The organism is Scandinavium sp. (assembly GCF_051650185.1).
Classification (GTDB): Bacteria; Pseudomonadota; Gammaproteobacteria; order Enterobacterales; family Enterobacteriaceae; genus Scandinavium.
In genome coordinates, this window is the sequence record NZ_JBOFIN010000028.1 from 1 (window position 1) to 174,411 (window position 174,411).

General features: G+C 54.3%; 148 protein-coding genes. 69 read left to right on the forward strand and 79 right to left on the reverse strand.

Going from position 1 to position 174,411, the window contains the following annotated elements; genetic code table 11:
* The 6 genes from rmf to rlmKL all read right to left on the reverse strand — a co-directional run.
* The coding region (gene rmf, locus ACRCWW_RS03570; protein ID WP_438681301.1) for a ribosome modulation factor at positions 1–97 on the reverse strand (97 nt) is incomplete at its 3' end.
* Between the two features lie 255 nt (positions 98–352).
* The gene (pqiC, locus tag ACRCWW_RS03575; protein WP_438681168.1) at positions 353–916 is read right to left on the reverse strand and encodes a membrane integrity-associated transporter subunit PqiC; all 564 of its coding nucleotides are present in this window, start codon (positions 914–916) and stop codon (positions 353–355) included.
* The gene (pqiB, locus tag ACRCWW_RS03580) at positions 913–2,553 is read right to left on the reverse strand and encodes an intermembrane transport protein PqiB (RefSeq protein ID WP_438681169.1); all 1,641 of its coding nucleotides are present in this window, start codon (positions 2,551–2,553) and stop codon (positions 913–915) included. The genes pqiC and pqiB overlap by 4 nt, the downstream gene beginning before the upstream one ends.
* A 4-nt stretch (positions 2,554–2,557) precedes the next feature.
* On the reverse strand, positions 2,558–3,811 hold the full coding sequence (gene pqiA / locus ACRCWW_RS03585; RefSeq protein ID WP_438681170.1) for a membrane integrity-associated transporter subunit PqiA: 1,254 nt from the start codon (positions 3,809–3,811) through the stop codon (positions 2,558–2,560).
* 15 nt (positions 3,812–3,826) lie between these two features.
* On the reverse strand, positions 3,827–5,731 hold the full coding sequence (locus tag ACRCWW_RS03590) for an ABC transporter ATP-binding protein (protein ID WP_438681171.1): 1,905 nt from the start codon (positions 5,729–5,731) through the stop codon (positions 3,827–3,829).
* Positions 5,732–5,743: 12 nt separating this feature from the next.
* Positions 5,744–7,849: a bifunctional 23S rRNA (guanine(2069)-N(7))-methyltransferase RlmK/23S rRNA (guanine(2445)-N(2))-methyltransferase RlmL gene (gene rlmKL, locus ACRCWW_RS03595; RefSeq protein WP_438681172.1), complete on the reverse strand. Its 2,106-nt coding sequence runs from the start codon at positions 7,847–7,849 to the stop codon at positions 5,744–5,746.
* A gap of 93 nt (positions 7,850–7,942) precedes the next feature.
* Between rlmKL and ACRCWW_RS03600 the strand changes: the two genes are divergently transcribed.
* Positions 7,943–9,052, forward strand: a complete 1,110-nt coding sequence (locus ACRCWW_RS03600; RefSeq protein WP_438681173.1) for a YcbX family protein — start codon at positions 7,943–7,945, stop codon at positions 9,050–9,052.
* On the opposite strand, the gene zapC is transcribed toward ACRCWW_RS03600, so the two are convergent.
* Positions 9,049–9,591, reverse strand: coding sequence for a cell division protein ZapC (gene zapC, locus ACRCWW_RS03605; protein ID WP_438681174.1), 543 nt, complete (start codon positions 9,589–9,591; stop codon positions 9,049–9,051). The genes ACRCWW_RS03600 and zapC overlap by 4 nt on opposite strands.
* 167 nt (positions 9,592–9,758) lie before the next feature.
* On the reverse strand, positions 9,759–10,769 hold the full coding sequence (pyrD, locus tag ACRCWW_RS03610) for a quinone-dependent dihydroorotate dehydrogenase (RefSeq protein ID WP_438681175.1): 1,011 nt from the start codon (positions 10,767–10,769) through the stop codon (positions 9,759–9,761).
* A gap of 235 nt (positions 10,770–11,004) precedes the next feature.
* Here pyrD and ssuE point away from each other — a divergent pair, with 235 nt between their 5' ends.
* Genes ssuE through ssuB form a run of 5 tightly spaced genes read left to right on the forward strand, consistent with a single transcriptional unit; the run spans position 11,005 to position 15,266 of the window.
* Positions 11,005–11,580 (forward strand): NADPH-dependent FMN reductase, encoded by a 576-nt coding sequence (ssuE, locus tag ACRCWW_RS03615; RefSeq protein ID WP_438681176.1) that lies wholly within the window; start codon positions 11,005–11,007, stop codon positions 11,578–11,580.
* Positions 11,573–12,547: a sulfonate ABC transporter substrate-binding protein gene (locus ACRCWW_RS03620; protein WP_438681177.1), complete on the forward strand. Its 975-nt coding sequence runs from the start codon at positions 11,573–11,575 to the stop codon at positions 12,545–12,547. The genes ssuE and ACRCWW_RS03620 overlap by 8 nt, the downstream gene beginning before the upstream one ends.
* On the forward strand, positions 12,544–13,689 hold the full coding sequence (gene ssuD / locus ACRCWW_RS03625) for an FMNH2-dependent alkanesulfonate monooxygenase (protein WP_438681178.1): 1,146 nt from the start codon (positions 12,544–12,546) through the stop codon (positions 13,687–13,689). The genes ACRCWW_RS03620 and ssuD overlap by 4 nt, the downstream gene beginning before the upstream one ends.
* A 9-nt stretch (positions 13,690–13,698) precedes the next feature.
* Positions 13,699–14,490 (forward strand): aliphatic sulfonate ABC transporter permease SsuC, encoded by a 792-nt coding sequence (gene ssuC, locus ACRCWW_RS03630; protein WP_438681179.1) that lies wholly within the window; start codon positions 13,699–13,701, stop codon positions 14,488–14,490.
* Entirely contained in the window at positions 14,487–15,266 is a 780-nt protein-coding gene (gene ssuB / locus ACRCWW_RS03635) for an aliphatic sulfonates ABC transporter ATP-binding protein (RefSeq protein ID WP_438681180.1), read from the forward strand. Before ssuC ends, ssuB begins: the two co-directional genes overlap by 4 nt.
* 110 nt (positions 15,267–15,376) lie before the next feature.
* On the opposite strand, the gene pepN is transcribed toward ssuB, so the two are convergent.
* On the reverse strand, positions 15,377–17,989 hold the full coding sequence (pepN, locus tag ACRCWW_RS03640) for an aminopeptidase N (protein WP_438681181.1): 2,613 nt from the start codon (positions 17,987–17,989) through the stop codon (positions 15,377–15,379).
* 264 nt (positions 17,990–18,253) lie between these two features.
* Here pepN and pncB point away from each other — a divergent pair, with 264 nt between their 5' ends.
* The 4 genes from pncB (at position 18,254) to ACRCWW_RS03660 (ending at position 24,190) form a co-directional block, all read left to right on the forward strand.
* The gene (pncB, locus tag ACRCWW_RS03645; RefSeq protein WP_438681182.1) at positions 18,254–19,456 is read left to right on the forward strand and encodes a nicotinate phosphoribosyltransferase; all 1,203 of its coding nucleotides are present in this window, start codon (positions 18,254–18,256) and stop codon (positions 19,454–19,456) included.
* 172 nt (positions 19,457–19,628) lie between these two features.
* Positions 19,629–21,029: an asparagine--tRNA ligase gene (gene asnS, locus ACRCWW_RS03650; protein WP_330984332.1), complete on the forward strand. Its 1,401-nt coding sequence runs from the start codon at positions 19,629–19,631 to the stop codon at positions 21,027–21,029.
* A 604-nt stretch (positions 21,030–21,633) separates the two neighbouring features.
* Entirely contained in the window at positions 21,634–22,815 is a 1,182-nt protein-coding gene (locus ACRCWW_RS03655; protein ID WP_438681183.1) for a porin, read from the forward strand.
* A 184-nt stretch (positions 22,816–22,999) separates the two neighbouring features.
* Positions 23,000–24,190 carry an amino acid aminotransferase gene (locus ACRCWW_RS03660; RefSeq protein WP_438681184.1) on the forward strand — a complete coding sequence of 397 codons (1,191 nt, stop codon included), beginning with the start codon at positions 23,000–23,002 and terminating at the stop codon, positions 24,188–24,190.
* 56 nt (positions 24,191–24,246) lie between these two features.
* Here the strand turns inward: ACRCWW_RS03660 and ACRCWW_RS03665 are convergent, their stop codons facing one another.
* From ACRCWW_RS03665 to cmoM, 7 genes are all read right to left on the reverse strand, one after another.
* Positions 24,247–24,894 carry an MBL fold metallo-hydrolase gene (locus ACRCWW_RS03665; protein ID WP_438681185.1) on the reverse strand — a complete coding sequence of 216 codons (648 nt, stop codon included), beginning with the start codon at positions 24,892–24,894 and terminating at the stop codon, positions 24,247–24,249.
* 15 nt (positions 24,895–24,909) lie between these two features.
* Entirely contained in the window at positions 24,910–25,461 is a 552-nt protein-coding gene (locus ACRCWW_RS03670) for a DUF882 domain-containing protein (protein ID WP_404657105.1), read from the reverse strand.
* Positions 25,462–25,640: 179 nt separating this feature from the next.
* A complete protein-coding gene (ldtD, locus tag ACRCWW_RS03675; protein WP_438681186.1) occupies positions 25,641–27,446 on the reverse strand; it encodes a L,D-transpeptidase in 1,806 nt (601 codons plus the stop codon).
* 184 nt (positions 27,447–27,630) lie between these two features.
* The gene (gene mukB / locus ACRCWW_RS03680) at positions 27,631–32,079 is read right to left on the reverse strand and encodes a chromosome partition protein MukB (RefSeq protein ID WP_438681187.1); all 4,449 of its coding nucleotides are present in this window, start codon (positions 32,077–32,079) and stop codon (positions 27,631–27,633) included.
* Positions 32,079–32,789 carry a chromosome partition protein MukE gene (gene mukE / locus ACRCWW_RS03685; protein WP_438681188.1) on the reverse strand — a complete coding sequence of 237 codons (711 nt, stop codon included), beginning with the start codon at positions 32,787–32,789 and terminating at the stop codon, positions 32,079–32,081. The genes mukB and mukE overlap by 1 nt, the downstream gene beginning before the upstream one ends.
* Entirely contained in the window at positions 32,770–34,092 is a 1,323-nt protein-coding gene (mukF, locus tag ACRCWW_RS03690) for a chromosome partition protein MukF (RefSeq protein ID WP_404656939.1), read from the reverse strand. The genes mukE and mukF overlap by 20 nt, the downstream gene beginning before the upstream one ends.
* Positions 34,085–34,879, reverse strand: coding sequence for a tRNA uridine 5-oxyacetic acid(34) methyltransferase CmoM (gene cmoM, locus ACRCWW_RS03695; protein ID WP_438681189.1), 795 nt, complete (start codon positions 34,877–34,879; stop codon positions 34,085–34,087). The genes mukF and cmoM overlap by 8 nt, the downstream gene beginning before the upstream one ends.
* A 122-nt stretch (positions 34,880–35,001) precedes the next feature.
* Between cmoM and elyC the strand changes: the two genes are divergently transcribed.
* Positions 35,002–35,781, forward strand: coding sequence for an envelope biogenesis factor ElyC (gene elyC, locus ACRCWW_RS03700; RefSeq protein WP_438681190.1), 780 nt, complete (start codon positions 35,002–35,004; stop codon positions 35,779–35,781).
* Here elyC and ACRCWW_RS03705 read toward each other — a convergent pair.
* The 13 genes from ACRCWW_RS03705 to ACRCWW_RS03765 form a co-directional block, all read right to left on the reverse strand.
* The gene (locus ACRCWW_RS03705) at positions 35,758–36,651 is read right to left on the reverse strand and encodes a YcbJ family phosphotransferase (RefSeq protein ID WP_438681191.1); all 894 of its coding nucleotides are present in this window, start codon (positions 36,649–36,651) and stop codon (positions 35,758–35,760) included. The two genes, elyC and ACRCWW_RS03705, sit on opposite strands and share 24 nt — an antisense overlap.
* A gap of 143 nt (positions 36,652–36,794) precedes the next feature.
* Positions 36,795–37,541 (reverse strand): 3-deoxy-manno-octulosonate cytidylyltransferase, encoded by a 747-nt coding sequence (gene kdsB, locus ACRCWW_RS03710; RefSeq protein WP_438681192.1) that lies wholly within the window; start codon positions 37,539–37,541, stop codon positions 36,795–36,797.
* On the reverse strand, positions 37,538–37,720 hold the full coding sequence (gene ycaR, locus ACRCWW_RS03715; RefSeq protein WP_438681193.1) for a protein YcaR: 183 nt from the start codon (positions 37,718–37,720) through the stop codon (positions 37,538–37,540). The genes kdsB and ycaR overlap by 4 nt, the downstream gene beginning before the upstream one ends.
* Positions 37,721–37,774: 54 nt before the next feature.
* Positions 37,775–39,004, reverse strand: coding sequence for a winged helix-turn-helix domain-containing protein (locus ACRCWW_RS03720; protein WP_438681194.1), 1,230 nt, complete (start codon positions 39,002–39,004; stop codon positions 37,775–37,777).
* Between the two features lie 40 nt (positions 39,005–39,044).
* Complete coding sequence (gene lpxK / locus ACRCWW_RS03725; protein WP_438681195.1) at positions 39,045–40,025, reverse strand: tetraacyldisaccharide 4'-kinase; 981 nt, start codon at positions 40,023–40,025, stop codon at positions 39,045–39,047.
* The gene (gene msbA / locus ACRCWW_RS03730) at positions 40,022–41,770 is read right to left on the reverse strand and encodes a lipid A ABC transporter ATP-binding protein/permease MsbA (protein WP_438681196.1); all 1,749 of its coding nucleotides are present in this window, start codon (positions 41,768–41,770) and stop codon (positions 40,022–40,024) included. The genes lpxK and msbA overlap by 4 nt, the downstream gene beginning before the upstream one ends.
* Before the next feature lie 36 nt (positions 41,771–41,806).
* Positions 41,807–44,068, reverse strand: a complete 2,262-nt coding sequence (locus ACRCWW_RS03735; protein ID WP_438681197.1) for a ComEC family protein — start codon at positions 44,066–44,068, stop codon at positions 41,807–41,809.
* A gap of 240 nt (positions 44,069–44,308) precedes the next feature.
* On the reverse strand, positions 44,309–44,593 hold the full coding sequence (ihfB, locus tag ACRCWW_RS03740) for an integration host factor subunit beta (protein ID WP_154158149.1): 285 nt from the start codon (positions 44,591–44,593) through the stop codon (positions 44,309–44,311).
* A gap of 129 nt (positions 44,594–44,722) precedes the next feature.
* Complete coding sequence (rpsA, locus tag ACRCWW_RS03745) at positions 44,723–46,396, reverse strand: 30S ribosomal protein S1 (RefSeq protein WP_438681198.1); 1,674 nt, start codon at positions 46,394–46,396, stop codon at positions 44,723–44,725.
* A gap of 124 nt (positions 46,397–46,520) precedes the next feature.
* Positions 46,521–47,204: a (d)CMP kinase gene (cmk, locus tag ACRCWW_RS03750; RefSeq protein ID WP_438681199.1), complete on the reverse strand. Its 684-nt coding sequence runs from the start codon at positions 47,202–47,204 to the stop codon at positions 46,521–46,523.
* Between the two features lie 184 nt (positions 47,205–47,388).
* A complete protein-coding gene (gene aroA, locus ACRCWW_RS03755; RefSeq protein ID WP_438681200.1) occupies positions 47,389–48,672 on the reverse strand; it encodes a 3-phosphoshikimate 1-carboxyvinyltransferase in 1,284 nt (427 codons plus the stop codon).
* A 69-nt stretch (positions 48,673–48,741) separates the two neighbouring features.
* Positions 48,742–49,830 carry a 3-phosphoserine/phosphohydroxythreonine transaminase gene (serC, locus tag ACRCWW_RS03760; RefSeq protein WP_438681201.1) on the reverse strand — a complete coding sequence of 363 codons (1,089 nt, stop codon included), beginning with the start codon at positions 49,828–49,830 and terminating at the stop codon, positions 48,742–48,744.
* Positions 49,831–50,008: 178 nt separating this feature from the next.
* Positions 50,009–50,701, reverse strand: coding sequence for a DUF421 domain-containing protein (locus tag ACRCWW_RS03765; RefSeq protein WP_438681202.1), 693 nt, complete (start codon positions 50,699–50,701; stop codon positions 50,009–50,011).
* A 135-nt stretch (positions 50,702–50,836) separates the two neighbouring features.
* On the opposite strand from ACRCWW_RS03765, the gene ycaO reads away from it, so the two are divergent.
* The 4 genes from ycaO to pflA all read left to right on the forward strand — a co-directional run bounded on the left by ycaO (position 50,837) and on the right by pflA (position 57,153).
* Positions 50,837–52,603: a 30S ribosomal protein S12 methylthiotransferase accessory factor YcaO gene (ycaO, locus tag ACRCWW_RS03770; RefSeq protein ID WP_438681203.1), complete on the forward strand. Its 1,767-nt coding sequence runs from the start codon at positions 50,837–50,839 to the stop codon at positions 52,601–52,603.
* A gap of 399 nt (positions 52,604–53,002) precedes the next feature.
* Positions 53,003–53,860 carry a formate transporter FocA gene (focA, locus tag ACRCWW_RS03775; RefSeq protein WP_438681204.1) on the forward strand — a complete coding sequence of 286 codons (858 nt, stop codon included), beginning with the start codon at positions 53,003–53,005 and terminating at the stop codon, positions 53,858–53,860.
* A 51-nt stretch (positions 53,861–53,911) separates the two neighbouring features.
* Positions 53,912–56,194 carry a formate C-acetyltransferase gene (pflB, locus tag ACRCWW_RS03780; protein ID WP_438681205.1) on the forward strand — a complete coding sequence of 761 codons (2,283 nt, stop codon included), beginning with the start codon at positions 53,912–53,914 and terminating at the stop codon, positions 56,192–56,194.
* Between the two features lie 218 nt (positions 56,195–56,412).
* Complete coding sequence (gene pflA / locus ACRCWW_RS03785) at positions 56,413–57,153, forward strand: pyruvate formate lyase 1-activating protein (RefSeq protein WP_438681206.1); 741 nt, start codon at positions 56,413–56,415, stop codon at positions 57,151–57,153.
* 36 nt (positions 57,154–57,189) lie between these two features.
* On the opposite strand, the gene ACRCWW_RS03790 is transcribed toward pflA, so the two are convergent.
* A complete protein-coding gene (locus ACRCWW_RS03790; RefSeq protein WP_438681207.1) occupies positions 57,190–58,062 on the reverse strand; it encodes a LysR family transcriptional regulator in 873 nt (290 codons plus the stop codon).
* 19 nt (positions 58,063–58,081) lie between these two features.
* Complete coding sequence (locus ACRCWW_RS03795) at positions 58,082–58,930, reverse strand: MurR/RpiR family transcriptional regulator (RefSeq protein WP_438681302.1); 849 nt, start codon at positions 58,928–58,930, stop codon at positions 58,082–58,084.
* 123 nt (positions 58,931–59,053) lie between these two features.
* Between ACRCWW_RS03795 and ACRCWW_RS03800 the strand changes: the two genes are divergently transcribed.
* From ACRCWW_RS03800 to ACRCWW_RS03820, 5 genes are read left to right on the forward strand one after another with little or no spacing between them, the layout of a single operon-like run.
* Entirely contained in the window at positions 59,054–59,329 is a 276-nt protein-coding gene (locus tag ACRCWW_RS03800) for a PTS sugar transporter subunit IIB (protein ID WP_438681208.1), read from the forward strand.
* A 17-nt stretch (positions 59,330–59,346) separates the two neighbouring features.
* Positions 59,347–60,612, forward strand: coding sequence for a PTS ascorbate transporter subunit IIC (locus ACRCWW_RS03805; protein WP_438681209.1), 1,266 nt, complete (start codon positions 59,347–59,349; stop codon positions 60,610–60,612).
* Between the two features lie 12 nt (positions 60,613–60,624).
* Positions 60,625–61,422, forward strand: a complete 798-nt coding sequence (locus ACRCWW_RS03810; RefSeq protein ID WP_438681210.1) for a transketolase — start codon at positions 60,625–60,627, stop codon at positions 61,420–61,422.
* Positions 61,422–62,339, forward strand: coding sequence for a transketolase family protein (locus ACRCWW_RS03815; protein WP_438681303.1), 918 nt, complete (start codon positions 61,422–61,424; stop codon positions 62,337–62,339). The genes ACRCWW_RS03810 and ACRCWW_RS03815 overlap by 1 nt, the downstream gene beginning before the upstream one ends.
* A complete protein-coding gene (locus tag ACRCWW_RS03820) occupies positions 62,340–62,771 on the forward strand; it encodes a PTS sugar transporter subunit IIA (RefSeq protein ID WP_438681211.1) in 432 nt (143 codons plus the stop codon).
* Positions 62,772–62,807: 36 nt separating this feature from the next.
* Here ACRCWW_RS03820 and ACRCWW_RS03825 read toward each other — a convergent pair whose 3' ends face one another.
* The 9 genes from ACRCWW_RS03825 to lrp form a co-directional block, all read right to left on the reverse strand.
* Positions 62,808–63,956: an MFS transporter gene (locus ACRCWW_RS03825; RefSeq protein WP_438681212.1), complete on the reverse strand. Its 1,149-nt coding sequence runs from the start codon at positions 63,954–63,956 to the stop codon at positions 62,808–62,810.
* A gap of 274 nt (positions 63,957–64,230) precedes the next feature.
* Positions 64,231–65,094, reverse strand: coding sequence for a dimethyl sulfoxide reductase anchor subunit family protein (locus tag ACRCWW_RS03830; protein ID WP_438681213.1), 864 nt, complete (start codon positions 65,092–65,094; stop codon positions 64,231–64,233).
* Between the two features lies 1 nt (position 65,095).
* On the reverse strand, positions 65,096–65,713 hold the full coding sequence (locus ACRCWW_RS03835) for a DMSO/selenate family reductase complex B subunit (RefSeq protein ID WP_404656965.1): 618 nt from the start codon (positions 65,711–65,713) through the stop codon (positions 65,096–65,098).
* A gap of 10 nt (positions 65,714–65,723) precedes the next feature.
* Positions 65,724–68,168 (reverse strand): dimethylsulfoxide reductase subunit A, encoded by a 2,445-nt coding sequence (gene dmsA, locus ACRCWW_RS03840; RefSeq protein WP_438681214.1) that lies wholly within the window; start codon positions 68,166–68,168, stop codon positions 65,724–65,726.
* A 201-nt stretch (positions 68,169–68,369) separates the two neighbouring features.
* Complete coding sequence (gene serS, locus ACRCWW_RS03845) at positions 68,370–69,662, reverse strand: serine--tRNA ligase (RefSeq protein WP_438681215.1); 1,293 nt, start codon at positions 69,660–69,662, stop codon at positions 68,370–68,372.
* An 89-nt stretch (positions 69,663–69,751) separates the two neighbouring features.
* Positions 69,752–71,095 carry a replication-associated recombination protein RarA gene (rarA, locus tag ACRCWW_RS03850; RefSeq protein WP_438681216.1) on the reverse strand — a complete coding sequence of 448 codons (1,344 nt, stop codon included), beginning with the start codon at positions 71,093–71,095 and terminating at the stop codon, positions 69,752–69,754.
* A 9-nt stretch (positions 71,096–71,104) separates the two neighbouring features.
* On the reverse strand, positions 71,105–71,716 hold the full coding sequence (gene lolA / locus ACRCWW_RS03855) for an outer membrane lipoprotein chaperone LolA (RefSeq protein ID WP_438681217.1): 612 nt from the start codon (positions 71,714–71,716) through the stop codon (positions 71,105–71,107).
* Between the two features lie 129 nt (positions 71,717–71,845).
* Positions 71,846–75,706: a DNA translocase FtsK 4TM domain-containing protein gene (locus ACRCWW_RS03860; RefSeq protein WP_438681218.1), complete on the reverse strand. Its 3,861-nt coding sequence runs from the start codon at positions 75,704–75,706 to the stop codon at positions 71,846–71,848.
* Between the two features lie 120 nt (positions 75,707–75,826).
* The gene (lrp, locus tag ACRCWW_RS03865; protein WP_000228469.1) at positions 75,827–76,321 is read right to left on the reverse strand and encodes a leucine-responsive transcriptional regulator Lrp; all 495 of its coding nucleotides are present in this window, start codon (positions 76,319–76,321) and stop codon (positions 75,827–75,829) included.
* Between the two features lie 548 nt (positions 76,322–76,869).
* On the opposite strand from lrp, the gene trxB reads away from it, so the two are divergent.
* The 6 genes from trxB to ACRCWW_RS03895 all read left to right on the forward strand — a co-directional run bounded on the left by trxB (position 76,870) and on the right by ACRCWW_RS03895 (position 84,873).
* Positions 76,870–77,838, forward strand: a complete 969-nt coding sequence (gene trxB, locus ACRCWW_RS03870) for a thioredoxin-disulfide reductase (protein WP_330984291.1) — start codon at positions 76,870–76,872, stop codon at positions 77,836–77,838.
* 114 nt (positions 77,839–77,952) lie between these two features.
* Positions 77,953–79,719 carry a heme ABC transporter permease/ATP-binding protein CydD gene (gene cydD, locus ACRCWW_RS03875; protein ID WP_438681219.1) on the forward strand — a complete coding sequence of 589 codons (1,767 nt, stop codon included), beginning with the start codon at positions 77,953–77,955 and terminating at the stop codon, positions 79,717–79,719.
* Entirely contained in the window at positions 79,720–81,441 is a 1,722-nt protein-coding gene (gene cydC, locus ACRCWW_RS03880) for a heme ABC transporter ATP-binding protein/permease CydC (RefSeq protein WP_438681220.1), read from the forward strand.
* Between the two features lie 38 nt (positions 81,442–81,479).
* Positions 81,480–82,184, forward strand: a complete 705-nt coding sequence (gene aat, locus ACRCWW_RS03885) for a leucyl/phenylalanyl-tRNA--protein transferase (RefSeq protein WP_438681221.1) — start codon at positions 81,480–81,482, stop codon at positions 82,182–82,184.
* A 273-nt stretch (positions 82,185–82,457) separates the two neighbouring features.
* Positions 82,458–82,676, forward strand: a complete 219-nt coding sequence (infA, locus tag ACRCWW_RS03890; RefSeq protein WP_001040187.1) for a translation initiation factor IF-1 — start codon at positions 82,458–82,460, stop codon at positions 82,674–82,676.
* 331 nt (positions 82,677–83,007) lie between these two features.
* Complete coding sequence (locus tag ACRCWW_RS03895; protein ID WP_438681222.1) at positions 83,008–84,873, forward strand: tyrosine-protein phosphatase; 1,866 nt, start codon at positions 83,008–83,010, stop codon at positions 84,871–84,873.
* A gap of 63 nt (positions 84,874–84,936) precedes the next feature.
* Here the strand turns inward: ACRCWW_RS03895 and clpA are convergent, their stop codons facing one another.
* The gene (gene clpA, locus ACRCWW_RS03900; RefSeq protein WP_330984285.1) at positions 84,937–87,213 is read right to left on the reverse strand and encodes an ATP-dependent Clp protease ATP-binding subunit ClpA; all 2,277 of its coding nucleotides are present in this window, start codon (positions 87,211–87,213) and stop codon (positions 84,937–84,939) included.
* A gap of 30 nt (positions 87,214–87,243) precedes the next feature.
* Positions 87,244–87,564, reverse strand: a complete 321-nt coding sequence (gene clpS / locus ACRCWW_RS03905) for an ATP-dependent Clp protease adapter ClpS (RefSeq protein WP_438681223.1) — start codon at positions 87,562–87,564, stop codon at positions 87,244–87,246.
* 336 nt (positions 87,565–87,900) lie between these two features.
* Here clpS and cspD point away from each other — a divergent pair, with 336 nt between their 5' ends.
* Positions 87,901–88,122: a cold shock-like protein CspD gene (gene cspD, locus ACRCWW_RS03910; protein WP_330984283.1), complete on the forward strand. Its 222-nt coding sequence runs from the start codon at positions 87,901–87,903 to the stop codon at positions 88,120–88,122.
* A gap of 69 nt (positions 88,123–88,191) precedes the next feature.
* Here cspD and macB read toward each other — a convergent pair whose 3' ends face one another.
* Positions 88,192–90,135: a macrolide ABC transporter ATP-binding protein/permease MacB gene (macB, locus tag ACRCWW_RS03915; protein WP_438681224.1), complete on the reverse strand. Its 1,944-nt coding sequence runs from the start codon at positions 90,133–90,135 to the stop codon at positions 88,192–88,194.
* Entirely contained in the window at positions 90,132–91,247 is a 1,116-nt protein-coding gene (gene macA, locus ACRCWW_RS03920) for a macrolide transporter subunit MacA (RefSeq protein WP_438681225.1), read from the reverse strand. The genes macB and macA overlap by 4 nt, the downstream gene beginning before the upstream one ends.
* 152 nt (positions 91,248–91,399) lie before the next feature.
* Between macA and ACRCWW_RS03925 the strand changes: the two genes are divergently transcribed.
* Complete coding sequence (locus ACRCWW_RS03925) at positions 91,400–92,356, forward strand: VirK/YbjX family protein (RefSeq protein WP_438681226.1); 957 nt, start codon at positions 91,400–91,402, stop codon at positions 92,354–92,356.
* Here the strand turns inward: ACRCWW_RS03925 and ACRCWW_RS03930 are convergent.
* Positions 92,353–94,011, reverse strand: coding sequence for an ATP-dependent endonuclease (locus ACRCWW_RS03930; protein WP_438681227.1), 1,659 nt, complete (start codon positions 94,009–94,011; stop codon positions 92,353–92,355). The two genes, ACRCWW_RS03925 and ACRCWW_RS03930, sit on opposite strands and share 4 nt — an antisense overlap.
* 398 nt (positions 94,012–94,409) lie before the next feature.
* On the opposite strand from ACRCWW_RS03930, the gene aqpZ reads away from it, so the two are divergent.
* The 4 genes from aqpZ (at position 94,410) to hcr (ending at position 98,905) form a co-directional block, all read left to right on the forward strand.
* Entirely contained in the window at positions 94,410–95,102 is a 693-nt protein-coding gene (gene aqpZ / locus ACRCWW_RS03935) for an aquaporin Z (RefSeq protein WP_438681228.1), read from the forward strand.
* Positions 95,103–95,231: 129 nt separating this feature from the next.
* On the forward strand, positions 95,232–96,131 hold the full coding sequence (locus ACRCWW_RS03940) for a lysine exporter LysO family protein (RefSeq protein ID WP_438681229.1): 900 nt from the start codon (positions 95,232–95,234) through the stop codon (positions 96,129–96,131).
* A 142-nt stretch (positions 96,132–96,273) separates the two neighbouring features.
* Entirely contained in the window at positions 96,274–97,926 is a 1,653-nt protein-coding gene (gene hcp / locus ACRCWW_RS03945; RefSeq protein WP_438681230.1) for a hydroxylamine reductase, read from the forward strand.
* Between the two features lie 10 nt (positions 97,927–97,936).
* On the forward strand, positions 97,937–98,905 hold the full coding sequence (gene hcr, locus ACRCWW_RS03950; protein ID WP_438681231.1) for an NADH oxidoreductase: 969 nt from the start codon (positions 97,937–97,939) through the stop codon (positions 98,903–98,905).
* A gap of 118 nt (positions 98,906–99,023) precedes the next feature.
* On the opposite strand, the gene ACRCWW_RS03955 is transcribed toward hcr, so the two are convergent.
* Positions 99,024–99,458, reverse strand: a complete 435-nt coding sequence (locus ACRCWW_RS03955; protein ID WP_438681232.1) for a DoxX family protein — start codon at positions 99,456–99,458, stop codon at positions 99,024–99,026.
* A 151-nt stretch (positions 99,459–99,609) separates the two neighbouring features.
* Between ACRCWW_RS03955 and poxB the strand changes: the two genes are divergently transcribed.
* The 4 genes from poxB (at position 99,610) to ACRCWW_RS03975 (ending at position 104,921) form a co-directional block, all read left to right on the forward strand.
* Positions 99,610–101,328 (forward strand): ubiquinone-dependent pyruvate dehydrogenase, encoded by a 1,719-nt coding sequence (gene poxB, locus ACRCWW_RS03960; protein ID WP_438681233.1) that lies wholly within the window; start codon positions 99,610–99,612, stop codon positions 101,326–101,328.
* Positions 101,329–101,366: 38 nt separating this feature from the next.
* Positions 101,367–102,368 carry a low-specificity L-threonine aldolase gene (gene ltaE / locus ACRCWW_RS03965; RefSeq protein ID WP_438681234.1) on the forward strand — a complete coding sequence of 334 codons (1,002 nt, stop codon included), beginning with the start codon at positions 101,367–101,369 and terminating at the stop codon, positions 102,366–102,368.
* 10 nt (positions 102,369–102,378) lie between these two features.
* Positions 102,379–103,815, forward strand: coding sequence for a DUF2867 domain-containing protein (locus tag ACRCWW_RS03970; RefSeq protein WP_438681235.1), 1,437 nt, complete (start codon positions 102,379–102,381; stop codon positions 103,813–103,815).
* A gap of 92 nt (positions 103,816–103,907) precedes the next feature.
* Positions 103,908–104,921 (forward strand): NAD-dependent epimerase/dehydratase family protein, encoded by a 1,014-nt coding sequence (locus ACRCWW_RS03975; protein ID WP_438681236.1) that lies wholly within the window; start codon positions 103,908–103,910, stop codon positions 104,919–104,921.
* Between the two features lie 3 nt (positions 104,922–104,924).
* Here ACRCWW_RS03975 and ACRCWW_RS03980 read toward each other — a convergent pair whose 3' ends face one another.
* Together ACRCWW_RS03980 and ACRCWW_RS03985 are read right to left on the reverse strand one after the other, a co-directional pair.
* Positions 104,925–105,758 carry an N-acetylmuramoyl-L-alanine amidase gene (locus ACRCWW_RS03980; RefSeq protein WP_438681237.1) on the reverse strand — a complete coding sequence of 278 codons (834 nt, stop codon included), beginning with the start codon at positions 105,756–105,758 and terminating at the stop codon, positions 104,925–104,927.
* Positions 105,758–106,078: a heavy metal-binding domain-containing protein gene (locus ACRCWW_RS03985; RefSeq protein WP_438681238.1), complete on the reverse strand. Its 321-nt coding sequence runs from the start codon at positions 106,076–106,078 to the stop codon at positions 105,758–105,760. Before ACRCWW_RS03985 ends, ACRCWW_RS03980 begins: the two co-directional genes overlap by 1 nt.
* Positions 106,079–106,188: 110 nt before the next feature.
* Here ACRCWW_RS03985 and ACRCWW_RS03990 point away from each other — a divergent pair, with 110 nt between their 5' ends.
* The 8 genes from ACRCWW_RS03990 to ACRCWW_RS04025 all read left to right on the forward strand — a co-directional run bounded on the left by ACRCWW_RS03990 (position 106,189) and on the right by ACRCWW_RS04025 (position 111,467).
* Positions 106,189–106,701 carry a lipoprotein gene (locus ACRCWW_RS03990; protein ID WP_438681239.1) on the forward strand — a complete coding sequence of 171 codons (513 nt, stop codon included), beginning with the start codon at positions 106,189–106,191 and terminating at the stop codon, positions 106,699–106,701.
* 217 nt (positions 106,702–106,918) lie between these two features.
* Positions 106,919–107,647: an arginine ABC transporter ATP-binding protein ArtP gene (artP, locus tag ACRCWW_RS03995; RefSeq protein WP_438681240.1), complete on the forward strand. Its 729-nt coding sequence runs from the start codon at positions 106,919–106,921 to the stop codon at positions 107,645–107,647.
* 20 nt (positions 107,648–107,667) lie between these two features.
* On the forward strand, positions 107,668–108,399 hold the full coding sequence (artI, locus tag ACRCWW_RS04000) for an arginine ABC transporter substrate-binding protein ArtI (RefSeq protein ID WP_438681241.1): 732 nt from the start codon (positions 107,668–107,670) through the stop codon (positions 108,397–108,399).
* Positions 108,400–108,405: 6 nt separating this feature from the next.
* Positions 108,406–109,122 carry an arginine ABC transporter permease ArtQ gene (gene artQ / locus ACRCWW_RS04005; RefSeq protein WP_438681242.1) on the forward strand — a complete coding sequence of 239 codons (717 nt, stop codon included), beginning with the start codon at positions 108,406–108,408 and terminating at the stop codon, positions 109,120–109,122.
* On the forward strand, positions 109,122–109,790 hold the full coding sequence (artM, locus tag ACRCWW_RS04010; protein WP_438681243.1) for an arginine ABC transporter permease ArtM: 669 nt from the start codon (positions 109,122–109,124) through the stop codon (positions 109,788–109,790). Before artQ ends, artM begins: the two co-directional genes overlap by 1 nt.
* Before the next feature lie 173 nt (positions 109,791–109,963).
* Entirely contained in the window at positions 109,964–110,695 is a 732-nt protein-coding gene (artJ, locus tag ACRCWW_RS04015; RefSeq protein WP_438681244.1) for an arginine ABC transporter substrate-binding protein ArtJ, read from the forward strand.
* Positions 110,696–110,820: 125 nt separating this feature from the next.
* On the forward strand, positions 110,821–111,156 hold the full coding sequence (locus tag ACRCWW_RS04020; protein WP_438681245.1) for a toxin: 336 nt from the start codon (positions 110,821–110,823) through the stop codon (positions 111,154–111,156).
* Positions 111,153–111,467: a helix-turn-helix domain-containing protein gene (locus tag ACRCWW_RS04025; RefSeq protein WP_438681304.1), complete on the forward strand. Its 315-nt coding sequence runs from the start codon at positions 111,153–111,155 to the stop codon at positions 111,465–111,467. The genes ACRCWW_RS04020 and ACRCWW_RS04025 overlap by 4 nt, the downstream gene beginning before the upstream one ends.
* Before the next feature lie 10 nt (positions 111,468–111,477).
* Here the strand turns inward: ACRCWW_RS04025 and ACRCWW_RS04030 are convergent, their stop codons facing one another.
* Together ACRCWW_RS04030 and ACRCWW_RS04035 are read right to left on the reverse strand one after the other, a co-directional pair.
* Complete coding sequence (locus tag ACRCWW_RS04030; RefSeq protein ID WP_438681246.1) at positions 111,478–112,950, reverse strand: sensor histidine kinase; 1,473 nt, start codon at positions 112,948–112,950, stop codon at positions 111,478–111,480.
* Positions 112,947–113,669 (reverse strand): response regulator transcription factor, encoded by a 723-nt coding sequence (locus ACRCWW_RS04035; RefSeq protein WP_438681247.1) that lies wholly within the window; start codon positions 113,667–113,669, stop codon positions 112,947–112,949. Before ACRCWW_RS04035 ends, ACRCWW_RS04030 begins: the two co-directional genes overlap by 4 nt.
* 139 nt (positions 113,670–113,808) lie before the next feature.
* Here ACRCWW_RS04035 and ACRCWW_RS04040 point away from each other — a divergent pair, with 139 nt between their 5' ends.
* The 3 genes from ACRCWW_RS04040 to ACRCWW_RS04050 are packed head-to-tail and all read left to right on the forward strand — an operon-like array spanning position 113,809 to position 115,489.
* A complete protein-coding gene (locus ACRCWW_RS04040) occupies positions 113,809–114,408 on the forward strand; it encodes a cytochrome b/b6 domain-containing protein (RefSeq protein WP_438681248.1) in 600 nt (199 codons plus the stop codon).
* Positions 114,409–114,418: 10 nt separating this feature from the next.
* Positions 114,419–115,189 carry a molybdopterin-dependent oxidoreductase gene (locus tag ACRCWW_RS04045; protein WP_438681249.1) on the forward strand — a complete coding sequence of 257 codons (771 nt, stop codon included), beginning with the start codon at positions 114,419–114,421 and terminating at the stop codon, positions 115,187–115,189.
* A gap of 30 nt (positions 115,190–115,219) precedes the next feature.
* Positions 115,220–115,489 carry a pentapeptide MXKDX repeat protein gene (locus ACRCWW_RS04050; RefSeq protein ID WP_438681250.1) on the forward strand — a complete coding sequence of 90 codons (270 nt, stop codon included), beginning with the start codon at positions 115,220–115,222 and terminating at the stop codon, positions 115,487–115,489.
* Between the two features lie 113 nt (positions 115,490–115,602).
* Here the strand turns inward: ACRCWW_RS04050 and rlmC are convergent, their stop codons facing one another.
* From rlmC to ACRCWW_RS04100, 10 genes are all read right to left on the reverse strand, one after another.
* Positions 115,603–116,730, reverse strand: a complete 1,128-nt coding sequence (gene rlmC, locus ACRCWW_RS04055; protein WP_438681251.1) for a 23S rRNA (uracil(747)-C(5))-methyltransferase RlmC — start codon at positions 116,728–116,730, stop codon at positions 115,603–115,605.
* A gap of 42 nt (positions 116,731–116,772) precedes the next feature.
* A complete protein-coding gene (locus tag ACRCWW_RS04060) occupies positions 116,773–117,246 on the reverse strand; it encodes a YbjO family protein (protein ID WP_438681252.1) in 474 nt (157 codons plus the stop codon).
* A gap of 75 nt (positions 117,247–117,321) precedes the next feature.
* Positions 117,322–118,167 carry a putrescine ABC transporter permease PotI gene (gene potI, locus ACRCWW_RS04065; RefSeq protein WP_438681253.1) on the reverse strand — a complete coding sequence of 282 codons (846 nt, stop codon included), beginning with the start codon at positions 118,165–118,167 and terminating at the stop codon, positions 117,322–117,324.
* On the reverse strand, positions 118,164–119,117 hold the full coding sequence (potH, locus tag ACRCWW_RS04070; RefSeq protein WP_438681254.1) for a putrescine ABC transporter permease PotH: 954 nt from the start codon (positions 119,115–119,117) through the stop codon (positions 118,164–118,166). Before potH ends, potI begins: the two co-directional genes overlap by 4 nt.
* 11 nt (positions 119,118–119,128) lie before the next feature.
* Positions 119,129–120,262 (reverse strand): putrescine ABC transporter ATP-binding subunit PotG, encoded by a 1,134-nt coding sequence (gene potG, locus ACRCWW_RS04075; RefSeq protein WP_438681255.1) that lies wholly within the window; start codon positions 120,260–120,262, stop codon positions 119,129–119,131.
* A gap of 181 nt (positions 120,263–120,443) precedes the next feature.
* Positions 120,444–121,556, reverse strand: a complete 1,113-nt coding sequence (gene potF / locus ACRCWW_RS04080) for a spermidine/putrescine ABC transporter substrate-binding protein PotF (protein ID WP_438681256.1) — start codon at positions 121,554–121,556, stop codon at positions 120,444–120,446.
* Between the two features lie 405 nt (positions 121,557–121,961).
* A complete protein-coding gene (locus ACRCWW_RS04085; protein WP_404657022.1) occupies positions 121,962–122,441 on the reverse strand; it encodes a YbjN domain-containing protein in 480 nt (159 codons plus the stop codon).
* Positions 122,442–122,547: 106 nt separating this feature from the next.
* Positions 122,548–123,450 carry a 30S ribosomal protein S6--L-glutamate ligase gene (gene rimK, locus ACRCWW_RS04090; RefSeq protein ID WP_438681257.1) on the reverse strand — a complete coding sequence of 301 codons (903 nt, stop codon included), beginning with the start codon at positions 123,448–123,450 and terminating at the stop codon, positions 122,548–122,550.
* A 56-nt stretch (positions 123,451–123,506) separates the two neighbouring features.
* The gene (gene nfsA / locus ACRCWW_RS04095) at positions 123,507–124,229 is read right to left on the reverse strand and encodes an oxygen-insensitive NADPH nitroreductase (RefSeq protein WP_438681258.1); all 723 of its coding nucleotides are present in this window, start codon (positions 124,227–124,229) and stop codon (positions 123,507–123,509) included.
* Positions 124,213–124,503, reverse strand: a complete 291-nt coding sequence (locus ACRCWW_RS04100; RefSeq protein WP_438681259.1) for a DUF1418 family protein — start codon at positions 124,501–124,503, stop codon at positions 124,213–124,215. The genes nfsA and ACRCWW_RS04100 overlap by 17 nt, the downstream gene beginning before the upstream one ends.
* 174 nt (positions 124,504–124,677) lie before the next feature.
* Here ACRCWW_RS04100 and ACRCWW_RS04105 point away from each other — a divergent pair, with 174 nt between their 5' ends.
* Positions 124,678–124,941 (forward strand): GrxA family glutaredoxin, encoded by a 264-nt coding sequence (locus ACRCWW_RS04105; RefSeq protein ID WP_438681260.1) that lies wholly within the window; start codon positions 124,678–124,680, stop codon positions 124,939–124,941.
* A 15-nt stretch (positions 124,942–124,956) separates the two neighbouring features.
* On the opposite strand, the gene ACRCWW_RS04110 is transcribed toward ACRCWW_RS04105, so the two are convergent.
* Positions 124,957–125,331, reverse strand: coding sequence for an inner membrane protein YbjM (locus ACRCWW_RS04110; RefSeq protein WP_438681261.1), 375 nt, complete (start codon positions 125,329–125,331; stop codon positions 124,957–124,959).
* A gap of 261 nt (positions 125,332–125,592) precedes the next feature.
* Between ACRCWW_RS04110 and ACRCWW_RS04115 the strand changes: the two genes are divergently transcribed.
* Positions 125,593–127,278, forward strand: coding sequence for an aspartate:alanine antiporter (locus ACRCWW_RS04115; RefSeq protein ID WP_438681262.1), 1,686 nt, complete (start codon positions 125,593–125,595; stop codon positions 127,276–127,278).
* A 160-nt stretch (positions 127,279–127,438) separates the two neighbouring features.
* Here ACRCWW_RS04115 and ACRCWW_RS04120 read toward each other — a convergent pair whose 3' ends face one another.
* A complete protein-coding gene (locus ACRCWW_RS04120; RefSeq protein WP_438681263.1) occupies positions 127,439–127,981 on the reverse strand; it encodes a TetR/AcrR family transcriptional regulator in 543 nt (180 codons plus the stop codon).
* A gap of 84 nt (positions 127,982–128,065) precedes the next feature.
* Between ACRCWW_RS04120 and ACRCWW_RS04125 the strand changes: the two genes are divergently transcribed.
* Both ACRCWW_RS04125 and ACRCWW_RS04130 read left to right on the forward strand, forming a co-directional pair.
* Entirely contained in the window at positions 128,066–129,271 is a 1,206-nt protein-coding gene (locus ACRCWW_RS04125; protein WP_438681264.1) for an MFS transporter, read from the forward strand.
* The gene (locus tag ACRCWW_RS04130; RefSeq protein ID WP_438681265.1) at positions 129,268–130,080 is read left to right on the forward strand and encodes a Cof-type HAD-IIB family hydrolase; all 813 of its coding nucleotides are present in this window, start codon (positions 129,268–129,270) and stop codon (positions 130,078–130,080) included. Before ACRCWW_RS04125 ends, ACRCWW_RS04130 begins: the two co-directional genes overlap by 4 nt.
* A gap of 50 nt (positions 130,081–130,130) precedes the next feature.
* Here the strand turns inward: ACRCWW_RS04130 and ACRCWW_RS04135 are convergent, their stop codons facing one another.
* Entirely contained in the window at positions 130,131–131,360 is a 1,230-nt protein-coding gene (locus ACRCWW_RS04135) for an MFS transporter (RefSeq protein WP_438681266.1), read from the reverse strand.
* A 273-nt stretch (positions 131,361–131,633) separates the two neighbouring features.
* On the opposite strand from ACRCWW_RS04135, the gene ybjG reads away from it, so the two are divergent.
* Positions 131,634–132,242 (forward strand): undecaprenyl-diphosphate phosphatase, encoded by a 609-nt coding sequence (ybjG, locus tag ACRCWW_RS04140; protein ID WP_438681267.1) that lies wholly within the window; start codon positions 131,634–131,636, stop codon positions 132,240–132,242.
* Between the two features lie 74 nt (positions 132,243–132,316).
* Entirely contained in the window at positions 132,317–133,078 is a 762-nt protein-coding gene (gene deoR / locus ACRCWW_RS04145; protein ID WP_438681268.1) for a DNA-binding transcriptional repressor DeoR, read from the forward strand.
* 111 nt (positions 133,079–133,189) lie between these two features.
* Here deoR and dacC read toward each other — a convergent pair whose 3' ends face one another.
* Positions 133,190–134,398 (reverse strand): serine-type D-Ala-D-Ala carboxypeptidase, encoded by a 1,209-nt coding sequence (dacC, locus tag ACRCWW_RS04150; protein ID WP_438681269.1) that lies wholly within the window; start codon positions 134,396–134,398, stop codon positions 133,190–133,192.
* 241 nt (positions 134,399–134,639) lie between these two features.
* On the opposite strand from dacC, the gene ACRCWW_RS04155 reads away from it, so the two are divergent.
* Complete coding sequence (locus ACRCWW_RS04155) at positions 134,640–135,266, forward strand: glutathione S-transferase family protein (RefSeq protein WP_438681270.1); 627 nt, start codon at positions 134,640–134,642, stop codon at positions 135,264–135,266.
* Between the two features lie 2 nt (positions 135,267–135,268).
* Here the strand turns inward: ACRCWW_RS04155 and ACRCWW_RS04160 are convergent, their stop codons facing one another.
* Positions 135,269–136,381: a PQQ-dependent sugar dehydrogenase gene (locus tag ACRCWW_RS04160; protein ID WP_438681271.1), complete on the reverse strand. Its 1,113-nt coding sequence runs from the start codon at positions 136,379–136,381 to the stop codon at positions 135,269–135,271.
* A 106-nt stretch (positions 136,382–136,487) separates the two neighbouring features.
* Entirely contained in the window at positions 136,488–136,871 is a 384-nt protein-coding gene (locus ACRCWW_RS04165; protein WP_438681272.1) for a biofilm formation regulator BssR, read from the reverse strand.
* 247 nt (positions 136,872–137,118) lie between these two features.
* Here ACRCWW_RS04165 and ACRCWW_RS04170 point away from each other — a divergent pair, with 247 nt between their 5' ends.
* The gene (locus ACRCWW_RS04170) at positions 137,119–137,349 is read left to right on the forward strand and encodes a DUF2554 family protein (protein ID WP_438681273.1); all 231 of its coding nucleotides are present in this window, start codon (positions 137,119–137,121) and stop codon (positions 137,347–137,349) included.
* Between the two features lie 30 nt (positions 137,350–137,379).
* Here the strand turns inward: ACRCWW_RS04170 and ampC are convergent, their stop codons facing one another.
* Positions 137,380–138,552 (reverse strand): class C beta-lactamase, encoded by a 1,173-nt coding sequence (gene ampC, locus ACRCWW_RS04175; protein ID WP_438681274.1) that lies wholly within the window; start codon positions 138,550–138,552, stop codon positions 137,380–137,382.
* A gap of 148 nt (positions 138,553–138,700) precedes the next feature.
* Here ampC and rimO point away from each other — a divergent pair, with 148 nt between their 5' ends.
* On the forward strand, positions 138,701–140,026 hold the full coding sequence (gene rimO / locus ACRCWW_RS04180) for a 30S ribosomal protein S12 methylthiotransferase RimO (protein ID WP_438681275.1): 1,326 nt from the start codon (positions 138,701–138,703) through the stop codon (positions 140,024–140,026).
* Between the two features lie 113 nt (positions 140,027–140,139).
* Here the strand turns inward: rimO and gsiD are convergent, their stop codons facing one another.
* From gsiD to iaaA, 5 genes are all read right to left on the reverse strand, one after another.
* On the reverse strand, positions 140,140–141,051 hold the full coding sequence (gsiD, locus tag ACRCWW_RS04185; RefSeq protein WP_438681276.1) for a glutathione ABC transporter permease GsiD: 912 nt from the start codon (positions 141,049–141,051) through the stop codon (positions 140,140–140,142).
* Positions 141,052–141,972: a glutathione ABC transporter permease GsiC gene (gsiC, locus tag ACRCWW_RS04190; protein ID WP_438681277.1), complete on the reverse strand. Its 921-nt coding sequence runs from the start codon at positions 141,970–141,972 to the stop codon at positions 141,052–141,054.
* Positions 141,973–142,053: 81 nt separating this feature from the next.
* Positions 142,054–143,595, reverse strand: a complete 1,542-nt coding sequence (gsiB, locus tag ACRCWW_RS04195; protein ID WP_438681278.1) for a glutathione ABC transporter substrate-binding protein GsiB — start codon at positions 143,593–143,595, stop codon at positions 142,054–142,056.
* Positions 143,596–143,611: 16 nt separating this feature from the next.
* Positions 143,612–145,477 (reverse strand): glutathione ABC transporter ATP-binding protein GsiA, encoded by a 1,866-nt coding sequence (gsiA, locus tag ACRCWW_RS04200; protein ID WP_438681279.1) that lies wholly within the window; start codon positions 145,475–145,477, stop codon positions 143,612–143,614.
* Positions 145,478–145,488: 11 nt separating this feature from the next.
* Entirely contained in the window at positions 145,489–146,427 is a 939-nt protein-coding gene (gene iaaA / locus ACRCWW_RS04205; RefSeq protein WP_438681280.1) for a beta-aspartyl-peptidase, read from the reverse strand.
* A gap of 189 nt (positions 146,428–146,616) precedes the next feature.
* Here iaaA and moeA point away from each other — a divergent pair, with 189 nt between their 5' ends.
* Positions 146,617–147,852, forward strand: coding sequence for a molybdopterin molybdotransferase MoeA (moeA, locus tag ACRCWW_RS04210; RefSeq protein ID WP_438681281.1), 1,236 nt, complete (start codon positions 146,617–146,619; stop codon positions 147,850–147,852).
* Positions 147,852–148,604 carry a molybdopterin-synthase adenylyltransferase MoeB gene (gene moeB, locus ACRCWW_RS04215; RefSeq protein ID WP_438681282.1) on the forward strand — a complete coding sequence of 251 codons (753 nt, stop codon included), beginning with the start codon at positions 147,852–147,854 and terminating at the stop codon, positions 148,602–148,604. Before moeA ends, moeB begins: the two co-directional genes overlap by 1 nt.
* 78 nt (positions 148,605–148,682) lie before the next feature.
* Here moeB and fsa read toward each other — a convergent pair whose 3' ends face one another.
* Positions 148,683–149,345: a fructose-6-phosphate aldolase gene (fsa, locus tag ACRCWW_RS04220; RefSeq protein ID WP_438681283.1), complete on the reverse strand. Its 663-nt coding sequence runs from the start codon at positions 149,343–149,345 to the stop codon at positions 148,683–148,685.
* Between the two features lie 134 nt (positions 149,346–149,479).
* On the opposite strand from fsa, the gene ACRCWW_RS04225 reads away from it, so the two are divergent.
* From ACRCWW_RS04225 to ACRCWW_RS04240, 4 genes are all read left to right on the forward strand, one after another.
* On the forward strand, positions 149,480–150,379 hold the full coding sequence (locus ACRCWW_RS04225) for a glycyl-radical enzyme activating protein (protein WP_438681284.1): 900 nt from the start codon (positions 149,480–149,482) through the stop codon (positions 150,377–150,379).
* A 4-nt stretch (positions 150,380–150,383) separates the two neighbouring features.
* A complete protein-coding gene (locus tag ACRCWW_RS04230) occupies positions 150,384–152,816 on the forward strand; it encodes a formate C-acetyltransferase/glycerol dehydratase family glycyl radical enzyme (protein ID WP_438681285.1) in 2,433 nt (810 codons plus the stop codon).
* A 206-nt stretch (positions 152,817–153,022) separates the two neighbouring features.
* On the forward strand, positions 153,023–153,838 hold the full coding sequence (locus ACRCWW_RS04235; RefSeq protein WP_438681286.1) for a Cof-type HAD-IIB family hydrolase: 816 nt from the start codon (positions 153,023–153,025) through the stop codon (positions 153,836–153,838).
* Between the two features lie 153 nt (positions 153,839–153,991).
* Positions 153,992–155,257 (forward strand): DUF1479 domain-containing protein, encoded by a 1,266-nt coding sequence (locus ACRCWW_RS04240; RefSeq protein WP_438681287.1) that lies wholly within the window; start codon positions 153,992–153,994, stop codon positions 155,255–155,257.
* Here the strand turns inward: ACRCWW_RS04240 and ACRCWW_RS04245 are convergent.
* Positions 155,254–156,345: a LacI family DNA-binding transcriptional regulator gene (locus ACRCWW_RS04245; RefSeq protein ID WP_438681288.1), complete on the reverse strand. Its 1,092-nt coding sequence runs from the start codon at positions 156,343–156,345 to the stop codon at positions 155,254–155,256. The genes ACRCWW_RS04240 and ACRCWW_RS04245 overlap by 4 nt on opposite strands.
* A 284-nt stretch (positions 156,346–156,629) precedes the next feature.
* Here ACRCWW_RS04245 and ACRCWW_RS04250 point away from each other — a divergent pair, with 284 nt between their 5' ends.
* The 3 genes from ACRCWW_RS04250 (at position 156,630) to ACRCWW_RS04260 (ending at position 160,683) form a co-directional block, all read left to right on the forward strand.
* The gene (locus tag ACRCWW_RS04250) at positions 156,630–157,931 is read left to right on the forward strand and encodes an MFS transporter (protein WP_438681289.1); all 1,302 of its coding nucleotides are present in this window, start codon (positions 156,630–156,632) and stop codon (positions 157,929–157,931) included.
* A 15-nt stretch (positions 157,932–157,946) separates the two neighbouring features.
* Positions 157,947–160,313, forward strand: coding sequence for a TIM-barrel domain-containing protein (locus ACRCWW_RS04255; protein WP_438681290.1), 2,367 nt, complete (start codon positions 157,947–157,949; stop codon positions 160,311–160,313).
* 127 nt (positions 160,314–160,440) lie between these two features.
* The gene (locus tag ACRCWW_RS04260; RefSeq protein WP_438681291.1) at positions 160,441–160,683 is read left to right on the forward strand and encodes a hypothetical protein; all 243 of its coding nucleotides are present in this window, start codon (positions 160,441–160,443) and stop codon (positions 160,681–160,683) included.
* Positions 160,684–160,741: 58 nt separating this feature from the next.
* Here ACRCWW_RS04260 and ACRCWW_RS04265 read toward each other — a convergent pair whose 3' ends face one another.
* Together ACRCWW_RS04265 and ACRCWW_RS04270 are read right to left on the reverse strand one after the other, a co-directional pair.
* A complete protein-coding gene (locus ACRCWW_RS04265) occupies positions 160,742–163,489 on the reverse strand; it encodes an Ig-like domain-containing protein (RefSeq protein WP_438681292.1) in 2,748 nt (915 codons plus the stop codon).
* A 425-nt stretch (positions 163,490–163,914) separates the two neighbouring features.
* Positions 163,915–165,510: an ABC-F family ATPase gene (locus tag ACRCWW_RS04270; protein WP_438681293.1), complete on the reverse strand. Its 1,596-nt coding sequence runs from the start codon at positions 165,508–165,510 to the stop codon at positions 163,915–163,917.
* Positions 165,511–165,738: 228 nt separating this feature from the next.
* Between ACRCWW_RS04270 and ldtB the strand changes: the two genes are divergently transcribed.
* The 4 genes from ldtB to ACRCWW_RS04290 all read left to right on the forward strand — a co-directional run bounded on the left by ldtB (position 165,739) and on the right by ACRCWW_RS04290 (position 170,543).
* Complete coding sequence (gene ldtB / locus ACRCWW_RS04275) at positions 165,739–166,659, forward strand: L,D-transpeptidase (RefSeq protein ID WP_438681294.1); 921 nt, start codon at positions 165,739–165,741, stop codon at positions 166,657–166,659.
* Positions 166,660–166,782: 123 nt separating this feature from the next.
* A complete protein-coding gene (locus ACRCWW_RS04280) occupies positions 166,783–167,796 on the forward strand; it encodes a LacI family DNA-binding transcriptional regulator (protein ID WP_438681295.1) in 1,014 nt (337 codons plus the stop codon).
* A gap of 116 nt (positions 167,797–167,912) precedes the next feature.
* Positions 167,913–169,373, forward strand: coding sequence for a Na+/H+ antiporter NhaC (nhaC, locus tag ACRCWW_RS04285; RefSeq protein ID WP_438681296.1), 1,461 nt, complete (start codon positions 167,913–167,915; stop codon positions 169,371–169,373).
* A gap of 3 nt (positions 169,374–169,376) precedes the next feature.
* Positions 169,377–170,543, forward strand: coding sequence for a MalY/PatB family protein (locus ACRCWW_RS04290; protein WP_438681297.1), 1,167 nt, complete (start codon positions 169,377–169,379; stop codon positions 170,541–170,543).
* Positions 170,544–170,580: 37 nt separating this feature from the next.
* Here the strand turns inward: ACRCWW_RS04290 and ACRCWW_RS04295 are convergent, their stop codons facing one another.
* The 3 genes from ACRCWW_RS04295 to ACRCWW_RS04305 form a co-directional block, all read right to left on the reverse strand.
* Positions 170,581–171,294 carry a GntR family transcriptional regulator gene (locus tag ACRCWW_RS04295; protein ID WP_438681298.1) on the reverse strand — a complete coding sequence of 238 codons (714 nt, stop codon included), beginning with the start codon at positions 171,292–171,294 and terminating at the stop codon, positions 170,581–170,583.
* 17 nt (positions 171,295–171,311) lie between these two features.
* Entirely contained in the window at positions 171,312–172,631 is a 1,320-nt protein-coding gene (locus ACRCWW_RS04300; protein ID WP_438681299.1) for a PTS sugar transporter subunit IIC, read from the reverse strand.
* Between the two features lie 88 nt (positions 172,632–172,719).
* On the reverse strand, positions 172,720–174,093 hold the full coding sequence (locus tag ACRCWW_RS04305) for a glycoside hydrolase family 1 protein (protein WP_438681300.1): 1,374 nt from the start codon (positions 174,091–174,093) through the stop codon (positions 172,720–172,722).
* Positions 174,094–174,411: the final 318 nt, after the last annotated feature.

Sequence of the window (174,411 nt, forward strand, 5' to 3'; positions counted from 1 at the left end):
TCTGATAAGGACAGATTTCTTTTGATTTGCCAGCGATGCCAGCCTGGTACCCACGTTGATGTGCCCGTTCCAGGCGATCACGTTTTTGTCTCTTCATGCCTCGTTTCCCTCATTTTTTGATCTGGTGGAAAAGAAAACAATGGTCACCAAATGTGCAACCACACTTAACGAATAACCCGAATCCGCCACATCGTCAATGCGCAAAATTCACGCCAGTGTCATATTTGTGAGCTACTCAGAAGTTCATTTGTACAAAAACTGTGAGGCAGGACAACTAACAAACTGAAGGCAAAAACAAAAAAACCGCAGCCAGAATTGCTTCTGCTACGGTTTTAGAGATGATTAATTTTCCTTATGGCAGACGATTCATCTCCTGGGAAATCGCCTTAGCTTCCTGCTCCCAGGCCTGAGCCAGCAGTTTAACCATCGCATCATAACCGTCTTGCTGCTGCTTCATCTCAATGTGGAACGGGCGCTTAATCAGCTGTCCACGATGATTCAGCAGCCATTCTCCGCTGACCACCACTGTGCCGTCGTAGCGGCCATGGAAACCGCTAACGTTAACGTTAAGCGTGTCCTGGTCAGTCCCTAATGGCTGAGAAGCAACAACCCAGCCTGGCAGCTGATTGCTCAGGTTCGCCACAAGCGTAGTGCGCAGCTGCTGATCCAGCGGGCTTGCCCACAGGTTGTTATTAGCAATCACGTATTGCACTTCGCTGGTCTGATACACCACGCCGTTACCAGCCAGATAATCAGGGATGTTGACCTGTTCAACCCACAGCAGATGCCCGCCCTGGCTGGCTGTGCTCTGCACGCCAGCCTGAGACACAGGTAGCTGATAGTACGTCTTGTTGTCACCACTGCTGCTGCATGCTGCCAGCAGACAAGCCATTACCACAGGTAGCCATTTTTTCATTCTTTTGCCCTCTTCGGCTGCGGATCCTTTTTATCCTTCGCTTCAAACACCAACGCATTGCTCTTATCATTCAGCGTTTTCAGCACAGGTTGCAGTTCACGCAGCACCTGATCCAGACGTTGCATATCCGCCACCATCTTGTTGTATGCCGCGGAGCCTGGCTGGAAGCCCTGCATACTGCGATTCAACTCACGCAGCGTTTTCTGCATGTCTGCTGGCAGGTCCTGCATCGACTGGCTGCCGGTGATTTTGTTCAGATTCTCAAGCGTCGTCTGAACGTGTTTCATCGTCGTCTGGCTCTCTGCCAGAGTGTTGGTTGCCTGCTGCAACAGCGGGTTGATTGGCAGATTGTTAATCTTATCCAGCGCTTCCATCAGGCGCTGCTGGATTTGCGCCAGACCACCGCTTACCGTTGGAATAATTGCGTAGCCACCAAAATCGCGGAATTTGCCGCGTGGTTCAGCTTTCGGATAGAAGTCCAAATCAACATACAACGCGCCAGTCACCAGGTTACCGGTTTTCAGCGAGCCACGCAGGCCGCGATTCATCAGCTCATCGATATGTGCACGAACGTCCGTATCACCGCCAAGTTGATTAATCAGACGCTCTGGTTCAATGCGAATCTGTACCGGAATGCGGTAATCATCATTCAGGCGCTGATGCAGTCCTGGGATAAAGAACGGCACTTTCCCGACTGTGCCAAGGCGAATGCCACGGAACTCGACAGGTGCACCCGGCTGCAGACCACGAACAGAATCTTTAAAGAACATCACGTAGTCGATGTGCTGGGTGTAGATGGAATCCTGAATGGTTTTCTGATCGTCAAACAGGTGGTATTCGGTTTTGTTCGCCACGGGTTCGCCGAGATCCAGTCCATCTGGCACATCAAAACTTACCCCGCCGCCAAAGAGCGTCGAGAGGGAACCCATTTCAACACGCATGCCCGCTGAGGTCAGATCGACCGCAATCCCGCTGTCTTTCCAGAAACGCACGTTGGTCGTCACCAGACGATCGTTGGGTGCATTGATAAAGAGCTGATACATGATGTTGCGCTTTTCCGGGTTGAAGTTGCTGGTTTCAACCGAGCCGACGCGATAGCCCCGGAACAGCACCGGGTCACCCGGGGAGAGCTGCCCTGCTTTGTTGCTTTCCAGTAAGATACGAATCCCTTTCGCGTCCGGTGGTGCAAGCGGTGGAGAATCCAGCAACTGGAACTGCGCAGGAGTTGAACCTTTGGTTCCCGGCTGAAGTTCAATGTAAGCCCCTGAAAGCAGCGTGCCAAGGCCGCTGATCCCTTCACGGCCAACCTGTGGCTTCACGACCCAAAACACCGAGTCGCTATGAAGCAATTTCTCCATGCCAGAATTAAGGCGTGCCTTAATTTCAACATGCGTCAGATCGTCTGTCAGCGTCGTGCTTTCGATAACCCCCACGTCCACACTGCGGCTCTTGATGCGGGTTTTCCCGCCTTCGATGCCTTCAGCATTGGTGGTGATGAGCGTCACTTCCGGGCCCTGATGGCTGTAATGATAGAAGAGGATCCACGCGCCAATCAGCGCTGTGACGATGGGAAAGATCCACACCGGCGACCAGTTCTTCACCTTTTGCACTTTGGCCTCTCCACTCTTATTTTCCATGGTGTTACTTTTCCTCATGGCTTGATTCTGGCTCACGATCCCACAGCAAACGTGGGTCGAAGGTCATTGCGGAGAACATGGTCATCACAACCACCAGCGCGAACATCACTGCCCCCATCGCCGGATAAATATTCATCAATCCTCCCATCCGCACCAGTGCTGACAGTACGGCAATTACAAACACATCAATCATTGACCAACGGCCAACAAATTCAACCACCTCATAAATCAGATGCATCCGCTCACTGTCCCGAGCGCCATTTCCGTTGGCATTCCAGCATAGCCAACCGATGGCCATCATCTTGAGGGTCGGCACCATAATACTGGCGATGAAAATGACCATTGCCACCGGATACGACCCCTCACTCCACAGCAACACCACCCCGGCAATAATCGTGGAGGGGAGTTTTTCACCCAGCAGATCGGTAATCATGATCGGCATAATATTGGCAGGCAGATAGAGAATGATGGAGGTGAATAGGAGCGCCAGCGTCCATTGCAGGCTGTGTTTGCGACGCACAAAACCTTTCGTTTCACAGCGAGGACAAACCGGTTCATCCGCAGGCAGGATGGCGGTGCAGCATGAACATGAACGCAGCCCCTGGCGGATACCCGTGACGCCGACTTTTAAGGGCTGGGCAAGCACAGGCATCGGGGAGATATCATCCCAAAGCCAGCGACGGTCGACACACTGAAAAGCACGCAGTTGCAGCAGACAGAACATGCACCAGGGTAAGAAGCTGCTGCCCACCCCGATATCGCCGTAAGCCATCAATTTAACGAAGCTCACCAGCACGCCCGCGAGGAAAATCTCGGCCATGCCCCAGCTTTTAAGATGAAAAAGAATGCGAGCTAAAAAGGCCTGAACTTTGACCGGTAAAGGCACACGGTTGACCAGCATGATGATGGTCACAAGGCAAAACGCAGGCACCAGTTGCACAAACAGCATGAAAAACGTGCCGAGGCTTGCGTAGTCTTCCGTAAACAGAACTTTCGGGATTTCCAGTAGCTCGATTTCACTGCCAATCCCGCCCACCTTCATGTAGACAAAAGGGAACAGGTTCGCCAGTAACAGCATGAACAGCGCCACAATGGCATAAGCCGTTGGGCGCTGACGCGGTTCGTCCCATTCGGTGGTGAGCGTCGTACCGCAACGTGGACACGACGCTTTATGTCGGTGTTCAAGGTGCGGTAAGGCCACCAGCAGATCGCATTGTGGGCAGAGGATATGCCCCGCAGCATGATGATGATCGCACATGAACGTTCCTCTAAATTAACCGCCGTTTTTTAACGCTTCCAGCTCTTCCCAGCGCTCAAAAGCGGTTTCCAGTGCTTTCTCTGCTTCCGCCATTGCGCTCAGAACCGCTTGAGTATGGTCATGAGACTGGCTAAAGAAAGCAGGATCGGCAACCTGGGCCTGCAATCCTTCGAGGTTGGCCTCAAGTTCTTCAAGACGCTGAGGAAGCTGCTCTAATTCGCGCTGCAGGTTATAGCTTAGTTTGCTACTGGCGCGTTTGACAGTTCCTGCTTTCGGCTGTTCTTTCGGAGCCGTTGTATTGGCTGACGATTTTCTCGCCAATGACTGCGACTGCTGACCGCGAGCGTCGTGATACCCCCCGACGTAAGCGCCAATCTTGCCGTTGCCTTCAAAAATCCAGCATTCGGTCACGGTGTTATCCACGAACTGACGGTCGTGGCTCACCAGCATGACGGTGCCCTGATAGCTGTCGATCAGCTCTTCAAGCAGCTCAAGTGTTTCGACATCCAGGTCGTTCGTCGGTTCATCGAGGATCAACAAGTTACTTGGCTTGAGGAACAAACGGGCCAGCAGCAGGCGGTTACGCTCACCGCCAGACAAGGCACGCACGGGCGTCATCGCGCGTTTCGGGTGGAACAGGAAGTCCTGCAGATAACCCAGCACATGGCGCGGCTTACCGTTGACCATCACTTCTTGTTTGCCTTCCGCCAGGTTGTCCATCACGGTTTTATCCGGATCGAGTTCTGCGCGGTGCTGGTCGAAATAAGCCACTTCGAGCTTAGTGCCACAGTGAACACGGCCGCTGTCAGCCTGAAGCTGGCTCAGCATCAATTTCAGCAGCGTGGTCTTCCCGCAGCCGTTCGGGCCAATCAGGGCGATTTTGTCGCCGCGTTGCACCTGGGCTGAGAAATCTTTCACCAGCACTTTGCCGTCAACCTGATAATTAACGTCTTCCATCTCAAAGACGATTTTGCCGCTACGGCTCGCCTCTTCGACCTGCATTCTGGCGGTGCCCATCACTTCGCGACGCTCGCTGCGTTCACGACGCATGGCTTTCAGGGCGCGGACACGGCCTTCGTTACGCGTACGACGCGCTTTAATCCCCTGACGGATCCACACTTCTTCCTGCGCCAGTTTGCGATCGAATTCGGCATTTTGCAGCTCTTCCACGCGCAGGTTTTCTTCTTTCTCAAGCAGGTACTGATCGTAGCTACCCGGATACGTCACCAGCTTACCGCGATCGAGATCGACAATGCGGGTGGCCATATTGCGGATGAACGAACGGTCGTGCGAGATAAAGATGATGGTACCTTTGAAGGTTTTCAGGAACCCTTCCAGCCAGTCGATCGTTTCGATATCGAGGTGGTTAGTCGGTTCATCAAGCAGCAGCACGCGCGGCCCGCTCACCAAAGCACGGCCCAGCGCCGCTTTTCGCAGCCAGCCGCCGGAGAGGGAACTCAGCGGCATATCCGCATTCAGCCCCAGCTGTTCCAGCACTTCATTGATACGGCTTTCGAGCTGCCACAGATTGTGGTGATCAAGCAGTTCCTGAAGTTTCGCCATCTCATTGAGATTTTTATCGCTTGGGTCCGTCATCACCAGATGCGAAATCTCGTGATAGCGCTTCAGGTATTCAGCCTGCTCTTCAATCCCTTCGGCGATGAAGTCATACACGCTGCCCTGTACATTACGCGGCGGATCCTGTTGCAGACGTGCTACCACCAGATCCTGCTCGTAAATAATGCGGCCGTCGTCCAGACCCTGTTCACGGTTAAGGATCTTCATCAGCGTGGATTTACCCGCGCCGTTACGCCCGACCAGACAAACGCGCTCGTTATCTTCGATATGCAGTTCGGTATTGTCCAGGAGCGGCGCATCGCTGAACGACAGCCACGCGCCATGCATGCTAATTAAAGACATTTATTCTTTCCTTCAGGCTGAGGTGATCAGCCAGCAGTTGTGGATCTGACGGTTACGGGCAAAGTCCGGTGAAAGCGTTTTTTGGGTGATTTCTTGTGCTTTCAGGCCAAGTGTTGCCAGGCCGTCGTGGTCAAGTTTGAAGCCGCGCTTGTTGTTGGAGAACATGATGGTGCCGCCTTTGCGCAGCAGGCGCTTAAGGTCGGTCATCAGCTTCAGGTGATCGCGCTGCACGTCAAACGTGTCTTCCATACGTTTAGAGTTAGAGAATGTTGGCGGATCGATAAAGATCAGGTCGAACTGTTCATCGGCATCGCGCAGCCAGCCCAGCACGTCAGCCTGCAGCAAGCGGTGTGGGCGACCCGTTAACCCGTTAAGGCGCAGGTTGCGTTCCGCCCATTCCAGGTAGGTACGAGACATATCAACCGTTGTGGTACTGCGAGCGCCGCCCAATCCAGCATGCACACTGGCGCTGCCGGTGTAGGAGAACAGGTTAAGGAAGTCTTTGCCTTTACTCATCTGGCCGAGCATACGGCGTGCGATTCGGTGGTCGAGGAACAGGCCGGTATCGAGATAATCCGTCAGGTTAACCCACAGGCGTGCGTTGTATTCGCTGACCTGCATGAATTCGCCCTTCTCGCTCATCTTCTCGTACTGATTTTTCCCTTTCTGACGCTCACGGGTTTTCAGCACCAGCTTATTCGGCGCAATACCTAATACAGAAATGGTTGCTGCAATCACATCAAAGAGACGATGACGTGCTTTGGTCGCATCGACGGTTTTCGGCGGAGCATATTCCTGAATCACCACCCACTCACCGTAACGGTCAACGGCAACGTTGTACTCCGGCAAATCGGCGTCGTACAGGCGATAGCATTCAATGCCTTCCTGACGGGCCCATTTTTCCAGCTTCTTAAGATTCTTGCGCAGACGGTTGGCGTAGTCATCTGCCAGCATGACAGGTGCTGCGCCGTCGGTTTCTGCCAGATGATAGTTTTTCTGCACGCAGTCCAGCGGGCCATTTTTGGCTTTAAACTGACGCTCAGCGCGCAGCTGCAGGCAGCTCAGCAAATCAGGTGAAGCGCTGAACAGCGACAAATTCCAGCCGCCAAATTGGGTCTTCATGATTCGACCGAGCAGATTATGCAGGGCTATCAACGCGGGTTCGCTATCGAGACGCTCGCCGTACGGAGGGTTACTCACCACCGTACCGTATGGGCCTTTTGGCAGCGGATTACTGAGCTTAGCGACATCTTTCACTTCGAAAGTGATGAGATCGCCAATCCCTGCGCGGCGGGCGTTGCTGCGAGCACGTTCAATCACGCGGCTGTCGATATCCGAACCGTAGAAACGGGATTCATACGCGGCAAGCCCTGCGCGCGCACGAGTCTGGGCGTCGGCTTTGACTTCTTGCCAGACGGATTCATCATGCTGCGCCCAGCCCTTAAAGCCCCAGTGACCACGATGCAGGCCAGGCGCACGATCGGTCGCCATCATCGCCGCTTCAATCAGCAACGTACCTGACCCGCACATGGGGTCGAGCATCGGCGTGCCCGGCTGCCAGCCAGAACGCATGACGATGGCAGCAGCCAGCGTCTCTTTGATTGGCGCAATACCCGTCGCATCGCGATAGCCGCGCAGGTGCAGGCCTTCGCCGCTCAAATCGAGTGAAATGTGCGCCACTTCTTTATTCAGACGCACGTTAATACGCACATCCGGGTTTTCTTTATCCACATTAGGACGCGGCAGGTTCTTGCGGGTGAACGCATCAACAATGGCGTCTTTCACTTTCAATGCACCGTACTGGCTGTTACGAATTTCTTCGTTCACGCCGCTGAAGTGCACCGCGAAGGTCGCATCCTGATTGAACATCTCTGTCCAGCCGATCGCCTGCACGCCGAGATACAGATCCAGGTCGCTGTAGACCTTGCATTCGCTCAGCGGCATCATGATGCGCGATGCCAGACGGCTCCACATCAGACTCTGGTAGAGCAGTCGCGTGTCTCCCTCAAAGTGGACACCACCCTGAACTACCTGGCAGCCGGTCGCTCCCAGTCCTTCAAGTTCAGTTTTTAACAGCTCTTCCAGCCCGCGGGCTGTACTGGCAAACAGAGAATTCATATCGTCACTTATTACTCACAGAAAATTGTTGCGCATTATAGCGAATATAGGCTTCATAGAGGGCGACTTTTTTTCTTTACAGAGGACAACGGAATGGCGACGTTATCACGGCTCTTTATCCATCCAGTTAAATCGATGCGGGGGATTGGCGTCACGCACGCGCTGGCCGATATCAGCGGGATGAGTTTTGACCGTATTTTTATGGTAACGGAGCCTGATGGAACGTTTATAACGGCTCGCCAGTATCCGCAAATGGTGCGGTTCACGCCTGTTCCTGTTCATGATGGGCTGCATCTCACTGCGCCTGATGGCAGTTCGGCTCTCGTGCGATTCGACGACTTCTCAGCAGACGCTTCACCCACTGAAGTCTGGGGGAATCACTTCACCGCGCGCATTGCCCCTGAATCGATAAACCTTTGGCTTTCCGGCTTTTTCAAACGCGATGTTCAGCTGCGCTGGGTCGGCGCACAGCCGTCGCGTCGGGTGAAACGTTTTGATGCCGTTCCGCTTTCGTTCGCCGATGGTTTTCCTTATTTGCTCACCACTGAAGCCTCACTGCGTGATTTGCAGAACAAATGCCCGGCCAGCGTGCAGATCGAGCAGTTTCGCCCTAACCTGGTCGTGACGGGCACAAAAGCGTGGGAAGAAGACACCTGGAAAGTCGTCCGCATCGGCGAAGTCGTGTTTGATGTGGTGAAACCTTGCAGCCGCTGCGTGTTCACGACGGTCAGCCCGGAACGGGGGCAAAAACACCCGTCTGGCGAACCGCTGACCACATTACAAAGCTTCCGTACCGCGCTGGACAATGGCGATGTCGATTTCGGGCAGAACCTGATTGCTCGAAACAGCGGCGTAGTACGTGTCGGTGACGAAGTGGAAATCCTGCAAACTGGCCTGGGAAAACTCTACGGCGCAGGTGAAGCAGAAGAGAGATTCGAGCTTGATGTCACCACCGATAAGCTGGTCGATATCGACTGGCAGGGTGAAGTGTTCAAAGGAAATAACCAACAGGTTTTACTGGAACAGCTGGAACAGCAAGGCATTCGCGTACCCTACTCTTGTCGGGCCGGGATCTGCGGCAGTTGTCGAATTACGTTGCTGGAAGGGGAAGTCAGCCCGTTGAAAAAGAGCTCTGTCGCGGAAGATGGCACCATTCTGTGCTGTAGCTGCGTACCGAAAACCGCCCTGAAACTGGCGCGTTAAACTGCCTGGCCGTAGCTGAGACTATCCATCAGCGGCTGCGGCTGAAGTCTGTCATTCATCACTTTAATCGCATCGCCAAGCTGCATGGTACGACCGGCAAGCATTAACCCCGGTTGTGCCAGCAAACAAAGCGCGGCGTTATCACCCGGCTCAACAACCAGCAGATTGACACGCTCACCGGTATCGCTCAGCCACACCTGTGCGGCATCGCCTGTTACCGGCTGCCAGTCTTCACCGTGCGCCACGAAGTGCCAGCTTTTTGGCATTTGGGGTTTAAGGAAACGGATGGCCACCAGCGCATTCAGTATCAGCTCAGCGCGGTGTTCTTTGGAGAGTTCGAGATCACGGCATTTTTCTTCAAACGAGAAATAGAGCGCGGCGTCATCAACACAAAAGCCTGTTGGATCAAAGGCATCCGGGGTCAGCATTCGGCGAGCATAACGCGAACGAAATAACATGCCATTGGCTAAATCGAGCATCATTCGATCATGCTCTTCATCGAAATACCAACGCCAGTTATCGTCAGGTTTAATTCGCATCTCTCTCCCCCGTCCTCATAAGCATCCTGTGCCTGGAACAACGTAATCCCGTTTCGTTATTTGCCTGAATTAAGAAAAGACCATAAAGTTTAATTTAGCAACATTTGGGGAATATAAAACAACCAGGGCAGGAAATAAAGCCCTGGTTGAAAATTGCGCAGGAAAGATTAGATGTGAGTAACGATTTCTTTAATCAGAGGTGGGCCTTTAAAAATAAAGCCGGAATAGATCTGAACCAGCGTAGCACCTGCCGCCAATTTCTCGCGGGCTGCCATCACAGAATCGATGCCGCCTACGCCAATAATTGGCAGACTGCCTTTTAATTCTTCGGATAACCGGCGAATAATTTCTGTACTTTTTAACTGTAATGGACGACCACTTAAGCCACCCATTTCATCGCAATGTTTCATTCCCTGAATGAGTGAACGATCGAGTGTGGTATTGGTCGCAATAACACCATCGATATTATGGCGAACTAAACTGTCAGCCACCTGGATCAATTCTTCGAATGAAAGATCCGGCGCGATCTTTACGGCCACCGGAACATATTTATGGTGGATAGCCTGGAGTTCTTGTTGTTTATTTTTAATAGCCGAAAGCAGATCGTCGAGCGCTTCGCCATATTGTAAGGTGCGCAGGCCTGGGGTATTTGGCGAAGAGATGTTGATCGCAATATAACCGGCATAGGCATAGACTTTTTCCATACAAATCAGATAGTCATCTTTACCGTGCTCGACGGGCGTATCTTTATTCTTGCCAATATTAATGCCCAGAATACCGTCAAAGTGCGCCTTTTTGACATTCTCAACCAGGTTGTCTACGCCATGGTTATTGAAGCCCATGCGGTTGATCAACCCTTCGGCGTCGACCAGACGGAAGATCCTCGGCTTGTCGTTACCCGGTTGCGGACGTGGCGTGACGGTACCGACTTCGAGCGAACCGAAACCCATTGCGCCTAAGGCATCAATACACTCCCCGTTCTTGTCGAGACCCGCGGCCAGGCCAAGTGGGTTTTTAAACGTCAGCCCCATACAGGTTACGGGTTTTGACGGCACTTTTTGGCGTACTAACGCTTCAAGTGGCGTGCCGGTGACACGGCGTAATTGCTGAAAGGTCAATTCATGAGCGCGCTCTGGATCGAGCTGGAAAAGGGCTTTACGAACGAAGGGGTAGTACATGAACTCTCCTGGATTCCCGGTGTGCAAACCGGGGGCGTATTATGGGTGATCTCACCGCGAAAGGGAATTGACCTGCGGCAAAAAATCCCTCATGAAGGCAATCGTTTACTTATTTGCGCTTTTTAGCAATCCAGTGCCGGATAAATCATTTAGCTATCGCGGGCCCCTCTGCGACACTCCGAACAAATGTTATCAATGTTAGATAAAAGCGAACATTTGGTTATAAGGAGCGATTATGCGTGTCATCACCATAGCGGGCAGCCCGCGGTTTCCTTCCCGCTCCAGCGCATTGCTGGAATATGCCAGAGAAAAACTCTCGGCGGTGGATGTCGAAGTTTGCCACTGGCATCTGCAAAATTTTGAACCAGAAGACTTGCTGTATGCCCGCTTCGACAGCCCTGCCCTGCAGGCACTTATCGAACAACTGGCGCACGCTGATGGCCTGATTGTGTCGACGCCTGTCTATAAGGCTTCCTTTTCTGGTGCGCTAAAAACCCTGCTCGACTTGCTTCCGGAGCGGGCCCTTGAAGGCAAAGTCGTTTTGCCACTGGCAACCGGTGGCACCGTGGCACATATGCTGGCGGTGGATTACGCGCTGAAACCAGTGCTCAGCGCGCTGAAAGCTCAGGAGATCCTGCACGGCGTCTTTGCCGATGACAGTCAGGTTCAGGATTACCAGCATAAGCCGCAGTTCAGTCCCAATCTTGAAAAACGCCTCGACAGTGCGCTGGAAACCTTCTGGCAAGCCCTGCATCGCCGTGATATTCGTGTTCCGGCTTTCCATTTAACGCAAGGAGTCGCCCATGTTTAATCTGTTTCGCCCTCGTTTTCGTAGCCTTGCATTGAGTGGATTACTGACACTTTCCGCCTGGAGCCACGCCGCAGAGCCTGCTCCCGAAGCGTTACGCATTGGCTATCAAAAAGGCAGCGTGAGCATGGTGCTGGCGAAAAGCCACGAGCTGCTGGAAAAACGCTATCCGAACACCAAAATTTCGTGGGTGGAGTTTCCTGCTGGCCCACAAATGCTGGAAGCGCTGAACGTCGGCAGTATTGATCTCGGCAGCACAGGCGATATTCCGCCTATTTTTGCTCAGGCCGCCGGGGCGGATTTGGTGTACGTCGGGGCTGAACCCGCCAAGCCGAAAGCCGAAGTTATCCTGGTGCCGGAAAATAGCCCTATCAAAACCGTGGCCGACCTGAAAGGCCATAAGGTTGCCTTCCAGAAAGGCTCCAGTTCACACAACCTGCTTCTGCGCGCACTGCAACTGGCCGGCCTGAAGTTTACGGATATTCAGCCAACTTACCTGACACCAGCAGATGCTCGCGCAGCCTTTCAGCAAGGCAATGTCGACGCGTGGGCCATCTGGGACCCGTACTATTCTGCCGCTTTGTTACAGGGCGGCGTTCGTGTGCTGACCGATGGCAGTGAGCTGAAGCAAACCGGTTCGTTCTATCTGGCCTCGCGTCCGTATGCTGAAAAGAACGGTGCCTTTATTGAAGGTGTGCTCGATACCTTCACCCAGGCTGATGCGCTAACCATCAGCCAACGCCAGCAAAGCACGGAACTGCTGGCCAAAACGATGGGGCTGCCGGAAGCGGTTATCGCCAGTTACCTCAGCCACCGTCCGCCGACGTCTATCACACCAGTCAGCGACGAAACCGCACGCCGCCAACAGCAAACCGCCGACCTGTTTTACGAAAATCGCCTCGTGCCTAAAAAAGTCGATATCAAAAGCCGTATCTGGCAACCCACTTCTGCCCAGGGAGCAAAATCATGAGTCTGAACATGTTCTGGTTTTTACCGACCCACGGTGACGGTCACTATCTCGGCAGTGATGATAACGCTCGCCCCGTCGATCATAGCTATCTGCAACAAATTGCGCAGACAGCGGACAGGCTTGGCTTTACCGGGGTTTTGATCCCGACCGGGCGCTCCTGCGAAGACGCCTGGCTGGTGGCTGCCTCGATGATCCCGGTCACTCAACGCCTGAAATTCCTGGTCGCACTGCGCCCAAGCGTGATTTCCCCTACTGTTGCCGCACGTCAGGCCGCTACGCTGGATCGCTTATCCAACGGTCGTGCGCTGTTCAATCTGGTCACCGGCAGCGACCCACAGGAGCTGGCCGCTGACGGCGTGTTCCTCGATCATACCGAGCGCTATGAGGCATCGGCGGAGTTCACCCATATCTGGCGACGTCTGCTGGAAGGCGAAACGGTCGATTTCGACGGTAAATATCAGAAGGTACAAGGGGCCAAATTGTTGTTCCCGCCGGTACAACAACCTCGCCCTCCGCTTTATTTTGGCGGCTCTTCGGATGTCGCCCAGGAGCTGGCTGCGGAACAGGTTGATCTCTATCTGACCTGGGGTGAGCCGCCAGAGCAGGTGAAAGAGAAAATCGCCCAGGTTCGGGAGAAAGCGGCAAAGCACGGGCGCAAAGTACGTTTTGGCATTCGTCTGCATGTGATTGTCCGTGAAACCAACGCTGAAGCCTGGGCCGCGGCCGACCGGCTGATCTCACGGCTCGACGACAGCACCATCGCCAAGGCGCAGGCTGCATTTGCCCGTACCGACTCTGTGGGGCAACAGCGAATGGCAGCCCTGCACGGCGGGCGGCGTGAGAAACTCGAAATTAGCCCGAATTTGTGGGCAGGCGTAGGGCTGGTACGCGGTGGTGCTGGCACGGCCTTAGTCGGCGACGGCCCAACGGTGGCTGCGCGTATTAATGAATACGCGGCGCTGGGCATCGACAGCTTTGTGCTTTCCGGTTATCCGCATCTGGAGGAAGCCTGGAAAGTCGGTGAACTGCTGTTCCCTCACTTAGATGTCGCGATCCCTGAAGTGCCTCAGCCACCTGCGTTGCAGATTCAGGGTGAGGCGGTCGCCAACGAATTTATCCCGCGTAAAGTCGCGCAGAGTTAAGGAGAGCCTATGGCAACACCTGCGAATAAATGGCTGCTGCGCGTTGCCCCCTGGCTGCTGCCGGTGGGCATCGTGGTGGTCTGGCAAATCGCCTCCTCAACAGGCTGGCTTTCAAACCGGATTTTGCCTTCCCCGGAAGGCGTGGTTGAAGCGTTCTGGAGCCTTTCCGCCAGTGGTGAACTGTGGCAACACCTGGCGATAAGCTCCTGGCGCGCGCTGATTGGTTTTTCCATTGGTGGCTCAATCGGCCTTGTTCTTGGGCTTATCAGCGGGCTGTCCCGCTGGGGAGAAAGGTTGCTCGATACTTCGATTCAGATGCTGCGCAACGTGCCACATCTGGCGCTGATCCCACTGGTTATTCTGTGGTTTGGCATCGATGAGAGCGCGAAGATTTTTCTGGTCGCCCTCGGCACGCTGTTCCCGATTTACATCAACACCTGGCACGGCATTCGCAACATTGACCATGGGCTGGTCGAGATGGCAAGAAGCTACGGGCTGTCAGGCTTTTCGCTGTTCTGGCATGTGATTCTGCCCGGCGCGCTGCCTTCCATTATGGTCGGCGTCCGTTTTGCCCTCGGCCTGATGTGGCTCACGCTGATTGTTGCGGAAACCATTTCTGCGAACTCCGGCATCGGCTATCTGGCAATGAATGCGCGCGAATTCCTGCAAACCGACGTGGTGGTGGTCGCCATCATCCTCTACGCCCTTTTGGGCAAACTCGCGGATGTCAGCGCTCAGCTGCTGGAACGCGTCTGGCTGCGCTGGAACCCTGCTTATCAACTGAAGGAGGCCACGACATGAATACGGCACGCCTGAATCCCGGTATTCCTTTATTGCTGAACACTGTCGGCAAACAGTACGGCAACAACATTGTGCTGAACGATCTCAACCTGCACATTCCCGCAGGACAGTTTGTGGCGGTAGTCGGCCGCAGCGGCGGCGGAAAGAGCACGCTTTTACGCTTACTGGCAGGCCTGGAGAAACCTAATCGCGGAGAATTGCTGGCCGGGAATGGCCCGCTTGCTGCCAGCCAGCAAGAGACAAGGCTGATGTTCCAGGATGCACGCCTGCTGCCGTGGAAATCCGTTATCGACAATGTTGGCCTGGGGTTGAAAGGCAACTGGCGAAACGATGCGCTTGCTGCTCTGGCGGCCGTAGGATTAGAAGAGCGTGCCAGTGAGTGGCCTGCCGCTCTGTCCGGCGGGCAAAAACAGCGCGTGGCGCTGGCAAGAGCGCTGATCCACCGCCCCGGTTTGTTATTGCTGGATGAGCCGCTCGGTGCACTGGATGCGCTGACCCGGCTGGAGATGCAGGATTTGATTGAGTCTTTATGGCAGGAACAAGGGTTCACCGTTTTGCTGGTGACGCATGATGTCAGTGAAGCGGTGGCGATGGCCGATCGGGTGCTATTAATCGAAGAAGGGAAGATCGGATTAGATCTGACGATTGATCTGCCTCGCCCCCGGCGTAAAGGATCGGTACGTCTGGCAGAACTGGAGGCTGAGGTGTTGAATCGGGTGATGAAGCGCGGGGCTGAGGAACAACAGGTAAAACGTTTTAGATCCGCTAATGCCTGATGCCCTCTCCCCGACCCTCTCCCACAGGGCGAGGGAGAAAATCAAAACCTGCACCTTACGATCCCCTCTCCCTGAGGGAGAGGGCTAGGGAGAGGGGGAAATGCGGAGACTTACGCCAACGCTTTACTGATCTTCTCGAACAGATCGCCAGAGAGATTCTCCAGCCCTTTTAACTGTTCCAGCGCCGCACGCATTTTCTCCTGACGCTTCGCATCATAACGCTTCAGGCGAATCAGTGGCTCAATCAGGCGTGACGCCACCTGCGGGTTACGGCTGTTAAGCTCAGTCAGCATTTCTGCCAGGAACTGATAACCGCTGCCGTCTTCCGCGTGGAACGCTGCCGGGTTGCTCATCGCAAAAGCACCAATCAGCGAACGAATGCGGTTCGGGTTGCTCAGGGTGAATGAGCGGTGTTTCAGCAGGCTGCGAACAGTTTCCAGCACGTTATCCGCCGGACTGGTGGATTGCAGGATAAACCATTTATCCATTACCAGACCGTCGTGATGCCATTTGTCGTCATACTCTTGCATCAACGCATCACGGCACGGCAACTGTGCAGCCACGGCAGCGGCGAGGGCTGCCAGCGCATCGGTCATGTTGTCCGCATTGTGGTATTGCAGGCTTACCAGTTTGTCCGCCAACTCAACATCGCCAAACGCCAGATAACGCAGGCAGGTATTACGCAGAGAACGCTTGCCGATATCGGCATGTTCAACGCGGTATGCGTCGAGCTTATTGGCGTTGTAGACCGCAAGGAATTCGTCAGCCAGTTCAGTGGCCAGCGTGCGGGTCAGTGCTTCACGCACTGTGGCAATTGCCACCGGGTCGATGGTCTCAAACAGCTCGGCAATTTCGTTCACTGAAGGGAGCGTCAGAATTTCTGCTGCCAGCGCCGGATCAATTTTCTCATCCAGCAGGATCGCACGGAACGCGTCAGCTACATGAACCGGCAGAGAGAGTGGCTGGTGCTGCTGATGGCGAGCGACATTCAGCTTGATGTAGGTCGCCAGCAGGCTCTGGGCCGCATCCCAACGGGAGAAGTCGTTGCGTGCATGACGCATCAGGAACGTCAGTTGCTGATCGCTCCATTTATATTCCAGTTTCACAGGCGCAGAAAACTCACGAAGCAGTGAAGGCACCGGCTGGAAGTAGACATTATCAAAGATAAAGGTCTGCTCCGCCTGGGTCACGTTCAGGACGTTATGCACCGGGTGGCCGCCTTTCTGGAGCGGGATCACTTTGCCTTCATTGTCATACAGTTCAATATCGAACGGGATGTGCAGCGGCTGTTTTTCCTGCTGTTCGGAGGTCGGCGGCGTGTGCTGCTTGATGGTCAGCGTGTATTGCTCGGTTTCCGGGTTGTAGTCGTCGTGAACAGTCACAACCGGCGTACCGGACTGGCTGTACCAGCGGCGGAAATGGGAAAGATCGACGTTAGACGCATCTTCCATCGCCTGCACGAAATCGTCGCAGGTTGCGGCGCTGCCATCATGGCGCTCGAAATAGAGCTGCATCCCTTTCTGGAAATTCTCTTCACCCAGCAGGGTGTGCAGCATGCGGATCACTTCTGAACCCTTCTCATACACCGTCAGGGTGTAGAAGTTGTTCATTTCGATGACCATGTCCGGACGAATCGGGTGCGCCATTGGGCTCGCATCTTCCGCAAACTGCATCCCGCGCATGGTACGCACGTTGCTGATGCGGTTAACCGCACGTGAGCCCAGATCGGAGCTGAACTCCTGATCGCGGAAGACGGTCAGGCCCTCTTTCAGGCTCAACTGGAACCAGTCGCGGCAGGTCACGCGGTTCCCGGTCCAGTTGTGGAAATACTCATGACCAATCACTCGCTCAATGTCGAGATAGTCTTTGTCGGTCGCCGTATCGGTGCGCGCCAGCACGTATTTCGAGTTAAAGACGTTGAGGCCTTTGTTCTCCATCGCGCCCATGTTGAAGAAGTCGACGGCGACGATCATGTAGATGTCGAGATCGTATTCGAGGCCGAAACGATCTTCGTCCCACTTCATGGAGTTTTTCAGCGAGGTCATCGCCCATGGCGCACGATCGAGGTTGCCACGATCGACATACAGCTCCAGCGCCACTTCACGGCCAGAACGCGTGGTGTAAGTATCGCTCAGCACGTCGAAATCACCGGCGACCAGCGCAAACAGGTAGCACGGTTTTGGGAACGGATCCTGCCACTGCATCCAGTGACGGCCATTTTCCAGCTCGCCCTGCCCTACGCGGTTGCCGTTGGAGAGCAGGAACGGATATTTGGTTTTATCGGCGATGATCTTAGTGGTAAAACGCGCCAGCACATCCGGGCGATCGAGGTACCAGGTGATGTGGCGGAACCCTTCGGCTTCGCACTGCGTGCAAAGCGCTTCGCCTGACTGGTACAACCCTTCCAGCGCAGTATTGGTGGCCGGGCTGATTTCGTTAACGATGCGCAGCGTAAAACGCTCCGGCAGACCGTTAATCACCAGCTGATTGTCTTCTTCTTTATAGTCACTCCACGGCTGGTCGTTCACGTGCAGTGAAACCAGCGTTAAATCTTCACCGTTGAGGCGCAGTGGCGTGGCAGACGCAGCGTGACGCGAAACCTGGCTCACGGCGGTCACGACGGTTTTTGCGGCATCCAGGTCAAAGGTCAGGTCGATATCGCTGATCAGGTATTCCGGCGCACGGTAGTCGTGGCGGTATTTGGCTTGGGGCTGTTGTGTCATAAAAAACCTTTAGCATCTTTTGTAAAGTATCGTTCTCAGTCTATTCCTGTTGTCACATTCACGCTACGCAGAATGTTCATCTTTTCAGTGGCAAACACGCAAATTGCTACATTTTGATAACAGGCGGCACGATTTGCCCTTCACCCGCTTACGCCCTTGTGGTGTGATCGGGGTTCAATAAATCGATAAACAAGGTATACTCCTGCGGTTTCAGCCGTTGTTTATTGTACTAAACGCTCCTTTATGAGGATGCTATTGCGCACCATGACACCATTCGCTTCCCCTGTTCTGCAGACTCTGCTGGATACAGATGCTTATAAGCTGCACATGCAGCAGGCCGTCTTCCATCATTATTATGATGTGCAAGTGGCTGCAGAATTTCGCTGCCGCGGTGACGATTTGCTCGGTATTTATGCCGAAGACATTCGTGAACAAGTCGAAGCGATGCAATCGCTCCGGCTCCAGGACGACGAGTTCCAGTGGCTGTCCGGGCTGCCTTTCTTTAAAGCTGACTACCTCGAGTGGCTGCGCGAGTTTCGCTATAACCCACAGCAGGTCACGGTCACCAATGACAACGGCAAGCTGAACATCCGCCTTGAAGGCCCGTGGCGTGAAGTGATCATGTGGGAAGTACCGCTGTTAGCGGTTATCAGCGAGCTGGTGCACCGCTACCGTTCACCGGAAGTCAGCGTGCAGATTGCGCTCGACCATCTTGAACACAAACTGGCTGATTTCGCTCAGTTAACGGCTGGTATGGACATGTCTGACTTCCGGCTGATGGACTTCGGTACTCGCCGTCGTTTCTCGCGCGAAGTGCAGCAGGCTATCGTTGAACGTTTGCAGCAGGAGCCATGGTTTATTGGCACCAGCAATTACGATTTAGCGCGTCGCTTGTCACTCACTCCCATGGGTACGCAAGCGCACGAATGGTTCCAGGCGCATCAGCAAATCAGCCCGGATTTGGCGACCAGCCAGCGAGTGGCGCTAGCAGCGTGGCTTGATGAATATCCGGATCAACTGGGTATCGCGTTGACCGATTGCATCACCATGGATGCCTTCCTGCGCGATTTCGGCCCAGAGTTTGCTGAGCGTTATCAGGGCCTTCGCCACGATTCCGGCGATCCGGTTGAGTGGGGTGAAAAAGCCATTGCTCATTATAAGAAGCTGGGTATCGACCCAATGAGCAAAGTGCTGGTGTTCTCCGATAACCTGGATTTGAAGAAGGCTGTTGAGCTTTATCGCCACTTCTCTTCCCGGGTGAACCTGAGCTTTGGTATTGGCACCCGTTTGACGTGCGATATCCCACAGGTGAAACCGCTGAATATTGTTATCAAACTGGTGGAATGTAACGGTAAGCCGGTGGCGAAACTCTCCGACAGCCCAGGCAAAACCATCTGCCATGACAAAGCCTTCGTGCGGGCTTTGCGTAAAGCCTTCGACCTGCCTCAGGTCAAAAAGGCCAGCTAAACCACAAAAGGGAGCCTTTACGGCTCCCTTCTTTCTATTATTTTCTCAAATCTCCCTGTAACGCTGCGAAATTTTCTTGTCAGTACAAAGATGACAGGTAACATAGGTGTCCCCCCTTTATAGAGGGGGCGAAATGAAAACCTTATTCCGGACTACTAACAGAGAGATAACTATGAGCGTTGTGCCTGTAGCCGACGTACTCCAGGGCCGCGTAGCCGTTGACAGCGAAGTCACCGTGCGCGGATGGGTGCGTACCCGTCGAGATTCTAAAGCTGGCTTTTCCTTCCTCGCCGTCTATGACGGTTCCTGCTTTGATCCAGTACAGGCCGTCATCAATAATTCTCTGCCGAATTACAATCAGGAAGTCCTGCGCCTGACCACGGGCTGTTCCGTTATTGTCACAGGTAAAGTCGTGGCTTCTCAGGGTCAGGGCCAGAGCTTCGAAATTCAGGCGACGAACATTGAAGTCACCGGCTGGGTTGAAGATCCGGATACGTACCCGATGGCGGCGAAACGCCACAGCATCGAGTATCTGCGTGAAGTGGCTCACCTGCGCCCACGCACCAACCTGATCGGTGCCGTTGCTCGCGTACGCCACACACTGGCTCAGGCGCTGCATCGTTTCTTCCACGAAGAAGGCTTCTTCTGGGTTTCCACTCCGCTTATCACCGCATCGGATACCGAAGGTGCTGGCGAGATGTTCCGTGTTTCCACACTGGATCTGGAAAACCTGCCACGCAACGATCAGGGCAAAATTGATTACGACAAAGACTTCTTTGGTCGCGAATCTTTCCTGACCGTTTCAGGCCAGTTGAACGCTGAAACCTATGCCTGTGCGCTGTCTAAGGTGTATACCTTTGGCCCAACGTTCCGCGCAGAAAACTCCAACACCAGCCGCCACCTGGCGGAATTCTGGATGCTGGAGCCGGAAGTGGCCTTCGCCGATCTGGAAGATAACGCCGCGCTGGCTGAAGCCATGCTCAAATATGCTTTCAATGCCGTGCTTACCGAACGTGCGGATGATATGAAGTTCTTTGCCGAGCGCGTCGATAAAGAGGCCATCACTCGCCTTGAGCAATTCGTGAAAGCCGATTTTGCCCAGGTGGATTACACCGATGCGATCACCATTCTGGAAAACTGCGGTCAGACCTTCGAGAACCCGGTATTCTGGGGCGTTGACCTCTCTTCCGAGCACGAACGCTATCTGGCCGAGAAACACTTCAAAGCCCCTGTGGTCGTGAAAAACTACCCGAAAGACATTAAGGCTTTCTATATGCGCCTTAACGATGACGGCAAGACCGTTGCTGCGATGGACGTTCTGGCTCCGGGCATCGGCGAGATCATCGGTGGTTCTCAGCGTGAAGAGCGTCTGGATGTGCTGGATGCTCGTCTGGCTGAAATGGGTCTCAATAAAGAAGACTATGGCTGGTATCGTGACCTGCGTCGCTATGGCACCGTGCCACATTCTGGTTTTGGTCTTGGTTTTGAACGTCTGATTGCCTACGTCACCGGCGTGCAAAACGTTCGTGACGTGATCCCCTTCCCGCGTACTCCACGTAACGCCAGTTTCTGATTTAAGAAACACAAAAAGCCAGCAGCCTTCCTGCTGGCTTTTTTTTGCGTTTGTCAGAATTTGTTAGCGAATTTCTACAAACATAAACATCAACCCCTTCCCTTAAGCGAAATGTTACACCTCGTGTCCTGAAATACTTCCGCACAAAATCTCACCAACACATCTATTGCACTTAAGGATTGCCTTAGGGCTTAGCACACAAACTGAGCACCAGCAACGCGCACGAAAAGCTAACTTTGCGTCATATGAAAAAGTGAGATGAGAAGCATTCTTAGATAAGAAAAGGCGTTATTTAAATTAATAATAAGCTTTTCATATAGATAGATAAGGGGTTGTTGATTAATTCAGCGGTAGTCCAGGAAATTTGAGATGCTTCACAAAGTTCCCGAATTTACACATTTAATTACACATTATTTCTTTTTGTAACTTATTTACGATATTTGTAGCACTTTCAGGCTAGCGAAACGTTGTCATGAATGGAAATATGCCTCTCAGACACAGAAAGACACCAAACTCTCATCAATAGTTCCGTAAATTTTTATTGACGAAACTTATTGGCGGCAGTGGCAAGTGTCCATAAAAAACCTAATGAGGGTAATAAATAATGATGAAGCGCAATATCCTGGCAGTGGTTATCCCTGCCCTGTTGGCAGCTGGTGCGGCAAACGCAGCAGAAATCTATAACAAAAATGCCAACAAACTGGATTTCTACGGTAAAGCAGTTGGGGAACACATTTGGACCACCAACGGCGACACCTCCAGCGATGACACCACCTATGCCCGTATCGGCTTCAAAGGTGAAACTCAGATCAACGACCAAATCACCGGTTACGGTCAGTGGGAATACAACCTCGATGCCTCTAACACCGAAGGTTCTCAGGGCACCAAAACCCGTCTGGCGTTCGCTGGTCTGAAGTTTGGTGACGCTGGCTCTATCGACTACGGTCGTAACTACGGCGCCATCTACGACGTAGCGGCTTATACCGATATGCTGGTTGAGTGGGGCGGCGATTCCTGGGCTGCGACCGACAACTTCATGAACGGCCGTACCACTGGCGTTCTGACCTACCGTAACAACAACTTCTTCGGTCTGGTCGATGGCCTGAGCTTCGCCCTGCAGTATCAGGGTAAAAACGAGCGTAACAGCCCAATCACCGTTGATTACACCGATAACGGTCAACCAGAAAACGTTACTCTGGGTGGTAACGGTGCAAAAGCGAACGGCGACGGCGTAAGTACCTCCGTTCAGTACGAATTCCTGGAAGGCTTCAGCGTAGCTGCTGGTTACGAGAGTGCTGACCGTACCAACGACCAGGTTAACCCACAGACCTTTACTGCACCAAACGGTACCGTTTACGGTGGCGCAAGCGCTGGCGGCGACCGCGCTGAAGCATGGTCTACTGCGGCTAAATACGACGCGAACAACGTCTATGCTGCTCTGATGTATGCTCAGACTTACAACATGACTCGCGAGCCAGACAACAACTTCGCGAACAAAACTCAGAACATCGAAGCCGTAGTTCAGTACCAGTTCGACTTCGGTCTGCGTCCATCCCTGGGCTACGTCCAGTCTAAAGGTAAAGACCTGCTGGCTCGCCCAGGCTTCGCTGGCGGCGATGCTGACCTGGTTAAATACGTTGAAGTGGGTACCTGGTACTACTTCAACAAGAACATGAACGTCTATGCAGCGTACAAATTCAACCTGCTGGACGACAACGACTACGCGAAAGCTTCTGGCCAGGCGACTGACGACCAGGCTGCTGTCGGTATCGTTTACCAGTTCTAATCGCTACGCCACTTTGTTATATGCTTAAGAAACAGGGCTTCGGCCCTGTTTTTTTATGTCCGTCAGGAAAAAATCCCGACTTTGAAAAAGCCTTACCCTTTTTGTCGCAAACGGTTGGCATTTCATGATTCTACCGTTAACCTGATAACGAATTTCCCCTCAGTAACCACAATGGAACCTCGTCATGTTTGAGAACATAACCGCTGCCCCTGCCGACCCCATTCTGGGCCTGGCCGATCTGTTTCGTGCCGATGACCGCCCCGGGAAAATCAACCTCGGGATTGGTGTTTACAAAGATGAGACCGGTAAAACCCCGGTCCTGACCAGCGTAAAAAAAGCTGAGCTTTATTTGCTGGAAAATGAAACCACCAAAAACTACCTCGGCATTGATGGTATTCCTGAATTCGGTCGCTGCACCCAGGAACTCCTGTTCGGAAAAGGCAGCGCGATTGTGAGTGACAAACGTGCACGTACAGCTCAGACGCCAGGCGGTACCGGTGCTCTGCGCGTTGCAGCGGATTTTCTGGCGAAAAACACGGATGTAAAACGCATTTGGGTCAGCAACCCAAGCTGGCCAAACCACAAAGGCGTGTTCAATTCTGCGGGTCTGGAAGTTCGTGAATACACTTATTATGATTCAGCAGCGCATGCGCTCGATTTTGACGGCCTGGTAGCAAGCCTGAATGAAGCGCAAGCGGGTGATGTGGTGCTGTTCCATGGCTGCTGCCATAACCCAACCGGTATCGACCCTACGCTTGAACAGTGGCAACAGCTTGCCAGTCTGTCTGTCGAAAAAGGCTGGCTGCCGCTGTTCGACTTCGCCTATCAGGGCTTTGCTCGCGGCCTGGAAGAAGATGCTGAAGGCCTGCGCGCGTTCGCAGCCGTACATAAAGAGCTGCTGGTCGCGAGCTCCTTCTCCAAAAACTTCGGTCTGTATAACGAACGTGTCGGTGCCTGTACTTTAGTCTCTGCAGACACAGACAGCGCTGACCGGGCATTCAGCCAGATGAAGTCTGTCATTCGTGCTAACTACTCTAACCCACCGGCCCACGGTGCCTCTGTTGTGGCGACTATTCTCAGCAACGACGCGCTGCGTGCTATCTGGGAACAAGAGCTGACCGATATGCGCCAGCGTATCCAGCGCATGCGCCTGCTGTTTGTGAACACCCTGGCGGAGAAAGGGGCAGATCGCGATTTCAGCTTTATCACCAAACAGAACGGCATGTTCTCCTTCAGTGGTCTGACGAAAGAACAGGTACTGCGTCTGCGTGAAGAGTTCGGCGTTTACGCCGTCGCTTCCGGGCGTATTAACGTTGCGGGCATGACGCCGGACAACATGGCGCCGCTGTGCGAAGCGATTGTGGCCGTGCTGTAAGCCAGCCATAAAGAAAAAGGCCGCTAACAGTAGCGGCCTTTTTAATGTGTTCTTGTTTACCAGACAGGCATTTCATCCTGCAGGAAAGGATTGTGCAGCCGCTCATAACCGAGCGTCGACATTGGGCCATGGCCTGGAATAAAACTCACATCATCCCCTAGCGGCAACAATTTACGCTTAATCGAATCGATAAGCTGCCCATGGTCGCCACGCGGGAAATCACTGCGCCCTACTCCACCTTTGAAAATCACATCGCCGGAAATCAACAGCTCTGAGGCTTTGTCGAAAAACACGATATGACCCGGTGTATGCCCTGGACAGTGTAAGACTTGAAGGCTGATATTGCCCACGCTTACGCTGTCACCTTCCGCTAACCAGCGGTCTGGCGTCAAAGGCTGACAATCTTCGAGGCCGAACATCCGGCTTTGTGCCGGCAGCCCCGTGAGCCAGAACTCATCTTCTTTTTCCGGGCCAATAACGGGCACGCCATAGTGCGCGGCCAGTTCAGCGGCGGCTCCCACGTGATCAAGATGACCATGAGTTAACAGGATTTGCATCAGCGTGACACCTGCTGCTTCAACTTCCTGTTTGATACGCTCAGCGTCACCGCCCGGATCCACCAGCGCAGCGAGCTTCGTCTGCTCACACCAGATGAGCGAACAATTCTGGGCGAAAGCCGTAACCGGAATAATACGATAGTTCATGTTGCTCCTGTTTCGTTACCAGGTCCTCACCGGACCGGTATCAATATGCACAAAGTTGCTACGTGGGTAATATCCTACACCACCTGCGCGCATAGATAACGCGGCTTTGCGAATATTGCTTAACGAAACACCTTCAATATGAAAATCCATCGCCTGGCCTTTGGTGTGGTAGCTGTGCTTTGCCACACCGCGGCTGTGCGCGCGTAATTCATCATTGGTATCTAATGAGCGATAACCCGAGATCAGCTGCACAGGCTTGTTGGTCCCCAACAGTCCCTGAAGGCGGTAAAGGTGGTCAAACAATTTTGGGTCGATGGACTTTATTTTATTCGCGCGGAAATCACGGAAAAAATGGTTAAGTCTTGCTAATTCATCCTGAATATAGCCTCTGCCATCGAAAAACTCCGCTTTGAGCGATTCACCGGTGTGCAGGTTATTGAGCGTCAAAATACGCGGACGAGGTGTCGAGAGGGTGGCAAATGCTGGCGTCGGAAGGATGGCCGCTGCGCCGAGCGCAACACCACCCAACGCCAGCAATTTGCGGCGATTAGCGTCAAATTTGTCCATGATAATCAGGTCTACAAGTAAATGGTCGTTATTTATGCACTTCTGGCGCACGAAGGGCACCTTAACCGCCAAAAGCGCTGACGTCAAGGCACCCTAACCCCAGTAAATACGGGCTCTACAGCAAGATGAGCCCGAATTGACTATTACCTACGACACCTGATTTTCCTGAACTTCTTCATTTACCTGATTAATTGTTCCGCTTTTGGCAAAATTTGTGCGCCAGATCGCGCAGTGAGATCATAATTGTAAATATCTGTACGATATTGCGGGCGGCCATCCGCGCCGACAAAGGCCGTCAGATAATACAGATTCACTGGAATATTTTGCCGAATATTGACGTAGCGCGTATCACCCTGCTTCAGAGCGTCCGAAATCCGTGAGTCATTCCAGCCCGCATCCTGCAACAGCATATTCGCCAGTTCAGACGCTTTGTTGACGCGCACGCACCCTGAACTCAGGGCTCGAGTGTCTTTCTGGAACAGGTTATGGTTCGGCGTGTCGTGCAAGTAGATTGCATCCGAACTTGGCATGTTGAATTTATAGCGCCCCAGTGAATTACGCGCGCCAGGCGCCTGCTGGAAACGGAACGGCAGGTTCGATGCCGTGATGGTTGACCAGTCGACCTGATAAGGGTTAATCGTTTCTTTGCTGTTCCAGCCACGAATGACGGTGTAGCCATGCTGCTCCAGGTAGCTAGGATCGTTCTGTACCTTCGGCAGAATGTCTTTGCGCGCAAGCGTTGGCGGCACATTCCATGGCGGGTTCACAACCACATTATTCAACGCGCTGCTCATCATCGGCGTTTTACGATCAGGGCGTCCGACGATAACTCGTGAGGCCAGTACCTGATTGCCATCCAGGTAGTACACCAAAGAATAGGCAGGAATGTTCACCATGATCCCGGTGGAAAGTTTGCCCGGCAACAGGCGCAAACGCTGAATATTCAGTGCCAGCACGCCCGCACGCTGGGCTGGGCTGACATTCAGCCAGTCCCTCGTCGATTGCCCGATAACGCCATCAGCACCCAGACCTTGCCAGGCCTGGAAGCGCTTCACGGCATCGACCAATTGACGGTCATACACTGCTGGCGCCGTACTGCCGCTTTTTTTCTTAACGCCAGCAGCCGAAGGGCTGACCACCGGTGAATCGCCAGGTAGCGCAATATCCGGGCCACCGTCCATCATGCCAGTGCGCTGTAAGATTTCACGCAAAGCCGGAACATCTTTACTCCACTGCCCCGGGCTCAGTTTGACGGTACTGGTAAGCTGAGGCCAGGGACGGGAATCCGTCAGTTGCGCAAGCAGCGCCTGATGCATCGCGGCATATTGGGGATGTTGGGGCACTAATCCGGCAATAAACTGAGCGGCAGCGCCTTTATCCAGCGCCAGTTGCCATTGGTTAATCACGGAAAGCGGAGGCGTTGCCAGCGTGTAAGGTTTATCGCTGTAGAGCCAGCGGTTCCCCTGCACAGGGATACTGCTGACAAACTGCAAATAACCCATCATCGCATCAGAGAGCACAACATCACGGGCTAAACCGCTGACCGCCGGGTCAGTCAGTAACTCAACCCAACGAGTGAATTGAGGCTGAAAACCGGCAATAGCGACTTCCGCCAACTGCTGCTGGAAGGCCTGAACGGCGTCTCGATTTTCCCACATCGGCTTCATCTCTCTGGCGGCATACAGCGCGGCCAGTTGATTGAGATAAACCGGAGAGGTATTGCCAGGAAGAAGGGATTGAATATCGGCCCGGCTTTTTGCCGCCGCACCTTCGGGCAAGGGTTGCAGCCCCGCCATCATTGACACTGCAGGCGACAATCCATCGACCTGCGTCAGAACCTGTGAGGCGTCACCCAGCGTTGCTGAGCCGTCTGTTGGCACAAGCTCAGGCTCATCCGCCTGAACGCTAAACAGTGGAGCAAATGTCAGCATCAGGCTCAAACTCAGCCCTGACAGCCGACGACCATATACTTTATCCAGTGACATCCCTTGCCCCCTGTTTGTTTATACTACCCACACCCACCGGGGCTTACTCTCAGTATATAAAGACAAAAATACTTTTGCCTGACCAAATGTAAAGAAGATTAAAGATAATACACCCCTTTCAGGCAAAACAGGATAACAAAAAGGGCACCCTTTCGAGGTGCCCTTTTTAAAAAAGCCGTTTCGGTCAGGAAGCGTCTGCCGTACCTGGCAGTGTTTCCGGAAGCTGAGCGGCAAATCCACGCAATCCCACCACGTGAACGTGTTCAGTATTCTGGAACACTTTACGCACCAGTTTGTAGGTTGTGCCTTTTTCGGGACTGATGTTTTCAGGCGCTGCAATGATGAGCTGCATTTCCAGACGATCGCAGAGCTCAAACAGCGTGGCAATGGAACGAGCATCAAGACGCGCCGCTTCATCAAGGAACAACAGTCGGCAAGGCGAAATGTCTTTGCCGCGCAGACGACGAGACTCATCTTCCCAGCTTTGGACAACCATCACCAGAATTGACATCCCCGTCCCGATCGCTTCACCGGTTGAGAGCGCACCCGATTCTGCACGCAGCCAGCCATCCGAACCACGGTTAACCTCAACTTCCATTTCCAGGTAGTTACGGTAGTCCAGCAGCTCTTCACCAATGGTTTGCGGCGTACGCTGGCCCATGTCAATCTGCGGATTCAGGCGCTGATACAGTTTCGCCAGCGCTTCGGAGAAGGTCAGACGGTTGCTGTTAAACAGGTCCTGATGCTGTTCGTGCTGTTCCGAAAGCACCGACAAGAGCGTCGAGTGTGTTTCACGAACATTCACGTTCAGACGAACGCTGTTCACCTGACCGAACGACACGCTCTGCAAGCCCTGGTTGAGCATGCGAATACGGTTCTGTTCGCGCTGAATGGTCTTACGAATGATATTCGCCACGCTGCGGGAACTGATAGCCAGCTTCTGCTCACGGGCGGTCAATTCTTCGGTCAGACGGCCCAGCTCGATTTCCATTTGCTCGATGGCTTCTACCGGATCGTCGGTGCGAATAATATCCTGACGGATACGTTCGCGCAGATGCTGATAAACAGCCACGAAGAACTGAATTTTACGTTCCGGACGTTTAGGATCTTCGGACATACGCAGAACATCGCGCAGATGTTCGTTATCTGCCACCGCCAGACGCAACGCACCCAATGCCTTATCCGACATCGAACGCAAATCATCGGCCGAGAGATAAGCCAGTTCGCGACGGTGCAGGCGACGTTCGACGTTGTTGTCTTTCACCAGACGCATCACTGCGCACCAGCCCGCTTTCGCACTGACGACCTGCTCGCGCATTTCCAGATAATCACGTTCCAGTTTGCGCAGCTTACGGGTCAGGTTATCCATCTCCGCTTCGCAGAAGGTCAGCGCTTTTTCCAGCTGATTGCGGCGATTACGGTTGTTGGAAAGCTGGGTATGCAGTTCATCACGGCGTGAACGCGCACGCTCTTCCGCCCCGCTGTCCGCACGAACGCCGATGTCCTGCAGCTCACGGTGCAAATCAGTCAGCAGCTCTTTCTTGGTGTCGAAGGAACTCTTCAGCGACGCCATCACCTGACTGTACTGGCTCAGTTGCGCCGCATGGTTACGCAGCGCTTCACGAGCGCGAGTACGTTCTGTTTCTGCCTGTTCCAGACGCTGGCGCAGTTTTTCGTTCAGATCGGTATTGCCGTTCAGCATTTCTGCGGAATCGGTGTAACCAAAGTGAGCGCGACGCTGAACCACTTCCGTCAGAGCAAAGGCCTGCTGGCGAGCATCGCGCTGGACCTGCTGCGAGTACGCATAATCTTCTTTAAGCTGTTCGAACTGTTCCGGGTCGCTTTGCAGCACGGAGACAATCGGTTCCAGTTTCGCCAGCTGGTTGCCATGCTGCTGGATAAAGCGTGCAGCTTCCTGTGCTTCATCCAGACGTTCCTGAATTTCATCCACACGGTCAGCAAGTGTCTCATCGGCCAGCAAATTCAGGCGTGGCAGCAGGCGGTTCAGCTGGGCAACACCCTCTTTCGCTTGTTCGAACTGGGTGCGGCTCTGCTGGTTATCATTTTCATGATTGCTCAGCGCACGCTCCAGCTCTGTGCGACGGGTATTGAGTTTGCGAATTTCTGCTTCCGGATCGGCTTCAAACGCTACAGCCAGATGGCTGCCGATGAAGCGGCTGAAAGCCTGATGCAGACGTTGCGTTTTCTGCACATCAAACGACAGGGTGGCGAAACGCTCAGACAGTGTTTCACGCTCGGCATGCAGCGTTTCAATGCGGTTTTCACGCGCCGCGCGGCCAAACAGTGGCACTGACGGGAAGCGGGAATAACGCCACTGACGATCGGCGACTTTAACCACCACCGCTTTTTCCAGCTCATCGACGGTAAATACGCTGTCATCGAAAGACTGCGGATCCCCTTCAATCAGATAGAGATCTTCCGGGCAATCTTCCAGCCCTTCGAGCTGTTCGGCGATCTGCGACAGATCGGGCACCACGATCGCATGACGCGACGGGCCATAAAGCGCAGAGAAGTAAGGTGCATCTTCCAGGCTGACGTCGTCGTAAATCTCGGACAGCAGCACGCCGCCGAAACGTTCTGCCAGCGTATTCAGACGCTGATCTTCAGAACCGCCAGGCTGGCTCAGTCGCTCAATTTCTTCGTCCACGATACGCTTGCGGTTGCCCACTTCGTCTCGTTCAACAATGGCTTCACGCTCGCGCTCCAGCAATTGTTGCAGATATTCAGTCACATCCTGGCTGGATTCGAACTGTTCGCCGCTCTGCTCGCTCAACTGAGTCAGGCTGCTTTGAGCCGCCAGCCACACAGGTGCGCGCTGCAGCAAAGCCTGAGTGCGCCCTTGCAGTTGCTCCAGCTCCTGGCGCAGCTGCATGCGATGTTCACTGGCGGACGACACCGAATCGGACAGCGCGGCAATGCGCTCTTCCAGCTCCTGGTGTAAATCTTCCAGCTCATCAACTTCGTAATGCTTGCCCTGACGCTTGCAGAACTCTGCCAGCAGACGTTCCCCGTCCTGCTGTTCGCGCAGACGTTGCTCAAGTTCGTTCAGACGTCCGCGCAGCGATTGTGCCTGCTCAGCCTGATGACGATGATTGACGCCTTCGCGCAATAAGTCGCGGGCAACATCCCACGCTTCGCTACGGGCAACAGGGCCGTTGATCGCCGTGACCAGCTGATACGCCTGTTCGAACTGGCTATGAGCGGTTTGCGCCACGCTCATTTTCTGTTCCAGCGACAGCAGTTTTTCAGTGGCTTCCTGCTCTTTCGCCTGGAACGTCTCCAGCCATTCGTCTGCACTTTCTGGCGTCAGATCGGGCAGATGGCAAAGCTCTTTGGCGCGTTGTAGCGCCTGCAACGCCTGGCTGTACTGAATCGCGCGCGTTTGCTGGACATCGAGCGCCTGTTGATAATCAGCCAGCTGGTTTTTCAGCTCATCGACTTCCAGCTCTGCCGCTTCAGCACGGGCTTCGTTCTCTTCCTGCTGTTCGGCAGCCTCTGCTACGACTTCGTTTTGTTCTTCCAGACGGATTTGCAGCTCATCGAGATCCGCTTCATAGCGCTCGATTTTCTCCTGCTGACGCAGCGCGGTCTGAACCAGGTTCAGGTGATCGCTTGCGGCCTGATAATCGGCTTCAAGATCACCTTCCGCTCCGCTGTGTTCCTGCAGCTCGCGTGCCATATCGACATGCTTAAACTGCTCTGCAGCCAGCTGCTGGCGTGAAGTGTACAGCTCACGACGGAACTCAAGCGCTTTGTCCAGGTGCACTCGACGCTCGTTGGCGTGACGCATGTAGTCTGCGGCCACGTAATCTGTCGCTTCAGAGATAAGGTGCTTAAACAGGTCGCGGTCTGATTGCGTGACGCGGATAGCTTCCAGCGTCATGCGGTTTTCACGCAGCGCCGCTTCCATATCCTGAAACGCCTTACGTACGCCACTGTTCTCCGGTAACAGGTAATCACGCAGAGAGCGGGTAATGGCACTGGAAATCCCGCCGTACAGCGAGGCCTCAATCAGACGGTAGTACTTACTACGATCGGAGGCAGAACGCAGACGACGCGCCACTACGCCCAAATCGAACATCAAAGAGTGGTAGTCGGTGATGGAGTTGAACTGCTTAAACTGCACGCCTTCCATCTCATCGAGCTTATCTTTCAGCTCCTGCAGACTCAGCACACGAGCCTGACGATCGTTCAGCGTTTCTGTCACCAGCTGCGTTGGCTGCACTGACATCGGCAGGCCCTGAATCGCAAACGGTTTGATGTCGACTTTACGGTCACGCCCGGCGACCTGCTGCAGACGAACGCCCACCAGCACGCGCTGATGACGGGAGTTAACCACATCGAGCATCGAATAACAGACACCCGCTTTCAGCTTACCGTGCAGGCCTTTATCACGTGAGCCACTGGTGGCACCCGCTTCCGTGGTGTTACGGAAGTGCAGCAGCGTTAAATCAGGGATCAGCGCTGTGACGAAGGCCGCCATGGTGGTGGATTTACCCGCACCGTTACCGCCCGAGAGGGTGGTAACCAGTTCATCCAGATCAAACGTTCGGGCAAAGAAGCCGTTCCAGTTAACCAGGGTTAGTGAACGAAACTTACCACGTTCAAGCATTACTCTTCCTCCCCGCTATCCATATCCGGCTGAGCGTCTTCATTCTCGTCATTGAGTTGCAGATGATTTTCAATCGCCATCGCTTCACCGTCGCGGATCATACGCAGTTGAGCTTCGCGTGCGTCGTCGCCAGAACGGACGTCCGCACCAAAGCGAAACACCGATTCCGTGATGCGGAATTTGCTGCTGTCATGGCCCATAAACCACACCATGCCCAGGCGGCGCAGGCGGTTCAGTGACGAACGCACTTTTTCCTGCAGCTTTTGTCTGTCGAGATCGGACCCGGTGGAACGGTTATTGACCAGCTTCAGCAGTTTGCTTTCATCCGCCAGGCTTAACAGCTCGTCATACAGTTCCTGCTGGGTAAAGATCCCTTCATTCGCCAGACGTTCCGGGCTGAGGTACAGATAGCAAAGAATTTTTCCGACCATCATGTCCAGCTCTGAGAGCACAGAGCGCGGGATCAGCGTGGTGGAACGCGGACGCAAATAGAAGAAACCTTCCGGCGCACGAATCAGCTCCACGTTATAACGGGTATAAAATTCTTCCAGGTATTCCTGAAAATCCATCAAAAAGGCGTGGTTATCCAGCTCATCCAGGCCAATGTGACGACCAGAACGCAATGCGCTGTCCAGGGCTGGAAATAATGGGTTGGCCAGGGCCTGTGCCAGTTTTACTGGCATCACGTGTTCAATATTTGTCGATGACATGTGCCTGTACCTTGGCTCCGTAATCATTAATCGGCTGCCACTTCGGCGGCAGTCCGGTGAAATCTGCTTGTGCAACGCCCAGACGGACAGCCTGGTCCACCACGATACGCGCCACGTCAAAGTGACGAGCACGAGGGTACTGCGCCAGATATTCGCGCACCACCAGGCCTAAATCCAGCGGCAGTCCTTTGTCCTTATAGATGACAAGCTGTGCTTCAATCAGTGCCGCCAGCTGCTCGCGGATTTCATTAAACTCTTCGTACTCCAGATCCGGTGGAAGTTCCCCGGTCACTTCGGCTTCACTCAGCGCCATCTCTTCGTCACGCATATCGAACAGACGATCGGCATTTGCGTAGGTCAGTGCCCACGGCGCATCGAAATAGTTCTGTACGGAGACGCGAAGTCGTTGGGCAAAGACGCGGTTTTTATCCATGTCGATCGCGGTACGGATAAATTTATGCACGTGGCGATCGTAACCGATCCACAGGTCGATAGCCTGCTGCCCCCAACTGACAATACGATCCAGCTTGCTTTGCAGGTCGAACACAAGACGATCGACAAAATGCAGATCGTCATGGGTCATGGTCGAGTCCTGAATACGCAGCAGGTTTGCCTGGAGCTTGTCGCCTGCCGCTTCGAGCGTATCCTGCAGTTCGCGCAGCGTACCTGAGGTTTCGGACAGCAGCATTTCACAGCTTGAGATAGCCGCTCGCCAGTCTTTATTCAGCAGCTGAGCGATGTCATCTTTCACCGTTTGCTGCTGCTCGTCCATCAGACGCTGGGTTAAATCGATGCTGTCAAAAATCTCGGCAACCGAGTACTTGAGCGGCGCATAAACGTTGCGGTGCCAGTGAAACTCATCACCGCCCTCTTCTGCCGCATCGGCCGCACGCTTCAGCTCGCCGCCAACAATAGAGAGCTGCATTGACAGGCGCAGCGTCGAAAATTCACGCTGGCGAATGTAATAGTCCGTGATCCCGATGCCAAGCGGCGTCAGGCGGTAGATGGCATTCCCTTCCGTGATTTCGCTGGTAAAGCGGTTCAGCAGACGTTGACGCACCATATCGTTGATCGCGTTGTTCGCGCGCACGCTGATGGTTTCGCTGGTTTGCTCAAACGCATCACTGACGTGGCGGAAAGCGTCAATCAGCTCACCCTCGGTAAGCTCGCCTTCAAGCCGTTCGCCATTCAGTGTCGCCACGGCCATCAGGAACGACAGTCTGTCGACCGGCAACGAGATCGAAAAATCATTTTTTCTGGCCCAGGCAACCAGTTCGGGGACTGTCTGGGAAAAATCACTCATCGTTAGTCCTTGTATCTACCTGCGGTTTTCGCGCGGTGACATGAATATAGCGACCCAGGCTCACCCAGGGTTCCTCACGGCAATAGCGAGTTTCTAATGCCAGCAGCTGCTCATAGCGCTCATGCTGCTTGTGTTTTTCACGCAGATAATCATGAAATACCCGCACACCGGTTTTGCCGGTGATTTTCCAGCCCGCCTCTTCCAGCCAGCGGTAAACCTGCTGCGGATCGCGTGGATAGTCTGGCGAAAGCTTGCGCTTACGGGTTTTTGGCATGCCCAATGCGACATAGTCGAAGTTGGTCACCACCATGTTGTGCATCAGCAGACCGTTAGCATTGTAGAACATTAACGACAACGCGCCGTCTGCCCTCAGTGCCGACCACAGCGCCTGCAACACCGTTTGCGGATCGCCAACCCATTCGAGCACAGCATGGCACAATATCAGATCAACCGGGCTTTCCAAATGCTGCGCAATGTCCTGCACCGGGCATTGTACAAAATGCATGTTGTGGCTCACACCTTTCTCATCGGCGGCCTGTTTTGCCAGGGCTATCATCTCCGCCGACAGATCGCATAGGGTAACATGATGCCCGCGCTCTGCCATCCGAATTGCCATTTGCCCGGCTCCGCCGCCAGCGTCCAGAATGCGCAGCGGTTTATCGCCGAAGGTGGCCAGCAGAGGGTCTAAATCCTGCCACAGAATGGCCTGACGAAGCTGGCCCTTGGTGGTGCCATAGATATTGCGCGAAAAGCGTTCCGCGATACCATCGAAATTGCGATCCTTCACGCCGGACTCCACCTGATTGCCACAAAGACGCTATTTTGTCATACCCACAGCGAGAGGGAAGCTATCTGGTGTAATATCCCTGCAGATCTCCTGTCAGATGGTTAAAAAAGGAACCAACAAGGATGCTTTTTACGCTGAAGAAGTATATTGGCGGTATGATTTTACCCCTGCCGTTGCTCCTGCTCTTAATGGCACTGGGCCTGGGATTGCTCTGGTTCAGCCGATTCCAGCGCAGCGGCAAGATTTGTCTTACCGTGGGTTGGCTGGCACTGCTGTTACTCAGCCTGCAGCCCGTTGCCGATGGCTTGTTAAAACCCATCGAGGATAAATATCCCACCTGGCGAGGAACCGAGCGAGTGCAGTACGTCGTGGTGCTCGGCGGAGGTTATACCTGGAATGATGAATGGGCCCCAAGTTCGAACCTCATCAATAACAGTTTACCTAGACTGGCTGAAGGTATTCGCCTTTGGCAGGCCAACCCAGGAGCAAAAATGATTTTCACCGGTGCCGCCGCTGAAACAAATCCTGTCAGTACGGGCGAAGCCGGTGCGCGCGTGGCGGAAAGTCTGGGCGTTCCTCGTAGCGACATCATCGTTCTGGATAAGCCTAAAGATACCGAAGAGGAAGCTTCAGCCGTTAAAGCGACGATTGGCGACGCGCCGTTCCTGCTTGTCACCTCCGCTTCGCACCTTCCGCGAGCGATGATCTTCTTCCAGCACGTCGGCCTGCATCCCTTCCCTGCGCCTGCCAATCAATTGGCGATCACCTCACCCTTACAGCCATGGGAAAAAGTGATGCCTTCACCCGTCTGGCTGATGCACAGCGACCGCGTGGGGTATGAAACTCTGGGTCGTCTCTGGCAGTGGTTAAAAGGCCGTTCAGGCGAGCCAGGGAAGCAGTGATTTCGCGGCTAAATCAAAGTTGCGGCGGTTAAAGCGCCCGGTGTTAACAAGCTGGGCGACTTCATCCCACAAAAGATAGAGCCAGCGCCGCCACAGAAAAGCCTCAGCAACGGGCGCACGCTGGAGATAGTGCCACATCAACCCTTCGGACAGCGCCCCATCAGCCAGGCGAAAGAGCTCATACTCACGCGGGGCCCAGAGCATAACGCCTGGGCCAACCATCGCCAGCAACTGATCGCTGCGAGAATCTTTGAGCATGCTGCGAAGGGTGAAATTGCCGTGGATAAGCACGCAGTTATCATTAAAACCGTCGAACAGCGCGGGCAGGCATTCACGAGTGCGGAAAAGAATGCGTTTGTCCTGCATTGTCAGCCCGGTGTTGTCATATAAATTGAGCGTTCCCCACAGCACTTCGACTCGCTGGCGGTACCAGAGTGGCCACAGATTTTCCTGAGTGCTGTCAACAAAACCCACGCAGCCGCTGCTGTCCTGCCGATGCCACGCCAATAGCGCCTCGACTATCTGATCTTTTAGCTGTTCCCAGCGCTCCGGCGTTCTGGCTGGTGCTTCAACGGGCACCCCGCGTAAGCGCTCGATAAGCAACACGTCCGGGCCAGGATGCTCTTCATGCGTCATCACGCCATAAACCACTGGCATTCGTACTGTGCCACTGCGCGCCAGCATTGAAATCTTCCACGCCAGCTGCTGAGCAAGCCCAGGTGTGGTGAAACTTCTTGCCAGTAACGGCATCGGATGGCCCTGAGCATCGTACAGTGACCACAGTGAAGTGTCCGTTTTCTCACTCACGCACTCCACCCGACTCAGTTTTTCACCCAGCAGGTGGCTCAGTTCAGCTCGCAGTTGTTCCATATCCGGTTACCCCTGTGAAGACTACTGTTTTTATAATGAGCGTCACAGGCGGAGATGTCACCGGGCAAGATCAAAAGCGAGGCAAAAAAACGAGGAGAAACGAGGCGGTAAGACGGCTCCTCCGGATGGAGGAGCCGGAGAAATCAACGTAATTCAGCGCGTACGCGAGCCAGATCTTCAGGCGTATCAACCCCAGTGCCCGGCACTTCTTTTGCCACAGCAACGTGAATTTTTTCGCCATACCACAGCACACGCAGCTGTTCGAGCATTTCTATCTGCTCCAGCGGACTCGGCGCCCAGTTGACGTAGCGGCGAATGAAGCCGGCGCGATAGCCATAGATACCGATGTGACGCAGCAAGGTATCACCGATAGCGTCACGGCTTTGCGCGAAACGGTCTCGATCCCAGGGGATTGTCGCGCGGGAGAAATAGAGGGCATACCCTTCGGCATCCATCACCACTTTCACCGCATTTGGGTTGAAGGCTTCTTCCGCATCATGGATTGGCACCGCAAGTGTTGCCATACCTGACTGGCTGGCGGCCAGGTTATCAGCCACCTGACGAATGATAGCCGGAGGGATCATCGGCTCATCCCCCTGGACGTTGACGATCAGCGTGTCATCACTGAAGCCACACTTTTCCACCACTTCGGCCAGACGCTCTGTGCCCGACTGATGATCGGCACGGGTCATGCAAACTTCGCCACCAGCGGCCTCAACGGCACGAGCAACGTCGTCGTGATCGGTCGCGATAATAATACGGTCAGCACCGGATTCACGCGCTCTTTCCAGCACATGAACAATCATCGGTTTACCGTTGATGTCCTGCAACGGTTTACCCGGCAGGCGAGTTGAGGCATAGCGCGCCGGAATAATGACAACAAAACTCATGGATGGCTCTCTTCTGTACTCAATGGGCGGGCTTCATTTTCCAGCAGGACAGGAATACCGTCGCGCAGCGGGAAGGCCAGGCTATCGGGTTTACAGATAAGCTCTTGCTTATCCTGACTGTAATAGAGCTTCCCGTTGCAAACCGGACAAGCGATGATTTCAAGTAAGCGGTGATCCATAATTCCTCCAGATGGACCGAAAAAGTATCCGGTCAAGCATATCACAGAGCCTGTTCAGGCAATGTCAATTTCCCAGCCAACTGGGGTTTGGGTGAAAAGTTCTGCGGGGCGATGCCCTATTGCTATCCGTTTTGCACCCTGCCAGCTTGCAAAGTCTGTTATGGCCTGGCGTAAGCCTTTTTCCAGCGCTGCACTGACGCGTACGCTGTCCTGTAAGTACAGCGCAAATATTTCCAGCACACCCGTTTTACGGTGCATTTTGCTGTCCATGCGGCCAACCAGTTTGCCCTGATGAAGCAGAGGCAAAACAAAATAACCGTACTGCCGTTTAGGCGCAGGGGTATAGCATTCAAGGCGGTAACTGAAATCAAAAAGCTGCTCTGCGCGTTTGCGATCCCAGACTACGGGGTCAAACGGAGATAACACCGCGCTGTGCGATGCGCGCAGTTTACCGCTGATGGCATCTTCTGCCAGAGGCAACAAGTCGGTATGCAGCCACAGAGCGCCGAGGCTTTCCACTTCAACCGGGACCACCAGCCCTTCTTTTTGCCAACGCGCGAGTATGGCCGGAAGCGAAGGCTGGCGCAGGCGATAATAATCAGCCAGCCATTGCGGACGAAAAATACCCAGGCTGCGGGCGCTGTTTTGTAACATCACCTCTTCCGCCTCCTCCTGGCTTAAAAGATCACGCTCATCATCCCAAAGCGGCATCACCCGGCTGGTTAAATCGTAGATACGTTGAAAGTTATGACGGCCGATCACCATCACTTTTCCGGCGGTGAACAACCCTTCCAGATGGCGTTTATGCGGTTTCCATTCCCACCAGCCGCTTGCCCCTTTACGAGGATGCTCAAAATCGGCGGAACGCACCGGGCCATTCTCCTGGATGTGTGCAATCAGCCCCTCTATCTCTGCTGCGTGCTCTTCCATCCATTCTGTTTTGTATTTCCAGCCCATATTCTGCGGCGCGAGCATGCGGTGTCGCACCAGCGGAAAGTCGCTTCGGGGTAAAAAGCAGGCTTCATGGGCCCAGTATTCCATGAGATCGCCCCGGCTCAACGCCTCATCCAGCCATTGGGGTGGATAACTGCCAAGACGGCTAAACAGGACCAGATAAGGGCTTCGCGCTACGACATTGATAGTATCGATTTGCAGCAGTGACATTTGCCGGACGGTCGACAGAACATCATCCGCTTGAGCACGACGGCGAGGCTTTTTGAGTAACCCTTGAGCGGCAAGGTGGAGACAACGAGCGGCCGATAGCGAAAGTTTCCGTTCTGACATTCAGGTTCTCCGTCAGCCTGCACTACGCCGCTCGCTCAGATTAGCGTCGCGTCAGACTTACCAATTGTTGGATAAGCTGTGACGCTCTTTGGTCGTCAAACACCGCATCAACCGGCAGATACCACCAGTTATCCCGTGCAAAGCTGCGGCATTTCACGGCATCTTTTTCTGTCATCACCAGCGATTGATTTGCGTCTGCCAACGCCACGACGCTTGCGGCGGTGAGAGCCTGATGATCTGCAAGCGCAACGGTCTTCAGTGGATGAGCACCACACTGTTCAAGTGTGGCAAAAAAGCGTGGAGGATGGCCGATACCCGCCATGGCAACGATGCCGGGCAAGGAAGCGACATCACGTTTCTCGCCGGTCAGCAGATTAACGGCCAGACCCGGCTGAAGCTGCATAGGTATTTCGCTTTCACGCGGTACACCGCCATTCACAATGACGGCATCCACACTTTTCAGCCTGGAAGCGCGTTCACGCATCGGGCCCGCAGGAAGCCACCAGCCATTACCAAAACGGCGGACGCCATCAATGACAACGATTTCGACATCACGCGCCAGGCGATAATGCTGAAGGCCGTCATCGGTGATAATAATTTGAGGGGAATGCGAAGCCAGCAGCGCTTTGACTGCGTCACTGCGTTCAGGAGACACCGCAACAGGTGCCCCCGTGCGCTGATAGATCAAAACAGGTTCATCACCCGCTTGTACTGTGGTGGTTTCACTGGTCAGAATCAACGGATAGTGTTCCGCCTTACCGCCATAACCGCGAGAAACAACACCTGCCTTGATCCCTTGCTTTTGGAGTTCTTCCACCAGCCAGATAGCGACAGGCGTTTTACCATTACCACCGGCGGTGAGATTCCCGACGACGACAACCGGGACGGGTGACCGCCAGGCTTTTTTAATGCCAAGGCGGTAGCTCAGTCGAATACAGCCGCTCACCAGGCCATACAGCCAGGAGAGCGGCAACAGCAGAAGCCAGAGCGGGGATTCCCCCGACCAGATACGAGCGATCATTGCCCAAATTGCATCTTGTGCAGCTGAGCGTAAACGCCGCGATGTTCCAGCAGATCTTCGTGGCTACCGCGCTCAACAATGCGCCCATCTTCCACCACCACGATTTCATCGGCTTTTTCGATGGTAGACAGACGGTGTGCGATAACCAGTGAAGTACGGTTTTTCTGCAGCTCATCCAGCGCCGCCTGAATCGCACGTTCGGATTCGGTATCCAGCGCAGACGTGGCTTCATCAAGGATCAGGATTGGGCTGTCGCGCAGCAGCGCACGTGCAATGGCAATACGCTGGCGCTGACCACCGGACAACAGCACGCCGTTTTCGCCGATAACGGTATCCAGCCCCTGATCCATTTTATTGATGAAATCCATCGCGTACGCCATTTTGGCCGCTCTTTCGATGTCTTCACGGCTGTAGATATCCGTACGAGCGTAGGCGATGTTATTGGCCACCGTGTCGTTAAACAGATGCACGTTCTGCGAAACCAGAGCAACCTGATCACGTAGGGAGGCCAGGGTATATTCGCGAATATCGTGACCATCAAGCTGAATGCTGCCGGAATCAACGTCGTAGAAACGGGTAATCAGGCTTGCCATGGTTGACTTACCTGACCCTGAACGCCCAACCAGTGCAACAGTTTTGCCTTCTGGAATGCTCAGGTTGATGTCGCGCAGCGCAGGAACTTCACGGCCTGGATAGGTGAAGGTGACGTTGTTGAATTCAACGTTACCTTTTGCACGTTCAACAACGCGGGTCCCTTCGTCTTTTTCCTGTTCGCTATCAAGAATGGCAAACAGCGTCTGACAAGCCGCCATCCCGCGCTGGAACTGCGCGTTGACGTTAGTCAGTGATTTCAGTGGACGCATCAGGGCAATCATGGAAGAGAACACGACGGTAATGGTACCGGCAGTCAGGGTATCCATGACGCTTGGGAAGCTGGCCGCATAAAGGACAAATGCCAGCGCCAGTGAAGCGATAAGCTGAATGATAGGGTCAGAGATAGACGACGCGGACACCATTTTCATGCCCTGCAGACGCATCTTGTTACTGACCTTGTCAAAGCGCTTGGTTTCGACGGCCTGACCGCCAAACATCAGCACTTCTTTATGGCCTTTAAGCATCTGCTCAGCGCTGGTGGTGACCTGCCCCATCGTGTTTTGCATGTTCTTACTGATATTACGGAAGCGCTTGGACACCAGGCGGATAGCCATTGAAACAATCGGCGCAAGCACAATCAGGATCAGCGACAGCTGCCAGCTGTACCAGAACATCATAATAAACAGGCCGATGATAGACGCGCCTTCACGCACCACGGTAATCAGCGCACTGGAAGAAGATGAAGCAACCTGTTCAGAATCGTAGGTGATGCGGGACAGCAGCGTGCCGGTAGACTGTTTGTCAAAGAAAGCGACAGGCATGCCCATCATATGACCAAACAAGCGGCGGCGCATGGTCATCACCACTTTGCCTGACACCCAGGAGATGCAATAGCTTGAAATATAGCTGGTGATACCGCGCAGGATCATCAGGCCAATCACGACCAGCGGCATCCACAGCAGCACAGAGCGATCCGTTTTACCAAAACCATCATCCAGTAATGGTTTGAGAAGCGACAGCATAAAAGTATCGCTGGCGGCGTTAAGGATTAACGCGACCGCAGACACAATCAGTCCGGCTTTAAAGGGCGCAATCGTTGGCCAAAGTCGGCGGAAAGTCTGCCACGTGGAGAGATCTTTGTCGTTCTGCATTCAAAAAACCAGCTTATGTTGAGATAGCCGCACATTCTACCCGTTATCACGGGTATCGCCAAACCGCTGATGATACCAGCGGGGGAATATTTGATCGCGTAAGCTCTGGATTTGCCAGCCTTCCGACGAAAAGTTAACCGTTATTTGCCCCTGATGCGGGGTGTCGAGCCAGTGATAGCCCTGTTTCTGATAACGGCTTTTCACCTTTACAGAGGGCAAATGCCACGCGTTGTAGCGCGCCGCTGAAGCCAGTGCCACCTCGCCTTCCACCCGGCGAATCAGCGCCATCGAAGAGGAAGTAGAACTGCCGTGATGCGGCACCTGAACAAGTGTAGACCGAAGATGCTGCCAGTAATGACTCAACATTGATAATTCTGCTGATGATTCAATATCTCCCGTCAGCAAAACGCTATAGCGGCCGTCGTCAATTTTCACCACGCATGAGTGATTGTTTCCTGTCTCCTGTGTTCCTGCTAAGGGCCATATCACCCTGAACGTAAGTTGCTGCCAGCGCCAGGTCTCACCTCTGAAACAGGGTTGGTGATTTTTCCAGCCTAGAGGGCTTTTTACCCATAGTGCGGGCCAGGTTTTCTGTAGGGTGTCCAGGCCACCGCGATGATCGAGATGTTCGTGGCTAAGGATGATGCCTTCTGGCTGAAGATGGTGCCAGCGCAACCATGGCACGATAAGCTGCTGAGCGCTGTCTCCGCCGGGCCAGGCAAGGCCGGTGTCATACAAAATCGCCTTGCCGTTACGTGCAACGACCATCGACAGCCCTTGCCCGACATCAAGCATCGTCAAAGACCAGTTCCCTGGCGATGGCTTTTTCCAGAAGGGATAAGCAAGAATGACACAGCAGGTCATGCCCAATGCAGGCCAGTTTCGCCACCCGTTGAATCGGTGAAAGACGATGGCAAGCCACGGAAGCAGCACCAGATACTGCCAGCGAGAATCTACTCCCAGCCAGCCATCCGGGAGTTTGTCCAGAAACCAAAATAATAGAGCCAGCAGACGATCGGGCAAGGCCCAGATAAAATCATTCAACGCAGCCAACCCTGTGTGATGGATCAGTATTCCCAACATTAGCAATGGAATCACGCAAAACGTCACCAGAGGAACCGCAACAACATTGGCCGGCACTGAAGTCCAGGACATCCCGTGAAAGCTGATAATTTGTAAAGGCAGCAGAAGCAACATCAGCCCTAGCTGCAAGTGCAGCAGCTTCCAGATCGCATTCACAATTGAGCCACCGCGGACAGGATGACACGGGACCCACTGATACCAGAAAATCAAAGCAGCCACCGCAAATACTGACAGCCAAAGGCTTTGCGACAAAATAGCCAGAGGATCCATCACCAAAATGACGGCGACGCAGCACAGCCAGACCTCCCAGGAGCTCCAGCGCTTTCCGCTACACCGCAGCAGCAACCAACACCCTGCGGCGATCAGCGTACGCTGGGCCGGAGGCTGAAAACCGCTGATCCACGAGTAAAATGCCGCCACGATAAATGCGCCAATCAGTGGCATTCGCCAGTCAATCCAACGACACGGGAGCCCCCATTGAACGCCCCGTACCAAACCCAAACCCAGCATAGCTATCAGCGAAACATGCAGCCCTGAGATTGCCAGCAGATGGGCTGTTCCTGTTTCCTGAAGCAGAGCTTTTACCTCTGCTGATAAGGCAGACCTTTCTCCAACAGCCAGGGCCAGCATCACACTGCGCCAGGGATACTTTTCCAGCCTTTCTGCCAGGGGGGCCACAATGCGTGAACGCAAATTGCATCGCCCGTCGATGAGTTGTGCTGAGGTAAAACGCCCGGTTAATGGCAATCGCTGTGACATGGCATGACGCTGACTATCGAACATTCCGTCATTGAGCTGACCATGAACAGCACGCGCACTCAACGTCATGCGCCAGAGCTGGCCGGCGCAAGGTTTTTCAGGTAATTCCTGCCCATACAATACAATCCCTGGCGTCGACAATTGTTGATGACCATTGATGCGGATTAATTTCGCGACATGCTTCATTGCCCCGTCCGTGCCCGTTATCAATAACTCGACCTGCACAGGCTTACCCGTCAGGGTGTTTGTCGGCATGACCACCAGATGTGCAGATAGGACTCCCCAACAGAAAAACAGAAGCACCAACCCTGCAGCCCTCAGATAGCCACCACGAAAAAAGAAGACAAGACCGATCATCGCTATACCGCTGGTAAGCAGCATTGACGGCAATGCTGGTAGCCATAGCAGTGGACTCATACCGATGATGGTACAAAAGGCTAAAGTAGATAATCGCATCGACACCTCCCTGTGGCAGCACCAGTGTCGCGCCCAGAATTGAGGTTGTCGTCATTAAAAAGAAGGGATTGCGAGGTTCTTTCAGGAGGGATGTGATGAGAGCGAAAGAGATACACTTAATCTGCGAGTAGGCTCGGAAAAAACAAGCGATGTGGTGCGCGCAGAACTCTATCGCAGCCATAAAAAAAGCACCCGCAGGTGCTTTTTTTCGTTCAAGTTACGCGGCGATGCCGCACTAACTCAACCGTAAATATTGGCGCGATCGCGCAGTTCTTTACCCGGCTTAAAGTGCGGAACGTATTTACCTTCCAGCTCAACTTTATCGCCAGTTTTTGGGTTGCGCCCAACACGTGGGGCACGGTAATGCAAAGAGAAGCTGCCGAAACCGCGGATTTCAATGCGCTCGCCTTGGGCCAGCGTAGAGGCCATATGTTCCAGCATCTCTTTCACAGCATCTTCAACCGCTTTCGCAGGGATGTGAGATTGCTGGGTAGCAAGTCTTTCTATGAGCTCTGACTTGGTCATGATTCCTCCGGTTTCCTATAAGGAAAGTGTAAGCAGACAGCTTAAACAAGGGCGGCCGTAGCCGCCCTTTGTCATTGATTACAGGACGAATCCTGCAATCTGTCAAGTGACTCGTAAAGAGTTACTTGATTACTCGCCTTTAGCTGCTTTGAATGCTTCAGCCATAGCGTTAGAGAAGTTGCCTTCTTCCTGTTTGTTGTTAACAGTAGCGATTGCATCTTTCTCGTCAGCTTCGTCTTTAGCACGTACAGACAGGCTGATTGCACGGTTCTTACGGTCAACACCGGTGAATTTAGCTTCAACGTCGTCGCCTACGCTCAGAACCAGAGTTGCATCTTCAACGCGGTCACGGGATGCTTCAGAAGCACGCAGGTAACCTTCAACGCCGTCAGCCAGTTCTACGGTTGCGCCTTTCGCGTCAACTGCAGTCACTTTACCGTTAACGATAGCGCCTTTCTTGTTCAGAGCAACCCAGTTGTTGAACGGATCTTCTGCGAGCTGTTTAACGCCCAGGGAGATACGCTCACGCTCTGCGTCAACCTGCAGAACAACTGCTGCGATTTCGTCGCCTTTCTTGTATTCACGAACTGCTTCTTCGCCTGCAACGTTCCAGGAGATGTCAGACAGGTGAACCAGGCCGTCGATGCCGCCGTCCAGGCCGATGAAGATACCGAAGTCAGTGATAGACTTGATTTTACCTTCAACGCGATCGCCTTTGTTGTGAGTCTCAGCGAACTGCTGCCATGGGTTGTTTTTGCACTGCTTCAGACCCAGGGAGATACGACGACGTTCTTCGTCGATGTCCAGAACCATAACTTCCACTACATCACCCACGTTAACAACTTTGGATGGGTGGATGTTTTTGTTGGTCCAGTCCATTTCGGAAACGTGTACCAGGCCTTCAACGCCTTCTTCGATTTCAACGAAGCAGCCGTAGTCAGTCAGGTTGGTTACACGACCAGTCAGTTTGGTACCTTCTGGGTAACGCTTAGCGATAGCTACCCATGGATCTTCGCCCAACTGCTTCAGACCCAGAGAAACACGGGTACGCTCGCGGTCGAATTTCAGCACTTTAACAGTGATTTCGTCGCCAACGTTCACGATTTCGCTTGGGTGCTTAACGCGTTTCCACGCCATATCAGTGATGTGCAGCAGGCCGTCTACACCGCCCAGATCAACGAATGCACCGTAGTCAGTGAGGTTCTTAACGATACCTTTAACTTCCATGCCTTCCTGCAGGTTTTCCAGCAGTTGATCGCGTTCTGCGCTGTTTTCAGATTCGATAACAGCACGGCGGGAAACAACAACGTTGTTACGCTTCTGGTCCAGCTTGATAACTTTGAACTCGAGCTCTTTGCCTTCGAGGTGCAGAGTATCGCGAACTGGACGCACGTCTACCAGAGAACCTGGCAGGAACGCACGAATGCCGTTCAGCTCAACAGTGAAGCCACCTTTAACTTTGCCGTTGATAACACCGGTAACAGTTTCAGCTTCTTCGTAAGCTTTTTCCAGCGTGATCCATGCTTCGTGACGTTTAGCTTTCTCACGGGACAGCAGAGTTTCACCGAAGCCGTCTTCTACTGCATCCAGAGCAACGTCAACTTCGTCGCCTACCTGGATTTCCAGTTCGCCGGCTGCGTTCTTGAACTGCTCTGCAGGGATTGCAGATTCAGATTTCAGACCCGCATCAACCAGAACAACGTCTTTGTCGATAGAGACAACAACGCCACGAACGATGGAACCCGGGCGGGTTTCGATTTCTTTCAGGGATTCTTCAAACAGTTGAGCAAAAGATTCAGTCATGTTTAATCTTCAAAAGTTAGATTAACGTCCATCTGGCTTCATGCCGGATGGGGTTGTTTTACATACCCGCTCACACTCCGTTGCAGCGGGGGTACTACGAATTTGGAGGCTCGCTGCGATAAAATCAGACAGCAGCCAGTTTTTGGCGCGCGTATTGTAACGCTTTTTCAATCACTTGCTCAATGCTTAATCGTGTGGAATCCAGGACTAAAGCATCGGCAGCCGGAACTAACGGAGCCACCGCACGGTTGCGGTCACGATCATCACGTTCTTTGATCTCGACCAAAAGGCGTTCAAAGTTAACATTAAAGCCCTTCTCCTGCAACTGAAGCATACGGCGCTGCGCACGTTCTTCCGGCGAGGCATCGAGGAATATTTTGACTGGCGCGTCGGTGAAAACGACAGTGCCCATATCACGGCCATCAGCTATCAGACCCGGAGCTTCACGGAATGCGCGCTGACGGCGCAGCAAAGCCTCACGTACGCGAGGGAAGGCTGCGACCTGAGAAGCCGCATTCGCCACTTCCTGGGTACGGATTTCACCGCTGACATCTTCCCCTTCGAGAATCACTTCAAGATTGCCGTCAGTTGACACGAAACGAACATCCAGATGAGCAGCCAATGGGACCAGCGCCTCTTCCGAAGTGACATCAACGTGATGGTGTAACGCCGCCAGGGCCAGCACACGATAAATCGCGCCTGAGTCCAGCAGATGCCACTGCAATGCTTCCGCCATTGCCTTGCACAGAGTGCCTTTCCCGGCACCGCTCGGCCCGTCAATGGTGATTACTGGGGCAATTGCCGTCATCGTTCTCTCCTTTAGTAGAGGCGTCAGGTACATAAACGCCGCGCATTATACGCGCCATTACTGAGAAGCGTTAATACTGCTTTCAAATTACAGACTGTATGAAGGTGAGTGTAGAAGAAATGTTCGTAGGAGAGGATTGGAAGCGTAAGTCTGCGCTACGCCCAAAGGCGCAGCGCTGTCATCGTCAGGCTGGTGTGCTGATTCGGGCTAACTGCTCGAAGTAGTCGGGGAAGGTTTTCGCCGTACATTTCGGATCAAGGATCGTGACAGGGGTGTCTGATAGCGCCACCAGCGAGAAGCACATCGCCATGCGGTGGTCGTTATAGGTGCCAATTTCCGCGAAAGTCAGTTGCGCAGGCGGAGTCACGCGAATGTAGTCTTCGCCCTCTTCCACTTCAGCGCCTACTTTACGAAGTTCGGTCGCCATCGCGAAAAGACGGTCTGTTTCCTTCACACGCCAGTTATAAATGTTGCGAAGCGTGGTGGTGCCTTTCGCAAACAGCGCAGCAGTGGCGATTGTCATTGCAGCATCAGGGATATGGTTCATGTCCATATCAACGGCGTTCAGTTCACCGCGAGTACAGGCAATGAAATCTTCGCCCCAGGTCACCGTGGCGCCCATTTTTTCCAGCACATCGGCAAAACGGATATCACCCTGTACGCTGTTACGGCCAATACCGGTGACTTTGACCGAACCGCCCTTAATGGCAGCAGCGGCCAGGAAGTAGGAGGCAGATGAAGCATCACCTTCAACCAGATAAGCACCTGGAGACTGGTAGTGCTGCCCGCCTTTGACGACAAAGCGCTGATAATTCTGGTTATCAACTTTTACCCCAAACGTGTTCATCAGATGCAGGGTAATGTCGATGTATGGTTTCGACACCAGGTCGCCTTTGATACTGATAACGGTATCCTGCGCGGCCAGTGGCGCCGTCATTAATAACGCTGTCAGGAACTGGCTGGAAACACTGCCATCGACACTGACTTCACCGCCAACGAACCCACCCTGAAGGCGCAGCGGCGGGTAATTCTCTTGCTCCAGATACTCAATCTGCGCACCGCCCTGACGAAGCGCGTCAACGAGATGACCAATTGGGCGCTCTTTCATTCGCGGTTCGCCGGTAAGCACGATATTGTTGCTGCCAAGGCACAATGCGGCAGCCAGTGGACGCATCGCAGTACCCGCATTCCCAAGGAACAATTCCAGTGCTGAAGCAGCCTTAAGCGGGCCACCGTTCCCCACAACTTCACAGCGTGTGCGATCGGCAGAAAGCGTGTACTGAACGCCTAACGCAGTCAGCGCATTGAGCATGTGGCGCACGTCGTCGCTATCCAGCAGGTTGGTGAGCGTAGTGGTGCCATTGGCTAATGCCGCCAGCAGCAAGGCACGGTTAGAGACACTTTTAGAACCAGGTAAATTGATGGTGCCATCCACCCGCGCGATGGGTTGTAACGTCAGGGATTCCATGAAACTTAACTCTCAACAACAGAAAATAAAAAACCCCGCAGTAAGACTACGGGGATGAAAACCGGGCGATCAACCGTGGCGACGTTCGAACTCTTTCATGAAGTCCGTGAGTGCCTGAACGCCTGCAAGCGGCATGGCGTTATAGATAGAAGCGCGCATGCCGCCCACAACACGGTGGCCTTTCAATGAGTGCAAGCCAGCGGCGAACGATTCTTCAAGGAAAAGTTTATCCAGCGCGCTGTCTGCCAGCTGGAAAGGAATGTTCATGCGTGAACGGTTTGAGCTCGCCACATCATTACGGTAGAAATCGCTGTTATCGATGGTGCCATACAGCAGGTCTGCTTTCTGCTGATTAATCTTGTCCATTGCAGCCACACCGCCCTGCTCTTTCAGCCATTTAAATACCAGGCCTGCCAGATACCAGGCAAAAGTTGGCGGGGTGTTGAACATGGAGTCGTTCTCATTGAGAACAGTGTAATCAAGGATCGATGGGCAATCGGTGTGTGCTTTGCCTAGCAGATCTTCACGAACGATCACCAGCGTCAACCCGGCCGGACCGATGTTTTTTTGCGCACCCGCGTAGATAACGCCATAGCGGCTCACATCAATCGGGCTGGAGAGGATCGTTGAAGAGAAATCGGCGGTCACTACCACGTCTTTACCAAAGTTCGGCGTTTCATCAATCGCAATGCCGTCAATAGTTTCGTTCGGGCAGTAATGCAGGTACGCCGCGTTATCGGAAAGCTGCCAGTCGCGCATCGGCTTAACGGCACGCAGGCCATCAACCGTCACTTTGGCATCAATGACGCTCGGTGAGCAGTATTTTTTGGCTTCTTTAACCGCGCTCGCTGCCCAGTAGCCAGCGTCGACATAATCTGCGGTGGTTTTGTCGCCGAGCAGGTTAAGCGGAATGCCAGCAAATTGGCCGCGACCCCCACCGTGACAAAACAGCACTTTATAATTTGAAGGGATATTCAGCAGGTCGCGAAAATCTTTTTCTGCTTCTTCTGCCACCTGGATGAACTCTTTGCCACGATGGCTGATTTCCATTACCGATGTGCCCAGGCCCTGCCAGTTACACAGTTCCTGTTGTGCCAGTTTAAGAACATCCGCCGGAAGCATTGCCGGACCAGAACTAAAATTGAAGACCTGAGTCATTTCCCCTCACCACGCTGTACAAGTTATTAGCCCGCAGGCATAAGTTATTCCTGTGGCTATCGGTTTTACCATTCAGTGACACAGCCCGCAATGGCAAAAACTCACAGCGAAGAAATTGTGGCGAGGTTCACACAACAGAATCTGCCAGGTTGACGACAGAAAGCCGACAATCTGGCTATCAGGTAATGCGCTTCGCCCGGCACGCCTTCGACCATTCCGGGTGCCCACAGCGAGGGCACAGCTGGCGATCTCCAGCCTGCAGATGAAAAATCGCGCTACAGCACGTGCAGGCGTAATCGTTCTCTTCCGGTACCGTTGTAAACCGCTCGAGGAGCTTTCCGGGCAGGATAGACAGCCCAGGTTTTGTCTCTGCGTCGTCGAAATAATAGAGGCTCACCTGGCCATTGGTTTCCATGATAGCCAACCTGACCTGCCCCAGGTGTTCAATGCTGTTCAGCCTGAGCTCCATGAAAAACTCAAATTCAGTCATGTTCTCGGCCCGCAATTTTTCCCAGGCCAGCTCGCCGTTTTCGACAATCACCACAGGTTTGCCTTCCAGCAAGTCTTCCAGTTTTTCACTGTGGGCCATCGCCCACATCACCAACCGATACAAGCCAGCAAGGGTGATGAACACCACGAGGACCGGCAGCATTGGCACATCATCATAAAAAGCGACGTCCCCCGCTGCCGACCCCAAGGTGAGAATAATCAGCACCTCAAACAACGACATTTGCCGCACGCCGCACCGCCCGGTGATTTTTAGGAACAAAAAAACCAGCACAAAGGTATAGAGGCTACGAAGCGCCACTTCGCCAAGAAAATCCACAGGCACTTTGTCCAGCGCCATACGATGCAGATCGAATGCTTGCATTTATATGCCTTAACAGTGAGTTATCTCTGTAAGCGTAGCCGGGCTTTTTATTTTCGCCGCCAGCGCCGGATTGATAGCGAATGACACGCAAAACCCGTATCATTGCGCGCTTTCCGTACGATAAAAGTGACTGTCATGACTCAAACATTTATTCCCGGCAAAGACGCCGCCCTGGAAGACTCCATCGCCCGATTCCAGCAGAAACTGAACGATCTCGGTTTCCAGATTGAAGAGGCTTCCTGGTTAAACCCGGTGCCAAACGTCTGGTCAGTGCATATCCGCGATAAAGAGTGTGCTCTGTGTTTCACCAACGGCAAGGGAGCCACCAAAAAAGCGGCGCTGGCCTCTGCGCTGGGTGAATACTTTGAGCGTCTGTCCACCAACTATTTCTTCGCGGATTTCTGGCTAGGCGAAACCATCGCCAACGGCCCGTTTGTCCACTATCCGAATGAAAAGTGGTTCCCGCTGACTGACGATGACGAAGTGCCAGAAGGCCTGCTGGATCCTCGTCTGCGCGCGTTCTACGATCCTGACGATCAACTGACTGCCAGCCTGCTGGTTGATCTGCAGTCCGGTAATGACGATCGCGGCGTTTGCGGCCTGCCGTTTACTCGTCAGTCTGATGGCGAAACCATTTATATTCCGATGAATATCGTGGGCAACCTGTACGTGTCTAATGGGATGTCCGCTGGTAACACGGCGAACGAAGCCCGTGTTCAGGGTCTGTCAGAAGTTTTTGAACGTCATATCAAGAACCGCATCATTGCGGAAAGCATCAGCCTGCCAGAGATCCCGGCTGAAGTGATGGCACGTTACCCGGGCGTCGTGGAATCCATCGCTAAGCTTGAAGCAGAAGGCTTCCCTATTTTTGCCTACGACGGTTCACTTGGCGGCAAATACCCTGTTATCTGCGTGGTCCTGTTCAACCCGGCAAACGGCACCTGCTTCGCCTCTTTCGGCGCGCATCCTGATTTTGGCGTAGCGCTGGAACGTACCGTGACAGAACTGCTGCAGGGCCGTGGCCTGAAAGATCTCGACGTCTTCACCCCACCTACCTTCGATGACGAAGAAGTGGCTGAACACGCGAACCTGGAAACCCACTTCATTGACTCCAGCGGTCTGATATCCTGGGATATGTTCAAACAGGATGCCGATTATCCGTTTGTTGACTGGAATTTCTCCGGCACCACCGAAGAAGAATTCGCCACCCTGATGGCTATTTTCAAGGCAGAAGATAAAGAAGTTTATATTGCCGACTACGAACACCTGAGTGTTTACGCTTGCCGTATTCTGGTGCCGGGCATGTCTGATATTTATCCAGCCGAAGACTTGTGGCTGGCAAATAACAACATGGGCAGCCATCTGCGTGAAACCCTTCTTTCTCTTCCAGGCAGCGAGTGGGATAAAGAAGATTACCTGGCCCTTATCGAACAAATGGACGATGAAGGTCTGGACGACTTCACCCGCGTCCGTGAACTGCTGGGCATGGCGACCGGTAAAGACAATGGCTGGTATACCCTGCGCGTTGGTGAGCTGAAAGCGATGCTTGCGCTGGCCGGTGGCGACCTGGAACAAGCCCTGATTTGGACTGAATGGACCATGGAATTCAATGCGTCGGTGTTCAGCGCTGAGCGAGCTAACTACTACCGTTGCCTGCAAACCCTGCTGCTGCTGTCACAGGAAGAAGAGCGTCAGCCTCTGCAGTACCTGAACGCCTTTGTTCGTATGTACGGCGCAGAGGCGGTTGAAGCTGCCAGTGCGGCCCTCAGCGGCGAAGAAGCTTTCTACGGTCTGCAGCCAGTTGACAGCGATCTGGAAGCTTTCCCGGCGCACCAGAGCCTGTTAAAAGCTTACGAGAAGCTGCAACGAGCAAAAGCTAACTTCTGGTCTGCCCAGAAGTAAAACCACAATAAATTTATGGCGAAATTATTCGCCTGCGCTATATTACGGGGCCACAAAGTGTGGCCCCGTTTTTATTTTCCCCGGTGTCAACTTTATTTTGTAATAATAAAGTTAATTATGCGTAAACACTATTATTAGTAGCTTACCCGCAATGTTAATTTTAATGCATATTACTCCATTTTAATTAACCGTTAAAAAGGGGGTTGCTGAAAAAATTCAACTCTATTTGCAATTTTTAAAATTTATTTTTATTTTGATAATCAGAAAGTTACGCCGCATTCGTTGAAAAACCACGCGTTCTGCGGGCCTATAAGCCAGGCGAGATATGATCTATATCAATTTCTCTTCTATAATGCTTTGTTAGTATCTCGTCGCCGACTTAATAAAGAGAGAGTTAGTGTGAAAGCTGACAACCCTTTTGATCTTTTACTCCCAGCTGAGATGGCCAAAGTGGCCGAAGAAGCGGGTGTCTATAAAGCAACGAAACAACCGCTTAAAACCTTTTTCCTGGCGATTACTGCGGGTGTCTTCATCTCCATTGCCTTCGTCTTCTACATCACGTCCACGACCGGCACTGCGGGAATGCCGTTTGGTATTGCCAAGCTGATTGGCGGTATCTGCTTCTCACTAGGCCTTATCCTGTGTGTGATTTGCGGCGCAGACCTTTTCACCTCCACGGTGCTTATCGTGGTCGCAAAAGCAAGTGGCAAAATCACCTGGCTTCAACTGGCGAAGAACTGGTTCAACGTCTATGTTGGCAACCTGGTAGGCTGCCTGCTCTTTGTTTTGCTGATGTGGCTTTCGGGCGAATATATGACCGCCAACGGTGGCTGGGGACTCAACGTCCTGCAAACCGCTGACCACAAAATGCATCATACGTTTATTGAGGCCGTCTGCCTCGGTATCCTGGCAAACCTGATGGTCTGTCTCGCTGTGTGGATGAGCTACTCTGGCCGCAGCCTGATGGATAAAGCCATGATCATGGTTCTGCCTGTCGCGATGTTCGTCGCCAGCGGCTTCGAACACAGCATTGCGAACATGTTTATGATCCCAATGGGTATCGTGGTTCGCAACTTCGCCAGCCCGGAATTCTGGACCGCTGTTGGGTCTTCTCCGGACAATTTCTCTCACCTGACTGTCATGAACTTCATCACTGATAACCTGATTCCGGTCACGATCGGGAACATTATTGGCGGTGGTCTGCTGGTTGGGTTGACGTACTGGGTCATTTACCTGCGTGGCAACGATCAGCACTAAGGGTTGTTTCAGGCAGTAAATAAGAAATCCACTTAAGAAGGTAGGTGTTACATGTCCGAACTTAATGAAAAGTTAGCCACAGCCTGGGAAGGTTTTGCCAAAGGTGACTGGCAGAAAGAAGTCAACGTCCGTGACTTCATCCAGAAAAACTACACCCCGTACGAAGGCGATGAATCCTTCCTGGCTGGTGCTACTGACGCGACCACCACCCTGTGGGATAACGTCATGGAAGGCGTAAAACTGGAAAACCGCACTCACGCGCCAGTTGATTTCGACACTTCCGTTGCTTCTACCATCACTTCTCACGACGCTGGCTACATCAACAAAGCGCTCGAGAAAATCGTTGGTCTGCAAACTGAAAAACCACTGAAACGTGCGATCATCCCGTTCGGTGGTATCAAAATGGTTGAGGGTTCCTGCAAAGCGTACGATCGCGAGCTGGACCCAATGCTGAAAAAAATCTTCACTGAATATCGTAAAACCCACAACCAGGGCGTTTTCGATGTTTACACCAAAGACATTCTGAACTGCCGTAAATCCGGTGTTCTGACTGGTCTGCCAGATGCTTACGGCCGTGGTCGTATCATCGGTGACTACCGTCGCGTTGCGCTGTACGGTATCGACTTCCTGATGAAAGACAAATACGCCCAGTTCGTTTCCCTGCAGTCTGACCTGGAAAACGGCGTAAACCTGGAAGCGACTATCCGTCTGCGTGAAGAAATCTCCGAGCAGTATCGTGCTCTGGGTCAAATCAAAGAAATGGCAGCAAAATACGGCTGTGATATCTCTGGCCCAGCGACTAACGCTCAGGAAGCCATTCAGTGGACTTACTTCGGCTACCTGGCCGCTGTTAAATCTCAGAACGGTGCAGCAATGTCCTTCGGTCGCGTATCCACCTTCCTGGATGCGTACATCGAACGTGACCTGAAAGCAGGCAAAATCACCGAGCAAGACGCTCAGGAAATGATTGACCACCTGGTCATGAAACTGCGTATGGTTCGCTTCCTGCGTACCCCAGAATACGATGAGCTGTTCTCCGGTGACCCAATCTGGGCAACCGAATCCATCGGTGGTATGGGTGTTGACGGCCGTACTCTGGTCTCTAAAAGCAGCTTCCGCTTCCTGAACACCCTGTACACCATGGGTCCTTCTCCGGAGCCTAACATCACCGTTCTGTGGTCTGAAAAACTGCCTCTGAACTTCAAGAAATTCGCCGCTAAAGTGTCTATCGATACCTCTTCTCTGCAGTATGAGAACGATGACCTGATGCGTCCGGACTTCAACAACGACGACTACGCTATCGCTTGCTGCGTAAGCCCAATGGTTGTTGGTAAGCAAATGCAGTTCTTCGGTGCTCGTGCAAACCTCGCGAAAACCATGCTGTACGCTATCAACGGCGGCGTTGATGAAAAACTGAAAATGCAGGTTGGTCCTAAGTCTGAACCAATCAAAGGTGACGTACTGAACTTTGACGAAGTCATGGATCGTATGGATCACTTCATGGACTGGCTGGCTAAACAGTACGTCACTGCACTGAACGTGATTCACTACATGCACGACAAGTACAGCTACGAAGCCTCTCTGATGGCGCTGCATGACCGTGACGTGGTTCGCACCATGGCATGTGGTATCGCAGGTCTGTCTGTTGCTGCTGACTCCCTGTCTGCAATCAAATATGCGAAAGTGAAACCGATTCGTGACGAAGACGGTCTGGCTGTTGACTTCGAAATCGAAGGCGAATACCCGCAGTTTGGTAACAACGATTCTCGCGTAGATGACATGGCAGTTGACCTGGTAGAACGTTTCATGAAGAAAATTCAGAAACTCACTACCTACCGCAACGCTATCCCGACTCAGTCTGTTCTGACCATTACCTCTAACGTGGTTTATGGTAAGAAAACCGGTAACACCCCAGACGGTCGTCGTGCTGGCGCGCCATTCGGCCCAGGTGCTAACCCAATGCACGGTCGTGACCAGAAAGGTGCTGTTGCCTCTCTGACTTCCGTTGCTAAACTGCCGTTCGCTTACGCTAAAGATGGTATCTCTTACACCTTCTCTATCGTTCCGAATGCACTGGGTAAAGACGACGAAGTGCGTAAAACCAACCTGGCAGGTCTGATGGATGGTTACTTCCACCACGAAGCAACTATCGAAGGCGGTCAGCACCTGAACGTCAACGTCATGAACCGTGAAATGCTGCTCGATGCGATGGAACATCCGGAAAAATATCCGCAGCTGACCATCCGCGTTTCTGGTTACGCAGTACGTTTTAACTCCCTGACGAAAGAACAGCAGCAGGACGTTATCACTCGTACCTTCACTCAGACCATGTAAGTGGTTTTGACTGAAAACACGTTGTAAAAAGCGTACAATAAAGGCTCCACGCAAGTGGGGCCTTTTTAACAACTCCTCTCCAACCCTAGCCTGCTTTGCCAGCCATCTATACTTCGACTATCGGGTATTGGGTTTCTGTCAAAACAGACTTAACACAGCCGGTTTTGAGCTGTGCATACACTGGCCCCGGATGGGCCGTATCTGGAGAAAACACCGCAATGTCTGCAATTGGTCGCATCCACTCCTTTGAATCCTGTGGCACCGTCGATGGCCCGGGTATCCGCTTTATTACCTTCTTCCAGGGCTGCCTGATGCGCTGCCTTTACTGCCATAACCGCGATACCTGGGACACTCACGGCGGCAAAGAGGTCACTGTCGAAGAACTGATGAAAGAGGTGGTGACCTATCGCCACTTTATGAATGCGTCCGGTGGCGGCGTCACGGCATCTGGCGGTGAGGCCATCCTTCAGGCTGAATTTGTCCGCGACTGGTTCCGCGCCTGCCGCAAAGAAGGCATTCACACCTGTCTGGATACCAACGGTTTTGTCCGTCGCTATGACCCGGTGATTGACGAACTGCTGGAAGTGACTGACCTGGTGATGCTCGACCTCAAGCAGATGAATGACGAAATTCACCAGAATCTTGTCGGCGTGTCGAATCACCGTACTCTGGAATTCTGCCGCTACCTGGCGAACAAAAATATTAACGTCTGGATCCGCTACGTGGTCGTGCCGGGCTGGTCTGACGACGACGACTCCGCACACCGTCTTGGCGAATTTACCCGCGATATGGGTAACGTCGAGAAAATCGAACTCCTGCCCTACCACGAGCTGGGTAAACACAAATGGGTGGCGATGGGCGAAGAGTACAAACTCGATGGCGTGCACCCGCCGAAGAAAGAGACCATGGAGCGCGTGAAAGGCATTCTGGAGCAGTATGGTCATAAAGTGATGTACTAACTTCCCTGCGGTATACAGCCTCTCAGGAGGCTGTTTTCACCCCTCTTCCTCCATCGCATTCAGAAGCAACGCCAGTACCGGCGCACCGATCATTCCCGGCTTCCATAGCGCCACCAGCGGGTGCGTCAATCCTTTTGCGCCCATTTCAGTGTCTACTCGCTCTACACCACTGAGTCGCTCTGCGGCAAAATGCTCAGGCAAGAAAGCCCAACCGCTTCCCTGTTGAAGCAAACCTTTCAGTAACGCGATTTCATTCACGTTAATGAGCCGATCCGCTATCTGTAACCGCCCTGCCAGCGAAGGTGAAAGATCGCGAAACGGCATAAGCTGAGGTTGCGAAGCCAGATGCAGCAAGGGAACAGGTTGTTTTGGGAAGTAGCCTTTTTTGGCATAAACAGCCAACGAGACACTGCTCACCGCCCGCCAGTGAAGATGATCGTTTACAGAACGGTTGATGGCCTGAAAAAGGCCGATATCTGCACTTCCTTCATCAAGCCAGCGTTCGGCCTGGGCACGCTCGCAGGCAATCATACTGAGCTGAATTTGTTGTGCTTCTAGCTGATTGGCAAGACGCAGTAATAGCGCTCTGGGCGTGAACAAGTCATAACACAGCGTGAGCTGGGTTTTGATGTTGTCAGGGATTTGCTTTGCGACGCGAGAAAAGGCTTCTGCCTCATGCAAAAAGAGTCTGGCCTGCCGGTAAAGTAACTGTCCCTGCGGCGTCTGGGTTAAAGGACGTGTGGCACGATCAAACAGTTTGTAGCCCAGATCGAGCTCCAGATATTCCAGCAGCTCGCTGACCGTTGTACGGTCCTTGTTAAGCCTCTTAGCCGCCTTTGTCAGCGTGCCACTCTCGCAAACACAGGCGAAAGCTTCTATCTGGGCAAGGGTAAAACGCAACAACTCCATTGTTAATTCTCGTCCTCCCTTATGACATAAAGTATTCAGACAGCTTATTTGCCACGCTCTCGATAGAGAAAATGCTTTTTTGCTGTGATTTACGGCAGGCTGCGTAACGTTCATCCTGCTCTTCCAGCGCGAGCAACAGCCGATCAGCAACCATCATTGATCCAGCCACTTCGGCAAAGCCAAACTCACCTTCTCCTTTCAGGGCAACCGCGGCCTGAAGATTTCGGTTGGAAAGGCGGGCCAGCGGGGTAAATGTCCCGCGCGTAATCGACAAAATGTCGACTCCCTGATGCTTTGCCTGCGCCAGCATTTGCAAAAGATCGGCTGAGGCCTGCTCGGTATGCACCACGATAATGCCCGTTTTCTGCTCGGTACTGTACAGAGGTGCCGTGGCCGGATAAAAGCGATCGACAAAGCTGGCCGCTTTACCCATACGCAGCAGGTTCATCTGTAAAAACAAGGCTACTGGCACTGCGGTACCAACAGCATACAACGCAACCTGATCCAATTGATTGAGCCAGGCTGCCGCGCTCTGTAGCTCTTTGCTGTCAATAATGGCGTTGCTGTCGCGAATACTGGACATCACCGCTGATATTTCCTCCTGGCTACCATCATCTGGACGTGCTGCACCCTGCTCCATCGCCAGCGCAGTGCGGAAATCTGAAAAGCCCTTAAACCCAAACGCACGGCAAAACCGCGTAATACTGCCTTCGCTGGTTTCAATAGAATCCGCCAGTTCTGAGATGGTATGTCGCATCACATAATCGGGATTTTCTGTAATGAAATGGCCTACCCGTTCCAGTATCGGGCTGAGACTGGAAGAACCGTTTCTTATGTTTATCAGCAAGTTAACATCAGAATAACTCATTTTTAGCCTTTTTGCACAAAATGCAAGCAACGTCACATCATTATTCACTCTGCAAAGATAATAATTATTTTCCAAACTCAATTAAACAAAAATAATTATTTTCACAACGCAGGAGAACACTCTATGAAAGGTCTTATCGTCTGTCGTACCGGCATGGGCAGCTCGCTGATGCTGAAAATCAAAGCCCAAAAGATTATCGATAAACACGGTTGGGACATTGAGCTTGAGCATGACGTCCTCTCCGGGCTCAACACCTGGCGAGACATCGATTTTGTTCTGACCATGCGTGACCTGACTGACGAGATCGAAGCCGCAGGGTTTAACGCCATCGGCATCACCGATCTGATGAACAGTGATGAAATGGAAGCCGCGCTGACAAGCGTCGTTCAACCACACTAATTCCCCAAGGAGAAAATATGGAACTCCTCAGGTTTATTGTATTCGACATTCTCGGTGTAACCCCACTTTTAGTTGGTTTTATTGCGCTTATAGGCCTACTGATTCAACGCAAGCCAATCGAAAAAGTACTCTCCGGTACGTTTAAAACCATTGTCGGCTTTCTGGTTTTTGCCGGTGGTGTCGGGCTCGCGGTGACTTCACTTGGCAACTTCCAGACGTTATTCAGTCAGGGATTTGGGCTAAAAGGGGTCATGCCGCTGGCCGAAGCATTGACCGGCCTGGCACAAACTAAATTTGCCATGTGTGTCTCGCTTATCATGGTCATCGGATTTGGCTGGAACTTGTTGTTTGCCCGTATTACCCCGTTTAAGTATATCTTCCTGACCGGGCAACATAATCTCTATCTCTCTGCCCTGCTGACCGTCACCTTAAAAGCCCTTGGCTACAGCGACGTGGTTACCATCATTACCGGGTCAATCCTCCTGGGGCTAGCGGCCTGTATCTATCCGGCGATTGCTCAGCCCTGGATGCGCAAGATAACCGGCAATGATGAGATTGCGATGGGGCATTATGTGACGCTTGCCTATGCGGCATCCGGTTGGATTGGCTCGAAGGTGGGCAACCCTAAGGATTCAACGGAAAAGCTGAACCTTCCCGGCTGGCTTGGGATCTTCAAAGACTACATTGTCTCAGTCTCGATTTCGGTCAGCATCTTCTATTACATTGCGGCGCTCGCTGCAGGTAAAACAGCCGTGACTGCGGCGGCCGGCGGCATGCACTGGCTGGTGTATCCGCTGTTCCAGTCTCTGACATTTACAGCATCACTCTACATCATCATTACCGGCGTGCGTTTGCTGCTCTCAGAAATTGTCCCGGCATTTCTCGGTATCTCAGAACGCTTCATTCCAAACGCCAAACCGGCTCTCGATTGCCCGGTGGTCTTTCCTTATGCCCCAACGGCTACTGTGCTTGGATTCATCTCGTCTTTTATTGGCGGCCTGGTGGTGATGGGTGTACTGGCGATGATTGGCCAGACGGTAATTATCCCTGTGGCTATCCCCTACTTCTTTATTGGTGCCACCGCGGCGGTGTTCGGTAACGCCTCTGGCGGCTGGAAAGGTGCCATTGCGGGCAGTTTTGTAACAGGAGTTTTAATCGGCATTGGCCCGGCGCTTATCTACCCCATCATGGAGTCTGTAGGCCTCTCAGGCACCAGCTTCCCGGAAACAGACTTTGTCGCCCTCGGCCTCGTTGTGTACTACATCGGCAAAATGCTGCCGTAATCAGGAGTGGCTATGACTATCGATCAACTTAAAGAGCATGCGCTGGCGGCACGACGCGATATCGTCAGCATGATTTATGAATCGGGTATCGGGCATCCGGGCGGTGCGCTCTCCATCGTGGAGATCCTGACCTGGCTTTATCACCGTGAAATCGATCTCAATACCGCTCCCCGTGCACGAGTGGTGATGAGCAAAGGCCATGCCATTGCGGCGCAATATGCGCTGTTGTATCAGTTGGGGAAAATCAGGCGCGAGGAATTCAAGACTTTTCGACAGATTGATTCGCGCCTGCAAGGCCATCCCAGCATCAAGTCGCTGCCAGAAGTCGATGCGACAACCGGCCTGCTTGGACAAGGGTTATCTGTCGCGCTGGGCATGGCAGCGGCGAAAAAGCTCGCGGGGGATCCGCATCGCGTCTTTGCCATTCTTGGCGATGGTGAAATGCATGAAGGGCAAATCTGGGAATCTCTGCAACAGGCAGGTCATATGAAAATGGACAATCTGGTGGCGATTATCGATTACAACGGCTTCTCCTCCCATGACCCGGTCAATAGTGTGATTAACCTTGAGCCGCTGGCAGACAAAATTCGTTGCTTTGGCTGGCACGTGCTTGAACTTCACAACGGTAACGATATGCACCAGGTTGCAGACACGCTGATGCTTTCTCGTCACCTTAAAGGTAAACCTGTCGCGATTGTGGCCCATACCACCAAAGGGTGCGGTGTCAGCTACATGGAGAACAACGGCGACTGGCATTCCAAAACCCCGACCACAGAACAGTACCAGCAGGCGATGGAGGAACTGCAATGATGAAAGCTCCGCGTGATGAAATCGGCCATGCGCTGATAAGCCTCAAAAACCAAGGCTATCCCGTCGTGGTTATCGACAGCGATCTGGCAAGCTCAACCAGAACCGATCAGTTTCAGGCCGAATTTCCAGGATCCTTCTTTGAGATGGGTATCGCTGAAGGCTCAGCTATGAGCTTTGCCGTCGGACAGGCACTGGAAGGCAATATCGCTTTTTACGTCAATTTCGCGATGTTCGTCACTGGCACGGCCTGGACACAACTACGCCAGGCCTGTTACGCCAAAGCGAACATCAAACTGGTCGGTAGTCATCCTGGCATGGACGACGGCCCCGATGGTGCATCGCATCATGCCCTGGAAGATTTGGCGTTAACCCGCGTATTGCCGGGTATTACCATTCTTACACCGGCGGATGCCGAAGAGGTGGAAGCAGCCTTCGAACAAGCAGCCAACATCAAAGGGCCTGTGTATATCCGTGTCGCCCGAGAACCGATGCCTGTCAGGGACAAATCCCTGGTTCCCCGGGTCACGGATATCGCCGCCGTTCGCGACAACGGCAATGAGTTTGCCATTTTTTACGAAGGCACCGTGCTGGAACAGGCCTGCGAAGGTTTTGAGCAGCTGGAGGCCAGCGGTCGACACGGCAAACTTGTCCATGTTGCCTGCCTCAAGCCTTTCAACCGCGAGGCTTTTGTACAGCTCGTCAGCGAGTGCCCGCTTATCGCAACGCTTGAGAATCACACCATTAACGGCGGGCTGGGAGGACAGATTGCCGAGGCCATTGCCGAAGCCGGGCTCGGCGCAAAGCTTCTCCGGCTGGGCACCAGGGACACCTTCACGGAATCCGGTAACAGTCGGCAGTTGAAGGCAAAATATGGCATCAGCGGAGAAGCGTTGTTCAAAGCGGTAAGCGAGGCCTGAATGACATCATTTGCCTTTAGTGCCGTGCAGTTTGTGGAGACCTGTCCGAGCTGGAAACAGGCTGTGCGTCTGGCCTGCCAGCCCCTGGAGAAGCAGGGTCTGATTAGTCAGGCGTATGCGCAGGCTATCATTGCATCAACAGAAGAAAATGGCCCCTGGTACATCCTCACGCCGGGATTTGCCATGCCGCACGCTCGGCCTGAAGAAGGTGTGTTAAGCCACGAAACGCATCTGTCGCTGCTGCGCATTCGCGGGAACGTGATGTTCGAAGGCCATGATGCGGTAGGCTTGCTTATCTTGCTGGCGGCAGGCAACGGGGCCGATCATCTGGCGAAAATCCAGCAGCTGACACAGTGGCTGGATGAGGAGCAACGTCTGGAGAAACTGCTGGCCGTCAACAACGAACAAGCCTTACTTCACGCAATTCATTAGGGAGATTCCGGCCTGACGACTCAGGCCGGAGATGCCTCAGGCGTGTGCCACTGGCGTCGGGTGATGCCCGGCTTTACGCAACAGCATCAGCAGATAGATGAAGGCGACGCTGGCAATCATCACGAACAGCAGATTATCAGAGAAGTTTTGCATCAGCATCGAGGTGAACGTCGGGCCTAACAGGCTGCCAATGGTATAACTCAACAGCAGGGCCTGGTTCATCGCGACCAGCTGGTGATGCTCGACTTTCTCACACGCCCAGGCCATCGCTACCGGATAAAGAGTAAAACCTGCGGCACCAAGGATAAACAAAGTAGGCGCCATTGTCGCACCGCTCAGCATTGCAAGGCTACCCAGAATGACCACGAACACTTGCACCCGAAGTACCAGCAAACGGCCATAACGATCGGCCAGGCGGCCAATCGGCCACTGCCCCACAATCCCTGCACTCACCATCACCGCCATCCAGAAGCCAATGCCGGAATCACTGTAACCCTGATGGTTCAGCCACAGCGGCATCAGGCCGTACAATGAGCCCAGAGCAATACCGGATACAATGCAGCCATTCACGCCTAAACGAGCCTGTCGAAGCTTCAGCATCGGCCAAACTTGCGTTGGGGCCTCATGCTCGCTTTGATTGTTCATGATGCGGGTAAACAACAGTGGCAGGATCGCCGCCAGCACCATGCCAGTGACCCACGGCAGGACGCTCATTAAATCCGTTGGCAATTTGCTGACCATCAATTGCCCCAGCACGGTGCCCACGTAATAGACCATCATGTAAGCCGCCAGCAGACGCCCACGATTGCGGGACGTGCCGCTACACATCAGCGCACTTTCCACCACCACCCAAATCATGGCGCAGCCGATACCGGCCAGGAATCGCCAGCTCATCCAGCTGACAAAACCGATGCTGAAGCCAAGCCCTACGCACCCCAGAGCAAAGAGCAATGATGCTGCGTAATAGCTGCGATTGAAGCCAAAGCGCTTAATTAAGCGTCCACAAAGTAACGTGCCAACCAGGTTGCCCGTGAAATAGGACGAACTGACCATTCCGACTTGCCAGGTGGGCAGATGATCGTGAGCCAGCCACAGTGGCACCAGCGTATTAAGCACCGCGATAGCCAGAGTCAGCAAAAGTAAGCCACAGAGCAATAAAAGCACTGGGCGGGAATACGTGGACATGAGTAAAAAAACCGTGAGGATGATCAGAATTCGAGCGCATCATGCCACCCTTTGCAGCAAAGTCAATCGGCGCGAAGCCAGTGCTGATGCGGCTTTCAGATGAACAATTGAAGTTTTTTATTCAGCGCAGCGGCAATGGAATTTATTTTTAAATTATTCCATTGTTTTTATTAAGAAAGGAGAAAAACAGCGGCTTATTTTCAGTTGAAAAATTTCATGGAAAGAAAGCATTTTTATTGCACCGGGCCGTTGCAGCCCGGCACAATAATTTGCGTTAACTGGCGACAGCCATACCCACCGTCATATGCAGACCGTAGAACACGCCGCGACCAATCAGCTCACCGACCACAACAAGAATAAAGGCTACGCTCAGCAGCGGTACCGCTGGCAAACGCCCTTTCACCTGTGGCGCTATCCAGCACACCAGCGCCAGCGCGAGAATGACCAGACGCCAGGCCATCAACGAGCCGTAGGCGGGTACTAAAGCCGAAGCCTGTTGAATCGAGCTGTGGATCGTCGCCAGCTCGCTGCCCTGCATCACCACCACAATAGCGCTGACCAACAGCCCTGCCAGAGAGATAGCCGGGAGCAGACGCATCGCCCAACCTTCAACCCCGGCAACACGCAGCAGCAGGTAACCCAGCAGCGGCCCACCGATAAAGAGAGTCAGGAAGAAGCTCATTGGCGTCCAGACGCTGTACCAGGTTGGTACGGTATCGATGGTGTTATACACGCGTACCATCATCCACACGAACACCACGCCCAGCACCATCGTCAGTACCAGCCAGACGTTACGCAGCGCCTGAGGAAGCTTGTTGATAACGGCAAGCAACCAGCCGATACCGCCCACCGCAAAGAACACGGAACCGCTGGCAATCTCATTACTCAGAGAAGACGCACCAATGCGGTTCAGAGAGTTAAACGCACGCAGCGGTGAGCCAAGGTGCAGGATTGAAGCGATAAAGCCAACTCCCATCAATACCCACAGACCAAACATCGTCAGTACGACCAGACGCTGCTGCTCACGAGAGAGCCCGCCTTTAATAAGCGCCAGCGCCAGAACAATAAAACCGCCAGCCACGCACTGCCCGAGGACCGTGAAGATCATCAGCGGCCATTCATGCCATCCACTTCCCATCTTAAACCTCCTTCGGGTTTGCCAGGTAGCCGGTGGTATCTCCCGTCGGGCGGCTGTTGGCGTTTGGTTTGATTACGATACTTGGTTTGGTGAAGTGCGCAGACGGCAACGGCGCGACCGCCGCTAACTGACCATGCTTTTTACGCAGCTCTTCAATTGGGCCGAAGTCCAGAGCACGCAGTGGGCAAGACTCAACGCAAATCGGCTTTTTGCCGTCCGCAACGCGGTCATGACAGCCGTCGCACTTGGTCATGTGACCTTTGGCTTCGTTATACTGCGGTGCACCGTACGGGCACGCCATATGACAGTAGCGGCAGCCAATGCAGACATCTTCATTCACCACCACGAAACCATCTTCGCGCTTATGCATCGCGCCGCTCGGGCAGACCTTAGTACAGGCCGGATCTTCGCAATGGTTACAGGCGATGGAGAGATAGTAGGCAAATACGTTCTGATGCCAGGTGCCGTTGTCTTCCTGCCAGTCGCCACCGGCATATTCGTAAATACGACGGAAGCTGACATCGGGCGTCAGGTTTTTGTAGTCTTTACAAGCCAGCTCGCAGGTTTTGCAACCGGTGCAGCGACTGGAATCAATAAAAAATCCATACTGAGTGGTCATCGGTTACTCCTTACGCTTTTTCGACCTGGACGAGGTTAGTGTGCGACGGGTTGCCCTTCGCTAATGGCGATGGACGCTGTGTCGTCAGCACGTTGATACAACCGGCTTGATCGATACCTTTCGCATCCGGCGCATACCAGGCACCCTCACCTAACGCCACCACACCCGGCATCATGCGCGGAGTGACTTTCGCTTCAATGTGTACTTCGCCACGGCCGTTGAAAATTTTCACGCGGTCGCCATTGCTGATACCACGCTGTTTTGCGTCCATTGGGTTAATCCACATTTCCTGACGGCAGGAAGCTTTGAGCACATCAACGTTGCCGTAGGTGGAGTGCGCACGCGCCTTGTAGTGGAAACCGGTCAACTGCAACGGATACTGTTTGGTCAACGGGTCGTTATAGTTTTCGAAACCAGGATCGTAGATAGGCAGTGGATCGATAACATCGCCCTGTGCCAGCTCCCAGGTAGCCGCAATTTTGGCCAACTCAGCAGAGTAAATCTCGATTTTCCCTGATGGCGTGGTTAATGGGTTAGCCGTCGGGTTTTCACGGAATGCTTTGTAAGCCACATGATGCCCTTCCGGATCACGCTGCTTGAACATGCCCTGCTGACGGAATTCGTCAAAGGAAGGGAGCTCCGGGATAGCCTTACGGGACTGCTCATACAGATGACGCATCCACTCTTCCTGAGTACGACCTTCTGTGAACTTCTGCTCTACGCCCATGCGTTTCGCCAGTTCGGTGGTCATCTCATAGATGGTTTTGCATTCGAAGCGCGGTTTAATCGCTTGATCGGCAAAAATCACGTACGACATGTTTCCGCACGAGGCATCCAGCGCGAAGTCCATCTGCTCGGAAGCCGTGCAGTCAGGCAGGATGATATCGGCGTATTTCGCAGAGGAAGTCATGTGGCAATCCACCACTACAATCAGCTCGCACTTCTTTTCATCCTGCAGGATGTCGTGGGTGCGATTGATATCCGAGTGCTGGTTGATAATGCAGTTACCCGCATAGTTCCAGACCATCTTAATCGGCACATCAAGTTTGTCTTTGCCCTGCACACCATCACGCAATGCGGTCATTTCTGTGCCGCGTTCAATCGCATCTGTCCACATAAACATGGAGATGCTGGTCTGGACCGGGTTATCCAGTGTCGGCATACGTTCAAACGGCAAATCGTAGGAGCCTTCACGAGCCCCTGAGTTACCGCCGTTGATGCCAACGTTACCGGTGAGGATTGAGAGCATGGCAATCGCGCGGGAAACCAGTTCGCCGTTCGCATGACGCTGCGGACCCCAACCCTGGCTGATAAAGGCCGGTTTGGCGGTGCCGATTTCACGAGCCAACTGAACAATACGCGTGACGGGAATGCCGGTGATCGCGGAAGCCCACTCAGGCGTTTTAGCAATACCATCATTGCCCTGGCCCAGAATGTAAGCTTTATAGTGACCGTTGGCCGGCGCACCCTCAGGCATGGTTTTCTCATCGTAGCCAACGCAGTACTTATCGAGGAATGGCTGATCAACGAGATTTTCGTTAATCATCACCCACGCCAGCGCGGAGATCAGCGCTGCATCAGTGCCCGGGCGAATGGGGATCCACTCATCTTCACGACCAGCGCCAGTGTCGGTGTAGCGCGGATCGATGATGATCATTCTGGCATTGGATTTTTCACGTGCTTGCTCGAGGTAGTAAGTTACCCCACCGCCGCTCATACGTGTTTCGCCTGGGTTGTTACCAAACAGCACCACAAGCTTACTGTTTTCGATATCTGACGGACTGTTACCGTCAGCCCAACCGCCGTAGGTGTAGTTCAGACCCATCGCAATCTGCGCGGTAGAGTAGTCACCATAATGGTTCAGATAGCCGCCACAGCAGTTCATCAGGCGCGCAATCAGCGTTTTTCCTGGTGGCCAGGAACGCGTCATGGTGCCACCAAGGGTGCCGGTGCCATAGTTCAGATAAATGGATTCGTTGCCGTAATCTTTAATCAGGCGCTGCATGTTGTTGGCAATGGTGTCATACGCCTCTTCCCAGCTGATGCGCTCGAATTTACCTTCCCCGCGCTTACCTACACGCTTCATCGGGTATTTCAGGCGATCCGGGTTGTAGACGCGACGACGCATAGAACGCCCACGTAAACAGGCACGAACCTGGTGCAAACCATCGAAGTTGTCGTCACCGGTGTTGTCCGTTTCGACGTATTTTATTTCACCGTCCACGACGTGCATACGCAGCGGGCAACGGCTACCGCAGTTGACCGTACAGGCACTCCAGATAACTTTCTCTGCAACACCTGCGGGGGCGATAGCCTCAGCCGCATTAGCAATTCGTGTAAATGGTAATGTGAAGGCGCTGCTGGCCATGGCCAGCCCACCTATCGCCGAGGTCTTCATCAAACCTCGGCGGCTGACTTCTGCGCTCAGCAAAGCGTCGGGGGCTTTAATTTTCATGGATACTCACTTCATTGCTCATTGAAATGAATCATTCGCTATATAGACATGCATATAACGAAATCAGTCTTTTTTAGAGTTTTATGCTGCTTATAATTCGGAAGGAGTATCCCCGCTTTCAACCGAAGGGTTATTGTTCAGTATCAAGACAGGCATAAAAAAAGCGCCCTAAGGCGCTTTTTGGAAGAAATTTCAGAGGGATTAACCGATGAACTCGAGACCGTTCATGTAGGGACGCAGCACTTCCGGCACTTCAATACGGCCGTCAGCTTGCTGATAGTTTTCCAGCACCGCGACCAGGGTACGGCCAACAGCCAGACCAGAACCGTTCAGGGTATGAACCAGGCGGGTTTTCTTGTCTGCTTTACTGCGGCAACGCGCTTGCATACGACGAGCCTGGAAATCCCAGCAGTTGGAAATAGAAGAGATTTCACGGTAGGTGTCCTGCGCGGGTAACCAGACTTCAAGGTCATAGGTCTTACGCGCGCCAAAACCGATATCACCGCTGCACAGCAGCACTTTACGGTATGGCAGACCCAGCAACTGCAGCACTTTTTCCGCGTGGCCGGTCATTTCTTCCAGTGCATCCATAGAATCTTCCGGACGCACAATCTGCACCATCTCAACTTTATCGAACTGGTGCATACGGATCAGCCCGCGAGTATCACGACCGTAAGAACCCGCTTCGGAACGGAAGCATGGGGTATGCGCGGTCATTTTCAGCGGCAGCGATTCTTCATCCAGGATAACGTCACGCACGAGGTTAGTCAGCGGAACTTCAGCCGTTGGGATCAGCGCATAGTTACTGGCATCTGCTTCTTCTTCCAGCGGACGAGTGTGGAACAGATCGCCACCAAATTTTGGCAGTTGGCCTGTGCCATACAGCGTGTCCTGGTTCACCAGGTACGGGACATAGTTTTCCATGTAGCCGTGCTGTTCAGTATGCAAATCCAGCATGAACTGGCTCAGGGCACGGTGCATGCGCGCGATTTGACCTTGCATAACCACGAAGCGAGAACCGGTCAGCTTAACCGCAGCGGCAAAATCCAGGCCTTTCGCCATTTCACCAAGGGTAACGTGATCACGGACTTCGAAATCGAATTTACGCGGCTCACCCCAGCGGCTGACTTCCTGGTTTTCGCTGTCGTCTTTACCGTCAGGCACACAGTCATCAGGGATGTTCGGCAGGGTCAGCGCGATGTTGCGAATTTCAGCCTGCAGCTCATCGAGCTCGGCTTTCGCGGCATCAAGCTCTTCACCCAGTTTGTTCACTTCCAGGCGTAACGGCTCGATATCTTCCCCGCGCGCTTTCGCCTGGCCAATGGATTTCGATCGCGAGTTACGTTCGGCCTGCAGATTTTCAGTGTTTACCTGCAGAACTTTACGACGCTCTTCAAGAGCGACCAGCTTATCTACATCCAGCTTAAAGCCCCGGCGTGCCAGTTTTTCAGCGACTGCGTCTGGCTCGGTACGCAGCAGATTGGGATCGAGCATGCTTATCCTGTGCTTATCGAATTGAAATTAGGAAAGACCGCAGCCTGCGGTCATAGAGATACAGTGACAACCTTACCGCAACGCCTTGTTTAGCGGTAGCGTTTTGTGGGGCTATTTTGATCCTGTTCGGCAAGCCAGGCGAGCTTTTCACCAATCTTGCCTTCAAGACCGCGAGAGGTTGGCTGATAATAGCGCGTTTGCGACATTTCTTGCGGAAAATAGACTTCCCCGGCGGCGTACGCATTCGGTTCGTCATGCGCATAACGATATTCCTGACCATAGCCCATCTCTTTCATGAGTTTGGTCGGCGCATTACGCAGATGCTCTGGCACATCGTAATCAGGACGCTCGCGTGCATCCGCCATTGCGGCTTTAAAGGCGGTATAAACAGCGTTACTTTTCGGCGCACAGGCAAGATAGACGATAGCCTGCGCAATCGCGCGTTCCCCTTCTGCTGGCCCCACGCGAGTGAAACAATCCCACGCAGAGAGGGCAACCTGCATTGCACGGGGATCGGCATTGCCAACATCTTCTGAAGCAATAGCCAGACAGCGGCGAGCAACATAAAGTGGGTCACCGCCAGCAGTGATAATGCGTGCATACCAGTAAAGTGCTGCATCGGGTGAACTACCGCGTACCGATTTATGCAATGCTGAAATCAGATCGTAAAAACGGTCGCCTTTATTATCAAAGCGAGCGCTGCGTTCCCCGGCAATTTCTGTCAGCAATTCAGGCTTCAGGACTCGCTTACTCGCGCCGTCCAACTCAGCCATATCCGCCATCATTTCCAGCGTATTCAACGCCCGGCGGGCATCACCGTTAACCAGTTCTGCAATCGCTTTTCGCGTGTCATCCGGTAGCACGATATCCTGGCCGCCATAGCCACGCGCCTTATCCGTCATCGCTTGCGTCAATACCTTTTCGATATCCTCAGCCGTCAGCGATTTCAGTAAATAAACGCGAGCACGCGATAGCAATGCCGAATTCAGTTCGAAAGAAGGGTTTTCAGTGGTCGCACCGATAAAGGTAATGGTGCCGTCTTCAATATGCGGAAGGAATGCATCCTGCTGGCTCTTATTGAAACGGTGAACTTCGTCAACAAACAGGATGGTACGCCGTCCGGCGTTGCGATTCTGGCGAGCGCGTTCGATAGCTTCACGAATCTCTTTGACGCCTGATGTTACCGCGGAAATTCGCTCAACATCAGCATCGGCATAGCGGGCAATCACTTCTGCCAGCGTCGTTTTTCCTGTTCCAGGCGGCCCCCACAGGATCATTGAATGCAGATGACCTGCTTCAATGGCTCGTGGCAAAGGTTTACCTGGGGCCAACAGATGCTGCTGGCCAATGTACTGCGCTAAATTTTCTGGCCGCATACGGGCGGCCAGAGGTTGAAACGCATTATCAGAAAAATCGAGCGACAGATTGCTCACGCACGCCTCTTATTTACGCTGATCGTCCACAGTTACGCCCTTCGGCGGAGTAAAGGTAAATTTAGATGCCTCTACAGCACCGTTTTGCTGGGATTTCAGCTGGTAGCTACTGCGCTGATCGTCCTGTTCGATGGCGCTGAACTGATGGATAGTGCCATCACGGCTCACGTTGATGGTGAACTGTTTCAGGTTACCGTTGCTGCCTTTCGGGGTCAGAACGAAATCATCGCCATTCTGCTTGATATTGTACTGTTGCCAGTCGCTGGACTGGTTACGGGCAATCAGCATAAACGGAGTATTGCTGGTCGCATCTTTGAGCCAGGTCGCGGTAGCCTGCTCAACAAACGGGTTGTAGAACCACAAGGTTTTACCGTCGGACACCAGGATACTTTCATCCGGCTGAGTCATGTGCCAGTTGAAGAGGTTTGGGCGTTTTACAGAAAGGTCGCCCTGACCATCCTGTACGGCATTGCCGCTACCATCGGTGACTTTTTGCGTGAAGCTGGCATTGAAGCTGCTCACTTTATCCAGACGACTTTTGAGATCGCTCGCCGCATCCGCCCAGACGCTGCTTGCAACAAAACTGGTCAGTAGGGCACAGGTGATGGCAATTTTCTTCATCTTGATTCCTTAAATGCGTCACTCCCGACGCGGGAGTCTCTCTGCCCCCACTGTAGGCTTCTCGCCAACAGCAGGACAGGAGAAAATACTTAAATTTTGGCTATTTACGCAACTTTTCAATCGTGGCGATCAATCGAACGGCGGCGGTGCAAGCACTTCACGGTTACCGTTGTGCCCTGCTTCGCTGACGATGCCTTGGGCTTCCATCTGTTCGATAATACGAGCCGCACGGTTATACCCGATACGGAATTGACGCTGCACGCCAGAAATAGAAGCTTTGCGTTTTTCAGTCACGAAATTCACCGCCTGATCGAATAACGGATCAAGTTCTTCACCGCTGTCCATTCCGGCAGCACCACCTTCGCTTTCAGTGTCTGAGGTAATGCCATCGACATACTGAGGACGACCACGCGCTTTCCAGTCCTGAACTACCGCATGCACTTCCTGATCGCGGACAAAGGCGCCGTGAACACGGGTTGGTGCTGCGCTTGAGTTCGGCCCCGAATAAAGCATATCACCCATCCCCAGCAGAGACTCAGCCCCGCCCTGATCGAGAATGGTACGGGAGTCAATTTTACTGGATACCGTAAACGCGATACGGGTTGGAATGTTCGCTTTGATAAGCCCAGTGATGACATCAACGGAAGGACGCTGGGTAGCCAGAACCAGGTGGATGCCTGCAGCACGAGCTTTCTGCGCCAGGCGAGCAATCAGCTCTTCCACCTTCTTGCCCACTGTCATCATCAGGTCAGCAAACTCATCGACCAGCACAACAATATACGGCAGTCTTTCCAGGGTTGGATGCACTGCATCCATGCTGTCACCCGGCTTCCAGTATGGGTCTGGAATCGGACGGCCCATTTGTGCCGCCTGGGCAATCTTCTCGTTGTAGCCCGCAAGGTTACGCACCCCAAGAGCAGACATCAGCTTATAGCGACGTTCCATTTCATTGACGCTCCAGCGCAAGGCGTTGGCGGCATCCTTCATGTCTGTCACCACTTCTGTCAGCAGATGTGGGATACCTTCATAAACGGACAGCTCCAGCATTTTCGGGTCGATCATGATAAAGCGCACGTCTTCCGGCGTCGCTTTATACAGCATGCTTAGGATCATAGCGTTCACGCCGACTGACTTACCGGAACCGGTGGTACCTGCAACCAGCAGATGCGGCATTTTCGCCAAGTCCGCAATAACCGGTTCTCCTGCGATGTCTTTACCGAGCACGATGGTCAGCGGCGATGGGCTTTCGCGGAATTTCGCGCAGTCCAGCACTTCACGCAGATACACGGTCTGGCGTTTTTTGTTCGGCAATTCCAGGCCCACATAAGGCTTACCAGGAATCACTTCAACCACACGCACAGCAACGGTAGAAAGTGAACGAGCCAGGTCGCGTGACAGGTTAGAAATTCGTGCTGCTTTTACACCTGGCGCCAGATTCAGCTCAAAACGAGTGATCACTGGGCCAGGGGAATAGTTGACGACATCCGCTTTGATACGGAAGTCGGCAAGGCGTGTTTCTACCAGACGAGCCGTTTGCTCAAGTGCAAAGGTATCAACCGGTTCCACTTCTGTCGGCGGTGGAGTCAAAAGATCCAATGACGGCAGTGGTGTGGTCGGTTTTTGCAGCGGGCGATCGTCGCCATTACGCATCAGCAGTGGGTGAATCAGGCTTTCCTGCGGCTGTGGAGCAGGTTGCTGAGGCACTGGCTGCTGCGGCTGTTGATAAGCCTGATGCTGGGCCGGTTGCTGATAATGCTGCTGTTGCGGCTGCACAGGTTGATGCTGAACAGGCTGTTGCTCTGGCATCACGCTCGGCGTAAACAGCGGGGCTTTGGGCGTCTCATCAACCAGCGTTTTCATTGGTGAGAATTCAAAATCTGCTGGAGAGAATGGGTTCGCACCTTGCGGCTGCTCACCGGAATAACGCTGTTGCTGTTGTGCAGCAAACTGACGCGCCAGCTCTGCCTCAGCAAGACTCTCTTCGTCCTCTTCCGCGCCGTTGTTTTCTTCGTACTGTTCGCCATAACGCTGCTGCTGAGTCGCCGCAAACTGGCGTGCCAGCTCGTCCTGCTCCTGCTGCAACGCTGCTTCTTCATCGCCCATCAGGTCATCCGAGTCATGCTGATGACGTTCTTGTTCACGTGCACGCTCTTCTGCCATGCGTTGTGAAGGCAGTTTGATGCCGAATGAGGCTGACGCCAGTTCACGGCGCGTAGGCACACGAACACGGTTAGGGCGTGGCAGTTGCGGACCAATCCCCTCTTTCACCTGTGTGCGCGGGCCATCGGCAAGACTGAACAACGGTGCCGCTGCGGCTACACCTGCCGCCGCCGCGCCAGTTGCCTGGTGCACACTGGCAGCTACTGGGGCTACTGCTGCGCCAGGATCCACAACAGGCATTGTCGGCGCAGGAGTAGCAGACGGTTTCGCTGCAGCGGGTTCCGGCGTTGGCTGATACCACGCCGCCAGTTGCTCGCGTTCACGAGCACGCTTCTCTTCCACTTCTTCAAAGTAATAGAGAGGAGGACGCTGCGGTTTGACTTCTTCCTCCGGTTCCGGCGCGATGTCTTGCACAGGCGGAACATGATTAACCGGCGCAGGCGCATAGTCAGGCTCAGTCTGATACTGTGGCTGCTCTGCCTGATAATGAGGTTGTTCGGTTTGATAGTGTGTTTCTTGCTGCCACGCAGGTGCAGTAGGTTGCGGCACTGGTTCCTGCCACAGTTCTTCGATGGAAGGTTGCTGGCGGAAGGCCTCTGGCTGCACGTATTCTGGTTTCGCTACAGGCGCTTGCGGTGGCCAGTTATCTGGCGAAGGCGCAATAACCGGTTCGGGCAACTGAGGTGCAGGTACGGCTTGCCATTCAACACCCGATGCGGTCATTTCTGCCCCTGCGCCAGGTATTGAAGGGGTTTGCATGACAGGATCTACGGGTGCCGCCCAGGCCTGAGAAGCAGCCGTTGCGGCGGCAGCGGCGGCAACAGGTTCATTGATGGAATGACCATTCAGTAACGGATCGGTTTCATCCCAGGCTTGCGGGCGAGCCGCGCTGTTGCCTGAGAACAGGACATCATCAACGTCTGGCTGGCGTGCAGCACTATTACCTGAGAACAGAACATCGTCTGCATCGGCCGCCTGACCGTTCGCGGTGTACTGAACTTCAGTTTCTGAATCATCCATGCGTTTGCCCGAGAACAACGCAGCATCAGTGTGACGGCCTCTCGGGTTACTGAATTTTTCAGCGATACGTTGGCGGCGGGCCAGAGCACCACGCAAAATTCGGGCCCGACGCCCTTCTTTGCGCGGAGCGTCATCCTGCTCATCTTCGTACTCGTCTTCATACTCTTCGTCGTCCACCCAGGTATCGTCACGGCGAGTGCGATTGCTGGCGAACGTGAGAACATTGAGGATCCAGTTGCCAATTTTCTCGGCAATGCTGACCCATGACCAGCCGGTAAACAGTGTTAACCCTGCAGCCCAGATGCACAGAAGCGCAAGCGTGCCGCCGCTGCTGTGTAGCATCGGTTGCAGAGCAGTGCTGAGCAGGCTGCCAATCACGCCGCCGGAGGCAAAGTACCAGATATCGTCTGCGTTGATAGCCGCGAGCCCGCACATGGTGAGGATCATCGCCAGAACGCCTATCAGACGCAGCGCTACCGCAAAGTAGTCGACGTATTCATCACTGGCTCGGTGTCGCCAGGCAAACCAGCAGCCACCAATAATCATGACCGGCAGGGTGTAAGCCATCACGCCGAAAATGAAAAACAGCGTATCCGCAAGCCACGCGCCAGGCTGACCGCCCAGATTATGAATAGGCTCATGCCAGGCGGTCTGTGACCAACTGGGATCGGAGGGGTTGAAGCTGAGTAATGCAGCCATCAACCAGATGGCGAAAAGGGAACACAGAAGCAGGAACGCTTCGAGAAGTCGGCGCCCGCTGCTTAATCTGTTAATGGTGACTTCTTTGTCTTCAGTGTATTCCTGGCTCAAGAAAGGCTCTCCAGGTCCTTGATGCTAAAACGGACAACAGCGCCGGGTCTCCCCGGCACTGTTGCTGTATGGATTAACAGGAGTGTAATCAACTTACGCCGATTTTGCACCTGTTCCGTATTAGCGCGTCTTAATAACCAGACGATTACTCTGCTTGACTTCTTCCATGACCACGTAGGTACGGGTGTCATTCACGCCCGGCAGGCGCAGCAGGGTTTCACCTAACAATTTACGGTACGCAGACATGTCCGGCACGCGGGTCTTCAACAGGTAGTCAAAGTCACCGGAAACCAGATGACACTCTTGAATTTCTTCAAGTTTTTGCACAGCGGCGTTAAATTGTTCAAACACATCCGGGGCGCCACGATTCAGAGTTATCTCAACAAAAACCAGCAGCGATGCATCCAGATAATGCGGGTTCAGCAGCGCAGTGTAGCCCTGAATAAACCCTTGTCTTTCCAGCCGACGGACACGCTCAAGGCAAGGTGTCGGAGAAAGTCCCACACGTTTAGAAAGCTCAACGTTGGAAATTCGCCCATCCTTTTGCAATTCATTCAAAATGTTACGATCGATGCGGTCGAGATCTTTGCCAGGGCGCTTCTTGCTATCTACCATTATTATTGTCTCTCTGTATTCCTTCCCTACTCCTGTCTTGACTCTGTGCACTTCACTGTTCAGAGCCTGTCCCCGCCGTCTGCGTTGATAATCTGTTACCAGATGTCACGCATAACCCATGGGTACGTGTTGAGAAGCCGTTGCCTTGCGGCAGTCACCGTTATCTCGTATGGCGTCTGTCCACAACATGCGCTGATTACGCTGACCCGGTTAAAAATGGCATTTGCGTGCATGAAAATTCACCACACTGCAAACACTGCTTTTTCTCCCTTCCTGTTTTCGCAAAAGCACAGGGGATTGTCAAAGCAAAACATCGATTTTTAGTACAACATGCCAGATATTCATTATCGCCCGGGGTTGATCCTCATGTTATCTCCTTATAATCACCCCATTGGCAGTAGATTTAGTTATGGTCATTGTTGATAAATTCATCAATCCATCGGTGGATGCTATTACACATATCGTTAACAAAATTCCTGAACGCTTTTATTACTTCCGCAAATTCCCTACAATCCCGCCCATTGTCTGCCAACATTTATGGGGATCTCATGGGCACGGCCAAACACAGTAAACTGCTTATTCTTGGTTCTGGACCTGCGGGATATACCGCTGCGGTCTATGCTGCACGCGCTAACCTGCACCCGGTGCTGATTACCGGGCTGGAAAAAGGCGGTCAGTTGACCACCACCACGGAAGTGGAAAACTGGCCAGGTGACCCGAACGATCTGACCGGTCCGCTGCTGATGGAACGTATGCATGAGCATGCGGTGAAGTTCGAAACAGAAATCCTGTTCGACCACATCAATAAAGTCGATCTGCAAAACCGCCCTTTCCGCTTGACGGGCGATAGCGGAGAGTACACTTGCGATGCGCTGATCATTGCAACTGGCGCTTCAGCACGTTACCTCGGTCTGCCTTCTGAAGAAGCGTTCAAAGGCCGCGGCGTTTCTGCTTGTGCGACCTGCGATGGTTTCTTCTACCGTAATCAGAAAGTCGCGGTGATCGGCGGCGGGAATACCGCAGTAGAAGAAGCGCTCTATCTGGCGAACATCGCCTCAGAAGTGCATCTGATTCACCGTCGCGACACGTTCCGCGCTGAAAAAATTCTGGTTAAGCGCCTGATGGACAAAGTCGAAAGCGGCAATATCGTGCTGCATACGCATCGCACGCTGGAAGAAGTCACGGGTGACCAGATGGGTGTGACGGGCCTGCGTCTGCGTGATACCGAAAACAGCGATAACATTGAATCGCTGGAAGTAGCAGGTCTGTTCGTTGCTATCGGCCATAGCCCTAATACCGCCATTTTTGATGGTCAGCTGGAACTTGAAAACGGCTATATCAAAGTCCAGTCGGGTATTCATGGTAATGCAACCCAGACCAGCATCCCTGGCGTATTTGCAGCCGGTGACGTGATGGACCACATCTATCGTCAGGCTATTACCTCTGCCGGAACAGGCTGTATGGCTGCCCTTGATGCTGAACGCTATCTGGACGGTTTGGCCGATCAGGCTAAATAATCTTTACAAGTCAGTAACAAAGGTAAATAAGGCGACGATAAGTCGCCTTTATTTTTTCCTCGTTGTAACATTGCCGTGCCCAAAATCACCTATAAGACACCTGCTAAGCGCGCAATGAATAAAACCCGTCAACAAGAGCTTACCCGCTGGTTAAAACAGCAAAGTGTTATTTCCCGTCGTTGGCTGATGCTTTCCCGCCTGCTTGGCGCAGTGAGCGGCGTGCTGATCATCGCTCAGGCCTGGCTGCTGGCGCGCATGCTTCACCATATGATTATGGAGAACATCCCGCGCGAAGCTTTGCTAATGCCTTTTGTGATGCTGGTTTTGGTCTTTATTTTGCGTGCCTGGGTAGTCTGGCTTCGTGAACGAGTGGGTTTTCATGCCGGGCAGCATATTCGTTTTGAGATTCGTAAAACGGTGCTGGACAGGCTCCAGCAGGCGGGGCCCGCCTGGATACAGGGAAAACCAGCCGGCAGTTGGGCCACGCTGATCCTCGAACAAATCGACGATATGCATGATTACTACGCCCGCTATCTGCCGCAGATGGCGCTCGCGGCCTCTGTGCCGCTGTTGATTGTGTTGGCGATTTTCCCCTCTAACTGGGCTGCGGCATTAATCCTGCTTTGCACTGCACCGCTTATCCCGCTGTTTATGGCTTTGGTTGGCATGGGTGCCGCCGATGCCAACCGCCGAAACTTTCTGGCTTTGGCACGCCTGAGCGGTCACTTCCTCGACCGACTCCGCGGCATGGACACGCTGCGTATCTTTGGTCGCGGCGAAGCGGAGACAGAAAATATCCGCCAGGCCTCTGAGAGTTTCCGTCAACGTACGATGGAAGTGCTTCGCCTGGCGTTTCTCTCTTCTGGCGTCCTTGAGTTTTTCACTTCGCTGTCGATTGCTTTGGTTGCCGTCTATTTCGGCTTCTCTTATCTGGGCGAACTTAATTTTGGCAGCTATGGTATGCCCGTTACGCTGTTATCCGGTTTCCTGGCGTTGATACTGGCACCTGAATTTTTCCAGCCGCTTCGCGACCTTGGCACGTTTTATCATGCCAAAGCGCAGGCTGTCGGGGCCGCCGATAGCCTGAAAACCTTCCTCGAAGCCCCGCTCGCGCAGCCCCAGCGCGGCCACCTTACCCTTGATGAAAACAAGATGGTGAGCGTGGAAGCCCAGGATCTGGTCATCAAATCACCTGAAGGTAAAGTGCTCGCGGGGCCTTTGACCTTTACGCTGAAAGCCGGTGAACGCGTGGTTCTGGTCGGGCAAAGCGGTTCAGGCAAAACCTCGCTGCTCAATACACTGGCCGGTTTTTTGCCTTATGAAGGCTCACTGAAGATTAATGGTGAAGAGTTAAGTGAACTGGAGCCTGAAGCCTGGCGTCGCCTGCTGAGTTGGGTTGGGCAAAACCCGCAACTCCCCGCAACAACACTGCGCGAGAACGTCATGCTTGCCGCGCCGGATGCCAGCGAAGCGCAACTGCACCATGCACTTGTGCGAGCATGGGTGAACGAATTCATCGACCAGTTGCCCCAGGGGATTGATACGCCAGTGGGGGATCAGGCCGCAAGACTTTCCGTTGGTCAGGCTCAGCGAGTGGCTGTCGCTCGCGCGTTGCTGTCGCCTTGCCGTTTATTGTTACTCGATGAACCGGCAGCCAGCCTTGACGCTCATAGCGAGCAGCGTGTCATGCAGGCATTAACAGAAGCGTCAACCAACCAGACGACCCTGATGGTGACACACCAACTGGAGAACCTCGCTGCCTGGGATGCCGTTTGGGTGATGCAGCAGGGCAAGATTGTTGAACAAGGTTCGTTTGAGCAGTTAGCGCAGTCACCAGGGCATTTCAGCGGTTTACTTGCCCATCGTCAGGAGGAAATTTAAATGCGTGTCTTAGCTCCCTACCTGGCGCTGTATAAACGTCATAAATGGCTATTGTCGCTGGGCGTTGTCCTGGCGATAGTCACCCTCCTTGCGAGCATTGGCCTGTTGACCCTTTCGGGTTGGTTCCTCTCGGCATCGGCCGTCGTCGGTTTTGCCGGTGCCTACAGTTTTAACTACATGCTCCCTGCGGCAGGCGTGCGCGGTGCGGCGATCATCCGTACTGCGGGTCGTTATTTCGAACGTCTGGTCAGTCACGATGCCACCTTCCGCGTGCTGCAACATCTGCGAGTGTTCACCTTCAGCAAACTTCTCCCCCTCTCCCCTGCCGGGCTGGCGCGTTTTCGCCAGGGAGAATTGCTCAACCGCGTGGTTGCGGACGTCGATACGCTCGATCACCTTTATCTGCGTGTGATCTCTCCACTGATTGGCGCGCTGGTTGTAATTGTTGTTGTCACTTTTGGCCTGAGCTTCCTTGATGTCACGCTTGCGTTGACTCTGGGCGGGATCATGCTCTTAACCCTGCTTGTGCTTCCACCGCTGTTTTACCGTGCGGGAAAACCTACGGGTGAGAGTCTGACACAACTGCGCGGCGAGTATCGTCAACAGCTCACCTCCTGGCTACACGGCCAGGCTGAGCTCACTATTTTTGGCGCCAGTCATCGTTACCGCGAGCTGATGGAACAAACCGAGCTTAACTGGCACGAAGCCCAACGACGCCAGTCGGAACTGACGGCCCTGTCTCAGGCCGTCATGTTGTTGATTGGCGCTGCGGCTATCATCGCCATGCTGTGGATGGCAGCAGGTGGCGTAGGTGATAACAGTCAGCCTGGTGCGCTGATTGCGCTGTTTGTTTTCTGTGCGCTGGCCGCTTTCGAAGCGCTTGCGCCAGTGACCGGCGCATTTCAGCATCTGGGCCAGGTGATGGCTTCCGCTGCGCGGGTCACGGAGCTGACCAGCCAGTCACCAGAAGTGACGTTCCCGCAAGCGCATTCTGATGTCGCAGAACACATCAGCCTGACGCTGAAAGACGTTAGCTTCAGCTATCCCCAGCAAGCACAACCGGCACTGAATGCAATCAACCTGCAGGTGAATGCCGGTGAACATGTCGCCATTTTGGGTCGGACAGGGTGTGGTAAATCAACGTTGCTGCAATTGCTGACCCGAGCCTGGGACCCGCAGCAAGGTGAATTATTGCTGAATGATCAGCCGATCGCGGCTCTGAATGAGCCCACGCTGCGCCGTTCTGTTAGCGTCGTCCCTCAGCGTGTGCATCTGTTTAGCGCCACGCTTCGCGATAACCTGCTGCTGGCCTCTCCGTCAGCCTCCGACAAACAACTCTCCGCAGCCCTCACGCGCGTGGGCCTGGAAAAGTTACTGGAAGATGCAGGTCTGAACAGTTGGCTTGGCGAAGGTGGACGCCAGCTTTCCGGTGGCGAACTACGCCGCCTGGCGATTGCACGTGCTTTGCTGCACGATGCACCACTGATGCTGCTGGACGAACCCACCGAAGGGCTCGATGCCACAACGGAAAGCCAAATCCTTGATTTGCTGGCTGATGTGATGCAGGGCAAAACCGTCCTGATGGTCACCCACCGCCTGCGCGGACTGGCGCGTTTTAACCAAATAATTGTGATGGACAACGGGCAAATTATTGAGCAAGGTAATCACGCAGAATTGCTGGCCCGTCAGGGGCGTTATTATCAGTTCAGACAGCGTCTGTAGACTACTATTCTCTATTATCAGGCGTGGAGTTGTGAAGTATGCGGCTGGTCCAGTTGTCACGTCATTCCATTACCTTTCCGTCCCCTGAAGGTGCCCTGCGCGAGCCCAATGGGCTACTTGCGCTGGGCGGCGATCTCAGCCCTGCCCGGCTGCTGATGGCCTATCAGCGTGGGATCTTCCCCTGGTTTTCACCGGGCGATCCTATTTTGTGGTGGTCACCCGATCCTCGCGCCATTTTGTGGCCTGAGGAATTTCACATCAGTCGGAGTATGAAGCGTTTCCATAAATCTTCGCCGTATCGCATCACGTTAAATCACGCCTTTGGCAGAGTGATTGAAGGCTGTGCTGGCGACAGAGATGAAGGCACGTGGATAACGGAAAGCATTGTGCTCGCCTATCATCGCTTGCATGAGCTTGGTCATGCGCACTCTGTGGAAGTGTGGCTTGGCAACGAACTGGTGGGTGGTATGTATGGCGTCGCGCAAGGCGCGTTATTCTGTGGGGAATCAATGTTCAGCCGGGCGGAGAACGCCTCGAAGAGTGCGCTGCTGGTATTTTGTCAGGAATTCGCTCGCGAGGGCGGTAAGCTGATGGATTGCCAGGTGCTCAACAGCCATACTGCTTCGCTTGGCGCCGTTGAAATTCCTCGTCGCGACTACCTTGAACACCTTGAGGCGCTTCGCTCCCAGCCGCTTGCGGGGCATTTCTGGGTACCTCGTACGCTGTTTTTGCCGGCAGCGTAAATGTTTTCGGCACATTTTTTGTCAGGGTGATATAATTGTGCCGGAAGTCGTTTCTGCCTGTTGCCCCGCCTTCGTTTGGACTCTCCCTCTTAAACGTTTGCACTCGTCATGCGGAGTGTGCGTGTGATTGTGGGCAATACGCAAAAACGATCCCTTTTACCCCTTACGCCACGCTTAAAGTGGAAAGATGACGGGTAAATCTTTACTTAATTGATGAATTTCGGCATTATCTTGCCGGTTCAAAACTACGGTAGTGATACCCCAGAGGACTAGATGGCCAAAGAAGACAATATCGAAATGCAGGGTACCGTTCTTGAAACGTTACCTAACACTATGTTCCGCGTAGAACTGGAAAACGGTCACGTGGTAACAGCGCATATCTCCGGTAAAATGCGTAAAAACTACATCCGCATTCTGACGGGCGACAAAGTGACTGTTGAGTTGACCCCGTACGACCTGAGCAAAGGCCGCATTGTCTTCCGTAGTCGCTAATCGCAATCAAGCCCATAGGGCAACTGAATGCTGAAAGGTCGGGTCTTCCCGACCTTTTTCATTTCTGCTCACATATCAGCTTTTCCCGTCACCCCAAACCTGCCAAAAGTTAACCCAGAATTAAACAGCAATAAGCCAGGCTTTATATTTCCGGCATTGAACAATAACATACTGTTCTTATTGAATTTAATTCATGCCCTGCCCCCCATAACAGACATATAAGCGTAACAATCAGTTCCTATACTCCGCGCCTTGTTAACATTTAATGGCAAGGAGTACTGTTTTGAAATCTTCTGTTCGCCCCCTGGCTCTCTTAATCGGTCTTACCTGTTTGACTGCACAAGCAGACAACCTGGCAATCTCAACCCCGCGTCTTTCAGGGATAGATAACTTCCGCGACGTTGCGGGGATCACGACGGCTTATACCACTGCCAACGATGGCGTGATGCGTACCGGCGTCTTCTATCGCTCCAATGCTCTTACGCCAAAAGGTGATGACTTGTCGGTGCTGGAAAGTCTGAACATCAGCACTGTGGTGGATTTACGCTCCCCGGCTGAAGTGGCCGCGCAGGCAGATACTCTGCCCGCCAACAGCAAATACGTGAATGTAGACCTGATCGGCAATAGCGGCACTTTCGTGCTGGATCTGAACAAAATGACCATCAGCGACGTGGATGCCATGATGCAGGACGGGGAACGTAACTTCGTCACCAGTGATTACGCTCGTCAGGGTTTAGGTGAAGTCTTCAGGGAGCTGGCATCCGCAGACGATGCCGCCCTCTTCCACTGCACAGCAGGAAAGGATCGCACGGGCTGGGTGAGCGCAGTTCTGCAAACTATCGCAGGTGTTGATAAGAACGACATCATGGCCAACTATCTCGCCACCAACGATTACACGGCAGCGCGAGTGAATGCGACACTGGCAGCGCTCCCAGCCTCAATGCAAGGCACCTATGGGGCGTTGATGGGCGTACGCGCGAACTGGCTGCAGGCCGGGCTTGATCAAGTCATCACCAGCTATGGCTCAATGGATAATTACCTGAAAGAAGGCCTGGGGCTCGATCAGGCAACGATCTACGTCCTGCGCGGTAAGATGGTTCGCTACGCGTCGCTGCCCGGTGAAAGCGAATTTCAGGGTAACGCGGCACAAGGTGCAGGCTTGTTGAATGCCTTACAGAATTCGCCTCTTTCCGGCCATTACACCGCTTATAACTATTTCCTGCAAAGCGCCATCGATCAGGGCTCCCTCGCAGGGGTGGAAAAACAAGTCGGTGGCCAGGTCCATGCCGATGCAGAAAGCTATTTGCTTCGTCAGCCTTCACAACTTTACGACGCGCTGGCACCTGTCATTTCAGGACGGGGTCTGCAAGAGCAACAATCACTGGTCTGGCTGCAGGGCCTTTCGGGTTATCTGGGCACGGATGGCAGCACGCAGGCCAGTTCCAGCAGCGAACACACCAACGGGGCAATGGTCGGCGCGACATGGCGTTTTGATAGGCACACTTCTGCCAACGGCGGCATCGGCTACAGCCACGGTTCGGTCTCCTCAGCAGATGGCAATGTTAATACCAACACCACGTCATTAAGCCTTGGGGCGCGTTATGGCCTGAACACAATTGATAATGGCCCGTGGGTGGGACTACAGAGCAGTGCGGGTTATATCGACTATCAAAGTGAACGCCATCTGGGTGGCGGTCTCGGTACCGCCAACGGCGACTCAAGCGGGCACTATGTCAGCGGTCGGGCGTCCGTAGGCTGGTTAACAAGCGCTTCAACGTTAAGCCTCGACCCGGCGATTGGTGTTCAGGTAACGCATCTGAATATCGATGGGTTCAAAGAGCGCGACAGCGAACTGGCGCTGGAGATGGCGGGCGTTAATGACACGCAGACCAGCCTGACAGCAGATTTGGGCATCTCAATTTTGCCGCAACAGGCAGGTAGCTGGACATTGAAACCGGGCATAGCGCTCGGCTATGAACGTATGCTGAATGACCAGTCGACCACCAGCCACGGCACGCTGTATGGCTTTGGCGTTGATCAAACGTCAGCTTTTGGCAGCAAAAATCTCTATAAAGCCGGATTACAGCTGGCCGCCAGCTATCGCAATGTGACGGTGAACACCCGCGTTAACTATCTGACAGCCGATACGCACAGCGATGGGGTTTCCGGTTTGCTGGATGTGGCGGTCGCCTTCTGAACCGACGTTCATCAGGCATAAAAAAACCGGGCGATTGCCCGGTTTTTTCACTTTCACTCTCGCTTAGTGTGCGGCTTCCGCTTTGCGTTTTTGCGCGGCCTGGAAGTCATACGTCAGCGCGTTGTTTTTCGCGTCCAGGGCAACCGTCACCTGACCGCCATCCACCAGCGAACCGAACAGCAGTTCGTTGGCGAGCGGTTTCTTCAGGTTGTCCTGAATCACGCGCACCATTGGACGTGCACCCATTGCGCGGTCGTAGCCTTTTTCTGCCAGCCAGTTGCGTGCTTCCTGGCTGACTTCCAGCGACACGCCTTTCTGATCAAGCTGAACCTGCAGTTCGACGATGAACTTATCGACAACCTGATGGATAACCTCAGTAGAGAGGTGATCGAACCAGATGATGTTATCGAGACGGTTACGGAACTCCGGCGTGAAGATTTTTTTGATCTCTTCCATCGCATCGGTGCTGTTATCCTGGTGGATGAGCCCGATGGATTTACGCTCGGTTTCACGCACCCCGGCGTTGGTGGTCATCACCAGCACCACGTTGCGGAAGTCCGCTTTGCGGCCGTTATTATCGGTCAGCGTGCCGTTGTCCATCACCTGCAGCAGCAGGTTAAAGACGTCCGGGTGCGCTTTCTCGATTTCATCCAGCAGCAGCACCGCGTGAGGATGCTTAATCACGGCATCCGTCAGCAAACCGCCCTGATCAAAACCAACGTAGCCTGGAGGCGCACCAATCAGGCGGCTCACCGTGTGGCGTTCCATGTATTCGGACATATCGAAACGCAGCAGTTCAATACCCAGCGCTTTCGACAGCTGGACCGTCACCTCGGTTTTCCCGACCCCGGTTGGCCCGGCGAAAAGGAAGGAACCGACAGGTTTGTGATCCTGTCCAAGCCCGGCACGGCTCATCTTGATGGCTTCGGTTAAGGCCTCAATGGCTTTATCCTGACCAAAGACCAGCATTTTCAGGCGGTCGCCCAGATTTTTCAGCGTGTCACGATCGCTTTGCGAAACGCTCTTCTCTGGAATACGCGCGATACGCGCCACCACGGATTCGATATCCGCAACGTTGACGGTTTTCTTGCGTTTGCTGACCGGCATCAGACGCGCCCGCGCACCCGCCTCATCAATCACGTCGATAGCCTTGTCCGGCAAATGACGATCGTTGATGTATTTCACCGCCAGCTCAACCGCTGCACGCACCGCTTTGGCGGTGTAGCGCACGTCGTGGTGAGCTTCGTATTTCGGTTTCAGGCCGTTGATGATTTGAACGGTCTCTTCCACTGAAGGCTCAGTCACATCGATTTTCTGGAAGCGACGCGCCAGAGCACGGTCTTTTTCGAAAATATTGCTGAATTCCTGATAGGTGGTTGAGCCAATCACCCGGATCTTGCCGCTGGAAAGCAGCGGTTTAATCAGGTTAGCTGCATCCACCTGACCGCCCGATGCGGCACCCGCACCGATAATAGTGTGGATCTCATCGATAAACAGGATACTGTTGGTATCCTGTTCCAGCTGTTTAAGCAGCGCTTTGAAGCGTTTTTCAAAATCACCGCGATATTTTGTGCCCGCCAGCAGCGAACCGATATCGAGTGAGTAGAGAGTGCAATCGGCTATCACTTCCGGTACGTCGCCCTGCACGATACGCCAGGCGAGCCCTTCGGCAATGGCCGTTTTCCCGACACCGGATTCACCGACCAGCAACGGGTTATTTTTACGACGACGACATAACACCTGGATGGCACGCTCAAGCTCTTTGTCGCGACCAATCAGCGGATCAATGCCGCCCACGCGAGCAAGCTGATTGAGGTTGGTGGTGAAGTTTTCCATACGATCCTCCCCGCCTGCTTGCTCTTCGGTATTGGGTTGGCTTCCGGAATCGGAAGACTGGCTCGGCTCGTCTTTACGCGTGCCGTGGGAGATGAAGTTCACCACATCAAGACGGCTCACTTCATGCTTGCGCAGCAGATAAGCCGCCTGCGACTCCTGCTCGCTGAAAATGGCCACCAGCACATTCGCCCCGGTCACTTCGCTGCGACCTGACGACTGCACATGGAAAACGGCACGCTGTAATACGCGCTGGAAGCTGAGCGTCGGCTGCGTGTCGCGCTCTTCTTCGCTGGCAGGCAGAACCGGCGTGGTTTGTTCGATGAAGGCTTCGAGTTCCTGACGTAGCGCCACCAGATCCACGGAGCAGGCTTCCAGTGCTTCGCGGGCGGATGGGTTGCTGAGCAGAGCCAGCAACAGATGCTCGACGGTCATAAACTCATGACGGTGCTCGCGCGCTCTGGCGAAAGCCATGTTTAAACTGAGTTCCAGTTCTTGATTGAGCATAGGCACCTCCCCCAATTTTATGGCCTGTCATCAGGCCTGTTCCAGCGTACACAGCAACGGATGCTCGTTCTCCTTGGCATAACCGTTCACCATCGCCACTTTGGTTTCAGCCACTTCCGCTGTAAAAACGCCGCAGATGGCTTTGCCTTGATAGTGAACGGTGAGCATCAGTTGCGTTGCACGTTCTACATCATAAGAAAAGAATTTCTGTAACACGTCAATAACAAACTCCATCGGCGTGTAGTCATCATTGAGCAATATCACTTTATACATCGACGGCGGTTGTAGCGCATCGCGTACCTGGTCTTTCGTCAGCTGGTCAAAATCCAGCCAGTCACGAGTCTTACCCATTGTCAGTGTTCGTCTTCGGTTACGGCCCCGGCGGGATTACCCCCGTCACTGACCAGAGCCTGTCTTGATTGAATCTACAGTAAAGAGTAGATAACTTTCCTCTATTCCTGCCATTCGCCATTCCTGCTATTCGCGACCTTCGTCACAATCCTTGCAATAGCGTTAACTGCTTCAAATTTTGACGCATTTTCCGCCAAACTTCGCACTCTGTCGCTTGACGCGTTGCCTGTTTTATCTAAATTGTACAGGCGAGAGTTGGCGAGGTTTTGAACAGCCCGACCACTCCACCACCGGTTCTTTCCATCTGATTATAAGATTTACGAAGGATGTCGAAGTATGGAAATGGGTACTGTTAAGTGGTTTAACAATGCTAAAGGGTTCGGCTTCATCTGCCCTGAAGGCGGCGGCGAAGACATTTTCGCTCATTACTCAACCATCCAGATGGATGGCTACAGAACGTTAAAAGCCGGACAAGCCGTTCGGTTTGATGTCCACCAGGGGCCAAAAGGCAATCACGCCAGCGTGATTGTCCCGGTTGTTGCGGAAGCTGTCGCGTAACGCTTCCGTTCCATTGTGGACATCCTGCAGTCAAAATGCCAGTCCTGATGACTGGCATTTTTATTGCCTTTACTCTCTCGCCAGCGCATCCACCGGGTCGAGCCTTGCGGCATTTCTTGCCGGTAACCAGCCAAACAAAACGCCCGTCAGCGTCGAACAAATAAACGCCATCAGCAGTGCCAGCGGCGAAAAACCGATGCCCCAGTCAGGTAAAAAGAGCTGCAGCGTGAAGGCGATTAGCAACGATAATCCGACGCCCATCGCGCCGCCAACCAGACACACCAGGACAGCTTCAATGAGAAACTGTTGCAGCACATCGCTCGCTCTTGCCCCCACAGCCATACGAATACCGATTTCCCGGGTACGTTCGGTGACGGACACCAGCATGATATTCATCACCCCAATGCCGCCGACCACCAGTGAAATCACCGCCACCAGCGTTAAAAACAACTGAAGTGTATGTGTGGTCCGTTCCGCCGTTTTCAAGAGACTGTCCATATTCCAGGCAAAGAAATCCTTCTTGCCGTGACGTAAAGACAGCAGTCGCGTGAGCTGTTGTTCTGCCAGTGCGCTGTCATGCCCGTCTTTCACACGAACCGTGATCGAATTGAGCCACGACTGCCCCATCACGCGCCCGGCCATCGTGCTGTACGGCAGCCAGACACGCAAAATTTTACTGCTGCCAAACATGCCCTGCTTCTCATCTGCAACGCCGATGACCGTGGCAGGCATATTCCCGACCAGAATAATTTCCCCCACCACATTGGCCTTATTGGGGAAAAGCTGACGGCGAGTATTGCTGTCCAGCACCACAATCTGCGCGCGTCTGTTCAGTTGAAGCTCGTTGAAGGTGTTGCCTTCACTGAAGGTCATGCCGTACACATTGAAATACTGCGAGCCGACGCCCTCTGCACTGGCTGACACGTCCGTATTGCCCACGCGCAGGCGCAAGCTTTTGGAGACGGTTGGCGTGGCAGATTGCACCCACGGCTGTTTTTGAATGGCCAACAGATCGTCATAGGTCAGCGCCTGCTGATATTGCGGATCGTCATCGCCAAAATCTTTACCCGGATAAACATCGATGGTGTTAGTGCCAATCGCGCGGATATCGGCCAGCACCATCTGTTTGGCTGCATCACCCACCACCACAATCGATACCACAGAGGCAATACCGATAATGATGCCGAGCATCGTTAGCAACGTACGCATCTTGTTCGCCGCCATCGCCAGCCACGCCATGGTCAGCGCTTCCCGGAAGCTGCTGACAAACTGCCGCCAGCCAGAGGTGCCGGACTCAACGGTGTTGACCGCAGCAGGAGCGCCCGCCAGCTTCGACGGCGGGTTGCTGATAATCTCCCCGTCACGAATTTCAATGATGCGTTCTGCCTGAGCCGCCACCAGCGGATCGTGCGTCACGATAATGACCGTGTGGCCCTGCGCTTTGAGCTGATGCAGGATAGCCATCACTTCTTCACCAGAATGGCTGTCGAGCGCACCGGTGGGCTCATCCGCCAGAATAACCTGGCCGCCGTTCATCAAGGCACGAGCAATACTGACGCGCTGCTGCTGTCCGCCTGAAAGCTGCGAGGGCTGATAGTCGGCACGATCGCCAAGCCCCAGACGCTGAAGCAGCTCCAGCGCTCGTTCAAATCGACGTTTGCGCTCGGTTCCGGCATACACTGCGGGCACTTCAACGTTTTGCGCCGCACTCAGGTGCGAAAGCAGATGGTAGCGCTGAAAAATAAAACCAAAATGTTCACGACGTAAACGCGCGAGCGCATCGCCATCGAGCGTGGCAACGTCCGTCCCCGCCACCCGGTATGTGCCACTGGTTGGCTTATCCAGGCAACCGAGGATATTCATCAACGTCGATTTGCCGGAGCCTGAAGCGCCGACAATGGCGACCATTTCGCCCGCATTGATGCTGAGCGTAATGCCTTTCAGCACTTCAACGCTGGAATCGCCGGAGGGATAACTGCGGCGAATGTTGCTCAGGTCAAGCAACGCCGTCATTTAGCCGCTCCCGGTTTTCCCTCGCCGGTAATCACTTCGTCGCCCTCTTCCAGCCCTTTCACCACTTCCACATCGGTATCGTTACGCGTACCAATGCTGATTTCGCGCTCTTTCACTTCGCCGTTACGTAGCAGGCGCACGTTATAGCGGTTGTCTCCGGTGGCATCGCCAAGTGCAGAAAGGGGGATGCTCAGCACGTTACTGACACCTGCCAGCTGGATATGAACCTGAGCGGTCATCTCCAGACGCAGCACGCCCTGTGGGTTAGGCACCTCGAAACGAGCGTAATAAAAGATGGCGTCGTTGACTTTTTCCGGCGTGGGCAAAATGTCTTTCAACGTGCCTTCATAGCGCGTCAACGGATCACCCAACACGGTGAACCAGGCTTTTTGCCCCGGTTTGAGGTGGATAACGTCCGCTTCAGAAACCTGCGCTTTCACCAGCATCGTACTGAGATCGGCCAGGGTCAGAATGTTTGGCGCCTGCTGCGCGGCAATCACGGTCTGCCCCTGGAGGGTGGTGATTTGTGTCACTTCACCCGCCATCGGAGCCAGAATACGGGTGTAATCCAGATTGGTTTTAGCTGTATCAAGCGTGGCCTGATTACGTTTGATCTGCGCGTCGATCGTACCAATCTGCGCTTCTTTCACCGCCACATCGGTCGCCGTCGTGTCAAGATCCTGACGTGAAATAAGCTGCTTAACCGCCAGTTGCTGATTACGCGCATAAGTGACCTGAGCCAGCTTACGTTCGGCGATAGCCTGCAGGCGCTGAGCCCGCAGCTCCATTAATGTGGCCTCGACTTCTTTTATCTGGTTCTGCGCCTGTTCAGGATCGATAACCCCCAGCAGCTGATCTTTTTTAACCTTATCGCCAATATTGACCGACAGCGTTTTCAACTGACCGCTGACCTGCGCCCCGACATCGACCTTACGCAGCGCGTCCAGCTTCCCGGTGGCGAGCACGCTCTGCTGCAAATCGCCCTTGCGGACAATCAGTGTCTGATATTGCGGCACCGGCGCGTTGAGCGTACGCCACAGCCAGAACCCGGCCAGTACAATCAGTACGGCAAGGAACAAATATGTTTTTCTGCGCTTTCCCTTCAGATTCATAAAAATCCCGAATGTTCGTGTCCTTCGCTGATTGTATCTAAACATTTCATCAACGGAACCCTCTCTTTTGTTTTACTCCCTAAACCGTTGAACTGACGTTGAGATGCTTGCTGATTAAATAAACTTTTCTATTTTCGGCAAGGCCTTTTCTTATGTCACTCATTGCAGAACACTCATACTCACAAAAAACGAGACCAGAATCGGGCAAACACCTTTTCCAGCTTCTACGACGTGGAGAGTTAACACCAGGCCTGGCCTGGCAAAACCCAGCCTACCGCCGCAAATTTATTCTGCGCTCCCTGCTCACGCCGTTCAGCACCTCAACGCTGCTTTCTCGTCTGGCAGCACTTCCGCAATTGCCCCAAATGTTGAAAGTGCAGCCGGGTCTGCCGTGTCGTCTGCATCGCCCATGGCTTTCAATGAATATGCCGCGCAAACAGGCCGCCAGCGCTCTGGTGTGGCACTATCAGAAAATGTCTGACCGACTGCCTGAGTGGGTGATGAACGGGTATCTGAGTCAGAGCGGAGTGACCCTGTCGACGTTAACAGGACGCGATGAAACCAGCTGGCACATTCGCCTTCTCGCCGACGCGTTTCTGGATAAAGAAGGTGAAGCCACGCTTATCTTTTGCGACGCGCAAGACACGGTTCTGGCCGAGCTGACCTTCACCCTCTGCCCGTTTGACGGGAAAGAGACGCTCTATATCGGCGGCATGCAGGGAGCGAAATCCCATGTGCCCCATGAAAGCATTCAGAGCGCAACCAAGTCCTGCAACGGCCTGTTCCCGAAACGCCTGCTGGTTGAAGCGGCGATGGTGATAGCACAGCAAATGGGGGTCAGCGTGATTCGGGCAGTCAGCAACGAAACGCATATCTACCGTAACGTTCGCTACCGGAAGAAAAAGCAGGGTCAGCTTCGTGCCGATTACAACAGCTTCTGGGCATCACTCGGAGCTACCGCAGACAGCAATGGCGATTTTCTGCTGCCGCTGACCATTCCACGCAAGCCAATGGAAGAGATTGCCAGCAAGAAGCGCTCTGAGTACCGCCGCCGCTATGAACTCCTCGATAGCCTGCAAGCTCAGACGCACAGCGTCTGCCAGGGCTAGTCCGCTCGACCGCGTGCCAGCCACAGCACGCGGGAGAACATTTTGCGCAGCAGGTTCGGCACGGCTTCCACGCCGCGTCGCCCGGCCTCCATCGCCACTTCAATCGCCAAATCAGGTTTCGATGAACGGTGGACGGCTTTGATGATCACCCGCCGCATGTTCATCGGAACCCCTTCCGGTATTTGCGCTACCCGGTGATACACATCGTCAAACCCCTGACGATACATAAAGTGTTCCATATCGAGCGCAGGCAGCGTGGTCAGATGATGGCGTTCCAGCTCGCGGTCATTATTCAGCAGGCTACGCACGGTGGCGGCATATTTCTTACCGGCCTCATCCCCATCGACCAGCACATGCCATTCAATGCCCATCCGCCGGGCAAATTTAATCAGGGGTTTCAGGCCAGACTGGGCAAACTCAATCACCTTAACCCCTTCCGCATCAAAGTGATGCCCGCACTGACGAGCCAGCTCGTTAATCACCCACGTTTCCGTTTCGCCTTCCACCAACAGCCAGCAGCGAGAAAAAAGCGAGGAAGCGCGGTTAAAGCGAATATGAAAGGCAATGCGACGATTGTCTTCCGCGTTCAGGCCATCTGGCCCAAGACGCCATGCCGCAACGCGGGAAGAGTCACGCACCAGACGGCAAACATGTTCAACGGGCGTCATGGAGAGCAACTCGCCGGAGTTGGTTGTGGTGATACGTTGCAGCGGCAGCAGATTCAACAGATTCCACGCGACCGAAAGCATAATAGGATGCAGCCGGGTTTCAGGATCCTCCACCAGCAGCAGAGGACGCGCGTCTTTATCCAGCCTGACGGTGCCTTTGGCCTGCAATAGCGTCGAAAACAGCCCAAGCAAAATCACCCGATGGCTGCGGCCGCCGGGCTTGTCGATCATGCGGTTGATGATGTCGAGATAGCGCCAGCTGCGTTGCTCATCGTGCGAGCGACGGCGCATGAGCCGATGGCGAGATTCGGCGGTGCCTTGTTCAGAAAAATAGTGTTCGAGCAGCTGTACCATCGCCGACAGCCCTTGACGTATCTGACCATCGGAAAGGTTCTGAGGGCTGGTGACCAGTTCGCGTGAGAGAAAATCAAGCTGGCGAGCGGTAATCTCCACATCTGGCATGTTGGGCACCGTGCCGTTACGAATCCGCCGCATAAAGCGCGCATCACGTAAGCGCAAGACCGGCATCAGTCTCACCAGATGGCGTGCCTGGTCATCAATGTCGGCAAACGGCAGCGATTCCCCACGGCCATTAATAAAACTGCGTAAAGTCAGCACGCTGTTATCTTCCGCCAGCTCGCCTTCAAGCCGGTAGAAAATACGCTGATAGCCGTCGTCACAAGGCACCCAACATTCCGATAACGGACGATAGCGGCGCACGCGATGGCGACCAGGTTCAAGCTCACGGAAAGTCAGAATGATATGCAGATGGTGTTCGCGGCCCTGAACATCCCCCGGCGGAAACCAGAAATCCTCGCGGACAAAATGGTAGAGATCGGACTCCGGGGACAGCAGCAACGTCAGGGCATCCAGCAGGCTCGATTTACCCCAGGCGTTTTCGCCTATCAACACGTTATTTTGTTCCAGCATCAACGACAAACGGTTGATTCCGCGAAAACCGACTATCTCTACTCGTTCGAGAAGCATATGCCCTCCACCTGAAAACTTCCCTTTCCTTACAGCAGTATAGCGGCACGCTCCCGACGACGACACCCGGAAAAAAGTCATATTATGTCAAAAAATGTCCGGAATACTTTCGGGGTAAAACTAATAACCCTGCAGTTAATAAACCTATGTAATAAAAAAATTCTGAACTGCCCATTTGATAATCTGGAATTAATCTATACTGGAATTATCCGAATTTAACCCAAGGGACTCCTGCAAATTGCCTTAAATCAAGATTAGTGAAGTTATTTAACTGGTGAAGGGATGGCGTTCGTTTTTAAAATAATGGCTCTTAATTATGTCGTCTTCCCTTGGTGGCGATAAATAATGTCCGGTGCAGGTTTCCCTGACACCGTCACTGTTATTTCTTTGAGGTGGTTATGTTCAGAAAACTGGCAGCAGAATGCTTTGGTACATTCTGGCTTGTATTCGGTGGTTGTGGTAGCGCGGTGCTGGCTGCAGCATTCCCGGAATTAGGGATTGGTTTTGCGGGCGTTGCGCTGGCATTTGGTTTGACCGTTCTGACCATGGCTTATGCCGTTGGTCATATTTCCGGCGGTCATTTCAACCCGGCGGTTACTTTAGGTCTGTGGGCAGGCGGTCGCTTCCCGGCAAAAGACGTGATTGGTTATATTATCGCGCAAGTTGTCGGCGGTATTATTGCCGCAGCCATTCTTTATCTGATTGCCAGCGGTAAAACAGGTTTCGATGCAGCCGCCAGCGGCTTTGCTTCTAACGGTTATGGCGAACATTCACCGGGCGGTTACTCCATGCTTTCCGCTATCGTGATTGAAATTGTGCTGACCTGTGGCTTCCTGATTGTTATCCACGGTGCAACCGATAAAAACGCACCAGCCGGTTTTGCGCCAATCGCTATCGGTCTGGCACTGACTCTGATTCACCTGATCAGCATTCCCGTGACCAACACCTCCGTTAACCCGGCACGTAGCACCGCGGTCGCTATCTTCCAGGGTGGCTTGGCGCTGCAGCAGCTGTGGCTGTTCTGGGTGATGCCAATCATCGGCGGTATCCTCGGCGGCGTGCTGTACCGTACCCTGCTTGAGAAAAAATAAGGTTTAAATAGATTCCCCTGAAAGCCCGGCAAATGCCGGGCTTTTTCTTTTTTCTGGTGGCTTTACTCGTTCGGGCTCTTTCGGTAGTGTCTGGTGTGCTTTTTTCCACACTAAAGGTCTGGGTCTTTCATGTTTTCAGGATTGCTGATTATTCTTGTGCCACTGATTGTGGGTTACCTGATCCCGCTGCGTAGCCGCCCTGCGCTGCAGCTGATTAACCGCCTGCTCAGCTGGATTGTTTACGTCATTCTCTTTTTCATGGGGATTAGCCTGGCCTTCCTGGATAATCTCGCCAGCAATCTGTTAGCTATTCTTCATTATTCCGCTGTCACTATTACGGTTATTCTGCTGTGCAATATTATTGCCCTGCTGTGGCTGGAACGCGCCATCCCCTGGCGTCATCATCACGCCCAGGAGAAATTGCCTTCACGTATTGCAATGGCGCTGGAGTCATTACAACTTTGCGGTGTGGTATTACTTGGCTTTCTGCTGGGGCTGACCGGCTGGTCTGTTTTACAACATGCCACCGAGGCCAGTGAATATACCCTTATTTTCCTTTTATTCCTGATTGGTATTCAGTTACGCAATAATGGCATGACCCTGAAACAGATCATCCTCAATCGTCGGGGAATGATGGTTGCCGTGGTCGTGACGGCCAGTTCACTGGTGGGCGGTATCATTAATGCCTTTATTCTCGGCTTGCCACTGAAAACGGGCCTCGCCATGGCTTCCGGATTTGGCTGGTATTCCCTGTCCGGTATTTTGATGACAGAAGCGTTTGGCCCAGTGATAGGCAGCGCCGCCTTTTTCAACGATCTCGGACGCGAATTAATTGCCATTATGCTGATTCCAGGACTGGTGCAACGCAGCCGCTCCACCGCATTGGGCCTGTGCGGGGCAACCTCAATGGACTTCACGCTGCCGGTCTTGCAGCGCTCCGGGGGGCTTGAAATCGTCCCTGCGGCCATCGTCCACGGCTTTATTTTAAGCCTGTTAGTCCCGCTGCTGATGGCCTTCTTCACGGCGTAATACCTCTATGGCGGTAGCCTTCTGCCGCCAAAATTGCTTTAAATCAATCTCCCTTTAAGTTGCCACACAAAACCCTTTTCAGCGTTTCTGACGAGGCTTAATCTTAAACATGTATTTTAAATATAACTTAAAGGATCTGATCATGTTTTGTGTGCAATGTGAACAAACAATTCGTACGCCAGCGGGCAATGGCTGCGCTTACGCGCAAGGGATGTGCGGGAAGACAGCACAGACCTCTGATCTTCAGGACTTGCTGATCGCCACGCTGCAAGGGCTTTCCGCCTGGGCAGTCAAAGCACGTGAGTTCAACATCATCAGCCATGAAGTCGACAGCTTTGCCCCCCGCGCCTTCTTCTCAACCCTCACCAACGTGAACTTTGATTCACCGCGCATCGTTGGCTACGCGCGCGAAGCCATCGCGATGCGTGAAATGCTGAAAGCCCAGTGTCTGAACATCGACGCCAACGCTGCCGTCGATAATCCGATGGCCGGTCTGCAACTGGTCAGCGACGATCTCGGCGAACTGCAACGTCAGGCCGAAGCCTTTACACCAAACAAAGACAAAGCCGCCATTGGCGATAACATTCTTGGCCTGCGCCTGCTGTGCCTGTATGGCCTGAAAGGCGCGGCGGCCTATATGGAACACGCCCACGTCCTCGGCCAGTACGACAACGCTATTTACGCCCAGTATCATCAGATTATGGCGTGGCTCGGCACCTGGCCTGCAGACATGAACGCCCTGCTTGAATGTTCAATGGACATTGGCCAGATGAACTTCAAAGTCATGAGCATTCTGGATGCCGGGGAAACCAACGCTTACGGACACCCAACGCCAACGCAGGTCAACGTGAAAGCGGTGGCAGGCAAAGCGATTTTGATTTCCGGCCATGACCTGAAGGATCTCTATAACCTGTTGCTGCAAACTGAAGGCACCGGCGTCAACGTCTACACCCACGGCGAGATGCTGCCTGCGCACGGCTACCCGGAACTGCGTAAATTCAAACATCTGGTCGGGAACTACGGCAGCGGCTGGCAGAACCAGCAGGTCGAATTTGCCCGCTTCCCGGGCCCTGTGGTCATGACCTCCAACTGCATCATCGACCCGACTGTGGGTAAATATAACAACCGCATCTGGACCCGCAGCATCGTCGGCTGGCCGGGCGTGAGCCATCTGGAAGGCGATGACTTCGCCCCGGTTATCGCTCAGGCTCAAAGTATGGCGGGCTTCCCGTACAGTGAAATTGAGCATCTGATCACCGTCGGATTTGGTCGTCAAACATTGCTGGGTGCAGCAGACACTCTCATCGATCTGGTGAGCCGTGAAAAACTGCGCCATATCTTCCTCGTCGGCGGCTGTGACGGCGAACGCACCGAACGTAGCTACTTCACCGATTTCGCCACCAGCGTGCCGGAAGACTGCCTGGTCATGACCCTCGCCTGCGGCAAATATCGCTTTAACAAACTGGATTTCGGCGACATCGAAGGCCTGCCACGCCTGGTCGATGCCGGCCAGTGTAATGACGCTTACTCCGCCATCATTCTTGCTGTCACCCTGGCGGAAAAACTGGGCTGCGGCGTGAACGACCTGCCGCTGTCGCTGGTGCTCTCCTGGTTTGAACAGAAGGCGATTGTTATCCTGCTGACGCTGCTTTCGCTCGGCGTGAAAAACATCGTCACCGGGCCAACGGCACCGGGCTTCCTGACGCCAGATCTGCTGGCGGTGCTGAACGAAAAATTTGGTCTGCGTTCCATCACCAACGTCGAGCAAGATCTGCAACAAATGCTGTGCGCGTAAGGAGAAACTCATGACCATGCCAACTCCACAGTGCCCATGGCGGATGCAGGTCCATCACATTCATCAGGAAACACCGGATGTGTGGACACTCTCACTGCTGTGTCACGACTATTACCCTTATCGCGCCGGGCAATATGCTCTGGTGAGTATCGGCCATTCTGCCGACACGCTGCGCGCCTACACGCTCTCTTCCACACCGGGCGTGAGCGAATACATCACGCTGACCATTCGCCGCATTGAAGACGGTAAAGGGTCAGAATGGCTGACACGTGATGTTAAGCGCGGCGACTATCTGTGGCTGTCCGATGCGCAAGGTGAGTTCACCTGTGAAGACAAACCCACAGACAAGCTGCTGCTTCTCGCTGCGGGCTGCGGCGTCACGCCGATTATGTCGATGCGCCGTTGGCTCGCGAAATATCGCCCAGAAGCCGACGTGCAGGTGATTTTCAGCGTGCGGTCGCCACAGGATGTCATTTTTTCCGATGAGTGGCGCGATTATCCGGTGACGCTGGTCGCCGAGAATAACGCCACCCACGGCTTTGTTTCGGGACGACTGACAACGTCGCTGCTGGAATGTGTGCCGGATCTGGCTGCCCGCACCGTGATGACCTGCGGCCCTGCGCCCTATATGCAGTGGGTTGAGGAACACGTTAAAACGCTCGGCGTCACGCGTTTCTTCAAAGAGCAATTCTTTACCCCGGTTGCAGAAGCCGCCACCAGCGGGCTGAAATTCACCAAACTGCAACCGGCGAAGGAATTTTTTGCCCCAGTTGGCACCACGCTTCTGGCTGCGCTGGAAAGCAATAAAGTGCCCGTGAATGCGGCCTGTCGGGCGGGCGTTTGCGGAAGTTGTAAAACGAAGGTCGTTTCGGGCGAGTACACCGTCAGCAGTACCATGACGCTGACGGATGCGGAAGTCGCTGAAGGCTACGTGCTGGCCTGCTCCTGCCATCCTCAGGGGGATTTGGTGCTGGCCTGATAAAAAACGCCCGGTGGCGCAATGCTTACCGGGCCTACAAAGGCATCGAACCTTAGGCCGGGCAAACGCAGTGCCGCCCGGCAAAGTCCCCGCGATAACCTCACCGTGGGGATTTTTTTTATTTCCAGGCTGAATCTTTTGCTAAAGCAAAGCGCCCTGCGCCAAGGAAAGCGACAGCCAGCGAACTGATAAAGAAATACACCAGGCTTTCAATCGCCCACGCGCCCACGACATCCAGAGCAAAGGTTTTTCCGGTACCGACCATCAACCACGCCACGACCATGGTAAACGCCAGCACCAGCGCAGCAGGACGGGTCAGGATCCCCAGAATAATCAGGATTGGCGCAACCACTTCCCCCATCAGCACGCCGTAGGCAATAAACCCGGGCAACCCTTTCGCCACCAGCATTCCGCTAATGCCATCGACCCCATCGAACAATTTGTGCAGGCCGTGAAACAGCATCAACCCACCCACCGCCAGGCGCAGCAGCAGCTTACCGAGATCATCACAAGCCAGCGTTTTATTGATTGTATTTAACAATGATTTAACCATTTGAAAGTATTCCCTGTTTTCCCAGAAGTAAGACCAGCTTATGCCGAATAATTGCGCAAATAAACCTGCTGAAAATAAGGGGATTTTGCCAGGCAGACAAGCGAGTTTCATCTAAGCTTGTAAGCGCCAGCACAAAAAGGAGAAGGAATTTATGAAACAAACTGTGGCAGCTTACATGGCGAAAATGCTTGAACAAGCCGGGGTGAAACGCATCTGGGGTGTCACGGGCGATTCCCTCAACGGGCTCAGTGACAGCCTCAACCGAATGGGCACCATCGACTGGATGTCCACTCGTCACGAAGAAGTGGCCGCCTTTGCAGCAGGTGCTGAAGCGCAGTTAACCGGCGAACTGGCAGTCTGCGCCGGGTCTTGCGGGCCGGGAAACCTGCATCTGATCAACGGATTATTCGACTGCCACCGCAACCACGTACCGGTACTGGCCATTGCCGCACATATTCCTTCCAGTGAAATCGGCAGCGGTTATTTCCAGGAAACTCATCCTCAGGAGTTGTTTCGCGAGTGCAGCCACTACTGTGAACTGGTCTCGACGCCAGAACAGATCCCCCAGGTGCTGGCAATTGCGATGCGTAAAGCCGTGCTCAACCGGGGCGTTTCGGTCGTGGTCCTACCCGGCGACGTGGCGCTGAAGCCTGCGCCAGAAACGGCCAGCATGCATTGGTATTCCGCACCGCAGCCCGTTGTGGTGCCTGAGATGGCGGAGCTTCATAAGCTCGCCCAGCTACTGCGTTACTCCAGCAATATCGCGCTGATGTGCGGCAGCGGCTGCGCCGGGGCGCATAAAGAACTGCTGGAATTCGCCGGAAAGCTGAAAGCGCCGATTGTTCACGCGATGCGTGGCAAAGAACATGTGGAATACGATAATCCTTACGATGTCGGCATGACCGGCCTCATCGGATTTTCTTCGGGTTTCCATACCATGATGAACGCCGACACCCTGATTTTGCTCGGCACCCAGTTCCCCTATCGCGCCTTTTATCCGACCGACGCCAAAATCATCCAGATTGACATCAATCCGGCCAGTATTGGCTCGCACAGCAAAGTGGATATGGCGCTGGTCGGCGACATCAAAACCACGCTGGCCACGCTCACCCCGCTGCTGGAAGAGAAAACTGACCGCCGCTTCCTTGATAAAGCGCTGGAACATTATCGCGAGGCGCGTAAAGGGCTCGATGACCTGGCAAAACCCAGCGAAAAAGCGATTCACCCGCAATATCTGGCCCAACAAATAAGCCATTTTGCGGCGGATGACGCCATCTTCACCTGTGATGTCGGCACGCCAACCGTCTGGGCGGCACGCTACCTGAAGATGAATGGCAAACGTCGCCTGCTCGGTTCCTTCAACCATGGTTCGATGGCGAACGCCATGCCGCAAGCGCTGGGTGCGAAAGCCACAGCGCCAGAGCGCCAGGTGGTGGCAATGTGCGGCGACGGCGGTTTCAGTATGTTGATGGGCGATTTTCTCTCTGTCGCACAGCTCAAACTCCCGGTGAAAATCATCGTCTTTAACAACAGCGTGCTCGGTTTTGTGGCAATGGAAATGAAAGCCGGAGGCTACCTCACCGACGGCACTGAGCTGCATGACACCAACTTCGCGCGCATCGCTGAAGCCTGCGGCATCACCGGCATCCGCGTTGAGAAAGCCGCCGATCTTGATGAAGCTTTACAGCGGGCTTTCAGTACCGACGACCCCGTGCTGGTCGATGTGGTGGTGGCGAAAGAAGAGCTGGCCATTCCACCGCAAATCAAGCTTGAGCAAGCGAAAGGTTTTAGCCTCTATATGCTGCGCGCCATCATCAGCGGGCGCGGGGATGAAGTTATCGAACTGGCGAAAACCAACTGGCTCAGGTAAAAAGAGAGGCATAACCCTGATGCAAAAAAGGAAATGCCGTGATCGATTTACGTAGTGATACCGTTACCCGTCCGAGTCGTGCCATGCTCGAAGAGATGATGGCCGCCCCGGTCGGGGATGATGTGTACGGGGATGACCCGACCGTCAATGAACTCCAGCGTTATGCGGCAGAGCTGGGTGGCAAAGAAGCCGCCCTGTTTTTGCCAACGGGGACGCAGGCCAACCTGGTGGCGTTACTGAGCCACTGTGAGCGCGGCGAAGAGTACATTGTCGGCCAGGGCGCGCATAACTATCTGTACGAAGCTGGCGGAGCGGCCGTGCTTGGCAGCATTCAGCCGCAACCTATTGACGCCGCACCAGACGCGACGTTACCGCTCGATAAAGTGGCGGCGAAAATCAAAGCCGACGATATCCACTTCGCCCGCACAAAATTGCTCAGTCTGGAAAACACTCACAACGGCAAAGTGCTGCCGCGCGAATACCTCAAAGAAGCGTGGGAATTTACCCGTGAGCGCAAGCTTGGCCTGCACGTTGACGGCGCGCGTATCTTTAACGCCATTGTCGATTACGGCTGCGAGCTGAAAGACGTCACGCAATACTGCGACTCCTTCACCATTTGTCTCTCCAAAGGCCTCGGCACGCCGGTTGGTTCTCTGTTAGTCGGAAGCCGGGAGTACATCAAACGCGCCAACCGCTGGCGTAAAATGACCGGCGGCGGCATGCGCCAGGCGGGCATTCTGGCGGCGGCGGGTCTGTATGCACTTAAAAATAACGTTCAGCGTTTGCAGGAAGACCACGACAACGCCGCATGGATGGCGACAGCGCTGAAGGAAATTGGCGCTGACGTGATGCGCCACGACACCAATATGCTGTTCGTGCGAGTGGGTGAAGAAAACGCTGCGGCGCTGGGCGAGCATCTGCGTGCCAACGGCATTCTGATTAACACTTCACCTGTCGTGCGTCTGGTGATGCACCTGGAGGTCAACCGCCAGCAACTGACCGAAGTGGTTCGCCACTGGCAGACCTTTCTGAAGGCTTAAGGAACTTATGGTGCCGCAAACTATTCTGGTACTGGGTGCCAGCGGCTATATCGGCCAGCATCTGGTGACCGAACTGAGCTCGCAGGGCTTTACCGTGCGGGCTGCGGCACGTAACACGGATCGTCTGCAAAAACTGGCGCTGCCCGGCGTCAGTTGCCATCACGTCGACCTGCACTGGCCTGTTGACTTGCCGAAGCTGCTTGAAGGGGTCGATACACTTTACTATCTGGTGCACGGCATGGGTGAAGGCGGTGACTTCATCGCCCATGAGCGACAGGCCGCGCTGAACGTTCGCGATGCGCTGCGGGAACAGCCGGTGAAGCAGATCATTTTTCTGAGTTCGCTTCAGGCTCCCGAAAACGAGCAATCCGATCACTTACGCGCCCGCCAGATCACCGGTGATGTGCTACGTGAAGCGGGTGTTCCGGTGACAGAACTGCGAGCGGGGATCATCGTCGGCGCAGGCTCAGCGGCCTTCGAAGTGATGCGCGATATGGTTTACAACCTGCCGGTACTCACGCCACCGCGCTGGGTTCGCTCTCGCACCACGCCGATTGCGCTGGAAAATCTGCTGCATTATCTGGTTGCTCTGCTCGACCATCCCACCGCCGGGCACCGCGTGCTGGAAGCCGCCGGGCCGGATGAACTGAGCTATCAGGAACAGTTCGAACACTTTATGCGAATCAGCGGCCGCCACCGTCCATTGATCCCCATTCCTTTCCCCACCAGCTGGATTTCCGTCTGGTTTTTAAATGTCATTACATCAGTTCCCCCGACCACAGCCAAGGCGCTGATTCAGGGGCTGAAGCACGATCTTCTTGCCGATGACCGCGAATTGCGCGCGCTTATTCCGCAAGCGCTGATCTCTTTTGATGAGGCGGTGGAGCGCACGCTAAAGGAAGAAGAGCAACTGATGAACTCCAGCGACTGGGGTTACGACGCCCAGGCTTTTGCCCGCTGGCGGCCAGAATATGGATACTTTCCGAAGCAGGCGGGATGTACGGTCAACACGTCAGCCAGCCTCGCCTCACTGTGGCAGGTGGTGAACCAGCTTGGCGGCAAAGAACGCTATTTCTTTGGCAATATTCTGTGGGATATCCGCGCCTCGCTGGACAGACTTATCGGTCATAAGCTGGCGAAAGGCCGCCCGGAGCACGCGTTTTTGCAAACCGGTGACGCGGTAGACAACTGGAAGGTCATTATTGTCGAGCCAGAGAAACAGCTCTCGCTGCTGTTCGGCATGAAAGCCCCCGGCCTCGGTCGCCTCACCTTTACGTTGAAAGACAAAGGCGATCATCGGGAAATCGACGTTCGCGCCTGGTGGCATCCGCACGGTATGCCAGGCTTACTGTACTGGCTGCTGATGATCCCGGCTCATCTGTTTATTTTTAAAGGCATGGCCAGGCGCATTGCGAAACTAGCGGAAGAAATCTCGTGCAAGCAGTAAAAATGAGTTTTTTCTTCATAGTTTCCCATTGCAAGTCAGCGTAATTCACGGAAAAATGCGCACGAAATTCTTTTCAGACACAGTGGATGGATATGAAGGTACTGGTCACCGGCGCCACCAGCGGTTTAGGCCGTAATGCGGTGGAATATCTGCGCCGTAAAGGCATCAGCGTCAGAGCAACCGGTCGCAATGAAGCGATGGGCAGACTGCTGGAAAAAATGGGCGCCGAGTTTGTCCATGCAGATCTAACCGAACTGGTGTCTTCTCAGGCCAAGGTGATGCTCGCCGGGGTCGATACCCTGTGGCACTGTTCCAGCTTCACCTCACCGTGGGGAACGCAGGAAGCCTTCGATTTAGCCAACGTGCGGGCAACCCGTCGCCTTGGCGAGTGGGCGGTTGCCTGGGGCGTGCGTAACTTTATTCATATCTCTTCACCGTCGCTGTACTTCGACTATCACCATCGTCGAAACATTCAGGAAGATTTCCGTCCACAGCGTTTTGCCAATGAATTTGCCCGCAGCAAAGCGGCCGGGGAAGAAGTCATTCATTTGCTGGCACAGGCGAACCCCAACACGCGTTTCACCGTTCTGCGTCCGCAAAGCTTGTTTGGCCCGCACGATAAAGTGTTTATTCCGCGCCTGGCGCAGATGATGCACCACTACGGCAGCGTGCTGTTGCCTCGCGGCGGTGCGGCACAGGTCGACATGACGTACTACGAAAATGCGGTTCATGCGATGTGGCTGGCGAGCCAACCTGTCTGCGACTCACTTCCTTCAGGCCGGGCGTATAACATCACCAACGGCGAACCGCGCAGCCTGAAGAGTATTGTGCAAAAGCTGATTGATGAACTGGATATCCATTGCCGTGTGCGTTCCGTGCCCTACCCGATGCTGGATATGGTGGCCCGCAGCATGGAGCGCTTTGGCAATAAAGCCGCCAAAGAGCCGTCATTTACCCATTACGGCGTATCAAAACTCAATTTTGACTTTACGCTGGATATCAGCCGCGCAGAGAAAGAGCTCGGCTATCAGCCGATTGTCACGCTCGACGAGGGCATCGTGCAGACCGCAAGCTGGCTGAAAGATCACGGCAAGCTGCACCGCTAATTTTTACCCCTGCCCGTATTTCTCCAGCAGCGCTTCGGCGATGGCCTGGGTTTCTGCATCAGCCACGCCGTCCCAGCGCGACGGACGGAAGTGCATCTGGAACGCCATAATCACCCGTTTTTTCTGGGTATAGCTCATATCCGGCGTCACCTGATAGCCGTATCTCGCCAGTAAATCGAGTACCGATGACGTAGCGACCGGAAGCGACGGCGCACGCCCGTTGAGATAAAACGAAACCCGGTCAGGCTCCGGCCATGCCCCGATCCCCTGCTGCGCCAGTTCACGCCATGGAAACTCTGGGCCCGGATCGTCTTTGCGCTGCGGCGCGATATCCGCATGCGCCACCACGTTCTCCGGTTCAATCTGGTAGCGGGCGATAATGTCTTTTGCCAGCGGGATCAGTGCCGCGATTTGCGTTGGCGCGAACGGTGTAAAGCTTTTTACCCCTGCCGTTTTCTGCCAGCCCTGGTTTTCCAGTTCAATGCCAATCGAGGTGTCATTAATTCGCGTGGCCCCGCGCCAGAAACTGACCCCGGCATGCCAGGCCAGCTCCCGCTCCGGCACCAGTTGCCAGATGAGCGGCTTGCCCTTGCGAACAGGCGGATTCTCCGGCACCAGATAATGCGCACTAACTTTGGCATCCGTCAGGGTTTCCAGCGAGGTTTCAAAATCACCGGCGGTATAATGAATCACCAGCACTTTAATGCGCGGATAAGCGTTTTGCGCCGGATGGCTGGCGTCGAGGAAATACCCCGGCTTCTCAATGACTTTTTTGCCATTGTCTGTGCTGGCGCACCCGGCCAGCAGCAGCGCAAGCAAAATCAGTGAACGTTTCATCAGCGCAGTTTTACCGCGGTTCCGCTGACGCTGACCATCAGCATGCTGCTGTCTTTGCCGACGGTTTCATAGTCGATATCAATCCCGACCACCGCATCCGCACCCAGCACTTTTGCCTGTTCGCCTAATTCCTGAAAAGCGATTTCGCGTGCCTTGCGCAGCTCTTTTTCATAGGCTCCGGAGCGGCCGCCGACGATATCGCGAATGCCAGCGAAAAAATCGCGGAAGATGTTGGCCCCGAGAATCGCTTCGCCGGTCACCACCCCGCAGTATTTCACAATGGGCTGCCCTTCCAGGGTTGGGGTTGTTGAGAATTGCATTCGTCCTCCTGCGTCAATGCCTTAGCTCAGTTAATCAAACACATTATCGTACCGATACGCTATGCTTGAAAACATCTTAATACCGTAGTCAGTCTATAAGGAAATCACTCATGCGCTACTCTGTTGCCGCTCTTCTTGCGCCGTGCGCCCTTCTGCTCAGCGCCTGCACCACCGTTACGCCAGCCTTTCAGGATATTGGCACTCGCTCCGGCCCTTGCGTCGAAGGCGGCCCGGACACCGTGGCGCAGAAGTTTTACGACTACCGCATTCAGCACCGTGCGACCGATTTAACCGCACTGCGCCCTTACTTAAGCGATTCTCTGGCAAAACTGCTTAACGATGCGAACAGCGATCCGAACAAACGCGCACTTATGCAGCAAGACCTGTTCTCCAGCCGCACCACACCGCCTGACAGCGCAGACGTGGCCGACGCATCCACCATTCCAAACACCGATGCCCGCAACATTCCGCTGCGCGTCGCGTTGAAGCAGGGCACGCAGAGCTGGCAGGATGAAGTGCTGATGATCCGCGAAGGCCAGTGCTGGGCGGTTGACGATGTTCGCTACCTTGGCGGCACCGTTCACGCCCCGGCAGGCACGCTGCGTCAGGTGCTTGAGAAGTAATCTCCGCGTAATTCCCACCTAATAACTCAGGGTAAATGTCTGGCATTCTGTGATGAATACCGACATTTATTCCTGTGCCCCTACGCTCTCGCTATTTTGTGCTAACTTTAAGTGTAAACGCGGTTTATATTTAAGTTTTAACGCATAAATATTGCATAACTATTCTGCCAACGTTACTATTTGCGGCCTCAATTACTATCGGTATCAGATTTCCCGGATGAGTATAAAACTAGAAGGCATTAACTGCTTTTACGGCGCACATCAGGCGCTGTTCGACATAACCCTGACCTGCCCGCAGGGTGAAACGCTGGTGCTGCTTGGCCCTAGCGGCGCGGGAAAAAGTTCGCTGTTACGGGTGCTTAACCTGCTGGAGATGCCACGTTCCGGGCAACTCTCGATTGCGGGAAATCAGTTCAATTTCAGCAAAGCGCCTTCTGACGCAGCGATTCGTGAATTGCGCCAAAACGTCGGGATGGTCTTCCAGCAGTACAACCTGTGGCCGCACCTCACCGTGGTGCAAAACCTGATTGAAGCGCCTTGCCGTGTGCTGGGTCTGTCAAAAGCTCAGGCGATGGCTCGCGCCGAAAAACTGCTGGAACGTCTGCGCTTAAAACCTTACATCGATCGCTATCCACTGCACCTTTCTGGTGGTCAGCAGCAGCGTGTAGCTATTGCCCGAGCGCTGATGATGGAGCCGCAGGTTCTGCTGTTTGACGAACCGACTGCCGCGCTGGATCCTGAAATCACCGCGCAGATTGTCAGCATCATTCGCGAACTGGCACAAACCCAGATTACCCAGGTGATCGTCACCCATGAAGTGGAAGTGGCGCGTAAAACCGCCAGCCGGGTGGTGTATATGGAAAACGGTCATATCGTAGAACAAGGGGATGCGAGCTGCTTTGCCGAGCCGCAGACCGACGCCTTTAAAAACTATCTTTCACACTGATGTTTTCGGGAACAATGACAATGAAAAAAATCGTGATTGCCGCGCTGCTCGCCAGTGTTAGCCTGTCCGCCAGCGCTGCTCAGACTATCCGTTTTGCCATGGAAGCGTCTTACCCTCCGTTTGAATCGATGGATGTCAGCAATAAGATTGTCGGTTTCGACGTCGACCTGGCGAATGCCCTGTGTAAAGAAATCGACGCCACCTGTACCTTCACCAATCAGGCGTTCGACAGCCTGATCCCAAGCCTGAAATTCCGTCGCATCGACGCGGTGATTTCCGGTATGGACATCACGCCAGAGCGTGAGAAGCAGGTGCTCTTCACCCAGCCTTACTATGAAAACTCTGCGCTGTTTGTTGGCCAGAAGGGCAAAGTCGCGGATATCGCGGCGCTGAAAGGCAAAAAAGTCGGGATGCAGAACGGCACCACCCACCAGAAATTCATTATGGATAAGCACCCGGAAATCACTACCGTGCCTTACGACAGCTATCAGAACGCCAAACTGGATCTGCAGAATGGCCGTATTGATGCGGTCTTTGGTGACACCGCCGTGGTGACTGAGTGGCTGAAAGCCGATCCGAAACTGGCTGCCATTGGTGATAAAATCACCGACAAAGATTACTTTGGAACGGGTCTCGGCATTGCGGTTCGTCAGGGCAATACCGACCTGCAGCAGAAGCTGAACACCGCGCTGGATAAAGTGAAGAAAGATGGCACTTACCAGACCATCTACACCAAATGGTTCCAGAAGTAAGTCTTGATGAACGAAATGTTTCCATTAGCAAGCGCCGCCGGGATGACCGTCGGCCTTGCCGTTTGTGCGCTGGCCATCGGCCTGGTGCTGGCTATGCTGTTCGCGGTGTGGGAATCAGCTAAATGGCGCCCTGTTGCATGGCTTGGCACCGCACTGGTCACCGTGCTTCGCGGCCTGCCGGAAATTCTGGTGGTGCTGTTTATCTATTTTGGCTCCTCACAGCTTCTGCTGCTGCTTTCCGATGGCTTCACTATCCCGCTGGGGTTTGTGCAAATCCCGGTTCAGGTGCAGATTGAAAACTTCGACGTCAGCCCGTTCCTGTGCGGCGTGATTGCTCTTTCCCTGCTCTATTCTGCCTATGCCTCGCAGACGCTGCGCGGCGCACTGAAAGCAGTACCGCAGGGTCAGTGGGAATCCGGCCAGGCGCTTGGCCTCTCGAAAGCGGCGATCTTCTTCCGTCTGGTGATGCCGCAGATGTGGCGTCATGCGTTGCCGGGCCTCGGTAACCAGTGGCTGGTGCTGCTGAAGGATACTGCGCTGGTGTCGCTTATCAGCGTTAATGACCTGATGTTGCAGACCAAAAGCATTGCCACCCGCACTCAGGAGCCGTTCACCTGGTACATCGTGGCGGCGGCTATTTACCTGGTTATCACCCTGCTCAGTCAGTACATCCTCAAACGCATTGACCTGCGCGCGACTCGCTTTGAACGGAGACCAGGCTGATGCTTGAGTATTTACCCGAACTGCTGAAAGGGCTGCACACCAGCCTGACGCTGACCGTGGCGTCAATCATCGTCGCCCTGATTTTGTCCCTGATGTTCACCATCATTTTGACGTTAAAAACGCCGGTTCTGGTGTGGATAGTGCGCGGCTACATCACGCTCTTCACCGGTACGCCGCTGCTGGTGCAGATCTTCCTGATTTACTACGGCCCGGGCCAGTTCCCGCAGTTGCAGAACTACCCGGCTATCTGGCATCTGCTGTCCGAACCGTGGCTGTGTGCGATGATCGCCTTGTCACTGAACAGCGCGGCGTATACCACACAGTTGTTTTTCGGGGCGATTCGCGCGATCCCGGACGGCCAGTGGCAGTCCTGCGGGGCGTTGGGAATGAGCAAGAAAGACACGCTGGCGATTCTGCTGCCGTATGCCTTCAAGCGTGCCCTCTCCTCTTACTCCAACGAAGTGGTGCTGGTGTTTAAGAGTACGTCGCTGGCTTATACCATCACGCTGATGGAAGTGATGGGCCACGGGCAACTGCTGTACGGACGCACCTATGATGTGATGGTCTTTGGCGCAGCTGGGGTGGTCTATCTGGTGGTTAACGGCCTGTTGACGCTGCTGATGCGCCTGGTTGAACGCAAAGCCCTGGCGTTTGAACGCCGCAATTAACTCTGCATACAAAATCAACAACAAAGCGGACAAGTGATTCACTTTCCGCTTTTTTTGTATCTTTTAAATAATAATTAATCATTTTTATTGAATATAAATTCACTCAAAGGTAAGGTGATTCCTGTGCCTCAGACAGGGCGTTTATCACAAGATTGACCGACGGGAGCTTTACGATGAAAAAAATGATTCTGGCCGCACTCCTTGCCACCTTTGCCGCGGGCGCATCCGCTGCCGATAAAATCAGTTTCGGCTCTTCAGCCACCTACCCTCCTTTTGAATCCCTTGATGCCAGCAACCAGATTGTCGGCTTCGATATCGATTTAGCCAAAGCGCTGTGCAAGCAAATGCAGGCCGATTGCACCTTCACCAATCACGCATTCGACAGCCTGATCCCGGCGCTTAAATTCAGGAAATACGACGCAGTGATTTCCGGGATGGACATCACGCCAGAACGTAGCAAACAGGTTTCGTTCACCGATGCGTATTACGCTAACTCCGCGATGGTCATTGCCAAAAAAGGCGAGTTTAAAAGCTTTGAAGACCTGAAGGGCAAACGCATCGGCATGGAAAACGGCACCACCCACCAGAAATACCTGCAGGACAAGCACCTGGAAGTCAAAACCGTGGCGTACGACAGCTACCAGAATGCAATTATCGATCTGAAAAACGGCCGTATTGATGGCGTGTTTGGTGACACAGCGGTCGTGAATGAATGGCTGAAAACCAACCCGCAGTTAGGTGTTGCCACGCCGAAAGTGACCGACCCGCAGTACTTCGGCACGGGCCTTGGCATTGCCGTACGCCCGGACAACAAAGCGCTGCTGGATAAACTGAACGGCGCACTGAAAGCGATTAAAGCCGACGGCACCTACCAGAAAATCAGCGAGCAGTGGTTCCCGCAGTAACCCTGACTTTCCCCTGAATGGCCAGCCATCGGCTGGCCTTAATTTTATCTGAAAAATTCCACCGTTCGTTTCTCTACCCCCATTTTGGGTATAGCATGATATCTTTACTCCTTCGAGACAAGCATATGGAAGCGCTTTTTGTAGAGATGCCGCCCTTTGAACGGCACCGTGAAGACTATCTGGACGATGAAACCTTTCGCGAACTGCAAATTCTGTTAATGCTCGATCCCTTTGCTGGTGATGTTATTCAGCACACAGGGGGGTTGCGAAAACTGCGGTATAAAGACGTGAAGAGAGGGAAAGGCACGCGGGGCGGTCTGAGAGTGATTTATTACTGGTGGCAAACCCGATGGCAATTTTTATTGTTCACGCTCTATAACAAAAATGAGATGGCTGGCCTCACCGCACCACAATGCGTTTTATTATATCAAATGCTTGAACAACGAATCAGGGGGAAATAATGAGTCGCGATCTGTTTGCTGAACTGACAGAAGGCATGCAGGCCTGGCAGGAAGCCAATGAAGGCAAGCGCACGCTAAAGACACACTCAGTGACAACCCAGGAAATCTCGCTGTCTCCAGAGGAAATCCGCGCCATTCGCAACAAGCTCAATCTCTCGCAGGCCCTGTTTGCCCAGTACCTTCATACCGCGCTGAAAACTTATCAAAACTGGGAACAGGGCATCGCACGCCCAAACAAGCAAGCAATGCTGCTATTACGCATCGTTGAGAATCAGCCTTCAGCGCTGAATCTGTTGGCTAGTATGAGCTGACGCTTCGACTTCACAAAGGCACGAAAAAGCGGAAACAAGCCCCGGCGCTCGCGTCGACCAGGCGAATACCGCCGCCGTGCAGCTCCAGCATCCTTCTCACGATCAGTAACCCCAGGCCACCGCGATTTTCTCGTGCACTTTGCGGGTTTAATACCGATGGGCGCTGGAACAGTTGCTCGCGTAATTCATCTTCTACACCCGGGCCGTTGTCCGCCACTTCAACCTGTAGCTGTGCGTTTTCCTGCCAGACTCTCAGCGTGATGGTGCCGCCTTCCGGAGTGTGGCGCACGGCGTTATCAAGCAGATTAGTGACCACACGCTCAATCATCGAGACATCAGCATTGACCAGCGGCAGCGAATGCGACATATCGACTTTGAGCTTCAGGCGACGCGTTTCAATCGCCAGGTCGAATTTCTGCGCCACATCCTGAATCAGCTCGCCTATCGCAAAGCGCTCAAGCTGCGGCTTAATACCGCCATGCTCCAGCTTCGCCAGTTCAAACAGCTGCTGTGATAAATGACGGACTTTGTGTCCCTGGCGCAGCGCAATCGCCAGATACTGCCGGTTATCAGCGGGTGATAGCGTATCGGCTTTCATCGACAGCGTTTCCAGATAACCCAACAGTGACGTTAACGGCGTGCGCAAGTCATGGGAAATATTGGCAATAAACTCCCGGCGCTGCCTGTCGCTGTCCGAAAGCTGATCCCATTGGCTGGCAATTTTGCGAGCCAGTTCGATAAAAGTATTTCGCAGGATCTCCACTTCATTGGTCGGCTGGCTCTCAGGCGTTTGCTGAGCGAGCTGTTTGATAGCATTCATGCTGTCCTGGTCGACACCGCGCACATCTGCCGTCAGCTGTTTTACCGGGCGAGTCACCCAGTACCAGACCATCATTCCTGCCACTACGCCAAACAAAGCGACCAACAGCAGCGACCACAACACCGTACTCCACAGCGCTTTTTGCCACGCACTGTCTGACAGCGCATTCAAGTCCTCACCCTGCAAAATGATGTACAAATAGCAATGCAGCTCGCCATTTAGCCTCACCGGGGCGACGCTAAACACTTTCTCTTTATTCAGGCTGCGGGGATCGTCACCAAACACCGGCCAGGCGGCGCCACCAAGAAAGGCTTGCAGCGGCTGAATATCGATTTTCTGTCGCTTCAGATGCCCTGCGGGCGCGGCGTCAGCCAGAAGTTGTCCGTCGGGCGCAACAAGATAGAGCTCAACGCTGGGATTAAGCGTCATCAGGCGGTCAAACAGCGTTTTCAGCGTCGGACGGTTCACATCGCCCTGTTTATCCAGCAACGGTTCGCTATTAACGATTTGTTGCGCCAGCCCGGCGGAAAGGCGCTGGACCATTGCGCTGCCGTACTGGCTGGTGCTGTAGAGCTGAACGCTGCATGCCGCCATGGCACACAGCAGCAGGATAGCGGTGAAGACCAGCGTCAGACGCTGGCTGAGGCTCAGACGGCGGATCATGATAATGACTCCGCTTTATCACTGGCAAATTTGTAGCCCTTTCCCCAGACCGTCAGAATGATTTCCGGTTCAGCCGGGTCGTGCTCAATCTTGATTCGCAGGCGGTTAATATGCGTGTTGACGGTGTGCTCATAGCCTTCATGTTGATAACCCCAAACCCGGTCGAGCAACGCTAAGCGGGAAAAAACTTCGCCGGGATGACGGGCAAACCAGTACAGCAAATCAAATTCACGAGGGGTCAACTCCACCATCTCGCCGCGCAGACGAACCTCGCGCGACAACGGGTCAATATCCAGACCATGACAGCTGATTGACCCGCCTTCCATGCGAATATTTTGCCCCATCGCTTCCTGACGGCGGAACAGCGCTTTGACACGGGCAATCAGCTCCAGCACGGAAAACGGCTTCGGCAGATAATCGTCTGCTCCCATTTCCAGCCCCAGTACGCGATGAGTTTCACTGGTGCGTGCGCTAATGATGATAACCGGCAGATAGCGCGTCATCTGGCGAATGCGCCGACAAATCTCCAGTCCGTCGACACCCGGCAGCATCAGGTCGAGGATCACCGCATCCCACACCTGCTTCTCAAGCTGCACCAGCGCCTGAGTCCCGTTCGCCTCATGGACAATCTGGTAGCCTTCGTCCTGCAGGTTTAATCGCAGTAATGTGGCGATGTCCTGATCGTCTTCCACCAGCAGTATTTTCTTTGCGCTATTCATGAGTTTTCACCAACCGTCTTTTCCTAAAGCTTACCGTACGCGAGCGCGGTGAGTTATCACATTTTATTTAAACTTCCGTGAGGATGTGGTGATAAGAAACCTTGCATGATGTGGGCATGTCATTCACGGAGAGACGACCATGACCTCATCGCGTCCTGAAAAAATCCACCCACTGTGGCTACGCTGCTGCCACTGGGTTAACGCCATCGCCATCGCGGGGATGCTTTTTAGCGGCTGGCGCATTTATAACGCCTCCCCGCTGTTTGATTTTAGTTTCCCGGCGGAAGTGACGCTCGGCGGCTGGCTTGGCGGAGCGCTGCAGTGGCATTTCGCCATGATGTGGGTGCTGGTCATCAATGCCGTGGTGTATCTGTCGCTCGGCATCGTGACCGGGCGCTTTCGCCGCAAATTCTTCCCTCTTTCTCTGCGTGAATTGCGTCATGACGTGATACAGGCTCTTCGCGGAAAACTGCAACACGCCGACCTCAGCCATTACAACGCGGTGCAAAAACTGGCGTATGTCGGGGTCATTTTGCTCGGAGTCGGGCTGGTGCTTTCTGGTCTGGTGCTGTGGAAATCGGTGCAGTTTCCGCTGTTACGTGAGCTGCTGGGCGGTTACGAAGCCGCGCGCTATATCCACTTTTTCTGCATGAGCGCCATGGCTGCTTTTGTTGTGATTCATTTGTTGATGGTGCTGCTGGTACCCAAAACATTACTGGCTATGCTGCGCGGACGCTAAGGACAACCGAATGAAAAAGCCCTCTTTTCTCTCCAAAAGCGATGCGCATTATCTGGTCAAGGATGCCGAAAAGTTGTTAAGCCCTGAACGTCGTAGCCTGCTGCGCCAGGGGCTGACGCTCGGTGGCGTGATGCTGCTGACCGGCTGCGATATCAGCGATAACCAGAGCGTAGAAACGGCGCTGTCCCGCATGTCTCGCTTTAATGACCGCGTGCAGGGATTCCTGTTTAGTGACCATGACCTGTCACCGGAATACAGCGAATCGGAAATCACCCGCCCTTTCCCGTTTAACGCGTTTTATGGCCCGGAAGATATTCCGCAAATCGACGGTCGTGATTACCAACTGGAGATCCGCGGCCTGGTGCAAACCACCAAAAGCTGGACGCTGCCCGAGCTCTACCACATGCAGCAGGTCAGCCAGATAACGCGGCATATCTGCGTGGAAGGCTGGAGTGCGATAGGCAAATGGGGCGGCGTGCCGTTCCACCATTTTTTACAGCTCATTGGTGCAGACAAACGCGCGAAATATGTCAGTTTCCGCTGTGCGGATGATTACTACACCAGCATTGATATGGCCACTGCGTTGCACCCTCAGACGCTGCTGGCTCTGACCTGGGATAACCGCATTCTGCCCCCTGAATACGGTTTCCCGATGAAAATCCGTATCCCGACCAAGCTCGGATACAAAAACCCGAAGCATGTTTTATCCATAGAAATCACCAATCGTTTCCCGGGCGGTTACTGGGAAGACCAGGGTTACAACTGGTTTGGTGGAAGTTAATACCTAACTTAACAATGACGAGGAAATACCATGAAAAAGATGATGATTGCCGCTGCCGCTCTGTCTGCCCTGTTTATGGTGAACGCGCAGGCCATGGAGAAAGACAGTATGGCGAAAGACGGCATGGCTAAAGAACATAGCGCCATGTGCAAAGAAGGCGACGCTATGTGCAAAGATGGCATGGCGAAAGACGGTATGGCTAAAGATGGCATGAAGAAAGATGCCATGAAGAAAGACAGCATGGGGAAAATGGATAACATGTCGAAAGACGGCATGAAAAAGGATGCGATGAGCCAGTAAGTCTCGAGGTGTATCCCCTCACCCCGGCCCTCTCCCCAAAGGGGCGAGGGGGAAAAGCACAGCCCGGTTAGGTTCCCTCTCCCCTTTGGGGAGAGGGTTAGGGTGAGGGGCTTTTAATGACGAACCAACAGCGTCATCACTTCGTAATGCGAAGTATGCGGGAACATATCAAACAGCTGGACGCGAACTACCCGATAATCTGGCAAAAGCTGGATATCTTTCGCCATGGTCTGCGCGTTACAGCTCGAGTAAATAATAAACTGCGGGGCCATTTCACTGAGATAATCGCACAGCGCTTTACCGATGCCGCGACGCGGTGGATTGACCAGGACCAGTTCAGGCACCTGCCCTTGTTCGGTGGCAAATTTTGTGGAATCCAGCGCCTGAAAATGCAGATTTTTTAACCCTAGCTCAGCTGCCGATTGCTTCGCACAGGCGATGGCTTTCGCTGAGATTTCGATGCCCGTGAGTGTCATCTCTGGCGTCGCACAGTGCAGGCCGAAGCCGCCCACGCCGCAGAATAAATCCCACATATGGTTTACCGGCAACTGACGTACCCAGTCTCTCGCCGTGGCATACAGCTGGCTTGCCACCGTTGGGTTGGTCTGGAAAAAACTTTGCGGGCGAATCCACAACGGCACGCCGTTGAACCGCTCAGGGAGCGCCTGCTGCGGAGTCAGAAAAACTTCCTTTTCCCCCTCCATAATCGCCATGTGTACCGGCTGAATATTGACGGAAATGACTTTAAGCTGAGGCAACTCGGCCTGCAATGCAGGCAGCGCGGCGCGAAGTTGTTCGAGTTTAGTCTCTGAGCGCAGCACAAAGCGCAGCATCATGCCGCCATCAAGCTGGCTTTCGGTCAGCAGCAAATATTTCAGTTCACCGCGTTTGCGCGCCACGTTATACGGCGTCAGCCCTGCGCGTGCGATAAACGGTTTCAGGGCTGTAAACACTGGAGCGAAGGAATCCGGGTAGAGCGGACAATCGCAAAGATCTTCCGGCGTACCGTCGCGATGCAGCATGCCCAGCAGCGGCTTTTCTACGCTGCCGCTGACCACCATTTTAGCCTTATTGCGAAACCCGCTTTCCGGACCACTGACCGGCGCACACCACTCTTCAACCGTCGTTGTTGAAAGCAACTGCTGAAGATCGGCCATTTTGGCAGCAAGTTGGCTGGACACCGGCTGTTCAAGCCACTGGCAAGAGCGACAACGCCCGGCGTCATAAAGTGCGCACTGCATAGAGTAACCCTGGAAATTTGAAGGGGCGGAATTGTATCACCGTTATTGCAGACGGAAAAACCGACGGCTGGCCGCAGGGACAAAAAGCAGCAACAGCACCAGCAGATCCGGCAATTTTTGCATCACCAGCGAGCGGAAAATCTCTCTTTTCGTCTCTCCGGCAATGCTGAACAGCTCAGGATAACCGTAGCCCAAAGAGGATGCCCATAAATAGCCGGTGGTGACGACCTGGGTCAGCAGATAAACCCAGCGCGCCCAGTTGCGCCCTTTCACCAGTGAAAACGCGCACCCGATTTCGATGAACACCAACAGCAGGCTGGCAAGAAACACCAGAGTCAGCGTCCAGGTCTGGACGCTACGCAGGACAAAATCTTCCAGCCCTCGCAGGCCAAGCAAATCAAAAATCATTAACAGATCGAGAGCTCGAATCAAAATAATGGCGAGCGCCGCCACCTGCACCAGCGCAGGCACATTCAGACTGGCATGTGAATGTCGTGATTTAGAAAAAAGTCGCAATTGTGGCCTTCCATGAAAACGTCTCCCCCGCTATCCGGAGGAGACGATGACACAACTGAGAGGATTTTATGCGGTTCAGCCTCGTCTTGCACGCTGGATATCGCGCACCCGCTGCTTTTCAGACCTTGCCATCAGGAACCAGGCGATCAGCCCCACAATTCCCACCACGCCGAGAATCAGTGTCGCCAGGGCATTGATTTCTGGGTTAACGCCCATGCGAACGCTTGAGAACACCAGCATCGGCAGCGTAGTTGCACCCGGCCCGGACACGAAACTGGCGATAACCAGGTCATCAAGCGAAAGCGTAAACGCCAGCAGCCAGCCGGAAATCACCGCAGGCATGATCATCGGCAGCGTGATAATGAAAAAGACCTTCAGCGGCGTAGCGCCGAGATCCATTGCCGCTTCCTCAATCGATCGGTCAAGCTCGCGCAGACGAGAGTTGATCACCACGGCGACGTACGCGGTACAGAAGGTGACGTGTGCCAGCCAGATGGTAAACATCCCACGCTCTGACGGCCAGCCGATGGCGTGCCCTAGCGCCACAAACAGGAGCAGCAGCGACAACCCGGTGATGACGTCCGGCATAACCAGCGGCGCGGTTATCATAAACGCGAAACCGTTCGAGCCACGGAAACGCCCGAAGCGAACCATCACCACAGCTGCGATGGTGCCGAGAATAGCCGCCATCGTTGCCGCGCAGGCTGCAATGGTCAGACTCAGGCCAACGGCGCTCATCATCGCATCGTCACGGAACAGCTCGCCGTACCAGCGCGTTGACCAGCCAGCCCATACCGTCACCAGTTTTGAACTGTTGAACGAGTAGACAACCAGCATCAGCATCGGCGCATACAGGAACGTAAACCCGAGCACCAGAATCAAAATGCGCCACGGAGAGCGTACTACCGGCAAATTGTTCATCCGTGATCCCCCATCTGTTTCTGCTGATGCTTATGGAACCACATGATTGGCACAATCAGCAGCAGCAACATGACGACCGCCACCGCCGAGGCGACAGGCCAGTCACGGTTATTGAAGAACTCCTGCCACAGCACGCGACCAATCATGATGGTGTCCGGGCCGCCCAATAGTTCCGGGATAACAAACTCACCCACCGCCGGGATGAACACCAGCATCGAGCCCGCGATAATCCCGCCTTTGGTCAGTGGCACAATCACGCTGAAGAAGGTCTTCAGCGGTTTAGCCCCCAGATCCAGCGAAGCTTCCACCAGCGAATAATCAATACGCGTCAGCGCGGTATAAATCGGCAGCACCATAAACGGCAGATAGGCATACACAATGCCGATATAGACCGCGAGATTGGTATGCAGAATTTCCAGCGGCTGGTGGATTATCCCGGTCCACATCAGAAAGTTATTCAGAATGCCGTTACTTTTCAGGATGCCCATCCAGGCATACACGCGAATCAAAAACGACGTCCACGACGGCAGGATAACCAGCAACAGCAGGATATTACGCGTTGACGGCTTGCTGTGCGCCACGGCCCAGGCAAGCGGATAACCCAACAGTAAGCAGAAAAATGTCGAAATAGCCGCCACCTGCAAGGACTGCAGATAGGCCTCAACATAGAGCGGGTCGTCGGTCAGCGACAGGAAGTTGCCGAGGTTGAGCGTCAGCGTTATCTGGTCGTCGGCCCATTCCCACAGGTCGGTATACGGCGGAATGGCCCTCGCCATATCGGCAAGGCTGATTTTAAAGACAATAAGAAACGGCAGCAGAAACAGCAGGATCAGCCAGATATACGGCAGAGCTATCACCAGTTTACGGCCGTGTTTCATCTGCATTTTTGCCAGCCAGGCCGTAAAACCGGCTGGCGGTTTCGCGCGTGTTGCGGGTTCTAAAGTGCTCATCGCCCTTCCCCCTACACCGTCAGAACAACACAGCTGTCGGCATCCCAGCACAGACGCACCTCATCACCCCAGGTCGGCAGACCTTTGCGATAGCGGTGTTCGTTCTGCAACTGGGCGCTGATCATCTGGCCGCTTTTCAGTCGCACGTGATAAATCGACAGATCGCCGAGATAGGCAATATGCACAACTTCCCCAACGGCAAAGTTATAGCCATCCGCAGGCGGCTCTTCGCAGAGCATGATTTTTTCCGGGCGCAGCGCCACGTAAACCGGCACGTTGTCGACGATGGAAGCATCCGGGTCAACTTTAAGCGGATGCACCAGCCCCGGCGAATCAATCACCAGGCCGTCTTCTTGCCTGTCTTTCAACAGCCCTTCGAACACATTCACTGAACCGATAAATTCGGCGCTGTAGCGCGTCGTAGGGTGCTCGTAAATTTCTTCGGGTTCACCAATCTGCACGAACTTACCGCGGTTCATTATGGCGATGCGTCCGGCCATGGTCATCGCTTCTTCCTGGTCGTGGGTCACCATCACGCAGGTCACGCCGACGCGCTCAAGAATATCGACCACTTCAAGCTGCATTCTGTCGCGCAGTTTTTTATCCAGCGCGCCCATAGGTTCATCAAGCAGCAGGAGTTTAGGCCGTTTGGCCAGGCTGCGAGCCAGCGCCACACGCTGGCGTTGCCCACCTGAAAGCTGGTGTGGCTTCCGTTTTGCGAACTCCTGCATATGCACCAGGCTGAGCATCTCCTGCACGCGCGCCGTGATTTCAGCCTTCGGCAGCTTGTCCTGCTTGAGGCCAAAGGCAATATTCTGCTCAACGGTCATGTGCGGAAATAACGCGTAGGACTGAAACATCATATTGATAGGACGCTGATACGGCGGCACCTGCGACAGGTCTACGCCATCCAGAACAATTTGCCCGGCAGTGGGATGTTCAAACCCGGCCAGCATGCGCAGCAACGTGGATTTACCACAGCCCGATGCGCCGAGCAGTGCAAAGATTTCGCCTTTGTAAATGGTGAGGCTGACGTCATCAACGGCATGCTGGCCGTCAAAGGATTTGGTCAGGTTGCGGATTTCCAGCAGCGGGGTCAGCGCCTTGCGGGTTTTCGCCTGTGGGCGTGGAATTGCGTCAGTCACGATGGTGCTCTCCGGCAAAAAAAACATTTGCAGGGTCCGGTACCCTACAAAGAACTTCACAGTGCAGTTGCACTGACCTGGTGCGTATGTTGCCCGGTGGCGCTTCGCTTACCGGGCCTACGGAATTCGTTGGCCCTGCTTGTAGGCCCGGCAAGCGTCAGCGCCGCCGGGCAAGTCGGTTTTATTTTCCGGTCTTAACTGTCGTCCACGAACGCGTGATGACGCGGTCAATTTTAGGCGACAAGACTGTCTGTGTGAACAACTTCGCACGAACATCCGCTGGCGGATAAATTCCTGGGTTATCACGCACTTCGGCATTCATTAACGGCGTCGCCGCTTTGTTGGCGTTGGCGTAATAAACGTGATTACTGATGTTCGCCACCACATCCGGGCGCAGCAGGTAGTTCAGGAACTGATAAGCCTCATCGGTATTTTTCGCATCCTTAGGGATCGCGAACATATCGAAGTAAACCATCGCCCCTTCCTTCGGAATGGTGTAAGCGATATTCACGCCATTTTTGGCTTCTTTGGCGCGATTTGCCGCCTGCAGAATGTCACCCGACCAGCCAATCGAAACGCAAATGTCGCCATTCGCCAGATCGTTGATGTACTGAGAAGAGTGGAAATAACGGATAAACGGACGCAGCTTCAGCAGAAGATCGTTGGCGGCTCCGGTGTAATCTTTCGGATCGGAGCTGTTCGGATCTTTGCCTAAATAGTGCAGCACGGCGGCATAGACTTCGCTCGGCGCATCCAGGAAGGAGACACCGCAGCTTTTTAATTTTTCGAGATTCTCAGGTTTTAAGATCAGATCCCAGCTGTTCACGGGGGCATCTTTACCGAGCGCCGCTTTCACTTTATCGACGTTGTAACCAATACCGGTGGTGACCATCATGTACGGAATACCGTACTTATTATCGTGGTCGTTTTGCGCCACCAGCTTGAGCATTTCAGGGTCGAGATTCTTGTAATTCGGCAGCTTGCTCTTGTCTATCGGCTGGAAAATACCGGCCTGCGCCTGACGCTCCAGGAACTGGGACGATGGCACCACGAGGTCATAACCGGTGCTGCCCGCCATCAGTTTGCCTTCCAGCACTTCGTTGGAATCAAACACGTCGTACACCACTTTAATGCCGGTTTCTTTGGTGAAATTCGCCAGCGTGTCCGGAGCGATATAATCAGACCAGTTATAGATATGCAGCGTTTTTTGTTCAGCGGCGAGCGCACCTGCAGAGACTGCCATCAGCGCACCCGTTACCAGACCCGTTAACCATTTCTTACTTAAGGCGGTCATAGCTCTTTTCCTTATCAACGTCCGTTAACATTCGGACCAAAATAGTCGCACATCGATGCATGCAAAAATCATGCATATTTTGTCAGTCTGCGATGAAAAGGAGAGAGGCTCTCTCCCGGCAGGCATTGCTCGCTTACTCGTCAGGATATTACGCGCCGCATTGCTTTGAACGCAGTGTTTAACCCGCTCTGACGGGGTTTCGCAAGAATAACTTTAGCCAGGGTTCGCCGCTATAGCTCGGGTAAAAAAACGCCTTTTATCAATTTTTTATGCAAGATCACTTTATGAGATAAGCCAGCATGGCCCGAGGAGTGGTGAATAATTCTTTAAGAAGAGGTTAACAACAGAATATTGCGGGGTTTTACGCAGCCGCACTGGTGGCGACTGCGCTAATTGGGAAAGGCATCAGTGAAGAAAATGGAATTGCGACTCTTCCATCGGTTGCTCTTCTTCATCACCTTTATACAGCAGCTGATGAGAAGCCGCTTCGAGGATAACCATCGAGACCTGTTCTTCGCTCTGACGGAAGAACCATTCAAACTGCTCGCGTGTCACGCCCACATTGACCGACAGCGACTGGCAAACCACCAGCTTCGGCAGGTTGTCGTCCTGAATATCAAGGAATGCTTTAACGGTAAGTGAACTGGCGTTGATGGAGGACAGGTCAGAAGCCAGAGGCAGCAGTGCCGAAGGCTTCACTTCAGCCAGCGCGGAGAACAGCACCACGTTATCCAGAAGATCGAGTTTGGCATCAAAAATGCCGTCAAAATTCTGCATGTGCGGCAAGTGCAGCGCCTGACAGGTATCACACTCATAGAAGCTGATGCCCATTTCGTCGAGCCATTGACGCAGTGTATCCAGACCCGGAACGATGAGTGAATCCATAAACCGTGAAACCTCTTGCTGTGAAAGAAAAGCGAAACCTGAAATAAAGCGGTAACAGGGTACGCAAAAAACCGCTCAGATGCTACGAAACAGGTGAAATCCTGGGCTATCCACCCGTTTTCAGACAAAAGCCTGGCTGTGCGTGGCGTTCTATCCACTGGATCATTTTCCCGGCGATGTCGATACCGGTGGTTTTTTCGATCCCTTCAAGCCCCGGCGAAGCATTCACTTCCATCACCAGCGGCCCACGCTCGGCGCGCAGAATATCAACCCCAGCCACATCCAGACCCAGCGTTTGCGCGGCTTTAATCGCCATCTCGCGCTCAAGCGGGGTGATATTTATGACAGTTGCCACGCCACCGCGATGCAGGTTGGAACGGAAATCCCCCTCTTTCGCGCGACGCTCAATAGCAGCCACAACTTCGTCGCCCACGACCAGGCAGCGGATATCACGCCCTTTCGCTTCCTGAATGTATTCCTGCACCAGAATGTGGGCATTAAGACCACGAAACGCATCAATCACGCTTTCTGCCGCCTGACGGGTTTCAGCCAGCACCACGCCAATGCCCTGCGTGCCTTCCACCAGCTTCACCACCAACGGTGCACCGCCCACCATATCAATCAGGTCGCTGGTGTCGTCAGGAGAATGTGCAATGCCGGTCACCGGCAGATCAATGCCCTGCCTTGCCAGAAGTTGCAACGAGCGCAGTTTGTCGCGAGCGCGGGTAATGGCGACGGATTCATTCAGAGGATAGCTGCCTAGCAGCTCAAACTGGCGTAACGCCGCCGTGCCGTAGAAAGTGATGGCTGAACCGATACGCGGAATGACTGCATCATATTGCGGCAGCTGACGGCCTTTATAGTGGATGGACGATGCCGCCGGGCTGATGTTCATATAGCAGGAAAGCGGGTCAAGAATATCGACCAGATGGCCGCGCTGAGTGGCGGCCTCACGAAGACGTTTACAGGACCAGAGCGTTCCGTCCCGGGACAAAATGGCTATTTTCACCCTGCACCTCACTGTTTCCCCTGAAAAAGGCAGCCACATCATACACGCCGGGAAATTTAACGGATAGCCCAGCCCTGCTTGTGCAGATAATCGAGGATGAACGGGCGATTCTCTTTAATGATGGTGCGGCGGATATGGTCGCTCCAGGTATCGCGGCGAGTGTTGCTGCCACGGGAAAGATAGTAATTCGCTATCTCTTCGTCATAGCGCGCCAGTTCGGCGGCATCTACCGGCTGATAGTGATTTTCATGGACCAGCAGGCTTGCCGGAAGGCGCGGTTTCACATCCGGGTTATCCGCAGGCCAGCCCAGGCACAGCCCGAACAGCGGCAGCACATGCTTAGGCAGATTCAGCAGTTCAGTCACCGCTTCGATGCTATTACGGATCCCGCCGATATAGACGCCCCCCAACCCCAGAGATTCTGCGGCGGCCATCGCGTTTTGCGCCATCATCGCAGTGTCGACCACTCCAAGCAGCAGTTGCTCAGCAAGACCAAGCTGTGCTTCAGGGCAGATTTGCAGATGACGATTGAAGTCTGCGCAGAACACCCAAAATTCCGCAGCCTGCGCCACATGCTGTTGACCGCCAGTCAGCGTGACCAGCTGTTCACGCATCTTAGGATCAGTGATGCGAATAACAGAGCTGCACTGTAAAAAGCTTGAGCTGGACGCGGCCTGAGCGCTGGCGATGATCGCATCGCGCTGCGCCTGAGTGATGGGCTCGCCGGTGTAGTGGCGAATCGAACGGTGGTTTAACAAATTCTCAATGGTCGGCGTCATCACGTTTATCCTGGTCTTTCGAAACGGGTTTATCATCGTTGCGCTGCATCAGCTGCGGGGCAATGGCCTGCGCCATGCCCCGAAACAGCGCCACGGCCGCAGGGACCATAAATAAAATCCCCACGAAAATCATCACCAGCCCGGCCGTTGGGCTGTCAAAAGGTTCAGGCAAGGTGATGTAAAGTTTGAGAGAAAGCCACGCCAGCACCAGAAGAACCATGCCAATCGCTTCCAGTATCAGCACGCTTTTGGGCAAGGCCCCGAGTGAGCGCATCGTCAATCTCCGGTCGATGAGTATAGCGGGGAGGATAACAACTGTGATTGGCGAAACATAGCATCTCACCATCAGAACAAATCGCAACAAAAGGCAGAACCTTCTTTCGTGCAAGCGCGAGTACAGGCATCATAGCGCCCATTCGCCGTCAGGCTCAGAATCAGGAGAGAAAACATGTTTACAGTAATTTTTGGTCGTCCAGGTTGCCCTTACTGCGTTCGTGCGAAAGAACTGGCAGAAAAACTGACTGCCGAGCGTGACGACTTCAACTTCCGTTATGTCGATATTCACGCCGAAGGCATCAGCAAAGCTGACCTTGAAAAAACCGTGGGTAAGCCAGTAGAAACCGTACCGCAGATTTTCGTTGACCAGACTCACATCGGTGGTTTCACCGATTTCGAAGCCTGGGCCAAAGAAAACCTGGGTCTCTACGCTTAAAACAGGGCGTGGGCGTTAATGGCGCCCACGTTTTGCGTTTATCAGCGCATTGACGAACAAGAAGCAAAGCGCGCCCAATGCGCACCAGAACACCGCACTGAACAACCACGCCAGCTCCTGCCAGAAAGACCGCTGTGAAAACAGCCACACCCGCATCACGACCAGACACACTGGCGTTGCCAATATCGCCCCAACCAGCGGCAACAGCACACGCTGACCCGACGACACAAAACTCGCCACCGCACCGGGGATAGCAAAAAACAATAACCCCAGCTCAGGATGCCCGGATGCGCGAAAGGCGCCTTTCATATTCAGTAACAAATAAAGGCAAACCACAATAAAGAGGGTAAAACAGCAGAACACACCCGCCCAACCTCGTTCAGATCTCAAAATTCCTCCTGATATTCTCTATCCAACTCCAGAACGCCCAGTCGATAAAGTTTTTCGGCACTCCTTGCCGTAATGCACCTGCGTAAGGACAAACGATTGTTACTAGCCGCCGCAATCAGGAACGATTAAACTAGCGGCCTTAATTTGATGGTTATCATCTGGCCCGCTTCAAAAGGTATTTCTCAGCCAACCCGAGGAAAAATCCTAGCCTAAATAACCATTGTCTTCAACAACTTACTAGTAAACGAGAAGTTAGCTTCCGTGAATATAAACGTCGCAGACTTGTTAAACGGGAATTACATCCTGTTATTATTTGTAGTACTGGCGCTGGGCCTGTGTCTGGGCAAAATACGCTTAGGATCTATCCAACTTGGTAATTCCATTGGCGTTTTAGTGGCCTCTTTGTTATTAGGCCAGCAGCATTTCAGTATTAACACGGATGCATTAAATCTGGGCTTTATGCTCTTTATTTTCTGCGTCGGGGTCGAAGCGGGCCCGAACTTTTTTTCCATTTTTTTTCGCGACGGCAAAAACTATCTGATGCTCGCACTGGTGATGGTCGGCTCTGCGCTGGTGATAGCGCTGGGGCTGGGCAAGCTGTTTGGCTGGGATATCGGCCTCACCGCCGGGATGCTGGCGGGTGCGATGACCTCCACCCCCGTGCTGGTTGGCGCGGGTGACACCTTGCGACATTCCGGCATGGCGGGCAATGAGCTGGCTTCTGCCCTGGACCATCTGAGTCTCGGCTATGCGCTGACCTACCTGATTGGTCTTGTCAGCCTGATCCTCGGCGCGCGTTACCTGCCAAAACTGCAACATCAGGATCTGCAAACCAGCGCGCAGCAAATCGCACGCGAACGTGGGCTGGACACGGATGCTAACCGCAAGGTCTATCTGCCAGTGATTCGCGCCTATCGCGTCGGCCCGGAACTTGTAGCGTGGACCGATGGCAAAAACCTGCGTGAACTCGGCATCTATCGCCAGACCGGCTGCTATATCGAACGCATCCGTCGTAACGGCATCCTCGCGAACCCGGACGGCGACGCCGTGCTGCAAATGGGCGATGAAATCGCGCTGGTAGGCTATCCGGATGCGCACGCACGCCTCGACCCAAGTTTCCGCAACGGCAAAGAAGTCTTCGACCGCGACCTGCTCGACATGCGCATAGTGACCGAAGAAGTGGTCGTCAAAAACCACAATGTGGTGGGCCGCCGCCTGGCGCAAGTCAAACTCACCGACCACGGCTGCTTCCTCAACCGCGTGATCCGCAGCCAGATTGAGATGCCGATTGACGACAATATCGTGCTCAATAAAGGCGACGTGTTGCAGGTCAGCGGCGATGCTCGCCGCGTGAAAACTATCGCCGATCGCATCGGCTTTATCTCGATTCACAGCCAGGTAACAGACCTGCTGGCCTTCTGCGCGTTCTTTATCGTTGGCCTGATGATTGGGATGATCACTTTCCAGTTCAGTAACTTCAGTTTCGCCATTGGTAACGCCGCGGGCCTGCTGTTCGCCGGGATCATGCTCGGCTTCCTGCGAGCCAACCACCCGACTTTCGGCTACATTCCTCAAGGCGCGCTGAATATGGTGAAAGAGTTCGGGCTGATGGTGTTTATGGCAGGCGTTGGCCTGAGTGCAGGCAGCGGGATTGGCAATGGCCTGGGGGCCGTTGGCGGCCAGATGCTGGTGGCCGGTTTAATCGTCAGCCTGGTGCCCGTGGTTATCTGTTTCCTGTTTGGTGCATACGTATTACGCATGAATCGCGCCATGTTGTTTGGTGCGATGATGGGTGCCCGAACCTGCGCCCCGGCGATGGAAATTATCAGCGACACAGCCCGCAGTAACATCCCGGCACTGGGCTACGCAGGCACCTACGCGATAGCTAACGTGTTGTTAACACTGGCCGGTACGCTGATCATCGTCATCTGGCCAGGACTGGGATAAATCCGAAGAAGAAAAATGGCAGAAAAAAATGCGAAACAGAGCGAACTTTTTGTTTGCCTGTCAGTCATAAGTAATGCCACTGCTTTTCTTTGATGTCCCCATTTTGTGGAGCCCATCAACCCCGCCATTTTTGGTTCAAGGTTGATGGGTTTTTTGTTTTCTACAACCCCGCAATTCTCCCCACCATCTCACGGATATCACCCCTGCCAAGCGGTTTGCGGTCGGTGACAAAATGCAGCGTCATGCCTTCAATAAATGCATCCAGTGCGCGGGCCGTAGCGGGATCAAACCACTGCTCCAGCACCTTCTGGCTGCCCTGCATCCAGTTTTGCATCACGGTCTTGAGCGCAGGTTTGCAACCGATAAAGGCATACAGTTGGTACATCAGTTCCATGTTGCGGGTGGTCGTCACCTGTGCGCTGAAGATGAGATCCGTAATCGCATTGCACGCTTGCTCTGGAGCCTTCACTTCGGCAAAAAACGCCTGATACTGCACCAGCATTGCGTCGGTGAAACCTGTAAATGCCTCTTCCAGTAAGGCATCAATGCCGCTGAAATAATAGGTCATTGAACCCAGTGGCACATCGGCGCAATCAGCAATTTTACGGTGCGTAACCGCCTGAATACCGTGACGGGCAATGGTGTCCAGCGTGGCCTGCAGGATCCTCTCCCGGCGCTGTGGATCGTTCGGTCGGCGAGCCATTATTTTCCTCCTGCCATTTATGTACAAATGTACACAACCTTGCTAGTGTTGTCTCTCCCTCTTTTTTTCACAGGCTGTTTACGGATGACGTCGCACTCTTCACGCAAAGCCCTGCAGTTGCGCATGTGGGCACTCTTTATGTTCTTCTTTTTACCGGGGCTGCTGATGGCTTCGTGGGCCACGCGTACGCCCGCCATTCGTGACATTCTGTCTGTTAACACCGCGGGCATGGGCATCGTCCTGTTCGGTCTGTCGATTGGGTCGATGAGCGGCATTCTCTGCTCGGCGTGGCTGGTTAAGCGCTTCGGCACCCGCAAAGTCATTCGCACCACGATGTCCTGCGCGCTGGTCGGCATGGTGATGCTGAGCCTCGCCCTGTGGCTCGCCTCCCCTGTTTTCTTTGCCTTTGGCCTGATGGTGTTTGGCGGCAGTTTTGGTGCGGCTGAAGTGGCAATTAACGTCGAAGGCGCAGCGGTTGAGCGTGAGATGAATAAAACCGTGCTGCCAATGATGCACGGCTTTTACAGCTTCGGTACGCTGGTCGGGGCGGGTATCGGCATGGCGCTGACCGCCTTTGGCCTTTCCGCCACCATCCACATTCTGCTGGCGGCGCTGGTCGGCATTGCGCCGATTCTCATTGCTATCAAAGCCATTCCCGAAGGCACGGGCAAAAACTCATCGGAGAATGCAGAACACCACGAAAAAGGCGTGCCGTTTTATCGCGATGGTCAGCTGATGCTGATTGGTGTGGTGGTGCTGGCGATGGCGTTTGCGGAAGGCTCAGCCAACGACTGGCTGCCGCTGCTGATGGTCGACGGACACGGCTTTAGCCCAACCTCCGGCTCGCTGATTTACGCAGGGTTCACACTGGGCATGACCGTTGGGCGCTTCACCGGCGGCTGGTTTATTGATCGTTACAGCCGTGTGGCCGTCGTCCGTGCCAGCGCCATTATGGGCGCGTTGGGCATAGCATTAATCATCTTTGTCAACGTGGACTGGATTGCCGGCGTGTCCGTCATCCTGTGGGGACTCGGCGCATCGCTGGGCTTCCCTCTCACTATTTCCGCCGCCAGCGACACCGGCCCGGATGCCCCAACTCGCGTCAGCGTGGTCGCCACCACTGGCTATCTGGCATTTTTGGTTGGGCCGCCGCTGCTCGGCTTCCTTGGCGAACACTATGGTCTGCGTAGCGCCATGCTGGCGGTCCTGAGCCTGGTGATTATCGCCGCTCTGGTTGCCCGCGCTGTCGCCAAACCTGAATCTGAACCTGTAACGGAGAGTGCCTCATGAGCATCAAACTGATTGCCGTGGATATGGATGGAACGTTTCTCAGTGACGAAAAGCGCTATAACCGGGCGCGCTTTCTCGCTCAGTATCAAAAGATGAAGGACCAGGGCATTCGTTTTGTGGTCGCCAGCGGCAACCAGTACTGGCAGCTCATCTCCTTCTTCCCGGAGATCGCCCACGAAATTGCCTTCGTTGCCGAAAACGGCGGCTGGGTGCGGGACGCAGGAGAAGACGTGTTTAACTGCAAACTTTCCTCTGAGCATTTCAGTAAAGTGGTGGATTTTCTGCATACCCTGCCGGCTGTCGAAATCATCGCCTGCGGGAAACGCAGCGCTTACACCCTGAAGCGCTACAACGACGAGCTGAAAAAGATGGCGGCGCTGTATTACCACCGTCTGGAGCTGGTCGAGAACTTCGACAATATCGACGATACTTTCCTGAAGTTTGGCCTCAATCTGCCCGATCGCTTAGTGCCTGAAATTCAGAAAGTCCTGCACGAAGGCGTGGGCGATATGATGACGGCCGTCACCACCGGGCATGGCAACATCGACCTGATCATTCCAGGCGTGCACAAAGCTAACGGCCTGCGTCTGTTACAGGCACGCTGGGGCATTGATGACAGCGAAGTGGTGACCTTCGGCGACAGCGGAAACGATCTGGAAATGTTGCGCCAGGCGGGCTTTGGCTTTGCGATGGCGAATGCCTGTGACGCGGCGGTTGAAGCCGCAAATCACCGTGCACCGCACAATAATGAGGAAGGTGTGTTGCAGGTTATTGATCAGGTTTTGAATCGGGAAGCGCCATTCAGTTAAAGGCGGCATCTGTAGGCCGGGCAAACAACGTGCCGCCCGGCAATGTTCCGTTACTGCTGCGAACTGCCGACAGATTTATCCTTCAGGAAGTAGATAATCAACCCCAGCCAGATAACCCCATTTGCCAGGTTGAACAGGCTGAACAAGCCGTTACCACCGTACTGATAAGCGTGTTTGCTCACTTCAATACCGACGGTGAAAATCAGCATCTGCAACATGCCCATTGCCGCAGAAACGGTGCCTTTGCTCATGTCGCTGGCAAACAGCGTCAGGCGAACCAGACCGGCATTAGCAATCCCGATACCAAAGGCATAGAAACTCAGCCCGGCGGTCATCCACAAATACGCATGGGAAGAGACGACCGTAGCGGCCGCCGCGAGGATCAGGCCAAACATAATTGGCCAGCCGCCCGCGATAATCAGCCAGCGCACCGTTTTGCGTGAGGTCAGTTTTGCCAGGGTGACGTTGCCAACAATCAGCGCACCGAAAATGGGCACCTGTAACAGACCGTACTCATAAGTGCTGGCCTGTTCACCGCTGATGATAATGACGGGCGATTGAGCAATCCACGCCAGCAGCGGCAGGCTGACAAAGCCCGTTGCCAGCGCACCGGCAACGAAACGCAGATTTTTCAATACCAGCCCGTAATCTTTCCCCAGCGCTTTAACAGACAGCTTCTCGCCAAGGCGCGTTGCCGTCTCAGGCATCGCCCGTTGCAAGCCGAAGAAGGAAATCAATGCCAGCACCGCAAACAGCACGAACATGGTTTCCCACGGGGCAAAATGCACCCACGCCGCGCCCACTAAGGGGCCAAGCAACGGTGCAATCAACGCCACGTTCGCCATCAAGGCGGTGATTTTGATACACACCGCTTCCTCGAACGATTCCTGAATCGCGGCATAGCCTACCGCACCGATGAAGCACAGGCTGATGCCCTGCAAGAATCGCAGAATAGTGAACTGCTCGATATTTTGCGCCAGCAACGTCGCCAGACAGGTGATGATGAACCACACCACGCCGGTCAGCATCACCGGGCGACGGCCAATACGGTCCGACAGCGGCCCCAGCAGCCACTGTAAAAACATCCCGCCCGCGAGATAAGCGGTCATGGAGGTTGGTACCCATTCGGTGCCAACCTGGAATTGTTCCACCACCGTCAACATGCCCGGTTGGATCATGTCATTACCGATGTAAGTGGAAAATTCGTAGAGCACCAGACAAAGCGGGAAAAGTAACGCCTGACGACCGAGGCGTTTGCCAGAAAGTGAATGGTTGTGCATGAAATCTCTTAACGATGAAAAAATCGCGAGAAGTGTAATGAATGATAATAAACGACGATAGCGAAAAGTGCGCGAAACACTCTGTTACAGCACGTTTTTACGCGATTAAGCTTCGCTTAAGTTTTAACTCATATAGTCCGCGTTTATATAGGGTCAGGCAGACTCGTTCTGCATGCCCCCTAAGCGCCGGACAATTAAGACAATCTCCCTTTACCGTCCCGGCTTCGATTTTTAAGGTAATGAGCGTCATCAAACTGTAAGAGTCCGCAAGCTATGCTGGAAAATTTGAATTACTCGCTGTTTTACTGGATTAACGCCACGCCGGCCTCGCCGCAGTGGATGATTTCGTTCGCGATTTTTATAGCCCGGGATTTGATCTCCATCGTGCCGCTGCTCGCCGCTATTCTCTGGCTATGGGGGCCGCGCGGTCAGGTGTCTGCCCAGCGCCAGCTTGTTATTAAGATGGCGATGGCCATCGGTGCCAGCCTGCTCCTTTCCTGGGTGATTGGGCATATTTATCCGCACGATCGTCCGTTTGTTGACGGCGTGGGCTATAACTTCCTCCAACACGCCCCAGATGACTCTTTCCCAAGCGATCATGGCACCGTCATTTTCACTTTTGCCTTAGCCTTTTTGTTCTGGCATCGCCTGTGGACGGGGGTCGTGATGTTGGTTATCGGCTGCGCCATTGCCTGGTCTCGCGTCTATCTCGGCGTACACTGGCCGATGGATATGGTCGGCGGCTTCCTGTCCGGCCTTATCGGTTGCCTGGCGGCACAAGTAATGTGGAACGCATTTGGTGAGGCGCTCTATCAGCATTTACGCACCCTCTACCGTTTCTGCTTTTCACTGCCCATTCGTAAAGGCTGGGTGCGTGACTAAGCGGTAACGCACAGGTAAAATCGTCGCCTGACCCTCTGCCTGATGCAGGGGGCATTTCGGGACACAGGGGTTTTATGGAAACGCGCCGCGACGTTCGTATCAGCCAGCTTATTCAGGCACTTAAGCGTAGCGATAAGCTGCATCTGAAAGAAGCGTCCGCGCTGCTGGGCGTGTCAGAGATGACCATTCGTCGCGACCTGACCCAGCATAGCGGCCCGGTGGTGTTACTGGGCGGTTATGTGGTGCTCGAACCCCGCAGCGCCAGCCACTATCTGCTGAGTGACCAGAAAACCCGTCTGGTGGATGAAAAGCGCCAGGCGGCGCGCCACGCAGCCCAATTGCTGAAAGCCCATCAAATGGCTTTTTTCGACTGCGGCACCACGACCCCGTGGATCATTGACGCCATTGATAATGAACTGCCGTTTACCGGCGTTTGCTACTCCCTCAACACCTTCCTCTCGCTGCAAGAAAAGCCTCAGTGCCGGGCGATTTTATGCGGCGGCGAATTTCATGCCAGCAACGCCATCTTCAAACCGTTAAGTCCTGAAGATACGTTGAGCCATCTGTGCCCTGACATCGCGTATTACTCCGCTGCTGGCGTGCATGTTCAGCACGGTGCCACCTGTTTTAATCTGGATGAGCTGCCGGTGAAACACTGGGCGCTGAAAAGCGCGCAAAAGCACGTGCTGGTTGTTGATCACAGCAAATTTGGCAAGGTGCGCCCGGCACGAATGGGTGAGCTGAGTTGTTTTGACGTGATTGCCAGCGACCGCCGTCCGGATGATGACGTGACGGCGCTGGCGAAACAGCGCGGCATTAAGCTGCTGTTTGATTGAGACTGTGGAATTGCCGGGTGGCGCGACGCTGACCCGGCCTACAAATGCTGCAAATGCCGGACGTAGGCCCGGTCAGGCGTAAGCCGCCACCGGGCAAGCCCGTAATCCCAGTTAAGAGAACCAGCTCCCAAACCACTGGTGGAATTTCATCAGCACGAAATCGACCATTCGGTTAAAGAACCCACCTTCGTTTACCGCTTCCATCACGATAAGCGGACGCTGCTCAATGGTCTTGTCGTTCAGTTTAAAATCGATCGTCCCGACAACCTGCCCTTTCGCCAATGGAGCCGTCAACTGCGGTTCGTTCAGCGTGAAGCTGGCCTTGAGGTTTTTCAGCTGACCGCGTGGCAGAGTGATAGACCCCGCTTCACCGGCCCCAAGCTTGGCCTGGCTGCTGTCACCGTACCATACGCGCTGCTCCACAAACGTTGCATCTGGCTTGATTGGGGTGACGGTTTCATAAAAACGGAAGCCCCAGGTCAGCAGTTTTTCGGATTCATTAAAACGAATACGGTCTGTTTTGGTGCCCAATACCACGGCAATCAAACGCATGTCGCCCTGTTGCGCAGAAGACACCAGGTTATAGCCCGCGCCTGCGGTGGTACCGGTTTTGACACCGTCCGCACCCAGGCTGCTGTTCCACAGCAGACGGTTACGGTTCGGCTGCTTGATATTGTTGAAAGTGAACTCTTTCTCTTTGTGAATGGCGTACTCATCCGGCACGTCATGGATCATCGCTTTGGTCAGCAGCGCCATGTCGCGTGCAGTACTGAACTGGCCTGGCGCATCCAGCCCGTGGACGGTTTTAAAGGTGGTGTTGGTCAGGCCCAGCTTCTGCGAATAGCTGTTCATCAGGCTGATGAAGGAGTCCTGGCTGCCCGCGACGTAATCGGCCAGCGCGATACAGGCATCGTTCCCGGACTGGATGATCACCCCTTTGTTGAGGTTCTCAACGGAGACCTGATCGCCCGGTTTCAGGAACATCACTGATGAGCCGCGCAGCGCCGGATTGCCCGTCGCCCAGGCATCTTTACCCACGGTGACCATATCGGTGAGTTTGATTTTGTTCGCTTTGATGGCCTGGCCGACCACATAGCTGGTCATGATTTTAGTCAGGCTTGCCGGGTCGAGCTTTTCGTCGGCGTTGCCTTCACTCAACACCTTGCCGCTGGCGTAGTCCATCAGGATCCACGCTTTGGCATCGACAGTTGGCGCGCCGGGCTGTTGAACAGAGTCTGCCGCCTGCACGGCAGGGGCCAGGAGAAGTAAAATCAGAGAGCCTGCCGCCAGGCCGCGGGGAGAAACTACAGTACGCGTCATAAAAGCCACCCAAGTATCCATTCCAAATACACGCTACGTCACCGAAGCCGTGCAACAACTGGCGGTGAGTAATAACGCAGAAATGATCTTAAAGAAACAATGCGTTGGTAAAGTTTTTAAAGTTTACGCAAGAACGGCGGGTTGTGCTGAAATCCGGGCAATTTTTTTGATCGTGGTTGTGCCTGGGTTAATTTTATTTCACCATGACAACTTCATTGATGCGCTGTTTAGTGGAGATCTCATGATTACGCTGTGGGGCAGAAACAACTCAACGAATGTTAAAAAAGTACGCTGGACGCTGGAAGAGCTCGACCTTCCTTATGATCAGATCCTCGCCGGGCTGGAATTTGGCCTCAATCACGACCCTGAATATCTCGCCAAAAACCCCAACGGGCTGGTGCCCCTTCTGCATGATGACGAAGCCGGGATAACGCTTTGGGAATCAAACACTATCGTCCGCTATCTGGCCGCCCAGTACGGGCAAAAACGCCTCTGGCAAGATAATCCGGTTATTCGTGCGCAGGGTGAAAAGTGGATGGACTGGGCCAATGGCAGCCTTTCCCCGGCGCACCGCGTCATTTTGATGGGGCTCGTCAGAACGCCGCCTGAACAACGCGATCAGGCAGCGATAGACGCCGGGATTGTGCAGTGTGAAAAACTGCTGGCGATCCTCGATGCTGAACTGGCTGACCGTCCATGGCTTTCCGGCGACGAGTTTGGCCCGGGTGATATCGCAGTCGCTCCGTTCATTTACAACCTCTTCGAAACCGTCAAAACCTGGCAGCCGCATCCGAATTTGCAGCGCTGGTATCAGCAGCTGTCACGCCGTCCGGCTTATCAAAACGTGGTGATGATCCCGGTCACCTGATCTCAGGACGCCGGGCTGACTTTCAGTAACTCACCATCGGACTCGTCGGTTAAGACATACAGATAGCCGTCGGGTCCAACACGCACGTCGCGTATCCGCTGTTTCCTGTCACCCAGAATGCGCTCCTGTTCGGTTACTTTATTGCCGTCAACGTTCAGGACAATCACATCCTGATCCTTCAAAGCCCCCACAAACAGCTTGTGCTGCCATTGTGGAAACTTCGCGTTGTTATAGAACGCCATTCCACTCACCGCGGGTGACTGTTTCCAGAAAAACAGCGGCGGTTCAGAGCCAGCCACCGTTTCGCCTTTCGCTTCCGGAATCGGTAAACCGCTGTAGTTCACGCCATGGGTGGCTAACGGCCAGCCGTAATTTTTTCCCCGCTCCGGGATGTTGATTTCATCACCGCCTTTCGGCCCGTGCTCATTGAGCCACAGCGCATTGCTCCACGGGTTCATCGCCATGCCCTGCGGATTACGGATGCCATAAGACCAGATTTCGGGTCTGGCGCCCTTCTGCCCGACAAACGGATTATCCGGCGGCACTTTGCCGTCCTGCGTCAGGCGGACAACTTTGCCCTGTAGTTTGTCGAGTTCCTGCGCGGTTGGCCGCTGGTTATTTTCCCCCAATCCGATGAACAAGTAGCCCCTGCCGTCGAACACCAGCCTTCCCCCGAAATGGTTTCCGGTCGAAAGCTTCGGCATCTGGCGGAAAACCACCTGAAAGGCCTCAATTCGGGAGCGATCGTCAGTTAATCGACCGTAACCGACGGCAGTCCCCGCTTTACCGTCATCACCCACTTCGGCATAGCTCAGCCACACGCGGCGTGATTGTGCGAAATCTGGAGCCAACACAACATCCAGCAGCCCGCCCTGCCCATTGGCCCACACGCGCGGCACACCGACAATCGGGTCCGATAACCCTTTCCCTTGCTGCCACAGGCGTAACTGCCCACCGCGCAACGTGATCAGCATGCCCTGATTATCAGGCAGAAAAGCCAGCGACCAGGGGTGATCGAGCTTGCGTTGTAAGACCTCAACCTGAACCTCGGCGGCTTGCAGAACGGGGGAGAGAATCAATGAACCCAGAAGTAAACTCAGAGCAAAACGAGGCATGGCTGTCTCCTTTTTAGCGAATGCGTTAAGGGTAGCCAGCAGGCCGGGTGTAAGGGGGGATTTTTACAAAACCTTAACCGATAGGGGGAGCCTCTCCCCCCGGTTGTCAGGCGTGCGCCAGGGGCGCGGATTTATTTATCACCTGAATATTCAGAGCTAAGGTGTCGAGACAGCGTTGCAGGACATCTGGGTTAACCACAATGAATGAGGGACAGTCGTGATGTCCGCTCATCAGGCACACGGCCGCAGAGGCCAGGGCTTCTCCGGCGGCATGCAGCGCCTCGCTTTGCGCAGGCGTGAGTAAGGGCGAAAGTGCTGCCGTGTTCTCACGCAGCTCGCCACAGAGGTCAAAACAGTTTTCACGCAGATGATCGTTGTCGCTGACCGACATGTATCCCTTGGCGCGTCTGAGTTGCAGATAGGCCGCGAGATCGATTTGGGCATTCACCAGCTTGTTCAACAGGTGACGGAATTGTCTGTCAACGTTCATACCTTTCCTCCTGTGTCGTCCATTGTCACAAGTATAGTACGGTCATTTTTTGTGCATAACGATGTATGTGGTCAATATTTCATCAACCTTTGACCAATCGTTACATCCTGAGGATTTTAGGCAAACAGCCCATCACCACGGCGTACAAAAAATCAACATTTGTTGAGGGTTTGTTTGGAAAACTGAATAGTCACGGAGAGAAACGATTGCTATAGTGCGCCGGTCTTCTCAACCCGGCGGTGAAAAAATGTTCAGGAAAGGCTTATCCGTTGTGCTGTTATTCTGCGCTTTGTTTTCCGGGCAGCTGATGGCGAATCACAACGGGCATGAATTTTATCAGGTGCCTTATGCCGATCACTGGATGCGCCACAGTGCCGACAGCGACGATATTCGCGCGCGTTTCCGCGATGCCGCAGATGAATTACGCGAAGACCATCACAGTATCAAAGACCGCAAACCGGAAGTGATTTATCGCTAAACTTCCTCCCCTATCGGGGAGGAAAACGCCTTACTGCAAGGCGTGAAGGATTTGCCAGGCGGCCGTCACCCGCACAGGATTGGGGTAGTTCTTGTTAGCCAGCATCACGATACCGAGCTTTTTCTCTGGCACAAACGCGATGTAAGCCCCGAAGCCATTAGTGCTGCCGGTTTTGTGCAGCCAGCTTGCCGGGGTAGCAGGACGAGCAGGCGTTTGCAGTTCAGCCGCGCTCGCCTTAAGCGCAACCTCATTCCCGCTGGCGGTAATTACCTGTTGAGGGTTGATGGGCCACGGATACATTTCCCAGCCTAAGCCCTGATACATATCGCCAATCTTGTAGTAACCCTGCTGAGCCGTGTCGATGGCTTTTTTCAGCGTCTCGTCGCTAGCCGGTAGCTGCTGCGGGGCGATGTTGGCCTGCATAAACGCCGCCATATCTTTGATGGTGGTTTTCACTCCATAGGCTTCGGCATCCAGCATCCCCGGCGTGACGCGGACGGGTTCGCCGTTACGATAGCCCCAGGCGTAATTCTCTTTCTCGCTTTCAGGCACGGTAATCCAGGTGTGATTGAGCTTCAGCGGCTGGAAAACATGTTGTTGCATGAATTGCTCAAAGCTGAGCCCACTTTTGCTGACGGCGAGTGCGCCGAACAAGCCAATACTGGCGTTAGAGTAATTACGTTTAGTGCCTGGCTTCCACTCAGGTTGCCAGCCGTTGTAATAGCGCCACAGCGAACTTTCATCGGTTACGTCGTCAGGAAGCTGCAACGGCAAACCGCCTGCTGTATAGGTGGCGAGTTGCAGCAGAGAGATGTTGCGCCACTGCGCGCCAGTCAATTGCTTACTGTAGTCCGCAGCCGCGTCGTTCAAATTGGCTTTTCCGCTCTGCACCGCGTACCCGCCCGCCGTGCCGGTAAACGTTTTGCTCACAGACCCCAGCTCGAACAGCGTGTCGTCAGTGACAGGACGCTTAGCTTTAATATCCGCCAGGCCGTAGTGGAAAAAGTACCGTTTGCCTTCATAAATCACCGCCACCGCCATGCCGGGGATTTGCTGCTCTTTCAGCAACGGCTGAACGGTCTCATCGACGATTTTTTGCAGGGATGCCGGGGTTGCGGCTGTCGCCAGCAGCGGCGTGGCAAGCAGCGCCGCTGCCAGCAGAATCGGTTTACTTACGCGATGGTGATGCTTTTTCGTTGTCATTCTTCCTCCTGATGAACGAAACCTGAGGGGTGCCCCGCGCCATTAAGCCGAAAAGCCGTGCTGAGCGCAATTCTCCAGTACAAATTTCCCCCCAACCTCTGTAGAATCACCGCCCTGACCATTCCCAAAATCGAACACTTTTTAATCTATGAGCAATGTTATGCAGCAGCCGAAAATCGGCTTTGTCTCTTTGGGCTGCCCAAAGAACCTGGTGGATTCCGAGCGCATCCTGACCGAACTGCGCACCGAAGGCTACGACGTCGTGCCAAGCTATGACGACGCCGACATGGTTATCGTCAACACCTGCGGCTTTATCGACAGCGCCGTGCAGGAATCCCTGGAAGCCATCGGCGAAGCGCTGAAAGAGAACGGCAAGGTGATTGTGACCGGCTGTCTGGGCGCGAAAGTTGACCAGATTCGTGAAGTGCATCCTAAGGTGCTGGAAATCACCGGGCCGCACAGCTACGAGCAGGTGCTGCAGCATGTTCATCACTACGTACCGAAGCCACAGCACAACCCGTTCCTGAGCCTGGTGCCGGAACAGGGCGTGAAGCTGACGCCGCGTCATTACGCGTACTTAAAAATTTCCGAAGGCTGTAACCATCGCTGCACCTTCTGCATCATCCCTTCCATGCGTGGCGATCTCGTCAGCCGCCCGATTGGCGACGTGCTGTCTGAAGCGAAACGCCTGAAGGATGCGGGCGTGAAAGAGCTGCTGGTGATCTCCCAGGACACCTCCGCCTACGGCGTAGACGTCAAGCACCGCATGGGTTTCCACGACGGCGAGCCGGTGAAAACCAGCATGGTCGGCCTGTGCGAGCAGCTGGCGAAACTCGGGGTGTGGGTGCGTCTGCACTACGTGTACCCGTATCCGCATGTGGACGATGTGATCCCACTGATGGCGGAAGGCAAAATCCTGCCGTATCTGGACATCCCGCTTCAGCACGCCAGCCCACGCATTCTTAAGCTGATGAAGCGCCCGGGTTCTGTTGATCGCCAGCTGGCGCGCATCAAACAGTGGCGTGAAATTTGCCCTGAGCTAACCCTGCGCTCAACCTTCATCGTCGGCTTCCCGGGTGAAACCGAAGAAGATTTCCAGATGCTGCTCGACTTCCTGAAAGAAGCGCGTCTGGACCGCGTCGGCTGCTTCAAATACAGCCCGGTTGAAGGCGCGACCGCCAACGAACTGGAAGGTCAGGTGCCGGAAGAGGTGAAAGAAGAGCGCTGGAACCGCTTCATGCAGCTGCAGCAGCAGATTTCTGCTGAACGTCTGCAAGAGAAAGTGGGCCGCGAAATCATGGTTATCATCGATGAAGTGGATGAAGAAGGCGCGATTGGCCGCAGCATGGCCGATGCCCCTGAAATCGACGGCGCGGTGTACCTGAACGGTGAAACCCGCGTGAAGCCAGGCGACGTGCTGCGTGTGAAAGTGGAGCACGCGGATGAGTACGACCTTTGGGGTGCTCGCGTTTAGCTTCTTGTTTTTCCCCTCACCCTAACCCTCTCCCCAAAGGGGCGAGGGAACCGTCAGGTGCGCTTTTCTCCCTCTCCCTTTCAGGGAGAGGGCCGGGGTGAGGGTCATTTCCCCTAGCCCTTTAACTTCGGATCCAGCGCATCGCGCAGGCCATCGCCAAGCAAATTAAACGCCAGCACCGTCAGGAATATCGCCAGCGCCGGGAACAGCGCAACGTGCGGCGACATCACCATATCGGCCCGCGCTTCGTTGAGCATCGCCCCCCATTCCGGTGTCGGTGGCTGTGCGCCCAGACCCAGGAACGAGAGGCTTGCGGCAGAGATAATCGACACGCCAATGCGCATAGTGAAATAGACCACAATCGACGACACCGTGCCGGGCAGAATATGGCGGAACAGAATGGTGGCATTGCTGGCACCAATACTGCGTGCCGATTCGATAAAGGTCTGCTGCTTCAGCACCAGCGTGTTACCCCGCACCAGACGCGCAAAAGCCGGGATCGAGAAGATTGCCACCGCGATGATCACATTCGCCATCCCGCTGCCCATCACGGCCACGACGGCAATCGCCAGCAAGATCCCAGGGAAGGCAAACAGCACGTCGCAGATACGCATGATGATGCGGTCCCACCAGCCTTCGAAATACCCCGCCAGTAAGCCGAGCACGGTGCCAATCAGCGCCCCAATCAGGACGGCAAATACGCCTGCCGCCAGGGATATTTGCGCCCCGACCAGCACCCGGCTGAAGATATCGCGCCCTAACGAATCCACCCCAAACCAGTGCATCGCCGATGGCCCCTCATTGAGACGGTCATAATCGAAATAGTTTTGTGCATCGAAAGGCGCAATCCACGGCGCAATGATCGCCACCACAATCAGCAGCAACACGAAAATACCTGCGGCCATCGCCACCGGCTGTTTGCGGAATTTACGCCAGAATTCATGCCAGGGCGTTCGAACCTGGCCCGGTTCGATCCCCGGCAAGGCATTCATGATGGCCTGACGTCGCCAGTTTAACAGTCGCACTTACTTGTACCTGATAGCCGGGTTGATGGCGGCATACAGCACATCCACCACCAGATTGATAAGAATGAACTCCAGCGAAAAGAGCAGCACTTCGGCCTGAATCACCGGATAGTCGCGCATCTCCACCGAATCCACCAGCAGGCGCCCAAGCCCCGGCCAGTTGAACACTTTCTCGACCACAATGGAGCCACCGAGCAGGAAACCGAACTGCAGCCCCATCATGGTCACCACCGGGATCATCGCGTTACGCAAACCGTGTTTCAGCACCACCCACGTTTCACTCACGCCCTTTGCTCTGGCGGTGCGCATGTAATCTTCGTTTAACACTTCAACAAACGAAGCCCGGGTGAAACGAGCCATCACCGCCGCGACCGCGGCACCCAGCGTGATGGACGGCAAAATATAGTGACGCCAGCTGTCTGCCCCCACCGTCGGCAACCAGCCAAGCTCGACGGAGAACACCTGCATCAGTAACATGCCGAGCGCGAACGCCGGAAAGGAGATCCCCGCAACGGCAATCGCCATGCCGAGTCTGTCTGGCCAGCGATTGCGCCAGACTGCCGCCGCCACGCCCATCGCCATACCGAAGATAACCGCCCAGACCATGCTGGTCAGCGTCAGCCAAAGCGTCGGCATAAAGCGGCTGGCAATCTCTTCGGAAACAGGCCGCCGAGACACCATCGAGGTACCGAAATCGCCCTGCAACACGTTGGTGATGTAGTGCCAGAACTGTACGTAGAGGGGCTGATCCAGCCCTAACTGTTCGCGAACTAACGCCACCACCTGGGCATCCGCTTCTGGCCCGGCTATCAACCGGGCCGGATCGCCGGGCAACATGTGCACAAACAGAAACACCAGGATCGCCACAATCAGCAGCGTCGGGATCAGACCCAGCAACCTTTTCAGGACGTAGTTAAGCATCGCGTCCCCTCACCCCGCCCCTCTCCCCATAGGGGCGAGGGAGAAAAGATAAATACGCTTTTCTGGTCAAAGTACACGCCATCACTGCTTCAGATCCGCCTCGTCAAAGCTAAAACCTGTATCCGGCATGATGTAAAAACCAGTCAGATTTTTGCTGTGCGCGGAAACCAGTTTTTCCACCACCAGCGGCACCCACGGCGACTCTTTCCAGAGGGTGTCCTGCGCGTCTTTGTACAGGCTTTCCTTCTGTTTCGGATCGTTGGTTTTCAGCGCATCAGTCAGATCTTTATCCACCTGAGGATTGCTGTAGAACGCCGTGTTGAAGAGCGTTGGCGGCCAGTTTTGCGAGGCAAACAGCGGCGACAGCGCCCAGTCTGCTTCACCGGTAGACGCCGTCCAGCCGGTATAGAACATTCTCACGCCGCTCTCTTTCTGCCCTTTGCCTTCAACTTCGGCGGCACGCTGGCCTGCATCCATCGCTGTCACCTGCGCTTTAATGCCTACCTGCGCCAGCTGTTGCTGCGTGAACTGCAGTACTTTCTGCGCGGTACTGTGGTTATGGGAAGACCACAGCGTGGTGCTAAAGCCGTTCGGGAAGCCCGCTTCTTTCAGCAGCTCGCGCGCTTTCGCCGGATCGTAAGGCCAGGGTTTGTAGCTCTGCGAATAAGCGATAGCAGGCGGCAGCACGCCAGTGGCCGGGGTGGCATACCCTGCGAAGGCCACTTTCACCAGCGCCTGGCGGTTGATGGCATAGTTAATCGCTTCACGCACTTTTGGGTTATCAAACGGCTTCTGGGTGACGTTCATGCTGATATAACGCTGCATGATGGACGGGCTTGCCACCAGCTCCAGCTTGCTGTTTTTCTCCAGCAGCGGAGCCTGCTCGTAAGGGATCGGGAAGGCGAATTGCGCTTCACCCGTTTGCAGCATCGCCGCGCGGGTATTGTTGTCCACCACAGGTCGCCAGGTGATGGTGTCGAGCTTCGGCAGACCTTTTTGCCAGTAGCCGTCAAACTTCTTCACCTTCACGAAATCGGTCTGGTTCCAGGTCTCCAGCTGATAAGGCCCGGTACCCACCGGATGGAAGCCGATATCTTTGCCGTATTTCTTCAGCGCCGCCGGGGAAATCATGGCCGTGGCCGGGTGAGCGAGAATATTGATAAACGCCGAGAACGGCTGCTTCAGCGTGATTTTTACCGTTTGCGGGTCAACCACTTCGGTGCTGGCGATATCTTTATACAGGTTGTAGCGCTTGAGATGATTGTCCGGATTGCTGGCGCGGTCGAGGTTGGCCTTCACCGCTTCAGCGTTGAAGTCAGTGCCGTCCTGGAATTTCACGCCGCTGCGCAGTTTGAGCGTATATACCAGCCCGTCTTTTGACACCGTGTAGCTGTCCGCCAGCACGTTGTGCATCTTCATGTCTTTATCGAGCCCAAACAGACCCTGATAAAACGACTTCGCCACCGCCTGCGACAGCGTGTCGTTGGCATCATACGGGTCGAGCGTCGTAAAGTTTGAGCCAACCGCCACCACCACATCTTTTGCCGCAAAAGCAGGGGCGCTTGCGAGGGCGGAAACGACACCCAGCGCCAGCAGCCATTTACCCGTAATTTGTTGTGTCATGCAAAACTCCTGATTGTTATAAGCGAGACAGTGTGCTGGGGGTTTCATCCCGGGCGACAAAGTGCCCTGGGCTGACCTGAACCAGCGGCACGCTGGCAATTTCTTCTCCGCGCGGATAGCTGTTGCCGGGCATTTCGTCCGACAGCAGCACGCGCTGTGGACGACGGTAAGCCGGGTCTGCCACCGGCACCGCAGCCATCAGCTTGCGGGTATAAGGATGTTGCGGGTTTTCAAATACGGCGCGACGTGGCCCCATCTCCACGATGCGCCCGCGGTACATCACCGCGACGCGATGGCTGATGCGTTCAACCACCGCCATATCATGAGAAATGAACAGGTACGCCATGCCCATCTCCCGTTGTAAATCGAGTAATAAATTGATGATCTGCGCGCGAATGGAAACATCCAGCGCTGAAACCGCTTCGTCGGCAATCACCACTTTCGGGTTCAAAGCCAGAGCGCGGGCAATACAGATTCGCTGACGCTGCCCGCCCGAAAACTCATGCGGATAGCGCCAGGCGTGTTCTGGCTGCAGTCCGACTCGCTCCAGCAGCCACGCCACGCGGCGAATGGCATCAGCTTCCGGCAGGATTTTGTGGATCAGCAGAGGTTCCAGAATCGAATAGCCCACGGTCTGGCGTGGATCAAGCGAGGCGAACGGGTCCTGAAAAATAAACTGAATATCACGGCGCAGCGGCTGCAGCTGGCTTTCGCCCAGCGTGTCGATGCGTGAGCCGTTAAACGTGATGCTGCCACTCTGCGATTCTACCAACCGCAACAGCGCCCGGCCCGTCGTGGATTTTCCACTGCCGGATTCCCCCACCAGCGCCAGCGTTTCACCGGGCCACAGGTCAAAACTCACCTTTTCGACCGCGTGCACTTCTCTCGTTACGCGGTTAAGAATGCCGCTGCGCAACGGGAATCGAGTGACCAAATCACGAACCTTCAGCACGGGCTCGCCGGCCACCACGGTATCCTGAGCTTCATCATCCAGCGGGGAGTCCTGAGTATTCAGCAACGGGAAGCGGCGAGGATAATCGCTGCCCTGCATCGCGCCCAGCGTTGGCACGGCCGCCAGCAACGAGCGGGTGTAAGGGTGCTGCGGCGCGCTGAAAATCTGCTCGACGGTGCCCGTTTCTACCGCTTCACCGCGATACATGACCAGCACCCGATCGGCGATATCAGCCACCACGCCCATATCGTGGGTGATAAAAATGACGCCCATCTCCATCTCTTTTTGCAGCACGTCGATAAGCTGGAGAATTTGCGCCTGAATGGTGACGTCGAGCGCCGTGGTTGGCTCATCGGCAATCAGCACCGCCGGACGGCAGGAGAGCGCCATCGCAATCATCACGCGCTGGCGCATGCCGCCAGAAAGCTGGTGCGGATAACGTTTCAACACCGCTTCTGCTTCCGGAATACGAACCTGATCGAGCATTTTCTTTGCTGCTTTCAACGCATCTTCCCGCCCTAATTTTTGATGAAGACGGATAGATTCCGCAATCTGCTCGCCCACTGTAAACACTGGGTTGAGCGAGGTCATCGGCTCCTGAAAAATCATCGCGATATCCGCGCCGCGTACATGACGCATTTGCGAGGCAGACTGTTCTGTTACTTCGATAACTTCGCGGTTTCGGCGTCTTAGCAGCATGCCTTCGCTGCTCACTTCACCGCCAGACTGCGTCAGAAGCTGCATCAACGCCAGCGCCGTGACCGACTTCCCGGAGCCAGACTCGCCGACAATCGCCAGCGTTTCACCCCGTTTCAGGCTAAACGACAGGTGGCTGACCGCCGGGATCAGCTGCTTTTCGTGGCGAAATCCTATGTTCAGATCGCGCACCACCAGCACGTCGCTGGCGTCGATTTCCTGACTGTGCGGCACGTGTCCTCCCGTTACCGATAAATGCCGACAGAAGGGGTATCGCCCGCATAGGCATAGGCGCGGTACATCCCTTCGCTGTTAAACGGCAACACCACGTTACCTTCGCGATCGATGGCGATCAGTCCACCGCTACCGCCCAGTGCGGGCAGCTTCTCCAGCACGACGCGCTCGCAGGCTTCATTCAGGCTCAGGCCGCCGTACTCCATTAAAGCGAAGATATCGTAGGCCGCGAGCGTGCGCATAAATACTTCGCCAGTGCCGGTGCAGGAGACCGCCACGCTGGCATTATTGGCATAGCAGCCTGCGCCCAGAATGGGGCTATCCCCCACCCGGCCCGGTAACTTATTGGTCATTCCGCCCGTTGACGTGGCGGCGGCGAGATTACCTGCTGAATCTAACGCCACGGCCCCAACAGTGCCCATTTTGCTGCGCTCATCCAGCGGCGCACCGCTATGATCGAGCACCGTTTCACCGGCTTCCTGCGCCTGCCGCAGTTGATACAAACGCTCAGGCGTTGAGAAATAATCGTTCGAAACCTTGTCCATCCCGTGTTCACCGGCAAAGTTTTCCGCCCCTTCGCCAATCAGCATCACGTGCGGGCTTTGCTCCAGCACCAGTCGGGCGGCCAGAATCGGGTTGCGCAGGTGTTTAATGCCCGCCACAGCCCCTGCCTGCAATGAACAGCCATCCATCACGCAGGCATCCAGTTCGTGAGTTTCGTTGGCGGTGAACACCGCCCCCTTTCCTGCGTTAAATAAAGGGCACTCTTCCAGTAAACGGACGGCTTCGGTGACCGTGTCGAGCGCACTGGCTCCGGCTTCCAGCATTTTCTGCCCCACCTCAACGATAGAGGACAGCGCCTGCACGTATTCGTGTTCGCGCTCAGGCGATAAATTCGCGCGGGAAATCGCCCCGGCTCCGCCATGAATGGCGATCACTGCGTTACTCATTGCGCCCTTCCCTTCGGCTGACAGCCTGCTTTTTCTATAGATATCATTATTGTGTCGATTATTTTATATAATTTTTGAATATAGAAAGCGCCATCGGTGATGTAAAGCCATCCGAGGCTCTGGCATACAGTCCAGGCGGCTTTTCTGCCATAATGGGCGCAACAGACGACTTGTCCCAGGAGTGAAGTAATGGATTTTAACGCCGGACTGATGCCGCTCGACGAAGCGCTGACCCAGATGCTTGAGCGCATCACCCCACTGACCTCGACCGAGAAGCTGCCGCTGCTACAGGCATTTGGCCGCATTACCGCAAAAGACGTCATTTCCCCCCTGGACGTGCCGGGGTTTGATAACTCAGCCATGGACGGCTATGCTGTTCGCCTGAGCGATCTGAACGCAGGCAATGCCTTGCCAGTGGCAGGAAAAGCGTTCGCCGGGCAGCCTTATACCGGTGAATGGCCTGCGGGTACCTGCGTACGAATCATGACTGGCGCACCGGTTCCTGCGGGATGCGATGCCGTGGTGATGCAGGAAGAAACGGAACAAACCGACAGCGGCGTGCGCTTCACTGCCGAAATCAAGAACGGGCAAAACATTCGCCACCGCGGGGAAGACATTACCTCCGGGCACACTGTTTTTCCGCGCGGCACGCGCCTGACGGTCGCAGAGTTGCCGGTGCTGGCTTCTCTCGGCATTCCTGAAGTCGAGGTTGTGCGTAAGCTGCGCGTGGCCGTGTTCTCCACGGGCGACGAGCTGAAGCTACCGGGCGAACCGCTGGCCGACGGGCAAATCTATGACACTAACCGTCTTGCCGTGCACCTGATGCTTGAGCAGTTGGGCTGTGACGTTATCAATCTGGGCATTATTCCGGACAATCAGGACAAGCTGCGCGAAGCGTTTATCGAAGCTGATAGCAAAGCCGATGTGGTGATCAGCTCTGGCGGCGTTTCCGTGGGTGAAGCTGATTACACCAAAACCATCCTTGATGAACTGGGCGAAATTGGCTTCTGGAAGCTGGCCATCAAGCCGGGCAAACCCTTTGCCTTTGGCAAGCTGCAAAACAGCTGGTTCTGCGGCCTGCCGGGCAACCCGGTTTCTGCCGCGCTGACTTTCTATCAGCTGGTACAACCGCTGCTGGCGAAACTGAGCGGAAACCCGCTCAACGGTCTGCCGCCACGTTTACGAGTTCGCACCTCGACTCGCCTGAAGAAATCCCCCGGTCGCCTTGATTTCCAGCGCGGTGTACTGACCCGCAATCAGGACGGCGATTTAAGCGTGGCGACCACAGGACATCAGGGTTCGCACGTCTTCAGCTCCTTCAGCCAGGGCAACTGCTTTATCGTTCTGGAACGCGAGCGCGGGAATGTGGACGTGGGTGAATGGGTGGAAGTCGAACCCTTCAACGCGTTGTTCGGAGGCCTGTGATGAGCGTGGAACTGAGCGACGCGGAGATGCTGCGCTACAACCGGCAAATCGTGTTGCGCGGTTTCGACTTTGACGGGCAAGAGAAGCTCAAAGCCTCACGCGTGCTGGTCGTTGGCTTAGGCGGTCTGGGCTGTGCGGCGGCACAATATCTGGCGGCGGCAGGCGTCGGGCAGATGACGCTGCTCGATTTCGACACCGTCTCGCTGTCGAACTTACAACGCCAGACGCTGCACAGCGATGCGACTATCGGGCAGCCGAAGGTGGTGTCCGCGCGCACCTCGCTGCAAAACATCAACCCGCATGTGCGCTTCACCTGCATCAATGCCCAACTGGATGATGCAGCGTTGGCCGAGCAAATCGCGCTTCACGATCTGGTGCTCGACTGCACCGACAACGTGCAAATCCGCAATCAGCTCAACGCAGGCTGTTTTCAGCATAAAACGCCGTTAGTGTCCGGAGCGGCTATCCGCATGGAAGGGCAAATCAGCGTCTTCACTTATCAGGAGGGCGAACCGTGTTATCGCTGCCTGAGCCGCCTGTTCGGCGAAAACGCGCTCACCTGCGTGGAAGCCGGAGTGATGGCACCGCTGGTTGGAGTGATTGGATCGCTACAGGCAATGGAAGCAATAAAGCTTTTGACGGCCTACGGTACGCCTGCCGCGGGGAAAATCGTGATGTACGACGCGATGACCTGCCAGTTCCGCGAGATGAAGTTGATGCGTTTTACCGGGTGTGAGGTTTGTGGGGGGTGAGTGCCGGGCGGCGCTGCGCTTGCACCGGCCTACAGGGTTTGTAGGCCCGTTAAGGCGTCAGCCGCCACCGGGCAATTTTTAAAGCGACGTACTGCCAAATGCGCTCTGCCAGTCCTGCTCGAACTTAACAATGGCGGCATCCACCGCGGGTGACGCAATAAACTGCTGTGCGACATCCAGCGGCAGCGTGATGGACTGACAGCCCACCAGCAGGCAATCCAGCGCCTGACGCGGGGTTTTAAAGCTCGCCGCCAGCACTTTTGACTGGGGCGCATGCAACTCCAGCAACTGCTGCAACTCTTCCACGCTACGAATACCGCTGCCGCCCTGGGCATCGATGCGATTCACATAGGGCGCAACATATTCCGCCCCCGCTAACGCAGACAGCATCCCTTGTGCAGCGCCGTAAACCGCGGTTCCCAGTGTTGGAATTCCTTCCGCTTTCAGCAGTTTAATCGCCGCCAGGCCTTCCGCCGTGACAGGAACCTTCACCACTAAATCAGAAATAATGCTGCGCAGCTTGCGTGCATCTTCCACCATGCCTTCTGCCGTGTTCGCCATCACCTGCGCGAAAAGACGTCCTTTGCCACCCAGCGCATCCTGCAATTCCGGCAGCAGCACGTCGAGCGGTTTCTTGCCTGCGGCAACAATACTTGGGTTAGTGGTCACCCCCGCCAGAGGAAAAACGCGGGCCAGTTTTTTGACCGCTGCAACGTCAGACGTGTCGAGATAGAGTTCCATAGTCATTCCTTAAAATGTGAGATTCTGCATGCTTTAAAATTACCATGCCACAACCTCTCGCTTAGTTGATTCACGTCAAAATTACTTTCATTCGAAAGTTATTTAATCTTTATACGAAAGCAGAGAGGCAGATTATGATCTTCAATATTCAGCGCTATTCCACCCACGATGGCCCCGGCATCCGTACCGTTGTCTTTATGAAAGGTTGCTCACTGGGCTGTCGCTGGTGCCAGAACCCGGAAAGCCGTGCTCGTACTCAGGATTTGCTGTTCGACGCGCGTCTTTGCCTTGAAGGCTGCGATCTTTGCCAGCAGGCGGCACCGGGTGTTATTGAGCGTGCGCTGAATGGGTTGGTTATCCACCGCGAAAAGCTCAATGAGGCTCATCTGAAAGCCCTCAACGATACCTGCCCGACGCAGGCACTGACCGTCTGCGGCGAGGAGAAAAGCATCGACGATATTATGGCGACCGTGCTTCGCGATAAACCTTTCTACGATCGCAGCGGCGGAGGCCTGACGCTCTCCGGCGGCGAACCGTTTATGAACCCGGAAATGGCGCTGGCATTGCTGAAAAGCAGCCATGAGCAAGGCATTCACACTGCGGTAGAAACCTGCCTGCACGTGCCGTGGAAATACATTGAACCGGCGCTGCCGTACATTGACCTCTTTCTCGCCGACCTCAAGCACGTGGATGCCGATAAATTCCAGCAGTGGACAGACGGCTCCGCCAAACGCGTGCTCGATAACCTGAAACGACTGGCCGCTGCCGGAAAGAAAATGACGATCCGCGTGCCGCTGATTCAGGGCTTTAACGCCGATGTGGCCTCCATTGAAGCCATTGCTGACTTTGCCGCGAATGAGCTGCACGTTAGCGATATTCACTTTTTACCCTATCACACGCTGGGCATGAACAAATACACCCTGCTCGGTGTGCCCTATTCTGCCCCCGACAAGCCGCTCGATGCCCCGGAACTGCTGGATTTTGCCCAGCGTATTGCCCGGGATAAAGGGCTGACTGCGACCCTACGAGGATAACAACATGACTACCCTGACACTCGACAAATTGACCGCTCGCATCAAGGCGCATAAAGATGCCCTGATCCACATCGTCAAGCCGCCAGTCTGCACCGAGCGTGCACGCCATTACACCACCGTTTACCAGCAGAATATGGATAAGCCGATCCCGGTACGTCGCGCGCTGGCGCTGGCTCACCACCTGGCCGAGCGCACCATCTGGATCAAGCACGATGAACTGATCATCGGCAACCAGGCGAGCGAAGTCCGCGCCGCGCCGATTTTCCCGGAATACACCGTCAGCTGGATTGAAAAAGAGATCGACGACCTGGCCGATCGTCCAGGCGCGGGCTTCTCCGTCAGCGAAGAGAACAAGCGCGTGCTGCATGAGATTTGCCCGTGGTGGAACGGCCAGACGGTGCAGGATCGCTGTTACGGCATGTTCACCGACGAGCAAAAAGCGCTGCTGGCTACCGGCATTATCAAAGCCGAAGGCAACATGACCTCCGGCGATGCGCACCTGGCGGTGAACTTCCCGCTGCTGCTGGAAAAAGGGCTGGATGGCCTGCGTGAAAAAGTGGCTGAACGCCGCTCACGCATTAATCTGACCGTGCTGGAAGACCTGCACGGCGAACAGTTCCTGAAAGGCATTGATATTGTGCTGGAAGCCGTCAGCCTGCACATCAAACGCTTTGCCGATCTGGCACGTTCCATGGCAGCAACAGAAACGCGCGAATCTCGTCGCGATGAGCTTCTGGCGATGGCGGAAAACTGCGACATCATTGCTCACGAACCGCCGAAAACGTTCTGGCAGGCATTGCAGCTGTGCTATTTCATCCAGCTGATTTTGCAGGTTGAATCCAATGGTCACTCCGTGTCGTTTGGCCGTATGGACCAGTATCTCTATCCGTTCTACCGTCGTGATGTGGAACTCAACCATTCGCTTGAGCGCGAGCAGGCTATCGAGCTGCTGCACTCCTGCTGGCTGAAGCTGCTGGAAGTGAACAAAATCCGTTCCGGCTCGCACTCAAAAGCCTCTGCGGGCAGCCCGCTGTACCAGAACGTGACCATTGGCGGCCAAAAACTGGTGAACAACGAAGCGATGGATGCGGTGAACCCGCTTTCCTACGCCATTCTGGAATCCTGCGGTCGCCTGCGCTCTACTCAGCCTAACCTCAGCGTGCGTTACCACGCGGGCATGAGCAGCGATTTCCTCGACGCCTGCGTGCAGGTGATCCGCTGCGGCTTCGGCATGCCAGCGTTTAACAACGACGAAATCGTGATCCCAGAATTCATCAAGCTCGGCGTGGAAAAAGAAGATGCTTACGATTACGCCGCCATCGGCTGCATCGAAACGGCAGTCGGCGGCAAATGGGGCTATCGTTGTACCGGCATGAGCTTTATCAACTTCGCCCGCGTGATGATCGCGGCGATGGAAGGCGGCCGCGATGCCACCAGCAACGAAGTGTTCCTGCCGCAGGTGAAAGCGCTGTCCGAAGGCAACTTCAACAACTTCGACGAAGTAATGGCGGCGTGGGATACCCAAATCCGCTACTACACCCGTAAGTCGATTGAAATCGAGTACGTGGTCGACACTATGCTCGAAGAGAACGTGCACGACATCCTGTGCTCGGCGCTGGTCGACGATTGCATTGAACGCGCGAAGAGCATCAAGCAAGGTGGCGCCAAATACGACTGGGTCTCCGGCTTGCAGGTTGGTATCGCCAACCTCGGCAACAGCCTCGCCGCAGTCAAAAAACTGGTGTTTGAGCAAGGCGCAATCGGTCAGCAGCAGCTGGCAAAAGCGCTGGCTGAAGACTTTGAAGGCCTGACTCACGAACAGCTGCGCCAGCGTTTGATCAACGGTGCGCCAAAATACGGTAACGACGATGACAGCGTAGATGAGTTACTGACCCGTGCTTATCAAACTTATATCGACGAGCTGAAGCACTATCACAACCCGCGCCATGGCCGCGGCCCGATTGGTGGCAACTACTACGCAGGCACGTCGTCTATCTCTGCCAACGTGCCGTTTGGCGCCGCCACCATGGCAACGCCGGATGGACGCAGAGCGAAGACGCCACTGGCGGAAGGTGCAAGCCCGGCTTCCGGTACCGACCATCTCGGCCCAACGGCGGTGATTGGCTCTGTGGGTAAATTACCTACCGCAGCCATCCTTGGCGGTGTGCTGCTCAACCAGAAACTGAACCCGGCAACGCTGGATAACGATGCCGATCGCCAGAAGCTGATGGTGCTGCTGCGCACCTTCTTTGAGGTGCATAAAGGCTGGCATATTCAGTACAACATCGTGTCGCGCGATACGCTGCTGGAAGCGAAAAAACATCCTGATCAGTATCGTGATTTGGTGGTGCGCGTGGCGGGTTACTCAGCGTTCTTTACCGCGCTGTCACCGGATGCGCAGGACGATATTATCGCCCGAACTGAGCATACGCTCTGATGTTTTTCCCCTCACCCTGACCCTCTCCCCAAAGGGGCGAGGGAATGATTTGCTCCCTCTCCCTTCCAGGGAGAGGGCCGGGGTGAGGGTATTCCCACCCGTCTGTATTAAAGCCCCGCCGCACTTTCATATGAAATAAATTTGTGCTCCCCGTCACATTATCACTAGAATGCTTCTGTTTGCCGGAATATTCAGGAGCTCAATGTATGACCATTAAAGTTATCGTCACTGATATGGACGGAACTTTCCTTAATGATGCCAAGCAGTACTCACGAGACCGCTTTATGGCGCAGTTTCAGCAGCTTAAACAGCGTGGCATTGAATTTGTGGTGGCCAGCGGCAACCAGTATTACCAGTTGATCTCCTTCTTCCCGGACATCCGCGATCAGATCTCCTTCGTCGCCGAGAACGGTGCTTTGGTTTACCAGCACGGCGAAGAACTGTTTCACGGCGAGTTGACGCGTCAAGAATCCCAAATCGTGATCGGCGAATTGCTGAAAGACCCACAGCTGAACTTCGTCGCCTGTGGTCTGGAAAGTGCTTATGTCAGCGATAAAGCGCCAGAAGCTTTCGTAAAACTGATGTCTAAGCACTATCACCGCCTGAAGCCTGTCTCTGATTATCAGCAGATTGATGACAAAATCTTCAAGTTCTCGCTGAACCTGCCTGACAGCGAAATCCCACAGCTTATCGATGCGCTCCATGTCTCTCTGGATGGCATTATGAAACCTGTCACCAGCGGCTTTGGCTTTGTTGATTTGATTATCCCTGGCCTGCACAAAGCCAACGGTATCAGCCGCCTGCTGAAAAACTGGCAGGTTTCACCGCAGGAGTGCGTGGGCATTGGTGACAGCGGCAACGACGCTGAAATGCTGAAACTGGTGAAATACTCGTTTGCGATGGCGAACGCTGCCGACAGCATTAAGGCTATTGCACGCTACCAGACTGACGACAATAACCATGATGGCGCACTGAACGTCATTCAGGCCGTGCTGGATAACGCTTCTCCGTTCGATCTCTGATCCTTCGCCGGGGCGCACGCTCCGGCTCTTCTCGCCTCTCCTTCTTCAGTTTGTGGAACACCTCAAATTTTTTAACTTGCATTAACTTACTTTTAACTTAAAGTATCACTTGTAAGTTAAATTACTTTCGAATGAAAGATTGAGAGGTCCACCATGACGCTTACCTTTACCCATGAAACCCTGCCCGCTGACCACAAAGCCGCTATCCGTGAAATGAAAAAAGCGCTGCGAGCGCAAATTGGCGATGTGCAGGCCGTGTTCGATAAACTCAGCGCGCACATTGAATCTCGCGTGGCTGAAATTGATGCTTTGAAAGCAGCAGGCAAGTCGGTCTGGCCTGTTATTGATTATGCTGAACTGGCGGCAGGTCGCGTCACTGAGGCACAGCGTGAAGCGATCAAACGTCGCGGCTGTGCGGTGATCAAAGGGCATTTCTCAGGCGAGCAGGCGCTGGGCTGGGATCGTTCCATGCTGGAGTATCTCGACCGTAATCACTTCGACGAAGTGTATAAAGGCCCCGGTGATAACTTCTTCGGTACGCTGAGTGCTTCTCGCCCGGAGATCTATCCGATCTACTGGTCACAGGCGCAAATGCAGGCGCGTCAGAGCAACGAAATGGCGAGCGTACAGTCATTCCTCAACCGTCTGTGGCGTTTTGAAAGTGAAGGAAAGCAGTGGTTTGATCCTGACATAAGCGTTATTTACCCGGATCGTATTCGTCGTCGTCCGCCGGGAACCACTTCAAAGGGGCTGGGCGCGCATACCGATTCCGGCGCACTGGAACGCTGGCTGCTGCCTGCCTATCAGCAGGTGTTTGCCAGCGTGTTTAACGGCGATTTCACTCACTTTGACCCGTGGAATGCGGCGCATCGCACAGAAGTGGAAGAGTATACGGTCGACAACACCACCAAATGTTCCGTATTCCGCACCTTCCAGGGCTGGACGGCGCTGTCAGAAATGATCCCGCATCAGGGGTTGCTCCACGTGGTGCCGGTCCCGGAAGCGATGGCCTATATCCTGCTCCGTCCGCTGTTGGACGATGTGCCAGAAGATGAGTTGTGTGGCGTTGCGCCGGGCCGCGTGCTGCCGATTTCTGAACAATGGCACCCGCTGTTAATGAGAGCGCTGACTTCCATTCCTGCGCTGAATGCAGGAGATTCCGTGTGGTGGCATTGCGATGTTATCCACTCAGTGGCCCCCGTGAATGACCAGCAAGGCTGGGGGAACGTGATGTATATCCCGGCGGCGCCAATGTGCGAGAAAAATCTGGCCTACGCGCAGAAGGTCAAAGTGGCGCTCGAAAAAGGGGCTTCTCCGGGCGACTTCCCGCGTGAAGATTACGAAGCCAGCTGGCAGGACCGCTTCACGCTTGACGACCTGAACGATCACGGCAAACGCGCACTGGGCATGCCGGTTTAATCGTCGTACAACCCTTCTCTCTCTACGGCGGTGCGTCGCGTGCCAGGACGTATCCGCCGAACAGATTCCCTGACCGCCAACTGGCCATGCAAGAGTAATGTGCCGCAAGGCCCTTCAGGGCGAATCAATCTTTGTTGCAGCATCTGCACCGCTTCCACGCCTAACTCGTCACGCGGAACATGAACCGCCGTCAGTGGCACATCCTGAATGGCTGCCAGATTAAAACCGTCAATGCTCATCACCGACACATCCTGCGGCACGCGTAAACCGCGCTGCTTCAAAGCATTGATGGTGCCAGCCGCCATAAAATCCCCGCCGACCAGGAAAGCCGTTGGTAAGGGTTTTCCCTCCTGGTTGTCCAGCCATGCCCTGACGTTTTCTTCGGTTTCTTTGGCACTGAAACTGGGCACGGTGATCAGGTCGCGACTGTCCTGAAAGCGCAAATTCCCGTTCTTCCACGCCTCGCGAATGCCCACCAGCCGCAATTCCATCGTATAGCGTCGCAGACACATGACGTTCATCACGGCACGATGGCCCATATCAAACAGATATCGGGCGGCAAACTGGCCTATCAGGCGGTGATCCGGCGCGATCGACGGCAGGCGCATTTTTTCATCGCGACAATTGATGAGCACACAAGGTTTGGCAAAATCAGCCGCCAGGTCGTGAATGTGGGTATCGTCGATACCGAGCAAAATAGCCGCCTGCGTTTCACTTTCATTCATGCGAGCTAAAAACAGGTTCGCGTCACTGTCGTTTTCCTCCAGAGCGCAGTAGCGCAACCGCACTTCGTGGGGCGATAGCGCTTTGTTGATGCTCTGGATCACACGGTAATAAAAGATGTCAGATCGCTCATCAAAAGCTCGCTGTGGGGCAAAGACGATCAGGCTGTTCAGCAGCATGCGTCCGGCAGCGATACCTTCCATCACCCCCAACTCTCGAGCACAGGACAGAACCTGATTTCGCGCCTTTTCGCTGGTGTTCGCTTTCCCTGCCAGCACCCGGGAAACGGTACTGGCGGAAAGGCCTGTTCGGGTGGCAATTTCCGCGATTTTAAGCTTTTTATCCATTTTGTGATCTACCTCCATTTCGAAAATGAAAGAATTTTCATGAGTAATATACCCTGTCCCTAAAGGGGTAAACGTGACCTTTCGCCTGAAACCAGACACACCATGAAAAAATTTTCATAAAACGGACTATTGTCAGCCATTTTTCTGGCCTACCCTAAATTGGCCTGACAACTTCCATACTAGTTATCTGGAAGATTACAACAATAAAACCGTTAAGTTTCAGCTAAATAAAAAATTGGTGTAACAACTCACGGAATGAGTGGGTCACATTTCCCCCTACAAACCGTCTTGTGGAGATTTCTATGAGCCAAGGTATTAATAACGATATGACAGCCAGCAAATCGCGCCGCGTGGTGAAAAATTTACGCTGGTGGGTGCTGGTGCTGTTCTTACTCGGCGTCACCGTCAACTACATTACACGCAACTCTCTGGGCATCCTCGCGCCCGAGCTTAAAACCGAGCTCGGGATTACCACAGAACAGTATTCATGGATTGTTGGCGCCTTCCAGCTTGCCTATACGATCTTCCAGCCCATCTGTGGCTGGTTAATTGACGTTATCGGCCTGAAGCTCGGCTTTATGATTTGTGCCATCTTGTGGGCCGTTGCCTGTATCGCTCATGCTGGCGCAGGAAGCTGGCTGCATATGGCGCTGCTGCGTTTTGGTATGGGTGCTTCAGAAGCGGCCGCGACACCTGCTAACGCCAAAACCATTGGCGAATGGTTCCCGAAATCTGAACGTCCAATCGCCGCAGGCTGGGCCGGTGTCGGTTTTTCAATTGGGGCAATGCTGGCTCCGCCTATCATTTACTTTGCTCACGCCTCCTTCGGCTGGCAGGGCGCATTCATGTTCACCGGTTTCCTGGCGCTGGTATGGGTCGCGCTGTGGTGGGCTTTCTACCACAACCCGGACAAACACCCGAACCTGAGCAAAGAAGAGCTGGCCTTTATTAACCAGGACAACGAAGCGCCGCCGGTTAAACTGCCTTTCTTCACCGCCCTGCGCACCATCGGTAAGAACAAACGCTTCTACGGCATCGCCATTCCGGCCTTTATGGCAGAACCCGCCTGGGCCGTGATGAGCTTCTGGGTACCGCTGTATCTCGCCAAAGCCTACGGCATGGACCTGAAGCAAATTGCCCTCTTCGCCTGGCTGCCGTTCCTCGCCGCCGACCTGGGTAGCGTGGCAAGTGGCTACCTCACCAAACTGTATGTGCGCCTCTTTGGCTGCACCCGTGTGAACTCAATCATTGCCTCTTCCGTCAGCGGCGCATTCCTGATGCTTTCTCTGGCAGCAATGGTGTTCACCAACAACCCGTATGTGGCGATTGCACTGATTTCCATCGGCGGCTTCGGCCACCAGATCATCTCCTGCATGCTGAGCGCCCTGGTCGTGGAGTCCTTCGATAAAGGCCAGATGGCGACCGTTAACGGCATGCGCGGCTCTGCGGCGTGGATCGCAAGCTTCCTGTTCTCTCTGATTATTGGGGTCACTGCCGACAAAATTGGCTTTAACCCGCTGTTCGTCGCCATGGGCTTCTTTGACCTGATTGGCGCTGTATTCCTTGTTGCTTTTATTGCTGAACGTCGCGCCAAGCGCGCCTGATAGTGGACGACTGTTATGAAGACGCTTAAACACTGGACTTTTGAAACCCAATCCGCCCACCACGTCGAACTGAAGGTCGACGGGCAACACACCCTGTGCCTGTACATGCTGGAAGAAAATCTGTTCCGCGTGCTGCTCAAACGTCAGGGGAAACTGGCTCTCGACAAAACCTGGAGCATTGCGCCGGATCAGGACGTGCCGTGGGAAGGCCGTTCACGTGAAGATCTGAGTGGTTTCAGCCTGCCGGCCTGGACGCTGGATAAGCAAGACGATCGTCTGACTATCAGCACTTCACAGCTGCGTGTGACCGTTCACCAGCCGCTGTGGCTGGAATGGCATTACAAGAATGAAACAGGTGAATGGCAGTATTTGACCGGCGACCGCCCAACCAGCGCCTATCTGGTGAACGCTCATGGTGATGGTGTGGCGCACTACCTGAAACGCCAGAAAGATGAGCGTTTCTACGGCCTGGGTGAAAAAGCAGGCGATCTGCAACGAACCGGAAAACGCTATGAAATGCGCAACCTGGACGCGATGGGCTATAACGCGGTCAGCACCGATCCGCTCTATAAGCACATTCCGTTTACCATCACTCGCCGCGATGACGTCAGCGTTGGCCTGTTCTACGACAACCTGAGCAGCTGCTGGTTGGATCTGGGGAACGAGCTGGACAACTATCACACAGCTTACCGCCGCTGGCAGGCTGAAGCCGGTGACATCGACTACTACCTGTTCACCGGTAAGCGCGTACTGGATATCACCAAATCCTTCGTGCGACTGACCGGGAAAACGCTGTTCGGGCCGAAATGGAGCCTGGGCTACAGCGGTTCCACTATGCACTATACCGATGCGCCGGACGCGCAGAATCAGCTGATGAACTTTATTCGCCTGGCCGATGAGCATGCGATCCCTTGCGATTCGTTCCAGCTCTCTTCCGGTTACACCTCCATCAACGGCAAGCGCTACGTGTTCAACTGGAACTACGACAAAGTGCCGCAGCCGAAGGTGATGAGCAAAGCCTTCCACGATGCCGGCCTGAAACTGGCAGCGAACATCAAGCCGTGCCTGTTGCAGGATCACCCTCGTTATAACGAAGTGGCAGAGAAAGGCTTGTTTGTACGTGATTCGGAAGAGAATGCGCCAGAGCGCTCTGTGTTCTGGGATGACGAAGGTTCGCATCTGGACTTCACCAACCCGGCTACTGTGGCCTGGTGGCAGGAAGGCGTGACGACCCAGCTGCTGGAAATGGGCATTGATTCCACCTGGAACGACAATAACGAATACGAAGTGTGGGATGGTGAAGCGCGTTGCTATGGCTTCGGCAAAGAGATTGCGATTAAGCATGTGCGCCCTGTGATGCCGCTGCTGATGATGCGCGCCTCCATGGAAGCCCAGCAACGTTTCGCGCCAGAAAAACGCCCTTACCTGATTTCCCGTTCCGGCTGTGCCGGGATGCAGCGCTACGTTCAGACCTGGAGCGGCGACAACCGCACGAACTGGGACACACTGCGCTACAACACCCGCATGGGCGTGGGTATGAGCCTGTCTGGCCTGTTTAACGTGGGCCACGACGTCGGCGGTTTCTCCGGTGATAAGCCTGATGCAGAACTGTTCGTGCGTTGGGTACAGAACGGCGTGATGCATCCGCGCTTTACCATTCACTCGTGGAATGACGATCACACCGTCAACGAACCGTGGATGTACCCGGCCATCACGCCGTGTATTCGTGGTGCGATTGAGCTGCGTTATCGCCTGATGCCCTATCTGTATACCCTGCTGTGGCAGGCGCATGCCGATGACGAGCCGATGCTGCGTCCAACCTTCCTCGACCACGAGCACGACGAGCAGACTTTTGCCGAGTGTGATGACTTCCTGCTGGGCCGCGATTTACTGGTTGCAAGCGTGGTTGAACAAGGCCAGCGCCAGCGTCCTGTGTGGCTGCCAGCTAACGAAACCGGCTGGTATGATTTCTACACTGGCGAGTGGTTCTCTGGCGGTCAGAGCATTGTGATTGATGCACCTCTTGAAAAACTGCCGTTATTGGTTCGCGCCGGTGCTGGTTTGCCACTGAGCGACCGCATTAAGCACGTTAAACCTGAAGCCGACCTGAACCGCGAGCTGAAACTGTTCCCACTGAAAGGCGTGGGCAGCGACACAGGCCTGCTGTTTGAAGATGACGGTGAAACCTGGGGCTACAAAGACGGCAAAGCGCTGTGGCTGGAGTGGGAAATGGTCTGCGATGGCAGCACCATCAACCTGAAGGTGAACCCGCGTGGCGATTATCGTCCGGCGTGGAAAACCCTGAAGGTTACGCTGCCAGCGGGTGAAAAACGCCAGTTGCTGATTAACGGCGTTGCCGCCAGTGAATGGGTTGTGAGCTAAGCCGCCATTCGGACAGACTGTTTGTTGTCCGTCTGTAACAAAGTACGCCATGTGTGTAACCGCACATGGCGTTTTTTATGGCTGAGCAATAACGTTACAGTGCCCCCTCCCTTGCGGACAACTCACGATGAAAATCCTCACCGCTGTTGCTGTTGTTCTTACGCTTAGCTCAACCAGCGCGCTGGCCTTTCAGGAGAAGCCTTCTCCCGAAGCGACAGTTGCCAGTGCGACGGCAAAAACCACGACGCTTAGCCGTTTTGCTGCCGACGAAAATGATGGCTCAATTTCACAGGCTTACAGCCCTGGCACCTTTACCAGCGGAGCGACCACCAGTAACGGTTATCCGGTTCCTGTCCCGCATCACCGCTGAGACAAAAATGCCGCCGGAGTTTCCTCCGGCGGCAGTCTGTTTTCAACTCACGGTTGACTTAGCCCATCGGATGGATGTCCTGATGCGCCAGCAGGCTGTCAGCACTCCCGCTGAAGGTTTCATGAGCAGCAGGATGGTCATAATATGCCGCTGCATGAGCCACGCCTTCGCTGGTAAGATCCGCAGGCAGAACGCTGTGGCTGCCCGCCAGCAGCTCGTTGAACGACGACTGATTCGCGTCAGACGAATCACTCTCATAGTTCACCGTAGTGGTCGCAGGATCGCGGAAGACATTCCCGGCCTGATCGATCACCGTCACCTGAATGCCGTAGCTCCCATCCTGCTCAAAAGCCTGGGGCTGATAGCTCCAGTTACCGTCTTCGCCAACCGTAACTGGCTCCCAGTACAGGTGTTGCCCCTCAGGCGAGATAACATGCACATGAACCTCACTGCCAGGATCCGCCGTTCCGCTGATCACCGGTTGCGGATCGGTAGTGATGCTGTCGTCAGTGAGCACCTGACCCGCGCTGTCGGTAATGGCGTCCAGCGCCACTTCCGGCGCGGTTGTGTCGATACTGAAGGTGATGGCCGCCGTCGGCTCCGTTTCACCAACCGCCGTCACCTCAGTCACACTCAGACTGTGCTCACCCTCACTTAACGGCTGCTCAGGCTGATAGCTCCATTCCCCCTGCGAGTTAGCGACCGCACTTCCCAGAAACTCATTGCCATCATAAATGCGGACTTCCAGCCCCGGATTGGCCGTACCGTTAATCGTTGGCTGCGGATCGTTGATCCAGCCATTGTCGGCAACAGGCCCTGTAGTATCCGCCGGTAAGCTGTCGTGTTGCACATTATCTGTCACTGCATCCAGCGTAACGCTGACCAGACTTTCATCGTAGTAGTTAACTGAAATATGCTCATCACTGCGGCCTATATTACCGGCTTCATCCACAACGGCGATGTTGAAGGAGTAGCTACCCAGCTCATCAAAGGCCTGCGGCTGATAGCTCCAGTTGCCCTGTTCGTCCGTGGTAGCCGATCCCCAGTACAGCTCGTGCCCATCCGGGCCGTAAACATGAACATGGATTTCGCTATCTGGCGTGGCCGTACCTGAAATAAGCGGCGTACTATCGGTGGTGATAGCGCCGTCCTGAATCACATTGCCGTCATCATCAGTAACCTGAACAATCTGGCCCTCCGGAGCTTCAGTGGCGACGCTGAAAGCAAACGGAGAGGTTTCCCCGGCTTCACCATCCGGCGTCACTTCTGCCACGGTGATGCTGTGTGCCCCGTCAGCCAAAGGTGCTGCTGGCGTGAACGACCACAGCCCGCGTGAATCCACCGTCGCAGACCCCAGTAATTCACCATTGTCGTAGACGTTAACATCAAAACCAGGGTTTCCGTGGCCGCTGAGCGTCGGTTGACTGTCGTCCGTAACCGCATTTTCGCTAAGTGCGCCGATGAAATCCTGATAGCCATGATCGACATCATCAATCGCACTATCAAGAGTGACGTGAACCAACGCCGGATCGTAATAGATAACCGACGGCCGCTCTGTCATATGCGTGACGTTGCCCGCTTCATCGGTGACATCGATGATGTAAGTCCATTTGCCAATCATCTCCAGATTGCCAGTATTGAACTGCCAGTTTCCTTCACTATCGGTAGTCGCCTCGCCCAGCGATAGCTGTCCTCCTGTCGGCGGTATAGCGTTTATGTGTACCGTGGTTCCCGGCTCAGCCTGCCCTGAAAGAATGAATGCGTTCTCTTCAGTCACACTATCTGAATGCAAAAGCGTTCCGTTGGTATCACTTAAGAAGACCACATTACCGCTCGGAGGGGTGGCATCCACCGTAAAGGTGAACAGATCCGTCTGAGCGGTCTCACCTGCTGGAGTCATTTCCGAAATACTGAGGTTATGAACGCCATCCTGCAGAGGGTTTTCAGGCGTAAATGACCAGCTCCCATCCTTCGCAGCGGTGACCGAACCCAGTAGCTCGTTATTATCGTAAATATTAATTTGCAGACCCGGATTTGCGGTTCCGCTTAACGTGGGCGATGCATCATCGGTGATATCATACGCAGTGAGAGCCCCGGTAAAATCCTCATAGTGGTTATTTACATCATCAGTGACGGCATCGAGGGAAAAGGAAACCAGCTGTGGATCGTAATATTCAATTTGATAGCTATCACTCGGCGACGATATATTACCAGCAGCATCAATCGTCGTTACACTGAAAGTATAAACACCAATTAAGTCAAACCCAGCTGGCTCGACCGTCCACACCCCATTAATATCCGTGGTAGCGTCAATCCAGTAATGATTGTTTACCTGATCGTATACATGAACATGTACCGTGGAACCCGGTTCAGCCTGCCCGGAAATAACCGGCTGCTTATCATCAGTCATACTCCCGGCTGCAATGTCATGACCCTGAGTATCCGTAATGTGGGTTATGATGCCCCCCGTCGGCTGAGTATCAAGCTGAATCACAAAAGGCGCAGTGGGTTCGCTAACGCCTGAGTCAGTAACTTCGCAGACGGTCAGGCTGTGCATCCCATCATCCAACCGCTGCTCAGGCATATAGCGCCAGTTCCCCTCAGGATCCGTTTGCGCTGAACCTATCAGGATAGCATTGTCGTATATGTTCACCACGCTGCCGGGTTCCGCGCTTCCCTGGAGAACCGGCGTGGCATCATTTGTCAATGCGCCATTTTCGAGCGGACCCCAATGTCCATTGTAAAGGTCATAGATATTATCAATGACATTATTCAGAGTTACGGTCTGATATGAATCTTTCTTCATAATACAAGCTACTCCATGTTGTTAAGCCCTTCGAAAAGAAATATGGCATCCGCCACTCTCTCTTACACATAAAATGATTTGAAATGATCACCAAAAAAGACTAGGAACTCTACATTTGCAGAATCTCAATTCTACCATTAATTTAAAATCATCACCCCCAACCTAATAAAAAATCAAATTCTAAAAATAAAAATTAATTTAAAATTCAACACCAAAAAACAAAAATATAAAAATACATAAATAAAAAAGAGGAAATAAACTGACGCAAAGCAAATTAATGAACGTTTTATAAAACAACATTCAAAGTCACATAAGTTTAATCGGAGGAAATCGCGAGAGGAGGTTGGAATATCAGGGTTCAAAGAAAAAAAGGCCATTTACTTACGTAAATGGCCGGGCTGACAAAGCGTGAAGGGCACGGTAAATTATCCGTCGATGCCTTTACTGCGCAGGTAATCTTCGTAGTTGCCGCTGAAGTCGATAACGCGCTCTGGCGTAATCTCTATCACTCGGGTCGCCAGTGAGGAGACGAACTCACGGTCGTGGGAAACGAAAATCAGGGTACCCTGATACATTTCCAGCGCCATGTTAAGGGATTCGATGGATTCCATATCCAGGTGGTTGGTTGGTTCATCCATCACCAGAATGTTGGGTTTTTCCATCATCAGCTTGCCGAACAGCATGCGCCCTTTCTCACCACCGGACAGCACTTTGGCTGGCTTTTTGATGTCGTCCTGGCTGAACAGCAGACGGCCGAGGAAGCTGCGAACCACCTGTTCATCGTCTCCTTCCTGCTTCCACTGGCTCATCCACTCAAAGACGGTGAGATCGTTTTCGAATTCGTATTCGTGATCCTGTGCGTAGTAACCGATCTTCGCGTTTTCAGACCATTTCACGCTGCCACTGTCTGCTTCGAGTGCCCCCACCAGCGTCTTCAGCATGGTGGATTTACCGATACCGTTGGTCCCCAGAATCGCCAGCTTCTCGCCCACTTCCAGCAGCAGATTCACGTCCCTGAACAGCGGACCGTTGTCGAAGCCTTTGGTGAGTTTTTCCACTTCCAGCGCGTTACGGAACAGCTTCTTGTCCTGCTCGAAGCGAATGAACGGGTTCTGACGGCTGGAGGCCTTCACTTCGTCCAGTTTGATTTTATCAATCTGGCGAGCACGAGACGTTGCCTGACGGGATTTAGAGGCGTTGGCGCTAAAGCGGCTGACGAAGGATTGCAGGTCAGCAATTTGCGCTTTCTTCTTGGCGTTATCGGCCAGCAGACGTTCACGCGCCTGGGTCGCTGCCGTCATGTACTCATCATAGTTGCCCGGGTAGACGCGCAGCTCGCCGTAGTCGAGGTCGGCCATGTGGGTGCAGACCATGTTCAGGAAGTGACGGTCGTGCGAGATGATGATCATGGTGCTGTTGCGCTCGTTGAGCACGCTTTCCAGCCAGCGGATGGTGTCGATGTCCAGGTTATTCGTCGGTTCATCGAGCAGCAGGATGTCTGGATTGGAGAACAGCGCCTGCGCCAGAAGGACACGCAGTTTCCAGCCTGGCGCGACTTCGCTCATCGGGCCGTAATGCTGCTCCAGAGGAATGCCAACACCGAGCAGCAGTTCGCCCGCGCGGGATTCCGCAGAGTAGCCATCCATCTCGCCATAAGCGACTTCGAGGTCTGCTACTTTGTAGCCCTCTTCTTCGCTCATTTCCGGCAGGGCATAAATACGATCGCGTTCCTGCTTCACTTCCCAAAGCTCGGCGTGACCCATGATCACGGTGTCGAGCACAGAAAATTCTTCGAAGGCGAACTGATCCTGACGCAGCTTACCGATGCGCTCGTTAGGATCGAGAGAGACGTTCCCCAGGGTTGGCTCTAAATCGCCGCCGAGGATTTTCATAAAGGTGGATTTACCGCTTCCGTTGGCGCCAATCAGGCCGTAACGGTTGCCGCCGCCAAATTTGACGGAGATGTTTTCGAACAGCGGCTTGCTGCCGAACTGCATGGTGACGTTGCTGGTAGTTAACACGAGCGTATCCTGAAAGATGTGACAAACAGCCTATTTTGCCACAATTCTGAATTAAAATCGCCCTGCGCGTTGAATGACTACGCTGTTTGCATCAGCGGCTACAGTGAAAAAAATGTGATTTCGTCCACATCTGATTTCCCTGTTGCCCCGAATGCACATATAATGCGCTCCCATTACGAGTTACATTTCTCCAACAACAGCCTGCGCGGCAACGATATTTCGCAAAACATGAAAATGAAATTAACTACGCTTTTCGCGGCAGCGTTTGCCGTTATGGGCTTTTGCAAGACTGCATCTGCTGTAACTTATCCGCTGCCAACCGACGGTAGCCGTCTGATTGGTCAGAACCAGGTTGTCACCATCCCTGATGGTAATAAGCAGCCGCTGGAGTACTTCGCAGCACAGTACCAGATGGGTCTGTCCAACATGACCGAAGCTAACCCGGGTGTTGACGTCTACCTGCCGAAAGGCGGCACCGTGCTGAACATCCCACAGCAGCTGATCCTGCCGGACACCCCGCACGAAGGTATCGTGATTAACAGCGCTGAAATGCGTCTGTATTACTACCCTGCGGGCACTAACACCGTTATCGTGCTGCCAATTGGTATCGGTCAGTTAGGTAAAGACACGCCAATCAACTGGACCACCAAAGTTGAACGTAAGAAAGCGGGCCCAACCTGGACGCCAACCGCGAAAATGCACGCGGAATACATCGCCGCAGGCAACCCGCTGCCAGCTGTTGTTCCAGCCGGTCCGGATAACCCGATGGGTCTGTACGCGCTGTATATCGGCCGTCTGTATGCCATTCACGGCACCAACGCCAACTTCGGTATCGGCCTGCGCGTGAGCCACGGTTGTGTGCGTCTGCGTAACGAAGACATCAAGTTCCTGTTCCAGAACGTGCCAGTCGGCACGCGCGTCCAGTTCATTGATGAGCCAGTGAAAGCGACCACCGAGCCAGACGGCAGCCGTTACATTGAGGTTCACAACCCGCTGTCGACAACAGATGCCCAGTTCAACGGTGGCGAAATTGTGCCAATCACGCTGACCAAATCTGTTCAGGCTGTAACAGGCCAGGCTGACGTTGACACCAGCGTAGTTGATCAGGCCGTTCAGGACCGTTCCGGGATGCCAGTTCGTCTGAACTAACGTACCCCAGACGCGTCATACCTTCAGAGGGAGCCCATCGGCTCCCTCTTTTGTTTTCCCCATCTTTCACCTCTGGCATTCTTCTTTATATTGAGGCAACAACGTCCAGCGAAGGAGAAAGTCATGGCAACAATGAAAGAGGTGGCGCAGCAGGCTGGCGTCTCGACGGCCACCGTCTCCCGGGTTCTTAATCAGAGCGCCTGGGTTGAGCCCGTCACCCGCGAGCGGGTTGAGAAAGCGATGCGCGAGTTAGGCTATCGCCGCAACCTTCAGGCGATAGCGCTGGCAAAGCGCAGCGGTAACCTGCTCGGCCTGCTGACGGGCAACCTCGCAGACCCGTTCTTCTCCCGCCTGGCGCGGGGTGTGGAAGAGATCGCGCGTCAGGAAGGCTTCAGCCTGATGGTTTGCAGCGGCGGCCACGACGAAAAGATGGAAAAATCCGGCCTCGATTTTCTGATCAATCAGGGCTGTGAGGCCATTGTGGTTCACGCCAGCCGCCTCAGCGACAGGGAGCTGCTGCGCTACAGCGCTCAGTTTCCGGGGCTGGTGCTGATCAACCGCTGCATCGCCGCCATGGCGGATCGCTGTATCTGGCTCGACAATCAAAGTGCCGCCCACGCGGCCACCCGTCATCTGCTGGAAAGCGGCCATCGCCATATCGCCTGCGTGACTTCTGTCCTGCCCATCCGCGATCGCCATGAACGGCTTGAGGGCTACCGCCAGGCCATGAGCGAATTCGGCATCACCCCGGGCAGCGACTGGGTGATCAGCGTGCCGTTTACCGAAGCGGGCGGTGAACAGGCTGCCCGGCAGTTGCTCAACAGCAAAACGCCGTTTACCGCCGCCTTCACTTTTAATGACGTGATGGCGGCAGGCATTATGGGCGTGCTGCGCCAGCAGGGTATTGAGCTCCCCCGCCAGCTCTCGCTCATCGGTTTCGACGATATTGTGCTGGCACGCTACCTCTACCCGGCGCTGACCACCCTGCACTACCCGGTGGAGCGAATGGCGCGTCGGGCGGCGCTCCAGGCTATCCAGCGCCTTCAGGGTTTTGCGGTTCAGCCTCAGAACAACGGCTTCAGCGCAGAGCTGGTCATCAGGGAGTCCGTTTGCCCGCCAGCAAGCATAAAAGCGTGAAGCCATTCACATTTCAAAATCCCATGTAACGCCTTACATGGCGGCAGCGCAGCCGTCACGCCCGGCAAAAAAGCCAGCGCCTATCCTGATGACCTCTCTCTTTCAGGAGTAACACCATGACCTCTTCCTCACCCCCTAAAAAAACGCTGTCGTTCGGACTCGCGCTGCTCCCGATCGCTGGCATGCTGACCCTGCTGATTGTCGGCTACGGCTTTATGCAACTGCGGATTGAACCTCTGCTGCTCTGCTCGGCGGCGCTCACCGCCGGGCTTGCCTGGTGGCAGGGCTACCGCTGGGATGACATCATCGACGCGATCGTCAGCAAGCTGGCTAAAGCCATGCCGGTGATTATGATCCTGATTTGCGTCGGCGGACTGATTGGCACCTGGATGTTCAGCGGCACCATCCCTTACATGGTCTGGTGGGGGCTGAAGCTGATCAGCCCGCAGTACATCCTGATCACCGCTTTCTTCCTGACCAGCGTGGTCTCGGTCTGTACCGGCACCTCCTGGGGATCGGCGGGCACCGTTGGTGTAGCCCTGATGGGTGTGGCAGCAGGGATGGACGTGCCACTGGCCGCCGCTGCCGGAGCGGTGGTATCCGGCGCTTACTTTGGCGATAAAATCTCCCCGCTCTCGGACTCGACCAACTTTGCCGCCATCGTCGCCGACACCACGCTGTTCGAGCATATCCAGCACCTGATGTACACCACCATCCCAAGCTTTATTCTGGCGGCGATCGTCTACCTGATTGCCGGGCACAGCGGCGTTATTGGCAGCGTCGCCACCCCGCAGCGGGTTACCGACATCGTCGGCACGCTCGGTGAGCTATATCATTTTCATATTATTCTTCTGCTGCCGCTGGTGATTGTATTGTGGGGGGCCGTGCGCAAGAAGCCGGTCATTCCGCTGATGCTCAGCGCCTGCGTGGTGGCGATTATCCTCGGCATGGTGTTGCAGGATCTGAGCCTCAAACAGGGTCTGGATGCTTTTATGGACGGCTTTAACGTGCAGATGATCACGCCTCACAGCGACGGGATGGTGGCGGACGTTCCGCGCCTGCTTAACCGGGGCGGCCTCTTCTCAATGATGAGCACCATCCTGCTGGTGTTCTGCGCCTTCTCCTTCGCCGGGGCCCTGACCCTTACCGGCGCGCTGACCATCCTCATCACCCGCCTGTTACGGATTATCCGTAGCACCGGTCAGCTTATTGCCGCCACGATCGCCACTACCATTCTGGTCACCGGCGCCACCAGCGACGGCAAGCTGGCGCTGCTGGTGCCCGCCGAGCTGTTTAAAGACGCCTACCGCAAGATGAGTCTCGACACCAAAAACCTGTCGCGCACCATTGAGGATGCGGGAACGGTGATCGAGCCGCTGCTTCCCTGGACTTCCGCCGGGGTGTATATGGCAACCACCCTTGGGGTCAGCACGCTCGATCTGCTCCCCTGGGCCGTCCAGTGCTACGCCGCGATTTTCTTCGCGCTGATCTACGGATTTACCGGCTTCGGCATCGCCAGAGTCGCGCAGGCTGAGGCCACCAACACGACCGCCCCTGTGGCGGGACAGGAGAGTTAACCCTTGGACTTTAATCAGATTATCGATCGCCATCATACCGGCTCCGTGAAGTGGGAGCTGGCCAGACAGCACGCCGGGCAGGACGCGCAGCTGCTGCTGCCGATGTGGGTTTCCGACTTTGATTTCGCCTGCCCGCCAGCGGTGCAGGCCGCCCTGAGCGCACGCGCCGCCCACGGCGTATTCGGCTACACCGAACGCCAGCCGGACTATTTTGCCGCCCTGCTGAACTGGGCCAACACCCGCCACGGGCTAACGCTGAATAAGGAGTGGATTTGCAGCGTGGAAGGGGTGGTACCGGGGATCGCCCTGCTGCTGCAAATGCTGAGCGCCCCGGGTGACAACATCGTCGTACAGGGGCCGTACTACGGCACGTTTCGCAAAATCATCACCCTCAATGACCGTCTGCTGCTGGAAAACCCGCTGCGCGAGGTACCGGGCGAGGGCTATCAGCTGGATTTTGACCATCTGGAAGCGCTGTTCCGCGACCATCGTCCGCCGCTGATGATCCTCTGTAATCCGCATAACCCCACCGGGCGCTGCTGGACGTCGCAGGAGCTGGAACGGATCCTGACGCTGTGTGAAGCGTACAACGTCATGGTGATTGCCGATGAGATCTGGGCCGACCTGATCCTGCCTGGCGCCACGTTTACCTCAGTGCTGCACCTGGGCGAACGCTGGCATTCGCGGCTGATTGTCGCCACCTCCGCCAGTAAAAGCTTTGGCCTCTCCTCCCTGCGGATCTCCAATTTTCTGATCCCGGAACCCGGGCTGCGTGAACGCTTCCAGAAACGGCTGAATGCCCACGGCATGGACGCGTTTAATGCGATGGCGCTGACCGCCGCAACCACCGCATGGCAGGAGGGCGCACCGTGGCTGGACGAGCTGCTGGCTTACCTGGCGGACAACAGGGCCTGGTTCACGGCGCAGGCGAAGGCGCTGCTGCCATGGGCCATCATCACCCCCGCACAGGCAACCTATCTGCTGTGGCTGGACTGCCGGGCGCTGGGGCTGGACGATGCCGCACTTCAGGAAGCGATGGAGAAAAAGGCCGGAGTTATTCCTTCGATGGGCGTCGGCTTCGGGCCGCAGGGCAGCGGCTTTGTGCGGCTGAATCTCGGCTGCCCGCGTCATTATCTGGAGCAGGCGCTTGAGGGGCTGATGAGGATTTAACGACCTGGCCCCGTCGCAGAAGGCGGGGCTACAGGCTTTAGCCGTTGTTCACAATCACAATCCCGCCGTGATCGTAGCGGTAATGGCAGTGGGCGTACTCCAGCGGCGTACCGTCTTCCAGATAGATAACCTGCTCCACCTCCAGCACCGGATCGCTGGCTTCGCACACCAGATGCTGCTGTTCCAGCTCTCCGGGCTTGATGGCCCGAACCACGCGATACGACCCCATGATTTTCAGCCCCAGCGTTTCCACATACTGAAACACCGAACTTTCCAGATGGGTTTTATTGAGACCTGGCACCAGGCTTACCGGCATGACCGTCGCGTCTAGCGACATCGGCTCGTCATTGAGCAAACGCAAACGGACGAAATCGTACACTGGCGCATCCGCATTTATCAGCAGTGACGATTGTTCTTTCTCGGTCGGGAAACGCAGTTCAAAGCGCACCACCTGGCTGCTCACCTTTCCCAGATGCTCCCAGGTTTTCGTCGCGCCAAAGTAGTCGCTGCCGGGCAAATCCCATTGCGAAAGCTGCAGGAAGTTTTTGCGAACAAACGTCCCCTGCCCCTGACGCGTATAGATGAGCCCTTCGACAATCAGCTGACGCATGGCCTGCTGAATGGTCATCCTGCTGGTCTGAAATTCCGCCGCGAGAGCGAACTGATCGGGCAACGGCGAACTGGCTGGATACCGCTGGCTGATGATGCGTTTCTTGATTTCCCGCGCGATGTTTACGTACTTCGCCGCCATTGCCCATCCATCCTTACTTAGTCTGCTATCCCACTGTTTTTTAAGGCCACTCGCTCTGCAATCTTGAGGAAAGGCAGGTAGAAGAATACACCAAAGATGATGATTATCAACTGAACCACTACCGCTCTCCAGTCCCCGGCGGTTGCCAGCCAGGCGCTGAGGACTGGCGGCGTTGTCCACGGGATCATCACCACGCAGCGCGACATCAATCCAAGCGTTGTGCAAAGCCAGGCGAAGAAAATGCCGATGGCGGGCAGCAGCACAAAGGGGATCATCAGCGGGATGTTAAACACAATTGGCAGCCCGAAGATAACCGGCTCGTTGATGTTAAACAGCCCCGGCGTGATAGCCAGACGAGCCACCTGTTTCGACGCTTTCTGCCGTGAGAACAGGAAAATGGCAATCAGCAGAGAAATCGTGCTCCCGGTGCCGCCCACCATGCCAAAGGTCGGCACAAAAATGTTGTTGATGATGTGTGGGATCGGCTGCCCGGCGGCAAACGCCAGCATATTTTCATTGGTGTTAATCAGCAGGAACGGTTCCAGAATGACGCTGTTGACCACCGCCTGGTGAATGCCCAGCGTGAACAGGAAGTTACCGAAACTGTAGATAAAAATCGTGCCCGGCAGGCTGGTGTTGATCAACCGAAGTGGCTGCTGGATAAGCGTGATGATCAGATGGATCAGGTCGGTATGCAGCAGGTTTTTCAACAGCGCCGCGAGTATGGCAAAGATCGACAAAGTAATGATCGTCGGCAGCAGCGATGAGAAAGACTGGCTGACCGCAGGCGGAACGTTATCGCCCAGGTTGATCTCCAGCCGCTTGTACTGCGCGATACGGATAAACAGCTCCGTTGCCAGCAGGCCAATAATGACGCCCGCAAAAATGCCGGTGGTGCCGATATTGGCAAACGTCAGCACCGAGGTCAGGCTGACCGTGGTTTTGCCACCCACCGGCACCAAATCGACGGTCATCGGCATCATGATAATAAAACTGCTGAGTGCGATAACGACGGCCGAAACCGGGTTGGTGAAGTTTTTATTCCGCGCCAGCGACCACGCGATCATCGGTGCTATCAACAAAGCCGCAATATTCAGCGTCCCGTTGATAATGGCATCGCCCCACACCTTAAATCGAACCAGCGTATCTCCGTCGAATACCCAGGGAAACACGACGTTGTTGACCAGTACCGCGAGCCCTGCCAGGATGAAAATCGGCATGACTCCGGCGAACGCGTCGCGCAGAGAACGCAGGTGAACCTGGTTCGCGATGCGCGCCGAAAACTCCACGAAGCGATCGGTAAAAGACTGCATATTGGATGAAACGTTATCAGACATGTGCACAGACCTTTTTATGACTCACCCCTAACACTCCCCCTCATGCACCTGGGGTGCATGAGGGGGATAACCCGATTTCGCGCAGGCGTTACATCTCTTCGCCGTTGCTACGGATTGCCTTTTTCAACCACGCGTAGCTTTTCTTCGGCACTCGCTTCAGATCTTTCAGATCGTGGTTTTCGCGGTTGACGTACACCACGCCGTAGCGCTTACGCATATCGCCCTGCGAGCTGAGGATGTCGATAAGGCCCCAGCCGAGATAGCCGATAACTTCTGCGCCATCTTCAAAAATCGCCTCTTTCATGGCGTTGATATGGTCGCGGTGATAAGCAATGCGGTAGTCATCGGCAATCATGTTTTCGCCGTCCCATTGCTCAATCACGCCAATGCCGTTTTCGATCGGGAACACCGGCAGACGCCAGTTGTTGTAGTACTGGGTGATGATGGTGCGGAAGCCCAGCGGATCAATCTGCCAGTTCCACTCGGTGGCTTTCAGGTACGGGTTATCTTTGTCGCCATATTTCATGTAGTAGTTCACCGGCGTGCCTTCCGGGATAGGGTCGGTGTCGAGCGTGCGGCTGGCGTAGTAGCTGAATGCCATGTAGTCGTTCTTGTTGCTGTTGATAAGCGCCAGATCGTCTTCGCGATAGATATCTTCGAAGCCTTCGCGTTTGACCACCGCCATCACTTCCGGGCTGTAGCCCTGCCCGGCATACACGCGCAGCAGGTTTTGATTGAGGAACTCATCGTGCTGCTGAGCGCAGAAGATATCGCGAGGTTTACAGGTCGCCGGGTAAACAAGCTGATGCGCTAACATGCCGCCCATCAGTTTGCCGGGTTTCGTCTCGTGCAGGTATTTCGTCAACTGAACATGCGCCACCATGGTGTGGTGCTGAACTTCATACAGCTCGCGCAGGGTTTCTTCACCACGCAGATAGCCAGAAATACGGAACGCAATCGGCATATGGAAGATGTTCTGCTCATTGAAGGTCAGCCAGTACTTCACCTTGTCGCCATAGCAGTCGATCATCTTTTTGCCGTAGCGGACAAACGCGTCCAGAACGCGGCGATCGTTAAAGCCGTTGTACTCTTCTGCCAGCGCCAGCGGCATGTCGAAGTGATAGAGGCAGATCATCGGTTCGATGCCGCGCTCAATCAGGCCGTCGATAAAGCGGTGGTAGAAGTCGATGCCTTCCTGATTAAACTCGCCGTCACCCATCGGACAAACGCGGCTCCAGGCAATCTGGAAGCGATAGCAGTTCATCCCCAAATCCTGCATCAAATCAAAGTCTTCTTCGAAACGGTGATAGGAGTCGGTGGCGACTTTCCAGTCAGAGGCAAATTCGCCCGGCTCGCGAATGTCGTACACCGATTTTCCTTTGCCGCCCTCGTTCCATGCGCCTTCCGTCTGCATGCTGGACACCGAGTTGCCCCATAAAAAGCCTTTCGCCAGTGTGTTCATCGTCGCTCTCCGCTTATATGACTAGTCATTTAAATTTCATGACTAGTCATATAGAGCGAAATGACAAATCAGGCAAAAGGGTTGTGATGGTTTTGTGAGCAGAGCTGGAAAAAAAGCGTAAAAAAGCCGGATGGCGCTAACGCTTATCCGGCCTACAGGGAGAGAGAATGAATGTGGACGTAGATACTGTTATGCCACGCAAGCATTTTCCATATGCTGAGTGGCATCGAAAGGGCGTCCTGATTTCAGGACGCCATACGCCATCTGCGCCAGCTTCCGCATCATCGCCCCGATTATTAGCTTCCCATTTTTCCCGTT

Bases quoted from the DNA above. Each gene is read 5' to 3' on its own strand.
- ACRCWW_RS04265 (WP_438681292.1), bottom strand. From the start codon at position 163,489: ATGAAGAAAGATTCATATCAGACCGTAACTCTGAATAATGTCATTGAT.
- ACRCWW_RS03790 (WP_438681207.1), bottom strand. From the start codon at position 58,062: ATGGAGTTGTTGCGTTTTACCCTTGCCCAGATAGAAGCTTTCGCCTGT.
- ACRCWW_RS04105 (WP_438681260.1), top strand. From the start codon at position 124,678: ATGTTTACAGTAATTTTTGGTCGTCCAGGTTGCCCTTACTGCGTTCGT.
- lolA (WP_438681217.1), bottom strand. From the start codon at position 71,716: ATGAAGAAAATTGCCATCACCTGTGCCCTACTGACCAGTTTTGTTGCA.
- artI (WP_438681241.1), top strand. From the start codon at position 107,668: ATGAAAAAAATCGTGATTGCCGCGCTGCTCGCCAGTGTTAGCCTGTCC.
- artJ (WP_438681244.1), top strand. From the start codon at position 109,964: ATGAAAAAAATGATTCTGGCCGCACTCCTTGCCACCTTTGCCGCGGGC.
- mukE (WP_438681188.1), bottom strand. From the start codon at position 32,789: ATGTCATCGACAAATATTGAACACGTGATGCCAGTAAAACTGGCACAG.
- ACRCWW_RS04100 (WP_438681259.1), bottom strand. From the start codon at position 124,503: ATGCGCTCACTCGGGGCCTTGCCCAAAAGCGTGCTGATACTGGAAGCG.
- pqiA (WP_438681170.1), bottom strand. From the start codon at position 3,811: ATGTGCGATCATCATCATGCTGCGGGGCATATCCTCTGCCCACAATGC.
- ycaR (WP_438681193.1), bottom strand. From the start codon at position 37,720: ATGGATCACCGCTTACTTGAAATCATCGCTTGTCCGGTTTGCAACGGG.
- ACRCWW_RS03665 (WP_438681185.1), bottom strand. From the start codon at position 24,894: ATGAACTATCGTATTATTCCGGTTACGGCTTTCGCCCAGAATTGTTCG.
- aat (WP_438681221.1), top strand. From the start codon at position 81,480: ATGCGGCTGGTCCAGTTGTCACGTCATTCCATTACCTTTCCGTCCCCT.
- cydD (WP_438681219.1), top strand. From the start codon at position 77,953: ATGAATAAAACCCGTCAACAAGAGCTTACCCGCTGGTTAAAACAGCAA.
- artQ (WP_438681242.1), top strand. From the start codon at position 108,406: ATGAACGAAATGTTTCCATTAGCAAGCGCCGCCGGGATGACCGTCGGC.
- ACRCWW_RS04245 (WP_438681288.1), bottom strand. From the start codon at position 156,345: ATGGAGGTAGATCACAAAATGGATAAAAAGCTTAAAATCGCGGAAATT.
- ldtD (WP_438681186.1), bottom strand. From the start codon at position 27,446: ATGTCACTGGATAAAGTATATGGTCGTCGGCTGTCAGGGCTGAGTTTG.
- ACRCWW_RS03720 (WP_438681194.1), bottom strand. From the start codon at position 39,004: ATGTCAGAACGGAAACTTTCGCTATCGGCCGCTCGTTGTCTCCACCTT.
- rlmC (WP_438681251.1), bottom strand. From the start codon at position 116,730: ATGCAGTGCGCACTTTATGACGCCGGGCGTTGTCGCTCTTGCCAGTGG.
- ldtB (WP_438681294.1), top strand. From the start codon at position 165,739: ATGAAAATGAAATTAACTACGCTTTTCGCGGCAGCGTTTGCCGTTATG.
- ycaO (WP_438681203.1), top strand. From the start codon at position 50,837: ATGACTCAAACATTTATTCCCGGCAAAGACGCCGCCCTGGAAGACTCC.
- ACRCWW_RS04250 (WP_438681289.1), top strand. From the start codon at position 156,630: ATGAGCCAAGGTATTAATAACGATATGACAGCCAGCAAATCGCGCCGC.
- serS (WP_438681215.1), bottom strand. From the start codon at position 69,662: ATGCTCGATCCCAATCTGCTGCGTACCGAGCCAGACGCAGTCGCTGAA.
- ACRCWW_RS03655 (WP_438681183.1), top strand. From the start codon at position 21,634: ATGATGAAGCGCAATATCCTGGCAGTGGTTATCCCTGCCCTGTTGGCA.
- pepN (WP_438681181.1), bottom strand. From the start codon at position 17,989: ATGACACAACAGCCCCAAGCCAAATACCGCCACGACTACCGTGCGCCG.
- trxB (WP_330984291.1), top strand. From the start codon at position 76,870: ATGGGCACGGCCAAACACAGTAAACTGCTTATTCTTGGTTCTGGACCT.
- ACRCWW_RS03620 (WP_438681177.1), top strand. From the start codon at position 11,573: ATGTTTAATCTGTTTCGCCCTCGTTTTCGTAGCCTTGCATTGAGTGGA.
- hcr (WP_438681231.1), top strand. From the start codon at position 97,937: ATGACCATGCCAACTCCACAGTGCCCATGGCGGATGCAGGTCCATCAC.
- ACRCWW_RS03925 (WP_438681226.1), top strand. From the start codon at position 91,400: ATGTCACTCATTGCAGAACACTCATACTCACAAAAAACGAGACCAGAA.
- pflA (WP_438681206.1), top strand. From the start codon at position 56,413: ATGTCTGCAATTGGTCGCATCCACTCCTTTGAATCCTGTGGCACCGTC.
- clpA (WP_330984285.1), bottom strand. From the start codon at position 87,213: ATGCTCAATCAAGAACTGGAACTCAGTTTAAACATGGCTTTCGCCAGA.
- pyrD (WP_438681175.1), bottom strand. From the start codon at position 10,769: ATGTACTACCCCTTCGTTCGTAAAGCCCTTTTCCAGCTCGATCCAGAG.
- elyC (WP_438681190.1), top strand. From the start codon at position 35,002: ATGCTTTTTACGCTGAAGAAGTATATTGGCGGTATGATTTTACCCCTG.
- ssuC (WP_438681179.1), top strand. From the start codon at position 13,699: ATGGCAACACCTGCGAATAAATGGCTGCTGCGCGTTGCCCCCTGGCTG.
- rlmKL (WP_438681172.1), bottom strand. From the start codon at position 7,849: ATGAATTCTCTGTTTGCCAGTACAGCCCGCGGGCTGGAAGAGCTGTTA.
- ACRCWW_RS03955 (WP_438681232.1), bottom strand. From the start codon at position 99,458: ATGGTTAAATCATTGTTAAATACAATCAATAAAACGCTGGCTTGTGAT.
- ACRCWW_RS03800 (WP_438681208.1), top strand. From the start codon at position 59,054: ATGAAAGGTCTTATCGTCTGTCGTACCGGCATGGGCAGCTCGCTGATG.
- serC (WP_438681201.1), bottom strand. From the start codon at position 49,830: ATGACTCAGGTCTTCAATTTTAGTTCTGGTCCGGCAATGCTTCCGGCG.
- ssuB (WP_438681180.1), top strand. From the start codon at position 14,487: ATGAATACGGCACGCCTGAATCCCGGTATTCCTTTATTGCTGAACACT.
- msbA (WP_438681196.1), bottom strand. From the start codon at position 41,770: ATGCAGAACGACAAAGATCTCTCCACGTGGCAGACTTTCCGCCGACTT.
- ACRCWW_RS04155 (WP_438681270.1), top strand. From the start codon at position 134,640: ATGATTACGCTGTGGGGCAGAAACAACTCAACGAATGTTAAAAAAGTA.
- ACRCWW_RS03765 (WP_438681202.1), bottom strand. From the start codon at position 50,701: ATGCAAGCATTCGATCTGCATCGTATGGCGCTGGACAAAGTGCCTGTG.
- kdsB (WP_438681192.1), bottom strand. From the start codon at position 37,541: ATGAGTTTTGTTGTCATTATTCCGGCGCGCTATGCCTCAACTCGCCTG.
- ACRCWW_RS04030 (WP_438681246.1), bottom strand. From the start codon at position 112,950: ATGATCCGCCGTCTGAGCCTCAGCCAGCGTCTGACGCTGGTCTTCACC.
- iaaA (WP_438681280.1), bottom strand. From the start codon at position 146,427: ATGAGTAACGCAGTGATCGCCATTCATGGCGGAGCCGGGGCGATTTCC.
- ACRCWW_RS04170 (WP_438681273.1), top strand. From the start codon at position 137,119: ATGTTCAGGAAAGGCTTATCCGTTGTGCTGTTATTCTGCGCTTTGTTT.
- ACRCWW_RS03810 (WP_438681210.1), top strand. From the start codon at position 60,625: ATGACTATCGATCAACTTAAAGAGCATGCGCTGGCGGCACGACGCGAT.
- potF (WP_438681256.1), bottom strand. From the start codon at position 121,556: ATGACCGCCTTAAGTAAGAAATGGTTAACGGGTCTGGTAACGGGTGCG.
- ACRCWW_RS04125 (WP_438681264.1), top strand. From the start codon at position 128,066: ATGACGTCGCACTCTTCACGCAAAGCCCTGCAGTTGCGCATGTGGGCA.
- ACRCWW_RS03705 (WP_438681191.1), bottom strand. From the start codon at position 36,651: ATGGAACAACTGCGAGCTGAACTGAGCCACCTGCTGGGTGAAAAACTG.
- ACRCWW_RS04255 (WP_438681290.1), top strand. From the start codon at position 157,947: ATGAAGACGCTTAAACACTGGACTTTTGAAACCCAATCCGCCCACCAC.
- ACRCWW_RS03975 (WP_438681236.1), top strand. From the start codon at position 103,908: ATGAAGGTACTGGTCACCGGCGCCACCAGCGGTTTAGGCCGTAATGCG.
- macB (WP_438681224.1), bottom strand. From the start codon at position 90,135: ATGACGGCGTTGCTTGACCTGAGCAACATTCGCCGCAGTTATCCCTCC.
- rimO (WP_438681275.1), top strand. From the start codon at position 138,701: ATGAGCAATGTTATGCAGCAGCCGAAAATCGGCTTTGTCTCTTTGGGC.
- cspD (WP_330984283.1), top strand. From the start codon at position 87,901: ATGGAAATGGGTACTGTTAAGTGGTTTAACAATGCTAAAGGGTTCGGC.
- ACRCWW_RS04120 (WP_438681263.1), bottom strand. From the start codon at position 127,981: ATGGCTCGCCGACCGAACGATCCACAGCGCCGGGAGAGGATCCTGCAG.
- ACRCWW_RS03670 (WP_404657105.1), bottom strand. From the start codon at position 25,461: ATGGACAAATTTGACGCTAATCGCCGCAAATTGCTGGCGTTGGGTGGT.
- ACRCWW_RS04165 (WP_438681272.1), bottom strand. From the start codon at position 136,871: ATGAACGTTGACAGACAATTCCGTCACCTGTTGAACAAGCTGGTGAAT.
- ACRCWW_RS03930 (WP_438681227.1), bottom strand. From the start codon at position 94,011: ATGCTTCTCGAACGAGTAGAGATAGTCGGTTTTCGCGGAATCAACCGT.
- gsiC (WP_438681277.1), bottom strand. From the start codon at position 141,972: ATGCTTAACTACGTCCTGAAAAGGTTGCTGGGTCTGATCCCGACGCTG.
- pqiC (WP_438681168.1), bottom strand. From the start codon at position 916: ATGAAAAAATGGCTACCTGTGGTAATGGCTTGTCTGCTGGCAGCATGC.
- moeA (WP_438681281.1), top strand. From the start codon at position 146,617: ATGGATTTTAACGCCGGACTGATGCCGCTCGACGAAGCGCTGACCCAG.
- cydC (WP_438681220.1), top strand. From the start codon at position 79,720: ATGCGTGTCTTAGCTCCCTACCTGGCGCTGTATAAACGTCATAAATGG.
- ACRCWW_RS04135 (WP_438681266.1), bottom strand. From the start codon at position 131,360: ATGCACAACCATTCACTTTCTGGCAAACGCCTCGGTCGTCAGGCGTTA.
- ACRCWW_RS03990 (WP_438681239.1), top strand. From the start codon at position 106,189: ATGCGCTACTCTGTTGCCGCTCTTCTTGCGCCGTGCGCCCTTCTGCTC.
- aroA (WP_438681200.1), bottom strand. From the start codon at position 48,672: ATGGAATCCCTGACGTTACAACCCATCGCGCGGGTGGATGGCACCATC.
- ACRCWW_RS03980 (WP_438681237.1), bottom strand. From the start codon at position 105,758: ATGAAACGTTCACTGATTTTGCTTGCGCTGCTGCTGGCCGGGTGCGCC.
- ACRCWW_RS03830 (WP_438681213.1), bottom strand. From the start codon at position 65,094: ATGGGAAGTGGATGGCATGAATGGCCGCTGATGATCTTCACGGTCCTC.
- ACRCWW_RS03590 (WP_438681171.1), bottom strand. From the start codon at position 5,731: ATGTCTTTAATTAGCATGCATGGCGCGTGGCTGTCGTTCAGCGATGCG.
- macA (WP_438681225.1), bottom strand. From the start codon at position 91,247: ATGAATCTGAAGGGAAAGCGCAGAAAAACATATTTGTTCCTTGCCGTA.
- ACRCWW_RS03985 (WP_438681238.1), bottom strand. From the start codon at position 106,078: ATGCAATTCTCAACAACCCCAACCCTGGAAGGGCAGCCCATTGTGAAA.
- ampC (WP_438681274.1), bottom strand. From the start codon at position 138,552: ATGACAACGAAAAAGCATCACCATCGCGTAAGTAAACCGATTCTGCTG.
- asnS (WP_330984332.1), top strand. From the start codon at position 19,629: ATGAGCGTTGTGCCTGTAGCCGACGTACTCCAGGGCCGCGTAGCCGTT.
- ACRCWW_RS04050 (WP_438681250.1), top strand. From the start codon at position 115,220: ATGAAAAAGATGATGATTGCCGCTGCCGCTCTGTCTGCCCTGTTTATG.
- ACRCWW_RS03600 (WP_438681173.1), top strand. From the start codon at position 7,943: ATGGCGACGTTATCACGGCTCTTTATCCATCCAGTTAAATCGATGCGG.
- rpsA (WP_438681198.1), bottom strand. From the start codon at position 46,396: ATGACTGAATCTTTTGCTCAACTGTTTGAAGAATCCCTGAAAGAAATC.
- ybjG (WP_438681267.1), top strand. From the start codon at position 131,634: ATGCTGGAAAATTTGAATTACTCGCTGTTTTACTGGATTAACGCCACG.
- dmsA (WP_438681214.1), bottom strand. From the start codon at position 68,168: ATGAAAATTAAAGCCCCCGACGCTTTGCTGAGCGCAGAAGTCAGCCGC.
- moeB (WP_438681282.1), top strand. From the start codon at position 147,852: ATGAGCGTGGAACTGAGCGACGCGGAGATGCTGCGCTACAACCGGCAA.
- aqpZ (WP_438681228.1), top strand. From the start codon at position 94,410: ATGTTCAGAAAACTGGCAGCAGAATGCTTTGGTACATTCTGGCTTGTA.
- ACRCWW_RS04040 (WP_438681248.1), top strand. From the start codon at position 113,809: ATGACCTCATCGCGTCCTGAAAAAATCCACCCACTGTGGCTACGCTGC.
- ACRCWW_RS04020 (WP_438681245.1), top strand. From the start codon at position 110,821: ATGGAAGCGCTTTTTGTAGAGATGCCGCCCTTTGAACGGCACCGTGAA.
- lpxK (WP_438681195.1), bottom strand. From the start codon at position 40,025: ATGATCGCTCGTATCTGGTCGGGGGAATCCCCGCTCTGGCTTCTGCTG.
- clpS (WP_438681223.1), bottom strand. From the start codon at position 87,564: ATGGGTAAGACTCGTGACTGGCTGGATTTTGACCAGCTGACGAAAGAC.
- potI (WP_438681253.1), bottom strand. From the start codon at position 118,167: ATGAACAATTTGCCGGTAGTACGCTCTCCGTGGCGCATTTTGATTCTG.
- mukF (WP_404656939.1), bottom strand. From the start codon at position 34,092: ATGAGTGATTTTTCCCAGACAGTCCCCGAACTGGTTGCCTGGGCCAGA.
- ssuD (WP_438681178.1), top strand. From the start codon at position 12,544: ATGAGTCTGAACATGTTCTGGTTTTTACCGACCCACGGTGACGGTCAC.
- nfsA (WP_438681258.1), bottom strand. From the start codon at position 124,229: ATGACGCCGACCATTGAGAATTTGTTAAACCACCGTTCGATTCGCCAC.
- ACRCWW_RS03940 (WP_438681229.1), top strand. From the start codon at position 95,232: ATGTTTTCAGGATTGCTGATTATTCTTGTGCCACTGATTGTGGGTTAC.
- ACRCWW_RS03820 (WP_438681211.1), top strand. From the start codon at position 62,340: ATGACATCATTTGCCTTTAGTGCCGTGCAGTTTGTGGAGACCTGTCCG.
- cmk (WP_438681199.1), bottom strand. From the start codon at position 47,204: ATGACGGCAATTGCCCCAGTAATCACCATTGACGGGCCGAGCGGTGCC.
- ACRCWW_RS04235 (WP_438681286.1), top strand. From the start codon at position 153,023: ATGACCATTAAAGTTATCGTCACTGATATGGACGGAACTTTCCTTAAT.
- artP (WP_438681240.1), top strand. From the start codon at position 106,919: ATGAGTATAAAACTAGAAGGCATTAACTGCTTTTACGGCGCACATCAG.
- ACRCWW_RS04240 (WP_438681287.1), top strand. From the start codon at position 153,992: ATGACGCTTACCTTTACCCATGAAACCCTGCCCGCTGACCACAAAGCC.
- mukB (WP_438681187.1), bottom strand. From the start codon at position 32,079: ATGCTTGAACGTGGTAAGTTTCGTTCACTAACCCTGGTTAACTGGAAC.
- ACRCWW_RS03660 (WP_438681184.1), top strand. From the start codon at position 23,000: ATGTTTGAGAACATAACCGCTGCCCCTGCCGACCCCATTCTGGGCCTG.
- nhaC (WP_438681296.1), top strand. From the start codon at position 167,913: ATGACCTCTTCCTCACCCCCTAAAAAAACGCTGTCGTTCGGACTCGCG.
- ACRCWW_RS03815 (WP_438681303.1), top strand. From the start codon at position 61,422: ATGAAAGCTCCGCGTGATGAAATCGGCCATGCGCTGATAAGCCTCAAA.
- ssuE (WP_438681176.1), top strand. From the start codon at position 11,005: ATGCGTGTCATCACCATAGCGGGCAGCCCGCGGTTTCCTTCCCGCTCC.
- ACRCWW_RS04280 (WP_438681295.1), top strand. From the start codon at position 166,783: ATGGCAACAATGAAAGAGGTGGCGCAGCAGGCTGGCGTCTCGACGGCC.
- ACRCWW_RS04295 (WP_438681298.1), bottom strand. From the start codon at position 171,294: ATGGCGGCGAAGTACGTAAACATCGCGCGGGAAATCAAGAAACGCATC.
- ACRCWW_RS04045 (WP_438681249.1), top strand. From the start codon at position 114,419: ATGAAAAAGCCCTCTTTTCTCTCCAAAAGCGATGCGCATTATCTGGTC.
- poxB (WP_438681233.1), top strand. From the start codon at position 99,610: ATGAAACAAACTGTGGCAGCTTACATGGCGAAAATGCTTGAACAAGCC.
- hcp (WP_438681230.1), top strand. From the start codon at position 96,274: ATGTTTTGTGTGCAATGTGAACAAACAATTCGTACGCCAGCGGGCAAT.
- ihfB (WP_154158149.1), bottom strand. From the start codon at position 44,593: ATGACCAAGTCAGAGCTCATAGAAAGACTTGCTACCCAGCAATCTCAC.
- ACRCWW_RS03835 (WP_404656965.1), bottom strand. From the start codon at position 65,713: ATGACCACTCAGTATGGATTTTTTATTGATTCCAGTCGCTGCACCGGT.
- ACRCWW_RS04225 (WP_438681284.1), top strand. From the start codon at position 149,480: ATGATCTTCAATATTCAGCGCTATTCCACCCACGATGGCCCCGGCATC.
- gsiB (WP_438681278.1), bottom strand. From the start codon at position 143,595: ATGACACAACAAATTACGGGTAAATGGCTGCTGGCGCTGGGTGTCGTT.
- zapC (WP_438681174.1), bottom strand. From the start codon at position 9,591: ATGCGAATTAAACCTGACGATAACTGGCGTTGGTATTTCGATGAAGAG.
- infA (WP_001040187.1), top strand. From the start codon at position 82,458: ATGGCCAAAGAAGACAATATCGAAATGCAGGGTACCGTTCTTGAAACG.
- pncB (WP_438681182.1), top strand. From the start codon at position 18,254: ATGACACCATTCGCTTCCCCTGTTCTGCAGACTCTGCTGGATACAGAT.
- ACRCWW_RS03795 (WP_438681302.1), bottom strand. From the start codon at position 58,930: ATGAGTTATTCTGATGTTAACTTGCTGATAAACATAAGAAACGGTTCT.
- ACRCWW_RS03805 (WP_438681209.1), top strand. From the start codon at position 59,347: ATGGAACTCCTCAGGTTTATTGTATTCGACATTCTCGGTGTAACCCCA.
- pqiB (WP_438681169.1), bottom strand. From the start codon at position 2,553: ATGGAAAATAAGAGTGGAGAGGCCAAAGTGCAAAAGGTGAAGAACTGG.
- dacC (WP_438681269.1), bottom strand. From the start codon at position 134,398: ATGACGCGTACTGTAGTTTCTCCCCGCGGCCTGGCGGCAGGCTCTCTG.
- ACRCWW_RS04300 (WP_438681299.1), bottom strand. From the start codon at position 172,631: ATGTCTGATAACGTTTCATCCAATATGCAGTCTTTTACCGATCGCTTC.
- ACRCWW_RS04230 (WP_438681285.1), top strand. From the start codon at position 150,384: ATGACTACCCTGACACTCGACAAATTGACCGCTCGCATCAAGGCGCAT.
- fsa (WP_438681283.1), bottom strand. From the start codon at position 149,345: ATGGAACTCTATCTCGACACGTCTGACGTTGCAGCGGTCAAAAAACTG.
- deoR (WP_438681268.1), top strand. From the start codon at position 132,317: ATGGAAACGCGCCGCGACGTTCGTATCAGCCAGCTTATTCAGGCACTT.
- ACRCWW_RS04035 (WP_438681247.1), bottom strand. From the start codon at position 113,669: ATGAATAGCGCAAAGAAAATACTGCTGGTGGAAGACGATCAGGACATC.
- potH (WP_438681254.1), bottom strand. From the start codon at position 119,117: ATGAGCACTTTAGAACCCGCAACACGCGCGAAACCGCCAGCCGGTTTT.
- lrp (WP_000228469.1), bottom strand. From the start codon at position 76,321: ATGGTAGATAGCAAGAAGCGCCCTGGCAAAGATCTCGACCGCATCGAT.
- ACRCWW_RS03825 (WP_438681212.1), bottom strand. From the start codon at position 63,956: ATGTCCACGTATTCCCGCCCAGTGCTTTTATTGCTCTGTGGCTTACTT.
- pflB (WP_438681205.1), top strand. From the start codon at position 53,912: ATGTCCGAACTTAATGAAAAGTTAGCCACAGCCTGGGAAGGTTTTGCC.
- artM (WP_438681243.1), top strand. From the start codon at position 109,122: ATGCTTGAGTATTTACCCGAACTGCTGAAAGGGCTGCACACCAGCCTG.
- ACRCWW_RS04130 (WP_438681265.1), top strand. From the start codon at position 129,268: ATGAGCATCAAACTGATTGCCGTGGATATGGATGGAACGTTTCTCAGT.
- ACRCWW_RS03735 (WP_438681197.1), bottom strand. From the start codon at position 44,068: ATGCGATTATCTACTTTAGCCTTTTGTACCATCATCGGTATGAGTCCA.
- ACRCWW_RS04160 (WP_438681271.1), bottom strand. From the start codon at position 136,381: ATGCCTCGTTTTGCTCTGAGTTTACTTCTGGGTTCATTGATTCTCTCC.
- ACRCWW_RS04305 (WP_438681300.1), bottom strand. From the start codon at position 174,093: ATGAACACACTGGCGAAAGGCTTTTTATGGGGCAACTCGGTGTCCAGC.
- ACRCWW_RS04260 (WP_438681291.1), top strand. From the start codon at position 160,441: ATGAAAATCCTCACCGCTGTTGCTGTTGTTCTTACGCTTAGCTCAACC.
- ACRCWW_RS04085 (WP_404657022.1), bottom strand. From the start codon at position 122,441: ATGGATTCACTCATCGTTCCGGGTCTGGATACACTGCGTCAATGGCTC.